The organism is Metasolibacillus sp. FSL H7-0170, from assembly GCF_038593115.1.
GTDB classification, from domain to species: Bacteria; Bacillota; Bacilli; order Bacillales_A; family Planococcaceae; genus Metasolibacillus; species Metasolibacillus fluoroglycofenilyticus.
The window spans coordinates 634,386-865,071 of sequence record NZ_CP151964.1; the positions used below are offsets into that span (position 1 = coordinate 634,386).

At 38.2% G+C, this 230,686-nt stretch carries 243 protein-coding genes, 5 pseudogenes, 1 CRISPR repeat array and 3 riboswitches (2 of these 252 only partly in view); of the genes and pseudogenes, 64 read left to right on the plus strand and 184 right to left on the minus strand.

Annotation, left to right across the window (positions count from 1 at the left end; translation table 11 throughout):
- The 3 genes from mscL to MHH70_RS02890 all read left to right on the plus strand — a co-directional run.
- Positions 1 to 243: the 3' portion of a large conductance mechanosensitive channel protein MscL gene (gene mscL / locus MHH70_RS02880; RefSeq protein ID WP_066163236.1), read on the plus strand. 141 nt of this gene lie to the left of the window's left edge; only the last 243 of its 384 coding nucleotides appear in the window; its start codon lies off the left edge, out of view; it ends in the stop codon at positions 241 to 243.
- 401 nt (positions 244 to 644) lie between these two features.
- Positions 645 to 1,760: a methionine biosynthesis PLP-dependent protein gene (locus MHH70_RS02885; protein ID WP_066163238.1), complete on the plus strand. Its 1,116-nt coding sequence runs from the start codon at positions 645 to 647 to the stop codon at positions 1,758 to 1,760.
- Positions 1,760 to 2,914, plus strand: a complete 1,155-nt coding sequence (locus MHH70_RS02890; RefSeq protein WP_342472504.1) for an aminotransferase class I/II-fold pyridoxal phosphate-dependent enzyme — start codon at positions 1,760 to 1,762, stop codon at positions 2,912 to 2,914. The genes MHH70_RS02885 and MHH70_RS02890 overlap by 1 nt, the downstream gene beginning before the upstream one ends.
- A gap of 351 nt (positions 2,915 to 3,265) precedes the next feature.
- Here the strand turns inward: MHH70_RS02890 and MHH70_RS02895 are convergent, their stop codons facing one another.
- The 4 genes from MHH70_RS02895 to MHH70_RS02910 all read right to left on the minus strand — a co-directional run bounded on the left by MHH70_RS02895 (position 3,266) and on the right by MHH70_RS02910 (position 5,142).
- On the minus strand, positions 3,266 to 3,874 hold the full coding sequence (locus MHH70_RS02895) for an SCO family protein (protein ID WP_066163242.1): 609 nt from the start codon (positions 3,872 to 3,874) through the stop codon (positions 3,266 to 3,268).
- A gap of 492 nt (positions 3,875 to 4,366) precedes the next feature.
- The gene (locus MHH70_RS02900) at positions 4,367 to 4,501 is read right to left on the minus strand and encodes a YvrJ family protein (RefSeq protein ID WP_082798926.1); all 135 of its coding nucleotides are present in this window, start codon (positions 4,499 to 4,501) and stop codon (positions 4,367 to 4,369) included.
- 161 nt (positions 4,502 to 4,662) lie between these two features.
- Positions 4,663 to 4,881 (minus strand): DUF2922 domain-containing protein, encoded by a 219-nt coding sequence (locus MHH70_RS02905; protein WP_342472505.1) that lies wholly within the window; start codon positions 4,879 to 4,881, stop codon positions 4,663 to 4,665.
- Positions 4,882 to 4,920: 39 nt separating this feature from the next.
- On the minus strand, positions 4,921 to 5,142 hold the full coding sequence (locus tag MHH70_RS02910; RefSeq protein ID WP_342472506.1) for a DUF1659 domain-containing protein: 222 nt from the start codon (positions 5,140 to 5,142) through the stop codon (positions 4,921 to 4,923).
- 206 nt (positions 5,143 to 5,348) lie between these two features.
- Between MHH70_RS02910 and MHH70_RS02915 the strand changes: the two genes are divergently transcribed.
- Positions 5,349 to 5,774: a DUF2621 domain-containing protein gene (locus tag MHH70_RS02915; protein ID WP_201261895.1), complete on the plus strand. Its 426-nt coding sequence runs from the start codon at positions 5,349 to 5,351 to the stop codon at positions 5,772 to 5,774.
- Between the two features lie 109 nt (positions 5,775 to 5,883).
- Here the strand turns inward: MHH70_RS02915 and MHH70_RS02920 are convergent, their stop codons facing one another.
- The 8 genes from MHH70_RS02920 to MHH70_RS02955 form a co-directional block, all read right to left on the minus strand.
- The gene (locus tag MHH70_RS02920) at positions 5,884 to 6,372 is read right to left on the minus strand and encodes a cytochrome c biogenesis protein CcdC (protein WP_066163250.1); all 489 of its coding nucleotides are present in this window, start codon (positions 6,370 to 6,372) and stop codon (positions 5,884 to 5,886) included.
- A gap of 23 nt (positions 6,373 to 6,395) precedes the next feature.
- Entirely contained in the window at positions 6,396 to 6,764 is a 369-nt protein-coding gene (locus MHH70_RS02925; protein WP_342472507.1) for a response regulator, read from the minus strand.
- An 18-nt stretch (positions 6,765 to 6,782) separates the two neighbouring features.
- Complete coding sequence (locus tag MHH70_RS02930) at positions 6,783 to 7,499, minus strand: cytochrome c biogenesis protein CcdA (RefSeq protein WP_066163254.1); 717 nt, start codon at positions 7,497 to 7,499, stop codon at positions 6,783 to 6,785.
- A gap of 136 nt (positions 7,500 to 7,635) precedes the next feature.
- Positions 7,636 to 8,541 carry an EamA family transporter RarD gene (gene rarD, locus MHH70_RS02935; protein ID WP_342472508.1) on the minus strand — a complete coding sequence of 302 codons (906 nt, stop codon included), beginning with the start codon at positions 8,539 to 8,541 and terminating at the stop codon, positions 7,636 to 7,638.
- A 606-nt stretch (positions 8,542 to 9,147) separates the two neighbouring features.
- The gene (locus tag MHH70_RS02940) at positions 9,148 to 10,920 is read right to left on the minus strand and encodes an ABC transporter ATP-binding protein (protein WP_066163262.1); all 1,773 of its coding nucleotides are present in this window, start codon (positions 10,918 to 10,920) and stop codon (positions 9,148 to 9,150) included.
- Between the two features lies 1 nt (position 10,921).
- The gene (locus MHH70_RS02945) at positions 10,922 to 12,673 is read right to left on the minus strand and encodes an ABC transporter transmembrane domain-containing protein (RefSeq protein ID WP_342472509.1); all 1,752 of its coding nucleotides are present in this window, start codon (positions 12,671 to 12,673) and stop codon (positions 10,922 to 10,924) included.
- A 558-nt stretch (positions 12,674 to 13,231) separates the two neighbouring features.
- Positions 13,232 to 14,464, minus strand: a complete 1,233-nt coding sequence (locus MHH70_RS02950) for an ABC transporter permease (RefSeq protein WP_066163266.1) — start codon at positions 14,462 to 14,464, stop codon at positions 13,232 to 13,234.
- Positions 14,457 to 15,353, minus strand: coding sequence for an ABC transporter ATP-binding protein (locus MHH70_RS02955; protein ID WP_342472510.1), 897 nt, complete (start codon positions 15,351 to 15,353; stop codon positions 14,457 to 14,459). Before MHH70_RS02955 ends, MHH70_RS02950 begins: the two co-directional genes overlap by 8 nt.
- 165 nt (positions 15,354 to 15,518) lie before the next feature.
- Here MHH70_RS02955 and MHH70_RS02960 point away from each other — a divergent pair, with 165 nt between their 5' ends.
- Positions 15,519 to 16,406, plus strand: a complete 888-nt coding sequence (locus MHH70_RS02960) for a helix-turn-helix transcriptional regulator (protein ID WP_342472511.1) — start codon at positions 15,519 to 15,521, stop codon at positions 16,404 to 16,406.
- A 273-nt stretch (positions 16,407 to 16,679) separates the two neighbouring features.
- Here the strand turns inward: MHH70_RS02960 and MHH70_RS02965 are convergent, their stop codons facing one another.
- The 5 genes from MHH70_RS02965 to MHH70_RS02985 all read right to left on the minus strand — a co-directional run bounded on the left by MHH70_RS02965 (position 16,680) and on the right by MHH70_RS02985 (position 20,769).
- Entirely contained in the window at positions 16,680 to 17,183 is a 504-nt protein-coding gene (locus MHH70_RS02965) for an N-acetylmuramoyl-L-alanine amidase (RefSeq protein ID WP_342472512.1), read from the minus strand.
- 85 nt (positions 17,184 to 17,268) lie between these two features.
- Positions 17,269 to 17,862 (minus strand): pyroglutamyl-peptidase I, encoded by a 594-nt coding sequence (locus MHH70_RS02970; RefSeq protein WP_342472513.1) that lies wholly within the window; start codon positions 17,860 to 17,862, stop codon positions 17,269 to 17,271.
- Positions 17,863 to 17,879: 17 nt separating this feature from the next.
- Positions 17,880 to 18,272 (minus strand): hypothetical protein, encoded by a 393-nt coding sequence (locus MHH70_RS02975; RefSeq protein WP_342472514.1) that lies wholly within the window; start codon positions 18,270 to 18,272, stop codon positions 17,880 to 17,882.
- Positions 18,273 to 18,383: 111 nt separating this feature from the next.
- A complete protein-coding gene (locus tag MHH70_RS02980; protein WP_107942689.1) occupies positions 18,384 to 19,532 on the minus strand; it encodes a toxic anion resistance protein in 1,149 nt (382 codons plus the stop codon).
- Positions 19,533 to 19,737: 205 nt separating this feature from the next.
- A CRISPR array of direct repeats spans positions 19,738 to 20,107; the repeat unit is 33 nt; unit sequence ATTTCAATCCACTCTCTCAATACAGAGAGAGAC.
- Between the two features lie 269 nt (positions 20,108 to 20,376).
- A complete protein-coding gene (locus MHH70_RS02985; RefSeq protein ID WP_342472515.1) occupies positions 20,377 to 20,769 on the minus strand; it encodes an NUDIX domain-containing protein in 393 nt (130 codons plus the stop codon).
- A 58-nt stretch (positions 20,770 to 20,827) separates the two neighbouring features.
- On the opposite strand from MHH70_RS02985, the gene crcB (MHH70_RS02990) reads away from it, so the two are divergent.
- Both crcB (MHH70_RS02990) and crcB (MHH70_RS02995) read left to right on the plus strand, forming a co-directional pair.
- Positions 20,828 to 21,208 carry a fluoride efflux transporter CrcB gene (crcB, locus tag MHH70_RS02990; protein ID WP_342472516.1) on the plus strand — a complete coding sequence of 127 codons (381 nt, stop codon included), beginning with the start codon at positions 20,828 to 20,830 and terminating at the stop codon, positions 21,206 to 21,208.
- Positions 21,205 to 21,552 (plus strand): fluoride efflux transporter CrcB, encoded by a 348-nt coding sequence (crcB, locus tag MHH70_RS02995; protein WP_107942687.1) that lies wholly within the window; start codon positions 21,205 to 21,207, stop codon positions 21,550 to 21,552. Before crcB (MHH70_RS02990) ends, crcB (MHH70_RS02995) begins: the two co-directional genes overlap by 4 nt.
- A gap of 16 nt (positions 21,553 to 21,568) precedes the next feature.
- Here crcB (MHH70_RS02995) and MHH70_RS03000 read toward each other — a convergent pair whose 3' ends face one another.
- The 5 genes from MHH70_RS03000 to thiM all read right to left on the minus strand — a co-directional run bounded on the left by MHH70_RS03000 (position 21,569) and on the right by thiM (position 25,322).
- The gene (locus MHH70_RS03000; RefSeq protein WP_342472517.1) at positions 21,569 to 22,300 is read right to left on the minus strand and encodes a hypothetical protein; all 732 of its coding nucleotides are present in this window, start codon (positions 22,298 to 22,300) and stop codon (positions 21,569 to 21,571) included.
- 607 nt (positions 22,301 to 22,907) lie between these two features.
- Complete coding sequence (locus tag MHH70_RS03005) at positions 22,908 to 23,045, minus strand: hypothetical protein (protein WP_161956390.1); 138 nt, start codon at positions 23,043 to 23,045, stop codon at positions 22,908 to 22,910.
- Between the two features lie 77 nt (positions 23,046 to 23,122).
- Entirely contained in the window at positions 23,123 to 23,758 is a 636-nt protein-coding gene (gene thiE / locus MHH70_RS03010) for a thiamine phosphate synthase (protein ID WP_066163287.1), read from the minus strand.
- Entirely contained in the window at positions 23,755 to 24,570 is an 816-nt protein-coding gene (gene thiD / locus MHH70_RS03015; RefSeq protein ID WP_342472518.1) for a bifunctional hydroxymethylpyrimidine kinase/phosphomethylpyrimidine kinase, read from the minus strand. Before thiD ends, thiE begins: the two co-directional genes overlap by 4 nt.
- A 5-nt stretch (positions 24,571 to 24,575) precedes the next feature.
- Complete coding sequence (gene thiM, locus MHH70_RS03020; RefSeq protein WP_342472519.1) at positions 24,576 to 25,322, minus strand: hydroxyethylthiazole kinase; 747 nt, start codon at positions 25,320 to 25,322, stop codon at positions 24,576 to 24,578.
- A 173-nt stretch (positions 25,323 to 25,495) separates the two neighbouring features.
- Positions 25,496 to 25,596, minus strand: a riboswitch (TPP riboswitch).
- A 124-nt stretch (positions 25,597 to 25,720) separates the two neighbouring features.
- On the opposite strand from thiM, the gene MHH70_RS03025 reads away from it, so the two are divergent.
- The gene (locus MHH70_RS03025; protein ID WP_107942685.1) at positions 25,721 to 26,293 is read left to right on the plus strand and encodes a YdcF family protein; all 573 of its coding nucleotides are present in this window, start codon (positions 25,721 to 25,723) and stop codon (positions 26,291 to 26,293) included.
- Between the two features lie 576 nt (positions 26,294 to 26,869).
- Here the strand turns inward: MHH70_RS03025 and MHH70_RS03030 are convergent.
- The 10 genes from MHH70_RS03030 to MHH70_RS03075 all read right to left on the minus strand — a co-directional run bounded on the left by MHH70_RS03030 (position 26,870) and on the right by MHH70_RS03075 (position 34,123).
- A complete protein-coding gene (locus MHH70_RS03030) occupies positions 26,870 to 27,403 on the minus strand; it encodes an NADPH-dependent FMN reductase (protein ID WP_342472520.1) in 534 nt (177 codons plus the stop codon).
- Positions 27,404 to 27,580: 177 nt separating this feature from the next.
- The gene (locus MHH70_RS03035; protein ID WP_342472521.1) at positions 27,581 to 28,510 is read right to left on the minus strand and encodes an ABC transporter permease; all 930 of its coding nucleotides are present in this window, start codon (positions 28,508 to 28,510) and stop codon (positions 27,581 to 27,583) included.
- Positions 28,488 to 29,411, minus strand: a complete 924-nt coding sequence (locus tag MHH70_RS03040) for an ABC transporter ATP-binding protein (RefSeq protein ID WP_342472522.1) — start codon at positions 29,409 to 29,411, stop codon at positions 28,488 to 28,490. The genes MHH70_RS03035 and MHH70_RS03040 overlap by 23 nt, the downstream gene beginning before the upstream one ends.
- Position 29,412: 1 nt before the next feature.
- Entirely contained in the window at positions 29,413 to 30,114 is a 702-nt protein-coding gene (locus MHH70_RS03045) for an ABC transporter ATP-binding protein (protein WP_066163297.1), read from the minus strand.
- 4 nt (positions 30,115 to 30,118) lie between these two features.
- The gene (locus MHH70_RS03050; RefSeq protein WP_342473152.1) at positions 30,119 to 30,475 is read right to left on the minus strand and encodes a GntR family transcriptional regulator; all 357 of its coding nucleotides are present in this window, start codon (positions 30,473 to 30,475) and stop codon (positions 30,119 to 30,121) included.
- Positions 30,469 to 31,245 carry a hypothetical protein gene (locus MHH70_RS03055; protein ID WP_342472523.1) on the minus strand — a complete coding sequence of 259 codons (777 nt, stop codon included), beginning with the start codon at positions 31,243 to 31,245 and terminating at the stop codon, positions 30,469 to 30,471. The genes MHH70_RS03050 and MHH70_RS03055 overlap by 7 nt, the downstream gene beginning before the upstream one ends.
- A 142-nt stretch (positions 31,246 to 31,387) precedes the next feature.
- A complete protein-coding gene (locus tag MHH70_RS03060; RefSeq protein WP_268807855.1) occupies positions 31,388 to 31,510 on the minus strand; it encodes a hypothetical protein in 123 nt (40 codons plus the stop codon).
- 405 nt (positions 31,511 to 31,915) lie between these two features.
- A complete protein-coding gene (locus MHH70_RS03065; RefSeq protein WP_066163302.1) occupies positions 31,916 to 32,386 on the minus strand; it encodes a dihydrofolate reductase in 471 nt (156 codons plus the stop codon).
- A 192-nt stretch (positions 32,387 to 32,578) separates the two neighbouring features.
- Positions 32,579 to 33,232, minus strand: coding sequence for an exosporium glycoprotein BclB-related protein (locus tag MHH70_RS03070; RefSeq protein WP_066163304.1), 654 nt, complete (start codon positions 33,230 to 33,232; stop codon positions 32,579 to 32,581).
- 102 nt (positions 33,233 to 33,334) lie between these two features.
- On the minus strand, positions 33,335 to 34,123 hold the full coding sequence (locus tag MHH70_RS03075) for a hypothetical protein (protein WP_342472524.1): 789 nt from the start codon (positions 34,121 to 34,123) through the stop codon (positions 33,335 to 33,337).
- A 275-nt stretch (positions 34,124 to 34,398) separates the two neighbouring features.
- On the opposite strand from MHH70_RS03075, the gene MHH70_RS03080 reads away from it, so the two are divergent.
- The 4 genes from MHH70_RS03080 to MHH70_RS03095 all read left to right on the plus strand — a co-directional run bounded on the left by MHH70_RS03080 (position 34,399) and on the right by MHH70_RS03095 (position 36,609).
- Positions 34,399 to 35,052: a hypothetical protein gene (locus tag MHH70_RS03080; protein ID WP_342472525.1), complete on the plus strand. Its 654-nt coding sequence runs from the start codon at positions 34,399 to 34,401 to the stop codon at positions 35,050 to 35,052.
- 79 nt (positions 35,053 to 35,131) lie between these two features.
- Complete coding sequence (locus MHH70_RS03085; protein ID WP_082798931.1) at positions 35,132 to 35,719, plus strand: hypothetical protein; 588 nt, start codon at positions 35,132 to 35,134, stop codon at positions 35,717 to 35,719.
- Positions 35,706 to 35,963 (plus strand): hypothetical protein, encoded by a 258-nt coding sequence (locus MHH70_RS03090; RefSeq protein ID WP_066163310.1) that lies wholly within the window; start codon positions 35,706 to 35,708, stop codon positions 35,961 to 35,963. The genes MHH70_RS03085 and MHH70_RS03090 overlap by 14 nt, the downstream gene beginning before the upstream one ends.
- Positions 35,953 to 36,609, plus strand: a complete 657-nt coding sequence (locus MHH70_RS03095; protein WP_342472526.1) for a hypothetical protein — start codon at positions 35,953 to 35,955, stop codon at positions 36,607 to 36,609. The genes MHH70_RS03090 and MHH70_RS03095 overlap by 11 nt, the downstream gene beginning before the upstream one ends.
- A 319-nt stretch (positions 36,610 to 36,928) precedes the next feature.
- Here MHH70_RS03095 and MHH70_RS03100 read toward each other — a convergent pair whose 3' ends face one another.
- The 4 genes from MHH70_RS03100 to MHH70_RS03115 form a co-directional block, all read right to left on the minus strand.
- Positions 36,929 to 37,870 (minus strand): thymidylate synthase, encoded by a 942-nt coding sequence (locus MHH70_RS03100; protein WP_342472527.1) that lies wholly within the window; start codon positions 37,868 to 37,870, stop codon positions 36,929 to 36,931.
- A 587-nt stretch (positions 37,871 to 38,457) separates the two neighbouring features.
- Positions 38,458 to 39,045 (minus strand): YpjP family protein, encoded by a 588-nt coding sequence (locus MHH70_RS03105; RefSeq protein WP_342472528.1) that lies wholly within the window; start codon positions 39,043 to 39,045, stop codon positions 38,458 to 38,460.
- Positions 39,046 to 40,235: 1,190 nt separating this feature from the next.
- A complete protein-coding gene (locus MHH70_RS03110) occupies positions 40,236 to 40,685 on the minus strand; it encodes a hypothetical protein (protein WP_342472529.1) in 450 nt (149 codons plus the stop codon).
- Between the two features lie 174 nt (positions 40,686 to 40,859).
- Positions 40,860 to 41,042 carry a hypothetical protein gene (locus tag MHH70_RS03115; protein ID WP_066163458.1) on the minus strand — a complete coding sequence of 61 codons (183 nt, stop codon included), beginning with the start codon at positions 41,040 to 41,042 and terminating at the stop codon, positions 40,860 to 40,862.
- Between the two features lie 132 nt (positions 41,043 to 41,174).
- On the opposite strand from MHH70_RS03115, the gene MHH70_RS03120 reads away from it, so the two are divergent.
- Entirely contained in the window at positions 41,175 to 41,699 is a 525-nt protein-coding gene (locus MHH70_RS03120; protein WP_066163459.1) for a helix-turn-helix transcriptional regulator, read from the plus strand.
- Positions 41,700 to 41,835: 136 nt separating this feature from the next.
- Here the strand turns inward: MHH70_RS03120 and MHH70_RS03125 are convergent, their stop codons facing one another.
- Positions 41,836 to 42,624, minus strand: a complete 789-nt coding sequence (locus MHH70_RS03125) for a class I SAM-dependent methyltransferase (protein ID WP_342472530.1) — start codon at positions 42,622 to 42,624, stop codon at positions 41,836 to 41,838.
- Entirely contained in the window at positions 42,612 to 43,043 is a 432-nt protein-coding gene (locus MHH70_RS03130; protein ID WP_342472531.1) for a BrxA/BrxB family bacilliredoxin, read from the minus strand. The genes MHH70_RS03125 and MHH70_RS03130 overlap by 13 nt, the downstream gene beginning before the upstream one ends.
- A 358-nt stretch (positions 43,044 to 43,401) precedes the next feature.
- On the opposite strand from MHH70_RS03130, the gene MHH70_RS03135 reads away from it, so the two are divergent.
- Entirely contained in the window at positions 43,402 to 43,581 is a 180-nt protein-coding gene (locus tag MHH70_RS03135) for a gamma-type small acid-soluble spore protein (protein WP_066163465.1), read from the plus strand.
- 299 nt (positions 43,582 to 43,880) lie between these two features.
- Here the strand turns inward: MHH70_RS03135 and MHH70_RS03140 are convergent, their stop codons facing one another.
- Positions 43,881 to 44,486: a hydrolase gene (locus MHH70_RS03140; RefSeq protein ID WP_342472532.1), complete on the minus strand. Its 606-nt coding sequence runs from the start codon at positions 44,484 to 44,486 to the stop codon at positions 43,881 to 43,883.
- A gap of 123 nt (positions 44,487 to 44,609) precedes the next feature.
- Between MHH70_RS03140 and MHH70_RS03145 the strand changes: the two genes are divergently transcribed.
- Positions 44,610 to 44,888, plus strand: coding sequence for a hypothetical protein (locus MHH70_RS03145; protein WP_107942627.1), 279 nt, complete (start codon positions 44,610 to 44,612; stop codon positions 44,886 to 44,888).
- Positions 44,889 to 44,920: 32 nt separating this feature from the next.
- Here the strand turns inward: MHH70_RS03145 and MHH70_RS03150 are convergent.
- The 3 genes and pseudogenes from MHH70_RS03150 to MHH70_RS03160 form a co-directional block, all read right to left on the minus strand.
- Positions 44,921 to 45,034: pseudogene (locus tag MHH70_RS03150) on the minus strand (excalibur calcium-binding domain-containing protein); the annotation flags it as partial.
- 111 nt (positions 45,035 to 45,145) lie between these two features.
- Positions 45,146 to 45,406, minus strand: a pseudogene (locus MHH70_RS03155) (SH3 domain-containing protein); the annotation flags it as partial.
- 90 nt (positions 45,407 to 45,496) lie between these two features.
- On the minus strand, positions 45,497 to 45,940 hold the full coding sequence (locus MHH70_RS03160) for a hypothetical protein (protein WP_342472533.1): 444 nt from the start codon (positions 45,938 to 45,940) through the stop codon (positions 45,497 to 45,499).
- A 113-nt stretch (positions 45,941 to 46,053) separates the two neighbouring features.
- Between MHH70_RS03160 and MHH70_RS03165 the strand changes: the two genes are divergently transcribed.
- The 3 genes from MHH70_RS03165 (at position 46,054) to MHH70_RS03175 (ending at position 48,133) form a co-directional block, all read left to right on the plus strand.
- Complete coding sequence (locus tag MHH70_RS03165; RefSeq protein ID WP_066163473.1) at positions 46,054 to 46,305, plus strand: hypothetical protein; 252 nt, start codon at positions 46,054 to 46,056, stop codon at positions 46,303 to 46,305.
- Positions 46,306 to 46,377: 72 nt separating this feature from the next.
- Complete coding sequence (locus tag MHH70_RS03170; RefSeq protein WP_342472534.1) at positions 46,378 to 47,538, plus strand: endonuclease Q family protein; 1,161 nt, start codon at positions 46,378 to 46,380, stop codon at positions 47,536 to 47,538.
- 94 nt (positions 47,539 to 47,632) lie between these two features.
- The gene (locus MHH70_RS03175; protein WP_342472535.1) at positions 47,633 to 48,133 is read left to right on the plus strand and encodes a GNAT family N-acetyltransferase; all 501 of its coding nucleotides are present in this window, start codon (positions 47,633 to 47,635) and stop codon (positions 48,131 to 48,133) included.
- A gap of 124 nt (positions 48,134 to 48,257) precedes the next feature.
- Here the strand turns inward: MHH70_RS03175 and MHH70_RS03180 are convergent, their stop codons facing one another.
- The gene (locus tag MHH70_RS03180; RefSeq protein WP_066163479.1) at positions 48,258 to 49,061 is read right to left on the minus strand and encodes an MBL fold metallo-hydrolase; all 804 of its coding nucleotides are present in this window, start codon (positions 49,059 to 49,061) and stop codon (positions 48,258 to 48,260) included.
- Positions 49,062 to 49,217: 156 nt separating this feature from the next.
- Positions 49,218 to 49,874, minus strand: coding sequence for a reverse transcriptase-like protein (locus MHH70_RS03185; RefSeq protein ID WP_342472536.1), 657 nt, complete (start codon positions 49,872 to 49,874; stop codon positions 49,218 to 49,220).
- Between the two features lie 285 nt (positions 49,875 to 50,159).
- On the opposite strand from MHH70_RS03185, the gene MHH70_RS03190 reads away from it, so the two are divergent.
- Positions 50,160 to 50,438, plus strand: coding sequence for a hypothetical protein (locus MHH70_RS03190; protein ID WP_107942619.1), 279 nt, complete (start codon positions 50,160 to 50,162; stop codon positions 50,436 to 50,438).
- 222 nt (positions 50,439 to 50,660) lie between these two features.
- On the opposite strand, the gene MHH70_RS03195 is transcribed toward MHH70_RS03190, so the two are convergent.
- Entirely contained in the window at positions 50,661 to 52,271 is a 1,611-nt protein-coding gene (locus tag MHH70_RS03195; protein ID WP_066163485.1) for a Na/Pi symporter, read from the minus strand.
- 796 nt (positions 52,272 to 53,067) lie between these two features.
- On the opposite strand from MHH70_RS03195, the gene MHH70_RS03200 reads away from it, so the two are divergent.
- A complete protein-coding gene (locus tag MHH70_RS03200) occupies positions 53,068 to 54,000 on the plus strand; it encodes an NlpC/P60 family protein (RefSeq protein WP_342472537.1) in 933 nt (310 codons plus the stop codon).
- 184 nt (positions 54,001 to 54,184) lie between these two features.
- Here MHH70_RS03200 and murF read toward each other — a convergent pair whose 3' ends face one another.
- Both murF and MHH70_RS03210 read right to left on the minus strand, forming a co-directional pair.
- Positions 54,185 to 55,564, minus strand: a complete 1,380-nt coding sequence (gene murF / locus MHH70_RS03205; protein ID WP_342473153.1) for a UDP-N-acetylmuramoyl-tripeptide--D-alanyl-D-alanine ligase — start codon at positions 55,562 to 55,564, stop codon at positions 54,185 to 54,187.
- Between the two features lie 5 nt (positions 55,565 to 55,569).
- Positions 55,570 to 56,952 (minus strand): Mur ligase family protein, encoded by a 1,383-nt coding sequence (locus MHH70_RS03210; protein WP_107942617.1) that lies wholly within the window; start codon positions 56,950 to 56,952, stop codon positions 55,570 to 55,572.
- A 167-nt stretch (positions 56,953 to 57,119) separates the two neighbouring features.
- On the opposite strand from MHH70_RS03210, the gene MHH70_RS03215 reads away from it, so the two are divergent.
- A complete protein-coding gene (locus MHH70_RS03215) occupies positions 57,120 to 58,331 on the plus strand; it encodes an ATP-grasp domain-containing protein (RefSeq protein ID WP_342472538.1) in 1,212 nt (403 codons plus the stop codon).
- Positions 58,332 to 58,386: 55 nt separating this feature from the next.
- Here MHH70_RS03215 and MHH70_RS03220 read toward each other — a convergent pair whose 3' ends face one another.
- The 6 genes from MHH70_RS03220 to MHH70_RS03245 all read right to left on the minus strand — a co-directional run bounded on the left by MHH70_RS03220 (position 58,387) and on the right by MHH70_RS03245 (position 65,039).
- A complete protein-coding gene (locus MHH70_RS03220; protein ID WP_342472539.1) occupies positions 58,387 to 60,603 on the minus strand; it encodes a YheC/YheD family protein in 2,217 nt (738 codons plus the stop codon).
- Positions 60,604 to 60,985: 382 nt separating this feature from the next.
- Positions 60,986 to 61,354, minus strand: coding sequence for a hypothetical protein (locus MHH70_RS03225; protein WP_342472540.1), 369 nt, complete (start codon positions 61,352 to 61,354; stop codon positions 60,986 to 60,988).
- A gap of 614 nt (positions 61,355 to 61,968) precedes the next feature.
- Complete coding sequence (locus MHH70_RS03230) at positions 61,969 to 62,391, minus strand: hypothetical protein (protein WP_342472541.1); 423 nt, start codon at positions 62,389 to 62,391, stop codon at positions 61,969 to 61,971.
- Positions 62,392 to 62,505: 114 nt separating this feature from the next.
- Positions 62,506 to 62,706, minus strand: coding sequence for a thymidylate synthase (locus MHH70_RS03235; protein ID WP_342472542.1), 201 nt, complete (start codon positions 62,704 to 62,706; stop codon positions 62,506 to 62,508).
- 13 nt (positions 62,707 to 62,719) lie between these two features.
- The gene (locus tag MHH70_RS03240; protein WP_107942611.1) at positions 62,720 to 63,250 is read right to left on the minus strand and encodes a peptide ABC transporter ATPase; all 531 of its coding nucleotides are present in this window, start codon (positions 63,248 to 63,250) and stop codon (positions 62,720 to 62,722) included.
- 10 nt (positions 63,251 to 63,260) lie between these two features.
- Complete coding sequence (locus tag MHH70_RS03245) at positions 63,261 to 65,039, minus strand: glycerophosphoryl diester phosphodiesterase membrane domain-containing protein (protein ID WP_342472543.1); 1,779 nt, start codon at positions 65,037 to 65,039, stop codon at positions 63,261 to 63,263.
- A 134-nt stretch (positions 65,040 to 65,173) separates the two neighbouring features.
- Here MHH70_RS03245 and MHH70_RS03250 point away from each other — a divergent pair, with 134 nt between their 5' ends.
- Entirely contained in the window at positions 65,174 to 65,728 is a 555-nt protein-coding gene (locus tag MHH70_RS03250; RefSeq protein ID WP_342472544.1) for a dihydrofolate reductase family protein, read from the plus strand.
- Between the two features lie 67 nt (positions 65,729 to 65,795).
- On the opposite strand, the gene MHH70_RS03255 is transcribed toward MHH70_RS03250, so the two are convergent.
- Positions 65,796 to 67,154, minus strand: a complete 1,359-nt coding sequence (locus tag MHH70_RS03255) for an aspartate kinase (protein ID WP_342472545.1) — start codon at positions 67,152 to 67,154, stop codon at positions 65,796 to 65,798.
- A gap of 553 nt (positions 67,155 to 67,707) precedes the next feature.
- A complete protein-coding gene (locus tag MHH70_RS03260) occupies positions 67,708 to 69,762 on the minus strand; it encodes a type IA DNA topoisomerase (protein WP_107942608.1) in 2,055 nt (684 codons plus the stop codon).
- Between the two features lie 337 nt (positions 69,763 to 70,099).
- Between MHH70_RS03260 and MHH70_RS03265 the strand changes: the two genes are divergently transcribed.
- Positions 70,100 to 70,495 (plus strand): hypothetical protein, encoded by a 396-nt coding sequence (locus MHH70_RS03265; RefSeq protein ID WP_066163517.1) that lies wholly within the window; start codon positions 70,100 to 70,102, stop codon positions 70,493 to 70,495.
- Between the two features lie 326 nt (positions 70,496 to 70,821).
- Here the strand turns inward: MHH70_RS03265 and MHH70_RS03270 are convergent, their stop codons facing one another.
- The gene (locus MHH70_RS03270) at positions 70,822 to 71,322 is read right to left on the minus strand and encodes a sigma-70 family RNA polymerase sigma factor (protein WP_161485059.1); all 501 of its coding nucleotides are present in this window, start codon (positions 71,320 to 71,322) and stop codon (positions 70,822 to 70,824) included.
- A gap of 515 nt (positions 71,323 to 71,837) precedes the next feature.
- On the opposite strand from MHH70_RS03270, the gene proB reads away from it, so the two are divergent.
- Positions 71,838 to 72,932 carry a glutamate 5-kinase gene (proB, locus tag MHH70_RS03275; protein WP_107942607.1) on the plus strand — a complete coding sequence of 365 codons (1,095 nt, stop codon included), beginning with the start codon at positions 71,838 to 71,840 and terminating at the stop codon, positions 72,930 to 72,932.
- A 4-nt stretch (positions 72,933 to 72,936) separates the two neighbouring features.
- Positions 72,937 to 74,187 carry a glutamate-5-semialdehyde dehydrogenase gene (locus MHH70_RS03280; protein WP_342472546.1) on the plus strand — a complete coding sequence of 417 codons (1,251 nt, stop codon included), beginning with the start codon at positions 72,937 to 72,939 and terminating at the stop codon, positions 74,185 to 74,187.
- 309 nt (positions 74,188 to 74,496) lie between these two features.
- On the opposite strand, the gene MHH70_RS03285 is transcribed toward MHH70_RS03280, so the two are convergent.
- Positions 74,497 to 75,054 carry a hypothetical protein gene (locus MHH70_RS03285; RefSeq protein WP_066163527.1) on the minus strand — a complete coding sequence of 186 codons (558 nt, stop codon included), beginning with the start codon at positions 75,052 to 75,054 and terminating at the stop codon, positions 74,497 to 74,499.
- Between the two features lie 119 nt (positions 75,055 to 75,173).
- Between MHH70_RS03285 and MHH70_RS03290 the strand changes: the two genes are divergently transcribed.
- Entirely contained in the window at positions 75,174 to 76,073 is a 900-nt protein-coding gene (locus MHH70_RS03290) for a DMT family transporter (RefSeq protein ID WP_107942605.1), read from the plus strand.
- Positions 76,074 to 76,177: 104 nt separating this feature from the next.
- Here MHH70_RS03290 and MHH70_RS03295 read toward each other — a convergent pair whose 3' ends face one another.
- The 5 genes from MHH70_RS03295 to MHH70_RS03315 form a co-directional block, all read right to left on the minus strand.
- The gene (locus tag MHH70_RS03295; protein WP_342472547.1) at positions 76,178 to 77,863 is read right to left on the minus strand and encodes a methyl-accepting chemotaxis protein; all 1,686 of its coding nucleotides are present in this window, start codon (positions 77,861 to 77,863) and stop codon (positions 76,178 to 76,180) included.
- Between the two features lie 159 nt (positions 77,864 to 78,022).
- The gene (locus MHH70_RS03300; protein ID WP_107942603.1) at positions 78,023 to 79,150 is read right to left on the minus strand and encodes a conserved virulence factor C family protein; all 1,128 of its coding nucleotides are present in this window, start codon (positions 79,148 to 79,150) and stop codon (positions 78,023 to 78,025) included.
- 12 nt (positions 79,151 to 79,162) lie between these two features.
- A complete protein-coding gene (locus tag MHH70_RS03305) occupies positions 79,163 to 81,049 on the minus strand; it encodes an ABC-F family ATP-binding cassette domain-containing protein (protein ID WP_342472548.1) in 1,887 nt (628 codons plus the stop codon).
- Positions 81,050 to 81,603: 554 nt separating this feature from the next.
- Entirely contained in the window at positions 81,604 to 82,569 is a 966-nt protein-coding gene (locus tag MHH70_RS03310; protein ID WP_107942601.1) for a S66 peptidase family protein, read from the minus strand.
- On the minus strand, positions 82,566 to 83,309 hold the full coding sequence (locus MHH70_RS03315) for an HAD family hydrolase (protein WP_342472549.1): 744 nt from the start codon (positions 83,307 to 83,309) through the stop codon (positions 82,566 to 82,568). The genes MHH70_RS03310 and MHH70_RS03315 overlap by 4 nt, the downstream gene beginning before the upstream one ends.
- A 66-nt stretch (positions 83,310 to 83,375) precedes the next feature.
- Between MHH70_RS03315 and MHH70_RS03320 the strand changes: the two genes are divergently transcribed.
- The gene (locus tag MHH70_RS03320; protein WP_107942599.1) at positions 83,376 to 84,044 is read left to right on the plus strand and encodes a Crp/Fnr family transcriptional regulator; all 669 of its coding nucleotides are present in this window, start codon (positions 83,376 to 83,378) and stop codon (positions 84,042 to 84,044) included.
- Between the two features lie 19 nt (positions 84,045 to 84,063).
- Here MHH70_RS03320 and MHH70_RS03325 read toward each other — a convergent pair whose 3' ends face one another.
- Entirely contained in the window at positions 84,064 to 84,693 is a 630-nt protein-coding gene (locus MHH70_RS03325; protein ID WP_342472550.1) for an HD domain-containing protein, read from the minus strand.
- A complete protein-coding gene (locus tag MHH70_RS03330) occupies positions 84,694 to 86,367 on the minus strand; it encodes a formate--tetrahydrofolate ligase (protein ID WP_066163541.1) in 1,674 nt (557 codons plus the stop codon).
- 266 nt (positions 86,368 to 86,633) lie between these two features.
- On the opposite strand from MHH70_RS03330, the gene MHH70_RS03335 reads away from it, so the two are divergent.
- Positions 86,634 to 86,834, plus strand: a complete 201-nt coding sequence (locus tag MHH70_RS03335; RefSeq protein WP_066163543.1) for a cold shock domain-containing protein — start codon at positions 86,634 to 86,636, stop codon at positions 86,832 to 86,834.
- A 54-nt stretch (positions 86,835 to 86,888) separates the two neighbouring features.
- On the opposite strand, the gene MHH70_RS03340 is transcribed toward MHH70_RS03335, so the two are convergent.
- From MHH70_RS03340 to MHH70_RS03355, 4 genes are all read right to left on the minus strand, one after another.
- Complete coding sequence (locus tag MHH70_RS03340; RefSeq protein WP_066163545.1) at positions 86,889 to 87,689, minus strand: VOC family protein; 801 nt, start codon at positions 87,687 to 87,689, stop codon at positions 86,889 to 86,891.
- A gap of 102 nt (positions 87,690 to 87,791) precedes the next feature.
- Positions 87,792 to 88,280, minus strand: coding sequence for a YbaK/EbsC family protein (locus MHH70_RS03345; RefSeq protein ID WP_107942597.1), 489 nt, complete (start codon positions 88,278 to 88,280; stop codon positions 87,792 to 87,794).
- An 11-nt stretch (positions 88,281 to 88,291) separates the two neighbouring features.
- Complete coding sequence (locus MHH70_RS03350) at positions 88,292 to 88,963, minus strand: phosphopantothenoylcysteine decarboxylase (RefSeq protein WP_107942596.1); 672 nt, start codon at positions 88,961 to 88,963, stop codon at positions 88,292 to 88,294.
- A gap of 69 nt (positions 88,964 to 89,032) precedes the next feature.
- A complete protein-coding gene (locus MHH70_RS03355; RefSeq protein WP_066163552.1) occupies positions 89,033 to 89,929 on the minus strand; it encodes a LysR family transcriptional regulator in 897 nt (298 codons plus the stop codon).
- Positions 89,930 to 90,139: 210 nt separating this feature from the next.
- On the opposite strand from MHH70_RS03355, the gene MHH70_RS03360 reads away from it, so the two are divergent.
- Positions 90,140 to 91,048 (plus strand): DMT family transporter, encoded by a 909-nt coding sequence (locus MHH70_RS03360; protein ID WP_342472551.1) that lies wholly within the window; start codon positions 90,140 to 90,142, stop codon positions 91,046 to 91,048.
- Positions 91,049 to 91,526: 478 nt separating this feature from the next.
- Positions 91,527 to 92,507: an SEC-C metal-binding domain-containing protein gene (locus MHH70_RS03365; protein WP_066163555.1), complete on the plus strand. Its 981-nt coding sequence runs from the start codon at positions 91,527 to 91,529 to the stop codon at positions 92,505 to 92,507.
- A 42-nt stretch (positions 92,508 to 92,549) separates the two neighbouring features.
- Here MHH70_RS03365 and MHH70_RS03370 read toward each other — a convergent pair whose 3' ends face one another.
- Positions 92,550 to 92,741 (minus strand): zinc-finger domain-containing protein, encoded by a 192-nt coding sequence (locus MHH70_RS03370; protein WP_066163558.1) that lies wholly within the window; start codon positions 92,739 to 92,741, stop codon positions 92,550 to 92,552.
- A 117-nt stretch (positions 92,742 to 92,858) separates the two neighbouring features.
- On the opposite strand from MHH70_RS03370, the gene MHH70_RS03375 reads away from it, so the two are divergent.
- The gene (locus MHH70_RS03375) at positions 92,859 to 93,269 is read left to right on the plus strand and encodes a ribonuclease HI family protein (protein WP_066163562.1); all 411 of its coding nucleotides are present in this window, start codon (positions 92,859 to 92,861) and stop codon (positions 93,267 to 93,269) included.
- A gap of 314 nt (positions 93,270 to 93,583) precedes the next feature.
- Here MHH70_RS03375 and coaW read toward each other — a convergent pair whose 3' ends face one another.
- Positions 93,584 to 94,408: a type II pantothenate kinase gene (gene coaW / locus MHH70_RS03380; RefSeq protein ID WP_066163564.1), complete on the minus strand. Its 825-nt coding sequence runs from the start codon at positions 94,406 to 94,408 to the stop codon at positions 93,584 to 93,586.
- A gap of 16 nt (positions 94,409 to 94,424) precedes the next feature.
- The gene (locus tag MHH70_RS03385) at positions 94,425 to 95,486 is read right to left on the minus strand and encodes a 3'-5' exonuclease (RefSeq protein WP_066164469.1); all 1,062 of its coding nucleotides are present in this window, start codon (positions 95,484 to 95,486) and stop codon (positions 94,425 to 94,427) included.
- A 164-nt stretch (positions 95,487 to 95,650) separates the two neighbouring features.
- Between MHH70_RS03385 and MHH70_RS03390 the strand changes: the two genes are divergently transcribed.
- Together MHH70_RS03390 and MHH70_RS03395 are read left to right on the plus strand one after the other, a co-directional pair.
- Complete coding sequence (locus MHH70_RS03390; RefSeq protein WP_066163566.1) at positions 95,651 to 96,469, plus strand: squalene/phytoene synthase family protein; 819 nt, start codon at positions 95,651 to 95,653, stop codon at positions 96,467 to 96,469.
- Positions 96,470 to 96,674: 205 nt separating this feature from the next.
- Positions 96,675 to 96,860: a hypothetical protein gene (locus MHH70_RS03395; protein WP_066163568.1), complete on the plus strand. Its 186-nt coding sequence runs from the start codon at positions 96,675 to 96,677 to the stop codon at positions 96,858 to 96,860.
- Between the two features lie 70 nt (positions 96,861 to 96,930).
- On the opposite strand, the gene bioB is transcribed toward MHH70_RS03395, so the two are convergent.
- On the minus strand, positions 96,931 to 97,929 hold the full coding sequence (gene bioB, locus MHH70_RS03400; RefSeq protein ID WP_342472552.1) for a biotin synthase BioB: 999 nt from the start codon (positions 97,927 to 97,929) through the stop codon (positions 96,931 to 96,933).
- 15 nt (positions 97,930 to 97,944) lie between these two features.
- On the minus strand, positions 97,945 to 98,535 hold the full coding sequence (locus MHH70_RS03405; RefSeq protein ID WP_066163571.1) for a biotin transporter BioY: 591 nt from the start codon (positions 98,533 to 98,535) through the stop codon (positions 97,945 to 97,947).
- Positions 98,536 to 99,262: 727 nt separating this feature from the next.
- On the opposite strand from MHH70_RS03405, the gene MHH70_RS03410 reads away from it, so the two are divergent.
- Positions 99,263 to 99,604: an ATPase gene (locus MHH70_RS03410; protein ID WP_066163573.1), complete on the plus strand. Its 342-nt coding sequence runs from the start codon at positions 99,263 to 99,265 to the stop codon at positions 99,602 to 99,604.
- A 426-nt stretch (positions 99,605 to 100,030) separates the two neighbouring features.
- Here MHH70_RS03410 and MHH70_RS03415 read toward each other — a convergent pair whose 3' ends face one another.
- The 3 genes from MHH70_RS03415 to MHH70_RS03425 all read right to left on the minus strand — a co-directional run bounded on the left by MHH70_RS03415 (position 100,031) and on the right by MHH70_RS03425 (position 102,429).
- Positions 100,031 to 100,219: a hypothetical protein gene (locus MHH70_RS03415; RefSeq protein ID WP_107943090.1), complete on the minus strand. Its 189-nt coding sequence runs from the start codon at positions 100,217 to 100,219 to the stop codon at positions 100,031 to 100,033.
- Positions 100,220 to 100,719: 500 nt separating this feature from the next.
- The gene (locus MHH70_RS03420) at positions 100,720 to 101,175 is read right to left on the minus strand and encodes a Dps family protein (RefSeq protein ID WP_066163574.1); all 456 of its coding nucleotides are present in this window, start codon (positions 101,173 to 101,175) and stop codon (positions 100,720 to 100,722) included.
- A 111-nt stretch (positions 101,176 to 101,286) separates the two neighbouring features.
- Positions 101,287 to 102,429, minus strand: coding sequence for a glycerate kinase (locus MHH70_RS03425; RefSeq protein WP_342472553.1), 1,143 nt, complete (start codon positions 102,427 to 102,429; stop codon positions 101,287 to 101,289).
- Between the two features lie 151 nt (positions 102,430 to 102,580).
- On the opposite strand from MHH70_RS03425, the gene MHH70_RS03430 reads away from it, so the two are divergent.
- The gene (locus MHH70_RS03430; RefSeq protein ID WP_066163578.1) at positions 102,581 to 103,525 is read left to right on the plus strand and encodes a rhodanese-related sulfurtransferase; all 945 of its coding nucleotides are present in this window, start codon (positions 102,581 to 102,583) and stop codon (positions 103,523 to 103,525) included.
- 658 nt (positions 103,526 to 104,183) lie between these two features.
- Here MHH70_RS03430 and MHH70_RS03435 read toward each other — a convergent pair.
- The 11 genes from MHH70_RS03435 to MHH70_RS03485 all read right to left on the minus strand — a co-directional run bounded on the left by MHH70_RS03435 (position 104,184) and on the right by MHH70_RS03485 (position 114,562).
- Entirely contained in the window at positions 104,184 to 105,608 is a 1,425-nt protein-coding gene (locus MHH70_RS03435; protein ID WP_066163580.1) for an AAA family ATPase, read from the minus strand.
- A gap of 103 nt (positions 105,609 to 105,711) precedes the next feature.
- Positions 105,712 to 105,861, minus strand: coding sequence for a hypothetical protein (locus tag MHH70_RS03440; protein ID WP_342472554.1), 150 nt, complete (start codon positions 105,859 to 105,861; stop codon positions 105,712 to 105,714).
- A gap of 365 nt (positions 105,862 to 106,226) precedes the next feature.
- Positions 106,227 to 106,688: an NUDIX hydrolase gene (locus tag MHH70_RS03445; RefSeq protein WP_066163581.1), complete on the minus strand. Its 462-nt coding sequence runs from the start codon at positions 106,686 to 106,688 to the stop codon at positions 106,227 to 106,229.
- A 14-nt stretch (positions 106,689 to 106,702) separates the two neighbouring features.
- Positions 106,703 to 107,254 (minus strand): histidine phosphatase family protein, encoded by a 552-nt coding sequence (locus tag MHH70_RS03450; RefSeq protein ID WP_066163582.1) that lies wholly within the window; start codon positions 107,252 to 107,254, stop codon positions 106,703 to 106,705.
- Positions 107,255 to 107,257: 3 nt separating this feature from the next.
- Positions 107,258 to 107,491, minus strand: coding sequence for a hypothetical protein (locus MHH70_RS03455; RefSeq protein ID WP_066163584.1), 234 nt, complete (start codon positions 107,489 to 107,491; stop codon positions 107,258 to 107,260).
- A gap of 373 nt (positions 107,492 to 107,864) precedes the next feature.
- On the minus strand, positions 107,865 to 108,056 hold the full coding sequence (locus MHH70_RS03460; RefSeq protein WP_107942591.1) for a hypothetical protein: 192 nt from the start codon (positions 108,054 to 108,056) through the stop codon (positions 107,865 to 107,867).
- Between the two features lie 13 nt (positions 108,057 to 108,069).
- Positions 108,070 to 110,361: a 5-methyltetrahydropteroyltriglutamate--homocysteine S-methyltransferase gene (gene metE / locus MHH70_RS03465; protein WP_342472555.1), complete on the minus strand. Its 2,292-nt coding sequence runs from the start codon at positions 110,359 to 110,361 to the stop codon at positions 108,070 to 108,072.
- Between the two features lie 184 nt (positions 110,362 to 110,545).
- Positions 110,546 to 110,728, minus strand: a riboswitch (cobalamin riboswitch).
- Between the two features lie 176 nt (positions 110,729 to 110,904).
- A complete protein-coding gene (locus MHH70_RS03470) occupies positions 110,905 to 111,759 on the minus strand; it encodes a hypothetical protein (protein ID WP_342472556.1) in 855 nt (284 codons plus the stop codon).
- Between the two features lie 133 nt (positions 111,760 to 111,892).
- Positions 111,893 to 112,966: an aminotransferase class I/II-fold pyridoxal phosphate-dependent enzyme gene (locus MHH70_RS03475; protein ID WP_342472557.1), complete on the minus strand. Its 1,074-nt coding sequence runs from the start codon at positions 112,964 to 112,966 to the stop codon at positions 111,893 to 111,895.
- Positions 112,941 to 113,894 carry an adenosylcobinamide-phosphate synthase CbiB gene (cbiB, locus tag MHH70_RS03480; RefSeq protein WP_342472558.1) on the minus strand — a complete coding sequence of 318 codons (954 nt, stop codon included), beginning with the start codon at positions 113,892 to 113,894 and terminating at the stop codon, positions 112,941 to 112,943. The genes MHH70_RS03475 and cbiB overlap by 26 nt, the downstream gene beginning before the upstream one ends.
- On the minus strand, positions 113,891 to 114,562 hold the full coding sequence (locus tag MHH70_RS03485) for an adenosylcobinamide amidohydrolase (protein WP_066163597.1): 672 nt from the start codon (positions 114,560 to 114,562) through the stop codon (positions 113,891 to 113,893). Before MHH70_RS03485 ends, cbiB begins: the two co-directional genes overlap by 4 nt.
- A 264-nt stretch (positions 114,563 to 114,826) precedes the next feature.
- On the opposite strand from MHH70_RS03485, the gene MHH70_RS03490 reads away from it, so the two are divergent.
- Both MHH70_RS03490 and MHH70_RS03495 read left to right on the plus strand, forming a co-directional pair.
- Complete coding sequence (locus MHH70_RS03490) at positions 114,827 to 116,455, plus strand: FAD-dependent oxidoreductase (RefSeq protein ID WP_342472559.1); 1,629 nt, start codon at positions 114,827 to 114,829, stop codon at positions 116,453 to 116,455.
- Between the two features lie 36 nt (positions 116,456 to 116,491).
- Positions 116,492 to 116,944 (plus strand): SRPBCC family protein, encoded by a 453-nt coding sequence (locus MHH70_RS03495; protein ID WP_066163601.1) that lies wholly within the window; start codon positions 116,492 to 116,494, stop codon positions 116,942 to 116,944.
- Between the two features lie 118 nt (positions 116,945 to 117,062).
- Here the strand turns inward: MHH70_RS03495 and MHH70_RS03500 are convergent, their stop codons facing one another.
- From MHH70_RS03500 to MHH70_RS03515, 4 genes are read right to left on the minus strand one after another with little or no spacing between them, the layout of a single operon-like run.
- Complete coding sequence (locus MHH70_RS03500; RefSeq protein WP_342472560.1) at positions 117,063 to 117,695, minus strand: TetR/AcrR family transcriptional regulator; 633 nt, start codon at positions 117,693 to 117,695, stop codon at positions 117,063 to 117,065.
- Between the two features lie 32 nt (positions 117,696 to 117,727).
- Positions 117,728 to 118,078 carry a DUF4181 domain-containing protein gene (locus tag MHH70_RS03505; protein WP_342472561.1) on the minus strand — a complete coding sequence of 117 codons (351 nt, stop codon included), beginning with the start codon at positions 118,076 to 118,078 and terminating at the stop codon, positions 117,728 to 117,730.
- Between the two features lie 24 nt (positions 118,079 to 118,102).
- Positions 118,103 to 119,410 carry a D-serine ammonia-lyase gene (locus MHH70_RS03510; protein ID WP_342472562.1) on the minus strand — a complete coding sequence of 436 codons (1,308 nt, stop codon included), beginning with the start codon at positions 119,408 to 119,410 and terminating at the stop codon, positions 118,103 to 118,105.
- Entirely contained in the window at positions 119,403 to 119,870 is a 468-nt protein-coding gene (locus MHH70_RS03515; RefSeq protein ID WP_342473154.1) for a YaiI/YqxD family protein, read from the minus strand. Before MHH70_RS03515 ends, MHH70_RS03510 begins: the two co-directional genes overlap by 8 nt.
- 180 nt (positions 119,871 to 120,050) lie before the next feature.
- Between MHH70_RS03515 and gdhA the strand changes: the two genes are divergently transcribed.
- Positions 120,051 to 121,421, plus strand: a complete 1,371-nt coding sequence (gdhA, locus tag MHH70_RS03520; RefSeq protein ID WP_066164476.1) for an NADP-specific glutamate dehydrogenase — start codon at positions 120,051 to 120,053, stop codon at positions 121,419 to 121,421.
- Between the two features lie 264 nt (positions 121,422 to 121,685).
- Positions 121,686 to 122,369: a phosphoribosylaminoimidazolesuccinocarboxamide synthase gene (locus MHH70_RS03525; RefSeq protein WP_107942582.1), complete on the plus strand. Its 684-nt coding sequence runs from the start codon at positions 121,686 to 121,688 to the stop codon at positions 122,367 to 122,369.
- Between the two features lie 78 nt (positions 122,370 to 122,447).
- On the opposite strand, the gene chrA is transcribed toward MHH70_RS03525, so the two are convergent.
- Positions 122,448 to 123,611, minus strand: coding sequence for a chromate efflux transporter (chrA, locus tag MHH70_RS03530; protein ID WP_342472563.1), 1,164 nt, complete (start codon positions 123,609 to 123,611; stop codon positions 122,448 to 122,450).
- Between the two features lie 215 nt (positions 123,612 to 123,826).
- Between chrA and pepF (MHH70_RS03535) the strand changes: the two genes are divergently transcribed.
- Together pepF (MHH70_RS03535) and pepF (MHH70_RS03540) are read left to right on the plus strand one after the other, a co-directional pair.
- Positions 123,827 to 125,632 (plus strand): oligoendopeptidase F, encoded by a 1,806-nt coding sequence (pepF, locus tag MHH70_RS03535; RefSeq protein ID WP_342472564.1) that lies wholly within the window; start codon positions 123,827 to 123,829, stop codon positions 125,630 to 125,632.
- A 461-nt stretch (positions 125,633 to 126,093) separates the two neighbouring features.
- Positions 126,094 to 127,896 (plus strand): oligoendopeptidase F, encoded by a 1,803-nt coding sequence (gene pepF, locus MHH70_RS03540; protein WP_107942579.1) that lies wholly within the window; start codon positions 126,094 to 126,096, stop codon positions 127,894 to 127,896.
- Between the two features lie 263 nt (positions 127,897 to 128,159).
- Here the strand turns inward: pepF (MHH70_RS03540) and MHH70_RS03545 are convergent, their stop codons facing one another.
- Entirely contained in the window at positions 128,160 to 129,365 is a 1,206-nt protein-coding gene (locus tag MHH70_RS03545) for a malic enzyme-like NAD(P)-binding protein (RefSeq protein ID WP_342472565.1), read from the minus strand.
- A gap of 440 nt (positions 129,366 to 129,805) precedes the next feature.
- Here MHH70_RS03545 and MHH70_RS03550 point away from each other — a divergent pair, with 440 nt between their 5' ends.
- On the plus strand, positions 129,806 to 130,543 hold the full coding sequence (locus MHH70_RS03550; RefSeq protein ID WP_066163617.1) for a TSUP family transporter: 738 nt from the start codon (positions 129,806 to 129,808) through the stop codon (positions 130,541 to 130,543).
- 174 nt (positions 130,544 to 130,717) lie between these two features.
- Here the strand turns inward: MHH70_RS03550 and MHH70_RS03555 are convergent, their stop codons facing one another.
- Positions 130,718 to 131,956: an IS110 family transposase gene (locus tag MHH70_RS03555; protein WP_342471849.1), complete on the minus strand. Its 1,239-nt coding sequence runs from the start codon at positions 131,954 to 131,956 to the stop codon at positions 130,718 to 130,720.
- A 617-nt stretch (positions 131,957 to 132,573) separates the two neighbouring features.
- Between MHH70_RS03555 and MHH70_RS03560 the strand changes: the two genes are divergently transcribed.
- Positions 132,574 to 133,386, plus strand: a complete 813-nt coding sequence (locus MHH70_RS03560; RefSeq protein ID WP_342472566.1) for a S1C family serine protease — start codon at positions 132,574 to 132,576, stop codon at positions 133,384 to 133,386.
- Between the two features lie 610 nt (positions 133,387 to 133,996).
- Here MHH70_RS03560 and MHH70_RS03565 read toward each other — a convergent pair.
- The 6 genes from MHH70_RS03565 to MHH70_RS03590 all read right to left on the minus strand — a co-directional run bounded on the left by MHH70_RS03565 (position 133,997) and on the right by MHH70_RS03590 (position 144,243).
- Complete coding sequence (locus MHH70_RS03565; RefSeq protein ID WP_342472567.1) at positions 133,997 to 135,385, minus strand: IS4 family transposase; 1,389 nt, start codon at positions 135,383 to 135,385, stop codon at positions 133,997 to 133,999.
- Between the two features lie 362 nt (positions 135,386 to 135,747).
- Entirely contained in the window at positions 135,748 to 136,866 is a 1,119-nt protein-coding gene (locus MHH70_RS03570; RefSeq protein WP_342472568.1) for an FAD-binding oxidoreductase, read from the minus strand.
- Positions 136,867 to 137,151: 285 nt separating this feature from the next.
- Positions 137,152 to 138,594, minus strand: coding sequence for a stalk domain-containing protein (locus tag MHH70_RS03575; RefSeq protein WP_342472569.1), 1,443 nt, complete (start codon positions 138,592 to 138,594; stop codon positions 137,152 to 137,154).
- Positions 138,595 to 138,666: 72 nt separating this feature from the next.
- Complete coding sequence (locus MHH70_RS03580) at positions 138,667 to 139,476, minus strand: MBL fold metallo-hydrolase (protein ID WP_342472570.1); 810 nt, start codon at positions 139,474 to 139,476, stop codon at positions 138,667 to 138,669.
- Between the two features lie 103 nt (positions 139,477 to 139,579).
- Entirely contained in the window at positions 139,580 to 140,386 is an 807-nt protein-coding gene (locus MHH70_RS03585) for a sulfurtransferase (protein ID WP_107942573.1), read from the minus strand.
- Positions 140,387 to 140,634: 248 nt separating this feature from the next.
- Positions 140,635 to 144,243, minus strand: a complete 3,609-nt coding sequence (locus MHH70_RS03590) for a dynamin family protein (RefSeq protein WP_342472571.1) — start codon at positions 144,241 to 144,243, stop codon at positions 140,635 to 140,637.
- A 535-nt stretch (positions 144,244 to 144,778) separates the two neighbouring features.
- On the opposite strand from MHH70_RS03590, the gene MHH70_RS03595 reads away from it, so the two are divergent.
- From MHH70_RS03595 to MHH70_RS03610, 4 genes are all read left to right on the plus strand, one after another.
- Entirely contained in the window at positions 144,779 to 145,237 is a 459-nt protein-coding gene (locus tag MHH70_RS03595; RefSeq protein ID WP_066163629.1) for a chemotaxis protein CheX, read from the plus strand.
- 210 nt (positions 145,238 to 145,447) lie between these two features.
- Positions 145,448 to 145,573: a hypothetical protein gene (locus MHH70_RS03600; RefSeq protein WP_342472572.1), complete on the plus strand. Its 126-nt coding sequence runs from the start codon at positions 145,448 to 145,450 to the stop codon at positions 145,571 to 145,573.
- 30 nt (positions 145,574 to 145,603) lie between these two features.
- Positions 145,604 to 146,104 carry a cytochrome c oxidase subunit II gene (locus MHH70_RS03605; protein ID WP_066163632.1) on the plus strand — a complete coding sequence of 167 codons (501 nt, stop codon included), beginning with the start codon at positions 145,604 to 145,606 and terminating at the stop codon, positions 146,102 to 146,104.
- The gene (locus tag MHH70_RS03610; protein ID WP_154098159.1) at positions 146,082 to 147,749 is read left to right on the plus strand and encodes a cbb3-type cytochrome c oxidase subunit I; all 1,668 of its coding nucleotides are present in this window, start codon (positions 146,082 to 146,084) and stop codon (positions 147,747 to 147,749) included. Before MHH70_RS03605 ends, MHH70_RS03610 begins: the two co-directional genes overlap by 23 nt.
- Before the next feature lie 182 nt (positions 147,750 to 147,931).
- Here MHH70_RS03610 and MHH70_RS03615 read toward each other — a convergent pair whose 3' ends face one another.
- The gene (locus tag MHH70_RS03615; RefSeq protein WP_342472573.1) at positions 147,932 to 148,486 is read right to left on the minus strand and encodes a hypothetical protein; all 555 of its coding nucleotides are present in this window, start codon (positions 148,484 to 148,486) and stop codon (positions 147,932 to 147,934) included.
- Positions 148,487 to 148,729: 243 nt separating this feature from the next.
- On the opposite strand from MHH70_RS03615, the gene MHH70_RS03620 reads away from it, so the two are divergent.
- Both MHH70_RS03620 and MHH70_RS03625 read left to right on the plus strand, forming a co-directional pair.
- On the plus strand, positions 148,730 to 148,954 hold the full coding sequence (locus MHH70_RS03620; protein WP_066163636.1) for a helix-turn-helix transcriptional regulator: 225 nt from the start codon (positions 148,730 to 148,732) through the stop codon (positions 148,952 to 148,954).
- Between the two features lie 4 nt (positions 148,955 to 148,958).
- Complete coding sequence (locus MHH70_RS03625; RefSeq protein WP_107942569.1) at positions 148,959 to 149,645, plus strand: hypothetical protein; 687 nt, start codon at positions 148,959 to 148,961, stop codon at positions 149,643 to 149,645.
- A gap of 1 nt (position 149,646) precedes the next feature.
- On the opposite strand, the gene MHH70_RS03630 is transcribed toward MHH70_RS03625, so the two are convergent.
- The 5 genes from MHH70_RS03630 to MHH70_RS03650 form a co-directional block, all read right to left on the minus strand.
- On the minus strand, positions 149,647 to 151,575 hold the full coding sequence (locus tag MHH70_RS03630; protein WP_342472574.1) for a TaqI-like C-terminal specificity domain-containing protein: 1,929 nt from the start codon (positions 151,573 to 151,575) through the stop codon (positions 149,647 to 149,649).
- Between the two features lie 210 nt (positions 151,576 to 151,785).
- Positions 151,786 to 153,285 (minus strand): carboxypeptidase M32, encoded by a 1,500-nt coding sequence (locus tag MHH70_RS03635; protein ID WP_342472575.1) that lies wholly within the window; start codon positions 153,283 to 153,285, stop codon positions 151,786 to 151,788.
- A gap of 55 nt (positions 153,286 to 153,340) precedes the next feature.
- Complete coding sequence (locus tag MHH70_RS03640) at positions 153,341 to 154,276, minus strand: hypothetical protein (protein ID WP_342472576.1); 936 nt, start codon at positions 154,274 to 154,276, stop codon at positions 153,341 to 153,343.
- A complete protein-coding gene (locus MHH70_RS03645; RefSeq protein WP_342472577.1) occupies positions 154,263 to 154,769 on the minus strand; it encodes an RNA polymerase sigma factor in 507 nt (168 codons plus the stop codon). Before MHH70_RS03645 ends, MHH70_RS03640 begins: the two co-directional genes overlap by 14 nt.
- Before the next feature lie 42 nt (positions 154,770 to 154,811).
- Positions 154,812 to 155,372, minus strand: coding sequence for a TetR-like C-terminal domain-containing protein (locus MHH70_RS03650; RefSeq protein WP_342472578.1), 561 nt, complete (start codon positions 155,370 to 155,372; stop codon positions 154,812 to 154,814).
- Between the two features lie 164 nt (positions 155,373 to 155,536).
- Here MHH70_RS03650 and MHH70_RS03655 point away from each other — a divergent pair, with 164 nt between their 5' ends.
- A complete protein-coding gene (locus MHH70_RS03655; RefSeq protein ID WP_342472579.1) occupies positions 155,537 to 156,295 on the plus strand; it encodes an SDR family oxidoreductase in 759 nt (252 codons plus the stop codon).
- A 214-nt stretch (positions 156,296 to 156,509) separates the two neighbouring features.
- Here MHH70_RS03655 and MHH70_RS03660 read toward each other — a convergent pair whose 3' ends face one another.
- The 11 genes from MHH70_RS03660 to MHH70_RS03710 form a co-directional block, all read right to left on the minus strand.
- Positions 156,510 to 156,917: an Asp23/Gls24 family envelope stress response protein gene (locus MHH70_RS03660; RefSeq protein ID WP_066163653.1), complete on the minus strand. Its 408-nt coding sequence runs from the start codon at positions 156,915 to 156,917 to the stop codon at positions 156,510 to 156,512.
- A 252-nt stretch (positions 156,918 to 157,169) separates the two neighbouring features.
- Positions 157,170 to 157,592, minus strand: coding sequence for a hypothetical protein (locus MHH70_RS03665; RefSeq protein ID WP_342472580.1), 423 nt, complete (start codon positions 157,590 to 157,592; stop codon positions 157,170 to 157,172).
- A 56-nt stretch (positions 157,593 to 157,648) separates the two neighbouring features.
- A complete protein-coding gene (locus MHH70_RS03670) occupies positions 157,649 to 157,798 on the minus strand; it encodes a hypothetical protein (protein ID WP_342472581.1) in 150 nt (49 codons plus the stop codon).
- Positions 157,799 to 157,953: 155 nt separating this feature from the next.
- Complete coding sequence (accC, locus tag MHH70_RS03675; protein ID WP_066163656.1) at positions 157,954 to 159,315, minus strand: acetyl-CoA carboxylase biotin carboxylase subunit; 1,362 nt, start codon at positions 159,313 to 159,315, stop codon at positions 157,954 to 157,956.
- A 14-nt stretch (positions 159,316 to 159,329) separates the two neighbouring features.
- On the minus strand, positions 159,330 to 159,824 hold the full coding sequence (accB, locus tag MHH70_RS03680; RefSeq protein WP_342472582.1) for an acetyl-CoA carboxylase biotin carboxyl carrier protein: 495 nt from the start codon (positions 159,822 to 159,824) through the stop codon (positions 159,330 to 159,332).
- Positions 159,825 to 160,109: 285 nt separating this feature from the next.
- The gene (locus MHH70_RS03685) at positions 160,110 to 160,646 is read right to left on the minus strand and encodes a SpoIIIAH-like family protein (protein ID WP_066163660.1); all 537 of its coding nucleotides are present in this window, start codon (positions 160,644 to 160,646) and stop codon (positions 160,110 to 160,112) included.
- Positions 160,643 to 161,044: a hypothetical protein gene (locus tag MHH70_RS03690; protein WP_066163661.1), complete on the minus strand. Its 402-nt coding sequence runs from the start codon at positions 161,042 to 161,044 to the stop codon at positions 160,643 to 160,645. Before MHH70_RS03690 ends, MHH70_RS03685 begins: the two co-directional genes overlap by 4 nt.
- Positions 161,045 to 161,094: 50 nt before the next feature.
- On the minus strand, positions 161,095 to 161,232 hold the full coding sequence (locus MHH70_RS03695) for a hypothetical protein (protein WP_161485061.1): 138 nt from the start codon (positions 161,230 to 161,232) through the stop codon (positions 161,095 to 161,097).
- Positions 161,229 to 162,140: a stage III sporulation protein AE gene (locus tag MHH70_RS03700; RefSeq protein ID WP_342472583.1), complete on the minus strand. Its 912-nt coding sequence runs from the start codon at positions 162,138 to 162,140 to the stop codon at positions 161,229 to 161,231. The genes MHH70_RS03695 and MHH70_RS03700 overlap by 4 nt, the downstream gene beginning before the upstream one ends.
- A gap of 3 nt (positions 162,141 to 162,143) precedes the next feature.
- Positions 162,144 to 162,518 carry a hypothetical protein gene (locus tag MHH70_RS03705; protein ID WP_066163665.1) on the minus strand — a complete coding sequence of 125 codons (375 nt, stop codon included), beginning with the start codon at positions 162,516 to 162,518 and terminating at the stop codon, positions 162,144 to 162,146.
- Positions 162,519 to 162,520: 2 nt separating this feature from the next.
- Entirely contained in the window at positions 162,521 to 162,730 is a 210-nt protein-coding gene (locus MHH70_RS03710) for a stage III sporulation protein AC (RefSeq protein WP_066163666.1), read from the minus strand.
- Between the two features lie 350 nt (positions 162,731 to 163,080).
- On the opposite strand from MHH70_RS03710, the gene MHH70_RS03715 reads away from it, so the two are divergent.
- Complete coding sequence (locus MHH70_RS03715; protein WP_342472584.1) at positions 163,081 to 163,680, plus strand: hypothetical protein; 600 nt, start codon at positions 163,081 to 163,083, stop codon at positions 163,678 to 163,680.
- 405 nt (positions 163,681 to 164,085) lie between these two features.
- On the opposite strand, the gene MHH70_RS03720 is transcribed toward MHH70_RS03715, so the two are convergent.
- The 5 genes from MHH70_RS03720 to MHH70_RS03740 form a co-directional block, all read right to left on the minus strand.
- Entirely contained in the window at positions 164,086 to 165,099 is a 1,014-nt protein-coding gene (locus MHH70_RS03720; RefSeq protein ID WP_342472585.1) for a nitronate monooxygenase, read from the minus strand.
- A gap of 108 nt (positions 165,100 to 165,207) precedes the next feature.
- On the minus strand, positions 165,208 to 165,765 hold the full coding sequence (gene efp, locus MHH70_RS03725; protein ID WP_066163668.1) for an elongation factor P: 558 nt from the start codon (positions 165,763 to 165,765) through the stop codon (positions 165,208 to 165,210).
- Between the two features lie 17 nt (positions 165,766 to 165,782).
- Positions 165,783 to 166,841, minus strand: coding sequence for a Xaa-Pro peptidase family protein (locus MHH70_RS03730; protein WP_066163670.1), 1,059 nt, complete (start codon positions 166,839 to 166,841; stop codon positions 165,783 to 165,785).
- Positions 166,842 to 166,858: 17 nt separating this feature from the next.
- Positions 166,859 to 167,287 (minus strand): type II 3-dehydroquinate dehydratase, encoded by a 429-nt coding sequence (gene aroQ / locus MHH70_RS03735; RefSeq protein WP_066163672.1) that lies wholly within the window; start codon positions 167,285 to 167,287, stop codon positions 166,859 to 166,861.
- A 32-nt stretch (positions 167,288 to 167,319) separates the two neighbouring features.
- Positions 167,320 to 167,769, minus strand: a complete 450-nt coding sequence (locus MHH70_RS03740) for a hypothetical protein (protein ID WP_342472586.1) — start codon at positions 167,767 to 167,769, stop codon at positions 167,320 to 167,322.
- 172 nt (positions 167,770 to 167,941) lie between these two features.
- Between MHH70_RS03740 and MHH70_RS03745 the strand changes: the two genes are divergently transcribed.
- On the plus strand, positions 167,942 to 168,826 hold the full coding sequence (locus MHH70_RS03745) for a DUF1385 domain-containing protein (RefSeq protein ID WP_342473156.1): 885 nt from the start codon (positions 167,942 to 167,944) through the stop codon (positions 168,824 to 168,826).
- A gap of 65 nt (positions 168,827 to 168,891) precedes the next feature.
- Here MHH70_RS03745 and MHH70_RS03750 read toward each other — a convergent pair whose 3' ends face one another.
- From MHH70_RS03750 to MHH70_RS03785, 8 genes are all read right to left on the minus strand, one after another.
- Complete coding sequence (locus MHH70_RS03750; protein ID WP_342472587.1) at positions 168,892 to 169,779, minus strand: DMT family transporter; 888 nt, start codon at positions 169,777 to 169,779, stop codon at positions 168,892 to 168,894.
- A gap of 569 nt (positions 169,780 to 170,348) precedes the next feature.
- Positions 170,349 to 170,720: a DUF4181 domain-containing protein gene (locus MHH70_RS03755; RefSeq protein ID WP_342472588.1), complete on the minus strand. Its 372-nt coding sequence runs from the start codon at positions 170,718 to 170,720 to the stop codon at positions 170,349 to 170,351.
- Positions 170,721 to 170,732: 12 nt separating this feature from the next.
- Positions 170,733 to 171,512, minus strand: coding sequence for a biotin/lipoate A/B protein ligase family protein (locus MHH70_RS03760; RefSeq protein ID WP_082798973.1), 780 nt, complete (start codon positions 171,510 to 171,512; stop codon positions 170,733 to 170,735).
- Positions 171,513 to 171,746: 234 nt separating this feature from the next.
- Positions 171,747 to 172,619: a metal ABC transporter permease gene (locus tag MHH70_RS03765; protein WP_342472589.1), complete on the minus strand. Its 873-nt coding sequence runs from the start codon at positions 172,617 to 172,619 to the stop codon at positions 171,747 to 171,749.
- Positions 172,616 to 173,485 (minus strand): metal ABC transporter permease, encoded by an 870-nt coding sequence (locus MHH70_RS03770; RefSeq protein ID WP_107942561.1) that lies wholly within the window; start codon positions 173,483 to 173,485, stop codon positions 172,616 to 172,618. The genes MHH70_RS03765 and MHH70_RS03770 overlap by 4 nt, the downstream gene beginning before the upstream one ends.
- An 11-nt stretch (positions 173,486 to 173,496) precedes the next feature.
- Positions 173,497 to 174,225: a metal ABC transporter ATP-binding protein gene (locus tag MHH70_RS03775; protein ID WP_107942560.1), complete on the minus strand. Its 729-nt coding sequence runs from the start codon at positions 174,223 to 174,225 to the stop codon at positions 173,497 to 173,499.
- Between the two features lie 9 nt (positions 174,226 to 174,234).
- The gene (locus MHH70_RS03780; protein WP_066163691.1) at positions 174,235 to 175,140 is read right to left on the minus strand and encodes a zinc ABC transporter substrate-binding protein; all 906 of its coding nucleotides are present in this window, start codon (positions 175,138 to 175,140) and stop codon (positions 174,235 to 174,237) included.
- A 567-nt stretch (positions 175,141 to 175,707) separates the two neighbouring features.
- A complete protein-coding gene (locus MHH70_RS03785) occupies positions 175,708 to 176,811 on the minus strand; it encodes a glycerol dehydrogenase (protein WP_342472590.1) in 1,104 nt (367 codons plus the stop codon).
- A gap of 369 nt (positions 176,812 to 177,180) precedes the next feature.
- Between MHH70_RS03785 and MHH70_RS03790 the strand changes: the two genes are divergently transcribed.
- Entirely contained in the window at positions 177,181 to 177,564 is a 384-nt protein-coding gene (locus MHH70_RS03790) for a rhodanese-like domain-containing protein (RefSeq protein ID WP_066163695.1), read from the plus strand.
- Positions 177,565 to 177,858: 294 nt separating this feature from the next.
- Here MHH70_RS03790 and gcvPB read toward each other — a convergent pair whose 3' ends face one another.
- From gcvPB to comGA, 10 genes are all read right to left on the minus strand, one after another.
- Entirely contained in the window at positions 177,859 to 179,319 is a 1,461-nt protein-coding gene (gcvPB, locus tag MHH70_RS03795) for an aminomethyl-transferring glycine dehydrogenase subunit GcvPB (RefSeq protein WP_342472591.1), read from the minus strand.
- Entirely contained in the window at positions 179,312 to 180,658 is a 1,347-nt protein-coding gene (gcvPA, locus tag MHH70_RS03800) for an aminomethyl-transferring glycine dehydrogenase subunit GcvPA (protein WP_342472592.1), read from the minus strand. The genes gcvPB and gcvPA overlap by 8 nt, the downstream gene beginning before the upstream one ends.
- A gap of 20 nt (positions 180,659 to 180,678) precedes the next feature.
- Positions 180,679 to 181,779: a glycine cleavage system aminomethyltransferase GcvT gene (gcvT, locus tag MHH70_RS03805; protein WP_342472593.1), complete on the minus strand. Its 1,101-nt coding sequence runs from the start codon at positions 181,777 to 181,779 to the stop codon at positions 180,679 to 180,681.
- Between the two features lie 169 nt (positions 181,780 to 181,948).
- Positions 181,949 to 182,041: riboswitch (glycine riboswitch) on the minus strand.
- A gap of 148 nt (positions 182,042 to 182,189) precedes the next feature.
- Positions 182,190 to 182,723, minus strand: a complete 534-nt coding sequence (locus tag MHH70_RS03810; RefSeq protein WP_066163704.1) for a shikimate kinase — start codon at positions 182,721 to 182,723, stop codon at positions 182,190 to 182,192.
- A 200-nt stretch (positions 182,724 to 182,923) separates the two neighbouring features.
- A complete protein-coding gene (locus MHH70_RS03815; protein WP_342472594.1) occupies positions 182,924 to 183,319 on the minus strand; it encodes a hypothetical protein in 396 nt (131 codons plus the stop codon).
- A 32-nt stretch (positions 183,320 to 183,351) separates the two neighbouring features.
- Positions 183,352 to 183,570, minus strand: coding sequence for a hypothetical protein (locus tag MHH70_RS03820; protein WP_342472595.1), 219 nt, complete (start codon positions 183,568 to 183,570; stop codon positions 183,352 to 183,354).
- Positions 183,571 to 183,643: 73 nt separating this feature from the next.
- Positions 183,644 to 184,078 (minus strand): prepilin-type N-terminal cleavage/methylation domain-containing protein, encoded by a 435-nt coding sequence (locus MHH70_RS03825; protein WP_342472596.1) that lies wholly within the window; start codon positions 184,076 to 184,078, stop codon positions 183,644 to 183,646.
- Positions 184,075 to 184,392 (minus strand): competence type IV pilus major pilin ComGC, encoded by a 318-nt coding sequence (gene comGC / locus MHH70_RS03830; protein WP_342472597.1) that lies wholly within the window; start codon positions 184,390 to 184,392, stop codon positions 184,075 to 184,077. Before comGC ends, MHH70_RS03825 begins: the two co-directional genes overlap by 4 nt.
- A gap of 22 nt (positions 184,393 to 184,414) precedes the next feature.
- On the minus strand, positions 184,415 to 185,485 hold the full coding sequence (comGB, locus tag MHH70_RS03835; RefSeq protein WP_342472598.1) for a competence type IV pilus assembly protein ComGB: 1,071 nt from the start codon (positions 185,483 to 185,485) through the stop codon (positions 184,415 to 184,417).
- Positions 185,466 to 186,485, minus strand: a complete 1,020-nt coding sequence (gene comGA / locus MHH70_RS03840; RefSeq protein ID WP_342472599.1) for a competence type IV pilus ATPase ComGA — start codon at positions 186,483 to 186,485, stop codon at positions 185,466 to 185,468. The genes comGB and comGA overlap by 20 nt, the downstream gene beginning before the upstream one ends.
- Positions 186,486 to 187,198: 713 nt before the next feature.
- Here comGA and MHH70_RS03845 point away from each other — a divergent pair.
- On the plus strand, positions 187,199 to 187,441 hold the full coding sequence (locus MHH70_RS03845; RefSeq protein WP_066163718.1) for a DUF2626 family protein: 243 nt from the start codon (positions 187,199 to 187,201) through the stop codon (positions 187,439 to 187,441).
- A gap of 56 nt (positions 187,442 to 187,497) precedes the next feature.
- Here the strand turns inward: MHH70_RS03845 and MHH70_RS03850 are convergent, their stop codons facing one another.
- Positions 187,498 to 188,145: an MBL fold metallo-hydrolase gene (locus MHH70_RS03850; RefSeq protein ID WP_342472600.1), complete on the minus strand. Its 648-nt coding sequence runs from the start codon at positions 188,143 to 188,145 to the stop codon at positions 187,498 to 187,500.
- Positions 188,146 to 188,300: 155 nt separating this feature from the next.
- Here MHH70_RS03850 and MHH70_RS03855 point away from each other — a divergent pair, with 155 nt between their 5' ends.
- Positions 188,301 to 188,480, plus strand: coding sequence for a DUF2759 domain-containing protein (locus tag MHH70_RS03855; protein WP_066163721.1), 180 nt, complete (start codon positions 188,301 to 188,303; stop codon positions 188,478 to 188,480).
- Positions 188,481 to 188,730: 250 nt separating this feature from the next.
- Here the strand turns inward: MHH70_RS03855 and MHH70_RS03860 are convergent, their stop codons facing one another.
- From MHH70_RS03860 to rpmG, 4 genes are all read right to left on the minus strand, one after another.
- Positions 188,731 to 190,629, minus strand: a complete 1,899-nt coding sequence (locus MHH70_RS03860) for an LTA synthase family protein (RefSeq protein WP_066163722.1) — start codon at positions 190,627 to 190,629, stop codon at positions 188,731 to 188,733.
- Between the two features lie 260 nt (positions 190,630 to 190,889).
- Positions 190,890 to 191,096 carry a YqgQ family protein gene (locus tag MHH70_RS03865; RefSeq protein WP_066163724.1) on the minus strand — a complete coding sequence of 69 codons (207 nt, stop codon included), beginning with the start codon at positions 191,094 to 191,096 and terminating at the stop codon, positions 190,890 to 190,892.
- Entirely contained in the window at positions 191,093 to 191,680 is a 588-nt protein-coding gene (locus tag MHH70_RS03870) for a 5-formyltetrahydrofolate cyclo-ligase (RefSeq protein ID WP_342472601.1), read from the minus strand. The genes MHH70_RS03865 and MHH70_RS03870 overlap by 4 nt, the downstream gene beginning before the upstream one ends.
- Before the next feature lie 82 nt (positions 191,681 to 191,762).
- On the minus strand, positions 191,763 to 191,912 hold the full coding sequence (gene rpmG, locus MHH70_RS03875) for a 50S ribosomal protein L33 (RefSeq protein ID WP_008408521.1): 150 nt from the start codon (positions 191,910 to 191,912) through the stop codon (positions 191,763 to 191,765).
- Positions 191,913 to 192,179: 267 nt separating this feature from the next.
- Here rpmG and MHH70_RS03880 point away from each other — a divergent pair, with 267 nt between their 5' ends.
- The 3 genes from MHH70_RS03880 to MHH70_RS03890 are packed head-to-tail and all read left to right on the plus strand — an operon-like array spanning position 192,180 to position 193,562.
- Positions 192,180 to 192,563: a hypothetical protein gene (locus tag MHH70_RS03880; protein ID WP_066163728.1), complete on the plus strand. Its 384-nt coding sequence runs from the start codon at positions 192,180 to 192,182 to the stop codon at positions 192,561 to 192,563.
- Entirely contained in the window at positions 192,560 to 193,072 is a 513-nt protein-coding gene (locus tag MHH70_RS03885; protein WP_342472602.1) for a hypothetical protein, read from the plus strand. The genes MHH70_RS03880 and MHH70_RS03885 overlap by 4 nt, the downstream gene beginning before the upstream one ends.
- Positions 193,073 to 193,091: 19 nt before the next feature.
- Positions 193,092 to 193,562 carry a glutathione peroxidase gene (locus tag MHH70_RS03890; RefSeq protein WP_107942551.1) on the plus strand — a complete coding sequence of 157 codons (471 nt, stop codon included), beginning with the start codon at positions 193,092 to 193,094 and terminating at the stop codon, positions 193,560 to 193,562.
- Between the two features lie 227 nt (positions 193,563 to 193,789).
- Here the strand turns inward: MHH70_RS03890 and MHH70_RS03895 are convergent, their stop codons facing one another.
- The 15 genes from MHH70_RS03895 to MHH70_RS03965 all read right to left on the minus strand — a co-directional run bounded on the left by MHH70_RS03895 (position 193,790) and on the right by MHH70_RS03965 (position 207,107).
- Positions 193,790 to 195,073 carry an alkaline phosphatase family protein gene (locus tag MHH70_RS03895; protein WP_342472603.1) on the minus strand — a complete coding sequence of 428 codons (1,284 nt, stop codon included), beginning with the start codon at positions 195,071 to 195,073 and terminating at the stop codon, positions 193,790 to 193,792.
- A gap of 4 nt (positions 195,074 to 195,077) precedes the next feature.
- Complete coding sequence (locus MHH70_RS03900; protein ID WP_066163736.1) at positions 195,078 to 196,325, minus strand: MFS transporter; 1,248 nt, start codon at positions 196,323 to 196,325, stop codon at positions 195,078 to 195,080.
- A gap of 821 nt (positions 196,326 to 197,146) precedes the next feature.
- Positions 197,147 to 197,593, minus strand: coding sequence for an SUKH-3 domain-containing protein (locus MHH70_RS03905; RefSeq protein ID WP_090919084.1), 447 nt, complete (start codon positions 197,591 to 197,593; stop codon positions 197,147 to 197,149).
- Between the two features lie 28 nt (positions 197,594 to 197,621).
- Positions 197,622 to 199,004, minus strand: a complete 1,383-nt coding sequence (locus MHH70_RS03910) for a pre-toxin TG domain-containing protein (protein ID WP_342472604.1) — start codon at positions 199,002 to 199,004, stop codon at positions 197,622 to 197,624.
- Positions 199,004 to 199,486 (minus strand): hypothetical protein, encoded by a 483-nt coding sequence (locus tag MHH70_RS03915; RefSeq protein ID WP_342472605.1) that lies wholly within the window; start codon positions 199,484 to 199,486, stop codon positions 199,004 to 199,006. Before MHH70_RS03915 ends, MHH70_RS03910 begins: the two co-directional genes overlap by 1 nt.
- 411 nt (positions 199,487 to 199,897) lie before the next feature.
- Positions 199,898 to 200,110, minus strand: a complete 213-nt coding sequence (locus MHH70_RS03920) for a bacteriocin immunity protein (RefSeq protein ID WP_342473158.1) — start codon at positions 200,108 to 200,110, stop codon at positions 199,898 to 199,900.
- Between the two features lie 47 nt (positions 200,111 to 200,157).
- A complete protein-coding gene (locus MHH70_RS03925; protein ID WP_342473159.1) occupies positions 200,158 to 200,676 on the minus strand; it encodes a SecY-interacting protein Syd in 519 nt (172 codons plus the stop codon).
- Between the two features lie 30 nt (positions 200,677 to 200,706).
- Positions 200,707 to 201,489 (minus strand): hypothetical protein, encoded by a 783-nt coding sequence (locus MHH70_RS03930; protein WP_342472606.1) that lies wholly within the window; start codon positions 201,487 to 201,489, stop codon positions 200,707 to 200,709.
- A 401-nt stretch (positions 201,490 to 201,890) separates the two neighbouring features.
- A complete protein-coding gene (locus tag MHH70_RS03935; RefSeq protein ID WP_342472607.1) occupies positions 201,891 to 202,127 on the minus strand; it encodes a hypothetical protein in 237 nt (78 codons plus the stop codon).
- A 261-nt stretch (positions 202,128 to 202,388) separates the two neighbouring features.
- Entirely contained in the window at positions 202,389 to 203,084 is a 696-nt protein-coding gene (locus tag MHH70_RS03940) for an SMI1/KNR4 family protein (protein WP_342472608.1), read from the minus strand.
- 22 nt (positions 203,085 to 203,106) lie between these two features.
- On the minus strand, positions 203,107 to 204,300 hold the full coding sequence (locus MHH70_RS03945; protein ID WP_342472609.1) for a pre-toxin TG domain-containing protein: 1,194 nt from the start codon (positions 204,298 to 204,300) through the stop codon (positions 203,107 to 203,109).
- Positions 204,301 to 204,577: 277 nt separating this feature from the next.
- Positions 204,578 to 204,829 (minus strand): hypothetical protein, encoded by a 252-nt coding sequence (locus MHH70_RS03950; RefSeq protein ID WP_342472610.1) that lies wholly within the window; start codon positions 204,827 to 204,829, stop codon positions 204,578 to 204,580.
- 12 nt (positions 204,830 to 204,841) lie between these two features.
- Complete coding sequence (locus MHH70_RS03955; RefSeq protein WP_342472611.1) at positions 204,842 to 206,059, minus strand: transposase; 1,218 nt, start codon at positions 206,057 to 206,059, stop codon at positions 204,842 to 204,844.
- A 138-nt stretch (positions 206,060 to 206,197) separates the two neighbouring features.
- Positions 206,198 to 206,755, minus strand: a complete 558-nt coding sequence (locus MHH70_RS03960) for an RNA 2'-phosphotransferase (RefSeq protein WP_342472612.1) — start codon at positions 206,753 to 206,755, stop codon at positions 206,198 to 206,200.
- Complete coding sequence (locus tag MHH70_RS03965; RefSeq protein ID WP_342472613.1) at positions 206,748 to 207,107, minus strand: hypothetical protein; 360 nt, start codon at positions 207,105 to 207,107, stop codon at positions 206,748 to 206,750. The genes MHH70_RS03960 and MHH70_RS03965 overlap by 8 nt, the downstream gene beginning before the upstream one ends.
- Before the next feature lie 255 nt (positions 207,108 to 207,362).
- On the opposite strand from MHH70_RS03965, the gene MHH70_RS03970 reads away from it, so the two are divergent.
- The 3 genes from MHH70_RS03970 to MHH70_RS03980 are packed head-to-tail and all read left to right on the plus strand — an operon-like array spanning position 207,363 to position 209,521.
- The gene (locus MHH70_RS03970) at positions 207,363 to 207,554 is read left to right on the plus strand and encodes a hypothetical protein (RefSeq protein ID WP_342471961.1); all 192 of its coding nucleotides are present in this window, start codon (positions 207,363 to 207,365) and stop codon (positions 207,552 to 207,554) included.
- Positions 207,554 to 207,907, plus strand: coding sequence for an IS66 family insertion sequence element accessory protein TnpB (tnpB, locus tag MHH70_RS03975; RefSeq protein ID WP_342473160.1), 354 nt, complete (start codon positions 207,554 to 207,556; stop codon positions 207,905 to 207,907). Before MHH70_RS03970 ends, tnpB begins: the two co-directional genes overlap by 1 nt.
- Before the next feature lie 54 nt (positions 207,908 to 207,961).
- Positions 207,962 to 209,521: an IS66 family transposase gene (locus tag MHH70_RS03980; protein WP_342471960.1), complete on the plus strand. Its 1,560-nt coding sequence runs from the start codon at positions 207,962 to 207,964 to the stop codon at positions 209,519 to 209,521.
- An 80-nt stretch (positions 209,522 to 209,601) separates the two neighbouring features.
- Here MHH70_RS03980 and MHH70_RS03985 read toward each other — a convergent pair whose 3' ends face one another.
- The 12 genes and pseudogenes from MHH70_RS03985 to MHH70_RS04040 all read right to left on the minus strand — a co-directional run bounded on the left by MHH70_RS03985 (position 209,602) and on the right by MHH70_RS04040 (position 218,532).
- Positions 209,602 to 210,519: a pre-toxin TG domain-containing protein gene (locus MHH70_RS03985; protein WP_342472614.1), complete on the minus strand. Its 918-nt coding sequence runs from the start codon at positions 210,517 to 210,519 to the stop codon at positions 209,602 to 209,604.
- A gap of 233 nt (positions 210,520 to 210,752) precedes the next feature.
- Positions 210,753 to 211,462, minus strand: a pseudogene (locus MHH70_RS03990) (endonuclease V).
- Complete coding sequence (locus tag MHH70_RS03995; protein WP_342473162.1) at positions 211,455 to 211,907, minus strand: hypothetical protein; 453 nt, start codon at positions 211,905 to 211,907, stop codon at positions 211,455 to 211,457. The pseudogene MHH70_RS03990 and the gene MHH70_RS03995 overlap by 8 nt, the downstream one beginning before the upstream one ends.
- A gap of 458 nt (positions 211,908 to 212,365) precedes the next feature.
- Positions 212,366 to 212,824, minus strand: a complete 459-nt coding sequence (locus MHH70_RS04000; protein ID WP_342472615.1) for a hypothetical protein — start codon at positions 212,822 to 212,824, stop codon at positions 212,366 to 212,368.
- Complete coding sequence (locus MHH70_RS04005; RefSeq protein WP_342472616.1) at positions 212,818 to 213,633, minus strand: YwqJ-related putative deaminase; 816 nt, start codon at positions 213,631 to 213,633, stop codon at positions 212,818 to 212,820. Before MHH70_RS04005 ends, MHH70_RS04000 begins: the two co-directional genes overlap by 7 nt.
- 12 nt (positions 213,634 to 213,645) lie before the next feature.
- Positions 213,646 to 213,771 (minus strand): annotated as a pseudogene (locus MHH70_RS04010) (pre-toxin TG domain-containing protein); the annotation flags it as partial.
- A 263-nt stretch (positions 213,772 to 214,034) separates the two neighbouring features.
- Positions 214,035 to 214,829, minus strand: coding sequence for a hypothetical protein (locus MHH70_RS04015; RefSeq protein ID WP_342472617.1), 795 nt, complete (start codon positions 214,827 to 214,829; stop codon positions 214,035 to 214,037).
- Entirely contained in the window at positions 214,768 to 215,499 is a 732-nt protein-coding gene (locus tag MHH70_RS04020; protein WP_342472618.1) for a hypothetical protein, read from the minus strand. The genes MHH70_RS04015 and MHH70_RS04020 overlap by 62 nt, the downstream gene beginning before the upstream one ends.
- A 438-nt stretch (positions 215,500 to 215,937) precedes the next feature.
- Entirely contained in the window at positions 215,938 to 216,426 is a 489-nt protein-coding gene (locus MHH70_RS04025; protein WP_342472619.1) for a contact-dependent growth inhibition system immunity protein, read from the minus strand.
- 142 nt (positions 216,427 to 216,568) lie between these two features.
- Positions 216,569 to 216,916: a hypothetical protein gene (locus tag MHH70_RS04030; protein WP_342472620.1), complete on the minus strand. Its 348-nt coding sequence runs from the start codon at positions 216,914 to 216,916 to the stop codon at positions 216,569 to 216,571.
- Between the two features lie 328 nt (positions 216,917 to 217,244).
- Positions 217,245 to 217,898: a hypothetical protein gene (locus tag MHH70_RS04035; RefSeq protein ID WP_342472621.1), complete on the minus strand. Its 654-nt coding sequence runs from the start codon at positions 217,896 to 217,898 to the stop codon at positions 217,245 to 217,247.
- A 19-nt stretch (positions 217,899 to 217,917) separates the two neighbouring features.
- Entirely contained in the window at positions 217,918 to 218,532 is a 615-nt protein-coding gene (locus MHH70_RS04040; RefSeq protein ID WP_342472622.1) for a hypothetical protein, read from the minus strand.
- A 484-nt stretch (positions 218,533 to 219,016) separates the two neighbouring features.
- On the opposite strand from MHH70_RS04040, the pseudogene MHH70_RS04045 reads away from it, so the two are divergent.
- Positions 219,017 to 219,154, plus strand: a pseudogene (locus tag MHH70_RS04045) (XRE family transcriptional regulator); the annotation flags it as partial.
- A 551-nt stretch (positions 219,155 to 219,705) separates the two neighbouring features.
- Here the strand turns inward: MHH70_RS04045 and MHH70_RS04050 are convergent.
- From MHH70_RS04050 to MHH70_RS04070, 5 genes are all read right to left on the minus strand, one after another.
- The gene (locus tag MHH70_RS04050; RefSeq protein WP_342472623.1) at positions 219,706 to 219,873 is read right to left on the minus strand and encodes a hypothetical protein; all 168 of its coding nucleotides are present in this window, start codon (positions 219,871 to 219,873) and stop codon (positions 219,706 to 219,708) included.
- A 222-nt stretch (positions 219,874 to 220,095) separates the two neighbouring features.
- Positions 220,096 to 220,461 (minus strand): ribonuclease toxin immunity protein CdiI, encoded by a 366-nt coding sequence (cdiI, locus tag MHH70_RS04055; protein ID WP_131520625.1) that lies wholly within the window; start codon positions 220,459 to 220,461, stop codon positions 220,096 to 220,098.
- A 12-nt stretch (positions 220,462 to 220,473) separates the two neighbouring features.
- The gene (locus MHH70_RS04060; protein ID WP_342472624.1) at positions 220,474 to 221,799 is read right to left on the minus strand and encodes a pre-toxin TG domain-containing protein; all 1,326 of its coding nucleotides are present in this window, start codon (positions 221,797 to 221,799) and stop codon (positions 220,474 to 220,476) included.
- Between the two features lie 182 nt (positions 221,800 to 221,981).
- The gene (locus tag MHH70_RS04065; RefSeq protein ID WP_342472625.1) at positions 221,982 to 222,359 is read right to left on the minus strand and encodes a hypothetical protein; all 378 of its coding nucleotides are present in this window, start codon (positions 222,357 to 222,359) and stop codon (positions 221,982 to 221,984) included.
- A 10-nt stretch (positions 222,360 to 222,369) separates the two neighbouring features.
- A complete protein-coding gene (locus MHH70_RS04070) occupies positions 222,370 to 223,065 on the minus strand; it encodes a hypothetical protein (protein ID WP_342472626.1) in 696 nt (231 codons plus the stop codon).
- Between the two features lie 472 nt (positions 223,066 to 223,537).
- Between MHH70_RS04070 and MHH70_RS04075 the strand changes: the two genes are divergently transcribed.
- Positions 223,538 to 223,759 carry a helix-turn-helix transcriptional regulator gene (locus tag MHH70_RS04075; protein WP_342472627.1) on the plus strand — a complete coding sequence of 74 codons (222 nt, stop codon included), beginning with the start codon at positions 223,538 to 223,540 and terminating at the stop codon, positions 223,757 to 223,759.
- A 411-nt stretch (positions 223,760 to 224,170) separates the two neighbouring features.
- Here MHH70_RS04075 and MHH70_RS04080 read toward each other — a convergent pair whose 3' ends face one another.
- From MHH70_RS04080 to MHH70_RS04090, 3 genes are read right to left on the minus strand one after another with little or no spacing between them, the layout of a single operon-like run.
- Positions 224,171 to 224,545 (minus strand): hypothetical protein, encoded by a 375-nt coding sequence (locus tag MHH70_RS04080; protein ID WP_342472628.1) that lies wholly within the window; start codon positions 224,543 to 224,545, stop codon positions 224,171 to 224,173.
- A 16-nt stretch (positions 224,546 to 224,561) separates the two neighbouring features.
- Positions 224,562 to 225,044 carry a hypothetical protein gene (locus MHH70_RS04085; protein ID WP_342472629.1) on the minus strand — a complete coding sequence of 161 codons (483 nt, stop codon included), beginning with the start codon at positions 225,042 to 225,044 and terminating at the stop codon, positions 224,562 to 224,564.
- A 12-nt stretch (positions 225,045 to 225,056) separates the two neighbouring features.
- Positions 225,057 to 225,644, minus strand: a complete 588-nt coding sequence (locus MHH70_RS04090) for a pre-toxin TG domain-containing protein (protein WP_342472630.1) — start codon at positions 225,642 to 225,644, stop codon at positions 225,057 to 225,059.
- 617 nt (positions 225,645 to 226,261) lie between these two features.
- Here MHH70_RS04090 and MHH70_RS04095 point away from each other — a divergent pair.
- Entirely contained in the window at positions 226,262 to 226,894 is a 633-nt protein-coding gene (locus MHH70_RS04095) for a transposase (RefSeq protein ID WP_342472631.1), read from the plus strand.
- A gap of 196 nt (positions 226,895 to 227,090) precedes the next feature.
- Here the strand turns inward: MHH70_RS04095 and MHH70_RS04100 are convergent, their stop codons facing one another.
- The 4 genes from MHH70_RS04100 to MHH70_RS04115 all read right to left on the minus strand — a co-directional run.
- Positions 227,091 to 227,528, minus strand: a complete 438-nt coding sequence (locus tag MHH70_RS04100; protein WP_342472632.1) for an SMI1/KNR4 family protein — start codon at positions 227,526 to 227,528, stop codon at positions 227,091 to 227,093.
- 6 nt (positions 227,529 to 227,534) lie between these two features.
- Entirely contained in the window at positions 227,535 to 228,806 is a 1,272-nt protein-coding gene (locus tag MHH70_RS04105; protein WP_342472633.1) for a pre-toxin TG domain-containing protein, read from the minus strand.
- Between the two features lie 803 nt (positions 228,807 to 229,609).
- The gene (locus MHH70_RS04110; RefSeq protein ID WP_342472634.1) at positions 229,610 to 230,044 is read right to left on the minus strand and encodes an SMI1/KNR4 family protein; all 435 of its coding nucleotides are present in this window, start codon (positions 230,042 to 230,044) and stop codon (positions 229,610 to 229,612) included.
- Between the two features lie 270 nt (positions 230,045 to 230,314).
- Positions 230,315 to 230,686, minus strand: partial view of an immunity protein YezG family protein gene (locus tag MHH70_RS04115; RefSeq protein ID WP_342472635.1) — the 3' portion only. 117 nt of this gene lie beyond the right edge of the window; 372 of the gene's 489 nt are visible here — the last part of the coding sequence; its start codon lies off the right edge, out of view — the gene reads right to left on this strand; it ends in the stop codon at positions 230,315 to 230,317.

Consider the following 230,686-nt stretch of genomic DNA (forward strand, 5'->3'; position numbering starts at 1 on the left):
GGTGGCATCAATTTTTCAGAAAGCTTTGCATTTGGTAGTGGAGATGCACAAGTAAAAATCGGTGCATTTTTACAATCCATTATCGACTTCACATTAATCGCCTTTGCCATCTTTATCGCAATACGCTTAATGAATAAATTAAGCCGTAAAAAAGAAGAGGCGGCTGTAGAAGCAGCACCAGAAGTCGACTCAAAAGAAGAACTTTTAAAAGAAATCCGCGATTTATTAAAAGAAAAGCAATGAGGTGGCGTCAGACAAGTAGATAATGCACTACTTGTCTGACGTTTTCGTTACAAAAAGATTGTGCTGAAAGCAGTTAAAAAATTTACAAATCGGGCGGCTTCGTTTTACAAGCTTAATGAAAGCTTGATTCTCACCATGTCAAAGAAATCCCCGCTACCCCTAAAGTTTCTCTCGTTTTCAAAGAAGTGTCTCGCTATTTTAACAAACACATTCCTTGACGAAGCGCTCTGCAACAGCGTGCAAAATGCCAGCTATGCACGGCTTTTTGGACGCTCTCATTTTCTTGTATAATTAAATTCATAGAAAAGCTATTGATACGATACGTTATAAATGATAAATTGGTTTAATAGTCGGAACATTCTTATGTTTCGAGAAATACTATTGATAGAAAGAGTGAGTTTATGACAAAGCAGCGTATTGAAACAACATTAGTGCAACTAGGTAATCATAGCGACCCGAAAACAGGAGCTGTCAATCCCCCACTTTATTTCTCAACAGCATATAAACATGATGGAATCGGAAAATCTACTGGCTACGATTATACGCGTACAAAAAATCCAACACGTACAATTTTAGAAGATGGGATTGCAAAGCTTGAAGGTGGCGATGCAGGATTTGCTTGTAGCTCTGGTATGGCTGCAATTCAACTCGTCTTGTCATTATTTAAACCAAATGATGAATTGATTTTACCTGAAGATTTATATGGCGGTACATATCGTCTGCTAAAAACGTTTTCAGAAAGCTATAATATTAAACCTGTCTATGCTACATTTACCTCTCTTGAGGAAGTAAAGGCACTAATTAACGAAAACACACGTGCTTTATTCATTGAAACACCTACAAACCCATTAATGCAGGAAATTGATTTAATTGCATATGCGGAACTTGCCAAAGCACATAACTTACTATTAATTGTTGACAATACGTTCTACACGCCTTATTTCCAGCGTCCAATCGAGCTTGGTGCAGATATCGTACTACATAGTGCTACAAAATACATCGGTGGGCATAATGATGTTTTGGCAGGGCTTGTTGTAGCGAAAGGACAAGAGCTATGTGAACGCCTTAGCTTTTTCCATAACGGGGTCGGTATGACATTAGGACCAATGGATGCATGGTTATTAATTCGCGGATTAAAAACATTGCATTTACGTTTAAAGCAGCATGATGCAAATGCCAAGAAAATTGCAGCTTATTTAGAGCAGGAACCATTAGTAACAGATGTGCTTTACACAGGGAAAGGTGGCATGCTTTCATTCCGTGTAAAAGATGCTGCAATGATTGATCCATTCTTGCAAAATATTAAGCTTATTACATTTGCTGAAAGCCTTGGCGGTGTGGAAAGCTTCATTACGTATCCAGCAACGCAAACACATGCAGATATTCCATACGAAGAACGAGTAGCACGCGGCGTTTGTGACCGCCTATTACGCTTCTCCGTTGGCGTGGAGGAAGCGGAAGATTTAATCGCAGATTTACAGCAAGTATTTGATTTACTTAGAGAGGGAGGGTTTTAATGACGAATCTTGAAACGACGCTTATTCATGGGGCGATTCGGGAAGGCTACGCAGATAAAAAAGGTGCTGTCAATGTGCCAATCTATTTAGCTTCTACCTTCCATCAAGAATCAATTGATGAATTCGGTGAATTTGACTATGCACGCTCAGGCAATCCGACACGTGATGCTTTAGAACGTGCAATTGCAGAATTAGAGGGCGGCGACCGAGGTTTTGCCTTTGCTACAGGTATGGCGGCGGTTACTGCTAGTTTAATGCTGTTATCGAGCGGTGACCATATTGTTATTACAGAGGACGTTTATGGCGGCACTTACCGTTTCGTCACAAAGGTGCTGCCGCGCTTTGGCATTACACACACATTTGTTGATTTCACAGATTTAGAGGCTGTGCGAGCTGCTGTAAAGCCCGAAACAAAGCTCCTTTATATTGAAACACCTTCCAATCCAACACTCGGCATTACCGATATTCGAGCGGTTGTAGAAATTGCCAAGGAGCATGGGGCATTATCCTTTTTAGATAATACATTTATGACACCATTACATCAGCGACCTTTAGATTTAGGCGTGGATATTGTCATACACAGTGCAACTAAATTTTTATCAGGGCACTCCGATATTGTTGCAGGGCTTGCGGTGACTAAAACTACTGAGTTAAGCGAAAAGCTATACTTTATTCAAAACTCATTTGGCTCTGTTTTAGGTGTACAAGATAGTTATACTTTAATCCAAAATATGAAAACGACAGCCGTCCGCTACAATGAATCGAGTCGTGTGGCGATGAAAATTGCGCACTACTTACAGGCGCATCCACTTGTTAAGCAAGTATATTACCCGGGTCTAGAAACACATCCTGGCTACGCCGTTCATGCGGCACAAAGTACTTCTGCTGGTGCGGTTCTTTCATTCACCCTACCTAGCTATGAAGTAGCAAAGAAATTTGTCGAGGCGATGAAAATCCCTGTCTTTGCAGTAAGCCTCGGTGGCGTTGAATCAATTTTATCGTATCCTGCCAAAATGAGCCATGCGGCAATGGAGCCCGAGGAACGTTTAAAACGTGGCATTACAGACGGCCTTCTCCGCTTTTCCGTTGGCTTGGAAAATGAAGAAGATTTGCTTGCAGACTTTGCCCAAGCATTGGAAAAAGCTGCACAATAAAGAAAAGCTGAAAATAAATAAATCATCGGAATTAGCCACAAAAGATGCGTTATGAATGTCTTTTGTGGCTAAAAGCTTTCCAGCACCACTTCTCCATAAGCAAACACTTTATCAAAACACAAAAATAAAGCATTTGGAAAGCCTGCCACTGCACGGCTTTCCAAACGCTCCTATACTAAAATACAGATGAAAACCCTATTTTAGCATTTCCATTGCCTCTCTTTTACTAAAGGATAACACCATTAAATCCTGTGTCCATCATATTTTCAAAGTAAGCACCATCTATTCTCCACATGCAAACACCTAAAAAGCGTTCAGCAAGCCTGCCACCGCACGGCTTGCTGAACGCCCTTACTTACGTTCTTCAATTAACGTCTCTAAATCAATAGCAATTGTATCATAGGAAACACCGTCTACGGTTTCCGAGTAGCCAGAATAGTTTTTCACTGCAATTCCTGTTTCATCAACTAAATAAAAAGTATTCATATGCATAATTTGATCATCACCCTCTACTTTCTTAATAAGGGTTTTAAAGGATTTCAAACCGAATTGCTCAATAAATTTTTGATCATAGCCCGTAACAAGCTGCCATTTTGACTCATCCGCAACCCCGTAGCGACTTAAATACTCCGTTAGTACTTCTGGCGAATCATTTTCAGGATCAACTGAAAATGCTACGATATTATAATCCTCAACGCCCTCTTCTACTAAACGATCTTGAATTTCAGCCATATTATTTGTCATCGGTGAACATATCGTCGTACAGTTTGTGAAAATAAACATTGCAAGCCAAGGCTTTCCTTTCAAGCTGTCCAATGTCACTTCTTCACCGCGATGATTCGTTGCTGTAAAATCAGAAACCTCATATGATGTCGTTGGCTTAAATTTATAATTGCTACATGCCGCTAAAATCATCGTTAATAACAATAGCACCACAATATGTTTTCTTTTCTTCATCATCTCTCGCTCCACTCTCTAATCGTTAATTTTATCCCGTATTAACAGGCTGTAAGACCCCCACTTCAAAACAGCAGGTAAAACCAAGATGTTGAAGTGGGGGATCAAACAGCCTGTAAAAACCCGACTGGTGAAACTACCAATCAGTGGGGGATGTACGAAAACCCCCACTGATTGAAGGTTCACTTTATCTTATCGAATTCAGAAAGCGAATACAATAGCTTTGACAGTGAAGACTTTCTGACGAATTTGTGAATCAGCATTTCACAAACAATGGCGTCCTAAAAGCGTGCATAGCACTGCTTTTTTCGTTTACGTTTTATTGAAATAACAGCCGTTTAAAAAAGCAAGATGCCTGTTATCAATTGCATCTCGCTTTGGTTTTTCCTATCTAACCAGTAGAAGTTAACCTAAAATCGTCACATCCTATGCTTAGCCCAACACAATGCTAGCCATAGATTTATTAGTTGCTCTTTTCAGACAGCTCCCTCCCTATTATTGATTGAGCAATTTTATCGAAGTCAGCACTTCATGAATCGCCTCAAGCTTGCTTTCAATACGATACAATAAATAAAAAGAGACAAGTATCGGAAATCCTAAATCTTGTATCATCGTTACCCATTGCTCTATTTTTAGCCCCTCCTTCTTGAGAAAAGAAAAAACTGTTTAAAATGGCGTATATTTGGGACAGTCCTAACAAATATGTGCTTTTCATCTCTACGACGCAGGGAGCCGCCCTTAAATTACTTTTCAGACGGCTCACCTTCTAAATAGTCAGTACTTTATTGCTGTTACAACACATTAAATTCCTTTACTGTACGACTTACGATACGTGCTGCTTTTTTTGCTACAATAGTTACATTATCGCGCATAAACACATTTTGCTCGATAATTGTTTGCATTGCAGCAACCACCTGTGCATCCGTTAAGTTAGCTTTCGGCTGTGCTACAGACAATGTGAGTGTTTTTTCATCTGCAAGTTGAAAAATAAGCTGTAATGTATTTGTCATTCATTTCTCCTCCTTTCTACACGAATTTCTAGCCTGCCCCTAAGCTACTACAATGCGTTGTTTATCCGAGCGTGTAATTGTTACTAACGGATAAATGCTTAAGCTAGCTATTGCAGTTGCTACAGCTGCAAGCTGTTCTGCCGTTGCAGTAGATTGAATATTGCGGTATGAAGCTGTTTTATAAAGTGCTTTCCCGTCTGCATTCATACCAACTTCAAATTGAAGCGTTACTGTTGCTTGCTCAAATTCATATGCTGTCATCTCGCTCCCTCCTTTCACTAACTTATATGGCATTTTGAAGGGAAAAAAGGGACAAGCTTTAAAAAGTTATTTTTCAGTATTTGAAAATGGCTATGCTTTTTGACAAGTTTCCTAGCAAATCATAGGAATTACTTGAAACATTTCGGATGCTAAATAAGGCAAAAGCTTTTATAATAGAGAAAGAGATTGTAAAGAGGTGAATTATTTTGCTTAGTGGCTGGTTTTTATTATTTATCGCTTTTTGGGTTATTGTCATGATAAGCTTGCTAGCAATTGGCGGCTTTTTCATGTTCCGTAAGTTTTTAAAGCGGATGCCGAAAGAGGATGGTAAATCGGATTTAGATTGGCAGGAATTTTATTTAGATAAAACAATTCATTTATGGGGAGAGGACGCAAAAAAATTACTGAATGAACTTACTTCCCCAGTCCCTGAGCTGTTTCGCCAAGTAGCGAAGGAGAAAATTGCAGGGAAAATTGGCGAACTGGCATTGCAGGAGCATGCTACTGCCATTGATCAAGACCTGCTTATTCGTGGCTATATTATCGCAACACCAAAACGCGACCATAAGTTTTTACGCAAAAAGCTGGATGAAATGGAGATTGATATAGCACCATACGAGCATTTGTTTTAACAGAGGCGTTCAAAAAACGTGCTTACACACGGCTTTTTATTGTAAGAATAACCATTTTTAAAAAAAATAGCTAAGGAGGGATTGATAAGACCCCGCCTTAGCTATTTATTTATACATCCAGTGTTTTTTCTAGCTTTTTAAATTGCCATAGCATCGCAATGCGCCACGGCACAATCATTGCAAACGCTAAAATCCAAAACATGCCGCCAAGCTCACCTATATCTAAGCTATTTGAAAAGATTAATTTTAATATGATTCGAAGTATAAGTAAGCCAATTAAAATAAAGAAAAAGGCCTTTGAACGCTTTAAAAAAATCGCCCCTTGACGCACTTCGAATTTAGATGTAGCAATTAATACGGTCGAAAAAATTAAACCGATTGCGGCTGCTTCTACAATTTGTAGTGGCGCAACACGAAATTCCTCAAAAATAAACATAAGTGCCCCTGTCGACATGGCGATTGGTGGAATAATGATTTTTCGGGCATTTACAGGTTTCTTCTGTGCACGCATACGAATAAACATAACAAAGGTCCCCATTAAAACCGCCATCACAGATGAGCCTATTATTAAATATTGAGAGGGGATAGTATTAAGCATTGTTTCCCTCCTGCTTTAATCAATTAACTCTTATTTTCAAATAATGTATCCACAATTTGTTTTAATTCCTCAGGTTTAAATGGCTTAACGATAAAATCTTTTACACCATACATTAACGCTTCCTTCACATGCCTCTGCTGCCCTAAAGCAGTAATCATAATAATACGGGCCTCTGGAAATTCCTCAATAATATGCTTCGAAGCCTCTAACCCTGTCATGAGAGGCATCGTTAAATCCATCGTCACTAAATCAGGCTGCAATTCTTGAAAAAGTGCTATAGCCTTTTTACCATTTGCCGCTTGCGCTACAACTGTAAAACCCCAGTTTTCAAACAAGTTACTAATAAATGAGCGCATAAAAAGCGCATCATCAACGACCATAACTGTTGGCATAGCACTCCTCCCCTTTAGTTAGAATCCTGTGAAACCGCCAAACAGTCCAGAGAATATACGAATAATATATTCTAAACCGTTAAAGAAGAGTAAAATACCGACAGCAATCATAATATATCCGCCAACTTTAACGATTTTTTGGCTATTTTTACGAATCCAATTCATTCTCGTTATAAAGAATGATAACACAAAGAACGGAATCGCAAAACCAAAATAATAGGCAAGCATATACCATAGCCCAGCATCAGGCTTCGTACTCGCCAATAAAATGATAGAGGCTAAAATCGGTCCTGTACAAGGTGTCCAGCCTGCCGCAAAGGCTAAGCCAATTACACCTGAACCAAAATAACCTGCTGGACGATTTTTAAATTGGAATTTATGGTCCTTCGCTAAAAAGTCAATTTGTAGCCAGCCGACAATCATTAAACCGAATAAAACAATTAAAATCGCACCAACTTGGCGCAATAGCTCTTGATATTGCAAGAAAAATTCATTGACAAATGTTGTACCGAAGCCAATGGCAATAAAAATAATCGAAAAACCGATTAAAAAGCTTAACGTATGTAAAACCGCCTGCTTTTGCATCATGCCTTTTTCTTTTGTTAATTCCGTCAAGCTCATTCCTGTTATGTACGATAAAAATGCTGGATAGAGCGGCAGTGTACATGGTGAAATAAAGCTTAAAAAACCCGCACCAAATGCTAATAGTATATTTAGATCCACACCTGTATTCATATTTCTTTTTTCGCTCCCTTACTGTCATGCTCTCATCGTATCAAATTGTACAAGAAAATGCGCTTGTTTCGACTGTGAAACTTTTATGGCAAAATAGTGAAACAGCCTTTCATATGTAATGGACTTACTTTCGGCTTTATGCTAGTTTGCGCTTTTTCATGAGCTGCTCTCGCAACGTAGAAAGGGAGAAAAGCGCGAGGGCTAACCAAATAGCGGAAAATGCCAATATCTCCATCTTTGTAAACGGCTCCTTATACAAAACAACGCCTATTATTAACATCGTTGTCGGCGCAATATATTGTAAAAAGCCAATTAAATAAAGCGGAATGCGCTGCGCTCCTTTCGCAAAGCAAATCAAGGGAATTGCCGTCACAACACCACTTGCCATCAGCAATACGTCTGTCGATAAGCTAATATGTAAAAACGAAGCGGTTCCTTTTTGGAATAAATAGGCATATAAAATAAGGGCAATCGGCAATGTAAATAATGTTTCAATTGCCAAACCACGTAGTGCATCTAGCACAACCCTTTTCTTCAATACCCCATAAGTCGCAAAGCTAAAAGCTAAACAAAGGGCAATCCAAGGAAGTCGTGCATAATTGATTGTCATAATAAGCACACCTACTAGCGCAATCAGCACAGCACCAAGCTGTACACGCGTCAATCGCTCCTTGAAAAAAAGCATCCCAAACAAAACCGAAATCAACGGATTAATATAATAGCCGAGGCTCGTTTCAAGCATTTGATGACTATTCACCGCATAAATAAAAACAAACCAATTGACCGTAATCATAAATGAAGCGGCTACTAACGAAACGAGCTGCTTTTTATGCTGCCATAAATACTGTAAATCGCCAAACAATGCGCTCCTTTGCCCAATCATCAAAATGGCAAGCACTGTAAAAATAAACGACCAAACAACACGCGCCACTAACACTTCTACACTATCAACATGCTCTAGTAGCTTCCAAAAAAGAGGCAACACACCCCACATCGCATACGCTAAAAATGTATACACTATTCCTTTTCTCTCTTCACTCATCTCAGGCATCTCCTATCTTCTCTCACGCTCCTATAATAACATAAAATATATTTCCTCCACTTCAACAAAGAGAAACTTTTTTAAAGCATTCGTAATAACAAAACGGATGTGGGGGAGCTGTTTCTCTCCTCATCCGCGCTTATCATCCTCGAGCTCCTCTTAGTTTAAAAGCCGTAATTCACACATCTAAACATACCTCCCTAGGAAGCATGATATTGGTCACTCATTTGTTGCGCGTGAGTGGTTTTTCGGTTGAAACAAAAATAGAAGTTCCATCACAACCATTCACGCCCATTCATCATTTCCATCACAATGCTATCTGTAATCAAAGGACTTTTGGACAACAATCAGTATAAAAATATTGCCTTAGGTACACATAGAAATATCATGACTTGCATATTGAATTATTTTAATAGTTTCATCGGGTATGACTTTTGGGAAAATTCAACGAAACCCGATATTTATCAACTTACTTTGATGGCTATCGTTAACTAAATATGCGAAGGTTGTATGATAGGTTTTCACTATAGAAAATGAAAAGTCCCCAATAGAACGACCATAAGTAAAACACCAAAGCTATCGCGCCTTGGTGTTTGTTTTTTATTTCTATAAGCTTGTTATACCGTTTTGTAATAAATACATTTTATAATACAAGCCTTGTTGTGCAAGTAGCTCTTGGTGTGTGCCGCGCTCTTTAATTTCTCCTTGATGCAGCACTAAAATTTGTTCAGCATCTTGAATCGTTGATAAGCGGTGGGCAATCGCAATTGTTGTACGCCCTTTTCGCATTTTCTCTAAAGAATGCTGAATGGCAACCTCAGTTTCCGTATCAATAGCAGCAGTTGCTTCATCCAAGACAAGCACTTTTGGATTCGTCGCAATTGTTCGTGCAAATGCAAGCAATTGACGCTGCCCACTTGAAAATGTCGAGCCGCGCTCCGTCACCTTTTGCTTATATTTATCAGGTAGCGTATTAATGAACTGGTCTGCCTGCACAAATTCTGCAGCCTTCTCCACATCAATATCAGTTAACTCCTTATTATATAAACGGATATTACTTTCAATCGTTCCATAAAATAAAAACGGATCTTGTAGGACAAGCCCTAATTTATGGCGAATTTCCTCTTGGCTAAAAGCTTTAATTGACTGACCATCAATGCAAATATCACCTTTTTCAAACTCGTAAAAACGCATTAATAAATTGATAATCGAGCTTTTACCGCTACCTGTATGTCCTACAAGTGCTACTGTTTCACCCGGATTAACTGTAAAGGAAATATTTTTTAACACATCCTTTTGCCCATCATAGCTAAATGTCACATCTTTAAATTCAATGCGACCATCTGAAATTTTGCCAGCTAGATTTTGCTGCATTGGCTCAAGCTCCTCTTCATCTAATAAGATAAACACACGAGAAGCTGCAACGAGCGCCTGCTGGAAAATGGCTAAACGCTCCATCACTTGATTAATCGGCTCAAAGAAGCGGTTAATATACGTAATAAACGCATACACAACCCCTATCTCAACAGCTGTTTCTAGCGATGTTTTACCAAAATACAAAAGCAGTAGCACGATGGCTGCAAAATAAACCAAATCGACAACAGGACGTAGCAACAAGCTGTTTAGCTTTGTATTGTCCATCATTGCCTTATAGTGCTTTTCATTAATATCGTCAAACTCGTCATTAAAGCGCTTTTCTTGGCGGAATGCCTGCACAATGCTCATGCCAGATAAAGATTCCGCAAGTTTAGCATTCAATTCACTCAGCTTTTCACGCATTTCCATATAAACGACTGAACTATATTTGCGATATAAATAAATAATATAAATAACGATTGGTAGCAGCACTAAAGCAAATAAAGCAAGTACAGGATTCATTAAAAACATTGCGATATAGACACCGACAATTAAAAACCCTGCCTGTACAAAGCTAATTAATACACCAACAAACATATCCTTAATTGCTTCGGTATCGTTTGTCGCCCTTGAAACAATGGAACCAGCTGGTACACGGTCAAAATAACGCATGCCTAGCTGATGAATTTTCGTAAATACATCAATGCGTAGTTGCTGAATAATTTTCAGCGCAATTTCCTGGAATTTCACTAGCTGCAAATAGCTAATAATTACATTTAGAATTTGAATTACCGCATAGCTAATCGCTAAAATGAGTATTGGCTTCGTTTCAAAATTGCCAATCGCTACATGGTCATCTAAAAAGATTTTAATCAGATACGGTCCGAGCACATCCCCAGTAACCGTTAAAACGAGTAAAGCAAGTGCAATAACAACCGCTTTTTTATGAGGAATTAAGTAGCGCAATAAACGTTTTAAAATAGCAGCTTGCTCTTTCCGTGAAAAGGTTGGCTGTTTTTCCATGCTACATTCCCCCTTTCTCTACTTGCTGTTCTAGCTGCTGTAATTCATACATTTCATAATAACGACCTCGTAAGCTCATTAACTCCTCATGTGTCCCTTTCTCCACAACCGTTCCTTCATGCATAACGATAATGATATGTGCATGCTGGATGGCACTTAGGCGGTGAGACGTAATAATCGTTGTTTCGTTTTCACGTGAAGTCTTTAATGCTTGTAAAATCGCTTCCTCCGTTTTCGCATCTACAGCCGACAGTGAATCGTCTAAAATTAATAGCTCAGGCTCCATCATCAATGCACGGGCAATGGAAATACGTTGCTTTTGCCCCCCTGACAAAGAAACGCCACGTTCACCGACAATCGTGTCGTAGCCTTCTGTAAATTGTAAAATATCCTCATGAATATAAGCTAAGGTAGCTGCATGCTCCACCTTTTCTTTTGCTGCCTGCGGGTTTGTAAAGGCAATATTTTTGTAAATCGTTGATGAAAATAAAAAATGATCCTGTGGTACATAACCAATAGCCTCGCGCAGTGCCAGCATCGTATAATCATCAATTGAAATATCACCGTACGTAATATGCCCTTTATAGCCTTCAAATTCACGTAAGAGCAACTTTAATATCGCTGTTTTTCCAGAGCCTGTCTTACCGACAATGCCAAGTGTCTGCCCCTGCTGTAAATCAAAATGCACATTCGTTAAAGATGGCCTTGCATCCCCCGGGAATGTAAAGGAATCAACATGGAAAGATAAATGTCCTTTTGGTCGCACATCATATGCACCCGTTTTATCTTTAATTTCAATCGGCTCATTCAATAACTGCTCGATGCGGTCATAGGAAGCAGAGCCTCGTTCCACAATATTAAATAACATGCCAATCGCTAGCATCGGCCAAACAAGCAAGCCTAAATATGTAGTAAAGGCAATTAAATCACCAATTGTCATTGCCTCTTCCATAATAAATTTAGCACCAAAAGCTAAACTCAAGAAAAAGCTAACGCCAATAACAAGGCTAATCGTTGGGTCAAAAAGTGAATCAATTTTTGCAACACGCATATTTTTCTCCACAACATCATCAGATAAACGTGTAAAGTCCTCGATATCATCACCCTGCTGCCCAAATGTTTTAATAACCTTCATACCTGAAATGCTTTCTTGCGTTTTATCGTTTAAATCAGAAAAGGCTGCTTGTGCATGGCGAAAGCGCTCATGTAATAGCTTGCCGTAATAGTTTGTCAGCAAGGCCATAAATGGCATCGGTATTAATGCGATTAGCGTTAAGCGCCAATCAATCGTAATCGCCATCGCTAAAATAACAAAAGTACCTGTCGTAATCGAATCAAATAATGTGAGTACACCCCCACCTGCCGTCTGCTGTACAGCGGAAATATCATTCGTGGCGTGTGCCATTAAGTCTCCAACACGTCGTTGTTGATAAAAGGAAGGCGACATCTTTGTAAAATGACGAAACAATTTTTCCCGCAAATTTTTTGCTAAATAGTTAGACGAGCCAAAAATCATTTTACGCCAGTAATAGCGCAGTACATACATCAATATTGCTACCGCAACAATTACCCCTACCCATTTTGTTAAAGAGCCTGCTGTTAACGTCCCATCACCGATTTCATCAATTGTATAACCAATTACTTTCGGTGGAACAAGCTGTAAAATCGCTACAAGCGTTAACATGAAAAGACCGATAAAATACTCGCGACGGCGCTCTTTAAAAAACCAGCCGAGCTTTCGAAATACTTTCATTGTTTCCCCCACCTTTATATTTTGACCTGCCTATTTTAACAAATATTCGAACATTATTGAATAGTATTTCAATTATTTGTTTCGATTTTTGAAATATTTCAGTCGAAGGGCTGAAGGGACTGTCCAAAAAGCCGTGCATAACCGGCATTGTGGACAGTGGCGATAATGTTTTACAAAATATTGACTCAACTAAATAGAGAAGGCGTCTTTTAAAATGGGATGAACACTGGCTTTAGCAGTGTTACCCTTCAATAAAAGTAGGGCGATGAAAATCTTTATTTCAATGCGCTCTCAAAATAAAATGAGCTTTTCCGACAATCCTGACATCTTCTATTTAAGTTACTATCAGGCGAATTGATTAACCTTGATTTTAAAAAGAACGCCTCGTATTCAAAGATAACTCTCGCTATATTTTCCCTAACCCCAGCTACCATACGGCATTTCGGTCACGTTCTAAAAGAAATACGTCTCATTCTTTTCACATAAAAAAACACCGCTAAAAGCAGTGTTTTCCTCTCATTTTCAAAGCCGGCTATCACACGGCTTACTGGACGCCCTTTATGTTGTTACTTTAAAGACCGTTTTAATTTTTTGAATTAAGCCACCTGTCGAGTATGTTAACACACTGCGTTTATAGAAGGAGATGCTTACTAAATACATTGCAAATGTCGAAGCGACTAAAATAGCTAAAGATAGTAGCGGCTCAAGGACCCCTAAATCTGTTGCACCGATGCGCATTGGCATAACCATACCAGATGTAAAAGGTACATATGAACCTATTTTTACTAATAATGTATCAGGATTAGATGTAGCTGTCACCATAATAAAGAAAGCGACAATGACTAAAATCATTGCAGGCATCATCGCCTGTGAAGCTTCCTCTGGCTTGGATACGAGTGAGCCAAGCAATGCACCAATAATTAAAAACAAGAAAATTGTGACAAGTAAAAAAGCTGCGACATAGAGTAAATATTGACCATGTAGCTCTGCTAAAATTTCACTAACCATCGTCCATTTCGCGCCGCCATCTGTTGTTTTCAATAAGATAAACAGCGTTCCAAATAACAATGCAAATTGTGATAATGCAACTAAAAAGATGCTTGTTACCTTCGCTTTAAAATGCGTTTCTGCTTTTACGCTAACAAGTAACATTTCTAATGCGCGTGAACCCTTTTCTGACGCTACATCAGAAGTAACAATTGATAAAAATGAAATAACAAATATATACACAAGGAAGCCAGCAACATATGATACGAACATCCCTGCTGATTTTTGCTCCTCTGACTTTCCATCCGTAGCCGCTTCATTTAACGTTTTCATGGAGATTTGTGGCGCGGCATTTAATAATTGTGCCGATTGCTCAGCCGTTAAATTCAATTGGTCCATTGCATAAAACTGCCCAATTGTATGTGCAGTAGTAGATAATTTTTGCTGCATTGTTAGCGGCAGTGGGTTAAGCGATAAAAGTTCTACCTCTAACGTCGCATTTGCTGCCGAAAAAACTACCGCTGCATCATATCCTTCATTTTTCAACGCTTGTTCCGCATCGGGGGTAGAAGCAAATTGGGTCCAAACAATATCTCCATCCTCCAGCATCTTGCCTACCTCAAAGCTTGTTGTATTAACATAAATAATTTCATCTGGCTGGCTTGAAAAGAGTGCTTCTTTTATATCAGACCAGAAGAAAATTAATGAAATCCCTAAAATATAAAGAACTGTAGTAATAATAAATGATTTCGCTTTTAACTTCTGCTTATAGTTTTCCTTTAATAAAATGAAAAACTTAGACATGATTGCCACCTACCTTGTCTTTGAAAATTTCGTCTAGTGACAAATAATCTAAACTGAATTTCTCAATATATGTACCTGCTGACACGATTTCAAAAATATCCTTCGCATAATGTTCATTTTCTAAAGTCAGTACATATTGATCTCGCTCTTCCTTCACAGATAGAACACCACGCAAGCCGGCAAGTGCCTCTTTTGACATCTGTGTACGAACCGTTAATTTCGTTTTGCCGTACTGCTTTTTCAAATCTAAGAGTGAGCCTGAAAACAGGGAGACTCCACGCTTTAACAAACATAAATGATCGCATAGCTCCTCGACATTATCCATTTGGTGACTTGAAAATAAAATAGTCATCCCTTGCTCTTTTAAAAATAAAATCGAATTTTTTAGTAAATCTTTATTCACTGGGTCAAGACCACTAAACGGCTCGTCTAAAATTAAAAACTTTGGTCGATGAATGAAGCTAGCAATTAACTGTACCTTTTGCTGATTTCCTTTGGATAATGTTTCAGCCTTATCATTGCGCTTTTCCTCAAGCTCAAAACGCTTAATCCAAAAATCTGCCTCTTTCTTGCAATCATCCTTTGTCATGCCACGCAGCTGTCCAAAATAAATCAATTGCTCCTCTACCTTCATTTGCGGAAAAATACCACGCTCTTCAGGTAAATAACCAAGCAAATCACGATTAACGCTCTTGATTGGGACCCCTTCCCACGTAATCTCTCCCTCCGTCGTCTCCTGTAAATCTAAAATCATGCGAAACGTCGTCGTTTTCCCTGCACCATTTTGGCCTATTAATCCAAAAATCTCACCAGGTGAAATTGAAAAATCCAAGCTTTGAACCGCTGTAAAGTCCTTATAACGCTTCGTTACATTTTGTAATACTAGCAACTAAGCCATCTCCTTTCTTTAACTCCGATAATCAATATACGGCTGGATTGTAAAAATGTTTCATAAATTCTCAAAACTTTTTATTCAACATGTTCTTTTTCAGTATAATAGAATAACATCGTTACATAACAAAATATACGAATCGGAATATTAGAAGGTGAAACAATGAACTTTGGAACAACATTACAGAAAATACGCAAAAATCGACAACTAACGCAAAATCAGCTAGCATGCGGCATTGCCCAACAAGGTACATACTCGCGTATTGAGCGCGGACAACTCGCAATGAGTGCCAAACAACTTGTGCAGTTTGCTGACAAGCTTAATATGACGGTAAATGAGTTTATTTATATCCATCTCCAACATCAAATTAGCGAGCGTGAAAAAATAACGAGAGCTTTTGCAGACATGGATTTGACAACCCCAATGGCAATTAAAAAGCAGTTGAAAATTGCACAGCATTATCTCGAGCAGCATGCAGACGATTATATCGAAATGCTCGTTGATGCTTACCAAGCACTACTTGTTTTAGTAGAGCAAGACGACTTGCAGAAAGCCCGTCTCATTGCAGAAGGTATTTGGGTAAATATGCAAAGATTAGATTATTGGTATATTAATGACCTAGAGCTTTTAAATTCTATCTTATTTTTGTTTCCGCTTGACTCAGCTGTGGAAATTGTAAAAGTAGCTATCAAACGTCTGGATATGTATAACGATTATTATAAAGACTTAACCTATTTAAAAATTTATTTTCATTTGAACTTGTGCATTATTTATTTGGAAAACAAGAAATACGCCATATGCCTTACAATGCTCGAGCGTGTCTATAAACAATTTAAAAGAAAGCTCTCTTACCAAATACTCAGCTATATTTACACATATAAAGCCATTTGCCTGTTTCATTTAGACCGCCAAAACAACGAAGAAATAAGCAATTTAACGACATTAATGAGGCTCTATGATGATGAGGAAAATTTATCGGTGTTACTACATGAAATTTCCATTCAATGCAAAGAAAAAAGCGCAAAAAACTGTTCAAAAAGTCGTGCATAGCCGGCATTTTGAACAGTCTCGATGAAATTTCACAAATATTACTACATAAAAATAGGGAGCTTCCCTTTTAAAAATTCGATGAATATTGACTTTAGCAGTGTTACCCTCCAACAAAAACAGAGCGTTGAAAACCTTTATTTCAATACGATGTCAAAAAAAATGGACTTTTCAGGCAATCACTTTATTTACGGGCGAATTTAGAGGTTTTACGAGCGGATTTGTACTGTTTATGAGCGAATTTTGCCCTCAATTGAGCGATTTAATACTTTAGACCTAAAAACAAGCGGCAATCGCCTTACAGATTAAGGAAAAGTGTCGTTGATAGCATGCGACATCATATTTTGAATTAACGAAGCACACTTCAATAAGTATTGCTTGTGGTAAAGCATTTAAAAAAGCTAAATCTGTTCGATGTTTTGCTCCACGATTGCGCAACCCACTCACCTGACTAATTGCCGCACTTATTTTAGATGCAAGCAGTTCCATTTCTTTCCGTCTATAAAGCACCTCGGTTCCTAACCCATTATTCGTCGTCTGTGCAACTGCATTAAAATGCACACTGACATGCAGCCCCTTGCCTTTTTGATGTGCTGCAATTAAATAGTTTAAATTTTGCCGCTGATTTGTCGAACGATCATCTAAAATAATCCGTACATTCATTCCCTTATTCTGAAGCAAACCCGCCACACATTTTACAACGCGCCTCGCCTCCGTCACTTCATCAATAATGCCCACTGCTCCTGTTCCTACATGCCAATGCCCTGCACTTAAATTCATTACCATCCCCCCTTTTTATTTAGATAGAAAAGGGCATATAAAAAAGGGACAGATAGAGCATTTCTCTCTACATATCCCGATTAATTTAAACTAATGTTTCAATACAAAGCTTAATAGCCATCGTTAAATCTGTTTGTGACCAGCTTGGCACTTTGCCGTGCTCAATTGCTAGCTGGTGTGATGCTGGAATATGAATAAATCCTGCTTGGATAGAGCCTTTTGTTTCATATAACAATGTATACATTAATAAATTACACACATATGTACCTGCCGTATCGGATATTGCGGCAGGATAACCCGATGCTGTTAAACGATTAACCATTTCTCGAATTGGCAATGTAGAGAAATAGCCATCTGCCCCGTCCGGCGCAATCACTTCATCTGTCGGCGTGTGGCCTGAATTATCCTTTGCTCCATCCATCACATTAATTGCGATACGCTCAGGTGTAATTTTACTACGCCCGCCTGCAAGTCCAAGCGCTATTACAGCGTCAGGCTTTTCATCTATTAAAAGCTGACGAATCTGTTGCTGTGCTTCGGCAAATTCTACTGGCAACACCTTTCCTACAATTTGATATGCCCCTATTTCCTCTCCGTTTAAAGTTTTAATAACTTCCTCAGTAGGATTTAATGTAAATTGTAAAAATGGCTCAAACCCTGTTAATAATAATTTTTTCAACGTTAATTCCCCCTATACTAAAAACCGTATTTTTTGAAAAGCTTATGAAGCAGTGCTTTGACAAAATAAAAAATAATAGCGGCACTCGCACCGAACAACATAATAACGCCTAATGGCCCACCAGATGCAGTAAAAAATAAAAAATAATACGGCAACATGAAGAATGCTCCAAATGCTGCATAAGCTAAAATTTCGAGTGAAGGCAGCTTCCAAAAGCGATCAAGCAATATCGAAACCGCAATTCCCCCTACAAAATAGGCAGGTGCACTTAACAACAAAAACATTTGAAAAAGCTTCGAAAATGGAAATAAATCAACTTCAGGTGTAAAGCCTGCATAAGCAAATAACAGACTAAATAATAATGTTGCAATTGCCGCAATCACACTTTTTCGACCAATTTCTTTTATCATAAAGAACCTCATTTAATATTTTTATTTATTTTAACATAAAAAAGCTATTAGGAAATAGGGCTGCCACACAAATGCGTTTTTAGATAGCCCTATTCTAATAGCTTAAATACACTACATTTTCTTTAGCTTTTCATATTCAAGTTGTAGCTGCTCAATGCGTTTGCGACCTTCTTCACGGTTGCGAATTGTTTCCTCTTGAATTTGTTTTGTTTCCTCGATACCAGCCATAATTGTTTGCCATGTCGTTTCAATCGTATCGATAGTAATACTTGGGCTACCAGCTGAACGAGCAATCGTAACAGAATTTTGGCGAATATTTTGTGCGTTGCGCACAAGCATTTCATTCGTTCGCTTATCAAGCTCAATCATTGAGTCTGCTACAAGCTTTTGTCGCTGCATTGTAACAGCATGTACAAGCCCTTGCTTAAAAATCGGTATTGTCGTAACAAAGGCTGAGTTAATTTTAGCAATTAAATGGTTGTTTCCTTGCTGCATTAAACGAATTTGAGGTGCAGATTGAAACGACACTTGCTGAGCCATTTCTAAATCGTAGCGGCGCTGCTCTAATAGCTCCACCGCACGTTGCACCGTTTCATATTCTAAAACAGCTACTTGATCCCCTGTATTTGCTTGTGCTTCAAGTGTTGGTAGCTGGCTGTTTAGCTGCTCTACCTTTACCTCTACAGCCGCAATATGTTCACTTAAACTATGGAAGTAGTTTAAGTTTTCATCATACATTTGCTCAAGCTCCATTGTATTACGTTTCATTTCAACTTCGTATTTTTGTATTTCATTATAAACGACGTCAACTTCTTTATTCATCGTATCATATTTTGACAACAGCCTTTCTAGCTGCTCCTTGCTTTTAGAAAACAAGCGCTTAATTAGACCGCCTTTTTTCTCTTCTTTATCAAAATCTTTCGGATCAAAACGATCCATAATTGTATTTAAGTTGCGCAGAAGCTCACTTGAACGCTCCAATTTGCTCGTTTTAATTGTCGACAGCATGCGATCTGAAAATGTAGAAATGCCGTGAGCCGTTTCTTTCCCGAACTCCAATACGGCAATTTGATTATTGACATCAATTTTATCAGCTAATGCTATAACTTGTGGCTCCGTTTTCAAAGCAATTTGACGCTTACGAATTTGCGAATATTCCTCATTTGAAACAAGCTGCTTAGGCTCCACCTCTACTAATTCGGTTGTCGTTTCTTTTTTTGCATCTAAGTCTTCAAATAATGGATTTTTATATTCAGACATATTCATCCCCCAATTCTTATCATACTACTTATATTGTACATTATTTTGTCATACTTCATATACGAAAAAAACACGTAGAAGGTTTCGTTTTCTTTTTTATTAGGATTTTTTTAGTTATTGTTGCAAATTAAATTTTCACTATTATACTAGCCACTCTTTATAAAGAGTGAGAAAAAGGAAAGTAACATGTATGAAAATGATGACAATTTTAATTCATTCTCTCCATACAGAGAGAAACAACCGAAAGAAAGGTGCTACACAAGATGATGCGTTATTTCAATCCATTCTCTCCATACAGAGAGAGACGACAGGGGGAGGGGAAAAGTGACGGAAAAGTGGTATTTCAATCCACTCTCTCAATACAGAGAGAGACCGCTGCTGTGTTATCTCACTCAATAATTGCTCCGGATTTCAATCCACTCTCTCAATACAGAGAGAGACCGGTTTATCAGCGGTATCTATGATAGATGGAGAGATTTCAATCCACTCTCTCAATACAGAGAGAGACTAATGGAGGACACCATATAGAGCTTACGTTAAAAATTTCAATCCACTCTCTCAATACAGAGAGAGACAGCGAAAAACAAAGGAAAATTGCTAATTCACATCGATTTTCACTAAAAAATAAATAACGAAAGGAATATTGTCGCACTCTACCTACCATATAAATCCAAAATTGAATAGCTGGTAGGTGCGAATCTCCTTGGAAAAGTGTGTTTGCTTCACATTCGCACTTTAAACTTATAATTTATTATAGCAAATTAAAAATTACTTGAAAGCTTATTTGAATGATGCTATTAATTCACGATGATTGTTTTACATCATGAATAATTAATTTCCTTTCCTAATAATAAATAATTACATTTACTACTTCTGCTGGTCTTACATCTAATGATTTTAATTCACTTTTTGCTAGCCAAATTGGCTCAAATATCCCTGTATATATTTCTGGATTGCTATATTCAGGGCCCTTACCTGTACCAACTTTTCCATCAACTATTTTTGCGCGATAGTAAAATTGTTGGCCGTTGAATTGAACCTTGCATAGTAACTCCAATAGCTCAACAACGACACCTACTTCTTCTAATGCCTCGCGAATAGCTGCTTGTTCAATTGTTTCATCCTGTTCTACCTGACCTCCTGGAAAAACAAAATAGGTTTGTCCATTTTTTATACGTTTAATTAATAAGACATTATTATTTTCTTCTATGACAACTGCACTACGAATCCCCAACATATTACCCCTCCATCTTTTATGAGTATGATAAAATATAACTTCAAAAGGAAGTGATTTGATGCGTTACTTACTAGTTGGTCTTGCTGGAGCTCTTGGAGCATCTTTACGCTACGCTATTAGCATTTATTTCGGTGAGCAGTTTAATAGCGATTTTCCGCTTGCCACATTGTCCATTAATTTAGTTGGTTCTTTATTACTTGGCTGGCTTACTAGCTTTTTACCACGCTTTCCAAATATCAACCCGAATATTTCAACAGCGATAACAACAGGATTTCTTGGTGCATTTACTACCTTCTCCGCCTTTAGTGTAGAGTGTGTAGCATTATTAACGAATGGACAAGCGATTGTCGCTTTTAGCTATATCACTCTAAGTTTAGTTGGTGGCTTTATTTGTGCATTTGTTGGCTTACGTCTCGGTACAAAGGAGGGTAATTTATGATTTACGTCGCAATTGGTGGTTTTTTTGGAGCTATTAGTCGCTTTGCCATCAGCAATTGGGTAAAGCAGCATGTTCACACATATTTCCCGCTCGCTACGTTTTGTATTAATTTACTTGGCTCGTTTTTATTAGGTGTATGCATTGTACTTTCACCTAATTCATCATGGCAGCTACTATTTGGTACAGGCTTTTTAGGTGCATTTACGACATTTTCTACTTTCTCTGTCGAGAGCGTGAAGCTTTATGAAAATAAAGGGCTGCTCGCAGCCGTGCTTTATATGAGTGCGAGCTGTCTCCTAGGTATATTACTTGCATTTGCAGGTGGATGGTTAATGGGCGTCTAGCATTTCTGGGACGCTCCTATTTAATTTCCCACTCCACCGTGGCTTCTCCAGCTGCCCTATTTCCTGTAAGAACAATATAATATGTACCGTCCTTTTGGATTTCTACTTGATAACGATTTGCACCGAGCTCCTCTTGACCAATAGGATGACCTTGCGCATTTTGGAAACTGTACCCTCCCCCACCATTTCCAAAATGAATAACAACTTCAAAAGTAACAATATCGCCCTTTTCCAGCTTTAAAGGAATTTTATGCTGACCATTGAAATACTGATACGTTACATCAAATGTATTTTCAGTTATCGTTTCTTGCCAGTCTTTTTTTGTTGTGAAATCGAACTGAATCATAATTAGCAAAAGTAAAGGTAGTGCGATGAATGCAATGTTAAATGCTTTAGAATTTTTAGCAATTGTTTGTCCGCCTAAAAAAATACCTGCTACTAAAGCACCTGTAACACCCGCAATAAAAGTAAATATCGATAAGCCAAATGGTAAGAAGAAGAGAAAGCCCGCTAAAATATATAAAGCATTTTTATAACGGGTAATTTGCTGCCATTTTTCTGTCACTGCATCAATAATGCAAGTTATAATAATTCCATAGCCAAAAAGTATTGCCCAAAGCGTCCATGAACGTGCCGCTTCACTAAACTCATATAAATTAAAATTCGTGATTACAAGTAAATAGCCAAAAATAATTGAAAGGGCAAAGCCAGCCGCTGTTAGCTTTGATGAAATATAGTGCCATACCATCACAAGTTCCTCCTACAGTTTTTTCGTAAAACAAATAATGCAGTTTGCTTCGATAAAGCTTAGCTATACATGCGTTCTCAAGCTCTTTTCATTGTTTTAATTCACAATCACTTACAAACTCCACACAGCCTTGCAGACGAGCCCATTCTCCATATGTAGCAACTAATTTTTTCACAATACATTGCATGCGGGCATTCGCCTCCACATAAAAGTGAAATTTCAATAAGTAGAGGGGTTTCCTCATCCCCACTGATTGTTAGTTGAACCAATTGGGCAGTGAATCTCCCACTTATCCTTAAGTCGATTTTCACTCAAGTCTTGAATTGGGTGTCTTGCTGCCCGTTTATGCGGAATAAACCTTCTAAGTAGACAGGATTCGTCTCCGTTCCTTCAACATAATCAAAACGCTGTAAAGCCAATCACCTGTTTTGCCAAAATTTTTGGGCTAATGTCGCGACTTGCTGTGCGTCTCCACTGCTGCTTCTCTCAGTCTCATTTTCCCTGCTCCTTGAAATATGGCTACCTTTCCTTATTTCTAAATAATATTTCCATTTTAATATAATTACAGTAGAAAGAATACTCTACTTTAAATAGAGTGCTAAACAATTTAACATGAGTAGTATGGGTTTTTATCTATACAAATAATTTTTATCGTTTTTCCAAGCAGGCTTTTCAGTTCTTTTTTCAGCACTTCAATTAAATGAAGCCCTGCATATCCTCCACCGACGATAACAATTGTTTTCATTATAAAAACTCCTCCTTTTATCCATACAATGAATAACAAGGAGGAGTTGTGACATAGCTATTAAAACTTTTATTCATTTAGTTTTTTTGCTGAAGAGATGAAAATTTTTTAACCGTTTCCTCTATATTTTCACTTTGACAAATCGCGGAAATAACCGCGACGCCATCCGCCCCTGCTGTCAGCACCTGTTCAGCACGCTCCGCTGTAATACCACCAATTGCAACAATTGGAAATGTAGGATATGTCGCTCTCGCCTTTGCTAAAAATGCAACGCCTGCTGGCTCGTTTGCATCTGCCTTTGAAATAGTTGCGAAAATTGGCCCAATGCCAACATAATCAGCTCCACCTGCTACAGCAGCCTGCATTTCGTCCTCATTGTGAACGGATACACCGATTATTTTATCGGGTAGCTGCTGGCGAATTTTCACTAACTTCATATCATCCTGTCCAACATGAACACCATCAGCATCAATAGCTAGTGCTAGCTCAATATCGTCATTAATAATAAAGGGAACATCATATGCAAGGCAAAGTGCCTGACAGCGCTTTGCAAACTCTAGTAGCGCAGCACCTTTAAGTGCCCCTTCTCCCTTTTCACGCAATTGAAAAATGGTTACACCAGCCTGTAATGCTTCCTCTAAAATATGAAGCGGCTCACGCTGACAATTTATAGTACCCATAATAAAATAAACGGCTAGCTTCTCACGTTTCAATGCAGCTTCACCTGCCCTTTCATTTGCGCTTTACGATACGCAAAATGATTCGTTGGCCCATGTCCATTTCCAATATTTAATGGGTGTGAAATCGCTGCTTGAATGAAATGCTTTGCTTCTATAATAGCATCACGCAAAGCATAGTCCTTTCCTAAAAATGCTGTTAAAGCTGCGGAAAATGTACAGCCTGTCCCATGTGTATGCGGTGTATCAATGCGTTCACTGCTCATCGCAAAGAAGGAGCCGTCAGCAAAATATACCATATCAACAGCTTCCTCACCCTCTAAATGACCGCCCTTCATCACCACACATTGCACACCGAGTTCTAAAATTTTCTTTGCCGCTATTTCAATATCCGCAACTGTTGTAATTGTAATGCCTGTAATTTCCTCAGCCTCTGGAATATTCGGTGTAAGGACGGTTGCAATAGGTAGTAACTTCGTTTTTAATGCATAAATCGCCTCTTGCTGTAACAAGCTTGCGCCACCCTTTGCAATCATAACAGGGTCTACAACAAGCTGCACACTTTGCTTGCGTAGCTCTACCGCTACGGCTTCAATAATTTCTGCGGAAAATAGCATACCCGTTTTTACAGCAGTTACTTGTAAATCCTCAAACACCGCGTTCATTTGGGCAATGATAAATTCAGGGGAAGCAGCTAAAATATCCGATACACCAAGGGTATTTTGAGCTGTTAACGCTGTAATCGCAGATGTGCCATAAACGCCTAGCTCCTGAAATGTTTTTAAATCTGCCTGTATGCCTGCTCCACCACTACTATCTGAGCCAGCAATTGTCATAACAATATTCACATTCATCAGCCTTTCGCATATTTTTCTAAGCCATTTAATACTTCTACCTGGAACGAGCCGATATATGTTGAATTGTGCTCCGCTTCTTCAGCTATTAGCTTATACGTTTGTAAAAGCGATGCCAAATTGGCTACCGGTCCTCCTTCAAGTGTTAGCGCCGCAGTACATAGTGCACTTAATAAACAGCCTGAACCTGTAACGAATGTCATGCGCTCATGACCACCCGTTACTTTTTCTATAATTTTTCCATCTGTCACAATATCTGTCGCACCTGTTACAATAACAATTGTAGCATATTTTTTGGCTATTTCTTGCGCAACAGAAATGGTATCAATATTTCCTTGCCCACTATCGACTCCTTTTGCTTGCCATTCTACACCAGCTATGGCAGCAAGCTCCCCTTCATTGCAGCGAATTAATTGGAACTGCACTTGCTGCAATAAACTTTGGATTACTTGCTTGCGATAGTTCGTTGCACCAACCCCTACAGGGTCTAGCACAACAGGTATCTCGTGCTTATTCGCCGTTTTTCCTGCCGCAAGCATCGCAGGAACTTTAGATTGGTTTAATGTGCCGATATTAATTAATAAGCCGTTCGAAATGGAGGTCATTTCCTCCACCTCACTCACTTCATCAGCCATAACTGGTGAAGCACCAATTGCTAAAAGTCCATTCGCTGTAAAATTTGCTACTACGTAATTTGTTATACAGTGAATAAGTGGATGCTGTTGTCGAATTTTGCTTATCGTCATCGTTTGCAACCTCTTTCTCCAAGTTTTTTATTTTCCGGAAAGCTCTATCGACTAATTTGAAGCTCATTTCTTTTTCAAACCTAGCCGAAAAATGAAATCTAAAATTAGCATTCGATAATAGTCGACAAAAAAAGCCCTCTAAACATAGAGAGCGTCAAATACAAGGGAAAATTACTACCGTGTACTTTGCTCCCTACGCCAGTGTTAACTGAACAGGTTCTAAGGGTCAGGTTTTAACCTTCTCAACGCCAAAAGCGTCCCCCTGCAAATTGTTGTCATTCATTATCGTAGCACTAGTTGCGAATTTTTCCAATAGATAATCTATTTTTCTTGCTAAAGAGATATAATTTGAATCTTTTTCTCCTACCACTCGTTATATTATAGCAAGAGGTGATTATATGAAAAAATGGCTTTCCATCGCAGCAGCTATTGCTGTTTTTTATGGCGTGGGCTATTACTTTCTTGACAACGAAATAAATAAAGGTACTTCCCCAAAAGCAAATGGCACAAATGATTTTTTAATTATTTTAGGTGCAAAGGTACGACCAACTGGTGAGCCTTCCTTATCCTTGCAATATCGACTTGAAGCGGCAAACGATTATTTACAAAAACACCCGCATGTACAAGTCATCGTTTCAGGCGGTCAAGGAGATGATGAGCCCGCAACAGAAGCGTCTATAATGGCAGACTATTTAATAAGTCACGGTATCTCAGCAGAGCGTATATTACTTGAAGAAGACTCCACTTCTACATATGAAAATTTACTTTTTTCAAAGGAGCTATTACCAGAGGACATTACAACAATTACGATTGTATCTAACGACTACCATTTGCAACGCGCTAAATTTTTAGCGGAAATTATTGGGTTAGAAGCGGACGTGCTTGTAGCTAAAACACCAACATCCGTAGAAGTGAAATCAAGAATGCGCGAGCGACTCGCGCTATTAAAAACATATATATTTAAGCGATAAAGACGTATATTACTTGCGATAGGCACGTCGCTCCGCGTATTCAACGCATTGATAACACACTTTGATGCGCTTATTTACCTCATTTCGATAATTGCGCAAATCTGGCATTCTTCGGGGGTTGTCTGAAAAGTCCATTTTGTTTTGACACCGCATTGAAATAAAGGTTTTCATCCCTTCCCTTTTACTGAAGGATAACACTGCTTAAGCCAATGTTTATCACATTTTTAAAGAAGGCGTTCTCTGTTTATATAAATCAATATTTTGTGAAACATCATCGCTACTGTCCAAAATGCTGGCTATGCACAGCTTTTGGGACAGACCTATTTTTTATGTAATGATTTATTTGATGAAAAAACTCTTTTATCTTTGTTAGCAAAGAGTGCATTTACAACACCTTTAGTTCTTTTCTACTAAATATAACATAAAAAATAGAGGGCGTCCAAAAACCATTTGGGGACACCCTCTTTGTAAAGTGTTTAATGATAAATCATCGTGAATATTACAAATAGATTTTAAGTATATATTTAATATAAAAGCTACACTTTAAAAATTCTTTTCCGTTAGCCTTTTTCTATTTTACTGTACCCACTCGATAAAATTATTCATAACTTTATCTAAAAATTGAATTGTTGCTTCATCTGTTAAATTACCAGCTGCATCAAATTTCGTATGGGCTGCACCAATATACACTTCATTTCCCTGTAATACAGGTGAACCTAAGCCTGAGGCAAATAAAATATCACGTAAATGCATTTGTGCCTTTACTGTTCCTAAATTGCCCATTGATGCTCCCATAATAAATGACGGCTTGCCAATCATCACTTTATCAACTCGTGATAGCCAATCAATCGCATTCCCTAAAACCCCCGGGATAGACGAATTATATTCTGGCGTAAGCCAAAGCACTGCATCAGCAGCCTTCACTCTCGCTTTAAAATCAACAACTGCTTGCGTTGGATTGTTCTCTTCATCTTGGTTATACATTGGAATATCATGTAATGTTAAAATATCAACCGTTACTTTTTCTGCATAACGATTTTGAATAAATTTTGCTAACATCATATTGTATGATGCTGCACGTAAACTTCCTACAATTGCTACAATGTTCATAAATTTGCCTCCATCTTGATTGCTTCTATAATGATAATAATGTATCCGAAAATAGCATATTTCAAACAAATCATTATTATAAATTAGCTTACTTGATGATGCAGACCTATGACAATTTTTTTGCTCAACAGCAAAACTCGACAAACTGATAATAGATGTCTGTAACCGTCTCTTTACTTAAGCTGTGACATCACGCTTTGTAAAGGACCAATAGCTAATCACAAGGAAAATAATTGCGTATATCGCTAACACCGCCAGAGAAAATGGCATTGTTACACCTGCTATCATATGCTGGCCTTCACCATAATATTGAGTTAAATCTGTATGTGCAAGCCAAACATATTTTGTAAATGAATATCTGCTAATAACCATTATAATTGCCCCACCCATAAAGGTTAAGAACATTGTCAGACCAATTGCTAAAGCACTTGACCTAAACACAGAGCCAATTAAAAAGGCAAAAAGAATAGACATGATAAAATTGCCTGCCGATAAAGTCGAAAGTTCAATTATGTTTTTCCAAACATCTACCTCCTGCACTAGACCGTTAACAACTTCTAGTACAGTACCTGTATTTCCACTATATAAAATAAGAGCAACAATCCAAGCTAAAGCAAAATTAACAGCAAGCATAAAAAGCCCATAAACGAATGTTGCGATAAGTTTTGAAGTTAAAATTTTGGCACGTGTAACAGGGCGAGTTAATAGCATTTTGATTGTACCTGTTGAAAATTCACTCGACACGATACTTGCTCCTACGATTACAGTAAACAATGTCACAATAGATATGAGCTGCACGCCAAAATCCATAAAGCTGGCCACCGTCATACCTGTCGGCGGTGCAATATCATGAGCTAACCGGTATTCAGAAATAGCTATTGCATCCTGCCAGTAAGTATTTGCTGCATTGTCTTCTTCTGCGAGTATTTGCTTTGATGTTTCAATATTCTCTTTTTCCACCGCATGCCAATCACGTGTGTCTGGCTCCTCATAATATTTATTTAAAGCACCAGCCCCAACAATAACTGCTACTAAAATGCCAAGCATTGTCCATGTGGCTTTTTGATGCCATAATTTCATCCATTCATTTTGTATGAGTTTCAGCAATTTGTCCGCCTCCTGTCATTTCTAAAAACTGTTCTTCTAATGTTTTTTGCTGTGGCTGAACAACAAAAATATTTACTTGCTGTGCCACAAGCTGACTTATAAGTTGCGGTACTTGCTCTTTTTGTATATGAAGCTCCAAGCCTTTCGCCTTTGTCATAAATTCAATTTGTAGCTTCTCTATCACTTCCTGTACTTTCGCTAAAGGCTCAGCCTCAACATAATAAATTGTTTCAACCTCATCATGCACCTCTCGAATATCAATAAGCTGGCCATTTTGGATAATGGCAATGCGGTCACACATCAGCTCCATTTCAGAAAGTAAATGGCTCGATACAAAAACAGAAACGCCATCCTCCGCAGCAATTTTACGCAAATATGTGCGGAATTCTCGAATGCCAGCAGGGTCTAAACCATTCGTAGGCTCATCTAATATTAAAAACTTTGGACGATGTAATAACGCTTGAGCTAAGCCTAAGCGCTGACGCATCCCTAAGGAATAAGTTGAAACTTTTTCATGAATACGCTTCTCTAGCCCGACTTGATGTACTACCTCATCAATACGTTCTTTATTAACATGCTGATGCATACGCGCAAAATGCAATAAATTTTTATAGCCTGACATATATTTATACATTTCAGGATTTTCAACGATTACGCCAATTTTACTAATCGCTTCTTCATAATGCTCTTTTAGCGATTGTCCCTCAATTAGCACCTCTCCCTCTGTCGGGTGCATTAAGCCTGTCATCATACGAATTGTTGTCGTTTTCCCCGCGCCATTCGGTCCTAAAAATCCAGTAATTTGCCCCGCATATAAATCTAAATTAAGGCTATCAATAAGCTTTTTCCCACGAATTATTTTCGTTAAATTGCGCAATTGTACAATTGGCTGTTGTGCCATATTACCCCATCCTCTCCGCATGTAATGCTTTCATCCACTGCACTGCATCTTGATTATGCTCATCTCGAATAACTTCTAGCTGCTCATGTGCAGCAATACGCCCATCACGCAGTAGCAATACCTCATCTAAAACAGGTTCTACCTCGTATAATTCATGTGTTGATAAAATAATTGTTTGTGTTTCCATATCTGTAAATTGAATTAGTCCTTTAATTAAAGAATCCTTCACCATTGGGTCTAATCCAGCAAAAGGCTCATCCATCACATAAAGTGGCACTTCACGCCCTAGAGTAGCCGCCATTTTCACGCGACCGCGCTGCCCTTTTGATAATTGGCGCAGCTTGCGACCACGCTCAATTTCCAAAAACTCACCAATTATTGAGGCCTTTTCATAAGAAAAATCTGTAAACTGTGTTTGATAAAAGTGAAATAATTGTTCTACAGTATAAAAATCATAAAATAAATCCATATCTGGCAAAAAGGCTATTTTATCGGCACTTGTTCTTGTAACACATTGGCCATTTAGCTTAATTTCTCCTTGCACCGGTCGCAAAATACCTGTTATTAGCTTTAATAATGTGGATTTTCCCGCACCATTTCCACCGACAACACCTACTATTTTACCAAGCTCGAATTGGCATGATATATTTTGTAAAACAGGTTTTTTCATATAGGAAAAACTAATATTTGAAAGCTGTAGCATATTCTCATCCCTTTCGTTGTAACAGTTGTAGCATCTCCTCTTTCGAAAAACCGAACGATGCAATCGACGCTAAAAAGCTCTCAGCAAGCTGCTCCTTCATGCTATCTCGCAGCTCAAGTAGCCGCTGTTCATTTGACGTAATAAAAGTTCCTTGCCCTCTTTTTGTTTCCGTTAATTGCATCAATTCCAACTCCTTATAAACACGTTGTACTGTATTGACATTGACGCCACTTTGCACCGCATATTCGCGCACAGACGGTAGCTTATCACCTAAACGTAAATGTTCTTTAATAATATCGCCACAAATTCTATCAACTAACTGACTATAAATTGGTTTATCTCGCGTAAAATCATTCATGATTGCGATACCACCTTTTCAAGCCATTTCGAGCTCAATATAAACAAAATGATGACACAGCATGCATAAAACAATATTTGGACTATATAAATGGACCCAACATAAAAGAAAACAGATTGATTAGATGGCTGTAAATAATTTTCAAGCGACTCTAAAGATATATAGCCCTTCTGCAATATTGCACGATACAATGTGCTATTTTCTATTTTTGTTAACAGAAAGCCTACAAAAATAGCTAGAGGAACTGTCACTGCCATGGAGAATTTGCCAATATAACGCTTGAGCTGCAAATAGAAAGTGTAAAAAACTTGCGTGTATGTCAAAATTAAAAGCTGTAAGCATGCTAAGCCTATTGTCATCACGATGCTTGCAATCAACGCTTTGAGCAATGTCCACTCCAATTGTGTTGAAATAATAATAAATGCGCTGCATAAAACAACAAATGTAAAAACAATAAACAGACAAATACTAAATAACGCTTTTGCGCCTACTAGCTTATAAATTGATTGGGGAGAATGTAACCATATCTCCTTGCGATTAACATCTGTGCGTAAGCTCGTTACAAATTGAACGGGCGAAGCAATCGTCCCTAATAAAACTGAAAACACAAGAAAAATCATCACTAGTTCGCCTATTGTAATAGACGTCTCTGCGTTTTTATTAATAATATATGGTACGCCAAAAATTAACAGCAGCCCAATAACGAATAAAAAAAGGATGTTTCCGCGCACAACTAGCCACTCTTTTTGCAGTAATGCGATGAAGCTTTTCATTTATATCACCTCGCGTCATAGTGTAATAGGTAAATAGTACACTCATATTATAAAAAAAGCAAATAAAAAAAGAAGTAACAGGAAAGCAATTAAACGCTTGCTTTCCCCTACTCCTTTTGAAAATTTTAAAGTGACTACTGTTTTATTTTGTATACGACAATACTGCATTTTTGTTAAATTTCTGTAATGCTTCTGTTGCCTCATCTTTGCTTGTGTACTCAAAAATACGAACGTCCTGTTGCTCAAATACTGTAATTACCCACATATTAAAACCCTCCATTCAGTTCATTTAGTATTATAACAGTTTCGTTATATACAAAACTGTTTTATAACAACTTCTTAATTATTATTCTACACCTTTTTTCAAAAAAGAAAAGTCCTTTTTTTCATTTTCACAAATTGTTCAAGGAATTAGTAATAATCGTGAAGAAATTATGGCAAATCACATGTTAGGCGCACTATTGATATGTAAAAAGAGCTGTTTAAAAGATACATTCCTCTTTTTAGAACTATACTTATTTCATCTCAAATTCAAAGGAAAATCGCTAATTTCACCGTTTACAATCTTTTAAAACAGCTTACATTCCTTTTAAACGATTATTATTTTAATAAAAAACAAATAAAGCGTTCAAAGGCAGTGCTTCCCCTGCTTTTGAACGCTTCTCCAATTTTATTTTTCAAAAATACAATAAGTAAAATAAAAGCCCTCTTTAGCTTGGACAGGCTCTCTTTTGCTTATTAGCTTCCAATCTTCATATGCAGGAAAATATGTATCTCCAGCGAAAGCATAGTCGATTTCTGTAATATATAATCGGTCTGCCACTTCTAATGCTAGCTTGAAAATTTGTTCTCCACCAATAATCATAATTTCAGGCTCGTCCTTCACTAACTGCAGCGCTTCGTCTAAGCTCGTCACTACTTCGATATTATCTGCTTTATATGATGCATTGCGTGTAATGATAATATTTCGCCTTCCCGGTAAAGCCCTTCCAATTGATTCAAATGTTTTACGCCCCATAATAATCGGCTTCCCCATCGTCATTTCCTTGAAATACTTTAACTCCCCAGGTAAATGCCATGGCATCTGATTTTCATAGCCTATTACTCGATTTTTATCATGTGCTACTATTAATGAAATCATTTCATCACTCCTTCAATCCTGTACTAAGCATATACTGAAAAAATCAACACAGCAATATGGAAAAACATAAATGACTGTTGGGAAATGTAGGTACTAGCCTACTTTCCCGACAGCCTGTTGAAGTTTAACTTTATCATACATTATCAGCTGTATAGCATAAAAATATACGTCATTTGCCCATGCGTCTATTCATTATGCGATATTCAGGCCTGCACTTGCTGTACCTGTAATCGTTGCAGCCTCTAATAATGCACCTGAGCCCGTCACAGAGAATACCATAATGAGTAAATCACCTGCTGCTACTGGAATAGATGGTAATGTTGCTGTACCTTGTACTGTTTGTGCCAGCGTTATAGGGTTAACGATTGCTGGGCTTAAATCAACTGTTGCACCAGCTAATGGCGTGAATGCTGTAGTGCCAGCAGCTGCTCGGTAAATTTGTGCGTTGACTGTATAGCTACCAAGTGCAACACCGACCGTTGCTGTAAAGGATGCTGAAATCGCTGTTAATCTACCTGCGCGTGGCATAGAAAAAGCTTCCGTTAACGGGACAGCAGCCGAACCAAGCGGCAATTCAATTAAACCACCAGCCAAGGAAATACTAGGCACAGACGTACCAAAGCCAATCAAGCTCCCTGTGCCAACTAAACCGCCTCCAATTGTTGTTAACACTGCTGGTACTGTACCAGAAGAAAATGGAATAATTGAGCCACCTGTAACACCATTATTCGGTGGTGTTACAACACAAGCTGCATCGATTGCTTGAAATGGTCCGCTTGATGTGCAATTGTTTGAGCCTGATGAACAGCCACAGTCTCTATGAAACTTAAAATATTTATTTGTCATTGTTCCACCTCCTTTCGTCTTTATCCTATTCATAGAGAGAAAGGAGTGAAGGGCTAACAACTACGCTACTTTTGATGTTTTGCTTGGAGTGCTTTATTTCAATCATTTTTTCCTAAAAAAATTCCACCATGAGGTATACTTTTCCTTTTTCTGCCTATACGTTGTTTCCTCATTTATTGATTCAAGTGCTACAGTGGACGTTATAAAGTCCAGTGGCTCCTCCTTTAAATCCTCGTTTTCAGTAGCAAGTATTTCCATTTGGGGACTTTCCTGTCGCACCTCTAACTCCTCAAAAGAGACTGTTTCCTCATTCATAGTTTGTTGCATTTCCACCTGTGGTATCTCAGCATTTTCTATTATTTCATGTCTTATCTTTGGGGGTACCGTTTGTTGTTGTGGCACATGTTCATTTTTTTGTATGGAATCTATATCTCTTAAAACAATGGGCTTATGCGCATTGCGATATAAGCCATTATGCACATGGCTTGGATATGTGTAAACCGATTGGAAATAATGCTCGTTAAAATGTCTTGGGCCCGCTACCCTACTTTCTAAATGCCTCGTTTCCGTAATGTTCGTTTCTTTCACTTTTCTAGAATGCAATAATTGTTGCAATTGCCGATAAGAAAGCTCTAAGCCATCGTCTATTCGCTGTTCTCTTCTTTTTTCCATCATTAATTGCTCCTCATGCTCTGGCTTATATTCCTCTGCTTCAACTAATTTTTCAGGCTGCTGCAATTGATTTTTTATAGTAGAAATTCGCTGTTTCATTTGTAATAATTGCGCCTTGGCATTATTATTTTGTGCCTTTTCTAGCTTTTCCTTACATGCTGCAACTTGCATACGTAACGCCTCAAAATCATGAGTTGTATATTGTTTGGAATTGCTCATATTCTATCCTCCTTTCCATTTATCTCGCATTTGCTGACATAGGCATAAAAACCTTCCTGCAAATGTCCATTTGTAAAGACTACAATTAGTGGAAACTCACTAATAGCAGTTTTACTTTATACCGTAGTTTATTGCGACCATGCTTAGATGTGACAGTAGCACATCATGTTTTCAGCAAGACTAGTAGCGCCCATTTTGAATGCCTAAATACGACTGTTACTGCGTCATATGATACAAACGAAAGAAAAAAACTTTTATGGAGGTGTCAACAAAATATGCAAGAAATAAATCAATCGCAAGTGCGCGAGCTAATTTGTATCAATGTCGACAAAGTATACGATTGGATCGTTAAAGAGCTTACTTTTGAGCTTACACCACAAGGTGCGGTTGCTTTTCCAACGCTGCCAGCAGGTGTTGATTTAACGCATGCATCAATCCAATGTAAAGTAGTACCAGATCCAACAAATCCTGTCGTTATTTTGAGCCGTGAAAATCGCCAATTTACACTTTCAGGAAGGTCGGTTAAACTACAGCAATTAACAGTGCAAAAAAACTTCATTGTGACAATTGTAGTGAAAACAGCGAACAATATGATGTATGAAAGTGAGTCATTTAACATTTCTCGCTGCGAGCAAATTACATTATGTGCACCTAAAGGAACAGATGTTAAAGTAACATACACAGACTTAGACTGCTTCGTCTGCTCAACAGGTGCTATTACGCCAGAATTCCCTACAGGTGGTACACCAACAATTACATTCACTAACTTGTCTGTAACTGTGACGGTTTGCCAAAGCATTCAATCTACTTTCCCAGTAACAGTAGAATTTTTAGCTGAATACTGTGAGCCTCGTGCAGATTTCCCAATCTCTTGCTCACCAGCAGCTCGCCCACAAAAATGTGGAAATGTCTTCCCAAGCAACTGTTAATGGTGCTATTCCAACTAGCTTCAACATAATGTAAAGAGAGGCACTGTCCTCTCTTTCTTTTTCGTAAGGAGGTAATGATTTGCAAATTCATTCGCAAATTATCGAAAAAATGAAACAGCTAGAGCAACAAACGACTAACTATGTAAAAACCATTCAACAGCAGCTCGAGCAAAAAGTATTTTCTAAAGAAACGCAGTTAATTAGCTATTTTACAAGCTCTATGACTGTGTCACATGAGCGAGAGGAGGAAAACTTTTGCTTAGCTTCTTATCACATTTTGAATGTTGGTACACAGCCGATAACGAACCCCTCTATCCATTTACGACTACATAAACACGCACCTTTCTCTTTTTCTGGGAAGTATATTATCGGTCAAATGAAACAAACATTTCATGAACAGCTTATTTGGGAACGCTTTAATGATGTCAAAAGCAAGCACGAGCTTTGGTTTAAGCCAGTTAATCAAAGTATTATCGCACCTAATGAGATGATTGTTTTCCCACATTTTCAGCTTACATGGACACACCAAACACCATATTTTGGACTTTTAGAAGGTTGGACATACTGCGATGAAATACCTGAAGGAAGTCCAGTAATCAATCCGCTACATATTTGTAGTGTAGGATATGCAGAGGAAGGAGCAGATGCACACAATGAGCCAACATAATATGAAAAAAATAATTACTGAAAAAGTACAGCAACGGGGAGACGCCAGTTTTATGTATTTGGAAAAGGAAACATTGCAGACTGTGCTGCAGCATCTTTTGCAAAGTGCCCCCTCGCCCTCATTAGAAATTTCGGATATTATCGCCAAGTTTGATTTGCTCATCGACCAGCAGCAGCAGCAATTTGAGCTGTTGTTACAGCAATTAGCTAATTTACCGGAAAAGGAGGTAGATTATGGACAATGAAAATATAGCCGAGCTGAAGCAAACTATTCTTTTGTTAAAGGAAGAATTAGCAACATATCAAGGTGTAAATGAAGCTATTTCAATAGTAGAGCAGGAAAATAAGCAATTACAAGAAGAGAAAAAGGAGCTAGCGCTTGAATTACGCAAAAAAGAAAAGGATTGGCAGCAGCAAGCTTTACATTATAAACAAACAATCCAAGCATTAAAAATGGAGCGAAGAAAGAAAATTAGACAAATCTCCTCGTTATTAGACGAAAAAAATAAACTTCGTATACTTAATAAACAATTAGCCGCAACCAAAAATCAATTTCAACAAGCCTCCACTGTTAAAGATTCAACAATTGCGAAAATCGAACAAAAGCTAAATTTATTTATTGAACAAACATCACGTCAGCTAACTGCTACAACAAATAAGCTCGAGCGAACAACTAGTAGCTTACAAAACCAGCTACTCAAATATGAATCAGAACAACCTCCCCCTTCTTCCGAGGAACCAACAATTGAGACACTCTCCACAATCGAAAACGATATGCAACAGCTTTTCGCTCAATCTGTCTATGTCGAAAAACAGCTACAAGCAAAATTAGCCTTACTGCAGGAAGTAGAGCAGCAATTAGCCGTATTATCTGACGACTTAGAGCAATAGACGAATTGGATTTGTAGAATTAATCTCGCATTAACGGGGGCAGTAAGACAAGACACCCACTTTAAGATTTAAGTGAAACTATACTAAAGGATAGGTGCAAAATTAACTGCCCGTAAAAAGCCCGAGTGTGTCAACTAACAATCAGTGGGGAAAAGGAAAGCCCCACTGATTGAAGTTTCATTTTAGCGTTTTGTCATGATTTATTTACGACTTCCAAATATTTGAGAGCCTCATAGCTCTATTGTGTTGCGAATAAAAATTGCTCGTTCAAATTAAATTGAAAATGAGAGCTGCCTTTTCGGACAGCCCTCATGTTTTATTACACTGCGATTGGCGCTTTAATTGTTGGGTGCGGGTCATAGCCCTCTAAAGTAATATCTGCAAGTGTCATATCAAAAATTGATTTTCCAGCCGCTATATGCAATGTTGGTAGCGGACGTGGCTCACGGGATAATTGTTCATTCACCTGCTCTAAATGATTGCTATAAATATGTGCATCACCTAAAGTATGTACAAACTCTCCTACCTCTAGTCCACACTCATTTGCAATCAAATGTGTTAATAATGCATAAGAAGCGATATTAAAGGGTACACCTAAAAATACATCCGCACTCCGCTGATAAAGCTGGCAAGATAACCTTCCGTCAGCTACGTAAAATTGGAAAAATGCATGACATGGTGGTAACGCCATATGGTCAACTTCAGCAGGATTCCATGCCGTCACAATTAGTCGACGTGAATCAGGATTGTTTTTAATTTGCTGGATAACATTAGCAATTTGGTCAATCGTCTCTCCATTAGCAGCTGGCCATGAACGCCATTGTTTACCATAAACCGGCCCTAAATCACCATATTTTTCAGCAAAGTCCTCATCTTCAAGCATACGCGTATTAAATATACTCATTTGCTCCTGTAAAATCTTCGCAAAGTCCTCATCTTTCGCTGCTCGCAAGCCAAAATTCCCCATATCAGGTCCTTCATACTCAGGCGATTTTACCCATTTTTCAAATGCCCACTCGTTCCAAATATAATTGCGCTCAGCAATCAATGTACGAACATTTGTATCGCCTTTTAAAAACCAAAGAAGCTCTGACGCAATTAAACGAAATAATGTACGCTTCGTCGTCATTAAAGGAAAACCTTTCTGTAAATCAAAACGCATTTGATAACCAAAAACACTAATTGTCCCTGTGCCTGTGCGGTCTTCTTTTTTATGACCATGTTCTAAAATATGTTGGCATAGTTGTAAATACTGTTGCATAGCTAAGCCTCTTTTCTTTATTTATTCGTTTTCTATTATAAAGAAAAAGCAATTATTAATAAAGGAAACCTTTAGTCCTAGAAAGCTTTTTGCATATTTCTAACAGATTTTCACTATGTTTTCTTGATAAATAATGAAAGAACCTTATTGATTACGGCTAATTTTAAAGACAAAGGATGAACCAGCCGCAGTAGCTTTTGATAAGCCAATATTTGATAAGAGACTATTTTGTTTTGCGGAAAACAGAGCAACTATAACAGCAATACCTATTGCACCTGACACTTGCTGTGATGTTTGTGTGATTGTAATACCATCTGGATAGTACTAAGCATTTAATGTGTTCGTTTGAGCAGATGCCAGCACCGTTCCTGGCGTAATTACTGCGCGCGGTCCATATTTATCAAATAACCGACCAATTAAAGAGAGCCATCCTAAAAGGTATACCTTCTAGGATAGCTCTAGCTTCTATATTAAGTATTTATTAAAAAACTCTTGTACCTGTCGCTTCGCTTTCGGCACATAAAATATTGAGCTTGTGGTAAAGGGAATGTCTCAAAACAAATCTTCAGACACATCCTTTACAAATATTAAGCCAACCATTTAGGCGGCGTGTCCTTCGACCAGTAAATTTCCCCTAAATTATAATGCACAATAAAATTATCCTCTTTTGTATGGTAGTGGAAATTATAGTAGAAGCCCTCATTTGGGCGATTTTCAGTGCGTACATGGAAGCGAATTAAATCGACTCTACTTCCCCGCTCACGAATATTAAAAATTCGCTCTGCATAATCACCACTCGGATTTTCTGTAATCATTAAGTATTGGATTTTGTCATCATCTAAGCGTGCCAGAGTCATGTCAATGGCTTCTTCTATTTTAGGGAAAATACGTGCCTCAAACTCATCCCCAATTTTTTCAGCAATGCGTGGGCCAAACTTTATGTAAGATTGCGTTTTAGCAGCACCTTTTAACGATTGTGCAAGCGAGGAGTTTTCCTCATAAAGTAATGTATCGAGCTGGATTGCAGAAGAAATATCATTGGCACTAGGCTCTTGTAAACGATTAGGCTTTAAATCATCTTCGAAGTTATTCCAAATTTCATGGTTCGGGTTAATTACCCCAAAAGTTAAAAATGCAACAGATACAACAAATATTTTTTGCAACCACTTTTTCATTGTTATCACCCTCAAATTATGTATAAATCATGTTTTCATCTATACTTATCTGTACGTTTTATCGCTAAAAAGGTTCCATCTTTTTGTTATTCATTGTACAATAAATAGTGTAAATATGCATTGTAGTTAAAGGAGGCACATTCTTATGGGTACAATCGCCATCGGTATCGGCTTATTATTAATGTTAGGTTACTTAACATCTCTTTGCATCACCGACTAATTTTTTCAAGAGCTACGCAAATTTTGCGTGGCTTTTTCTGTAAATTAGACAAGGGACATCCTCAAATAGAAGATGCCCCTTTAGTATTTAATAGGTAACTTGTAAAATAAATATGTCTCAACCCAATCGTCTGGGGAATCTTATATAATTGTAGAAGTGATTTATTTCTTCTATCCGTAACCGCGGTAAAATCCCACTAAAACTTTCTAACCTAAGCAACGTAGCCCCAACCTGCTACTACGTCCTTGCAGCCCTTTAGCGTGCGCCAGTGTGAATAAGTATCTTCAAAAATCACTAGCAGAATGCCAATTTATCTACATGCTACCTAAAATAGCATAAATACATTGTAACATAGTGTATGGTAAAAGTAAAATCACTATTCATATACTAGATAGATACCCTTTACTAAAACATGATAATAAAGCACCTTAACTTTTGCTAATATAGTTTAAGCAATAATAAAAATAGGCTCGTTGCTATATCATGAGGGAATAAAAAATTGTAATTTTATGCCTTCTATATTAAATTGCAAAAAAATATGAATTTACAATATTACAATTACGATAATGTTGTATCTTAGGTCTGAGGGACTTTGGTAGCGATATACTAATTGTAAAATACTTCTTTTACAAGATACTTCAGAATCTAAAAAAGGCTTATCTAGAAAGTCGTCTAGCAAGCCGTTTAAAACATGACATAACATATACCTATTGACACGAGAGATAGCAAACTTTTTTAGCTAATCAACATGCGTTATGTGGAGCGAAGTACTCTTTTTACACTAAATGCTATTCAATTTTGAGGACGAAGTGTTTCTTGAACTTAAGTTAGTGAAGGTCATATCAGATTGTATTCAGTATTTTCTATAAATTTAGTTGTTAATTCCTCACCTTCCTGCTTTCAAAAAGGCTACTAAGGAAAGTTTTGAATTTAAGTGCTTAAATAGCTTTCATCACATTTCGATAATTGGCTATTGGTAGGGGGTTCCTTCCATTTCTTTTTCCAGTTTCTTTTGTCGATTATGTGCGTTACGCTCTCTTACAAGTTGCTTTGCTTCCTCAAAGGGTGTGCTAACTATTTTTTCAGTTGAGTCCAATGTATTTGCACCTGACATAAGAAAATAATGATTCCAGAATTCCATCATCATTTTTGTATTACAATCAATAGTGTTGACAGTAGCACGCAAATGCTTTAAATCATCTATGACTGTCTCAAGCAAACGTTGCTGTAGTAATCCTTCAATTTCTGCCAATAATGGTTTCCCCCCAAAGCGGCTTTCAAAATAGGACTCTACTAAAAAGTCAATCACTTCCCCATCACTATTAAAATTTTCTTCTTCTACTAAAAGTGTGATTTTTTCGATTGTATCTTGTCGCAAGTACAAAGTTTTTTGCTTCTTTTTTTGCTGCTCATTCTTCACTACCCTTCAGATCCTTTCCGATAGCTTTTTGGATATATTGCCGGATAAATTTTTTTGTTAAATAATATTCCATGTAACTACATGTTCTGCTTGTTATTTCAATGCTATATGTTCAAGCAATACAGGGGATGCAATATGTTCCATATCTTATTATGTTTGTCATTTATTCTTTTGCTAATTTGATTTAGTTGACGCTTCAGCTAGAGCTTTCCCCATTCGAATACCTGCTTGAACACCCGATTCATAGCCCCTTATATAATTTTCAATTGAACGCTGCTGCTCTTCTGTTAAGTTTTTCAATAAACGTTCCATGCGCTCCCATGAAGGTTTATCTTTAATATTTAGCATCATATTCATTATATACCATCTCCTGTTATTATTTTATAATCAAAATATATTATAAAATAATCAAAATTTCAACCTATCTCACTTGTAATATTGCAATGTAATCAAATAAAGAATAAACTTACTTATGAAGGAGGTGCCAAAATGAAAGAGAGAATCAAACTCTTAAGAGAGCATTTAGCTCTTAATCAAAGGGAATTTAGTGCACGGATAAATATTTCTCAGCCTACGCTCGCCTTAATGGAAAAAGGGCAAAGGGCTATTCGGGATATACATGTTGCACAAATTTGTTCTGAATTTAATATCAATGAAAATTGGTTGCGTACTGGCGAAGGAAAGATGTTTCTTGCAATAGAAACTTTTTCTTTAGATGAGCAAGCCAAAAAAAGCAATCTAACAGAACTAGAGATTGCAATTATGCGTGGCTATATGAATTTAGACCGTAATATTCGTGAAAAGTTAATGAACGAATTAGAAGCTATTTTTAAACCTACTAATAACGAAGACGCAGCTACCTCTGATGATGGCGTTGACAGTGAAACAGAAGCTGAAGTAGCCGAGTATCGTAAAAAAGCAGAAGTTGATATAACTAATTATAGGAAGGAAATTGAGGCCGAGAAAAAAGGGATAGCAGCATTACAAGAGTCAGAGAGAAAAGAATCAGGCTAAAAGAAATAGACAGACTGGGTTGAATAATAAAAAGTCCAAACAATGATGAAAACTGCATTGTTTGGACTTTCTCACTCTATTTTCCAAAAATTACTACGTTAACAAAAAACGTAATCAAAATTATTGCTTAACAAATCTATGTCTTCTCAACCACGCCATAATGAAATTTTGCCGTCTGTCTTGCGAAGCGCTGAAAACCATACTGTTCAAAATAAGGAGACTGATAATGCGCCTTTAACACAACGCGTTTTTTTGCGACGCGCAATGCCTCTTGCATCCACTCAGATGTTAATGCTAAATGGCTTCCTGCCTGACGTAATGCCGCAAAATTATTCGCTTCTTCAATCGTTTCCTCAAACATTGGGTCCATATAGACGACGTCAAATGAACATGCTGGCTGCTGACGCAAAAATTCAATCGCCTCTGCATGTACTACTTTAATTTGTCGCATACAAGCGGTCAGAGGCAATTTCGCCGTATCATATGTCTGCATCCCATGCTTCACCATAAAAGCAATATTGCGATTGGCTTCAAGCCCAACTACCTTTCCTTGCTCACCAACTACAAACGCCGCAAGCATACTATCCGCCCCCATGCCAAGCGTGCAATCTAAAAAGGAATCGCCCTTTGTTAGCTGGCAGACCTCAAGCAACGGTTCCATCTCCCCACGCGCAACTCGCTTTAAGCGAAATGCGGCGGAATTGGGATGAAAAAAGAAAGGCGCATTTGCACCTTTCACATAGTACTCATAACGATTTTTCCCCGCTACAATCACATTAGCCTGTAGCTCATGGCTAATCGTCATTACCGAGCGCTTTTGACGTGGAATAAATTCAATTTGCAATACTTCACATACAAATTGTGCTAGCTTCTCTGACAGTGCATCAGGTCGACCAGCAGTTGTAACAACCGTTACTCCGCACATACTTGCTTTAATACATCTGCCAAATGGTCACGCACTTGCTCCATCGGGAAGCCTTCAATATTTTCACGCGGTATAAAATAAGCTAGCTGCCCGTCCTTTAAAATTGCCATCGACGGTGAGCTTGGTGGCACCTCATCAAAAAACGCACGCATTGTCGTAGTTGCTTCAGGGTCCTGCCCGGCAAATACAGTAACTAATTGGTCAGGTTTCACCTCTTCAATTGCTTCACGCGCTGCTGGTCGTGCCAACCCCGCTGCACAGCCACAAACAGAGTTAATAACAACAAGCGCAGTTCCTTTTTGTTCAGCCATAAATTCATTTACTTCATCCGCAGTTGTTAATTGTAGAAAGCCTGCATCCACTAACTCTTGTCGCATTGGTTGTGTTACTTGTCTCATGTATTCATCGTACGCGTTCATCTTTTTACCTACTTTCGTATTTATTCGTAAAGCCCTAATGTATAAGGCTTTTCACTGATTTCCCACCTATTCACTTTCACCGTTTTTCGTATACTTTCAGGAAAAATGTGAGTTTTTTGTGAGTTTTTTTAGTTATATTTTTTCATAACCCTGTTACCTATTTTAACGTGAATTGATTATTTGTAAAATAGTTTAGCTTGCTCTGTTATTTTATAAATGCTTAGGTAATTTCCTTTCCCCATTGTTTCTTGCGTACATAACGTCCACCGTTTCTTTACTGCTTCTATGTTTCATTAGAAAAAATTTATGCATAATTAAAAATCCTTTGAACAGACTAAAATTTGAGGAGGTGAGATTCATGGCGAAAAATAACAACAACCAAAACTTTAACCAAAAGGTTCCTAATCCAATGAACGAAGAATTTGGGACTGAGACTGATGTAAACGAGGTTAAAAAACAAATTCAAAAAGCAGAATCTAATAAGCAATACGCATCAGGTAAATATGCAAATAACCGTAATCAAAATGGGATGAAATAAGTCGTTTATTCTCCCTAACCGGCAATTTTTTGCCGGTTTTTTTATTAAGCTTAAACAATAATTTTTAGCGCTTTTCTACATATATCAGCAATAGTCGAAGCAGATTTCAAGCATCTTACTATTTGTTCATGCCGTAATATATCTAAAGAATTTCGCAAACGATAAACCGTAAATTTCTAAAATTATTAGCGCTTGATTTTCCCCACCCTTCTAAAATTCCATTAAAAGCTGAATTCAAATTTATTGCTACGCTTTCGGTACAAAAACGGTTACGCGTCGCAAAAAAATTGCTAAAAAAATTAAACGTAAGTTAAACAATGCTGTAGTCCTTTATCAATCGATGTTTCGATATAGCCGATAATTTGTTGCAATGTGAATATCTGCAATTTTTGTTGTAACATATCCTCGTTATAGACCATATCTTCTAGCACATAAGGAAAAAATTGTACCACTTCTTGTTCCGTTACTTCCTGTAAGTGAGTGATTGTTGCTTTATTGTTAAATGCAGATTGCAATGTGTAAGTCAATTGATAGTAATCAAGCAATTTACTATTCAATAATCGAAAATCTTGATGGTATAACGCCAGCACACTAGAATCATTTGCAATTCGGTTTCGAAGCCATGGTAAATAAAAGCCTTTCAACCATAAATCATCCGCAATTAAATGTGTGAAGTAGCCCATTATGTATGGATTTTCTTTCTGCTCATTATATTTTTCTAAAAAACCCCCATAATCAATACTTCTCGTATAGTCTTGCTCGCTTCCTATGAAAAAATGAGCGCGCTCTTTGGCCGTTGCTGCATCTGGTGCGATACCTCCTGCTAAAAAGCTTGTCTTATCCTTAATAGCTAAACGTTCAGCAATTTGCTGTGCAATAATTAAATGCATAATACGTGACCCCAACCATTTTGTCCCCCTATATGTTTTAATGCTACGGACGCTTTCACTAGCATATAAGTTGCCTCGTATAGAAATTACATATCAATGCATACTAGATAGTAAAACAATTCAGATGAGGTGAACGAAATGGAGCCTTTTCCTATAATACATACAAACTTTTGGGATGCGGTCATTGCTGTCCCCGCAACAATGCTTGTGACACAGCTTTGTAAAAAGCTCTTTCATATAAAGGCTTTTTGGGTTCCGACAGTTGCATTAGTCATTGGTTTACTGATTTCTATTTTTATAAGCCACAAGCATCATTTAATTGCGGGCATTTTTATGGGTTGGTTTTATGGTTACGCTGCAATCGGAAGCTATGCATCATTAAAAACAACATGGCGTGCTTATAGACAGAGTAAATAGGGCTGCCCATTTTCTGAGCAGCCCTCATTTTATTATCTTTCACAAGCCCAACCATCTTTATCACGGTCATGCTTAGGGGCATATGCAGGATGCCCTTTTGCTACACCTTTCGGATAATAAACACGAAGCTCTGTGCAGTTTTTAAAGGATGTTGGTGCTTTTGGGTCTATATATGCACCGCTGCCTTTTGGAGCTGGTGTTGGTGCTGTTTTTTTCGTGCTTGCCTTAGGCGCTACATATTTTGTCACATAATCAATATGCACCCACCCTATCTGCTTTTGGTAGGATACTTTGTACCAGTCACCACTACGAGCGGTCGCGTTTAGCTTTGTATTTTTAGATATAATCGCCAATGTCTTTCCTGTCTTTGCAGGAGCGTTGCGCATTGCTATACTATCTGTTGTAACAATTTCAGCTTTAATTTCTCGTGCTTCCGCCGCATGTGCAGATGATGTAATCATTGCTGTTAAAAGCAAAATCGTCAAAATGCTTTGCATCATTTTTTTCATGCCACTCATCTCCTTTTAGATAGTATAGCATGTACAATTTTGAGAAAAAATAGTTGAAATTTTAATTTTCAACCTATTATTGAACTATTTATACAAAAATCATTTAGCACTTAGCTTCTGTGCAAGCTGCTGAACTTCCTGTACATAGGAGCTGCCTAGCTTAATAATTGAATCATTTGGTCTTTCTTTATGATAAAAACCTTTTCGACAATCAAATTTATTATTTCTTTTAAGAGCGTAAATCGTTTGCATTTCATTGTTATTTACAATTTCAATTTTCTCAATAATTGGTCGCTCAATAATGTGCTTCTTTTTTATCGCTTGAAAAAATGCTTTATGCTGCAATTTCATCGCCTGCTTTTTATAAATGCTTTTATTATAATCTTTTGCAGTGCTTAGCATAGCTGTTATTGAAGATTGAAAAGCTTGTAGCTCGTACAAAAAACGCTTTCTATTTTGCTTATGCTGCTCCACTTCCATACAGTGAAGATGGTATTTCGCTGCCTCTAAATGCTCTTGCATCGCTGTTAATAATTTTGTCATGCTATTTCCTCCATTTCTACTATTGCTTGCTCAGCAAAAATTTCTTTCCTTTTATGTATGTATTCACTTTTTCTTCTTACTATTCATAGGCTAGTGTAGAAAGGGTGATGGGGATGAGTAGCAAAGAGAAAAAATCCGGGCAATCTACAGATAATACGGATATTTCAATTGACCGACTTGCATATCTCGGCACAGTCATAACAGTATTAGGCTATGCTTTATCTGCCATTGCAGAGGGGCTTGAATTAAAGGCGATAGAACAGCAAAAAGGGGAAGATTTTTCATCAGCGGAGTTTACAAAATTGCATGAGCAAATTGATGAGCTCACAAAGGAAGTACGCCAGTTACGGAGAATGCTACGTTAACTATGCTATATTAGAATAAGTAATAACATGTATGGAAATAATAATAGCAATTCGTAGAAGGAGGCACTTCAATTGAACGATTATTATGCAGATTTACATATTCATATTGGTCGCACAAACAGTGGGCGCGCTGTTAAAATTACAGGTAGTCGCACATTAACCCTTTCAAATATACTACATACGTCTAGTGTCCATAAAGGGCTTGATATGATTGGAATTATTGATTGTCATAGTCCAGAGGTATTGCAGGAGCTTGAGCAATATGTACTTAGGGGAGAAATGACCGAATTACAGCAAGGTGGCCTATTATACGAAAAAACAACGCTTATTATGGGCTCAGAGTTGGAAATATACGATAGCAATTGCCAAGGACCTATTCATGTACTTGCTTATTTGCCTACATTACAATCCATGCAGGCTTTTTCAACATGGCTAAGTGAGCAGATGAAAAATATTCATCTCAGCTCACAGCGCATTTATTGTGATGCACAAATTTTGCAGCGAAAGGTTGCCGAATTAAATGGTTTATTTATTCCCGCGCATGTTTTCACCCCCTTTAAAAGCTTGTATGGCAAAGGGGTCAAAAAGAGCTTAACGGAAGTTTTTGACCCTGCCATAATTGATGCCATTGAGCTTGGCTTAAGTTCAGATACTGATATGGTATTTGGTATTGAAGAATTAGCCTCGTATACTTTTGTGACAAATTCCGATGCACATTCTCTTGGAAAAATAGCGCGAGAGTATCAAAAGATACATATGGAGGCTGTTAATTTTGAGGAATTACGTCAAGCCCTACATCGCGAGAATGGTCGGTATATTGCAGCAAATTACGGTCTGCACCCTTTATTAGGAAAGTATCATGAAACGGTTTGCGCAACATGTGGCAAAATGGTTGCAGACGATGCAGATATTTGCCCATTTTGTCAAAGTAAGCAGATTGTTCGCGGTGTTGCAACACGTATCAAGCAGCTTTCTAGCCCTGCTATTAATAAGGTCGAGCGCCCTCCTTATGTCCATCAAGTACCTTTAGAATTTATTCCTGGTCTAGGTAAAAAAACGTTGGACAAGCTATTGGTGGCTTTCGGTACAGAAATGGATATTTTGCATCGAACAACGCTTGAGCAGCTCACAACAATTGTACCTGAGCCGTTAGCAGAGAAAATAATACTCGCTCGCACCGGACAAATTCAATTCGCAGCCGGTGGCGGTGGTGTATATGGGAGAATAAAGTGAAACTACAATCCGCTCGCTATGGATTTTAAACACTTTTAATATCTATTCAATCTAAAATATAAATGCAGCTTTGGTTAAACTAAGGGGGAAAATAATGTTTCAAACAGCAAGATGTATAATAAAAAAATTAACTAAGGAAGATTTAGCAGATATTCAACATTTATACCAACAGCATGAGGTAAGGAAATATTTAGGTGGCGTTGTAGTGCCTTCTATTGTTAAAGAAAATGTAGAGATACTTCTAACAACGCCCAATGCAGGATACCACTTGGTTGCTAGAGAGCTAGGCTCACAGCAATTTATTGGACTTGTATCACTTGATTTATATCATGATGGACAATCTATTGAGCTATCTTATCAACTATCCCCTACTTGGTGGGGAGACGGCTATGCAACAGAAATTTTGCAGGTAGTCTTACAGTTTGCTTTTAAAGAGTTACAGTTACCATATGTTGTCGCTGAAACACAAACTGCTAATATTGCTTCTTGTAAACTATTAGAGCGCTTAGGGATGACTGTAAAAGAAAAAGTTGAACGCTTTGGTGCGGAGCAAGCAATTTATTCTTTAGAAAATCCAAATTCAAAAAACTTATGAGAATGAGGTAGTCCGCCTTTTTTGGACTGCCTTAGTTTCTGTGGCTAAACATTTGCTCCTGCGGTTACTCGTCGCAAAGGGCGTGTCTCAAAATGGCTTTTCAGACACGCCCTTTCGTGCAAGCTTATTTTTCCTCTTCCATTAATCGAATATTCCCTTTATGGAATTCGCGCATATTGCGTGGATAGGCATAATTGGCAATTAAATGGGCACTATCTTCCCCCTGTGCAATACATCTACGCAATTCCTTAATATAAGTCGTAGCATCGCGTTGACGTTTCTTGATTTCTTCCATCTCTGTCGTCATATTTCCATGTCCCGGAATCAGAAAACGGATTTCATGCTGCTGCAATATGACATCAACTTTTTTGAGTGTTTCCTCATACGCATAGCTATTATCATAAATATATGGAAATTCCACGTCTGATAAATAATCGCCTGCAATCCAAATACCTTGAGGCTCAACAACAATAAATAATCCGTCATTGGTATGTCCGTTTGCCAAATAAAAAGTCAGTTTTGTTTTTCCTATTATTAGTGTTTGTGCATCATGTCGAATGACGATATCGACCTTTGGGTAACTTACTGAATATGCACGGTCTATATAATAACCATCATCAAATGTACGGATTTGCTCTATAATTTGCTCCTTATCAGAACGTTTTTGAAAAGTTTCGCTTGCGATAACGATTGCCTCTGGAAACGCGCCATAGCCTATAATATGGTCCCAATCCGAATGCGTAAACAGGATATATAAAGGGCGGTCGCTTTGTATTTTAGCAATATGTGCTTGAATTGTTTCGATTTCCTGCGGAAGCCAATTTGGGTCTACAAGCACTATACAATCCTCTGTTTCTATTACTGTGGAAGTTGTTTTAAACAGCTGGCTCATATAAATAGTTAGCTGTTCGTTTTGGAAATGAATCATTTTTTTCTCCTCTATTTGTGCTCAATAATATGCCATGATTTTTGCTGTATTTACTACAAACAAGCATGTATTCTCTGCTATGTCGATTATTTTTAGTATGGCAAAAGCGCCTCCCATTTTTCCCTAGGCGTATTGTTTCATGGTGTATTAAGAAATTTAACTTAGCTCTTTTTTACCATCTATTTCAATTCCATTTAATGCCTGTGTTGCTAGTCGGTCTGCCTCCTCATTTTGCTTCCTCGATACATGCTCATAAATAGGTGTAATATTTAATTTTGCTAGCCTTGCATCAATTTTACTCGCCCATTCAGCCAATTCCTTCTCATAAACAGGCCAATCACCAGCCATTTGCTGGATTACCACTTGCGAATCACCTTTAAAATAAACCGTGCTATGATGCACACCTAGCTCCTCTAGCTCACTAATGCTCAAATGCAACGCCGCATACTCCGCTTCATTATTGGATAATAAACCATCTACAAAAGCGTTTTTACGAATTCGATATTGCTTTTCATTTTGTTCAAAGTAGACAACATAACCTAAGCCGGCCTGTCTTGCGCTCTTATGAAAGCCACCATCAAAATAAATCGTAATATTTTGGGGCTCAGAAGCAATTTCCTTCACATACTTCTTTAGCTCCTTTACTGTCCACGTGCTGTCATATGCATCTGTCAGTACAATATTTTTTGCTCGACCTGTCAGCATTAAATCTTCCACAATCATTAATACTTGTGCTGCTGGTAATTGCTCAGAAGTGAAAACCGTTTGCGCACCATTTTTCGCCTTATATTCCCATTCGATTCGTATATTCACTTACATTTCTCCCTTTTAAGTCAATCTTTATTATCATATTAACAGGTTTTTTACATATGGAGCTAAATTAGTAATCGTTCATAATTAAATTCGTCTGTGAATAAATTTTTAAAATTATATTAATCCTCAAGTATTTGGTGAAAAATTATTCAACCACACCCTTGAATTGCAACGAGTTCAACAGAGCACTAAGGATGTATAAACACATATTATTATAGTGAGCATTTTTTTAATTGTTATAACAACAATTAGTGCGTTTATTATTTTTTCACATTTAGAAGACAATTGGTAAACCGATTAACGCTAGCTGTTAGTTTAAATGATATGCAGCAAGAAATTAAAACGGTTATTGCATCTATCCATGAGGAAACAAATCGTGCAAATGAAAGACTAGCAAGGTTTGTATTTAATGAATTAGCGCATCAGGTTACATCTATACGCCACAATTTCTCCGATATTGGTGAAGCAATTAAAGCTATTTCCAAAATTAGCGCTAGCATTTTAGAACATGCTGATGAAATTCAACGCCTTGCATTAGTAGCTTTAATAAATGCTCAAAAGTGAAAATCAAATTTTCCTTAAACAGTGAATTTGAAGATTCCGCCTTCTCTATATATTATTCCCTAGCCCTTATAATGGATTGCCTTGTACCATTTTGAACATGCAAAATTTTGATTTATTTGCGACTTGTCCAGTTCTATTAGTGATTTTATCAACTATAGGAGCGGCTTCTCAGCAAAAATCGTCTGAAAAACAGTGCTTTGCACGCTTTTCAGACGACTCCTATTAAGCAATATTCGATTTCTCTGCTGAGGCTTTGAGGCGCTTCTCCTCGTCAATTTGCTGGAATTCAGCCATGCGGGCAGTTGCACGCCAATAATGATAGACAAGACGGTCAATCCAAAGTAATGCCCCTACTTTAGAAACAGCAACGCCCAGCTCTGTTTCGTTCGCAACGGAACGCTCGAAGTATTCATTGCGCTTATTGCGACGCGCTTGTGCCATCATCTGTGAATGCTCTTCTAATGTTTTAGCCATTGCACTCAGAGGCTCTTCACTCCCTAAGCTTTGCTGTACGGAGGCTAATATTTCTTGCCACTCTGTCATTAATTGCGGCTGTAATACAAGTGCCTCTAATTGCTGCTGTTCTCGCAATACTTTTACTAATCTTACTAAATGGTCCTGCGTGTGTAAAATGGCAATATGCTTGTTGCGCTCCCTTTGCGAAGTCGACTGTATAGCATTCAGATAGTCATGTGTAATTTTAATTGCTTCCTCTACCTCATCAATTTTCCGTTCATAGTCTGCTGTAATTTTTTTCGTTGCCATTAAGGCACTTTGAGCAGTCGTTAATACTGCCATAATATCACGTATTGTTTTAAAGGAAACATCGAGCGCAACTGAAGGCACTTCTAATAGCTTCGTATCTAAATTGCGTGTAAGCACATTTTCGCGTTCAGGAACGATTTTCTTTAGAAGCTTTGCAAATTGCTTAATAAATGGCATGAAGATAATTGCCCCAAGGACGCTAAACAAAGTGTGAAAAATAGCTAGTGCCATCGTTTCATCAAAGCTACCCGCAATCGCTTCTGTTAGCCATTTTACCAATTGTAAGAAATACGGGAATGAGATTGTAACGAGAAGTGCCGTTACTACATTGAATAGTAAATGGGTCATTGCTGTACGCTTCGCTGATACCGATGCCCCAATTGCTGCAAATAAAGCAGTCGCCGTTGTTCCGATATTCTGCCCGATTACTAAATATGCGGCTTGCTCAAAATCAATGGCACCGGTAAATAATGCCGCTAAAGTCGCCGCCATCGCCGCACTAGAGGCTTGCATAATAATCGTCATAACAATCCCGATAATAATTAATAATAAGACAGAGAAAAACGAATTTGCTGGGATTTTATCGAAGGCAATTAAATTTTGTGCATCCCCCATCCCTTGCTGTAGCATATCAATTCCCAAAAACAGTAAACCGAACCCGGCTAGTACACCACCAAATTTTTTAATATCGCGCGGTGCAATAAATGACATAAATACCCCGAAACCAATAATCGGTAATGCCATTGCTTGTAGGCTAATTTTAAAGCCAATTAATGATATAATCCAACCTGTAGATGTACTACCAATATTCGCACCGATAATCACACCGATGGATTGGACAAAGGTTAGCAAGCCGGCACTAACAAAGCCAATTGTTAGAAGCGTCGTTGCTGTAGAAGATTGCACTAAAACAGTCATAAGAATGCCTGATAGCATAGAGCTAAAGGTTCCTCTTGTGAACTTATTTAACCAGCGCTTTAATGCCTCTCCTGCGATTTCTTTCAGACCGTTCGTTAGCATGGACATGCCGAGCAAAAACAGTCCGATTCCGCCGAAAATCGTCAGCATACATTCACCACCAAAGAAATAATGATTCAATTTTATAGATAAAGTGAAACTACAATCAGTGGGGGTTTCCCCCATCCCCACTGATTGTTAGTTGAACCAATCGAGCATTTACGTGCAGTGGATTTCTCACTTATCTCTTGAAGTGGGCGTCTAACTGCCCGCTAATGCGGGATAAATAGATTCTTGACAGACTGTAAGCATTCTTCTTTAAAGTTGAAGAAGCTTTTTCAGTGAATAAGGGATTGAGCATTTTTTACAGAATGTCAGATTACTAACTTATGTACTTCTATTAACAGTCTCCGTTGGACTGAAGGTTCACTTTATATTACCATTTTACTATAAAAAAATAACTGAAATTTCATAAATAATTTACAAATGATTCATACTGATGAAATATTGTCCGCAATTCAGATATTAAAAGCAGCGAGTAACTCTAAACAGTAATTGAATCGGGCGACTCAGACATTTTTGACGCAACTGAAAATGGAGTTTGATTTGTTTATTTTAAAGAAACTTTAGGGCAACCTTTTATCTTTTAGCAACGAATCATTCCAATTAAAGCTGTGGCTTCGTACATTATCAAATACCGCTTTTTCCTACGAATAAATGCAGATGCTATCCTCCTTTTCCAATAACCCCCTCCCGTCATATTTGTTACACAACTGTAAATTACCTTACTCGATACCTATGTAGCAATGGTTTAAAATTGTCACATTTCCCATTGGATAAACTTACCTAACAAATGCACAATTTATGCATGCTACAATCATGGCGAGCTTGAAATCAAGGAGGGACCATGATGAAAAAACAAATATTCACAGCAGCATTAGCACTAACTATTAGCTGCAGCTCAATTCCATTATTACCTGCTACTTTTCAAACTACTGAAGTAGCGGCTGCCACTGCTAGCGTTAGTCAGCAAGCAGTAAATCAAAAGGCAGACCAAATTATCGCAACGGGGAAAAGCTTAATTGGCAAAGCAACATATAGCAACACACAATACAAAGCGACAGCACCTTATAAATTTTCTTGTGCCTCATTTTTAATGTATATTTTTGAGAAAAACGGCGTTGATTTAGGCACATATAACGAGGATTATATGCTTCAGCAAGGGAAAGCGGTGGCTAAAAGCCAATTGCAGAAAGGTGATTTAGTCTTTTTCAAAAGTAAAAAAACAGGAACAGACCCTGACCATGTAGGAATTTATATTGGCAATAACAAGTTACTACATATGGCAGATTCAAAACAGAATATTGTGATTACTGATATGAATAGCAAGCCATATTATAAAGATAATTATTATGCTGCCCGTCGTGTGCTGCCATCCTTAATGGCTTCAAACCCAGCATCAACAGGGGATAAAATTGTTGAAAAAGCCTTTCTTCATAAAAATAGTGCCGTTATTGGCTCTATTAACGCAGCCGCGCAAAAACGCTTTACTGCTGGTGGCTATGTGCAATATGTATTAGGGCAAAGCGGTGTGAAAATTAATACAACTGTTTTATCACAGCAAATGAAGCTTGGAACGACTGTTTCACGCAACAATTTACAAAAAGGGGATATCGTCTTTTTCAGTAGTGCAAAGGGCTCTAAAAACCCAACACTCGTTGCCGTTTATGCAGGTGAGCATCGCATTATTGTGCCAACTAAAGATGGTGTCATTACGCGTGTCTTACTTGTGGATTACTACAAGGATCGTTTTATTACAGCAAAGCGCATTACAAAATAAATGTATGAATGGGCGTCCAAAAAGCCGTGCAATTGCCGGCTTTTTGGACGCTTTTGATGGTGTTTTAACAAAAATCTTACTCATAACAATCTCTTTGAAAATAGGAGAAACACAGGGATTAGCAGTGTTTCTCCAGAGTAAAAGAGAAAAAACAAAATTACCCTTCCAGATAGTCTTCGCTTTGCTAGTTCTTGCCCTTTAATTCACTTGCAAACCCAATCATTGACCTGCTCGACATCGGGCCTTTTATTAAAACAATCGCATCTTTCGTTAAAATTTTCTTCAGTAAATCCATTACCCCTGTGACATCTGTAAAGCTATGCACTCGTGCTGTCGTACCATCTGCCTTCGCCTGTAGCGCTATTTCCTTGGCACTGTTTCCAATTGTTATTAATGTATCAATAGATTGCTTAGCAATGAGCGTGCCTATTTCACGATGATATTGGCGCTCATACTTACCTAATCGTTTGATATCACCTAAAATTACAACTCGTTTTTTCTCCTTCCCTACTGCTTGAAGCACCTTTAAAGCTGCTTCAATTGAGGTTGGATTATTCGTCCATGTATCGTCAATAATTGTGCTCCCTGCTAAGCCACTTGAAAATTGTAAATGGCGCTCCATGTTTTTAAATGTTCGAAGCTTAGCAATTGCTTTACGCAATGGAAAGCCCATTTCAGTTGTTGCCGCAAATGCTGCTAAAGCATTGTACACTTGATGCTCTCCGTAGCCTGGTACAAAACATTCGTAGCGCTCTTTTTCCTTTAGTAAGGAGAAGCGCATTCCTCCTGCAACATATTGAATATTGCTTGCTTTATAGTTTGCATTTTGTTTGACACTAAACGTCACAATTTTCCCTTTAAAAGCTGTCAAAGAAATTTTTTTGCTATTTTCATCATCCGCATTCATTATTAATGTTCCGTTTTCCTGAATCCCGTCTACAATTTCTGCCTTTGCTTGAATATAGCCTTGCAAGCTTTTACAGCCATCTAAATGATGTACACCGATATTGGTAATAATCCCAATTGTCGGCTTGTAAATTAAGCATTGATGTTTAATATTCCCTAAATTTCCTAGCCCTAGCTCGAAAACAGCCGCCTGTGTCTTTCGGTCAACCATCGTTAAATAATTAAGCGACTGCCTTGGCTCATTAATGCTGCTCACTGTCGCCTGTACTTGCCAATCCTCTAATAAAATATGACGAATCATTTCCTTTGTTGTCGTCTTGCCACATGTGCCTGTTAAAGCAACGACTGGAATCGTAAAGAGCTCGCGATAATAGTCAACAAATTGCCAAAACGCGCGGTGCATATTTTTCACCTGCAATATCGTAATGGCGATAGGAGCCTTTCGTAATTCCTCTTCTGCCTTATCAGACACAATCACAATTGGTGCGTGCTGCGCTAGCCTCTTCCAGTCGACGATTTCATTTTTACGAAGGAAGATGAGCGCATCACGCTTTATACTATCTAGCTGCTGATAGTGTAGGGCCTGCTTTACTGAAAAGTTGGTAGCGCCTTGTATTAACTGGGCATTCAACAAGGCTCGAAGGTCTTTTAGCGACACTGCTATCAAGCTTGCTCCTCCCCTCGACGTAATTGTGCTGCTAATTCATGTATTGCCTCGCTGTACATATCGCCTTTAATTAAAATCACCGTATTACTGTCAACAATTTTTTTAAGAAGACTGCGTGCTAACACATTATTTTTAAAGCTATAAATATCCGCATCAAGACCTAATTGCTGCGCCTTTGATGCCATAATGCTTGCATGTTCACCAATCGTAATGAGTACGTCAACACCATGCTTATAAATAATTTCACCTGCTTGCTTGTGAATGCTATAGCCCCATGAACCTAAATCCGTAATTGTCCCAATCACGGCAATTTTCTTTTTACCATGTCCTAGCTTATTTAAAACATGTAAAGCTGCATCAAGGGATGTCGTTGTAATGCTCCACGTATCATCAATTAACATAGAGCCGTTAATCCCTCTCAAAATTTGTAGCTGCTTATTTAATTTGCGAAACGTAGCAAGCTGTGTAATGGCCTTTTGTAAAGGCATTCCGATTTCATGTACAACAGCTAATGCAGCTAATGCGTTATACACTTGATGCTCTCCGTGGCCGGGCATTTTCACAACATATTGCTTTTGTTGATGATGCAAAATAAAGCGCATTCCACGTTCTGTATACGTAATGCTACTTACTAAATAATCTGCATTGCTTTTCCCAAAGCGAATGATTTTTCCTTGAAAACCATGAAAGTTGATTTTTTTTGTATTTATATCATCCGCATTAATAATAAGTGTACCTTTTCCTACTATTTGCAGCATTTCAGCCTTTGCCTCGATATATCCTTCTTGTGTTTTACAATAGTTTAAATGATGCGACCCTATATTTGTAATGACGCCGATAGATGGCTTAAAATAACGCCCTGCACCAAGCACATCTCCCGGAGCACCAACCGCCGTTTCAAAAACCGCTGCATTTGTCATTTCGCTGATACGCAATAAATTTTGCAGCAGCTCTGTACGAGAATTATTGCTTAAATGTGTCGCTACAACCTCATAGTCACTTGACAGTATATGCTTCACCATTTCCTTTGTTGTCGTTTTTCCAGCCGTTCCTGTAATGGCAACAATCGGAATTTTAAATTGACTGCGATAATATTCAACAAATTTCCAATAAGCACTTGTCATATCATCCACTTTCACAATCGTTACTCCATCAGGCACTTCCTTTAAACGATATGCCCATTCCGTCACAATAACTAACGGAAAAAAAGTCGATAAGCTTTGCCAATTGACAATTTTCGTATTCGTAAAAAACGCTGTCCTTTTATGCTTTATTTGCCTTAAACGATATGCACCATGTTCAATTAAAAGATCAGATGACCCTTTTACAAGTTCTCCACCGATAATTTCTACTACAGCACCAACAGGTATAGGCTTCATACACTCCCCCCTTCTGCTAGTAGCATATGCCAGCAAGACAAACACATTTGGATGAATGTTCTCTTATTTTTATAAGTCGCACGTGATAGTCAACTATATGAAGCCCTATTATGCTCATACATATAGAAAGATAGAAATCGTATATAGCTAAAATGAGGAGTGATGATGTGAAAACGATTGTTTTTATTGGAACAAACAAAAGTGGCTCGAGTCGTGAAGCAATTAAAGCTGCTGAAAGTCTCGGCTATTTTACCGTTCTTTTTACAAATAATGAAAAGCAATTCCTGCAAAGAAAGGAATATGCTGATGTGCATAAAATGGTGTTAGTCGATATCACAAATATGAATGCCATGAGAAAGGCGATACTCACTTTACAGCAAACCCAGCTAACGATTATTAGCATCGTCAGCTTTACAGACCCTTACGTGCACACAGCCTCTCTATTATGCGATGAATTTTGTCAAAACTATGCGCAATCGGAAGCAATTGCAACGATGGAAAACAAAGAGGCGACAAGACAGTACTTACAAAAGTTCGAATTTACACCGAAATTTACAATATTACAGGCAGATAATATGAGTGAGCTTCCTAAAATGAGCTTCCCTCTTATCGTCAAATCCCCCAAATCGACTGGTTCGAAGGATGTTCTTTACGCACTAAACAAAAAGCAATTAAATCAGCACATCACAGCGCTGCAAGAAAAATATCCGAAGGACACAATTATGATTGAAGAGTATATCGATGGCCCCCAATATTTAGTCGAAACAATTATTCATAATGGTCAGCCACATTTAATTGCGGTTATTGAACAAGATATTACACAAGGCAAACGTTTTATCATTACAGGCTATACCGTGCTTGCTCATATCCCAGCGAAAATGCAGGAAGATTTGCAAAACATTGTCGAGTCAATCACAACTGCCTTTCAGTTAAAGAACGGTGCGATGCATTTGGAACTACGCCATACAAAAGCTGGTTGGAAGCTGATTGAAATTAACCCACGCATTTCAGGCGGTGCGATGAACCATATGCTACAAGCAGCCTTCGGTTTTAGTTTAGTACAGGAGACCTTAAAGCTTTTAATAGGTGAAAAGCCTAATATTGAGCCACTTCATCATCACTTCGTCTATACGAAATACTTAGTTGTTGAACGCAAAGGTGTACTAGAAAGAGTAACAGGTCGAAATAAAGCCAAAAGCAGCCCGGGTGTTGTCGACGTCTATATTAAGCCACGGAGAGGAACCGTTTTAATCCCACCACTTTCCATGGGGCATCGTTATGCCTATGTCATCGCAACAGGTCGTACTAAGCACGAAGCAAAAAGAAATGCCTATTCCGCCGCAAAAAAAATTCATTTCCATTTGAAAAGCATACAATAAACAAACAGCATCTCCTTTGGCCGGAGATGCTGTTTGTTTAGTTATCTGCGATTTCCTATTTCCCCTCGTATAAATCCGCTAAAAACTTGACGGTTTCAAACATATTTGTTTTACTAGCCCCTTTAATGAGGATTGTGTCACCTTGCTTAATAATTTTTTCTAACAAATCATGTAACTGCTCTTTGTTTGTAAAATGATACATATTTTTGGGATTAAAGCCTTTTGCCTTCGCTGCTGCATTCATTTCCTCCGTGCGGAAGCCATACGTAATAAAAATATCGATGCCTTGCTCTGTTATATATTCTCCCACCTTTTTATACTCCGCCTCTCGCAAATCACCAAGCTCTCGCATTTGACCAATAATGGCAACTTTTCGACGTTTTGCAATGGACGACAATACATCAATTGCTGCCTTTACCCCTTGTGGGTGCGAGTGCACCGTATCATCAATAAGCGTAATCGCCCGCTTGCAATGATAAAGCGTCAAGCGGCGAGGTGGTTTTTTGAAGACCAAGCCTTGCTTAATTTCCTGAGGGCTAAACTGCAAATAATCAGCAAGTGCAATAGCATTCAATGCATTGTATACATGGTGCTCCCCTAAAATTGGAATAAAGAGTGAGATTTCCTTACCGCGTAGCTTGATTTTAAACGTCATGCCATCCTCTTTATAGCGCACATTATACGCCCTATAATCCGCATCAGAATGAATGCCTACAGTTATTATTTTTCCTTTAAATTGCTTTAGTGTTAAATAGTTAGAATTGAAATCATCTTTATTAATAACGAGCACCCCATGCTGATCCATTCCTTGAATTAATTCGGATTTAGCGAGTGCCACTTGCTTTACATCGCCATCAAAATTCCCGACATGCGCTAAGCCAACATTTGTTACAATACTCATTGTAGGCTTAAGTATGCGACAATGCTCAGTAATAACACCTTTGTACGCCATTCCATACTCTAAAACGGCTGCCTCATAGCCATTCGCTAGCTCCATTGCGTGCTTTTTTGTATGCTCTGTCGTATTCCAATAATCCTTTGATTCAAAGGTCGACCATTTTGTTCGTAAAATAGAGGATAGGAATGCCTTTGTTGTTGTTTTACCTGCACTCCCTGTAATCGCAATAATCGGCATATCGCTAGGACGCACCTGCGATTTTGCAATTGGCTTTGTCACTAATGGCTCCTGTTGCTGTGCTTTATGCACCCGCTTCGCCTGTCTTGCCTTTGCTAAAACTTGCTTGTTGTCCGCTAAATATTTAGCATAACGAATCGTATTTTTCACAACATCAAGCTCTAAATAGAACGTTGGTGGACAGCCGGGACGCCAATTCACTTCATAAATCCAAAGCCTCATATTTTGGTCTAAACCGACATCAACCCCAATTTCATCGATGAGTTCACCAAACTCCTGTATTTGAATGTGCTCTAAGTGTCTGGCTAACGATAATGAAAAATGCTCTAATGTGCGCTTTAAATCATAGGCTTGCTCCGCAAACTCCTGCTGTAAAAAAGGCTCTAAATAATTTGTATAGCCACCATTATTAATGTTAGGAATTAAACTACCTGCCGGAGCTACGCGTGGATAAACCGTTGTCACTACCCAATTGCCATCCCCATTTTTTTGGACATGCAAGCGAAAATCAAACACTAAGCCTGATTTTGTAACTGAGCGGATATAAGGCTGAACAATAAATGTGCCTGTTGCTAGCTGTTGTGCTAATAATGCATCAAGCTGTGTTTTTGTATATTTCGTTACTGTACTATTATGTTTAACTGTGTAACTCGTACCTTCTTTTGAAATGAAATAAATTCCCTTTCCTTTACGCCCATCTATTGGCTTAAAAGCAATAGTCGGATATTTCGCCAAATGCTGATGAACAGTTTCCGTCTTCTGAATAATTTCTGTTGGGATAATGTATTTAGCAAAATCCTTATACGCAAGTAAACGCTTTGCCACATTCCACTTATTGCCGATAGAATTCGTTGTAAAAGGAATTTCCTTGCGCAGCTTCCCTATTATATCCTTTGACACAGCAAGTTTTTCTGGGCTTCCTGCATTGTAAATAACGTCTGGAAAAGGGCATTCCTTTTCATGCCATGCGCCATTTTCATACACTTGGGCCAATATAGTTTTCCTCGTAAAATTAACGCTTTTCGGTGTGAAATAAAAAAAGTCAACACCTTCTACCTTTGCCACAGCAGCAAAGGCATATGATTTTAACACCGTTGTTGGGTCTTTCCGATGGTGTAGCATGCCAATCGTCGTCAAAAATATCCCTCCTTCTACTATCTCTATTTATTAGATTCAAGTAAAACTAAAATAGTAAGGACAGAAGCTTAAACGACATAGAAAACATAGCTGTTTTCACCAAAGTAAATTAACCCTATTAAGCAGTTAGGTTGGAATAGCCCCTTCGTTTAACTGCAAAAAATATACGATTTTCTACGATAAATACCAAGCCCAAGCATAAGCCAATCCATTTTCGGCTTATGTACCTGACCAAGCTCCCTTCCAAGTGTTAGAGGGTTACCTATATGATGTTTTGCAAGCCTTTCCGCCTTCTTATTATCCAACATGCTGTTTTGCAGCCTTGAGTGGATAAAGGATGTGACCTGCCGTAAAAATCGACTAAGATTCATTTACGCTCACCTCACGCAATAAATTTTTCTAAAATTGATTGCATCGCCACTCCATATTTTTGCAGCCCCTTTTTCGTAGGGTTATAGGATTTTTCATCTTGCTCATTCGAAATACTATCCGCATCACCCTCTAACTCTGCTTGATGTAGCTTAATAAAAACGATACCTTCATTTTGCCATATGCTTTTCACTCCTTTTACGTGTAAAAGCTGAATGAGCTCCGTCGCTGTTTTACGCTCTGTTAAAAGAGTAAAAAATTCCTTTTCAACATTTGTCTGCATTTTATCGCGAATTGTTGCACGATGCTCCTCATTGAAATGCAAATCAGCAAATATATTCTTTTTCATTGCCCGCTTTAAATTTTTTAATCGCTCGTCCATTTTAACGCTTCCAATCTTTTTTAAGTAATGCCTTACCTTTACGCATCCGGGTTTTTACTGTATTTCCATTAGATGGGAAAATTGCGGCAATCTCCTTTAACGAGTACTCCTCAAAATAATAAAAATAGCAGGTGTGTTGATTATCCTTTATTTTACAAAAAAAGCCTAGGAAATTTGTTGATTTCCGTTGCAGGGGACGCGGCGATTTTAGCCTCCCTTCACTTTGTCCTGCTGGAAGGCTTTGCTTTGCGACGAGTAATCGCAGGAGCACTCGCCCCCTTCACTCCAATCAACAAGTAAACCCTTTATTAACAGTGCATTCTCTACCTTAAACACACGCATCCATATCCAATATTTTCATAATCAACACGCCTGATGTTGTTCTAATCTTTAATTATCAAAATACTTTTCACCTCAATTGCTAAAAAGCATGATTCTGCGATTACTCTACACAGAAAACATGCTTAGCGTACCATTTTTCAGACATCTTGTTATTTTGTTATTGCGTTAAGGTGGTTATCCTCTTTTAAAGGAGTGAAAACGTAGGATACAACGTCTTTGCTTTTAAATTAAAGCGAATAGATAGAGTTGATTTTCGGCTTTTCAAGTAATTATCACCACTTTGATTCAACGAAAATATTCGCACTTAGCAATGAAGTAGAAAGAAGCTGAACACCTGAAAGTGTCGTAATATTAATCGTTGCTTCCCTGTTCGTCTTTTTTAGCGTGACCATTTCTTCAGACCGCATAATCGGTTCACCCTCTATTGACATTGGGCATAAAAAAGAAACAGTTAATAGGTTACTTGAAACATCAATATTTTCGATGCGAAAATAACAGGTCGTAAAGCCACTTTCATAATCCGTTAGCTGCAAATGCGTACCTCGCCTCGTCAATAGCGCAATTGGAATTGTATCGCTACCGACAATTTTCAATAATAAATAATTAAAATGCTTTGTCCAAGTATGCTCGATTAAATTTTGAAAATGCAATATTTCCTTTAGCACGTCACATAAACAATTTTGTTGTTCGTCCAACACACCCCTCTCCTCCCGCGCAAAAGCATCTGTACACTTACCATATGTCAAATGCCTGCCTCGTGACAGTGGGCTTCGCCTAAATTGTGTGGAAATTGTGTGCGTGCCTGGCACTCATTTTAGATAAATCACAAGCTCCTGACGATATGCACCATCCTCCTCATAATGGTCTAATGCATGAAAATCATACTGATAGCTACCGAAGGGAAATGTTACGCTCTCTCCTTGAACGGCTGCTAAGAGCCCTGCAACATCTGTTGATATCGTTTCTAAAAGCTGTTCCCCTGTTGCTGTTAATGCAAAAATAACATTCATTTCTTCTCTCTCCTTAAGAACCTATAAATAATGCGGCTTGGCTAATTGCGACAAAAAAATCCATCTGCTGCACAGGACTATCTGGCTCAATTTGCAGCACTACTTGAAAAACGTCCTCTGCTTCTACATAGACTGCCTGCCAGCGGGCAATAATCTCGTCATTTACTGTAAAGGTCGACCAACCTTCCATTTGCTTATCAATTTTCATTATGCCACCGGGCCAATGAATAGCTAGCTCTGGCAGACCAACACGCCAATTTTCGTACGTTATTGTATAACGTTCCTGCTTACTATAAGAAAACGCCTCAAACCATAGTTTACCACGGCGAAATTTTTTGGAAATACGAAATGTTACATTGCCGCTTAAATCGATGATTTCATACGTTAAAAAATAACGATAATCAAAATAGCCATCCAGTAATCGCTTTAATCGGTTGCTATAGATGCGTGCGACATAAGCTACTTGCTCACCATTTGCGCTAACTATCGGATTTTTTTCTGTCGATGCAATATTTCCTGATAATTGGTACATATATTGATTCATTGTAAGCTCCTTAAAATAATATCGTTAATTTATTATAAATTCGTTTTAAAAAATATGTTTCGTTACTTAGCATTGTACGGCTATTTTTTGCTTTATCTGGATGATTTGTAATGATTCCATCAACACCATGCTCTAAAAAATATTGAATATCACGCTCAGCATTAACTGTCCAAATAAACAATTCCATTTCATTACGCTTAACTTGCTCCATCATGCGACCTGATGCCACATCCTGCTGTAATGCAATAAAATCTGCTTTCACAGGCGGGATTTTTCCAATATAAAGCGCAAAGACAAGCCCCACTTTTAAGCGTGGCTCTAATTCGTTTAATCTCCAAATAACCGCGCTATCAATTGATTGGACATAATGCTTTTCCAATGCGTCATAATATAAAAGGAGCTCAATGAACTGCTGTAAATAATCATCTGTTTCATGTCCATGTGGCTTTATTTCAATTAATAATTGAATATTAAGCTCCTCACTTTTTTGCAACATTTCTTCTAAAGAGGGAATTTTATCATGCAATTTACCCGCTCTTACAGTCGTATTCGTTAGCTCATCTAACGCCATTTGGTATACTGCTTCCTTCCGACCAGCCATTCTCATCAATGTAGGGTCATGAAAAACGACAAACTTTCCATCCTTTGTTTGCTGTATATCAATTTCCACTATATCTGCCCCTGCTTCCACAGATGCAATAAGGGAACTCATTGTATTTTCCACACCCTGCTCCATAAAGCCCCGATGCGCAATAACCTTCGTCTCTGGCTCGTAGAGTGTTTTTTCTAAATTAATTACTTGCACACCACTCATTAAAAAATAAACAAAAATAGTACAAACAATCGTCCAATGCATAATCGTTTCACGAAATGATTCGTTATGCAGCGCCACTGGTTTATCACGTGTTAGACGAAAGCCAACGACAACAACGAGCTGTGAAAAAAGCGCTTGTAATAAAGTAAATAAAAGCAATAGTAAGCCCTGTGCAAAAGTTAATGTAAAGGCGGCTGTGACAAGTGCCAGGTCTGGGATTAATCGCTCAATAACAAATAAAGGCACAAAGGTTAACCCTAATAAAATAACAGTTAAGCTTAAATGCATTATAAGTATCAACCCGAGCATGCCGACAAGTTCAACCAATCTGCGTTGCGAAAATTGCCAGCTTAATTTTACAGCCTGTAAAATTGTTGTCCATTGATATACTGTAAAATACGGCATCGTCAAAATAAAGCGCAAACTAATTAAAAATAATAATGCGATTCCAACTATATATAAAAGCCGCCCCTGTGAAGATGTCATTAATTCATCCACGATAAAATCTGGGATACTTAAACTTTGTGTAATCGTAGATGGTAGTATAGAAGAAATGAGTGGCATGACGAGTACCACATATAGAAATAGTAAGCCTGTTTCAAAGCTAATAAAATAAACAACCTTTTTGTTTAATCGACGCCATAGCTGCCGTAATGTATACGGTATTCCTCTTTGCTGATGGTAGGCAAGCAAAATAAGCAAACCCATTTCATAATAAATAAACAATAAAACAATTAAAATCATTAATACTATGACTAATAAAAATAATGGATGAGCAAATAGCTGGATAATGTTTTCCTCTGTAATACTATCTATATTTAAAAGATGCAATGTTGCAGTCAACAGCAGTGAAATCGACGGCAATGCAATGAGTAATTGAAATAGCCGAATCCCTAAAAAGACCCGAATATAATCTACTCGGTACGTATAAATATTGCGAAAAACAAGTCGAATTACGCGTAAAATGCGCTCCATTCACCCACCCCCGTGTTCTATTTTACGCAAAAACCGACAAATTGTATGCAGGAAAGCTCAGTTTACTAAATTGTTTCTTTCGCTTCACAATGGTAAAATCAAACCCTTCACTGCAAAACGAAAGGAGAAAGGTCATGCAAAACAATGAAAGAAAAATTATTTTAGATTTAGCAATCACATTAGATGGCTTCATTGAAGGAAAAAATGGAGAAATAGATTGGTGTATTATGGATTCCGATATGGAGTTCTTACACTTTTTAAGCAATATCGACACAATTTTGTATGGTAGAAAAAGCTATGATTTGTGGGGACACTATACGCCTGATACAAATGATGATGAAGAGAAGCAATTTTGGGCACTTGTTCATAGTAAAGAAAAATACGTTTTTTCAAAAACGAAACAACAAGACCATAGCAAAGCTGTTTTTATTCAAGAAAATATTGCCGAGGAAATGCAGGCATTAAAAAAGAAAACTGGCAAAAATATTTGGCTCTATGGTGGAGCAAGTCTCATTACAACATTCATTGATTTAGGGCTTATAGATGAATTTCGATTATCCATTCATCCTGTTGTTTTAGGGGAAGGTAAGCCATTATTCACAAATGTTACAGAAAAAATAAATTTAAAGCTTGTTAACACAAGAACATTTTCATCTGGCGTTGTACAATTAATATATCATAACAATTAATTGGTTTCGCTCAATAAAAAGCTACTGTAAAATTAGATTTTCTCTAATAATTACAGTAGCTTTACTTTTACACAGTTGTATGAGCAAAAAACTCCTCATAAAGCGCCTTTAAAATTTGATTCTCATATTGGCTTAGTACGCCAAATACAAGACTTACTTCTGAAGAACCTTGATTAATCATTTCAATATTAGCGCCTGTATTTGAAATAGCCGTCGCTGCGCGCGCTGCTAAGCCCGTGTTATTTCGCATACCTTCACCTACGATTACAACCATTGAGAAATCATGACGGAAATGCACGTCCTCCGCTTGTAATTCCTCTTTCACCCGCTTCATAATACGCGCCTCAATCTCATCGTTCAATTGATGGGAACGCATAATAACTGAAATATCATCTAGTCCAGATGGTGTATGCTCATATGAAATATTTTCTTCCTCGATAATTTGCAGTAAACGTCTACCGAAGCCTACTTCACGATTCATTAAATATTTCGATACATATAAAATAGAAAATCCGCTATCCGTCGCAATACCTGTAACAGGGCTACCTGTTGCCGGGCGCTTTGGTACAATACGTGTACCAGATGCAGCAGGATTATTTGTGTTTTTAATATTTACTGGAATCCCTTGTTTATATACAGGCATTAACGCTTCATCATGAAATACTGAGAACCCCGCATAGGAAAGTTCACGCATTTCACGATATGTGATTTCCTTGATTTCCACTGGACAATTCACCACTTTCGGATTTGCTGAAAAGACGCAGTCAACGTCAGTAAAGTTTTCATAAAGTTCTGCATTAACTGCGGAGGCTAGAATCGAACCTGTTATATCTGAGCCACCGCGGTCAAACGTACGCAGCACGCCCGTCTTTGTATAACCAAAGAAGCCCGGGAACACAATGATTTCCTCGACATTCGCAAGCTTGCTTAGATTCTCATATGTTTCAGGCAAAGCAAAAGTTCGCTCTGGTAAATCGTTCACAACTAAGCCCCCTTTTGGACTCACGTACTTGGCGGGCATTCCGATTGAATTAAAATAAGCTGCGATAAGCTTTGCATTATTATCCTCACCACTGGCCTTTATGTTATCCATAAATAATGCCTGTTGTGACTTGTCTGCTTCCAGACGTTCGCGCAAGTCATCTGTGATGATTTGGATAATCGTATCATCTAATCCTAGCTCTGCTGCAATATCAGCATAACGTTCAATTACTATGTTTAATTTTAACTCAGTATCTCCACCTTGCAATGCACTGTTTGCAAGTTCAATTAATAAATCCGTTACTTTAATATCATCATTCGTGCGCTTTCCTGGAGCAGATACTGCAATAATTTTTCTTGCTGGATTAGCTTTTACAATATTCGCAACTTTTTTAATTTGCTGCGCATTCGCAACAGAAGTTCCACCAAATTTACATACAATCATTTTACCAAATCCTTACCTTATAATATTATTGTACTTCCCCAAAAAACATTTGATTTTACACAGTGTACAAACTTATTACAAATACGTCAAGACAATTTGTAATAAGTTTGACGTTTTTTTATAAAAGATGAACATTTTTCAAAACATTTGCACTTATTATATGGTTTTTCATGCGAAAAAGTGCGAATTTCCTAGTTGAAAAACAATTCAGACAAGTATTCACAAATTACTTTACAGAGCATTATTGTATACGCATATTCCCTAAAAAACAATAGAAATCTTACCAGATTACTAAAGTTTCTAAAGATAAAATTGCTATATCTAATTTTAACTAGGAATTTAGGAAAAATAGTATGGCATCCTCTCTTTTTCGCATATGAAATGATTGCTTATCAACAACTTAAAAGTCCCAGCTTATTCAGCTACTGGAAAGTGACAGTCTTTTTAATTGTAACTATCATAAAATATACTTGTAGGAAATTTTGAATATAGCATGAAGGGCTATCAGAAAAGAAATTATCTTTTCCGATAGCCCTGATTACTATGGTAAATCCTAAAAAACAAACTCCAACTTCTCCCCTTGTAACTTCAGGCGAGCTTTACCTTTTTTACCGCTTTTCCATGTAAAGCGGATTTCACGAGTTTCTTTGCCAGAAAGTAACTTCTTCGCATCAATTGCTGTTACTTTACCTTTCATTAATACTTTGCTAATAGCAAATTTACATGCTTTGTTTTGACATGTATATGCTCGGAACCCTTCTACTACTGCATTACGACATAATGGGCAGCTCCCGACAACGACAATCTCCTTTTCAGCCACTTGCATTTCCAACGCTTTCATACGCGCTGTTGTTTCTTCTACAAAGGCAAGCATTTCCTTATAAAATGCAGATGCATTTAATTGACCATCGACAATGTCCTTTAGCTTTTTGCTCCAAATTGCTGTTAAAATTGGAGAAACGACATCATGATTGCCTAAGCTAGCAATAACATCGATTCCAAAATTAGTAGCAGCTAATGATTTCCCTTGTCGTTCTAGCATACCAATCGTTATCAATTTTTCTATAATTTCTGCACGTGTTGCCGATGTACCAATACCTTCTGCGTCCTTTAAAATTTTTTGCAGTTCTGCATCCTCTATAAAGCGCCCTGCATGGAACATCGCATCAAGCAATGTACTATCTGTGTAACGTGATGGCGGTTCAGTCATTTTAGATAAAATATTTAACTCCTTAATTGGTAATATATCGTCTACCTTTAATAAAGGGAGAGGAAGTTCCCCCTTTCTACGAAATGTTTCATATAATACTGTGTAGCCTTTTTCTACAATACGATTACCTGTTTGCTTAAAAAGCTCCCCACCAGATTGTAAAATAATAGTCGTTTTATCGAATTGATAGGCTGGTAAAAAGATAGCTAAAAGACGTTTACAAATAAGATGGTACACTTTCCATTCCGCCTCAGTTAGCTTTTTGCGCCCTACAGCTACATCCGTTACTGTAATAGCATGATGGTCCGTTAATTTTTTATCATCTACGTAGCGTTTAGAGGAGGTGACACGAGCTATATTCGAGTGATTACGCATAATTTCCCCTGCAATAGCTTGGTATTCTTCTAATGAACAAAGCGCTTTAATATGTGCTGTAATATTTTCAGCAAATGCTGTCGGTAAATGCTTAGATTCGGTACGTGGATAAGTAATTAACTTTTTTTCATACAAGCTTTGAGCAATTTTTAATGTGTTTGCAGATGTAAAGCCATAAAATTTATTCGCTTCCTTTTGCAGTTCCAGCAATGAATGCAATGGTGGGGCAGGCAATGCTTTGCGCTCAGTTTTCAGCTCTTTGACAATCGCTGTTTCTGTAATACGTGCAGCAATGGCCTTCACTTCGCCAGATTGTATTTTATTTGTGTTTTGGACTGGGTCAAACCATAGCGCCGTCATTTCTGGTAGCTGTAATTCAATTTGCGCATATGGCTCTGGCTGGAATTGTTTTATTTCAAGCTCACGTTTGACTACAATGGCGAGGGTTGGCGTCATTACACGACCAACTTTAATCGTACGCCCACCTTTTACCGTAGCAACACGCGTTAAGTTTAAGCCAATTAGCCAGTCAAATATCATGCGATACATGGCAGCATTGCGCAGATTGCGAATGAGGTAATCATTTTCATCTAGCAAATGGGTCAATGCTTTATGTATTGCATTATCCGTTGTTTGTGATGTCCAAAAGCGCTTTACGGGTAGCCTGCAGCCCACTTTTTTATAAAAGGAATAAAAGATGTTTTCCCCTTCCATCCCCGCATCACACGCATTTATAATAAAATCATAGTGCCCTGTTTTTAGCTTTTGCTCTAGCTCCCTATACACTTTATAGGCAGTTTTTTTTACACGAAATTCATAGCGCTCCGGCATCATCGGTAGCACTGCTAAATCCCATTTTTTCCATTCCTTTTTATATTCGTGTGGCTCCTTTAGCTCCACAACATGTCCTATAAATGAAGCAAAGTCAATTGTATATGGCAATTGCATGCGCTTATAAACTTTTTCAATATCTCGCATTAGCGATGGCTTTTCGGCAATGAGCAGCGCTCTCACTTTATACATCGCCCCTTTCTATATAACTAGTATATTAAACGTACATATGTTTGTAAATCAGATAAAGCCTGCCTGCTTTTCCCCTTCTATTGCTTTAATATATCGCAAGCCTTGCTGAAATTGCTGCTGTAACCATTCATTTTTATGCTGATAACCTGCAGCTCACTTATCACTTCGCAAGCAATAGCAACCTTCAGTTTGTAAATTTTGCTCATTTAACTTTATAATTTTTAGTTGATTCATTGGTGTCTTCCTCTCTCTATATTTTCTTTTAGTATACAATTTCACTGTTCCAACTGTATCATCAAATGCTATAATGCTACTAGTGTAAATGAGGAGGGGACTTATGGGGTTTGGAAAACGTACGATTTTTTGGCTAGTGCCGCTTTGTATTATCGGTATTTTCATTTATTTTTATGGACCAAAGGATGATATTACAGATAATCAATACATAGATGAAATAAAGCAAATATCATTAAGTGAAACGAATACAACAACAATCGAGGATGTGTTTAATCATTATTGTGATGAAAGCAAATGGGTCTATTTTAAAACTCAGCGTGAGCAGGCTGTTGTAGAATTTAAAGGTCAATGTACAATTAACGAGCAAGAACAGCCTGTGAATATGCAGTTTTTAATCAATGATGACGATTTTACGCTTGGAGCATTGCTCATTAATAATTTTCAGCAATCCCCCGAAGAGCGCACACATTTTATTCAGCATTTATATGAAAATTTGTAAATTCAGAAAGGAGTTGTGCGAAAAGTCTATTTTGTTTTGACACCGCATTGAAATCAATGTTTTCATCGCTTCCCTTTTACTGAAGGAGTACGCTGCTAAAGCAAATGTTCATTCCATTTTTAAAAGAGGTGTTCTATGTTTATAGGAATCAACATTTTGCGAAACATCATTGCTACTGTCCAAAACGCCGGCTATGCACGGCTTTTTGGACAGCCCTTTTCGTTTTTGTTTTATTAAGTCAAAGGGTGCTAGCTTGTTTGGCAAAGTAAGAAATATTGAGTTTAGTGGTATTATTTTGAATTTAGATGAAAGAGATTTTATCTTTTTTACAACAGCATGTTACCGCACTCAGTAAGCTGTTTGTTCAAGCGCTTTAATAGGCGCTGTCTTCTTTTTTTCAACGTTTCCACTTTGAGTTGCAAAGCTTGCGCAATTTCTTTGTCACTATTTTGCAGGACATAATAGCTAGTCAAAATATAGCGCTCATCTGTCGTTAACTCTTCCCACAATATTGCGAGTGCTGGTGTTTCAATCACAATGGCATTTCGTCCATCATCTATAAAAACTTGCAAAGCTTCATCACCAACTAGCATGTTGCGATTTCGATGATTGTTTTGCTTGCGCATCTCAGCAATAATTTGATAGCGCATCATAAAATAGGCATATGTTTCGAAGGTTCCTTTATTTTCGTCATATGTTTGCGTCGCCTCCCATAAAGCAATCATCGCTATATGTCGATATTCATCAAAATTGCCATAAACGCGGCAACGATATAACGCCTTTTGAATTAACGGTTTATACTGTTCGTAGCATTGTTCAAAGTTCATTGAAGATTCCTTTTGCATTGTGCACAAGCTGCTTATTCCTAGGTGGCTTAAATATAGTCATTCGGAATCAATCTATCAAAAACAAAAATAGCATATTTTTATTATAAAATAAGGAGAAAATCAAATTTTTTATACACAAAACATTATATTTATGCATTTTAGCGTTTAATAATAGTATTTTTCGCCATTTTTATTATCGGAATATTCGAAATTATAATTGACAAAATACACTTCATCGTGCATGCTATGTAAAATATATTTAGCTTATTGAAGACTAGTAAGCGGTCACTGACTATAACAGAGAGCGAATGCTTTGGCTGAAAAATTCGCATAGTACAAGCCGCCCAACCTCCTTCAACTTGCCCTTAGCCAAACTAAGCGCTCACTCAGCGTTATGAGATAAGTGGAATGCATTGTATGCATTCAATTTAGGTGGTACCACGGAAGTCCCTTTCGTCCTATATCAATTAGGAGGAAATGGGCTTTTTTTCATTGCATCTACTGGGAGGAGAAATATGGAACGAAAACGGATTGTCGTAAAAATTGGCAGTAGCTCTTTAACAAATAATAAAGGAGAAATTGATTTTGAAAAATTTAATGACCATATCGAAGCTCTCGTACAGTTGAAGCTTTCAGGGCACGAGGTGTTACTCGTTTCATCTGGCGCTGTCGCTGCTGGTTTCCGCAAGCTCGGCTATCCAACACGTCCCGTCACGATGAAAGGCAGACAGGCAGCGGCGGCTGTTGGACAAAGCCTACTAATTCAGCTCTACAATGAGGCATTTATCAAATACAATATTATTTCAGCACAGGTCTTGCTGACTCGTACAGATTTTAGCGAAAAAGAACGTTACAAAAATGCCTCTGCCACATTTTCTGAGCTACTAGAACGCTCTGTAATTCCGATTATTAATGAGAACGATACAATATCTGTTGCCGAGCTGACATTTGGAGACAATGATATGCTCTCTGCATTAGTAGCAGGGCTTGTTCATGCAGACCAACTAATTATTTTGACGGATATCAATGGGCTATATACAGTGAATCCCACAAAAAATCCTAATGCCAAACGCTTAGATTTTTTAACTGTTATATCGGATGAGCTACTTGCTAACACATCGGGCAGCAGCTCCAAAGTCGGCACAGGGGGGATGGAGTCAAAGCTATTAGCTGCGCGCTGTGCTCTTGAAGCAGGCATTAATGTTTTTATCGGAAAAGGAACAGGAGCAAAAAAATTACTGGAAGTTTTAGCTGGCAATGGGGATGGTACGTATATTTCTAGCGAGGAACCCTCCACTTTATCAAGCCGTAGACAATGGCTTCGATTATCTACAGTTACAGGAAAAATATTCATTGATGAAGGGGCTGTCAAAGCTTTGACGACTGGAGGCAAAAGCTTATTACCAGCAGGTGTTTACGCATTGGAAGGTCATTTTAAACGAGGTGATGTCGTTGAAGTGTTTTACCAGCATCATTGTATCGGACGTGGTGAAATAAAATATTCCAAGGAGGAGCTCGAGCAAGCAATGGGAAAGCGCACGACTGAATTATTCAAACAAGCAACAGAAGTAATTCATCGTGATTATTGGGTTCAAATGAAGGAGGTTTAAATAGATGGCTAACGAAGTAAGGGAAAAGGGACAACGAGCAAAAAGTGCAAGCATCATCATGAATATGAAAACAACTGCTGAAAAAAATAAGGCCCTTGCCTGTATTGCAGAGCAGTTGCAAATGGATACAGCGACAATTGTAGAAGCAAATCAGTTGGATTTACAGCTTGGAGCAAAAAATGGACTATCTGCTGCAACACTCGACCGCATTATGCTGAATGAAGGACGTATCCAAGCAATGAGCGAGGCGATTCAATTATTAATTGAGTTACCCGACCCAATTGGCGAGGAACTTGAAAATATTCAAAAAGAAAATGGATTGCATATTGTTAAAAGACGTGTGCCACTTGGTGTTATTGGTATGATTTATGAGGCACGTCCAAATGTTACTGTTGATGCAGCAACACTAGCATTAAAAACAAGTAATGCTGCTATATTAAGAGGTAGCTCCTCTGCTCAAAATTCAAATATCGCACTTATTGCATCTATTCATAAAGCATTGCATCATGCAAATTTCCCATTAGATGCTGTGCTCTTAGTTGAAGACACAAGCCGAGAAACAGCAAAAGAACTCTTTCATTTAAGTGAGTTTTTAGACGTTCTTATTCCGCGCGGTGGCAAAGGTTTAATCGATACTGTTGTGCGTGAAGCAAGCGTACCTGTGCTAGAGACAGGTGCAGGCAACTGCCATATTTATATTGATGATAGTGCCCCGTTCGATATGGTATGTAATATTATTAAAAATGCGAAAACGCAGCGTCCTTCCGTCTGCAATACTGTGGAAAGCTTAGTCATTCATCGTAGTTTTTTAATCAAATACGGTAAGGAGCTATTTAATTTTCTACAATCATTAGAAATTTCAATCTATGGGGATGAAACGATTTGTCAATTCGTAGGAAGTGCCATTCTCGCTGATGAGGCGCATTTTGCTGAGGAATTTTTAAGTCTCGCATTAAGTGTGAAAACCGTTGATTCTGTGCAAGAGGCTATCCGGCATATTCAGAAATATAGTACGAGGCATTCAGAAGCGATTATTACGACGACCCAACAGCATGCGGATTTATTTTTAACAATGGTGGATGCTGCTGCTGTTTACCATAATGCTTCTACTCGCTTTACAGATGGTTTTGAATTTGGTTACGGTGCTGAAGTAGGCATTTCCACACAAAAGCTACATGCGCGTGGTCCAATGGGGTTAGCTGCCTTAACATCAACAAAATACTGGATTTACGGTAATGGGCAAGTAAGAAACTAAAGAGCGTTTCATAAGGCGTGCAGTAGCTGGCTTGCGGAACATTTGCGATGGTGTTTCGGCGAAATATTTGCTCAATAAAATAGCGAAGGGGGTTTTCTGAAAATGAAAAACACTAATTTTAGCAGGATTTACTTCTAAGCGCAAGAAACGAAAATTTAACTTTTCTCAAAAAGAACATCCGCTAAACCCCATGTTTCTCCTATTTTCAAGGAATCCCCTTACTCTTTTAATACACAAAATCTTTCAAAAAGCACCACCGAGAGCGTTCCAAGCGCTGACAGCTACATGAAGTTTGGAACGCCTCCTCCCCTAATTCGTATAAATGACAGGAATATTATATTTACCGTATTTGCCCCGCATTTTACTACGATATTCCTGCACATGTGCTGTTTCTTTGAAGGTTAAAGCATCACCGTTATCCAGCGAAACAATATATGTCGCGTTCCCACCCTTACCAGCCGGTACTTCTATACGCTCTATTTGTGTCACATTTTCCCAGCCTACATATTGTTTTTGTTGCTCAAAAAGGCCCCTGTATGTAAAGCCGTTATCATCCATTGCAATATAGCATCTAGAGCTTCCGTAGAAAATAACAATCGATGTTAAAAATAAAATACTGCTACTAATTATTGCCCATTTTTTCATTTTGCCAAAAAATAAAAAAGCACAGCAAATAATTAAAATAGCTATCCCAACAGCGAACACCGTATATGCTTCTGTTGGAACATAGTACACCCAAGTATACTTCACAAAGTAAAATGTCATTGGAATCATTCTTGGTATTAAAAAAATGATTAATGGTGAAAAAATGAATAGGCATATACCTATTACAAAAAATGCATAACGATACGGCATATTATTCGCCATCTATTATCCCCCTTGCATAACATATGTAATATTATACAACGTTACTTTAAGATGATTAATTGTTTCAAAATTCTGAACATGTGATATAATACAGTTATTTTGAAAGGAGTGACCGCCATATGCAAATGCGTGCCATGATTAACCTTACAATTTCAATGGCCATCTTTGGCTCGATTGGCTTTTTTACAAAGCAAACTGGCATTCCTGCGGTCGAGCTGGTCTTTATCCGTTGTATTTTTGCCACATTGTTTTTGGGTGGCTTATGGTTAATTACAGGAGGGTTAAAAACTGAAAAGTGGAATAAAAAACAGCTTATTACAACCGTTTTATGTGGTGTTTTTTTAGTTTTAAACTGGGTATTTTTATTTAAGGCATTTGAGGAAATGTCGATTTCTGTTGCTATTTCTATTTACAATTTGGCTCCGATTTTCGTACTGTTGCTCGGTGCGATTTTACTTGCAGAAAAAATGTCCTTACCAGCGATTTTAGCAACAACTGTCTGCTTTTTTGGTAGTGTGCTAATCGTCGGGATTGAGCATTTTCAATCACTCGACCAACTATTTAATTCAGGCTTTGTCTGGGCGCTATTATCAGCCATTTTTTATGCCCTCACAATGTTTACAAGTAAAAATATTAGCGGTCTTTCCTCTTATGCATTAACATTTATTCAAACGACTGTTGGAATTGTGATGCTCATGCCATTTTGCAATTTTGAGGTATTTGAGGGACTAACAACGACAAATTGGTTATTTATTTTAGGGACAGGCATTATACATACAGGCTTTGTGTATTATTTATTTTTTGATAGCATACGCAATTTATCAACAATTATCGTTTCCGTACTCGTTTTTGTTGATCCTGTCGTAGCTATTTTACTAGATATTATCATTTTGTCCTTTAGACCAGATTTATTGCAAATACTTGGTATTATCCTTATTTTCGGTAGCATTATTTATATTATTTTTATGCCACCACCTACAGTAATCAGACAAAATAAAAAAGCTTCTGAGCCTTTATAGAGAAGAATTGGCTGTCAAAAAGCTTCGAACTTCAGCGTTTAAAGCGACAATAAAACATATAAAACGCCCGAAAAGCAGTGCTTTAGCACGCTTTTCGGATGCCCTCAACAATCAAATTTTTCAACAATATTTTGCAAATGTAAGGATTGGTTTTTTAATTCTACGGAAATCGAGTTTAATTCTTGTAAAACATTTACTTGCTGCTCGATTGTGCTCGCCACCTCTTGCGTGTAGCTTGCTGCATCATTCGCATCAGAAGCTATATGAGCAACAGAGGCGGCTACCTCCTCTGCCGTTGCTGAAATATGCTCAGTCAATGACGATACTTCGCCGATTTCTTCTGTCATCTCTTCAATCGCTGTGTGAATTTTATTAAATGTTTCACCAGCAGTTTGTACGACCGCTACCCCGGTCACAGCGTTTTGAACGCTTTCCTGTATCGCCTGAGCCACATGCTCTGTGTCTTGACGAATTGCTGTTGTTACTTGCACAATCGCTGCAGCAGAATGCTTGGATTGTTCCGCTAATCGACGAACTTCATCTGCTACGATAGAGAAACCTTTCCCATGCTCACCAGCACGTGCCGCCTCAATCGCCGCATTCAAGGCTAATAAATTTGTTTGCTCGGTAATTTCAGTAATTGCAGCAGTAATTTTATCAATCTCATTCGAGCGTTCAATAAGTTGATTGATTAAATTGTTCGTTAATGAAGTGGATTGCTGAATCGCCTGCATTTGCTTTTCGGCAACCTCTATATTGCTGCCACCCTCGTTTGCCAATGTTTGTGTAGTCAATGCGTTTGTATGCAATGCTACTGTTGAATGAACAATTTTTTGCACCGCCTCTGCTGTCGCGTCCATTGCTGTCGCACTTTCATTCGCAGCAGTTGCTGAATTATGGGAACCCTTTGCTAGTTTATCTGCTACTTCTGAAGTTTGTTGCACTGAGGATGCCACTTCATCTGTATTTTTTGTTAGCTGCTCACTAGACTGCGATAGCTTTGTCGTATTTTTTGCTACGGAAACGATAATCGATTTCAGCTCTGTTTTCATCGTATTAAATGAATTTGCCAAATCGCGAAATTCATCCTTTGATTTAACTTCTACATTCTCCTGCTGTAGATTACCTTGTGCGACGACTGTCAAAGCAGACTGCAATTGCTTAATAGGTCTTAAAAAGCTTTTGCTCATCACGAAACTTATAATCAATGAAGCTACAATACTTAATACAAGTACAATGATGCTAAGTAGCGATGCCGTATTAGCTGTACTTTTAGCTTCCTGCTGTATTTTTTCTAAGTTTGCCTCATAATGCTCTTTTAAATTTGCTGCACTTTTAATTAAATTTTGGTTTGGTGGGCGCAAATTATTGTTAATGATTGCTTTAGCTTTCTCGTAATTCAGTGCCTTCGTCTGTGCGATTGCATCAGCCATCGCCAGATTAAATTCCCCCGTAGCACCATCGATAGCGACAAGCTCCTCGCTCACATATGAATCTCGATTATTTATTTCTAATGACTCAATTAATTCAGTCATTTGCTCTCGTTGCTCAATTATTTCAGGTAAGATGCTTAAATCACCTGAGATTACGTACTGTCGAACAAGCATGCCTTGTGTGCTCATATTATTACGAATATCGGCAATCGTTAAGACATTTGCTTGCTCCTCTTCAATCATTCTTTCATACATTGACTGAACTCTTTGAAGCTGTGTATAGTTTATACTAGATGCAATTAATACTAGTAGTAAAATAGCCGCGAAACTAAGAAAAATTTTCGTGCGTATAGACATCTTATTCACCTTCTTCTCATTACAAATATGAGTATAATTATATACGAAACAATTCCCTATAACATCTTTTTGTTAAAAATTATAAAATTATAACTTTTCTGATTTCGATTCAAGCAAAAGAAGCATGTGAGAGAAAGAAAAATCTCACATGCTTCTTTTTTAATCATTTGAACGAATCTCCGTCATTTGTTTCCAAACAGAGCCTTTCGCTTCTTCACCTTGCTCAATTCGTGCAATTGCCATTTTCACTTGAAGCTTCACTTCAAATTCCACATCGTTTGCTGCATTTTGTAATGCCTGCAATGAGCTTGTTGTACCTGTTTCATATAAGAACATTGCTGCACGCCAGCGCACTAGCTTGTTTTTATCTTGTAGAGCGGTAATCATTGCTTGTTCAAATTCAACAAAGCCTAAATCACTCATGCAATCTCCCGCTGTGCGTCGCACTGCAGCACTTTTATCTTGCAAAGCCTGCTCAAGTGCTGGTACGACAGCCACATCTTCAATCATGCCAAGATAGACCGTTGCTAAACGTCGGATGGCCATTTGGTCATCCTTTAATGCAAAGCTCAGCATTTCGATATCTTCCACATTGGGGTCTGGCATTTGGTCAAGCAATTGAAAGCGTTGTTGCCAATCCTCTGTTTGCTGTAGTTGTGCCAAAGTTATCTTTTCGCGAGGTGCTGGTGTATAGTTCGCCTTATTGTTTGCAGCCTCTACAATTTCATCAATACGCTCTGTCGGATATGTCGCCCATACTTCTTGTAGCACATTTTCCGCTACTTCTTGTTTATCGCCGTAACGCACACCATAATCTACCCATTTACGCAAGAAAATATAGTTTTCATCACTATCCTTTGTTTGGATATGCTGAAAAGCTGCTGAGTAAGCATCCCCTGTAGAAAGGCGCACCTCACCTTCGCTATCAAAGGCCTTTACTTGCAATGGCAACCCTTTAAACATTTGTACATGGACATATACTTCTCCAAAATGGCTGACCGCTTGATTTTCTACAGTATTTGTCGTATCGTTTTCGCCTAATGCAATACGAATACTCGATAAAATATTTTCCCAAGCAAATTTAGCATTGCGCTCTATTGCTAAAAAATCCGCCACATGGTAAATCCCCTTCACGCCATCAACAGCAAAAATAGCCTGAATATAAGCTGGTGCTTCTGCAATATTATCCTTCGTATAGTTAAAGCTTTTACCAAATGGTAGCTCTTGGTCAATTACAATTTTCATTGAATTGGGACTTGGTGTTGGTTCAATCGTAACAATTTTCATCATTCACTTCTCCTATCCATTGACAATTTCATCTAAGTAACTCCAGCGTTCAATTAATTGCTCATATATTGCATTTAATTCATCTAGCTTTTGCGTGAGCTCCTGCAATTTCGTAAAATCAGCACCTGCTGTCGCAATACCATCTTCCGTCTCCATAATTTGCTGCTCTATCTTTTCAATATTTGCGGCAATTGTTTCCCATTCTTTTTGCTCTTTAAAGCTTAGTTTTTTCTTTTCCTGCTTCACTTTTTCTTGCTTCGTTTTATCCTGCTTCACTTCTTTTTGCGCTTGCTGCTGCTCTTTTGCACTGTGTATTAAGTACTCCGAATAAAGCATTAAGCTTTCTTCGACTTGCCCTTTACCATCTAAAATCCACAGCTTTTTAGCAATGCGATCTAAGAAAAAGCGGTCATGAGAAATTGTAATGACTACGCCAGGGAATTGCTCAATAAAGTCCTCGAGCACGCCGAGCGTTTCAATGTCTAAATCATTTGTTGGCTCATCGAGTAAAAGGACATTTGGCTGTTCCATTAAAAGACGTAGCAAATGTAGACGTTTACGCTCTCCACCTGAAAGCTTGCCAATTGGCGTACCATGCGTATGGAGAGGGAATAAAAAGCGCTCTAACATTTGTACCGCGCTAAAGCGAACACCATCCGCATCAGTAATATCATTAGATGCTTCACGCACATATTCAATCATTCGTTGCTGCTCGTTCATTTTCGGTAACGCCTGTTTAAAATGGAGTCGCTTAACAGTAGTGCCTACAACAACCTCGCCTTTATCTGGCTCAAGCTCCCCTGCTAAAATATTGAGCAATGTCGATTTACCATGACCGTTAGCACCGATTATTCCAATGCGGTCACCTTGTTGGATTAAAAAGCTAAAGTCCTGTAAAATAACGCGCTCAGCAAACTGCTTCGAAATACTTTCCGCCTCTAATACTTTTTTACCTAAACGTGTTGTCGCAAGTGCCATTTCTAAATTAGCATCCTCTTGCGTGCGGTCGATTTTTTCATCAAGCTCCTCAAATCGCTGAATACGAGCCTTTTGCTTTGTCGTTCTAGCTTTTGCACCACGGCGAATCCATTTCAGCTCATTGCGATAGCGGTTACGCAATTTTGCCTGCGTCGCTGCTGACATTTCCTCACGCAATGCTTTCGCCTCTAGATAATCGGCATAATTCCCTGTATGACGATACAGTGTTTGGTCAGCTAGCTCATAAATATGCGTTGCTACCTCATCTAAAAAGTAGCGGTCATGGGTAATGAAAATCACCGCTCCCTTTAAACGTGTTACCATTTCCTGTAGCCATTCAGTCGATTCAATATCTAAATGGTTCGTCGGCTCGTCAAGTAAATATAAATCAGCCGGCTCAATTAGGACGCGTGCAAGTGCCACACGCTTCTGCTGACCTCCCGATAGCTCTGTCACAGCACGCTCAAACATATCAATTCCTAATTTCGTCAATGCTTGCTTGGCAAGCGCATTGACATCCCATGCCCCCTCAGCATCCATGCGCTGCTGCAAGTGGAACAGTTGCTTTTGCAGTGTTTCATTTGTTGGCTCTGCGGCTAATTTAGCAAGAGCCTCCTCATATGTACGATTTAATTGAAGCACTGGAGAATCGCCAGCAAACACTGCCTGTAAAACGGTTTCACCTTGTGCAAACGTCGGGTCTTGCTGTAAGTATGCAATGCGGTATTTATTCGGATGGTCAAGCTCCATTTGGTCTGCCTCTTGCACCTGCGCCAAAATGGATAGCAGCGTCGATTTCCCTGTACCATTAATGCCAATTAACCCCGCACGCTCCCCTTCGTATATAGTGAATTCAATATTGTTAAATAAAGTTTTATCGCCTACCGTTTTCGTTAAATTCGATACGATTAAATGACTCATTTGTTCTCATCTCTTTCATCAATCAATTACTTATCTTTTAATTATAGATGATTTATATATGAATTGCACAAGTTGAGATTATTTTGTAGATGGTTCTCTTTCTTAGCTAAAAAAATAATAAGCATTTTTCGAAAGATATTGATATTATCTATCCTTTTCTTTAAGTTATCTAGATTAATTATTGCGAAAGGGGCTGTCCAAAAAGCCGTGCATAGCCGGCATTTCGGACAGTAACGATGATGTTTCACAAAATGTTGATTCATATAAAGTGAACCTTCAATCAGTGGGGGGGTCTTATCCCCACTGATTGGTAGTTTCACCATTCGGGTTTTTACAGACTGTTTGACCCCCTCTTAAACATTTTGATTTCACCTGCTGTTTTGAGATGGGGGTCTTACAGCCTGTTAATACGGGATAAACAGAAAGCGCCTCTTTTAAAAATGGGATGAACATTGGCTTTAGCAGTGTTAGCTTTCAGTAAAAGGGAAGTGATGAAAACATTGATTTCAATGCGGTGACAAAACAAAATGGATTTTTCGAACAACTCCTCTATATTAAAAACGCATGACTGAGATTTTTTTATTCATCGTATCAATGGCAACTTCTCCGCCAATTGGCAAGGTCATAATTGGCTGTGTGTGTCCGAAATCGACATCATACATAACAGGAATCCCCTGCAATAACGGGTGCTTATCTAAAATAAAATGAAGCTGCTCCTTTGTTATTTTACTTTCCCTTTGGAAACGACCAATTAACAATGCGTTTACATTCTTTGACACTTGTAACAGCGAAGTTAAATCGCGCGCAAAAGTTTCTGGAATTGTCATTTCATCATCTTCAATAAATAAAATACAATCATTTAAGTCAGGCATATACTGTGTGCCTTGCAGCAAATTGAGTGTACAAAGATTGCCCCCATATAATTTACCTTGTGCTTGTCCCTCTGTGTATACCTTCCATTCTGTTTCCTCATATTGGCGATTGTCTTGGTCTAAAAACCATAAATCATCGCTCCATTTTCCAGATGGAACAATGTCATAAGCCTCCTCATTCATAAAACATTGTTCAAAATACTTCGTTTGATATGCTTGTAAGCCTTTCATTTGAAAGCTTGAAAAATGTGGGCCTGAATAAGTGATAAATTGGCATCTTTTATGTATTGCAGTTGCAAGTGCTGTAATATCACTGTAGCCACATAATATTTTTGGGTTTTCCGCAATTAATTCATAATCTAAATACGGTAGTAGCTCATTGCTATTAAAACCGCCAATTGCGGTCAAAATAGCTTTAATATTTTTATTAGCAAATGCCGAATGAATATCAGCCACCCGCTGCGCAATGGAAGAAGAATTTTGAGAATCACAGGCATTCGTATGCTCCCCAAAGCTCACCTTAAAGCCCATACTTTCTAGTGTATGCACAGCCCTTCTTACCCCTTCATCACCTAATATTTTCATGCTTCTACTAGGCGCAATCACACGAATTTCATCCCCAATTTTCAATTTCTCTGGTATTATCATTGCTCAATTCCCCCATTCATTTCTTTATTAGCAAATTGTCGAATTGTATTTGCTACCTGATTTTTAGTTATAACGATTGAAGCAAATTTTGATACTTCCCCCTCCCCTACGCAAACGCTATACTGCGCCGCCTCAAATAAGGTGCGATCATTCATATCGTTACCGAATGCTATAAAACTATCAATGCCAAGTTGCCGCAAACCTCTTGCTTTATGTACACCTAAAGGGCTAACATCAAGAATGTTTTCTGACACATATTGCGAAACAGATAAAGGCAGTTTTAATAGCATATGCTTTGCCTCATCTGGTGCATCAAATAAAACGAGCTTGCAAATTTGCCGTAATTCATCAAGCCTTAAATTCTTTGCTGCTTGAAAATGAATTCGTTTGTAAATTGGATGAGCTACATCCCCCGTATAAGCAAAATCCCAATCGCCATCTGCTAAATACGTTAATTGATAGCGTCTAATTATTTGTAGAAGCTTCTCTGTCGTCATTTGTTCAAAATAGATGGCTTCCACCTTTTCCTGAGCTTTTATAAATGCACCATTTCCACCAATTAAACGACATTTATGAAAGTTTTTAGGCAGTATAGGTAAAAGGTCGCGAATCGGACGCGCGGAGGCAAATACAACGTTATGGCCTGCCTCCATTAACAGCAAAATCGCCTGCTGGATTTCTTCACTAATCGTTTCTCCATCAAAGGAAATCGTTCCATCTACATCAAATACAAAATACATCTTACTTCACCTCTGCTCTTTAGTATAATAAGATGAAATATTTAATAAAGGACAGGTGTCCCAAGCATGCATAATCTGTTTAAACAATTTTCTATACTTTACAATGAATCAATTCCAATTGAAAGCCTAAATAAAACTGAATTCCGAACATTTGAAAAGGGGGGAGCGATATTACTGGCTGGTGAAGAAGTAGATGGCCTCTATTTTTTGATTTCTGGAAGCTATAACGTATTGAGCCCAGAGATTAATGGAAAAGAGCTGTTACTCCGAAAATGTACTCCTCCCTCTATTGCAGGTGATATTGAGCTATTTCAAAACTGTCGTATTCAATCAAATTGTATTGCAAATGACAATTGTATTTTTTTATTTATCTCTCAGCAATCATATGAACAAACTTTTAAATTTGATGCAAGCTTTACACAGCTACTGCTTGAAGAGCTAACATTCAAATTGAAAACATGCACGACGTTATCGCGTGTTAATGCGCTCTCTTCTGTTGCGGTAAAGCTTGCTGCGTATTTATGTACAATTGAATCAGCAGAGGCCTCAAATGACTATTTGAAGGTGCAAAGCCTTCAGGAAATTGCCGCTTTAATCGGTACAACGAATCGCCATATTAATCGCGTTCTCCATCAATGGGCAGAACAGCATATCATTGAAAGAAATCATAATTCTATCAAAATCACTAATTGGCAAGCAATACAAACGCTCTCGGAAAATATTCGATTCGAATAAAAAAACGGAGTGCCTCGTTTTAGGCATCTCCGTTTTTTTCTTTCGTTAGCTGCTGTAAAAATTGCTCCATAAAACGATGGCGGGCCTCAGCCATTTCACGACCTTTTGCGGTTACCATTAAATCTTTTAATAACAACAGCTTTTCATAAAAATGGGTGACAGATGCTGTTGATTTTGCACGATATTCATCCGCTGTCATGTGGATGCGCGCTTGCTCTGCATCGTCGTACAGCTTGCGCCCTTTTGCACCGCCATAGGCAAATGTGCGAGCGATGCCGACAGCGCCAATCGCGTCTAAACGGTCGGCATCACGCACAATTTTTGCCTCAATTGTTTTTGCTTCAAGTGAATTCCCACCGCTAAATGACACTGATTCAATAATATCCTCGATATGCTTGCGTTCAGTAGCTGTTATAGACAGCTGCTCTAAAATAGCATTTTGCGCCGATTTATCCTTAGCATATTTTGCATCGCTTACATCGTGTAGATACACGGCTAACTTGACGATTTTTGCATCCGCAGCCCTCTCTGTTTGCAAAATGGCTTCCGCATTCATCATAACCCGCTCGATATGCTGAAAATCATGGCTTGCATCCATTTGCTCATATATTTGCTGTACGAGCTCTTTACACTTTACAATCACACTCATTTAAAACAATCCTTCTGCATGCCCATCTGCTGCTACATTCATTTTTAACGCTGCTGGCTCTTTTGGTAAGCCCGGCATCGTCATAATTTCGCCTGTTAGACATACTAAGAAGCCCGCACCTAATTTTGGCACGATTTCGCGAATGGTAATCATAAAGTTTTCCGGTCGTCCTAGTAAAGTCGGTTGGTCTGATAGCGAATACTGTGTTTTCGCCATGCAGATAGGTAGTACATCCCAACCAAGTTTTTCAATTTGTACAAGCTGCTTTTTGGCGCTATCCGTTAATTGAACACCGACACCACCATATACTTTTTGTACGATTGTTGTAATTTTTTGTTCCACTGTTTCAGATAAATCATATAAATGATGGAAGTTTTGGGTTGTTTCAAGCACTTGCAATACTTCATTCGCGAGCTCGATACCACCTTCTCCGCCTTCCTCCCAAACATTTGTCCGAGCGATGCGCACGGCATTGTCCTTCGCCCAAGTTAGAACGACGGCTAATTCAGCCTCTGAATCTGTTACGAAGCGATTTAACGCAATAACAGGCTCTACACCAAATGCACGAACGCTTTCAATATGACGAGCTAAGTTGGCAATTCCTTGTGATACTGCCTGTGCATTTTCCGTTTGTAAATCCGCTTTTGCGACACCGCCATGCATTTTTAATGCACGAATAGTTGTAACGATAACAACCGCATCTGGTGAGATACCACTTTGACGTGCTTTAATGTTCATAAATTTTTCCGCACCTAAATCCGCTCCAAAACCAGCCTCTGTTACGACGATATCAGCTAGTTTACGCGCTGTTTGTGTTGCGATAACAGAGTTACAGCCATGCGCAATATTGGCAAATGGCCCACCATGAATTAAAGCAGGTGTACCGCCAAGTGTTTGCACTAAATTCGGCTTAAATGCTTCCTTTAATAATAATGTTAGCGCACCTTCCACACCTAATTGATGGACAAATACAGGCTCGCGCTTATATGTGTAGCCAATAACAATATTAGCCAATCTCTTTTTCAAATCATCAATGCTCGTTGCTAGACAAAAAATAGCCATTATCTCAGATGCCACTGTAATATCAAATCCGTCCTCACGCGGAACACCTTGTAATGGTCCGCCTAAGCCAATTGTCACTTTGCGTAACGCGCGGTCGTTTAAATCTAACACGCGCTTCCAAATAATACGACGTGGGTCAATGTTTAATTCATTTCCTTGATGGATATGATTATCGATAAATGCTGCGAGCGCATTGTTTGCTGTTGTAATTGCATGCAGGTCGCCAGTAAAGTGCAAGTTAATATCTTCCATTGGTACAACTTGTGCATAACCGCCACCTGTCGCGCCTCCTTTTACACCCATTACAGGTCCTAATGAGGGCTCACGCAATGCGACCATCACATTTTTACTTAATTGCTGCAACGCATCTGCTAGTCCAACTGTCACAGTAGACTTCCCTTCTCCAGCAGGCGTTGGACTTGTTGCTGTCACAAGCACAACCTTCCCTGTTTTCGTAGACGCAATATGATTTACGTCGATTTTTGCCTTGTAGCGACCATATTGCTCAATCGCCTGCTCTGGGATGCCAGCTTTCTTCGCAATATCAGTAATAGGTTGCATTTTTGCGTTATTAGCAATTTCTAAATCGGATAAATACTTTGTCAGTGTCATATTATTCCCTGCTTTCTATCCTTAGTCAATTACGCCTCAGCTAACTTTAGTCCAAATTCTTTCGAGCAAGCTCGAAAAATCAGTGACATCCGCTGAATGATGTTACTCTTATTATAAAGCATTTAGTAAAAAAAAATCGGGGAAAAAGCGTCAAAATTCGCCAAATTATTGACAATAAAGCATCAATAACGTATATTATAATGCATAATTGTCTTAATTTTTCGACATTTTGAAATTTAATCCGCAAGTATGGGAGGCGAACGCTCATGCATCAAGGAAAGGTCAAATGGTTTAATAACGAAAAAGGTTATGGCTTTATTGAATGTACGAACGGTGAGGATGTTTTCGTTCATTTCACCGGCATCATCGGAGAAGGCTTCCGTCAATTAGAAGAAGGACAAGACGTAGCATTTGAAATTGTAGAAGGCAACCGAGGACCGCAAGCAGCAAACGTCTCTAAATTATAAGAAAATGTAGACAAAGACGCATTACCTTTGTCTACATTTTTTTATATTATAAATTTATTTCATAACATACGTTGCATTTTCACAAACAATCGTTTGCTGCTCTGTAGCTCCTTCAAAGAGAACCGTATGAATGCCTAATCCGTCGGCTAACATAGCATCCCAAATGACTCCTTCGCCTTGCGCGCAGTAGCAAACAATGCTTGCATTTTGTAAATAAAGTGTATATTTGATTGCATTCAGTTGCTCATCAAACTGTTCTTCTGCCTGCAATTGACCTAATTGCTGTAGCTGCTTGATAAAATCGAGACGATTCACTAAATAAGCGACCTCTGTTAGTTTCATATCACCTTTAGGATGTGGAGCGATAATATTTTGCTCTCTATATTCAGCACGACGCTCCTCGTTCGCCAAATCCCATTGAATGAAAAATGGGAAGTCAAAACGTTGCTCAGGATGACCGATATGAAGTAACTGCCAACCAATCACCGTACCATCTGGTCTTGTACGTGAAAAATGTTCAGGACCATTTACCTCTAGTCCTGCCTTGCGAAACATCTCCGCATCTCGCTCAATTGTTGTTGTTCGAATAGCAATGCGAGCAAAGCCATTTTTCCGTCCCTTTTTCTCATATGTTTCATGCAATGTATAAGGTTTTTGTGCAGCAATGGCAAACTGTGACTCATCATTAATACCAATCCACTCAATATATGTTAAATCGAAATAGCTTAACGTATTGTATGTTCCCCATTGCTTATGCTGTCCACCTTGTACTGCGTGAAAACCGTGTGCCTGCATCTCTTCCATTGTCCGTTCTGGCTTATCTACAAAATGAACAATATGGTCTAACTCATACATAGTAATCCCCCTTTTCCTATATTAACAAGTAGTTTTTTAACTGTATCATCAATTACACTTTCATCCTAATCTTAAAAGCATCAACAGTTAAATGCTCGAAGGTTATTGATTTACTTCCGAATCCCATGCTTTACAAACATTCACCCAATCTTTCGCATTTGAAAGTTGCTGTAGCTGCTCGCATGTTAGTTCAATCGCTGAATTTGCTGTGCCACATGCAGGAAAAACAGTTGTAAAACGCTGCAATGAAATATCCAAATAGACAGGTATATTTGTTGCTAACGCGAATGGGCATACGCCTCCTACTGGATGTCCTGTATATGTTAAAACATCATCAGGACTAAGCATTTTTGCTTTTACATGAAAAGCTATCTTAAAAGCTGCATTATCAATTTTTGCGTCTCCAGCTGCGACTACTAAAAATGCCGTACCTTCTGACGTGTAAAAGGCTAATGTTTTTGCGATTCTCGCTGGAATAACATTTAAAGCTTTTGCTGCTTGCTCGACTGTCGCCGTTGATTCAGAAAATGTTAAAATTTGTTCAGCATATTGATGTGTTTGCAAATATGTATGCACACGCTCGCTTGCCATTTGTTTTCCCCCTATTCAAGCTCTGCTAATAAAGCGATTAGTTTTTTGCTTGCTTCTTTTTTGCCATTTGCCTCAGTTACTTGTCCATTTTGATGAACGATTAAATGTAATGCATCGTTGCCGTATAATGATTGTGAGCTATTCGCTACTGTGTACTGTGCACTTGATGTCGCCATGCGCAGTTTTGCACGCTCGATTAAATACTCAGGTTCTGTCGTTGCTTCTAGCTTAAAGCCGACCAATGTCACATTGGGAGCCCAGCCTTTAATTTGTGGCAATATTTTTGGCGCTTTTTTAAAGCGAATTGTCGGTGGTTCATCAGAAGGCATCTTTCCATGGGCTGCTAAAGCATTTCCCGCTTGGTCAAATACTTGGTCTACAACCCAATCCGAGCCCGCAACAGCCATGATGACGATATCAATTGATTCCTCCTGTAATAGCTTTTGTAATTTGCCCGCTAAATCCTCAATGCCTTCAAAGCCGATTTTACGCATTTGTTCTATACGCTCAGGCAATTTGGCAAAATAGCCATGCATATAAATTACTTCCGCACCATAATCTAGCGCATCTTCAGCTAAATAGCAGCCCATAATACCCTTTGATAAATTCGTATGTCCGCGCACTTGATCCCATTTCTCAAGCGTACCGCCACTTGTTATCACAATTTTTTTTCCTCGTAGCATTTTTCCCTCTCCTTATTCATTGTAGTGAATACTAGCCATCCGTAAAGAACTGTATCAAAACAGCCCCTCTTACAGCTTTTCTTTATCTGTTAAATTTTCTTCATTTTCCTCTAGCCATTGCTTTAATACTTCTACAAATTTTTTCGCAGCTGGTGATAATGTTTGCTTTGTAGCGATTCCTATCGTTCGAAAACTTTCCTGCTTTAGCGGGATAACTCGAACGTTTTGCGGTAGCTGTGATAAGACAAGCTTTGGCATAATCGACACACCTACATGCTGTCCAACCATCGACATAATTCCCCAATCATCAAAAAGCTCAAAGCGGATATTTGGCTTAATGCCGTGCTTTTCAAATGTCGTCATTACATCATTCATGCCACGGTAAGACGGCATAATAAATGGCTCTTGCGCAATTTCAAATAAATCAATCTCCTTTTTATTATATAGGTGACTTTTCGAAGATACGATACAAAATAAATAATCTTTTTTTAATGGCATAAAATTAAATCGCTTTGAGCTTGTTCGATTTAGAAAGCCACAATCTATTTCCCCGTTAATCAGCCACTGCTCAATTTCATAATAATCGCCTTCCCGTAATTCTATTTTAATACCTGGATATTGGTCATCAATGGAATGAATAATATTCGGCATCCACTGTGTAGAAATACTCGAAATCAGCCCAATGCGTACTGTTCCTTTTGTTACACCGACAATATTCGCGGCCTCCTGCTGCAATAATTCCTCCGCCTGCAATACTTGCCGCATCGCGAGCAGCATCGTTTGTCCCTCTGTTGTCAGCCTCACTCCATTGCGATTGCGATGAATTAAAGCAAACCCAAATTCCTTTTCTAAACTTGAAATTGCATGGCTAACAGCCGATTGCGTTAATCCGAGTAGCTGTGCAGCCTCTGTGAAGCTTTGCACCTCTGCTACTTTATTTAAAATTTCATATTTTACTAAGCTCATAGCTGCCTCCCTATTCCCTCAATTAAACTCTATTACACCTCTAGCAGTTGTTTTTTCATTGCAAATATCATAATGCTTTCATTATTGGAGAAAACGTCCAATTTTTTATACATGAAAATTATTCATATTACATATTATAAACATTCGTTTTACTAATCGTAAAGGACAGTTTATATTGTTTTCTATAGCAATTTGTTTGGCGAGGATGGGGTGAATGTTTTGAGCATACAAAGTAAGGCAAATATATTAATGGTGATTGTGACGATGTTTTGGGGATTGTCATATACGTTCATGGTCATGGGCTTGGATGCGCTCGAAACATATAATATCGTTGCCCTCAGATGTATCATTGCATTTGCAGTGGCCGGTCTTATTTTTTATAAAAAAATGTTGAAAATAAACAAGAAAACTTGTTTTTATGCAGGTATTCAAGGCTTTCTTTTATTCATTGTATTTTCACTATCATTGTTTGGTTTGCAAACAACTTCAGCATCCAACGCAGGCTTTATTTTAAGCTTGACGGTCGTGCTTGTCCCTATTTTTGTAAGCCTTTTAGAAAGAAAGCTACCGTCACGTGCCGTAAGCTTTGCAATCGTGATGACAATGATTGGTATTTCAATTTTAACTTTAAAGGAATCTATGTCGTTCCAAATAGGTGATATTTTAGTAGCTATTGCTGCGGTTTGCTACGCTATCTATTTAATTTTAAACAGCAAATTTACGAAAAATGTTGACTCGATTGCCTATGGTGTTTACCAATTAGGCTTTGCAGGTATTTTCGGTGCTATTTTTTGTTTATTTTTCGAAATACCTCAAATCCCAACAACAACATCTGGCTGGATTGCAATTCTTGGTTTAGGTATCATATGTAGTGCATTCTGCTTTATTGGGCAATCCGTCGTACAGCAATATACTTCCCCCACACATACCGGTCTAATTTTCTCTTTAGAGCCTATTTTTGCGGCTATTTTTGCCCTTGTGTTCTTAGGTGAAGTATTAACGATGCAATTATTAATTGGTGGGCTGTTTATTTTGGCAGGTAATATCGTTGCGCAGTTTGAGCAACTTCATCAGCTCCGCTTTATGCGACAACAAGCAATTGAGGAAAAATCATACTAAAATGGAGGAGCGTCCAAAAAGCCGTGCATAGCCGACTTTTTGGACGCTTTCGGCAGTGCTTCTTTAAAGGGCTCATTCATTAAAATAACAAGAGAATTCTTTGAAGCGAAAATCATGAATTGTTAAGTATTCCCTGCAAAATAAAGGCTAATCAACACGCATGTTAATTTCTGATAATATTATTCCTACCTTTTATTAGATTCAATAAATTTAAAAATTAGTTTGAATCACAATTTATGTGGCAAATCTACTTTTCAGTTCCCTTCTTTTTAAACAACCTGTTCTATTTTTTTACATAGCGGAATATATACTAATAGGCGCGCCTTATTCTGACAGTTCGAAATATACAATTAGTTTTCAAGAAATAAAACACATTGTATGATAGAAAATGTGATTTTTTCGCAAGTGGAAAATAATCTGAACCGTAATTACGCAATGTCGTAAACGATGAAACAACATATAAAGGACGTGTAAAAAAATGATTGGACGTAATGATCCATGCCTTTGTGGTAGCGGCAAAAAATATAAAAAATGCTGTGAAGGAAAAGCACAGGTAACATCTGCCTCACTATTTAACGAAGAAATAGAGATGATTTTACAAAGCTTTTATGAAACTTACCCACAGCGTAAAGATACTTTGCAATATATTGAACTTGTACAAGCTTGGAGCCCTAAGCTACAAGATTACCTACAACAAGAGCTAATTGAAGCGGTTGCTTTAGATGAGTTTTTCTTCCACGTTAGACCTGATATTTGGACAGGCTATTTAAAAAAGGTGAGCAAGAAAACAGTTCGTCCTGCAACGGTTCGCTTATTAGATAATTGGACATCACCAGCAATGTTTATCGGAGCGATTTCGCATGTAGATGAGCAATATATTCATGCAACACATGCAATGACAAAAGAAAGCTATAAAATCCGCCGTGAAAACAAAAAACCGATTCCTGAAGGTATGCAAATCTTTACCTTCTTGTTACCGGACGGGTCAGAGCAGGAAAACCATTTCCTAGCAGTCTCTACGCTTATTTTCTTCTCTTCTGAATACGAGAAAGTTTTCCAAACTTTTGTAAATAGCTGCCCAAGCTCTGAACAAGCAGCGCAATTTTTACAAAAGAATCATCTTGCCTTTTGGCAATTGCTTGTGGAAAATGGCTATGTAGGAGAGGAATTTACTTCCTTTGAAGCAGATGTGTTAGCGCAAGTAAAGCAATTCTTACAATTGCATACATTAAACGATGCGCAACTAATACCTATTTTAGAGGATTATTTAGTAGAGCAGCAGCCAGCAGCGCGCAAAGCTGCTGCAATTGCGGCAGGAGCAATTCGTTTTGGTCAAGAGCGTGCTTTATTTGAGGCTTCCTTTACAGTGAAAGAAATAGCTGAGCAATTCGGCATTTCTGCCACATCACTTAATAAATATTATCAAGATATGCTTGCCTACCAGCTCGCAACTGCATAATGAAAAAATAAGGAGATGGCTGAGCCATCTCCTTTAATTTAATTATTTATCATTAATTTTCATCAATTCTTGCCCTAAAAATTGTAGCTGTTCCCCCACTGTGCAAGATTCAATACAAAACTTATGTGCACCTGGCTTCCCACGCTTTTGTCGCAACTCACGAATAATAGGGCAGTCGACACAATACGTATCCGTAATAAAATCAATCTCTTGCATAACAGATACTTTATTCAATTTCGCTCCCCCCTTTTTGCATTTCCTTATTATACTTCTTTACAAATTATTTTGTCCATTATTCATCGTTTCGGCTTATAATTATATTCAGTAAAAGACGGAAAATGAGGGATTGATATGTTAGAAGTTTATATTGATGGTGCAAGCGCAGGCTATCCTGGTCCAAGTGGCATCGGTTTGTTTTTAAAAGGTGAGGGACATCATCTATTAATTAGTGAATACATCGGTGAAACGAATAATCATATCGCTGAATTTACAGCCCTTATACGTGGCCTAGAGGAAGCACAGCAATTAGGTGCAACATTGGTTTCTTTACGCTCCGATTCCAAAATTGTTGTCGCCTCCATTGAAAAATCCTATGTCAAAAATGAAGAGTTTAAGCCTTACTTAGCACGTGCAGAGGAATTAATCGAAACATTTGAGCTCTTTTTCATTAAATGGATTCCAGAAAAGGAAAATCGTGCTGCCGATGCTCTTGCCCGCGAAGCCATTCAAACAAAAGCAAATCGTAGAAAAGATGGCATTTGAAATCAGAACGTAGAAAAATAGCCGTTTTTTAAGAAAGTAGCTTATTTCAGAAGGTTATAAATACGAAATCTAACGGCTTATCCTAATTTATTTGCGACTTGAGCTGCTTTATTAGCGATTTATTACAACCTATGTTTTTAAGCTTATAAAATCGGATTAGATGCCAAAATGGGCTTTATTTATTTCTTTAATTACAGAAGGAAGAGCTTTAATATCGCGGTTTGCAAGCTTTTGGATTATGCTACTTCACTTTAAACACGAATAAAGCGTCCGAAAAATAGTGCCCCGCACGCTTTTTGGACGCTCTAGTGCTTTTATTTATTCATATTCAACAAAGCCCCAACTGCACCAGCGTAGCCTCTGTCCTGTAAGAAAATTGGATTATGCTTTTTTAAAATCGTATAATTGGCAATCACTTTTTGTAAATCTTCGTTATCTGTCAATGTCGAGCCAATATAAACGATATATGCAGTTTCCTTTTGCTCAGCAAATTGGATGCTTAATGTCGTAATCACTTCACCAACAAGACCTTGCACAGTGGCTAAAACATCTGCCTGTGGATGCTCTGTAGTAGCTGTAATGCCGACCTTACCAAAATTGCTCGCTGTTAAATCTCCTGCGATAGGTGTATCCATCCCTTGATAAATATCGCGTACGAGCAAATCAATATTTTCACGCACACCCGCTGAGGCAAGCTTTGTAATTTCTTTAAAATCGCTATGTCCTGTTAGCAGTGTGGCAAGACCAACTAATGTACCTCCACCTACACCAGTACCTCCAACACGCACGTGCTGTCCATTTTCCATATAATGAATCGAGGTCCCCGTGCCGATATTTGTAATAATCGCATTGTCAATTTGATGTCCTTCCTTAACAAGCAAATATTGCACACCTTTTAATGTCGCCTCAAACTCCACGATATATTCAATGGATTTCATCGTTTCAAGCTGCTCTCGTAGCTGTTCTGTGCGTCCACCTGTTAGCCCGATTTCTTCAACATTCGGATGCTGCTTTAACCATTCTTTTACAAGTTGTAAATCATTCGATGGGAAGCTTTCTAGCATTAACTGGCCATGCTCATTAAAATAAGCCATTTTTGTTAATGTTCCTCCTGCATCAATTCCTATCGATTTCAACATAAAAATCCCCTTTAAATTATATGCCTACTACCTCTTGTGGGAATAGATTACGTTTTCTATACTCCTCAATAATGACATATTCATATTTTTTTAGTAATTGACAAATCGTTTCTTCATACGCTTTAATTGATGGAACTTCCGTTAACTTCTCGAGTGCGAGCTCCTCTTCTTTTAACAGACTTTGCCATTTCAAGTTTTCTGTTTTTGGCATCGTACATTGATGTAGGCGCATCCACTTAGAAATCGATTTTAAACCTGCATATGTTAAAATCACTTTTCCAACAGATTGCGTGCTAATGTCTTGCAATGTGTTTTTAAGCTTGCTGGAAGGCTTCATTTTTATTAATTGCTTCGTATAAACTTCTCCATCCTCTGCTACTTGCTCTTTTTCCTGTATAGAAAAAGGCAACTTTTCGCGATGGGTTGTCTGTTTGACGATATCAATACGGTCATGCTGTACTTTGCAATTTACGTAAGTCACCATAATATCAAAGGCTGTTTCCAACTGTCTTGAATAGGCAAAAAGCACAAGCATATCATTTGTTTGCTGCCCCTCCATCAATGCTTCCCCATTCGTTTCGACAAAAATTTGCTGAAGGCTCTGTGCATCTGCTAACGCTCGATGCTGTATGCTCGCCTTTAAATTTAACTCTGCCATTAATTTTTGGAGGCTTGGCTGCTCGCGTAAACTATGAGCAATCATATATTTTTGCTGATAATCGACCATCGGAAATAAAAAATCGCTGCTTAGATGATGGCGCTCCATCTCCTCTTCTAAAACTTTGCGATCAAACTCTCCAAAAGTAAATAATACGTAGTGTCCCTCACACCAGCGCTTAAACTTTTGAATCGCCTCTCTAAATGATGGCGCTCCTAGCAATTCTTCTGTTGTAATGCCTGTCAGCTTTTGAATATGATTATTCAATTTTTTAAATTTATAAGGCTGAATTAGTTGCGTAAAGGTCGTTTGTGTACCGTTTGGAAGCCATTTTACCGCCCCAATTTCAATAATACACTGTCTCCCCCGTATGAGCGCAGCCTCGATATCAATGAATATGTACGTTTTATCACGTGTCATATAGTCACCTACCATTGTCGTATTGCTTCTACTATTCTAACTTAGAATGAGAATGAGGAAAACCCCATCTACTAAAATAAAATAACAATTTCAGCAGTTACTAATTTATCTTTCATACATTTTGCGTTACGATAGAGGGTGTATATATTTGAGGAGGAGTCGGTATGACAAATAAAGTGCTTCAAAAAGATGCAATGCGCGTTTTAAAGGAAACGAGCCGCACTTTTTATATTCCGATAACATTTTTACAAAAAGAATTAAAGATGGCTGTTGCGACTGCTTATCTTGCAATGCGTGCCATTGATGAAATTGAGGACCACGAGGATATTGATAATACGACAAAGCAGGAGCTGTTGATGGCGACAGGCGAGCTTTTAAAAAAGCCCTTCGATACGGAAGCCTACACAGCACTTCTTGCCCCTCAGCAGGATAAATGGCCTGAGGTGACGGTGCGTCTAGCAGATTGGCTAGAGGCATGCCCAGCGAGAGCGTTACCGCTTGTTACAGCCGCAACAAGCGAAATGGCGATGGGTATGGCGAAATGGGCCAAAGCTAATTGGCAAGTGAAAACGCGTGAAGATTTAGACGATTATACATATTACGTCGCTGGACTTGTCGGGGTAATGCTGTCTAATCTGTGGCTGGAGTTTGAGGGGATTGAAACAGACAGAGAGCTAGCAATCGGCTATGGTCGAGGCTTACAGGCTGTTAATATTTTACGCAATGAGCAGGAAGACTTGAACGAGCGTGGCGTAAGCTTCGTACCGGACGGCTGGGGACGCCAAGAGTTATTTGCTTATGCTGAGGAGAACTTAGCTAAAGCAGATGAATATATGAAGAGCATTAATAAACGTACTGTCCTGCTGTTTTGTCGCTTACCACTCGCTTTAGCGCATAAAACTTTAAAAGCAATGCATGATGGTCGCGAGAAAATGTCGCGTGCCGAAGTCGAGCAAACTGTCGAAGAAATTCAAGCAGACTAATTCATGCTAAAAGATTGCTCAATTTTAGCGCTGCATTAACAGAAAGATTTTCCTACTAAGGAGCAACACCACTAAAGTCAGTGTTGCTCCTATTTTTTATTTTTAAATTACATAAATATAATAATTGATTGCTGCTATTAATTGCTTTCGGGAAATTGTAAATTTTTTTATAAAATGCTACGATTAAAAATAGAGGAGGGGTTTTATGCAAACATATAAAATTTATGTAACGAATATTTCACAAGCGCTCACTGCATTAAAGGAAGAAGGCTATGAGGGCAAAGATAGCGGTACATTTATTGAAGTAGCGTTCGACCCAAATCAAAAAATGTCCGTCATTATGCTATTAAATAAACATAAAATTGTTGTTTATGATATAGAGGAAGCATAATTTTAAGGCTATCGGGAAATCAAGAACACCCAATAGCCTTTTAGCTTATTTTACAGATGCCTATTAGATTTTAACTATGGCATAGCTCTTGCTGCTTGGCCGTCAGTTCGATTTCAAAACCTAAATCTTCTAGCATCTTATAATCTTTATTTTTTTCCTGCCCCGCTGTCGTTAAATAATCGCCAACAAAAATACTATTTGCCGCATAAAGTCCTAGCGGTTGCAGTGCGCCTAAATTAACCTCTCGCCCGCCAGAAATTCGAATTTCCTTGGTCGGATTGATAAAACGGAATAACGCGAGCACTTTTAAGCAGTAACGAGGATTTAATTCCTTTGTTCCTTCAAGCTTCGTGCCAGCAATCGCATTTAAAAAATTAACAGGAATCGAATCCGCATCAAGTGCATGCAGTGCATATGCAATATCTACAACATCTTGCTTCGTTTCCTTCATGCCCACAATCGCACCTGAACACGGTGACAGCCCATGCTTTTTAGCAATCTCCACTGTATTAACACGGTCTTGATACGTATGGGAGGTCGTAATAAAATCATGGTGTCTTGCAGATGTATTCAAGTTATGGTTATAGCGGTCAACACCAGCCTCTTTTAACTGCTCCGCCTGCTCCTCCTTAAGTAATCCTAAACAAGCGCATACCTTTAAGCCATACTTTTCTTTAATTTCCCTAACCGCTTCACTCACAATACGAACATCCTTGCGCGTAGGTCCTCGACCACTCGCAACAATGCAAAATGTACCAATTTGATTGTCAAATGCCTGCTTCGCTCCTGCTAAAATTTCCTCTTTCGTGATAAATGGATATTTCTCAATTGGTGCACTTGATATCGATGATTGCGAGCAATAACCACAGTTTTCAGGGCAGTAGCCACTTTTGGCATTCATAATCATATTAAGCTTCACTTTATTGCCGTAATAGTGCTTGCGAATAGTATATGCTCCATGTAGCAAAGGCAATAATTCCTCATCTGGCACACTCAAAATCGCCAAGGCTTCATCATTCGTTAAAAGTCTTCCTTCAATCACTTCATTCGCTAATTGCTGCCAGCTCATTCTGCTCCCCACTCCCTACTTGATTGGTAAAATTCGCAATGTCTTTTGTAAACGATAGGCAAGTAATCCTGCAAAGATTGCTAAAACAAAATCTTTCGGCATCGGCGGAACCATCCATGCCCATGCCATTTTATAACTAAAGCCATCCGGCGCAGCAGCCCAAAGCTGATAGGCAAAATACATCCAATTCGTACCTAAAATATAAATCAAGGTCATCGTTATTAAGCCGCTTACTACATAAGCCTTTCTTGATTGGTAGCGCTCAACAATTGCGCCCGCAATATAAGCGCAAATGATAAAGCTAACAATAAAGCCGAATGTAGGAGATACAAGTGCTGAAGGCCCCCCAGAAAATTTTGCGAAAACAGGTGCGCCAGCTAGTCCAATACACATATAAACTGTACAAGCAACTGCACCTTTCACTCGCCCTAGCACAAGCCCAGCTAAAACTCCAAAAAAGGTTTGCAATGTGATAGGTACCCCACCCGCAACTAAAAACGGCACAAAAGAAGTGATATTCGCTCCAACCATCATTAATGTTGCAAACGCACTGCAATAAAGTAAATCCAAAGTACGCCAAGCTGTTCTTTTTGATACTACTTCCATTAATTACACCTCCACTTACGTTAACCAAATAAAAAATAAGGTTAACATAAATATAAATGAAGGATTAAATTTTAGTCAATAGTTTTTTATAATCTATATTTATTAATTGCCACTGGATTAACTCTCATCCAGATTTTTCTGAGCTAATTGGTGGGAGTTAACCTAAAACCATCACGACCCATGACATACGCTGGAGGTTTAGGTCATCACGATATTAGTCACTCAGTCGTTATCTTCTTAGAGTGAGTTCCTCTTTATTAGCGAGTGTTTGGACATCCGCTGAAATCGGTCTTATACTTGCATTCATTTCGTCACCTATAGTGGTGGGAGACTTCTGTACCTATCGCTATGCTTTCTGTACAAAAAACATTGCTGAAAGACGTTAAATCAACTGATATTAAAAACGTCTTGGGGCGAATATCAATATTTCTACTTTGTTACGTTCAAATGCGGCAACGAACTACAAAAGCCTTCCAAAGATAGGGGGAACAACACGAATTTGGCATATTATTTACTTACTAGGTATTTCTATTAGGGCATTAAGCCTTGATATATAAATTCACCTTTGTTTACATGTTTTTTTGGGAAAATATCTACTAATTAATTCACACATATTATTTATTTATAAAAATATGATGAATACGACTAGAGAACATGTCAGCTACTTCATACTATGGAAATGTAATCTGCAGATTATAAATCATTATTTTTGGGAGGTGAAAATTACATGCCTTTAACTACTGGCCCAATTGAAAATACAGGAAACTTACCTGCTAATGCGACTAGTGTTCGTGTAAAAGTTCTCAATCTCACTGGTGGTTTACTAACTGGAGTAGTCCGAGTTTATAGACTTAACGGTTCAAGACAATTATTGTCAACAACTCCTTTTGCAGCTGCGGCTAATGCTTCTACCTTTGTAACTCCAGGTGTAGGGGGCGCGTTCCAATATGAAGTTGAAATTGCCCCAAATCAAACTGGTGGATTATATAGTGTTTATGGGCGAACAGCTTCAGGTGTTATCATTGATGCTCAAAGACTTGTAAACTCAGAATTAACACCAATTCTTTAATTGAATAAACAGATTTTTACTGTTAATCCCGGAAGGGGCTGTCCAAAAAGCCGTGCATAGCCGGCATTTTGGACAGTAGCGATGATGTTTCACAAAATATTGATTCATCGCCTCTTTAAACAATGGGATGAACATGGGCTTTAGCAGTGTACTCCTTCAGTAAAAGGGAAGCGATGAAAACATTGATTTCAATGCGGTGGCAAAACAAAATGGACTTTTCGGACAATTCTTTCTCTTATTTTTCTAATTCCTCCCTTACATATTTTGGTTCGAATATTGAGAACAAATTAAAAAAGCTGCTCACAAGAAACATGTGAAGCAACTTCTATTTCAGGCTGTACATAAAGTTATACAACTGTCGGGACGCTTAGAAGTTCAAAAAATGCAACTAATCTAGTCAGTCGCATAAAGTTTATTTATTTTGTATTATGAAATAATCTCACATTTCAAGGTATTTCGATTTACTGTGATATATTTACCTGTTGATTTATTCATTACTTGTGATACTTCCTTAGTATGCATTATCTCACACCAATCATTTTGTATATCCACCAATAATTTTATTTCCACATCACTTTCTCCATATTTTAAACCACTATAAGATAATTTTGTCATTGTCATCATTCCTTCCTTTATCTTTAAAATGTTATCAAATATGGTATTTCAATCTCCTTTTTTATATAATCTCAGATGTGTTGATTATGTAAATATTGTCTATTAATTAGCATGTTTTATTTAGAGGAAGCACCTTTTGTTAGGCATACACTCGTTGATTGGAGTGGAGGGGGCGACTCCATCGGGATCAGTGCGAGCTGAAAATCCATTTATTTTGGCGAATGCCGAAATAAATTAGTTGAAGCCGCCCCCCGAGGAAAGCGTCCCCCGCAGCGGAAATTAACGAATAACTAGGTTTTCTCTGTAAAATAAAGGCTAATCAACACACCTGATATAATCTATTTCTAATATACTACACATCATTGAAATTTATAAAAAAGCAACAATCTTTGCGAAAACAGCCTAGCAAAAAAAGCAACTTAGAAAACAAACGCCTTCTAAGCTGCTGTAATTTAATATGAAAATTTATAATTTATAGCATAAAAACATTCCTTACATTGTTAATTAGCGCTCACACTTTCACCTAAATATGCATTTAACATCCACGTATGTTTCTCAATACTTTGATACATTGCATTTAACATATCCTCTGTACGGTCGTCGCCTTCCTCTGCTGCAATTGACATCGTTTCATTAAGTGCCTGCATAATTGTTTTAAAATCGGCGACAATTGTAGCAACCATTTGTTCCGCCGTTTCCTTACCTTCTGCTTCTTCAATTAAAGATTGAGCTAAATGTTCTTGCAATGTTGCGACAGGCTTGGCATCTTTTGACAAAATACGCTCTGCCAATTCATCTAAGTTTAATGTTGTTTCGTTATATAATTCTTCAAATTTTTCATGTAGCGTAAAGAAAGATGGACCACTTACATACCAATGATAATTGTGTAATTTCGTATACAGTACAGAATACGTTGATACAAGCTCGTTTAATTTTGTGTTTAAATTTTTAGACATAGATAAAAACTCCTTTGTATTTTAGTACACTATACTTTACCCACTTTTTACTTTTTTAATCATTTATTATTTTTTCATAGAGAATGACTGCACAATGTTAGCATTAATTTTTTAATTGGATACTTCATTAGGATAAATGGACCTAATTAATTCAAAAGAGGCCTTTGTTAAATATTTTGCAGGCTCTTTCATCGCCATCTCTGTCGTAATAGAATGATGAACGACTGTGCCACAATAGTGAAAATGTTGTGTTAATATCTGTTTGTCCTCTTCCGCAATTGTGCCTGACAATAAAGCAACAGGTATATCGTGCTTTCTGGCATATGTAAGTACACCAAACGGTGCTTTGCCGTGTAATGTTTGTTGGTCAGATTGTCCTTCACCAGTAATAATCAAATCGGCATTTTCAATTGCTTGCTCAAACTGCAAGTGCTTTAATACAAGCTCTACCCCTTGATTAAACTGACCATTCAAAAAAGCGATTAATGCACCGCCCATTCCTCCAGCAGCACCAGCACCTTTGTAATGATGTAATTGTATTCCCATTTCTCTCTCTATAACATCAGCCCATTTTGTTAAAGCCTTGTCAAAATATTCGATTTCATGTGCTGGCACACCTTTTTGTTTGCCGAAAATTGCCGTAGCTCCTTTCTCACCAATAAGCGGATTATCCACATCACAGGCAATTGAAAAATAAGCATGCGCAATTCGCTTATCCCAATTTGTAAAGTCTAAATGATGAATTCGCTGTAATCCATCTATTGTTGTTTCAATCTCCAATCCTGCTACATCAAGTAAACGCAAGCCTAGTGCACGTAACATCCCTACACCACCGTCGTTTGTTGCACTCCCACCAATGCAAATAATAAATTCCCTATAGCCTTGAGCTAATGCCTCTTGAATCAACTGTCCTGTACCAAAGCTTGAAGCAATTTTAGGGTTTCTTTCATCCTCGCCAAGTAATGTTAAGCCAGAAGCTTGTGCCATTTCGATGATGCATGTTTTACCATCCCCTAAAATTCCGTAGCTCGCTTTAATTTCCCTGCCTAATGGATCTAAGACTTGTGCTGTTTTCAATTGACCATTTGTACATTGAATTAGCGTTGCGAGCGTCCCTTCCCCACCGTCTGCAATTGGAAGAAGCACTGTTGTGGCATTAGGCTTCAGTTTTTTTATTCCTTGTTCAATACTTTTTGCAGCCTCAAATGCGGATAATGTTCCTTTAAATGAATCGGGGCTAATGACAATTTTCAAATGTCCCACTCCCTTCCTATGTACTTTTGGAATTATTATAGCATCAATTTCAGCCTAATTACCGATGGAGTACTTTGTTTATTTTTGTTATGCTAATAGACGGTTTCAAAAAAACGTGTCCTGCAAACACGAATAAGGTGGAATATCTATTATGAATTACAGAGTTTTATTGTATTATTTTTACACAACGATTGAGGACCCTGCGCTATTTGCTGAAGAGCATTTACAACAGTGTAAGGACCTTGAACTAAAAGGTCGTATTTTAGTTGCGACAGAAGGTATTAACGGTACAGTTTCCGGTACAGTTGAAGCGACAAATGCCTATATGGAATTAATGAAAAATAATCCATTATTCAAGGGAATTGTCTTTAAAATTGATGAGGTAGAAGGTCACGCATTCAAAAAAATGCATGTACGCCCTCGCCCTGAATTAGTAAATTTAAGCTTAGAGGATGATATTAATCCGCATGAAATTACAGGTGAATACCTATCCCCTGCACAATTTTTAGAGCAAATGCAAGATGAAAATACGGTTGTTTTAGATGTGCGCAACACGTATGAATATGATGTCGGGCACTTCCGTGGTGCCATACGCCCAGAAGTCGAAAATTTCCGTGATACGCCACAATGGGTGCGTGAAAATCGCGAATTATTTGATGGGAAGCGCGTATTAACTTATTGTACTGGCGGCATTCGCTGCGAGAAATTTTCTGGCTGGCTAAAGCGGGAAGGCTTTGAGGATGTAGGGCAATTACACGGCGGCATCGCGACTTATGGCAAAGACCCTGAAACAAAAGGTCAGCTTTGGGACGGTCAAATGTATGTGTTCGATGAACGATTAACTGTGCCAATTAACCAAGTAGAGCATGTTGTTGTAGGAAAAGACCATTTTGATGGCACGCCTTGCGAGCGCTATATTAACTGCGCTAACCCCGAGTGTAATAAGCAAATTTTAACATCTGAAGAAAATGAAGCAAAGCATTTAGGTGGCTGTACAATTGAATGTACGAAGCATGAGCGCAATCGTTACATTGTTAGACATGCTTTATCAGAGGAGCAAGTGCAACAAGCAATTGCTGCACTAGAGCAAGCCTAGTTTTTTAAGCAATCGGAGTTGTGCGAAAAGTCCATTTTGTTTTGCCACCGCAGTGAAATCAATGTTTTCATCGCTTCCCTTTTACTGAAGGACAACACTGCTAAAGCCCATGTTCATCCCATTGTTAAAAGAGGCGACGAATCAACATTTTGTGAAACATCATCGCTACTGTCCAAAAGGCTGGCTATGCACGGCTTTTGGACAGCCCCAACTTTAGCTTCTATAATCCATTATCTAGTTCAAATTTTAAGCTTTCTAGCTACTTTTGTATTCACTCTTGAAAAGCAGATATGTTCCAAAGTGTAACCGTTGTAATTTCACCATATTTTTCAATTCGCTTTTAGACGCAGTGATAAGTAAAGGCATTACTACCATAAATCCCTACAAGCAATCGAATATTTTGTGTGAATTGAACATGGTATGTTGTTTCGTAAAAATATGCAATTTATTTGATTAAATTTGGCATCGTTAGCGCCATATTTTGCATTTCTTGCAATCGCATTGAATGCTTCCATAACGCATTTTACGTTTTTTGCTCTCTATTAAGTAAAATCCCCCAAAAAATGCTCCTAATTTCGAGTGAAATGCTTTTCTAAATAATCAGCAGTTAGTTTATAGTGCTCGACAAGCTCTGTTACTACATCTAAAATTTGTACCTTTAATGCTCATTTTTCAATAAATGGATAATCGTTTGTAGTATTGTGACATTTTCCACTACAACTAATTGCAATTTTTTGCGTGTACGAATAATTGTATGGTAAAGCACTTGCAATGGGTCAATTGCCGCACTTTTTCTAGCAGCTGACAAACGACCATTTGCCTTATAGGTGAAATGATTATCAATAATGACACATACGCGATTAAATTCATGCCCTAAAATATCACGTGTCGTCGGTCGCTCGAAGTGATAGCAATCTACAACAAGCCATTTCGTTCTTTTACATTCTTCGATATGTTGGATAAAGGCATCTTTTGTCGAAAAATAATGAACGCTAATATTTGGAAAATGTTGTTTACCTATAACTAAGCGTTGGTCAAAAAGCTGTTGCACAAATGATTGCATTTCCTTGTTGTAACGCATCACCATTTTAAGCTCATAAATTTTTGTATCAAAATGCTTCTCAATATAGCCAAGCACGTCAATTCGTTTCCCTTTTCCAAATAAATAATGCCCTGCATCAAGCGAAAAAACAGCAGGTGTATTGCTTTGCATAAGCTTTGCTCGAATATGCTGGAGCTGCTCATAGCTTAGCTTTTGAGCCTCATCTATTACGACGATATCAATATTTGTTAAAGACATGACACTTACTGTTTGAATATCCCAACCATATTGCTCATTTAAAATACGCTGTCCGCGATTTAACACATTGCCATGCACGAGTACAACCCTTTTCCCTGCTTTTTTCCACGTTTTTACTAAATCATATGTCAGTAATGTTTTGCCTGTTCCTGGTGCTCCATCAATGACAACAGATGTATTTTGCTCTACTAAATCAAGTATTTCTCTTTTAAATGTCATTTGTGGAGAGGTTAAAAAATATTCCCCATTAATAAATGCATGTGGTAGCTCAAATGGTGAAACAAGATAATTAATTGGGTCGAATACATCATCAATATTCGTCAGCATTCGGGCTTGCTGATTTTCTAACACTTGCAGCAGATGTAAAAACGATACTTTGATTAGCTTCTCATCTTTTAACTGATACAGTGTTTTCGTTGATGAAACAAATGTAAAGCTTAAAATATCAACTTCTAAAAACTTTAAGTAATAGACATTTTGCTTTAATTGCTTAAGTATGCGATGCTCTGTACTTTCACTCTTCAACTCAATATTTACAATATAGTTTTTCCCAATACGTAATAAATCGAATTCCTTGCTAATTTGCTTAATTCGATAGCCAACAAAAAATTGATGTAGCTGTGCTGCACCAGCGCTAGCTAACTCTGTAATAAGCATATTCAAATCATCTAGCTCGTTCGTCCGCATTTTATCCATATCAAACTGCTGCGTATATTGTAGAAAGGCAGATTCGGATAAATCCTTATATGCGTCAAGCAATGATTGTAAATGAATTGCTTTCATTAAATATCACCCACCTATTTATTAGTCTATCGAATAATGGTATGGAGTGGAAGGCTAACTATGAATTATGATGATTATTCCTATATATTTGATTTTAGGGTCTTTATAATGAGCCAAAGACCCAGCGATGATTGTAACGGTAAAGCTGTGATGGTCTGTATGCACCTTCCTTTACCTCTTTACCTGTTGCCACAACTTTGTCAGCAATATGACGACGGAATTGTGCCTTAAATAAGCTTTTTCCTAAAATCATTTCATTTTATGTCACAATATTTCATTAATTTACATGTTATAATTGGATGGAATCTTTCGGAAAGCGAGGAGAAGCAAATTGTTTTATTACGTAGCAAATTGCATTTGTTGCAAAAAAGATTTTAAAATTGTAGAAGGCTCTCGCAAGTATCAGTTGTACAAGCAAAATATGAATGGTAGGTTTGCATGTGATGATTGTAGTCACAAAGTTGAACTAGATGCACGAAAAGGTTTATTTGGGAAGTTGGGGTAAAGGGCGTCCAAAATGCCGTGCGGTAGTAGGCATTTTGGACGCTTTTGTTTGGTGTTTCGGCAAAATATATGCCTTTGAAAATAGGGAAATACTAGATTTAGTGGCTTGTTTTTTTATTTAAAATAAAATTTAGATAAGCACTGTAATAGAGCAAAATCAAGTTCATCTATTACATCTATCTGTCCAACCATATCCCATAAATGAATATGCGACATTTCTTCATTTACTGTAAAAGGCATTAATTGCTCCAGTTCCCCATAGTATATGGGGTTGTATTTGCTTTTACCAGTTTCTATATTTTGACTTTGCGCTACACCAACAAACAGTAACTTTTTGACCACTTGTCCCGTTTCCTCATATAGCTCCCGCATCGCGCATTGCCTTGGTGTTTCTCTTACTTCACGTTTTCCTGCTGGTAATTCCCATTGATTGCGCCAACGATTATAACAAATTAACCATTTTCCTTTCATTTGAATAATAGCATACGAGCCTGCTAATGGTTCAAGCCTTACTAGCTCATTTTCTTGAAGCTGTAGTAACTTCAAAAAAGTATATCCATGATTTTTCGTTTGCATGTAATCTCCTTAAGTTAATAGATTAACCGTTCTACTGAAATCAATTTATTATTTGCGAATTTTGCTACGATAATATCTGGCATTTTTAAGCTTTGCCAAAACTCTATATCATATTGTTTATCGAAATAGTTCAATAATAAGGTTAAAATATTGCCATGTGTGCCAACGACGATGTTTTCATTTTTATGGCAGTTCAGCAATTTTGCAATAGTTGGAATAACACGTTTTTGGGCGGTTATGTTTGACTCGCCTCCTGCAAAAGAGAAAGTCGGTTCAGCCCATACTTTGGCAATGCCACTTAAAAAATCAGAAATCGTTTCCGTTGCTAAAATGCGTTCATTCAATGTTTCTTTTTGAATAATCGTTAAGTTTTTCTCACTTGCTATCGGCTGAATTGTTTCAATGGCACGTTTATAATTACTGGCATATATTGCGTGAATTTCTAATGCTCCAAACACTTTTACTAATTTCTGCGCCTCCACCCAGCCTTCTTTTGATAAAGGTCTGTTGTATTCGTCTGGTGTGTAGTATGAGTGTGCATGGCGCACGAAATAAATTGTATTCATCGCCTATCTCCTGTACTGCTCTGGGATTGGTTTATTTGGTCTTTGTGAGCAATAGTGACAGTCTGAGTCATTACATTTTTCCTCAAGCCATTTATTGCATGTTGCACAAAAATAAGCATCATACTGGTCATCTCGAATTTTTTGACTGCGACATTGTTGACAACGCTCTTCTAAAATTCTTCCTTCAATTTTAAAGCCATTAATTATGACATAATCATCCTCTTGTCGGATGTTCATATATTTCCCCTCCATTATTCACTTTCATTCATATGGGGTATCCATGAGTTTTTGACAAAAACTTACTGATTGAAAACGAGAGTAACATAGGGTTCCTCAAAGTAAAAGAGAAAAGAATGAAATTCCTCTTTCAATGCACTTCCAAAACAAATTTGCCTTTTCCAACAGCCCTCCATTAACTTTACTATTATTGCTATGCTAATATCAAGATAACTGGGAAGGAAAATAACAAATGGTTCATTACACAAATATACGATGAAATAATCCCGCTTTTTGAACTAATAGCGATGATATTTGAAAAAAAAAGGACAGGGATGTCCCAAAATGCAGGCTATGCACGGCTTTTGGGACATCCCTTGAATGCTGAAAGAAGTTAATGCTCTTCCCCCACTATCTCTCGTATTACATTATTATAGGCTAGTTGAATTTCAATCTTATCATCTTTATCATTTGCAATTAACTGCGCCACTTGTTCATGCAAAGTTTTTGAAACACCATTTAGCTGATTTTGCATAATATTTGATTTTAATAATTGCTCATAATGTTTTACTACCTGTCTATCCATTTTGTGCACCTCTTTAAATTACTTGCTCGATTTGCTGACGCAATGTTTTCGCTGCTGCTACCATATTTGCTAACGCTGCCACCGTTTCTGGCTCCTTACGCGTTTTTAAGCCGCAATCTGGATTTACCCAAAATTGGTTACGTGCTAATACTTGTAGGCTATCTTCCATAATTGTCAGCATTTCTTCCTCACTTGGCACGCGTGGGCTATGAATATCATAAACACCTAAGCCGATGCCTTTGTCGTAAGGGTTATTCTGTAGTGAGCGAATGAGCTCTCCATGACTTCTAGACGTTTCGATTGAAATTACATCCGCATCCAAGGCACTAATTGGCTCAATGAAATCATTGAATTCGCAGTAACACATATGTGTATGAATTTGCGTTTCATTCTTTACGCTGGCTGTCGCCAGCTTAAAGCCTCCTACAGCCCATTGTAAATAAGCATCCCACTGCTCTTTGCGAAGCGGTAAGCCTTCTCTTAATGCGGGCTCGTCTACCTGAATAATGGAAATACCTGCTTGCTCAAGTGCCTCGATTTCCTGACGCAATGCTAATGCAATTTGATATGTCACGTCTTTACGCTCTATATCATCACGCACAAATGACCAATTCAGAATTGTTACAGGACCTGTTAACATTCCTTTCACACGACGCTTTGTTAAGCTTTGTGCATAAAGTGTTTCCTTCACAGTCATCGGCGCTTCCCACGCTACATCTCCGTAAATAATTGGTGGCTTTACACAGCGTGAGCCGTAAGATACTACCCATGCATTTTCAGTAAATGCAAAACCTGCTAGCTTTTCGCCAAAATATTCTACCATGTCTGTCCGCTCAAACTCACCATGCACTAGAACATCAATATCCAGCTCCTCCTGGATTGCAATCCAGCGTGCTGTTTCTCGCTTTAAAAATTCATTGTACACTTCAGTTGTTACATCACCTTTGCGCCATGCATTGCGCTTTTGCTTTACTTCATCTGATTGCGGGAAGCTACCAATCGTCGTTGTAGGAAATAACGGTAATTGTAGCGCCTTCTGTTGAATTGCCACACGCTCTTTATAGGATGTTTTGCGCTCAAAATCTGCTTGCTGAATCATTTGAACTGCCTGTTGTACTCCCTTATTGTTGCGAATAGGATGGTTTTTCAACGCTTCTATCGCCTTCATGCTTGTTGATATGGCGCTATTAGTTGATGTGTCCTGTCCATTCAAATAAGCTGTTACTTCCACAATTTCAACTATTTTTTCATCTGCAAAAGCAAGCGCATCTCGCAAGGTCGAATCGAGCCTTGCTTCAAACTTCGTCGTAATAGGTGTATGCTGTAAATGGCACGAAGGCTGAATCCATAGCTCCTTAGCACCTGAAAGTTGCTCAATTGCCTTCACCGTCGAATATACTTCCGCTAAATTTGCCCGCCAAATATCTCGTCCATTGATGATACCAATAGCTAAAACTTTGTCTCCTGGGAAACCATGCTGACGTAGTGCATTCATATTATGCGTATAGCCATGTATGAAATCTAGCCCAATACCATGAACTGGGAGCTGTGTAAGCTGCTCGTATGCTGATAAGGATTCAAAATATGTTTGTAACATCAATTTCGCTTCTGGTACAGATGCAGAGAGCTGTGCATATATTTCCTGCACAAGTTGAATTTCTTCCTTATCTAATGAAGTAACAAGCGCCGGCTCCTCAAGCTGTATCCATTCCGCGCCAACCTCAGTTAGCTCCTTTATTATTTGTGCATATAAAGGTAAAATGGCTAAAACGAATGACGCTTGAGATACGCGGTCATAGCCCTTTGTTAGTTTTATAAATGTATAAGGGCCAATAAGTGTCGGCTTTGCGGTAATATCAAATGCAGCCTTTGCTTCTATAAAATGCTTTAGCACTGTATTTTCTGTTAACTGTAGTGGTTGCCCTTCGTATTCAGGCACAATATAGTGATAATTCGTATTAAACCATTTCGTCATTTCACTTGCGACTGCCTCTTTATTGCCACGTGCCATAGCATAATAAGTTTGCAAATCAACTTTCCCACCTTGCCAATTAAAGCGCTTTGGTACAAGTCCAAACATAACAGCCATATCCAGCACGCGGTCATAATTGGTAAAATCGCCAACTGATACTACATTCAATCCTAGCTGCAATTGTTTTTCGATGCGACTTAAACGAATTTCCTTTTGCTGTGCTAGAAAATCCTCTTCTGTTATTTCGTGTTTCCAAAACTTTTCTAAAGACTTTTTCCATTGGCGATTTTCCCCAATATATGGATAGCCAATCGTTGTTGTTACATATGCCATTTCACAAACCAACCTTTCAAAATTAGTTTTTTACAACAAAAAACCATTTTCCCTCATTGGAAAATGGCTAATTAATTTATATATCGCAAAAAAACACGTAATGGTATTCCATTCGCTCTTGTTTTATCGCTCGTACTTGTAACATTTATCGTTACTTTTCACCACCTATTTCCACGTAGGTATTTGGTGTGTACTAGATATTGGCAGGTCTCCTGGCTTGTCATCACAGCGCCTCACAGCCTTCCCAGTTTCCCACCAGTGGCATTTGTGATTTGCTCCGACTTACAGTTGCGGGACAGCGTCGGATTTGCACCGACTTCCCTTTTAAGCCAAACCTTCGCTTGGCACCAACTCTTACACATTATTCAATTGTGCTATTACTTTATCATACTTTTATCTAAATGTGCTATCTTTTCTTAATATTTTTATTTCTTTAGTATGTTTTAAAAAAAGCTGTAAAAAGGCGTGTCTCAAAATGAATTTTCAGACACACCCTTCCCCACTGCTCTCAACAATTTGATTTTCCATTAGCAAAGAGCCTCTTTATTTACGCTTTAAAAACAGTAATGCTAATCCAGCTAATATCACAACAATAATTGCTGACATAAGCCAGCCGCTTTTAGTGCTTGCTTCCTCTGCTGCATTAGCCGCTGTTTGCTGTAGCTGTACATAATGCAATGCCATATCTTCTACAGAATTCTCTTCCGCATGATGGTCGTCATGACCATGACTGTGACTATGACCGCCACTTGCTGTTGTAAAATAAGACAGCTCAACAGTGCTACCTATCCAATCCTCTGCCTTGTCAGAAGTTGCAGAAATACGCGGATGTCCAGATAAAGGATATTCATGACCAGCGATGACTAGAATCGTTGTTTTATCTTCCATTTTTACTTCTTCAATCACACCTGTAGGACCAGTAACGAAGCCGCCCATTTGTGGCAATGTATGACCGCCCATATCATCATTCAAATGCGCAAAAATAAAATCGATATATTGTGCCTTTGTCATTGTTGCGTCTGGCTCATCAAGATTTAATGCCTTATGGAAAAGCGCTGTATTTAGCTCCTTATATGTAATATCACCCTCTAACGAGGATACATATTCCTCCTGCAAACTAGCATTTGCTTGCTGCTCAAAATCTTCCCCCTCTAATTGGTAAAAGCCCGCAACCCATGCTGCAAATTCCATACGTGATAAGTTTTTTTCTTGCGCTAGCTTCATATCCTGTCCATTATAACCAAGCAACCCTAAACTATTTAACAATAGTATTTTTTGCGCATTTTCAGCAGTTGGTTCAACGTCCTCATAGATGTTTTTCTCTGTCATAGTATGCGCCGAAACGCTTTGAGCAGCTATTAAAAAGCATAGCCCTAAAAATGCAAATATTTTTTTCATACTTTTTCCTCCCATTATCTATCTGCTTTTTCAGTATAGCCAAGAAATGTGAGTAAAGTATGAAATTACTTTCGTTTTTTTAGGGAATTTTCAAATTCCACACTGCAAGTAATTCGTGCTAAATAAGATGGCTTTATTTGCACCTAAAAAAATGTTCCAATGCTTGCTGAAATGCTGTCATTTTATGCTGTTCTTTCAGCGCAAGGCGGAACCACTCGCCATCCATACCAATAAAATTTTGTGTATGCCGCAGGACAATTCCTTTTTGTAATAGTGAGAAATAAAATTTTGTCGCATCATATGTAGACGGCAAACGGAAGGCTACATAGTTCGTTTTACTCTTCGTCACAATGCAGCCTTTTTCCATCAAAAATGGAATAATTACTGCACGATTTTGTGCTGCCTGCTGCCTTGATTTTGCACAGAAATCCTCTTCCTGCAATGCTTGCATACCAAGTGCAATCGAGATTGCACTGACATTCCAGTGGGGTAGCTCTTGCTTTATTTTGAAGGCATGCTGTGTAAGTGCATAGCCAAGTCTCACACCTGCCATACTATACATTTTTGTCATAGAACGAAGGATAATTAAACGATTAGAGCTAGCTACCAGCTCCGCCATGGACTCTGTCTCATCTGTCCAATCCATAAATGCCTCATCTATAACAAGGTCACAGTCCACTCGCTCTCCATATTGCAATAGTTCAATCAATTGCTTTTTAGGCGTTACAACACCCGTCGGATTGTTTGGATTACAAATATATAAAGCTTTCGCGCCGCACATTGCCTCCTTTAATCGTTCCATCGGCAAAGAATAGTTCGTTAGCTCCTCTACTTCAATTGATTGAATAATAGCCTGCTGCTGCTCCAATGTGCGTGCATATTCAGAGAAGGAAGGCTGCACAATGACAATTTTTTCGCGTGCATAACATCTCGCTAAAGCCATTAAAATTTCTGCCGCACCATTTCCTATAACGATATATTCTGTCGCTACATTATGTCGGTATGCCAACTGACTTCGTAGTGGCTCTGCATCCTCATGCGGGTAGGCGGCGATTTCTTGAAATAACGATGTCCAAATAGCCCCAAAGCTTGCTGGTGGTCCTAAGAAGTTAACGTTTTCACTTAAATCAATGATTTGCTCCGGCATTTCAAGCTCTAACTCTCGATACAATGTACTTGGATTAGCTCCATGTGCTGGATATCGCATAAATAACACCTCCTATTAATAACGTAAAAATAATCGTCACTGTGTATAGATGCTGTATAGTGTGCAAAATATGCTGTTTATTTAATTCTACGGTCGGCTCCCCCATATACGCACGAAACGTTGTTTTACCTTGATACATATTTTCACCACCGAGACGAATGCCTAGCTGTAAAGCAGTTGCAGCTTCTAAATAGCCGCTATTTGGGCTTGGATGCTTCTTAGCATCGCGTAGCCAGTAGCGAAGTCGCGTTTGCATTGAAAAAGGACCTTCGTTTTTCGTACATAGTAAAATAAAAAATCCTGTTATACGGCTTGGTATAAAGTTCGCCACATCATCAAGCTTTGCAGCAAAGCATCCAAACTGGCAGTAGCGCTCGTTACGATAGCCAACCATTGAATCGAGTGTATTGATTGCCTTATAGACCCACACACCTGTCGCACCAAAGAACAGCGCATAAAAAATCGGTGCCGTAATACCGTCACTTGTATTTTCAGAAACTGTTTCAACAACACCACGAACAATATCAGGCTCCTCTAAATGTTCTGTATCACGCCCGACAATCCAACTAAGCTTCACTCGTGCCTCTGCTATATCTCCTCGCTGCAATGCATGATAAACGACTAACGCTGCATCCTTCAAACTCTTTTGTGCAATGGCAATGGCGATAAAAATAACTTCAAGCACCGCAGCCAGCCATAGCGACACAAGCCCAGCCAAATAAATGATGAGCCAAACGATAAGCCCTGTAACAATAATGACAATTAGCGCTGTTACGGCTCCTTTTAGATAGCGTGCTGCCCCACCATTACAGCGGCGCTCCAAAAATGAAATGAGCTTCCCTATCCAAATAACAGGATGCGGCCATGTTTTCGGATCTCCGATTATTCGGTCAAGTATAATGGCAACACAAACAATAATGATATTCATTGTAGCTCGCCCCTTTGATACGCCTCATAACTATCAATCGCTTTCCGCAATGTAGCAGCTACCCCTTTGCCTATAAGTGCTCCTAAACGTGTAATCGAACCTCCATATTCATGAAACTCCCCTCGCTCTGTTGCGATGAGGGCTACACAATCTGTCGAGGTTCCAGTTGCAATCGTAGCGCTTTGTCTATCCATTATATGGCACTCATGCAGCACCTTTACTTTCGCCTCAATAATACAATTATAAGCTTGGATAAAAGCTTCATCGCTTATATCGCCCTCTATGAATACGAAAATATTAATTGTCCCAACTGTCGGTCTGTATGTATATTGATAAGATTTTGTCACATCTACCGCATTGCCTAAACCCGCTGTAATAAACACGGTGATAGCTGTTGCCTCGTCTGTGTATGTATCCTGCATAATAAAATGCTGTGGCACAGCAGTCATCATCGCAACAGTTGCTGACATTGGTATTTTATATTGCTTTAAAAATTGCTCATATTCTAGCTTTGCATCGTCCGGATAATAGTCCTTATCCACTGTTCGATTGACAAAATATTGATAATAGCCAATACCAGGATTAATCATTGCTGAGCTGATTACTTTTAACGGCTGCTCACTTTTCATCATAAAGAGCTGCTCATCGTGTCTTTTGATTGTTAGCATTTTTTCACCTCCTTGTTATTTTAGCATACCGCCCTCTATCATTTGTAATACTTATAAAATGAAACTTCAATCAGCAGATGTTTTTCTCCACGGATTGTTAGTTGAATCAATCGGGCTTTTTCGGGCACTTCATCTCTCGCTTATCCTTTAGCGTATTTTCACGTACTCTATTGAATCTTTAATTTCGCATTGAAATAAAAATCAATTTTCTATATAATCTAAATAATGATAGTGACACTATCAAAATGAAGGGAGATGATTTTTATGTCATATTCAATTCCCATGAATTGGGACAAAGAGGTTGATGTCATCGTTTTAGGTACAGGAGGAGCAGCATTAACTGCGGCAATAGCAGCAGCGGAAAATGATGCTGATGTTCTTGTCTTAGAAAAAACACATCAAATTGGGGGTACAACAGCTTTTTCAGGAGGAATTCCATGGATTCCACTCAATCATTATATGAAGGAGCAAGGTTTTGAAGATAATCGTGAAGCAGCAATTCAATACATTAAGCGCCTTGCACTTGGTAGAGCTGATGAGAAAATGATTGAAACTTTCGTTGATAAAGGACATGAAATAATTCGATTTTTACATGACCATACACCGGTTAAATTCAAAACTCCAGAAAAATATCCAGAATACTATGCGCATATGGATGAAGCACTGAAAAAAGGCACACGTTCTTTGGACCCTGTGCCATTTAATATGAATGAAATCGGAGAATGGGGCAATCTGCTACGTCAAAACCCTATTTTCCCTCCGCTAACTTTAGAAGAAGGCGGCGCAATTGGCGGTATTGACTTCCAAGTAGTTGCAGAGCGTATGCAAAATAATGTTGTCACAATGGGTAGAGCATTGATTGCTTCTTTATTTAAAGCATGCTTAGACCGTGGCGTTGAAACTTTGATAGAGACTGCTGGTAAAGATTTAATTATCGGTGAAAACGAAGAAATAATCGGTCTAAAAGCGGAAACGAAAGATGGCCAAACCCTTTACTTCCGTGCACGTAAAGGAGTAATCCTAGCTTCAGGTGGTTTCGAATGGAACAAGCAGCTAGTAAAAGCATTTTTAAAAGCTGAATTTACCCATCCTGTAACACCGCCGGGCAACGAAGGTGATGCACTTATGATGGCAATGAAGGCCGGTGCTGCGCTAGAAAATATGAGTGAGGCTTGGTGGTACCCTGCAATGGTGGACCCAACTTTTGAATATGAAGATAATGTAATGGCACAATTAGGTGGCGGTCGTATGGGACCAAACTCTATCGTTGTAAATAAGTATGGGCGTCGCTTTGTACACGAAGGCACTACATATAATGATATGCCAAGAGCATTTTTCAATTACGACCCAGTGAAAGTTGATTTCCCGAATAAAGGACCGAACTGGATGATTTTTGATCAACAATTAAAAGATCGCGAATTAATTATTACGATGACACCCGGTGACCCTGCACCTGAATGGGTAGATCAAGCTGATTCCCTGCGTGAGCTTGCTATAAAAATTGGCGTAGACCCAGATGGTTTAGAGGATGAAGTACGCAAATGGAATGAATATTGCGAGCAACAGAAGGATAAAGATTTCCATAGAGGCACAATTCAATTTGAAGCATTAACAACTGGCGGCGGTAGCCCTGCCAATAATTTAGGTAAAATTGAAAAAGGACCATTTTATGCTTTACCAATCTATTTAGGTGCACTTGGTACAAATGGTGGACCTAAAATCAATGAAGATGGACAAGTAGTTAACTTCCAAGGCGAGCCGATTAAAGGCTTATACGCTGCTGGAAATGCTTCAGGCAACCCACTTGGTCCTATTTATCCAAGTGCTGGCGGAACAATTGGACCAGCAATGGTGTTTGGCTTCTTAGCAGGTCAGCATGCCGCAAAGCAATAATCAATCAAATCGAATACAATTGGGAAGGTGCATAATATGCCACAAGGAACACATTCAGTAAAAGTACCATTAAACATTCAAAAAATATGGGAATTCGTACACGATATGAATAATTGGGCGCCGCTAGTACCAGGTTATATCGAGCATGAAATTTTAAGTGAAAACCAATCGACATGGGCTTTCAAAGGCGATTTAGGCTTTATGAAAAAAACAGTGAAGCTTCAAATCGATATTAAAGAGTGGAATGAACCCTCTGAAGTCATTTTCGATTTAAAAGGTTTATCTGATAATTTTAAAGGCGGAGGCTATTTCCGTGCGGAAGCAATTGATGAAAATACAACAATGATGCACGGCAATCTCGATATTACTGCTGGCGGAATGATGGGCGCTATGATTAATCAAATTTTAGTAAAATTCGTCCCACAAACTGCCAAAGATTTAACAGATGCAATTGTCAACGAATTATTAGAGATTAATTCAGTAAAATAAGAAATAGGGTTGTCAGAAAGCAAACTAGCGTGCCGCTTTCTGACAACCCTTTACCTTTTTATCGAAAATATCAACTATTGAAGGCTGAAAACATAAGATTTTAAAGCACCTACTCCAACTATTGCATTTTAGTTGGTTTACTTAAAAATGTAAGCATCATTTCCTTTATTACGATTAACTCCTGAGGTTTTGGTACAGACAATATCGAATTAGGAAGAAACGTATAAAGAGCGTATTTTTTTATCGCTGTACCAAACAAATTAAAAATGGTTTCCCATGCTTGTTCATCACTGTTTGATAGATGTATACTGCCATCGCACTTCCCCTCTGCGATAATTTCCTTAATAATAGTACTCACTTTATCGTAGGATTTCTCAATAATTTCTATCATACTTTTATCAACGAAATTAAAAGAAATATAAAGCTCAAACGCCTCTAATAATTTAGAAGTTTCACGATTTTCCTCTGAAATATAATGAATATAAGTAGTAAGTACTTCATCAACTTTCTCTATTCCATTTTTATTCGATTGGCTAATTTTCTCAAAGTAAGGTACTTGCTGTTCAATAATTTCTTGTATAACCGCAATAATTAAATCTTCTTTTTTGGGAAAATAGCGAAATAAAGTGGCGATGCCTACTTCAGCTTGGTCTGCTATATTTTGCATTGTTGTGTTTTCAAAGCCACTTCTTGCAAATAATTCAGTTGCCGCCGCTATCATACTTTTACGTCTATCAAGTTTCTTTCTCAAAACATAACCTTCTTTCATTTACAGTAAAGCAATTATAGAAACAATAAAATGGTTGTAGCGCAAGCTAAACAAACGACTACATAGGCGATGGAAATAATATATTTTCGTTGTTCCTTCATAAAAATATATTCAAGCGCGACACGAATAGCAAATACGAGCGCGAAAAACAAAAATAACAGGAAGTACAAATATTTCCCACTAAAGCCTTGCATCGCAATATTTGCGATAAAAAATGCGCATAATAACATTTCTAATACAAAATGAGCTTTGTGTACATATTGATCCATAAACTTTTCATTCTTTTTAATATTAAATTTCTTTCTCAATTTCAAATCGAGTAGACCAGCGAGCAAAAAGCCTACAATTAAAACAGTAATTATCACAGCTTTATACCTTCCTCAAATACATTATTTTTGTAAATATTTATCGCGCCATTCATTCGGGACTAAATCTCCCCCTGTTGACCAAACAAGATGGTGCGCGTTTTGCATAAATGGCTTTAAACCGTTACTATCTATATACGCTGCACCAATACGAGCAAGCTGTATCGGTCCAAAAAAGCCTGCATGTGCGGATGGCTCCATAAAAATATGCTCTCTGCAATACATTTGTCGCAAGCTTGTAAATAAAAATGAATCCTCTACAGTATAACAACCACTCACAATTGTTTCCATCTGTGCGCCAACAAATTTTGATGCACGCCCTACAGCGAGTCCATCAGCCTCCGTCACATTCGTTAAACCAATTTGCTTAACATCAATCTCATCATGTAACCCCGTCATCATGCCAAGTAACATACAAGGTGACTGCGTTGGCTCAGCAAAGAAAATATGCACATGCGGGCCATATAGCTGCTTCAAGCCATAGCTTATTCCTCCCGGTGCACCACCGACACCACATGGAATATAAACGAATAACGGATGCTCCTGATCAACATTAATTTTTTGTGCCTCAAGCTGCTCCTTCACACGTAGTGCGGCAACCGCATAGCCCGCAAATAAATCAAGAGAATTTTCATCATCGACAAAATGGCATGTCTCATCTTGCTCTGCTTCCAAACGCCCCTGCTTTACCGCTTCGCTATAATCTGCCTCATACTCAATAACTGTCACACCTAAATTTCGCAGTAATTGCTTTTTCCACTCTTTTGCATCCGCTGACATATGCACGGTCACATTAAATCCTAATTTGGCACTAATTATGCCGATACTCAATCCTAAATTACCTGTTGAGCCGACGGCAATTTTATAGTTTTTAAAAAACTGACGGAAGCTTTCATCATTTAATTTACGATAATCGTCCTCTAACGACAATAGCCCATGTCTGATTGCTAAATGCTCCGCATGCTTAATAATTTCGTAAATACCACCGCGTGCCTTTACCGAACCTGCAATTGGTAGCATATGATCACATTTTAATAGAAGATTTCCTTCTATTTTCATTTGAAAAGCACTTTCTAAATAGGTCTGCATCACCTGTGATTCGATAATTGGTGATTCGATAATTCCCTCCCAATCACGTATTTCTGAAAAAGCAGCCTTAAAATATGGGGCAAAGCGTTTTAGCCTTGCCTCTGCGTCATATACAATATCCATCGTAAATGGGAATTCTTGTGTAGCATTTACTTGATTGTTGAGCCAAAAAACAGGTTCAGCTCGCTGTAAATATGGAATTAAAGGGAATTTTTCGATTAGATTCGTTAATGAATTATGCATTATTATTCATTTCTCCTTTCAATTTTTCGGCGCGTTCACAAATTTGTTGAAAAAATTTTTTGAAGGCAATATTGTTTTCCTCTGTACGCTTTTTCGGTCCTTTTGTTCTTCCACCTGCTCGCCTAAATTTTGCACTTTCATAACGAAAAGCTAGCAACTGGTCTATATTTTCTGCTGTCATTTCTCTTCCATTATGGTCAACTACAAAAGCACCTTTTGCTAAACACATTGCTGCTAGGCCGTAATCACCTGTAATCACAATATCATTTTTCGAAAGCGTATTCACTAGCTTAAAATCAACTGAATCAGGTCCCTTTGGCACAATAATTGTTATAACATTATCACGTTCAATGCGATGGGAAGTATCGCAAAACAAGATTGGTTTTATCTTATATTGAGATGAAACAGATAGCGCCAAATCAATAACTGGGCATGCATCTGCATCAATTAATAATTGAATCAACGATTATTTCCCCTTTCAAAAAAAAGCATTTTTTACTTGTATTTTATTATCTCCATATAATTTTTTGCCGGCTTTTTTTCAGCCATTTACTCACAAACGAATAAAAATTGATTGAATTGCAAGAAAAATCATAATACTATAACATCTAACAGTATTTTGAGGGAGGAATAAATTATGATGACAGATTTAATTCACAATGAACAATTAGCAAAAGCATATGTCGATGGTGTGTTCGAAAGATTAAAAAAGAAATATGCCTTTGAATCAGAGTTTTTACAAGCAGCTGAAGAAATCTTTTTATCACTAGTACCTGTATTTGCACAAAATCCAGAATATATTCACCATAATATTTTAGCACGTATTGTCGAGCCTGACCGCATAATTTCTTTTCGTGTAGCATGGCAGGATGATGAAAACAATGTACAAGTGAACAGAGGCTATCGTGTGCAATTTAATAATGTGCTAGGCCCATATAAAGGTGGCTTCCGTTTCCACCCAACAGTAAATGAGTCAATAATGAAGTTTTTAGCATTTGAGCAGATTTTCAAAAATGCTTTAACAGGTCAGCCGATTGGCGGTGCGAAAGGCGGCTCCGATTTTGACCCTAAAGGAAAATCCGATGCTGAAATTATGCGTTTTTGCCAAGCCTTTATGACAGAGATGTATCGATATATTGGCCCTGACCGAGATGTACCAGCAGGTGATATTGGTGTTGGCGCTCGTGAAATTGGCTATATGTGGGGTCAATATAAGCGCATTCGCGGGCAATTCGAGCAAGGTGTGTTAACTGGTAAAAAACCTGAATACGGTGGCTCACTAGGACGTAAAGAAGCAACAGGCTATGGCTTAGTCTATTTTGTCAGCGAAATGCTACATGATGCGAAATTAATGTTTATTAATAAAACGGTTATTGTATCTGGCTCTGGCAATGTCGCGATATATGCAATCGAAAAGGCAAAGCACTTCGGCGCAAAAGTTGTTGCATGCTCAGATTCTAACGGCTATATTTATGATCCAAAGGGGCTAGATTTAAAAGCAATTAAAGAAATTAAAGAAGTAAAAGGCGCACGTATTAGCACATATTTAAACTATCATCCTGATGCAGAATACCACGAGGATTGCTCTAAAATTTGGACGATTCCTTGCGATATTGCCCTCCCTTGCGCGACTCAAAATGAGATTAATGGAGAGGCGGCACGTACTCTTGTTGAAAATGGTGTCAAATTAGTTGCTGAAGGAGCAAATATGCCATCCGATTTAGAGGCAATTAACGTCTTTTTAGATGCTGGTATCCTATTTGGACCTGGAAAAGCTGCGAATGCAGGTGGTGTAGCTGTTTCAGCACTTGAAATGGCACAAAACTCAAGCCGTAACAGTTGGACATTTAACGAGGTAGATGCGAAATTACATGACATTATGAAATCCATTTATGCAGAAAGCAAGGAAGCTGCTGAAAAATATGGCTATCAAAATAATTTAGTAGTCGGCTCAAACATCGCAGGCTTTAAGAAAGTAGCGAATGGTATGATTGCAGAGGGTGTTTATTAAGAAGCTGTAGGGACGTCCGAAAAGCGCGCAGAAGCACTGCTTTTCGGATGTTTTATTAGTATTTTTTAAATAGTTAATTTATTTTAAAAGGTTATAAACAGTAAATCTAGTAGCTTTTCTTGAAATTTAGGTTGAATAAATAAAAATCGCCTTTTCAAATGCCCTCTTTAACGTATTTGTAACAAAAACGAACATTTTCTATAGACAAGTTTATAATCGTTCGTGTTACAATATAGCTATATTTTGTGAAATGGAGGGTTTCTTGTGGAATTAGTTTACACAGGTAAAACAAAAGATGTCTTTAAACAAGCAGATGGACACTATTTATTGAAGTTTAAAGATGATGTGACAGGTGAAAATGGTGTATTCGACCCGGGCGCGAATACAGTTGGTTTAACAATCGACGGTGCTGGCTTAGCAGGACTTCGCCTTACTGCATTTTTCTATTCAAAGCTAAATGAACAAGGTGTACCAACACACTATGTAGATGCAAACTTCACTGACGCAACAATGACGGTCAAGCCTGCTTCAGTATTTGGCAATGGCTTAGAAGTTATTTGCCGTTTTAAAGCTGTCGGCTCTTTTTTACGTCGCTATGGTGCATATGCAAAGGAAGGTCAAGACCTCAATGCATTTGTGGAAGTGACAATTAAAGACGATGAGCGTCAAGACCCACCTATTTCAGCGGACGCACTTGATATGCTTGGCATTTTATCATTAGAGGAATACGATATTTTAAAGCAACGCACAATTGAAATTTCTAAATTTGTTGCAGCCGAGCTTGCTAAAAAAGATTTAACTTTATACGATATTAAACTAGAATTTGGTCGCGATGCCAAAACGAATGAAATCCTCTTAATCGATGAAATTTCAGGTGGGAATATGCGTGTATATAAAGGCACAGAATACATTGAACCTCTACAATTAGAAAAAATAATGCTTGCTTAAAACAAAAAACGTCCAAAAAGCGTGCGTGGCACTACTTTTTGGACGTTTTATTTTTTATTAAACAGCTAATCAAACATGCTACAGCGTAGAGACAAACCCCATTACAATACCTAGTAAAACAACTAACCAAGACGGTTTCTTCCAAAACATTAATAGACTAAACAATATGGATACAACGATAAAATCTTTAGTAGTTAGGACAGTCGTTACCCATAATGGGTCAAATAATGTAGCAAGTAAAATACCAACTACTGCCGCATTCATCCCTTTCACAATAGCTCCAAGCTTCGGATTTTGACTAAACTGTAACCAAAAGGGCAAAGCACCGATGATAAGCAAAAAGGCTGGAAGAAAAATAGCAACGGTTGCCAACACTGCACCAAATAGTCCGCCAATATCTGCCCCTATATAAGTTGCAAATGTAAAAAGCGGGCCTGGAACTGCCTGTGTTAGCCCGTAGCCTGCAAAAAAGCTCGCCTCCGTCATTATGTCTGTAGCAACAAATTCGCGCTCCAACAAGGGCAAAACAACATGCCCTCCCCCAAAGACTAGTGCGCCTGCACGGTAAAACCTTTCGAACCAGTCAAGCCATTGCCATTTTGTCAATTGACTCATGATAGGTAATAAAGCGAGTAAACCGATATATATAATTAAACAAGCAGCACCTAGACGCTTTGATAAAGCAAGCTTGAAGCGCTCCCCCTCTCGCGTAATTGCACTATCCCGAAACAGCATATAGCTCAATATTCCGCTACCTGCTATCACTATAATATGTGACCATGCATTATCAATCAACAGCACTCCTGCTAGTGCAAGTAGTGTTACAATTTTCTCTTTCGACTCAGTAACAAATGATTTTCCCATGCCGATAACTGCATGAATTACAATTGCTACAGCGACAAGTTTCAAGCTATGTAACAAGCTTAGCCCATAATCCTCCTGCACGAAAAACAAGGAAAACAACAATAAAATGACAGCAGATGGCAATGTAAATCCTAAAAACGATAAAATACCACCGAACAAGCCTGCTTTGGCTAAGCCAATGGCAATCCCTACTTGACTGCTAGCTGGTCCAGGGAGAAATTGCGATAGTGTTACAATATTGGCATATGCCTTATCGTTTAGCCATTGCTTACGTTGCACATATGTATCGTAAAAATAGCTAAGATGCGCACTTGGTCCACCAAAAGATGTACAGCCCAGCTTGAAGGCTGTCCAAAACACCTCGAAATACTTCCTCATATTATGAACAATCCCTTTCTACCGACATTAGCAAGCACTACCTTCCAAATTCAACAATATTATTTCCTTTTTTGCATACAATGTAAATGGTATTACGCAATATTTATATTCTTTTAAAATTGTTTACAATTGATAATTAGACGTCATAATTTTTGCGCAATTCCGTAAATGATGGTACAATTTATTTCGAATATCGGAATACGAGGAGGCTTTTTATGTCAACATTAAAACGTAGTGAAGTGAATATCGAGGAAACTTGGAACTTAGCAGATTTATTTGCTACAGAACAGCAATTTGAGGAGGCAATTGTTGAAGCACAATCTGTCGCAGCAGCAATTGCAGAAACATATAAAGGTAAAATTTTAGATGCAGAAAGTGCAGTCAATGTTATCGCTGCATACGAAAAGTTATATGAAAAATTAGTGCCGATTGGTACATACGCAAACCTTTCCCTTAGCGTTGAGCAAACAAATGGTGAGGCACAAATGCGCGCAGCAAGAATCGGGCAAATGAATTCAGCAATTAGCGCCCAGTTATCCTTCATCCAAAGTGAGCTTCTACAGCTTGATGAAAAGGTATTAGTGCAAGCTAGTGAACAAGCGCCACAATATGCCAACTATATTCGCAAGCTATTACGCCAAAAGCCTTACCAGCTACACCCAGAAGCCGAAAAAGCATTAGCGGCATTTGGAACAACTTTTGATGCTGCGTATGGCTTGTACAATACGACTAAATTAGTAGATATGCAGTTCCCTAATTTCGAAGCAAATGGTGAAAGCTATCCACTTAGCTACAATTTATTCGAAGGAGACTGGGAGCCAGAAAATGATAAAGAAATTCGTCACGCTGCATTTAATGCATTCCATAGCAAACTACGCGAATATCAGCATACAACAGCAAAAACATATGATACACATTTAAAAACAGAAAAGACAGAAGCAGATTTGCGCGGTTATAACTCTGTTTTCGATTACTTATTACAACCACAGGAAGTCGATCGCACACTTTATGATCGACAAATTAACTTAATTATGTCCGAGTTAGCGCCACATATGCGCCGCTATGCAAAATTACTACAAAAAGTTCATAAGCTAGAGCAAATGACTTTTGCAGACTTAAAAATTTCACTTGACCCATCCTATGAGCCAAAAATCACAACGGAAGAATCCCGCAAATATATGAAGGAAGGCTTAGCTGTTATGGGAGCTGACTATGCAGAAATGCTTGACCGTTCGTTCGATGAACGCTGGACAGATTTTGCAAACAATGCGGGTAAATCAACAGGTGCATTTTGCTCTAGCCCATTCGGCTATCACCCATATATTTTGATTTCTTGGACAAGTAAAATGAACGAAGTGTTTGTATTAGCGCATGAGCTTGGACACGCGGGTCACTTCTATTTAGCAAATGCTAACCAAAATATTTACAATGCGCGTCCTTCTCTATACTTTATCGAGGCACCATCGACAATGAATGAAATGCTAATGGCAAATCACCTATTGCAAAACTCAAGCGATGCGCGCTTCAAACGTTGGGTAATCTCAACAATCGTGTCACGCACTTACTATCATAACTTTGTTACACATTTATTAGAGGCTGCGTATCAGCGTAAAGTATATGAAATTATTGATGCTGGCGGCTCTGTCAACGCAGCGAAATTAAATGAATTAAAACTCGGTGTACTTGAAGAATTCTGGGGCGATACAGTAGATATTTTAGATGGTGCTGAATTAACTTGGATGCGCCAACCACACTACTATATGGGCTTATATCCATATACGTATTCTGCTGGCTTAACGATTTCTACACAAGTATCGAAGCGCATTTTAGAGGAAGGCGAGCCTGCTGTAGCAGATTGGATTAATGTTTTAAAATCGGGTGGTACAAAATCACCTGTCGAGCTTGCAAAAATGGCGGGTGTTGATATTACAACAGAGGAGCCACTTCGCAACACAATCGCTTACATCGGTAGCTTAATTGATGAGCTAGAAAAGTTAACAGTTGAGCTTGGTGAAATTTAATCATTACAACAAGAGAGGGGCTGTCCAAAAAGCCGTGCATAGCCGGCATTTTGGACAGTAGCAATGATGTTTCACAAAATGTTGATTCATATAAAGTGAACCTTCAATCAGTGGGGGGCTTCGCACACCCCCACTGATTGGTAGTTTCACCATTCGGGTTTTTACAGGCTGTTTGATCCCCCACTTAAACATCTTGTTTTTATCTGCTGTTTTGAAGTGGGGGTCTTACAGCCTGTTAATACGCGATAAACAGAAAGCGCCTCTTTTAAAAATGGGATGAACGTTGGCTTTAGCAGTGTTAGCTTTCAGTAAAAGTGAAGCGATGAAAACATTTATTTCAATGCGGTGGCAAAACAAAATGTACTTTTCGGACAGCCCCGATTTATTTATTAAAAATCTTATTTTCGTTGTATCTAGGACGAGTCAGCTTTTTGAACGAAAAAGATGGGAGGCTAGTTTATATGGCAATATTAAAACGAAATGAAGTAAAGCTTGCAGAAACATGGAACCTTGAGGATTTATTTGAAACAGAGCAACAGTTCGAGGAGACAATTGAAAGTGCCAAACAATACGCAGCCGCTACTGAAGCAAAATATAAAGGGCAAATTACAAATGCGGAAAAAGCAATTGAAGTCATTGCTGCATATGAAGCATATTTAGAAAAAATGATGCCTATTACAACATACGCCTTTCTTGCACAAAGTGTAGACCAAACGAATGGCGAATCACAATTGCGCTCAGCAAAAGTATCGCAGCTAACCTCTTCCTTAAACTCCAAGCTATCATTCATTCAAAGTGAGCTTTTACAGCTTGATGAGGACATTTTACACGGGGCAAGCCAGCTTGCACCACAGTACGCATATTTTATCAATAAACTTTTGCAGCAAAAGCCACATCAACTACATCCAGAGGCAGAAAAAGCGCTCGCTTCATTCGGTACAACATTCGGGGCTGCCTTTGAGCTGTACTACATTACAAAGTTAGTAGATTTGCAATTTCCAGATTTCGAGGTGAACGGTAAAACCTACCCTCTTAGCTATAACTTATTTGAAGGTGACTGGGAATTCGAAAATGATGCTGCTATTCGCCGTACAGCCTTTCATGCATTCCACAATAAATTACGTGATTACCAGCATACAACAGCAAAAACTTACGCTACGCATATTCAACGAGAAAAATCGGAGGCTGATTTACGTGGCTATCATTCAGTTTTTGACTTCTTGTTACAGTCCCAGGAAGTAGACCGCACATTGTATGACCGTCAAATCGACTTAATTATGTCTGAACTTGCCCCGCATATGCGTCGTTATGCAAAACTGCTACAAAAGGTTCATGGCTTAGAGCAAATGACCTTTGCTGATTTAAAAATTTCTTTAGACCCCGCATATGAACCAGTAGTTTCTATCGAGGAAGCGCGTCAATATGTCAAGGATGGTCTCGCTATTTTAGGAGCTGATTATGCAGAAATGCTTGACCGCTCCTTCGATGAACGCTGGATTGATTTTGCACAAAACATTGGCAAATCAAATGGAGCCTTTTGCTCTAGCCCATTCGGCTACCATCCATATGTTTTGATTTCATGGACAAGCCGGATGAAGCAAGTATTTGTTTTGGCGCATGAGCTTGGACATGCGGGGCATTTCCATTTGGCAAATACACATCAAAATATTTTCGGTGCTCGCCCATCCATGTACTTTATAGAAGCGCCATCGACGATGAATGAAATGCTTATGGCACACCATTTATTACAAAATGCTAGCGATGCACGCTTTAAACGCTGGGTTATCGCAAAAATGATTTCACGCACCTATTACCATAACTTCGTTACCCATTTACTCGAGGGTGCTTATCAGCGAAAAGTATATGAAATTATCGATGCTGGCGGCTCTGTCAATGCATTAAAGCTTAATGAATTAAAGCGCAGTGTGCTTGAAGAATTTTGGGGCGATGCCATTGAAATAACAGACGGTGCTGAATTAACTTGGATGCGCCAGCTACACTATTATAAAGGCTTGTATCCATATACTTACTCTGCAGGCTTAACTATCGCAACAGAGGCCTCACAGCGCATTTTAACTGAAGGCGAGGCAGCAGTAACAGACTGGCTTAATATGTTAAAAGCAGGTGGCACTAAAACGCCTGTTGAGCTTGCAAAAATGGCAGGTGTCGATATTACGACAGAAGAGCCCTTGCGCAATACTATCGCCTACATCGGTAGCTTAATTGATGAGCTCGAGAAGCTTACAGAAGAGCTTGGCGAATAAAGTGAATCTTCTGGAAACGTCCCAAAAGCGTGCTGTGGCACTGCTTTTGGGACGTTTCAATTGTGTTTCATGAAAGGTATAACTGTTTAGAAAAGTAAAAGATTTCTGCTGAAATCAATGCAAAAAAATAAAAATCAAATTTCTCTGGTAAAAAGAATGGTTTACTTTTTAGACAGCCTCTCCTATTTATAAATTTTTGATATATTTGCAACTTGCCCTATTTTATCCATTCATGTGAGCTTTTCTTTTATTTGTACTCTTTGCTACACCTGCCCTGCTATTATTGGCTGCTGAAATAGTACAGAGACACCTGAGTCAATGGCTGCACTGCCGACAGCCTTCGCTACTACACCGACAACTCGCTCATCAAATGCTTTCGGCACGATATATTCCTCATTCAATTCTTCATCTGTTACGAGTGAGGCAATCGCCTCAACCGCAGCTATTTTCATCGCCTCATTAATATCTGTTGCTCTAACATCTAACGCTCCTCGGAAGACGCCGGGAAATGCTAACACATTATTGATTTGGTTTGGATAGTCGGAGCGCCCTGTTCCAATCACACGTACACCCCATGCTTTTGCATTGTCGTATGTGATTTCTGGATTTGGATTAGCTAAAGCAAATACAATCGGCTCATTATTCATGGAATCAATATGTTCCTTCGTTAGTAAATTAGCAACGGATACACCAATAAATACATCAGCCCCCACTAAAGCATCGCTTAAATCACCCTGCTGTAGCTTATGGTTTGTTAAATGGGCAATGCTTTCTTTAATTGAATTCATTCCCTCTTGACGTCCTTTATAAATAATTCCTGTCGTGTCACACATTAAAATATTCGTAAAGCCCATCTGTACTAAAATACGTAAAATTGCAATACCTGCTGCACCTGCACCATTAATAACAATCTTCACCTCATTAAACTTCTTACCAACAATTTTCAATGCATTTATCAAACCAGCACCTACAACAATTGCTGTCCCATGTTGATCGTCGTGGAACACTGGAATCCCGCACTCCGCACGGAGACGATCCTCAATTTCAAAGCAGCGCGGAGCGGAAATGTCCTCTAAATTAATGCCACCAAATGTCGGTGCAAGAAGCTTTACAGTTTGTACTATTTCGTCAACATTTTTCGTATTCAAGCAAATTGGGACAGCGTCCACATTGGCAAATCGTTTTAATAACAATGCCTTTCCTTCCATTACTGGCAACGCCGCTTCTGGTCCGATATCTCCAAGCCCAAGCACAGCCGTACCATCTGTTACGACAGCAACAAAATTCCCCTTCACTGTATAGTCATAGACAAGGGAGGGATTCCTTTCAATTTCTATGCAAGGTGCTGCTACACCTGGTGAATAAGCTAAGCTTAAATCATATTGGTCAGCAAGTGGAACCTTTGCCTTTATTTCCATTTTTCCGCAATACTCTTCATGTAATTCCAAACCTTTTTGCATTATATCCATTATCATTTCTCCTTCGAATAATCTGAATTTTCTTTATAGTTACGTATCATATCGCCCTGAAATTATTAAGTCAATAATAATGTTTCATTTCCTTTCGAATATACACTTTTTTTCTCGGTAAATCATATATTTCAACATCTTGCTCAATTTTTCACATATAAAAAACAGCATTTCTAAACGAAAAAATTATTTTCTTAAAATAACAATAAGATACCACTTACATTTTTTAGCTCGCGTCTATGTACAGCATTTTTTGTGAAAACATGCACGATTCATTTTCATAGGGAAATTATGAAAAACTTCACAAAGTCCTTACTAAAACCCTCAATTCATCCGTCACATTTTGGACACATTTCTATCCCTATCTCCTTATTTTGTACGTACATTTTCATCCCTTGAAAAATAGTGTAAAGTGAAGCATATAGAAAGAAGGCGATTTTTTGTTACTGTTATTATTTTTAATTGGCTTTTTAGGCAATATTATTGGCACACTTGCTGGTGGTGGCGGACTGATTACATTACCGACAATGCTGTTAATCGGCATGCCCGTCCACTCTGCAATTGGTGCGAACAAAGTTGCTAGTGCAGTTAGTGCATTATCAAATTTCTATTCTGCCTTGCGTCACAAAGAAGTTACTTTTACAGAGGCACGCCCAATTGCCTTACTTTGCTTTATCGGTGGTTTACTTGGGGGGTTAATTGCCTCGCTATTATCAAGCAAGGTGCTAACGATTATTGCATTATGCTTACTAATTTTTGCCTTTACCTTATCATTTTTAGGCAGAACAAATTTCGGTGAAAAAATCGTTCTTGAGCTAAAGCATCGCACACGTGCACTGTTAATTAGTGTGGGAATTTATGATGGGATGTTTGGACCCGGTAGTGGAACATTGCTATTATATATTTATGCCAATGCTGGCTTAAGCTATATGAAAGCTGTTGTATTAGGTCGTGTAGGTGTCTTTGCTACATGCTTTGGTGCAGCTATTACATACATAATAACTGGACAAATTTTATGGATGGAAACATTGGCATTAATGACAGGTGCCATTATCGGTGCGCAAATTGGCCTATTGCTCTCACGAAAAGTTAGCAATAAGTTGGCAAGCCATTTACTGCGCATCATTACGGTTATTTTAATTATACAACTGGCTTATGATTTACTTGTGTTATCGTAAAGCACAGTGGTGTAATGTCAACCATTAAAAACAGTAAAATTGGAAATTCTTAAGTGCTGTAACTGCTAAATGACCATTTTTAGGCGCACTCAAATAAACCTCGCGTTTTCCAACTAAAAATAGTTAAAAAATGGAAGTTTGGAAAACGGCTAAAGAAAAGTGAGAAATTGTTGGTTATTCTCTCCTTTCTTCTTTCGGAATGTACAACTGTTTCGTGCGTAGTAGCGAATGCACGAGTCGTACAAGTTTTCTAGCGGTTAAGACGAGAGCGCGTTTGTGTTGATGCTTGGTTACTTCATGGTATTTCTTTTGATAAAAGGCTTTATATTCGGTGTCATGTTTTCGTATGGCGTCTGATGCTTGCACAAGATAATAGCGTAAATACTTATTACCGGTTCGCATTCGGCTGGTATCCTCGGCTTCATACTCGCCTGACTGATACTGTGTCCATACTAAACCTGCATATTTCGCTAAAGCGTGATGATCATCAAAACGATGAATATCCCCAATCTCAGCGATTAAGCCCGCTGCGTACACGGGACCGATGCCTTTTACCGATGTTAATGTTTGTGGAATGCCTTTCATAATGCGCTCGATTTCCTTATCAAGACGCTTCACTTGGCTTTCGATGTGTTGAATGGTGCTTAAAATCACGGATAAAGAGAGATTAACCGGATCGGCCATCACTTTATCTAAACGGTACGAATTACGTGCGAGCTGCTTGAGATATTTCGCAATCTCTTCCGGCTCTGCAAAACGATTTTTGCCTTTCTCTTGAAGGAATTCGACCAGTTCCTCCAAAGGCATATCGGCAATGATGCCAGGGTCCAGTTCTTCAATGACCGCAATGCTTGTCGCACCGAATGTATCGGAGAACGGATTGTCTTGGCGTAAGCCACTAAATTTTAAGTACAGTTGATTTAACATGTACGTTTTATTACGCGCAATTTCATGGACTAAATGGAATCGTGTGCGTGTTAAACGACGCAGTGCATCATAGATTAAGGTTTCTTGCATTTCATGTGGCAATCGTCCAAAGCGTAGATGATCCGCAATAACCCAGGCGTCTACTTTGTCGTTCTTCGGTAACGTATCATAGCCCTTCTTAAAACGAGCTACTTTACGGGCGTTGAGCATATAAATCGCTGTTTGAAGATGGGGTAAGACTTTCTTACATTGTGCTTTTAAGTAATGGGCAAGGTGCCAACTATATTGATCCGTGGCTTCCATCCCAATTTTTAATTGATCTGTTTGATTTTTTTCCGCTGTTCGTACAATTTTATGAATCAAGGTGTCCGCACCTATAACATCATTTTGAACAGAAAAATCAGCGAGTGTGTGTCCCTCTCCATGCATGAAATGGACATGATGGGAGCGCAAACTCACGTCAATACCGACTAGCATTTGTGACATGCCAATCACCTCCTAAGGGGGAATTAATCAAGATACACTCAGACCTGGGTGCCCACCCGAATCATCGATGTCTGCCTCGTTATCAGCAATCGCAAGCAGAAGACCATAAATGAGCGCTACACTCTCTTCTAAACCTTGCGTCGCAGCCAGTGGTTAGACCTTCAATAATGAACGATGGGTAGCAGGCTTATTAAGCAGTACAATGGATGTCTGCAAGGAGGGAAAGCTATTTCCTGCGAATACCTTGTCTGTTCCATTGTCGCATGGACACAGGGCTGAGTGAACTATTTTGGATGAATAAAAAAGGACGAAGTACTGAAATGGAGCTTCCTCCATCCTTCGCCCATGTGCTATAAAATTAGGTTAAAAAAGTGTATGACAAATAAACAGGTAAGCACCTGTAGGCAATACTTAAAATAGTATTTAACAAAAAATGATGATTTCCTTTTGGCTCCCTCGGTAAAGCAGGGGTCAAACAGGTAAAACATAAAACAAGAGTGAGGGAGCCAATCGGCGACCACTTCCTATAGGAAATCCAACAGATCCCCCAGCTGTCCGGATCAACTGGAAATTCTATCGGAAAGAGCTCTTACTACTAATATACGAGGAGGTAGCAAATGGATAAGCAACAACAGCCCCAAGAAGAACCGTTAACAGAAGAAGATTTTTTGGAGCTTGTGCTAGCAGAGCAAGAAAAAGCTTTGGAGGAAGAAAGACAACAACGATTAAATGGGCAACCAAAAAAGCGACAGCAACGCCCTATCATTCGTCTTATCGTTTATTTAATGGCCTTCGCATTAATATTTAATACGTTTGCGATTGTTTTTCAAATTTATTCAATTCCTGCGATTGAATTTATTAAAGTTTCAACAAAGCTATCTCAGCAGGAAAATATCCAACAATATAAAAAGGCTGTTGTCGAAATTTCATCCGAAAATAGTAAAGGGACAGGCTTTGCGATTTCGGCAGACGGCTATATTATTACAAATGAACATGTAATCGATGACGCGCTATCGCTTACTGTCATCTTTCCTGACAACGGCCTATATCAAGCACAAATTGTGGCAAGTAATCCAACAGTTGATTTAGCCATTTTAAAAGTTGAAGCGAAAGAGGAACTACCCTATTTACCATTAGCTGATACTTTTCAGCCAGACGCTCAGCATGTTTATGTAATCGGTAATCCACTTTATTTCACTGGCATCGCCAATGAAGGAACAGTGCTCGAGCCGTTGCTGCTAGAGGATTGGCAGGAGCAGGTTATGATGCTTCAAGCGCCAATTTATAAAGGGAATAGCGGAAGTCCTGTTTTAACTGAGGATGGACAAGTAGTAGGTGTCGTCTTTGCGACAACAAAGCATGACAAGCATGGTCGCGTCGGTCTGTTCGTGCCAATTGAGCTTGTACATAAGGAATTACAGCCGCTTTGAAGTGAGGCTGTCCAAAAAGCCGCGCATAGTCGGCATTTTGGACAGTAGCGATGATGTTTCACAAAATGGTGATTCCTATAAAGTGAACCTTCAATCAGTGGGGGCTTTGCCCCCCACTGATTGGTGATAGAGGAACACAAGCTAGAATCTTCGCATCCTGCGAAAACGCTTGTGTGACCAACATCGTGTTGGCCTCATTCTTAGTTTTTACAGGCTGTTTGATCCCCCACTTAAACATCTTGTTTTTATCTGCTGTTTTGAAGTGGGGGTATTACAGCCTGCTCCTGCGGTTACTCGTCGCAAACAAAATTTGTTAATACGCGATAAACAGAAAACGCCTCTTTTAAAAATGGGATGAACATTGGCTTTAGCAGTGTTATCCTTCAGCAAAAGGGAAGCGATGAAAACATTGATTTTAATGCGGTGGCAAAACAAAATGGACTTTTCGGACAACTCCCATAGCCATCAAGTTTACCTACCCCATTTATTTCTTCAAAATAAATGGGGTAGGTCTTTTTATTTTGGGCACCTCGAAAAACACCTACAATGTTATTATTTTACATTTATAGATGTGTTTTTGTCATTCGAATAATGGGTATAGATTCAATAGTTATTCGAGGGTGCCGATGAGTTGCTGGAAAGTTGGTTTTCCTTTTTTCCTCGATTTCAGGCCATGCCGTTCCATTTGACTGAAAATATAGAGGAGCGTTTGAACGACAGATGCGGCACCTTCTTTTATCGCTAAATAAAGCGTCTTTAATTTATCAAATAACATCTCGATTCCTTTCATCTCGCTCAACTCCTTTCGCGATTTGATCCATAATAAATAACGCATTTGATACGTCACCATCGTACACAAAATCAATCGAATCAATTGACTATAAAAATAACAGATGAAACGCTCCATTTTCATTGGTTTGCAGTGGGTGAGTGCCATTGTCGATTTCCATACTTTAAACAGGAGTTCGATTTGCCAGCGAAGGGAATAGATTTGGTAAATATCCTCTTTCGTAATTGCCTCTGGCAAATTTGTCATGTAAATTCCATAAGCACTCATCGCTTTTGTTTTCTCCTGATAACGAATGCCCCTCACTCGTTCAATTTCTTTCATGCGAGCGATTCGTTTTTCTTGTTGGGCAACAGAAAAATGACAAATCACCAACCGAATCGGCATTTTCACTTTATTTTTTCCTACATAGAATCCTTCAAATTCCTTTGTGTCTCCTCTTTTCACGGTGTTTGCTAATTCTTGAATGGCGTGCTGTGTATAGACGGTTGACACCTTTAATTTTCCATTGAGGCAATAGGACGGAGAAGGGTTTTTTTGATAGACCAGGGCATTATTTCGTAAGCGTGAAATAAAATAGCGTTGCGTCTGTTTGGTCAACTTCTCATATTCTGCCAAATTCAAATAGCCTAAATCACGAAGGATTAATTCTTTTGATTGGACCGTTTGACAAAGTGAATTGCCTGTTTTCGCATCATGAATACGCCCCGGTTCAAAATGGGCATGTGTAAATTGACCACTTAACAGTTCAAATTCAATTTGAAATTTAACCGATGTACAGCCTGTTCCCGGAAACCACTTGGCAAAAGCGTCTGGAATTTGAAAGGCAGTGGAATCGAGCACACGAATCCTTTCAAAAATCGCTGAATATTTCATTAGTTTTTGAAAAGAATGTCGAAATTTTGTTTGAAGGAGTCGTTCAAAAATGGCCTGAAGGAAAACAATGGTCCGCCAATTAAAACGTTGATTTAACCCTTCTGCGGATAAAACTTTGCCCGTTTGATCTTGTAAATAGGTACACAGATCTTCAAGGGATGAATCGCTCAGATGTGCCGTTGTAAACACGAATAAAAATAAACTATCCATCGCTGTTAATTTCCGTTTCCTTCGAATAAAACCTGTCTCCGTTGCGAGTTGTGTAATTGAATCAGCCGAAAATTGAGTAAAAAGCTCTTGATAAAGTAATTTCATTTCTTGGTCTAAGGGCATCATAAAAAGCGCCACCTTTCTTAGTTAGTACTAATTAAATAGCGCTTTTTGCAAATTTTTAAACCTATTTTCTTAACTTGATGGCTATGGGACAACTCCAATTGACGATGGTTTTTTTAGCGAAAAATTAGCTCGTTTTCAAGGAGGTGTTCTCTTTGAAAACGAGAAAACAAAAGGTTTAACAGTGCTTTTCTTAAGAAAAAGTGTAGCTGCCCGAATCGTATTGGCAAAAGGGAAATTTTTGTTTCATCCCTTTCGCAAGAGGAGAAATACCACTCCCCTCTTTGTTTCTCTCATTTTCATAGAAAGCTTACCCTATTCGCTCTTTTATCAAAGCACTCCCCACGGCTTTTTGGACGCCATTCCTACTTCAGGACATTCGCTAAACAATAATTTTCCACCTGAATTTCAGTTGGCAGCCCTTGGGCAAGCTTCGCTAATTCTCTTCCCAAATATGGTCCTACTGTTAAACCACTTGAACCTAATCCATTGGCAACAAGCACATTTGGTGTATTTGGTAATCTCCCTATAACCGGCAAAGCATTTGGGACAACTGGTCGAAATCCTACTTTAATGTCAGCAAACATTGCTTCCTGTAAAGTCGGCGCTATTTGAAAGGCTTTTTCCAGCATCTCATAGGCTGCTCCTACAGTCGGTCGCGCATCAAAGCCTTTATCATCCTCATGCGTTGTACCAATCATCATCCGACCAGCCTCGAATGCTAGCATATACAATGTCGAAGGTGCCATCACAACAGGCCAATGCTCAGACTCATTGTCTTTTAGCTGTAGCTCTAAAATTTGTGCCTTCTGTGGCTTTACTTGCATATCAATTTGCAGTGGCTGTAATGTTTCATTACCCCATGCACCTGTCGTTACAATAATTTCATCTGCCGCAATATGAGTGCCATTTACAGTGACAGAAATAGCATCTCTATTCCCAATCTGTAAAGAAGCACTTCCCTCTATGTAATTCGCACCTAATTTGATGGCTGCTTTTTGCATCGCTTCCGTTAGCTTGCACCCATCCACACGTGCACCTCCGCCTGCGTATGCTGCATATAACGGCTCCGTTATATATGGAAATAATTGTTCAATTTCGCTCGCTGTTAATTTGCTCGTCTCACCAATTTCAGGTGCATCTATTTTACGTTTTTCTGCTAATGCTAAAATTTGCTCGATGCGCTTTTCTTCTTGATGAATATGCAATGCCCCCACCTGCTTATAACCAACATCCGTTTCACCTAAATCCACCAATGTTTCAACTAACTGTGGATAATAGGCTGCGCCGTGGCTCGCCAAAAAATACCAATCTTTATTACGACGCTGTGATAGCCATGGACTAATAATGCCTGCCGCTACATTTGTCGCTTTGCCAATATCGTTGCGGTCAATCAATGTCACTTGCGCTTTGTTCAAAGCTAAATGAAGGGCAGTAGATGTGCCTAAAATCCCCCCGCCAATTACTACATAATGCTTCGCCATGTCAACCATCCTTTCTTCTAATGCTATTATACTAAAAAAGATATTCGGAGGCGTCCAAAAAAACAGTGCTTTGGCGACTTTTTGAACGTTTCGATAGTATCTCATCAAAGGTGTAATTATCCAAATAAAAAAGATGTTCTTTGGAAACATGATATAGGTTTAATGGCTTTTTTTCTAAATTAAAATGAATAAGTTAAATCAGATTTTATTGCATTAAAAAAGGGCTGCCTTTTCAGACAGCCCTCGCCCTTTCATTGTGGTTGGTAGCCCTAGATGAAAGGTTTTTTACTCACCACGTAAGCTATAAATAAATGCTTGTGGTACATATGTTTTATTTTTCTCAAGTAATGCAGGGGCTGCTTCCAGTTGTTTAATCGCACGATTATGAGCATATTCCTTTTGCCCACGCGTAATTTCATATGAAGCATTACCTTTTGTTAAAATTGCCCCATTACCAGTTGACTTCACTGTATAACCTAGTTCTTCAGCTAAAATGCGTAATGGCACCATTTTTACACCAGCAATTTCATAGTGGTCATGTGCAATGATTTCTGATATGATGTCTTCCACTTCAATAATTGGCGGCGGTGTTGTAGATTGTTCCTCGCTATCAAGTACAACTATTTTTGATGGTGTCGTTTGAGCTGGAATGCTACGAGTTGAAATTGTATAAAATACGACAGCCTCTTTATTAATCACATCAGCCTGCGTTAATTTTTCACCCGCTCTGTTTGTGATAACAGTATCCTCCGCAATGTTTAGCTTTAATGTATTTTCTTTATTGATGAAGTTTTCATCGAATGTACTTACATTTACGAAGCCTACCTCTTCTGTTTCAACAATAATTACTTCTGGTGCATATTGTGGTGGATAAATTAAAATAACCGGCTTACTGCTATCTACATAGGCTGTAAATTTCATGCCTTTTTTCAATTCTACTTTTTTGCCTGTATTATCTAATACAATTGTGTCTTCGTCGATTGCTAAATTGAATGGATTTTCTTTGTCTTCATTTGTTAATAATTGTGAACCATTCTCACGCGTATTAATATCGCCAATGACACCTGTAAATTCAATAAAGTCTGCTACTTCTTCCTCCGGCTGAACAACCTCAGCCTCTACTGTCTCTAAAACGACTACATGATACGGACTTGTTTGCGCTGGAATGCTGAATGTTGCTGGACCATAAAAAACAATCGCTTCTTTGCCAACGATATCCTCTTGCGTTAATTTTTCACCAGCTAAGTTTGTAATTTGTGATTCCTCTGATAAATTTAACTTTAATGTATTTTCTTTATTGACAAAGTTTTCATCAAATATTCCTACTTCTACAGTACCCATATCACTTGTTTCTATGACTACTACCTCTGGATTATACTGTGGTGGATAAATCATAAGCATTGGCTTATTTTTATTAACGAATGCTGTAAATGACATACCCTCTTTTAAATCCGCTTTTTTACCAGTGTTATCTAAAACTAATGTGTCTTCTTGGATAACTAATGAGAAAATGTTTTCACCTTGTTCAATTGTCGTGAATAGAGCACCGTTATCACGTTTTTCAATTTTACCTAATTTACCTTTTAGTTGGATGAAGTTTGTTGCTACTTCTTCCTTCACTTCATTCGAAATTGGCTCTGCTTTGTCTTGCGCGAAAGCAAGGGGTGCTGTAACTGCAGATGTTGCTAACGTAGCTGTTAGTACCATTGTCATTGCTTTTTTCATCATCTATTTCTCTCCTTTAAGCACGTTTCACAGTATTAGTCGTAGTATACGCAAAAAGGTTACAAAAAACTTAATTTAATTTTTTTCTTTTAAAATGGATGTTACAATATGCAGCGAATCCCACTCACCACGTGAAAAACGGGTAATAGGATAGTTTTTCGTGAATAGCTGTTTATTGATTTCCCTAGCGGTGAGACCTTGCTTATGTAGGGAGAGTATTTTCTCTTGCAATGTTAATAAATATTCCTCTTTCGCTTGCAGTGCTTTACGTCCATTTTTCAATAAGCCACCATGACTACAAAAAACATCCTGAAAATCATATGCTAATACCTTTTGCAATGACTGAATGATTGTTGGTATACTTTCATCACTTAAAATAAGTCTCGTTTTTGTTGTCACATATAAATCACCCGTAAATAGCTGACCTGTTTCTTTATTTAGGAATGCAACGTGGTCAATCGCATGCCCCGGCGTTTGAATGACATCCCATTCAGCCGTTTTCGAGCTAAATGTGCTTGCAATTGGCTGTGCTTGAAACGCTTTGCGCGCCCCCCAAAATACTTTACGATAAAATGGATACGCTGCTTTTTCTGCGCATTCTTTTAGCAATGTTCGTTCAATATAAACAGGATAGCCTTGCTGTTGTAGAAAGGCAGCATTACCTGAATGATCCTCATGATGGTGCGTTAAGACAACTTGCTCGAACTGCTGCTCCTTAAAAAATTGCTGAAATAGCTTACGTAGAGAATAGGCCCCTGTATCAATGCATATACCATCAACAATATAGCTATAAACATTTAACTGAACGCCTTGAAGGGCTACTGTCCCATTTCCGTAAGTAACGCCATTAAATTCCCCTTGCTCAAACTGTTTTTTTAAAAGCATCTTTTTCTCCCCCATTATGAATGAGTATTCATTTAAAGCGTAAAAGAAGCGGTTGTCCAAAAGGGCTTCCCCACTAGACAACCAAGACTTCTATATTCATTTCTTACTTATTTTCCCCTGTTTCTACTTCATAGGCTGTAATCCAATCACTATAACTACCCACATATAGACGCAATTGCTCATAGCCCGCCTCTGTTAGTACTGCAAATAATGGTGACGCTGTGACACCAGAGCCGCAATATACAACAACTTCCTCATCCTTTTTTACTTTTGCAAGTAGCTCTTCTGTGGGGGCAAGCGAAGCGCCTTTCTTCACCTGCTCCCAATCAAAGTTTTTCGCCGTTGGAATATGACCAGCAACTGGATCAAGTGGCTCATGCTCTCCGCGATAACGATTCGCTGCACGTGCGTCAAGTAATGTTGCTTGTTCTTTGCCGTCAGCTATATTTTTCACATCCTCACGCGCTGCATACATTTGCTCTTGCCATTGCAAAGTTAGGGTTGTTTGTGCATATTCTTTTTGTGCTGTCGTTACTTCAAACTTCTCTGCTAATGCAGAAAAGCCACCATTGACAATATATACATTTGGGAAACCTGCAAACTTCAACATATACCAAGCACGTGCCGCAAACGGCATTCCACCTTGGTCATAAATATAGATGATATCTTCATAACGCAAGCCAGTGCGCTCAAATAATGATTGCAATTGCTCTTTTTTAGGCATTGGATGACGTCCTTCTTTACTCGTCATATCAGATAAATCACGATTTAGATCCCAGTACACTGCTCCGTTCATATGACCTTCTTTATACAATTGCAGCCCTTCATCTGCATTTGTCAAAGAAAAACGCGTATCAATAAAACGCGATTCTTCCTTTATTTCATCCACTGTGACAAATACTTTAGCCATAAATATCTCTCCCTTTTCTCCGTATTATTAGACTGTAAAATCTATTTTCGACCAACACGACATTGGTCACACAAGGGTTTTCACATTCTGTGAAAACCCTTGTGTTCCGCTATCACTAATCTGGGATATGCCAATGATTGAAAATACACTAAAGGTTAAGTGGAAGTTCAACTGCCCGTAAAAGCCCGATTGGTTCAACTAACAATCAGTGGGGATGAGGAAAACCCCCCACTGATTGAAGTTTCACTTTATTTAAGCTGAGCGTAAATCTCTTTCCACTCGCCTAATGCACTTTCCTCCTGTAGCAGGCGGCGCTCCGTAGCAATTTGCTCTAGTGCCTGTGCACGTATATATTGAGATAATGCATTTGCTTCATCTGCTACATAGCCTGCTACCCATTCACGTAATCTTGCTTTTTCGGCATCTAAATACAACTGTGCATCAGGCTTCGTTAATTGCTCTAATGCATCTTTTAAATGCTCTTTTTCATTTTTTTCGAAAAATGCTTTAACGTTTTTAAAATGCGATTTAACAGAAGCATATTTACTATGCTCTGTAAATGGGCCGGCAAATTCTAAAATTGTCGGCTTTGTTGGCTCATACGCAAGAAAGGCAAAGCTATTGTTTATTTCTTTCAAGCTACGCGCTTCCTCTTTAAAGCGCTCAGCAATGCGTTTTTCAACAAATTGCGTTAAGCGGAAGTTCGTCACACGTAGCTCCTGTGTAAAGTCGAAGCTTAATGCTTGCAGCACTTCCTTTAATGATGTTTCTAAAGCAGCGGCAGCAGGCATTGCGGCAAATTGCGATGGATTATAGCTTTCGCGGAAGAAATCCGGATAACGATAGTATACGCGCTGCATTACATAATATAATAGCTCATCTAGCTCTTGATTTGCGTCTGATTCCAACATCGCGGTTTGCACGCTTGTATATGCTTTTTCAATATGCTGCTCCAGCTGTGTGAGCTCCTCTAAACGGTCATCTTTACGTAAAAGATTCGCCTCCGTTTGCACGATTAAATCATGTAAACGCGCATGCGCCTTCTCGACTTCCTCTTGCAACGCTTGAACCGCAAGTGCTTGTAATTCGTCATTTAAGAAGTGCTGGAATGCCTCCTCAAACGCCGGCATACCTGAAGCTAAGTCTTGTGCCTGCTGCTTTTCACGCAATGCCTGCAAACTCGATACACCATAAAGGCGAGGGAAACGAATACCAAAGCGTTGCAATTCGCTACGCACATAATTTTTTACATCTTCCTCTTCCTCTTTCGTGTTTGCTAAATCGATAGCATTAACGACAAAGAACATTTTATCAAGCTCAAATGCATCTTTGACACGTCCAAGCTGAATTAAAAACTCACGGTCTGCTTTGGCAAAAGCATGATTATAATAGGTAATAAATAAAATCGCATCGGCATTGCGGATATATTCGAATGCTACACCTGTATGGCGCGCATTAATTGAATCTGCCCCAGGTGTATCAACGAGTGTGACACCCATTTTAGTAATTGGTGAATCATAATAAAAATCAATATTATCAACGAAGCACGATTTATTTTCCTGTGCAACAAATTGCTCAAACTGCTCACGATTGACACGTAGCACTTGACCAAGTTGCTCTTTAAATTCGTTATAGCCTTCTGCATATGCACGAATAAATGACTTATGAATATTCAATCGTTCATCTACTAGCTTCACTGCCAAGCCTTCTTCAGCACGTGTATAAGCTTCCTTTAAAGAGGAAACCGTTAAACCAATCGCGGCATACGAACCTTGAATATCTTCTAGCAGTTGCTCTGCTGTTTTTAGCTTTACATCTGCTGTTTCATGTGGATGCTCCGCAGTTACTGGACGAATTTTATTAATAGCGGCTGTCGTTGGGTTTGGTGACACAGGCAACACTTTTGAGCCCATCAGCGCATTTGAAAAGCTCGATTTCCCAGCGCTAAACGCCCCGAATAATGCAATGGTAAAATCCTTCTTTTGTAAACGCTCGACTTTTTTCTGTAAGAAGCTTGCGACTTCCGCAAAACCTTGCACATTACCAATCGCATTTGCAGTTTTAAATGCTTGCCTAATGACCTCTTCTGTTTGGTAGTTTGCGTTCGCTACTTGTTGCTGCTCAAAATGTTCGACAATTTGCTGTTCCTCATCTTTAGCTAACATCTCTTCACTAAATGGGCGAATTTCTGCTAACGCTCGTTCAAAATCGCTTTGCCATTTTGCTGTTTGTGATTTAGCCAATGCGCGTGTTTCATTTTTCGCCTGCTTCATTTCTTTATCGCTATATGCTTTCTGTTCATCAAATTGCTGAATTTGACGAATCGCATCTACTTTCGGCTGAAGTGCTGCTGTTTTTAATTTCACTGGTGCACTCGCCTCTGTTGCTACTTGTGATAATAATGGCTTCTGCTCCTCAAGCCATGCATTCGTTGTGCGGATGAAAAATCGTTTTGTAGCTTCTGCCACACGGTTGGCAAAGTTCAATAAAGCATCGCCTGTCACAAGTGCACCAGACTGTACTTGCTCCTCAATAATGGAAAATGGCAAAGCAAAGCTGTGCTGGTCAATGGCCGTAGCACGCTCCTCATTTAAAGCACCAACATTTCTTAGCGCTTCTTTCATTAATGCTTTTATATGCCCAATAATTTGCGACTGTACTATCGCTTGGTAGGCAGCATTCGCCTCTTCAATACGACGCTCTCGTTCCTCCGCTGTTTTGCGCTTCGCACTAAATAAGCCACCTACTTTAAAGTTTTCCTGCTTACTCTCTAAGTAGCTGCGTAGCTTCTCACGGAAATCTGCTGGAATAATAGCTACATTTGCTAATAAATCTTTACGCTTTTCATCAAATGTTTGCTGCCATTCTTCATATGAGAATAACGTCGTTTGACGAGCTAAATATTCGTATTGCTCTAAAATATCTGCGCGAGTGTCCCAATCTTCTGCCTGCAGCACCTCCGCAAATTCCTCAAGGCTTTCTTCCTTTTGTTGCGCTAAAAAAGCCTCGTGCTCATGATGTAGCTTTTGCAGCGTGTTTTTCGCTGTCAGGACAAGCTGCTCCTGCCAATCCTTCATCGAGTCCATAACGATTTTTTTTACTTTTGTAAAATCATTATGCGGATGCTCCTTATCCTTTAATGAAGTAAAGAAAATATCTTTCGGCTCTACGCCCCATGCTGCGAATGATTGATGAACTGATTTACGGAAATCCTCGAAAGATAATTCAGCATCTCGGTGCTTATCGATTTGGTTAACAATTAAATAGACATTCGGATTATATTTCATCAATTGCTTCGTAAATTGGAAATTCAACTCGGATTGGACATGGTTATAGTCCATCGTATAAAAAACAATATCTGCAATATGCAGCGCTGATTCTGTACTCATCGCATGAGCATCATCTGTTGAGTCTACCCCCGGCGTATCCATTACCGTTACACCTAATGGTAAATTAGAGCCGCTATGGCCAATTTCAATTTGTGATACGAGCTCTCCGTTTTTGCTAAGCTCTTTTACTGTTTTAAAATCATAGCCTGCCTCAAATTTGACTGGCTTATCGTGATGCATATAAACAATTGCATAATCTTCTTCTGCTTTATGTACTTTTACAATATTAGCACTTGTCGGAATCGGGCTTGCTGCTAAAATATCTTCACCTGATAAAGCATTAATCATGCTCGACTTCCCAGCCGAGAAATGTCCAGCAAAACCGATAACATATTCTTTTTGTAAAATTTTACGTGCAAATAAATTCAGCTTCTCCATACGCTCTATATCTTCATTATTTTTATAAATTATGTATTGGATTGCTGATTGCTGTAGCAGCTCCTGCAATTGTTGTTCAAAAACTTCCATTATACTGTAATACCCCTTTATTCTTATTGTTTCTGCATTTTGAGCGCGATGAACGCCCATAAACGCTACTTGCAAACAGTGTGAGCACCGATTGAAGTTTCACTTTATATAGTACCACGCTTTGTTCGAAAATTTCGCTATATAATTGAAAAAAACGAGGGTGATGTCTAAAAAACAGTACACTGTCTGCTATTTAGACGCTCTCGTTAATGCTTTTTCAAAGAATTTAGCAAATATTTAATGGAGAAGCAGAAGGCTGCCCGAAAAGATATAAACTTTTCGGACAGCCCCCTTTCGTCAACTCGATTTAATTGTATTTTTTAACACGTATGAGCCTATTGCTGCATATACAACAACTACGATGCCAGTCATCGCAAAAATCATACGGGACACCTCACTTAATTTGATACTGAGAATCATTTTCATATCTATTATACTAATATTTTTTCTTTGTCGTCAATCCACATTGTATTCTATATTTTTAGATGCTTTCATGATACTATTGAATAAATTAGCTAAAAGGATGTGGTATATTATGAGCACTTCGAAGCATGTACAAACGATTTTAAATGGGACAATACACTCATTAAAAACTATTTTACCAATGGACATAGATGTTAAATCCCCCTCTCTTACTACCGAGCCATACATACAGCAAGAAATGGGCGTACTCATTGGTTTAATTGGCGATTTAAAGGGGCGTATTATTATTGATAGTACACCTGAGGCATTTGGGTCAATCGGAGCTGCTATGTTTGGTATGCCACTAGAGGGGGCAATGCTAGAATCATTTACAGGCGAGCTTGGCAATATGATTGCTGGCAATCTCTGTACACATGTAGGCACTGAAAATTTAGAGCTAGATATCACACCTCCTACAGTAATGGTTGGTCATACAAAACTTTACGGTTTCCAACATGCTTTCCGTCTCCCTGCAACACTTGGCGGTATTGGCGACATTACAATTTTACTAACAATTGATGATGAGGAATAATTACTGCGAAAACAGCTAGTAGGCATATGCCTACTAGCTGTTTTTATGAGGAAAACTCGTCCTTCATTTTATGAAAATATTACTCTTTTCATACTTCACATTTTCTTCACAAAATTTCGTAGCAACTGTGATTTTTATCACATCGTCACGTATGTGTTTTCTATATGATTAAAACAAGTACGAAATATACATCTAATAATAGGAGGGACAATGATGGCGAAAAAGAAGAAGACGGAAGAAAACTTAAAAGGAACGCTTGTTATGACCTTAACCCTTGGCGGAATCATTATTTTAATATGGGCCTATTGCTTCAGCCTATTTATGGATCGTTTTTAAAGACATTAAACGTTAAAGGAGTTGAAAACAATGCATCTACATAAGTATGAAAAATGGTGGATGGTGTTTGGTGCTGGTACGCTAGTAGCTTTCTTAATTATTTTAGGTATCGGTGCTTTCCACAGTGGCTCACATCCAAATGACTCTAAAAAAACTATCGATTATGAGAGAGTTGAAGATTTCAAGCCATTTGACAATCCCGGTGTCCATAAAGTTGAGGGCAAGGATTGGGATTATGAAGTCGTACTAATTGCTTCAGCATTCAATTATAATCCCGGCGTCATTGAATTACCGGTAAATGCAAAAGTGAAATTTATCGCAACGACGAAGGATGTTATTCATGGATTCCAAGCAGCAGGAACAAATATTAATATGATGCTTGAACCTGGTTATATATCTGAATATACAACAGTCGTTAATAAAACAGGTGAATACTTAATCGTATGTAATGAATACTGCGGTACAGGGCATGCATTCATGTATTCTACATTAAAGGTGGTGGACCCAAATGCAACAAACGATGGTGAATAAAATTATGAAGGTTGACCCGCGCGATGCAAAGTTAGCCATGGCAAACTTTTATGTTGCATTTATCGCATTGCTTGTCGGCGGTTTAGCTGGTTTATTACAAGTATTAGTTCGTTCAGGTCAATTTAAGTTACCTTGGGGCATTGGTTATTATCAGGTTTTAACAGTTCACGGTGTATTACTCGGTCTTATTTTAACAACATTCTTTATTTTAGGCTTCCAAGTCGCTGCAATTAGCCGCACAGTAGGACCTCTTACGGACGGACAACGCAAAATTGGTTGGTTAGGCTTCTGGCTTATGACTGCTGGTACTGTAGCAGCTTCTGTCATGGTACTTTTAAACAAAGCCACTGTATTATTTACTTTCTATGCACCATTAAAAGCGCACTGGATTTTCTATTTAGGCTTAACATTCGTAGTAGTAGGTTCTTGGACATTAATCGCACCTCAAATTATGCGCTTTTTCGCTTGGCGCAAAGAGAATAAGGGTGAAACTTCTCCCCTCTTAGCATTTATGGTGACGGTAAATAACTTTCTTTGGATTGTCGCAACATTAGGCGTTGCTATTGAAGTATTATTCATGCTTTTACCATGGTCATTAGGTTTGGTTGAGCGCGTAGATGTGCTTTTAAGCCGTACATTTTTCTGGTATTTCGGGCATGCGCTTACGTATTTCTGGTTACTACCTGCTTATATGGCATGGTACACAATTGTACCGAAAATTATCGGTGCAAAGATTTTCTCTGACGCATTAGCTCGCTTAGCATTTTTACTATTTCTCATCTTCTCTGTTCCAATTGGTATTCACCACCAATTAACAGAGCCGGGTATCGATGGACTATGGAAGTTCATTCAAGTTGTTTTAACATTCTTCGTAACCGTGCCATCATTATTAACAGCATTCGCCATGTTTGCGACGTTCGAGTTGCGCGGGCGTGAGCTAGGTAGTAAAGGGCTTTTAGGCTGGTTTAAAGCTTTGCCATGGAAGGATAGTCGATTTTTACTACCTTTCATCGGAATGGTTGCTTTCATTCCTGGTGGTGCAGGCGGTATTGTCAATGCATCACACCAAATGAACCAGCTTGTTCATAATACAATTTGGATTACTGGTCACTTCCATTTAACAGCAGCAACAACTGTTGCCTTAACATTTTTCGGGGTTGCCTTCTGGTTAATTCCACACTTAACAGGACGTGTACTAACAAAAAAGCTAAACTTCTTAGGTGTAATTGTCGGTATTTTATGGGCTACAGGTATGTTCATCATGTCGAGCGCAATGCATATTGTTGGCTTACTTGGTGGTGCACCTCGCCGCTCAGAATACTCTGAGTATGGTGGTGCAACACAAGCAATGGAATGGATTCCATACCAAATTGCCCAGGCTGTTGGTGGCACGATTCTCTTTATCGCCATCATCCTAATTACGTATCTAGTTATTCAGTTAGCCTTTTTTGCACCAAAGGGCGAGCAAGATTTCCCTCTTGCAGAATTAGCACCTGGCGCAGAAAAAACACCTGCTATACTTGAAAACTTTAAAGTATGGGGCGTTATTTTATTAGCGATTATTCTTTTCGCTTATACAGTTCCAATCATTGATATTATTCAAAACGCGCCACCTGGCTCAAAAGGCTTCAACAATCTTTGGTAATGTAGAAAAAGCGTCCGCCAAGCACTGCTTGACGGACGCTTTTGATGATACAACTCCAAAGTGTTTGCCCTTAAAGTCAGAGAGGGGCTTTTTGGAAAATTGGATCAATAAGCGGATTGTCTTTTGAACTAAAGTAAACAAATGAAAATTGAATTTGCATTCGCAAAATGGAGCAGCTTTCTTTACTCAATCACTTCAAAAATTATTTTTGCTTCTAATTTATATATATCCCCTATTATTTCATCTATCCCAAAATGGGTAATTGCTTTAATTTCATACTGTCCTGGTGGAAAGTTCATCTTTGCCATTTGTTGAAATAGCTCCTCACTATACGGCTTACCGCCCTGTCCTTCTATATACGCACCTCCAGAAAAGCCGTAATCCTCTACTAAAGGTTGTCCCTTCGTTATTTTTGTATAAATAAGCGGTTCATTCATGGCAGCACCAAAATGATAATCTTCCGTTAAATTTGTCGTCTCTAAAAATAACCACGAGCCACCATGTGCTATATTGATAGCTGACTCCTCCCCTTCATAAATAAGCTCCGCCCGAATGGCCAATTTTTCCCCCACTTTATATTGCTCCTTATCTGAGATGAGCTTTAATATAAACGGCTCCTCCTCTACTTGCGCTGTTGCTTGATTGAAGATTGACATGGATGGCTCCTCCTGTTGCGACTGTGTGACTCCACAAGCTGTGAGTAGCATTGTTAACCCTATAATTGAAAGCAATTTCACCGCTGCTCCCTCCTTTTATAGAAGTAGACGACTTAGAGGTTTATTTGTTACATAATTCGATAATTTCACATGATAATCTTACCATATCGGTATATCATGTCTAAATGTTTAATCTGTTAGACGTACAGAAAATCTCAGTCTTTTTATTTCACAAACTTCAGGAATGTGACTCAAAGTCTGTTGACTCAAAGTCAACATTTAACTAAAATTTTCTTGGTAAGATTTGCATAAAGGATGGGTTAAATGAATATTAAAGATAAAATTGGGCTGAGAATCAAGGAATTAAGAAAGCAAAATGAAATTAGTCAAGAAGGCTTAGCATATAAAACGGGTCTAGATAGAACATATATAAATAGTGTGGAGAATGGAAGAAGAAATGTGACAATAGAAACTTTAGAAAAAATCGCCAATGGTTTTGATATGAATATTTATGAATTCTTCAATACTAATTTTTTTAAGGGGGAATAAAATAGTGGATTTTAAAGCATATGAAAAACAATTATGTAAAAGCATAGAGCAAGAAGTTGAAAAAATTATACAATCTAACCTACACTTAAATATCCGTGCAAAAGCAAGGGCTGGTGCTGAAATAAGCGATTATTTAGAGGAACACTTTGTGATTTCTATTAATAACAATAATCATCCGTATTTAACTGATGCCGAACAAGCACCTAGAGGAGCAACTAAAAATCCATATGACGCCAAATGTTATTTTGATTATATGGGAAGAAAAGAGCTAATTTGGATAGACTTTAAAGCTTTTAAAACATCTTCATTAGATAGTAATCCTGATATTGGAACGCCAAATAAAGTAATTAAATTTATTAAGGAAGGGCATTTCTATTTAATATTTGTGCTAGCCTACTATGAGGAAGATGGTGAAGGATTAAAGTTCGTCGAACACTCCGGGAAATATACAAAGGTTTATCCATTGAAAGATGTCAACCATACTTTTCGATTAAACCCTAAACCACAGCTGCAAGTGAATATGTCTGCTGAACCTGAATATAGAACGAGAGAACAATTTATTGAATTATTAATCCAAAAGCATAGGGAAAGTTATAATAGAAATATCATTGCCTTAAATCAAAAAATTGATAAGCTAGATGATATTTATATCCAACTTATCAATTCGAATAGGGACTCGGAAAAACAGTAGTTTAATACATTTCAATATGCTCAAAGATAAACTTTTTCTCAGCCTCATTTATTCCGTAGTAATCAAAAAGTACATTGTTAATTTGCTCTATACCAAGTGATGTTTCAATCGTATTTGAAATGATTTCATCGGTAATTTCTAAAAGTTGATTCACAATGTTTTCGTCAAAGGTTAGTCGAATTTGTTTCAAATCACCAACCTTAATTTGCGGTTGTTTCCCTTTTGAAATTCGAATAATTCTTTTACATAAAGAGTAAAAAGTAAGTATAGTGGAATTGAGTTGAGCGCAAGTAACTTTTAATTTATTTACTGAGATTTCATCATCCTTCATCTCAGATAAGCAGTATAGACTATTATTTGCAGCTGCTGTTTCAAAGGATAATGTTGCAATTAATTGCTTTGCAGATTGCCTAATAAAAATTTTAGGTGATTTATATACTTCTATCTGGCCCAACCCAATTCTTTTCTTATTTTTAATTCCTTGTTTCTCAAGCTGTTCTTTTAATTCATCATTGATTCTGTCTTGTAACGGTTTGTTATACACGAAATATTTATCAAAGCTAAGTTCGCTAAAGGGTCCTTTTAAGCTCTTTGAACCTACATAATAAGGCATAATTTCATGAGGTGTTTCAATTTTTTCCTTATAGGTAAATCTATCCTCCATATCCAATAACATTGTACACGTTCTCAATGATTTACCGGGGAAAATAGAGAGGAGTGGCACGGACTTCTCCTCTATCTTCTTTAAAATTTCACTAGCCCGATGATCGATAATTGAAAATTTATTCTCTTCCTCTTCATACCAATTTTTCTGAAGTATTATTTGTTTTTCGCCTGTTTCGTAATTTAAAACAGTAACTTTATTTTCTAGGTTTTCAGCTAAATTGCTATTTTTTTGTAAAGATATTATCACTTGTCCGCTTCCTACGCCATCGAATGTCGATAAATCAATTATTAAATATTTTATTTTAGTCTTTTCTATAATGTATTTTCTCAAATATTTATACGCTGTTTCAAATAAACTGACATCAACAATAAATGATATAGAGCCATTTTCCTTTAACCAGTCTATTGATTGTTCAAAGAAAAACATCGTCATATTAAACTTACCATTCTTCACATGAGATGGGACAAATTTATAATTATCAATATAATAATTTCTTTTTTCTTCTGATTTTTTCACACTTCTCCTACCATATAATGTAATATACGGTGGATTTCCTAAAACATAATCAAATTTATAAGCATCATCAGCAAGACAATTAATTTTAATATTTTTAGCCTCTTCTGTTTCTACAAAATATAAATTACTATTAAACATCTCCATCTGTTCAATTTTATTTTCAGGCTTAAAAGTTGTATCAGTTACAAAAACTTTCGGATTTAATTCGTTTATTAGCTTCGAATCTTCAAATAAATATGACATCAAACAATAAATATTAAGCTTTGTGAAAAAAACCATTTCATTTGAAATATCGAAACCAATAATATTGTTATTCACAAATTTTATAATTTCATTTTTCGAGTAGCCATTATCAAATAGGCTTTGAATAATCATCAGTATGAAAATTCCTGTACCACACGAAGGTTCAAGAATTTTCTTATCAATAATCGAATCAGATTTAAAATCAATTATATTATTGATTATTAGCTTTACAACATCTATATTGCTTGTGAAAAATTGCCCTTTTTGCTTTAATTCATCAATAGTATAGGTAGAATTAATTTCTAATGAAATTCGTATGAAAAACTCTAAAATATTTTTATCTGAAGTTGTTTGCGAATCGTCCAAAACTATATTTGTAGGTAATAATGAAACTATATTTACTGATTTCGTATGTTTAAAAAACGCATAATATTCATTAAACACTTTTTTAAACTTTAAAGAATCCATAATCCTTGATTCCAATTCTTTCTCTTGTACTACCATTTTTTATAGACCCCTTACTTTCAATGTAGATTATAAGTCACGTTAATGATATGCTAGTTTAATTTGACAGTCAACATTTTTATCATACAGTATATCCAACTAAAAAAACATGTTGAAATAAACTGAAGCTTTAAGCAATAAGGTTTTTATTGTGCTAATGGAATAGAAAAGAGGCATCGGAAAATGATTTTCCGAACGCCTCTTTTATTATTATAGCTGGTAAAGCTTTGTATATTTTTCTTTTAAATAATCTGCTAAATATTGTGCATTTAAGCCTTCACCTGTCGCTTCATATAATAGCTCAAAAGGCTTTTTCAGCGCACCATATTGATGCACCTTGTCTGTTAACCATTCACGGATTGGTAATAGCTCGCCTTTCCCGCATAGCTCATCAAAGTTTGGTATATCCTTATCCATCGCATGCTTCCATTGAGCAGCGTACATATAGCCTAATGCATAGGATGGGAAGTAACCAAAGCTGCCGCCGCTCCAATGTGTATCCTGTAACACACCTTCTGCATCATTTGCTGGGCGAACACCTAAATATTCCTCGTACTTATCGTTCCATACTTGTGGTAAATCTTCCACTTGCAAATCGCCGTTAAATAGCTCTCGCTCGATTTCATAGCGAATCATAATATGCAATGGATATGTTAGCTCGTCTGCTTCAATACGAATTAATGAAGGCTCTACAAAATTAATTGCCGCTAAGAAATCTTCTACCGCTACATCACCAAATTGAGCTGGTGAATGCCTTTGTAGCACTTCAAAATGACGCTTCCAGAAGTCTACATTGCGTCCTACGAAATTTTCATAAAATAGCGATTGTGATTCATGTATCCCCATTGATGTACCGCTAGCGAGTGGTAAGCCCATTAGTTTTGGATCAATATTTTGCTCGTATAAAGCATGACCACATTCATGAATTGTTCCAAAAACAGCAGAGCGGAAATCATTTTCATCATACTTTGTTGTCACACGAATATCACCACTATTCAGACCGATCATAAATGGATGCACCGTTTCATCTAAGCGTCCTGCATCAAAATCATAGCCTAGCTTTTCCAATAATTCTAATGATGCTGCACGTTGTCCCTCTTTCGGGAAGTGCTTAAAGAGCATCGCTGTATCTGGTTTATTTGGAGATGCTTGAATCGCCTGAACTAATGGCACAATCGTTTCGCGTAGCTCACCAAACACTTTGTCTAAAATATCTGTCGTCATGTCTGGCTCATATTTATCTAGCAATGTGTTGTAAGCTGAGCCATTTTTAATGCCCCAATAACCAATAAATTTCTTTTGATAAGCTACAATGTCTTTTAAATGCGGTAAGAATAAAGAGAAATCAGATTTTGCTTTTGCCTCTTCCCATGCATTTTCTGCCTTTGCCTGCAAAATCACATATTCCTTATACTCAGCAGCAGGAATTTTCTTAGATTCATCGTAATCTTTTTTCACTTCTTCAAACAAACGCTTTGTCACAAAATCAAGCTCATTTTGCTTTGCTTCGAGCTCTGCAAGCATATTGCCTAGCTCTTCTGCTGTTTGCAATGCAAATAGCTCCGCAGATAATGTCCCGACAACCTCTGCTCGCTGCGCTAACCCCTTTTTCGGTGCACCTGTGCGCATATCCCAATAAATTACAGACAACGCCTCACCATAGTTTTGCATTTTCTTCACATAATCTACAAATTGTTGTTCAACTGTCATTTGTAAGCCTCCCTTTCCTCTCTATTATATTAGTTCGAGATTCGGAATGAAAGCATCAAATTAAGATAAGTACAATCGCCGATATGACAAAAAACATTGTCATGAACGCCCAAAGCCAATTCGCACGCTTAATTCCTTTTTTCACCTCAAAATACTCAGCTAATAATAATGATAGTACTAAGCCACCAGCAATCAAACCAATATGCACCGTCCCTAAATAGTAGCTAGAAACAATTAAAGGGGTCACAAAAATAACGGAATACATGATTTTCCATGACCAATGTAAGCTTTTCTTTTTACCATCCTCATCTCGAGTATAGCGATTTTTACTAATGAAGGCGGCATCAATAATTAATATGCTGAAAAAGGCAATCCACGCGTATTTTTTCCAACTAGTCGATACCGTTTGATTCAAAATTCTCTCAAATAATATATAAAGAGCGGACACATCCTCTTCATTCGTTAATACATATTTCTTGCCACCATAAACGTCGTATAATTCAAAACGCTCCCCATAGTTGCTAGCAAACTTTAAATAAAGCTGCTGACCGTTTTGAAAGGTCAAAAGTAGCTGATACAATTGTATTTGCTGGGGCAGTTGCCCATCCCAAGCCTGCTCAATAACCGTCACATCTGTTATAATGCGTTGAAAATCTTTCAATAGCTGAGGGTCATTCGTCGACCTTTTATTCATATACATAACTGAATTCAAATTCAAATTACGCTCGGGCTTCGTTGTAGATAGCACTGTTAATTGCTGTAATTCATCCGTTAACTGTATTTGCTGTTGCACTTGCTCCTCATGTTTTACATCAATGAAATAGAACAGCAATAAAATACAGGCAATGGAGGCAATCGCCAATTGACGCGCGAATAATTGCTTGCGAGTTGTTCGCAAATGCTGTGCTTTAATAGATTCCTTTTGCCGTTGGCGCTGCTTTTCATCCCATTCCACTCTCGTTATTTGCTGCAAACGTTCATCTAATTTCATCTATTTCACCCCCAAGCAGCTTTTGTAATGCCTTCATGCCGCGCTCTGTCCGATTGCGCACTTGTGTTTCACTGCACCTTAAAATTTTTGCTGTTTCTTTGATGGAGTAACCTTCAATTTTCCGTAGAACAATGCATTCCCTATACGCTAATTTTAATTGCCCTAGTGCAGCATATAGCTCGGCATCAGCCGCTTGCTTCAGCAACCAAGCCTCCGGTGTATATGTTTCCTCGGTTCCTTCATAGTTTACAATAAACGGAATAAACTGAATCAAACGTTTGCGCCTATAGTAATCGTAAACGCTATTACGCGCAATGGTAACAAGCCATGTTTTAATATTGGCATCCCCGCGAAAGGTGATGCTACTTTTCAATGCTTTAACAAATGTATCCTGTGTCAAATCTTCAGCTGTTTCCTTATGGCCGACTAAAAAATAAATAAATTGAAATATTTCCTCGCTATATGTATCGTAGTGCTCCTCAATACGAAGCATGCGCATCCCCCCTTATTTAATTAGACGGATGACATAAAAATTTTACTCACTTTTACTGCGTAAAATTTTTACGAGAATCTCGCTTAATTCCTCAGCCGTTTCCTGAAAATCACGCTGTGCCCACTTTACTGCTAAGCCTATAATGGCATTTGCTTGATATGTAACGAAATATTCACGCAGCGCCTCATCATAGCTAGAGACGTTCGTGCTTTGCTGCAAATTTAATGTAATTTGCTCTAGCAGCATATAATAATAAGCTAGTGGCACATTTTTAGAAAATACGATTCGATAAAAGCTTTCATATTTTTTAATATGATGAAAAATGCGAACCGTTTTCGGGTCAAGCTCTTTTATTTTCAACTGTGATTTTGTACGCAACGGCTCTAAATAAGCTTCCCGCAAATCGGCAATGATTTGCTCAAAAAAATCAGCAAAAAGAGCATCTACACTTTCATAGTGCAAATAAAATGTCCCACGATTAATTTGTGCTCTTTGGCACAGCACCGATATTTTTATTTTCTCAAGTGGCATTTCTTTTAATAATGCGATTAATGATTCATGCAGCCGCTCTTTCGTTTTAATAATTCGCAAATCCACTGACATTTCCAACACTCCTATTCAACATTTTTTCATAAAACGTCGCTTAATGAACATCCTACGTTTTATTGCGTATTGAAAGCGTTATCACCTATAGATTATAATTTTTAATGAACAGATGTTCAATATTTTTTGTTTATCCACTCATCTAACATTAGGAGGAATTAGACATGAAATTACAAGGAAAAGTAGCAATCGTTACAGGGGCAGCATCAGGCATGGGTTTAGCAATTGCTGAGAGCTATGCGAAGGAAGGCGCAAAGGTAGTCGTTTCTGACTTGAATTTGGCAGGTGCTGAAGAAGTCGTAGCACAAATTAAAGCGGTGGGCGGCGAAGCTTTTGCGATTAACACAGATGTCACTTCTGAAGAAGATTTACAACGCTTATTCGATAAAGCAATAGAAACATACGGTCAGCTTGATATTTTAGTCAACAATGCCGGCATTATGGATGGAATGGAGCCTGTTGGTGAGGTCGTAAATGAACGTTGGGCAAAAGTATTCGCTGTCAACACGACAGCGGTTATGCAGGCGATGCGACTTGCAACTGATATTTTCCTCAAGCAAGGTCACGGGGTATTTGTGAATAATATTTCAGCGGGGGGCTTATACGGGGCACGTGCAGGGGCAGCATACACTGCTTCTAAGCACGCAGTAGTCGGGCTTACGAAAAATACAGCCTTTATGTATGCCGACAAAAACATTCGCTGCAACGGCATCGCACCAGGAGGTGTAGCAACAAATATCGCTTCTTCCATGACGAGCGTTAGCCAAACAGGTATGCAGCGTCAACAGCTTGGTATGGCTATTAATCCTCGCATTGGCCAACCTTCAGAAATCGCTGCATTAGCCGTATTTTTAGGCTCTGACGATGCAAGCTTTATCAATGGTCAAGTCATCGCAGCTGACGGCGGCTGGACAGCTTATTAAGACGTACAAAAGGCAGTTTTAAAGACTGCTTTCCAGACGTTTCGGTGATGTTTTATTAAAATCATCGCTATTTATAATATCGGTAGCGTTCAAAATGCCTGTTAAGCAGGTTTTCTTGGGCGCTACCGCAATTTTTATTACACCGTCTAATTGACAAAAAAAGCTATCTGACAGCGTGCCATTACCTTACACTACTTTCAGATAGCTTTTTTGATTAAGCCTTATTTGCACTAGCATTATCAAATTGGATTGCTGTAATATGCACATTCACTTCGCTCGTCTCAATTGCTGTCATATTAAAAATCGCTTGGCGAATTGATGCTTGAATATCTTTAGCTACTTTAGGTACTGTAAAGCCATATTTCACTGAGCAAAATACATCAATAACAATACGACCATCCTCCGACATCGCAGATTTGATACCTTTTGAATGCACTTTTTTACCGAATTTTTCTACCACACCCGATGCAAAATTTCCGCGCGTCGCAGCTACACCTTCTACCTCTGTTGCAGCAATACCCGCTATAACCTCAATTACCTCAGGCGCTACCTCAATTTGCCCTAGCTCTTCTTTTCCTGTCGGCGTTGGTTGTACAAATGATGTTGGTTGTTTTTCAGCCATGTTCAGCCATCCTCTCTTTCTCTCGCATTGCTACTTAACTATAGCCATCTTCCACTTTTTATATTATACTACATTCCTTATGGAAAATGCTTAGCAATTGCATAGCAATTTTGTGGGGCATCCCAAAGGCCGTGCAGTTGCCGTTTTTGGGGATGCTGGCAGTGATGTTTCTTCAAAGGGGCTGCTCGGTCAAATAATAAGGGATTTATAGAAAACGGAAACATAAATTTACCTTTAATGTAATAGTAAGTTTTATTTTATAAACACTATATATACCATATCCAATTCCATTGCATTCTCATATTCAAAAATTTTAACTTTTCTTTTGTATTCATTTTGTAAATTCTTCAGTAGATGCTCTGTTGCTTTCAAAGTATATTCTCCAAAATCATATATTACCAAGAACTTATAATACTTTTTAACGTCAATTGATTTCATCTTCGGTTTTCCTTCTAATAAACACTTAATATCCTTGATAATACCATTGCGTTGTGCTGAACCAAATTTAAACCCGTTGTTAATTGGTTTATTACATTTCACTTCTGCTAAAATTTTCATTTCTCCATTTACTACTATATCAAACCCATTATCGCTAGGCTTAGTAGCTAATACTTGTTCTAATGAACTCTCATAATATGGCGCTAAAATTGGAAAAGTATCATTCAACCAATTCATAAAATTAACCGTTGTTTTGTATGTGATGATATTATTAATATCTTGCAAGGTAGTTTTTAGCTCAAAAAATCTTCTATACTTAGTTCTGAGTAGTAATCTCTACTCTCATTTGTGATTTTTGTACTTATAAAATCATTAAATTTTTCTTGTAATTTTTGTTCTTTGTTATATAAATAGTTCACCTTTTTCTCCTTTAACTTTTTCATAGAAAACACTCTTCATTGTCATATACAATACGATTACATTTTTTTATTAAACTACATAATATAATAAAAAACCTCCAACCTAAATAAATTTAGTTAGAGGTAAAAAATTTCGGATATTCCGATTTATTTTATTTCAAGCTTTATTCCCCAAACACTTACTTCGCCTTCTCAGCCACACCCAACACATCATTCTCTTCCAAGAACTTCGTATTGAATTTCGCTGATTTGAAAACATCGTTGTTCATCAAAGCTTGGTGGAATGGGATTGTTGTATGAACACCTTCTACCATGAACTCGCTTAATGCGCGGTTCATTTTAGCGATTGCTTCCTCACGAGTATCCGCGTGAACGATTAGTTTTGCTACCATTGAATCGTAGTATGGTGGAATTGTGTAGCCTGGGTAAACAGCTGAGTCTACGCGTACACCGTAGCCACCTGGTGCTAAATAGTCTGTTACTTTACCGGCAGATGGCATAAAGTTTTTGTATGCGTTTTCAGCATTGATACGGCATTCAATTGACCAACCATTAATTTTGATATCCTCTTGTTTGAACGGCAATTTCTCACCAGCGGCAATTTTTAGTTGTTGTTGAACAAGGTCAACACCTGTAATCATTTCTGTTACTGGGTGCTCTACTTGAATACGCGTGTTCATTTCCATGAAATAGAATTTATCTGCTTGGTAATCGTAAATAAATTCGATTGTGCCTGCGCCCTCATAGTTACATGCTTTTGCTGCTTTGACCGCTGCTTCACCCATTTCTGCGCGGCGTTCCTCAGATAATGCTGGTGATGGCGCTTCTTCTACTAATTTTTGCATGCGGCGTTGCACAGTGCAATCACGCTCGCCTAAGTGCACCACGTTGCCATGTCCATCCGCTAACACTTGAATTTCACAGTGACGGAAATATTCAATAAATTTCTCTAAATAAACACCTGGGTTGCCGAATGCTGCAGCAGCCTCTTTTTGTGTAATATCAATTCCTTTTACAAGCTCTTCCTCTGTGCGAGCGACGCGAATACCTTTACCGCCACCACCTGCTGTTGCTTTAATAATAACAGGATAGCCGATTTTAGCAGCCCATTCCTTACCTGTTTCGATATCTGGTACGATACCTGTTCCCGGTACAAGTGGTACATCAGCCTTCTCCATCGTTGCACGTGCCACATCTTTAATACCCATAATTTTAATTGAATCAGAAGATGGACCAATAAATTTAATGCCTGCATTTTCACATGCTTCTGCGAAATCGGCATTTTCCGCTACGAAGCCGTAGCCTGGATGGATGCCATCTGCACCTGTTTTTTGCGCTACGCCAAGTATTGCCGGGAAGCTCAAATAAGAATCTTTAGATAAACGTGGACCAATGCAATATGCTTCGTCCGCTAGCTTCACATGTAACGCCTCTGCGTCAGCCTCAGAATAAACCGCAACTGTTTCAATACCTAACTCTTTACATGCACGAATAATACGCACTGCAATTTCGCCACGATTGGCAATTAATACTTTTTTCATGAAAAGCACCCCTCTTATTCAGCTTTTACTAAGAACAATGGTTGACCATATTCAACTAACTGGCCATCTTTTACAAGAATTTCAACAATTTCGCCCTTCACTTCAGCTTCGATTTCGTTGAATAATTTCATCGCTTCAACGATACATACGATTGACTCTTCGCCTACTTTATCCCCTACTTTTACATATGGCGCTGCTTCTGGATTTGGCGCTTGATAGAACGTACCAACCATCGGTGAAGTAATTTTGTGTAGCTCAGTATCTTCCTTTACAGGTGTTTTTTCAACAGGCGCTGATGCTGCTGGAGTTGCTACAGGTGCTGGTGCCGCCTCTACAACTGGTGCTGCTGGTGCTACAGCCGCAACTATTTCTTTCGGTGCGATAACTTCTGTTACATTGCCTTTTTTCTTTAGTTTTACTTTTGCTCCGTTTTCTTCATATACGAACTCGTCAATTGATGAAGCATCTACTAGTTTAATAATTTCGCGAATCTCTTGAATTTTGAACATTATAAACTCTCCCTTATTGCTTAATATTATAACTACGATAACTATTTTATAATTTATTAGGACATTTTGAAATAGTTATTTGTAAATTTCCAAGAAACTAGCGTAACACAGCACATCTAAGACAAAATTACTGTTTTTTCCGACAATTATTTTTCTACTATAGTAGTTGTAAGACATCAAATGACTAATGACTAAATAATGCAAACTAAAAAATAAAAGTGAAGCTTTTATTAAGCGGCTTCTATGAAAAGCGCCTAAAAAAAACCTCACATAAACATTATTATTTCAATAATAATTTGATTGCACGTTTACTGTTACTTGTACGCCTTCACCTTGCTCAGACATGACGATATAAATAATCTCATTCGCTTCCTCTTTGGAAATTTCATCTGACATGACGGTTACTGCTACTTTCTCATCCTCTACACGAACGAAAGCATCAGAGTAGCCTAATGATTTTATTAGCATTTCAAGCATTGCCTCAGCCGATTCCTGCTTGATTAATGCATTCATTTCATTGTATGCTTCATTTTTTTCCTCTGCCGTATATTGATCTGAGGCAATTTTCTGCGTGTATTGCTCTCGTAATTGACTGCGCTCATGGTCTACTTCCATCCGCATTTGCTCAAATAAATAGCTTTCAGATTGTACCGCTCTCGTTTCTTCTTGTAAACCAGTTAATGTCGTTTCCTGCATTGTGCTATCTGAGAAAATCGCCATCAAATTTAGATTTCTATCATTTTCAAATACATAATAAACAGCAATAACTGCCGCTAAACTAAAAAGTGTTAAAAACCAAACTGTTCTACGCTTTACCTTCATTGTCCATCTCCTTTGTTTCGCATCGGTACAATCATTATGCGGTGCACAGGTATTTCCATTACTCTACTTACAACTTGCAATAGCTCCCGCTGTACTGCTGGCTTTACCGCACCCTCACTTACAATTAATACGCCTGTCACTCGCCCTTCCTTTGCACGAAAATAATCGCTTAGTATGGCATCGCTTTGTCCCTCATAATGCACATACACCTTTACTTGTCCTACTCCAGCCATTTCTTGTAACGTCTGCTCTAGTGAACTTTCATTTTGCCCATTTGTTGCAGGTGTCTTTTGATTCGTAAAGAGAAAAATTGCTACTAAAAGTATCGGTATAATAATCAATGGTAGATTTAATCGCTTCTCCACATACTTGAACTTACCCCCTTTTTTATCAACCATTTCACAGCTCCCTAGGGGAAAATTACCACATTATATGAGATGCCTTTCCTTTATATGCGCAAGAAATCTGCGATATAAGCATAAAAACAAAGGAAGAGAGCCAAGCGAACATAAACAATAAATCTTTGCTCATCTGCAATCAATAATAAGCATTGTCCAACTACAACGAGTGCTAATATCGTCATCACAAATTTTTGCCCACCCCTAACTGCATAATGACAAATAATAATAACCAAATGAAAATAAAAGTAATAGCTAGCAATATCGCAATAGCGCATAAAACAAATAGTGTATTTCCTATATCATCAATGAGACCGCTGACATTGGAACTCGTAAATGGCTCTGTAATTGCGGCAAGCAATTTACAGCTAAATGCATATAACAAAAGTGTGCCTGCTGGATAAAAGGAGGCAACTGAAAAAGCGCTAATCATTGTAAAGCCAGTAATTGTTGTCGCTGTTCCTTGAAATTTTTGAAACATTGAAAAGCCTTGCACAACGATTGATCCTACTAAGGGAATCGCTTGCTCTACCACCTTTTTTAACGGGGTTGTGACAGAAGAATCGACCGCAAAGAAAGCGACTCCAGAAATCGTTAGGATGAGTGAAAGTGCTAATGATGATGCTGCAATTAAGCTCATCGACGTCATACGTAACAAATCAGCTAGCTTTTTAAAAGAAATACCTTGTACAAAACGACTGCAAAAGTCAAATAACAGTGCAGCGAGTAACGCAGGGATCATCACTTTATTCGTAATATGCATAAGCATTTGCAATAAAAATAGGACGAGCGGACTCCAAGCAACAAATGCTAAAATGGATTGAAGAACAATCATTGCGGATGTCAGTACGGGAATAAGTGCTAAAAAAAAGGCAGATAAAATTTCAGCAAACTCTCGCATGATTCGAAAAGCTTCTATGACAAGCTCCCCTATTGTCAAAACAAGCAAAATAATAAATAAAGATTCTAGCCATGATTTTGCACTAGGTACAAATGCTTCGATAATTAAAAAAACTAATGTGTATAATGAGACAACTGCAATAAGGAATATAATATTTGAAATTGGTTCACGAAAGACGTTGATAAGCGTGTCCATTTACTACACCCTTTTGAGTAAATTTGACAATGCTTGTATCGCTGGTTCTAGCTCGGTCATCCAATATGTGACGAGTGCGATACGAACAGCGATACGCATCACCTCCCCTAACGCTTCATATTCATGGTCCACGAGTAACGTAAACATAAACTCACTCAATAAAAACACGATAGCTGTATAAAGTAAGGATAGTGCATAGGGAACATGCTGGATAATGGTTACAAAATGACGAGCCCACGGTATGATAGATTGTACAAAAACGAATTGCAGAAAAATGAATGTAAAAATAATGGTGAATAAAGAATGTAGTGAAGGGATTGCTTGTTTAATTAATTGCAGGAGCAAAAGTAAAATTACCACAGCAAATATCGTTGTCATCGTCACCCCGAAGAAGTAAGCCATTGAAAGAAAATAAGTATTTCATTGAAAAACAAACGTAAAAAACGAATGAGCTCTGCTGTCATATACAAATAAGCAATAAAAAATAGAAAAAATGAAAACTCCTTTTTTCCTGTCTGCTCAAAAAATACATGCAGCAAGGCAATCACAAGCCCTACCCCTGCAACACGAAGTACATCTTGAAGCTCCAAAGCCTAGCCTCCTTACGTACCGCATTATATGTGGATGAAAAGTGTGATAGAACTACAAGTCAGTGAAATTGAGTGATACTACTTCCATCTACATGATGTATACCGATATAGTCAATTGCGTGTTTCCGCAATTACTTACTACGGAAACACGCAATTGATTATGCGGTATATTGAGTGTTAGGATTAAGTTACCTCGAGGGAACAATAAAATATTTTAAGGAATATACATGATGCAAAAGAGGAATATATTATAAGTTTATCCTATGTAATTTATTATAAGATTGATAAAATAGGAATTTTAATTCACTATATCCTCTAGTGCTTCAAAACATATCAGGAGGTTTTTCATTTTGAAAAAAACTAAATTTTATCTTAATTGCTTTCTAATTTTATTCTTTACTCTAGTATTCAGTAATAATACTGAAGCATCGATTCTCTCAGATTCGAATAACTTAAGTAAAGAGGAAATACAAAATCATTTAATTGATATTGCTAATCGGTATGAGGTCGGTGAAACACTTAATATAGAAGATTCTGAATTTATTAAAACATATGGCGATAAAACTCAGAATACAAATGTTATACAACCTTTTGGGCTAGTTAGTGGAACTAAATCATTTAATTACGAAAATTCAGGATTAAAAGTAACTGGCTCATGCACATATAATTTTTGGGGTTCTCCTATAAGTAATAAATATGATTGTACAGTTTATGCTGTAAGTAAATATAGCGGGGATACAACGGCTGAACTTCAACATATCGGTTACGGATTAGGTACTGGTGGGTTTTTGATTAAATCTTATGATAAAACATTTACTAAAACAAAGTCTGGAAAAAGCTCTAGCGTCCAACATAAAGACGATTACTTTGGTGTAACAGCTTATGGTATATTTATTGGGACTGCAAAATCAGAAGCTCAAGGAATTTCTGTATCACAGACCCTTCAATAACATAATAAATAGAGGCCACTCATAATGAGCAGCCTCTAGCTTACCTTTATTATTCATTTGTTATAATAGCTTAAACTTACGTTAATATATTAGTTCTCTTCATGAAAGGAGTCTTTATATGCGCATATTACTAGAATTAGTTAGAATCATCGCTATTTTTATCGTGTTTGGTGTAGTCTCCAGCTATTTATTAAATAAAATTTATTCATCATTGAGCCTATCTTTAAGCAATATAGGAAATGTATGCGTTAGCGTTAGCCTACTCCTGTTATTATTTGTTCTTTACAGAAACAAATGGCAATTTTCGGGCTTTTATCATGGGGCACAGCGAAAAAAACTACCTAAGCTTGTCAGCACGTCATTGATTTGTAGTATTATTGTACTCTTAATCATTGCTCCCTTTATTTAATTGACTTCCCGCAACAACTCCTCCACAATATCCGCAACCGTTGCTTCTTTCGCTAGATGGCCGTTTGCGCCCATCCATAACGATAAAAATTCGGGGCGACCTTGTGCTGTACTTTCTTTGCGAATAGCCGTCGTTAAATGATGCTGTATAGGATATGGTGCAACAATCGCATCCTTTAAACGCTCTGTGAAGTCGTTTTTTAAGCCGCGCGCATATTTGCCTGTAAATGCTTTCGTCAATGTCGTCGCGCCACCTTCTGACTGTAAAATGGCTTGCTTATACAATGAAGATACTTCACTTTCAACAGCGACTAAAAATGCTGTCCCCACTTGCACCGCTGTTGCACCCTGTGCTAAAGCTTCCTTCACCTGTCTTGCCGTGGCGATGCCGCCTGCTAAAATAACAGGAATTGTCACTTGACCGATTACTTGTGCTAATATATCGTCTATGCTGATTAATTCTAAAGGCTCTGTAAAAGTACCTCGGTGACCGCCAGCCTCGCTGCCCTGTAGTACGACTGCATCAAATCCAGCCGCTTCCACAGCCTGCGCCTCCTGTAGCGTAGTTGCCGTACCAATTATGTAAATATTCGCTGCCTTTAAACGCTCAATATCCGTAGCGCTCGGGATACCGAATGTAAATGAACAAATCGGCACTTGCTCATCAATGACAACCTGCAATTGCTCTGAGTACACATCCTTCGAAATAACTGTTTGTACAGGGGCAATATTTAGTTCATCATATATTGGCTGCAATGCTACACGTGCCTCCTGTAACACCGCAACATCTATTTTCGGCTCTTCTTGTACAAATAAATTTACAGCGAAAGGCTTATTAGTCCCCTTTTTTACAGCTTGAATAAATTCTCTTGTTGCAGCACCATCTAAATAGCCTGCACCAATCGAGCCTAATATGCCTGCCTCACAGCTAGCGATTACAAGCTGCGGCGTTGTTACACCAGCCATTGGTGCTTGAATAATTGGTTTATTAATTTGAAATTGCTGTAACATTTCTCATCACTCCTTCCATCTTATTGTAATACTTTTGACTTATTGTTACTATAGAAAAAAGCTGGCTCGTAAGCTTAACGCCTACAAACCAGCCTGCTATTTCACTCATTATGCACGTGAAACATACGAGCCATCAGTTGTGTTGATAATTAATTTATCACCAGCATTAACGAAGAATGGTACGTTTACCATTAAACCTGTCTCCATTTTAGCTGGCTTTGAGCCACCTGAAGCTGTATCGCCTTTAATACCAGGCTCTGTTTCAGCAACTTCTAATACAACAGTATTCGGTAACTCAATCCCTAGCATTTCGCCTTGGTATGATTGAATGTGAACTTCCATATTTTCTAATAAATAGAATAACTCATCCTCAATTTGCGTTGCTGCTAATTCAGTTTGCTCATATGATTCCATATCCATAAATACATGAGCATCCCCTTGCGCATATAAATATTGCATTTTGCGATTATCAATCATCGCTTTCTCCACTTTTTCACCCGCACGGAACGTTTTCTCGTTGACGTTACCGTTACGAAGGTTACGTAGTTTTGAACGCACAAATGCAGCACCTTTACCTGGCTTTACGTGTTGGAAATCCAGAACACGGTATAATTGGCCATCAACGATAATTGTTAGGCCTGTGCGAAAATCGTTTACTGAAATCATCTTCATTTTCCTCCAAATTATAAAATAATTAAATCTTTTGTAGAATGAGTTAATTTTTCATTACCTGTTGCCGTAATTAGTATATCGTCCTCGATACGTACGCCACCAATTCCAGGTAAATAGACACCTGGCTCAATTGTAACAGCCATTCCCGGCTCTAACACTGTTTCTGAACGGAACGATAGCCCCGGCCCCTCATGCACTTCTAAACCGATTCCATGCCCTGTGGAATGACCAAATGCCTCACCGTAGCCCTTTGCTGTTAAATAATCGCGTGCTACTGCATCCGCCTCGATGCCTGTCATACCTGGTCCTACTTTTTCTAAAGCAAGTAGCTGTGATTCTAATACGACATTATACATTTCTACAAGCTTTTCGGATGGCTGCCCTACTGCGATTGTACGTGTAATATCAGAAATATAGCCATTGTATAGTGCACCGAAGTCAAGTGTGACAAAATCGCCCTTTTCGATTACTTTGTTTGTCGCAACACCATGTGGCAATGCGGAGCGCACACCACTTGCTACGATAATATCAAATGACGAGCTTGTCGCACCTTGCTTACGCATGAAAAATTCAAGCTCATTCGACACATCAAGCTCTGTTTTCCCCGGCTCAATATAGCCTAAAATATGTGTAAATGCATGATCTGCAATTTCACATGCAGCCTTAATAATATTAATCTCTTGCTCTGTCTTAATCAAGCGAATTTTTTCAATTAAACCCGCAGTTGGTACAAATTCTGCTTTAATTGCATTTTTGTACTGTGCGTATGCGCTATATGTAAGCGCCTCTTTTTCAAATCCAATCGTTTGAACGCCCATTAGTGCAGCCTGATTCGCCACTTCATCAACAATTAAGCCACTATGTTGAACAATGCGGAAATCTTTCACTTGCTCTGCTGCTTGCTCAGTATAACGGAAATCCGTTATAAATACCGCATCGTCTTTTGACACGATTGCTACACCTGCAGTACCCGTAAAGCCTGTCATATAGCGGCGGTTATAGCCATTTGTAATTAATAAAGCATCGATTTTTTCGTCGATTAATGCTTGACGTAATTTTGTTAATTTCATGAAGTTATTCCCCTTTTTTATTGTTGTAAAAATTTGCGTACAGCTAAATCATAGCCGATTGTGCCAAGACCGCAAATTTGGCCGACACATTCAGCTGCTAGCATCGAATGATGGCGGAATGGCTCACGCTTATGAATGTTTGAAATATGTACTTCAATGACAGGGACACTAACAGATGCAATTGCATCGCGTAAAGCAACACTTGTATGTGTATAAGCTCCCGGGTTGAAAACAATGCCCGCCATTTTATAATCTTCAGCCTCATGAATCCAATCAATCAACTGCCCTTCATGATTGGATTGACGAAAATCAATTTCACATTGAAAGCTTGCCGCCAGTGACTGCAATCTTGCCTCAATATCAGCTAAAGTTTCCGTTCCGTAAATCTCAGGCTCGCGCTTGCCTAGACGATTCAAATTTGGTCCATTTAATACGAGCAATTTCACTCTATATCCCCCCTTTAATTGATGACATAATTTTATTTTATCATAGTGTTTTTATACATCAACTTATTTCGATAGGCGAATTTTCTATTATAATAATGAAATTGTGCTGTTTCGATGACAAAACGACATGTCGCTATCGTTATAACAATAAATGGAATCGATAATTTTTTAAAGGATGCTTTTTCCGCTGGTAAATCATAGATAATCCATTCTGCTAAAAAGGCAAATGCTAGCCCGATAACTAAAGAAGTGAAAAATGCTGGTACACGCCAAGCATATTGAAGTAAAATATAGATAATGAAAAATAAAATAAATAGTGATAGCCCTAGCAAAAACCATGCAGTAAACGGTGCGATTGCTAGCTCCCACTTTTTCACAAAGCCGATTGGATGCCAAGAAATGAAATTAAAATAATGTAAAAGCTTTAACATGCATGAAAAACCAATTGCACCGACAATACTTGTAATCATCGCCAATAACATAGAAATGCCTCCCTTTCTTTGTATTTTCACCAAAATTCACAAGCCGTATGCATTTTCGTAGTCGTTTACGAAAAAATTTAGTACAATAATTTAGAATCTATTTAAGAGAGTGGTGTACATAGTGAGCAAGGAAGTACCCGTATATGGTGGACAGGCGCTATTAGAAGGCGTTATGTTCGCTGGAAAAGAGCATATGATTACTGCGATACGCCGCAATGATCAGTCGATTGATTATTTTCATGTAGAAAAAAAGAAAAAACCGTTGTATCAAAAATTAAAAAAGATTCCTTTCGTGCGAGGTGTTGTTGCATTAATTGAATCGGCTGGCTTCGGCTCACGCCATTTACAATTTGCAAGCGAGCGCTACGATGTAACGCCCGGAGAGGAAGAGGAAAATGGCGAGGAGCCATCAAAGCTACAAATGATTTTAGGCGTAGCAGTTGTTGGAGTACTGTCATTCTTATTTGGAAAACTAGTTTTCACATTACTGCCAGCGATTTTAGCTGACTTCTTTACCGTTTGGGTGCCGAATAAAACAGGGCAAATCTTTTTAGAAACAGCAATTAAGCTTATTTTATTACTGAGCTATTTACAGCTTATTGCGATGACACCGATTATTAAACGCGTATTCCAATATCACGGTGCTGAACATAAGGTGATTAATTGTCATGAAGCTGGCTTAGAGCTAACAGTAGAAAATGTACAAAAGCAATCACGTCTGCATTATCGATGCGGCTCTAGCTTTATTTTATTTACGGTCATTGTCGGCATGTTCGTCTACTTTTTCGTACCAACAGACCCACTATGGCTACGCATCGTCAACCGTATTTTATTAATTCCTGTCGTATTAGGTATTTCCTTCGAAGTGCTACAGGCGACAAATGCTTTACGAGGTGTGCCTGTATTACGCTTTTTAGGCTATCCAGGCCTTTGGCTACAGCTTTTAACAACAAAGGAGCCGAAGGACGACCAAGTCGAAGTAGCTATTGCTTCATTTAAAAAATTACATGAAGTAGAGCAGAACCCAGAGATGGCTGCAACTTTACATCACGATTGAGTGAAAAAGGGGGCTTGTCCAAAAATCGGACAGCCCCCTTCTTCTCATTATTATGTAAAAACGCATCACCGTCGCTGTAGCTTGTCCATCATCCTCTTTTTGAAATAGGCTGGCTTCAGCTCCGCGATTAAAATCGCTACCATAATTAATAATGCACCCATCGTCATTTTAAACGTCAATATTTCATGTAAAAATAAGATGGAAAACAATGTACCAAATAAAGCTTCCGTTGATAAAATAATGGCCGCCTTCGTTGCGGTCGTATATTTATGCGCAACATTTTGAAAGACATAAGCGAGCGTCGTTGAGAAAACGGCTAAATAAATAATTGAATACATCCCCTCTTTTGCGATTGTCGTTGGGATATCTCCTTGCCCAATGACCACAAATGTACCGATAGCGGCGGCTGTCACAAATTGCACAATCGTTAACAGCAGCGCATCCTCTTTTTGCACAAAATAATTCGTATAAAAAATATCAAACGCAAAGCCTACAGCACAAATTAGTGTTAATATATCGCCTATATTCATCATTAAAGAGCCTTGCAGCGACAATAAGCCAATCCCCACTAAAGCGAAAACTGAACCAAACATCTCATAGCCATCAATTTTTCTTTTATAGAAAACAAATGCAATTAAAGGCACAATAACAACATTTACTGCTGTTAAAAAGGCATTTTTCGATGCGGTTGTATATTCTAATCCTACTGTTTGAAAAGCAAAAGCAACATATAAAATTGTCCCTAATACCGCTCCTTTCCAAACAACTGACCAACGTAGCCCCTTCAATTTATAACCAAATAATAATAACAAAATAAGTGCCGCCAATATAAAACGCCCTGCCATTACTTGGTAGGCAGTTAAATATTTTAATGCAATCGCTGTTACAACGAAGCCACTCCCCCAAACAATTGCTGTTGTGAGCATCATGGCATCTCCAATATACTTTTTCACTTCCGTTCCTCCTCACTGTTCCATAATAGCAGAAAAAGGAGAAATCACTGCGCTTTCCCCACAGATTAAGTAAATTTTTCGATAATTCATCGAAAAAAACCGCCTTTCTCTTGTAGTAATACGTTTGGTAGCTCTGTTAGCAATCCTAGATTACTACTACAAAAGAAAGGGCGTCCCAAAAGCAGTACATCTTCTGCCTTTGGGACGCTTTCGGTGATGTTTCATCAAAGGAATCTCTAGATAAAATAGAGGAACATGTCTTTGCGTATACGATAAACACCTAGTTTAGCAGCTTTCTTTTGAATTTATATTGAGCGTAAAGCTAATTTTTCACTACGCCGAGAAGAGGTTCGACTTTTATCCTATGCCGAGGTGACCCTGCTTACGATGCAATGAAAACGCCAACTCCACCCATTTATTTATATTCGGACGAAAATCTGCTAGACGCAGTATTTTTCACTTTTTCAAAGAACCCTCTTGTTATTAAGAAATTAGCTTTTTGAAGAATTACCGTTTTTGGGACGCGCCCTTAGCACATACTTTTAGCAAACATTTAATATGGACAGCTCTCACTTCATCAACATGCTATAAATAAAAATGCTTGTAAACGCAATCATAATCGCAAATGCTTGGACAAATGAAATAATATGGTGGCGTAAATCAGCAGCATATTTCTTCTCTAACATGCCGCGCACCACGAAAATCACGACAAAGCCAATTGGCACAAAGACAACAGACCACAGCGCAAGCTTCGGCGTAAATAATAGGATACATAGCACAACAAGTGCAATAATAGCTAATTCAAACGGGAGCTGCCATTTTGTTTTATATTGATAAAACAGTGTGTCTTTGGTGCGAATATAACCTATTTTTCGCTTTAAAATCGGGATGAACAGCCATTGATAAAGGATAACAATTATAAAAATAGCTAAATACTCCATACGCACACTCCATTATTTTCTAAAATTCCACTCATCATTGGCGTATTTCTTTGCTTCTAGCTCCTTCACATAAGCTAACTGCTCCTCTGTTAATGTATGAGGAACGAGTTCAATTTGTAGCGACGTTTCAAAGCCTGCCTTAAATGCTTCAACACATTGCGGAATTGTAAATGGCGTGTCTACAAATCGGTTCATCGCTACAGCTTTTTCAGGCAGTTTTTCACGCATTTTTTGCCTCACTTTGTCAGAAGAAAACTTAAAAACAGATAATAGCTTTTCCTCATCTAGCTCTAGTAAAATGGCTCCATGCTGTAAAATAACACCCTTTTGACGTGTTTGCGCACTACCTGCTACTTTTTTGCCCTCTACTACGAGCTCATACCAACTAGGTGCATCAAAGCATACGGCACTTCTAGGCTTCTTTAAATCTTCTTGCTTTTCCTCTGTATCTGGTACGCTAAAATAGGCATTCAACCCTAAATTTTTAAAGCCTAATAAAATACCCTCACTTAATACACGATAAGCCTCTGTTACCGTTTTCGGCATATTTGGGTATTCCTCTGTCACAATAATTGAATACGTAAGCTCTTGGTCATGAAGCACTGCTCGTCCGCCAGTAGGCCGACGTACAAATCCTAAATTTTGACGCCTTACAGCTTCCAAATCAATATCGCGCTCTGCCTGCTGGAAATAACCAATCGACAATGTCGCTGGGTTCCATTCGTAAAAGCGAATTACCGGCGGGATGCTTCCCTCGCTATGCCAATCAAGTAATGCCTCATCCAAAGCCATATTAAAGGATGGCGAACAAGGTCCTGAATTAATAAAATACCACTTTTCCACTGCTGTCATCTCCTTGACGAAACTTTCCTCTTCTAAATTACCATAGATAATAGACTATGAGTAAACAATTTGTTTAAAAATATAAAAAAGCGCTGCCTGAAAAGTGGCTAACGCACCACTTTCTAGACAGCGATTGCTTTTTTGAAGCATTATAGTACTAGCATCAAAAGCAGCCTCCGATTTCTAAAAAGACCTTTTATTTGCAACTGCTTTTTTATTTAAGCGCTGCTGACATTTATCCACTATAAATATCACAATAAAAAATATTCCGACAACGCTAGCCATCATCCCTGCGATGGATGTATCGAGCCATTTTGCTGCATAGTAGCCAACAAGGGCTGAAACAACACCAAAGCTCACACTCCAGACAAACATTTCCTTAATCGATTTACTAATTAAATACGCAGTTGCAGCAGGGCCAATTAACATTGCTACAACTAAAATCGCTCCAACGCTATCAAATGCAGCAACTGTTGTTAAGGAAATTGTTGTCATAAAAGCATAATGCAATAAAATTACCGGCAAGCCGATTGTCGCCGCATAAACATAATCAAATGTTGAAAGCTTCATTTCTTTATAAAATAACATAAGAAATGCCACATTAATTACTAGGACAAGTAGCAGCATCCAAACTGCTTTTGGCATTGTGATGGATAAAATTGTCCATTTATCCCATGGAACAAAGGAAATTTCGCCCATTAATACATGCTCTACATCTAAATGAACATTACCTGCAAATAATGTAATAAGTAAAACGCCTAGGGCGAATAAAGTCGTAAACGTCACACCAATTGCCGCATCCTCTTGAATGCCAGAGGATTGCAGTAACTGCACTAAATAAGCAGTCAAAATCCCTGCGATTGCTGCACCAACTAACATCCACAAGCCGTTTAATGATTGTGTAATGATAAAGGCCATCACTATTCCGAATAATACTGTATGACTAATTGCATCTGCAATCATCGACATTTTACGAAGAATTAAAAAGACACCTGCAATGCCACAAGTAGCTCCAACTAAAACACCTGTTAAAATAACCCAAAATTCAATCATCATACTTCACCTTGCTGAAATTTGTTTTTTCTTCTATATTTACTTAGCTGACCAGACTTTGGGCTAAATAAATAGGAAATGAAAAAGATGCTTGCAGCACATAAAACGATAATCGGCCCTGTAGATAACCCCACACGTAGTGAGCTAATAAATGTACCTACAATACCTGCCAAGCCTCCAGCAATACCACTAAACAATAGCATTGTATGAAGCCTTTTCATCCACAACTTAGCACTTGCTGCTGGAATTATAAGCAATGCTGACATTAAAATTACACCGACCGCCTGAATCCCTGTGACAATCGTCATCACAATAAGTGCTGTTAAACAAGCTTTCAATGCTTCTACTGGTAAACCAATTCCCTTTGCATAGACTGGGTCAAAAATAATAAGCTTCCACTCTTTATACATGAAAAGGCTCACTGCTATAATAATTATCGCACTCATAAATAACCAAGTTAAATCCGATTTTGTCATCGCTGCTGCTTTGCCAAAAATAAAATCATTTAGGCCACTTTGATTACCGAGCGGGCTGCGATTGACAATTGTTAATAGTACAATGCCTACGCCAAAAAACACAGCAAGCACTAGCCCAATTGCCGCATCTGCCTTAAGCTTGGAATATGTGACAATCCATTGGATGCAGTAAATCGAAAGAGCTGAGGTAATGGCTGCACCAAGCATTAAAACAGGTAGCTCCTTTTGTCCTGTCAATAAAAAGGCGATAGCTATTCCCGGTAATGTAGCATGTGCGGCAGCATCACCGACTAGGCTTTGCTTTTGTAGAAAGGAAAACGTTCCTGTAATACCTGCTGCTATACCAAGAAGCGATGTTCCAATTAAAACCCAAAGTAAATTTCCTGCTAGCATTTTACCCCTCCTTACATCGCTTCCATCATTAATAATTTGCCACCATACGTTTGCTGTAGCTTCTCTCTCGTAAATATTTCATCTGTTTTTCCCGCAGCTAAGATTGTTTTATTTAATAAAATAGTGTAGTCAAAATACTCTGTTACAGTTTGCAAATCATGATGAACAACAAAAATACTTTTTCCTTGTGCCTTTAGATTTTTTAAAATCTCAATAATTGTTTTTTCCGTTGCGGCATCAACCCCTGCAAACGGCTCATCTAAAAAATAAATCTCTGCATTTTGCGCTAATGCCCTTGCTAGGAACACACGCTGTTGTTGTCCTCCTGATAGCTGACCGATTGAGCGCTCTGCAAAATCCTGCATTCCAACACTCGTTAACGCCTGCATGGCAAGCACTCTATCATGCTTTGTTGGGCGCTTAAATAACCCACGGTGTCCGTAGCGCCCCATTAACACTACATCAATCGCTGTCGTTGGAAAATCCCAATCCACAGCATTGCGTTGGGGCACATAGCCAACAACTAAGCTCTTCGGCGAAAAGGACTTTCCTAAAATCTCCACCTTGCCAATTTTATTTGGCAGCTGGTTCAATATCGCTTTTAAAAAAGTCGATTTGCCAGCGCCATTTGGTCCAATAATCGCAGCTAAATGCCCAGTTGGTACTGACACATTGACATTTTCAAGCACCTTTTTTTTATCATAAGCAACCGATAAATTTTCAACAGTTAAAGCTTCCATCTACTCCACCTACTTCAATGAATCGACAATTGTGTCGACATTATATTTATACATACCTAAATACGTGCCCTCTTCCGTTCCTTCAGCACCCATTGCATCCGAGAATAATTCGCCACCAATAATGACAGCATGCCCTTTCTCCTTTGCACCTTCAATAACTGCCTTCATTGCCTTATCCGATACGCTAGACTCTATGAAAATAGCTTTAATATTATTTTCTACTAAATAATCAACCATATTTTGCACATCCTTTACCCCATATTCCGAATCTGTGCTCAAGCCTTGCAACCCTCTTACATCAAAGCCTAAGCTTTCACCAAAATAATTAAAGGCATCATGAGCAGTAACTAAGATTCTTTGCTGTGCTGGAATTTCCTCCACACGACTAGTCACATATTCCTTTAGTTCATCTAATTGCGCCAAGTATGCCGCTTCATTTGCTTCAAAATCATCCTTGTACTCGGGATACTCCCCAACTAATGTAGCTCCAATCGCAGCTACGACCTCTTTCCATAAATCAATATCAAACCAAATATGCGGGTCATGTAATGCAGCATCCTCATCATCAGCTAATAATGCACCTTTATCTAGCTGCTCACCTACTGCCAATACCGTTTTTTCCTCAGCCATTTGATTAAAAATATCCTGCATCTGCCCTTCTAAATATAAGCCGTTATAAAAAATCACTTCCGCTCTATCTAGCTTTGTTAAATCACTTTGCGTTGCTTTGTATAAATGGGGGTCTACACCCGGCCCCATTAATGTCGTCACTTGTAAATGCTCCCCACCTATTATTTTAATCGCATCCCCAATTTGTCCTGTAGTCGCCACAACATTTCCTTCTCTTTCCTCTCCTCCATCACTACATGCGGCCAACAATAAAATTAATCCCATAACTGCTAAAAACCGTTTCATTATCAACTAAACTCCCTTTCTATTTATCAATTTTGCCCCAGCGGAAATTAACCTAAAACTGTCACGTCCTGTGACATCCACCGGAGCTTGGGCCAACACGATGTTGGTCACTCAACCATTGTGTGCGTGTAGTGGCACTCTTAGACTGTGCTCTTCTTTATCAGTGGGTGTTTGGACATCAACTGAAAGAAGTTAAATTTTCCGAAGCATATAGCATTAGCTTATCTATATAACAGCAAGTAATATCGCGATTCTTACTAATTTTGTTATAAATACATAAGCAATCATTAGAACATTTTTCGCAATGACCACTATCTTTCAGTAGAGCTAATATGTTTCCCTAAGGAAAAATATATGCTATAACGAAAGAAATTGCAAGCTAAAATATTAAAAAAATTTTTGTGCCAAGTATTCTACGAAACAATTCATTAGAAAATCCTCTCAATAGCTAGCAAAATAAATACGCTTTTTATTAATTTCATAAAGGAGAAAATACCGCTAAATAACGATAAAAAGCAACCACATTTCTGCGGTTGCTTGTGTATATATAACGCTATATAGAGGATACTAATTTTGATAATGTTCTGCTAATGCATTTGCAGCAATAATTGCTTGATACACATCATCAGGAGTAACTGGGTGCGGCATATTTTTCATGGTATCTCCTTCGGCACAGGCAGTTTCCGCTACCTTTCTCCACTCCTCTTCTCGGAATTCATCTAGTCCAAGATCATTTAAAGTTAATGGTAAACCAATCTCTTTAATAAATTGAATTACATCTTCAATTTCCTCTTTTGGTGCACTTTCTAAGACAAGCTGTGTTAAAACACCAAATACTACTTTTTCACCATGTTGTGCACCATGAAGTGATGGAACAGCAGTCATTCCATTATGAATAGCATGGGCAGCAGCTAAGCCACCAGCTTCAGCGCCTACACCACTTAAATAAATGGTCGCTTCAATTATATTTTCAACTGCTAGTGTGGATATACCTTGATCAACTGCGATTTTCGCTTGAAGACCATATTCTATAATGGTGTCATAGCACATTTTAGCAATTCCTAACCCTGATAAAGTTGGTTTTAAATTCACCAAATTATCACCATTTTTATGGTAACATGCACGTGCTTCAAAAAAAGTAGCAAGGGCATCTCCAATCCCAGCTACAAAAAAACGTGTCGGTGCCGCAGCTAATATCGTAGTATCCGCCAATACAACATCTGGATTTGATGGTAAAAACAAATAACGGTCGAATGAACCATCAGAATTATAAATAACTGCAAGGGCTGTACATGGTGCATCAGTTGAAGCAATGGTCGGAAAAATTACTACAGGTAAGTGCTCATAATAAGCAGTTGCTTTAGCTGTGTCTAATGTTTTTCCGCCACCGATACCAACAATTACGTTTGCTCCAGATTGTTTGACTAATTCACGGTGTTTATCAATTTCTCCCTGCGTAATTTCATAATTAAATTTTACAAATTCACTTTTATAGCCTTCACTTTCAAAAGACTTACCAGCTTCTTCCTTGGCACGTTCAAGAATAAACTCATCACATATTACATAAGCGTGGTCACCATATATCTTTGTATAATTTGGTAATGTTTTTAATAAATTTTGACCGACTATAAATTTTTTAGGTGATGTAATGGATTTTGGCTTTTTAAACATTATAAGTCCCCCTCTGCAATTGAATTTCTTCATAGTTATTTACTTTAAACACAAAAATATTTACTGAAAAATTAAACAACTTATGCATAATGAGAGTCTATTAGGAAAATGTGGAATATCCTCTTATTTCAAAACTTTAATTATCAATAAAAAAAGTTGTCATCATCTTGTGTAATGGTAGGATTTAGTAGCTTCTCGATGAATTACTTTGTATTTTGCGGTTACTTATCACTGCAATCACTAAATCGAAATAAAATATTTTAACTCCGCAAAAAGTATATAAAAAACCCTGTTATATCAACGTTCGCTGTACATTTAATCTATAATCTTTTATAATGTATTTTAGAAATAGAAAGGGGTTTACTCGCAGTGAAAATTTTGATTACACTACTTATCGTTATTGCAGTCATCGCTGTATATATTTTAATTAGCTCAATGCGGTTGAAAAAGGCGGTAACGAATTTAACACAGGATGAATTTATTCAAGGCTACCGCAAAGCACAATTAATCGACTTGCGTGAAGCAAAAGAGTTTGATGCTGGACATATTTTAGGCGCTCGTAATATCCCATCAACACAGCTCAACACACGCTACAAAGAAATTCGTCCAGACTTACCAGTATACTTATACTGCCAAAACACAGGCCGTAGCGCACGTGCAGCACTCATGCTAAAAAAGCGCGGCTTTAATCAAATCTATCAGCTCCAAGGCGGCTTCAGAACTTGGACAGGCAAGATTAAATCAAAGGCATAAAATAGCGTCTAAAATGTCGTGCGGTTGCCGACATTTTAGACGCTATTGTTTGTGTTTCTTTAAAGAGTTCACCCCGAAGAAAATAACAAAAACATTTTTCGACGTTTTATTTTGACAACGCCTTCAAATACGATTTTGAGTAGTTTATGAGCGGATTCAGATGATTTATGAGCGAATTCGTTCGGTTTATGAGCGAATTTAGCCATCTTATGAGCGAATCGGTACTTTCCGCCTACTAATATAAAAACGCCCCTAAAGCCGGCAACTGCACAGCTTTAGGGACGTCCCTTACCATTATTTTGTATAACGTAGCACAGGTGTACGAGCTGCGCGGGCTTCATCTAAGCGCGATACAACTGTCGTATGTGGTGCTTCTTGTACGATTGTCGGGTTTTCTTCTGCTTCTTTTGCAATTGCAATCATTACATCACAGAATGCATCCAACGTTTCTTTTGATTCCGTTTCAGTTGGCTCAATCATAATACCTTCTTCCACATTAAGCGGGAAGTATACTGTTGGTGGATGATAGCCAAAGTCAAGTAAACGTTTCGCAATATCAAGCGTACGTACGCCAAGTTTCTTTTGACGGCGACCAGATAAAACGAATTCATGCTTACAATGACGGTTATACGGTAAATCATAAAATTCTTCTAAGCGACGCATCATATAGTTAGCGTTTAATACCGCATATTCTGTCACCGCTTTTAAGCCGTCTGGACCCATTGTGCGAATATACGTATATGCACGTACATTAATACCGAAGTTACCGTAGTAAGGCTTCACGCGACCGATTGATTGCGGGCGATTGTAATCGAAGTGGAATGTACCATCTTCTTTTTTCACTAAGACTGGCTTTGGTAAGAACGGAATTAAATCTGCTTTTACCCCAACTGGACCCGACCCCGGGCCACCGCCACCGTGTGGACCTGTGAATGTTTTGTGTAAGTTTAAGTGCACGCAGTCAAAGCCCATATCGCCAGGGCGTGCTTTTGACATAACTGCGTTTAAGTTAGCACCATCATAATAAACTTTCCCGCCTACTTCATGGATGATTTTTGCCATATCAATGATGTTTTCTTCGAATAAACCAACTGTATTTGGGTTTGTTAGCATTAATGCTGCTGTATCAGGACCTACAACACGGCGTAAATCCTCTAAGTCCACAAGACCGTCCTCACCTGATTTAATTGTAATTGTTTCAAAGCCCGCAACTGTTGCAGATGCTGGGTTAGTACCGTGCGCTGAGTCAGGAACAATCACTTTATTACGGTGACCTTCACCATTTGCCTCGTGGAATGCGCGAATCATCAATAACGCTGTCCACTCACCGTGCGCACCTGCTGCTGGTTGTAATGTTACTTCATCCATACCTGTAATTTCTTCTAGAGAGGTTTGTAAATCATATAATAGCTCCATTGCACCTTGTACCGTTGATTCGTCCTGTAATGGGTGCACATTCGCGAAGCCACTAAAACGCGCTACAGCTTCGTTAATTTTTGGATTGTACTTCATTGTACATGAACCGAGTGGATAGAAGCCTGAGTCTACACCATGGTTACGGCGAGACAGGGCTGTGTAATGGCGCATAATATCTAATTCAGATACTTCTGGTAGCTCAGCAGCCTCTTCGCGCACATAGCCTTCTGGTAATAAGTCTGCTAAATCGTATTCTGGCACATCAAGCGGCTCTAAGTTATAGCCAACACGACCAGGTTTTGTAATTTCAAAAATGAGTGATTGGTTTTCGTTATGCATTGTAAGCCCCCATCTCTGCAACGAATGCGTCAATTTCTTCTTTAGTACGTAGCTCTGTTACAGCGATTAACGCATGGTTTTCTAGCTCAGGATATACACGACCTAAATCAAAACCACCGATAATGCCTTTGTCAATTAAGCCTTTATTAATTTCAGTAACAGATTTTTTCGTTTTCACAACAATTTCATTGAAGTGTGCACCTTGGTAAGCAACTTCAAAGCCAGCAGCTTCAAAAGCATTTTTTGCATAGCGTGTTTTAACGATATTTTGCTTTGCCACTTCCTGAATTCCTTGCTTACCAAATGCCGTCATTGCAACAGAAGCTGCAAGTGCTAGTAATGCTTGGTTCGAACAAATATTTGATGTCGCTTTATCACGACGGATATGCTGTTCACGCGCTTGTAATGTTAATACATAACCACGGCGACCTTGCTCGTCAACTGTTTCACCAACTAAACGACCAGGTACTTTACGCATTAATTTTGATGTTACTGCAAAATAACCACAGTGAGGACCACCGAAGCCTTCTGCAATACCGAATACTTGTGCATCACCTACTGCAATATCAGCACCAAGCTTACCTGGAGGTGTTAATACCCCAAGTGCTAATGGGTTTGCTGATACGATAAATAAACCTTTTGCTTCATGCGTAATTTCGCCAATTGTTTTTAAATCTTCAATTTGACCAAAGAAGTTTGGATATTGTACCATTACAGCCGCTGTTTGATCATCCACTAAGCCTTTTAGTGCTTCAATATCCGTTACGCCATCCTTCGTTGGCACTGCAACGATTTCGATTGATTGACCGTATGCGTATGTTGCCACAACATCTTTATATTCTGGATGTATCGCACCCGATACAAGAATTTTTTTACGACGCGTATGACCCGCTGCTAGCATACCTGCTTCAGCAAGTGATGTACCGCCATCATACATTGATGAGTTCGCTAAATCCATGCCTGTTAATTCTGCAATCATCGTTTGGAACTCAAAAATCGCTTGTAGCTCACCTTGTGAAATTTCTGGTTGATATGGTGTGTAAGCAGTGTAAAACTCTGAACGAGAAATAACATGGTCAACAATTACAGGCTTGTAGTGGTTATAAACGCCCGCACCTAAAAATGATACGTTTGCTGCTGTATCCTTGTTTTTCGCTGCTAATGCTGCTAGCTCTTTCATTAATGCTGCTTCTGATTTTGCTTCTTTAATGTCATATTGCCCTTGGAAACGAACTTCCTCTGGAATATCTGAGAATAGTGCATCAATTGAATCAACGCCAATTGTTGCTAACATTTCTTGTTTGTCCTGTTCCGTCATTGGTAAATAACGATGTTTCATGAGAACCCTCTTTTCAACTATTATTTTGATCGCTTATAAAAAGGTGTTGCCACTATTACTGCTGGCACTAACTTACCGCGAACTTCGATTTCAATTTCTGTTCCTACTTCAGTAAAAGCTGTATTTAATAAAGCGACACCAATATTACGTTTTGTTAATGGCGATTGCGTGCCTGTTGTTACTTCACCAATTTCTACACCATCTTTAAACACTTTATAACCGTGTCGAGGAATACCTTTGCCAACCATTTCTAGACCTACAGATTTACGTGTCAGCCCCGCTTCTTTTTGTGCGATTAACGCTTCTTGACCGATAAATTTCGGTTCTTTCTGAAGCTTTATTGCAAAGCCAATCCCTGCCTCTAATGGAGAAATATCTTTTGATAGCTCTTGACCATAAAGCGGCAAGCCAGCTTCAAAACGAAGTGTATCACGTGCACCAAGACCCGCTGGCACGACGCCCTGTTCTTTTCCAGCTTCTAGAATTTTATGCCATTGCGCAATAATTGCCTCAGGTGTGCCGTAAAGCTCAAAACCATCTTCACCAGTATAACCACTGCGTGATACAAGCACTTTATGTCCCGCAATTTCTACATTTTCTTGGAATTTGAAATATTTAATTTCTTTTAGGTCTGTTGCTGTTAAAGTTTGTAGTACTTCTTCTGCTAAAGGTCCTTGTAATGCAATTTGTGCGAACTCGCTTGAACGATTTACAATCGTTACATCACCTTCTACATGCTGTAGCATCCACTCGAAATCCTTTTCGATATTTGCAGCGTTCACGCATAGTAAGTAGTTATTTTCAGATAAACGATACGTTAATAAATCATCAACAACACCGCCAGATTCATAGCACATTGCACTGTACTGTGCACCGCCAATTGCTATTTTGGAAATATCATTCGATAAGATTTTTTGCAAAAATGCAAGCGCATCGTTACCTTCTACAAAAATCTCTCCCATATGCGATACATCGAATAAACCTGCGCGATTTCGTACCGCATCGTGCTCGTCTTTAATCGATGAAAATTGCACTGGTAATTCCCATCCACCAAAGTCGATTGTTTTCCCACCATATTGTGCATATGCATCAAATAGCGGTGTGCGTTTTAATTCTGTCATTCCACGTTCCTCCTCACATTAATTACATCAAAAAAGACAGACGAATCCCTTGTATTTGGAATTCTCTGTCCTTGCACCTGAAAGTTACACCTATTATTGAATCATTTCACATAATAGGCTTTCCCCTTTGGTGGCTACTTAGGTAAATAAGAAGCACTCTCCAGAGTTGCGTCCTGTACGAGTCTTTTTGCCTGAGAGATTCATAGCTTTGCTACTTGCTCCTTCGGCGACGCCACATCACGTTCTCTCCCCGTACAATCATCCGCAGTAATGATGTTTTAAAATAGATTGTCAACTACAAACTACTTCGTCATATCTTTTTGAAAGAATAGACACTATCTAAGCCATATCCTAACATTAGATGTGATAAAAACGCAATCATTTTTTAATTTTATAACCAGACACGAACATTATTGAACATATAAATTATTTCGTTCGCCTTTTAAGCGATTTACTTGAAATCCTATATATTCCACAATGAGACGAAGTGTTCTCCCAGCAGTTAATACTTGTATATGCCCTACTTCTCTGTAAAATTTCCGACGCTCTAAATATAGCTGATGCAGCTGTTCCTTTGTAGAACTTTGTACAATCGGACGATTTTTATCATTTTTTATGCGCATATATATATCTTCAAAGGTTGCATCAAGGAAGAATACAAGGCCTGTACGACGCATAATTTTACGATTTTCCGCATTTACAGCTACGCCCCCACCTGTTGCAATAATGCACGCTTCATCGCGGAAGTTCTCTAAAAATTCAGTTTCCAACCGCCGAAAGTGTGCCTCCCCATACTTCTCGAAGATTTCTGGTATCGTCATCCCCTGCTGTCTGACAATTTCTTTGTCCATATCATAGTAAGGCATTTTCAAATAAAAGCTTAACCTTCGACCTATTGCGCTTTTACCACAGCCCATAAAGCCCACTAAATAAATTTTGCGCATTGCTTCACCTTCTTATCACATCAAAATCAAGTTCAATCTATTCACCAATTTTCGTTAGTATGTTTATCGTAGCACGAACATTGACGAATTCCAACGAATTATAAATTTTTAGCTTAGATTGATAATTTGCTGCATATGTTATACATAATCCTGCGATAAGAAATAGCAGTATAATCGCTATCGGAAACAATGCCCCTCGTTCATTTTTCAGGTGGAACAATAAATATTCGCTCCTCTTTTGAGCCATCCATCAATTGTGCATTTAGCACAAGATAGCTATTTATTTTTTGAAAATGCACAGAGCTAACACCTACAAATAAAATTTCATTCCCTGAATTTAAGCGCACACGAATTGTCTCACTTGATTTGCTAATATAATGGTTTAAACTTCCCTGGACAACTTGTATTTCTGCCCCTCCATTGCGTATGTGAACCTCATCGGCTGCCACAATGTAATTTCGTAAATCTGCAATAAACATTTCCCATCTAGCTTCCTGTGTAGCATTATGTTTATAAAGAGGCGACATATATATGATAATGAACAATAAAAGCTTGGCGAATAGAAGCAAAGCACCAAGCTGAAATATAGCCTCCATAAAAGTAAAGCCCTTCTGAGTGGATATATGCTTTACAAGCCGACACATTTTTGTCGACGCCCCTTTACATTATCAAAATCAACACATATTTCCCCAGCGCTATAATGCCAAGCATAAAGTATTTTTTGAATGGTCATTTCGCCACTTGTAATACCGTATAGCTGTACAATACGAGCGCCATTTAATGCAACCTCACTCGCATGGAGCTCTGTTTTTTTATTAGTTAAATTCCCCTGTAAATGAGTTAACATAGGCAACAACGTGCTAGCTAAACAAAAAATAATAACTAAACCAAACAAACTATCAACAACTGAAAATCCTTGATTATTGCGAAAGAAGACGCATTCTCCCCTTTCCTAAATTAATTGAAAATATCATTCGCCTCTCTCCCATTAAAAACTCTATTCTTCCAAAATTAACAATTGTTCCATAACCAGTAAACTCAATTCGCGTATTAGTCGTGTAAATATTTGCAGTAATCCCCTCTGGAAAGTGGCGGGAAATAAGCAATTCACCATAATGTTGAAAGCATTGTAATTCTTCTCCTTCCCTAACCCAGCACCTCGTAGCCAAACCATTTTTGATTGACAACGCTTGCATTTCCAGCAAATCAAGCTCAAACTGCTGTACCGTTTTTTCATAAATATCAAGCTTCATTTGTCGAAGAGAAAAAGTAAGCGTTAAAAAGCTAAGCAAGGATATAATTGCTAAGACGAGTAACATTTCTATAAAAGTAAAACCATCCTCATTTCGTCTCATCCTTCCTCACTATTTCCTACAAGTATTACTTTCCCTTCCCCATTAATTGTGACAAGCTCGCCATTCGGACATTTCGCCTCCTCACTTTCGATGTATTCCTCGTTGAACAAATCAGTAACAGTTGGTGTTGTCATATGATCAATCTTATACGCCTCAACTTGCCCTTGTAGCATCGTCATATAAGCTGAACAACCCTTGCTATCAATGGTCGCAAAATGCTTCGTTACATTTGGTATAGTTACCAAAATAAGAATCGAAACAATTAGCAGCACAACTAACATTTCCACTAAAGTAAAGCCCTTTTCATTTTTCAATTTTTCATCCCTCCTAGTGTAATCAAATAACTTCGAGCATTTTATACATCGGCAATAAAATGCTTAAATAGGCGGCGATAATGCATGCAGCAATGATTAAAAATAATATTGGCTGAATAAGCTGCATTGTATTGTGTATAATATTTTCTAGCTTTTGATCAAGCAATTCAGCGTAAATTAACAACTCTCGACCGAGCAGCCCACTTTTTTCGCCATGCTCGATAAATTGCTCGAATCGAGGTAAGAAAAAACCAATTAATAAAACAGTTTGTGCTAAACTATCGCCATAAATGATTCGTGCGCCAATACATTTGGCAATATAGCTGAGCTGTGGTTGCAGGTCTTGTTGCTCCAAATAATGGAGTGATTGCTGTAATGACATGCCACTTACTAATAAATCACCTAATGAGCGTGCAAACCGCCTCGTCATCAGTAAGGTCCAAAAATAGCTTAATATTGGTATTTTTACTAATATATACAATTGTAAATCTACTCTCTTGTGACGGATATAAATCGAGGCAATGACCGTTATTACAATGAGGCAAAATGCGCTAATTATAATGTAATCTGGGACATGAAGAAAAAATCTTGTCCATTGTATTGTGGTATTTTCAGTTTTTATTGTTCTTGAGTATAGCATTTGTTCAATTGTGGGCAAAAAATAGAGCCGAAATGCTATGAATAATGAAATGATAAAAGTAAAGAGCAGTGCGGGGTATAATAATATTTTCGTAAAACGTAGCTTCATTTTTTCTTGAAATCGCATTTGTTGCGCAATAATTTGAAGGGTATTTGCAAGCTGACCTGTCGCTTCTGCCAACTGAATCGCTATTAAAAACCGTGACTTTACACCTAATTGACGTAAAATAAATGTGACACTTTGCCCCTTTTGAAAACAGTCATCTACTAGCTCTTGCCAGTACGCACAATCCTTTACATGATAAGGAAGTAACATTGTAATACAATCCGCAAAAGTATAGCCTTCTTGAAGTAGCTGACTCATTCGTTCGATTAGCTCAGGCAACCGCTTCACTTGAAATTTCGGACGAATAGCACATTGCATGAAGCGATGATTAATGCGTGAAACGTGCATAGGGCGACCCTTCCACTTGGTATCTTTGATGTTCGAGCGTGTGATGATAGTGGAGTGAATAAGCCTCCCCATGTGCAATAGCAACAAATGCCTCGTATAAATGAACATCGCTTAAAAGCTCGAAAATTGCTTTGCGGCCATCCTCTACTTTTGTTTCAACGAGCGTTTGGGCGATAATGCCAATCGTAGCTTGTCGCAATTCATCTAGCGATACACCTAAATCCATTAACCGATATAGGCAGTTAACTGTATTTTTAGCATGAACAGTTGATAATACTAAATGACCACTAAGTGCGGCTTGAATAGCAATTTCCGCTGTTTCAGCATCGCGAATTTCACCTATCATAATGACATCAGGAGAGTGCCGCAAAATTGCTCGCAACCCTTCCGCATAGGTTACCCCTGCACGTTCATTCACCTGTATTTGGATAATTTGTTCATGATTTTTCTCGACTGGGTCCTCCAATGAAATGACATGACGTTTTAACTCAGTACAGCAATAATGAATTAAAGAGTAGAGAGATGTCGATTTACCTGTTCCTGTCGCACCACAAAAAAGCAGGAGCCCTTGTCTATTTTGCACAAGCTGTTCAATTTTTCTAGCCATCTTTATGTCATAGCTTAGCTCTGCAAGTGGTAATGTCATATTCTGTTTTAAAATACGAATAACTAAGCTCTCCTTCCCTAGCACGGAAGGCAATGTCGATATTCGAAACGCAAAAACGGTTTGTTCAAATTCTTTTTGAAATGCGCCACTTTGAGGTTTGCGCTTTTCACTTATATCAAGTGCAGATAAAAATTTATAGTACGTAATAATTCTTGTAGCTATTTCTTGAGGTAACTCACCTTTTACATGCATTTTGCCATATTTGCGAAATACTACGCTGTAGCGGTCATTTGTTGGGGATAAATGAATATCGGATGCGCTAAATGCCAATGCTTCTTCTATCAATTGCTCACTTTTTCTCACAACAATCGATTCTGTTTCTATACAACACACCTCTCTTTCGATTTTTCACTAACTAGCTATCTTAGCGCAATTATAGTAGGAGAAAATACATTCGAAAAGCGGTTTGAGCAAAATAAATTTTTGACCTATTTTTTTATAGCAATATTTCAAATTTCGCTATTTTTTATTAAAGGTTTAACTTCTTTATGTTTTTTGCGACGAGGATGGTGATAGTTTATTGTAGGAGCAAATTTTTGTATCGAAAGCGAAGTGACAAGTACAGAAGTCTCCCACCTCTATTGATGGAAAGATAAATGTATGGGTGGCAGGACGCACGCTGGTAATCCAAAGACCACGCCAACATCATACTCCCGCGGATGTCACAGTTTTGAAGAAAAGCCTGTGTGATACGGGTCAAATAACCGTCGACGCATGTCATGACGATTTTAGGTTAACCTACACCAAACAGCTCAAAAAAACTGAACTAGAGTTAGCCGAGGTGTAATCGACTTTTTCACTATATGTTTGAATCGAGGAAAAACATTGGCAAACTAACGTTGTCCTTCATTTATTTAGAAAAAAACAACGTTTCCATTAATCTTTTTTTAAAAAAATTAACTATTACAATTACTTTTGCATTTTAGAAAAAATGTACACTGCTTTGTCACAAAGAAAGTGGAAGTTCCAGTTTACTTTCTTCAGTGAAATCATTTATAATGGATTGGAGAAGATTGTATTTGTATATAGAAGGAGGGGAATTACACATGAGCAATATGTATAAAGTTATGGCATTCTGGACGGGTGTTTTCGCTATTATGTTCTACTTAGGTGGAATGTACGAGGTTTCGCTATTATTCGTAGGTAATACTGGTTTATTCTTATTATTAGGCTTTTTAAACCTTTCAGAGCGCATGTATATGTACATTTTCGGTGCTTATTTAACTATTTTCTTCGCAGGTTTCACATATTACACAACATTTATGCACGTACCTGGTGGAGGACATTAATCACAACATTTAAGCGTGGGCAAAGTAAAATTACTTCGTCCACGCTTTTTTATTATTTAAAAGCCATTCAAAAATGGGTTCATTTCCATTTCGGCAGCAGGTGTCGTATAATTTCCATGACCCGGATAAATAATCGTGTCCTCCGCCAATGTGAGTAGCTTATCATGAATAGACTTTAACAGCACTGGCATTGAACCAGCAATTAAATCCGTACGTCCAATGCTGCCCTCAAATAATGTGTCTCCTACAATCGCAAAGCCATCCTCTTCAAATATATAGGAGATACTGCCTGGGGAATGCCCTGGTGTAAATACTGCCTTGAATGTAAAGTCTGCAATATTAAACACTTGCTCTTGTCGAATAATATGTTCCTCTTTCGGTGCATTTACAACATAGTTCGGTAATTCAGCATATTTACCTGAGCCATTTTTCATCGGATCAGCTAGCCAATCTACCTCTTTTTCATGGACGTAAACAGGTATATTAAATGCATCACGCACCTCATTAACTGCGCCAATATGGTCAAAATGTGTATGTGTTAAAAAAATGGCTACTGGTTTTAATTGGTTTGCTTTAATTTCACCAATTAAGCGCTCCCCCTCTTCACCTGGGTCAAAAATTAGGCATTGCTTCTCGCTATTGCTCACAATATAACAATTTGTTTGAATAGGACCAAGCGGATATGTACGAGTACTTAACTTCATAATACAAAACCTCCATTCGATTCATTCTAAATTGTATACGAAGTTCAAACAAACGTCACTTTTTCCGCTCGACAAAAGCTATAATAAGATTTACAATAGAAGAGGAATATTGTTTGCGACATTCATTTTCTGATGTCGAAAGGAGTGTCTTTTTAATGAACTTATTAATGGTTATTTTCGGTTTAGTAGCTATTTTTGCCGTAGTTGGTACATTCCAAGCAATTAAAGAAAAAAATCTTCTAGGTATTGTTTTCAACCTAGGTGCAGCAGCAATCTTCGGATGGTTTGTTGTCATGACTGTTCTTAACGCTGGATACCCACCAAAACTTCACTAATAGCTAATAAGAGGACGAGCTGCCGTTTCACAACGGTATAGCTCGTCTTTTTATTTATTTTCCGATTTATCAAGCTAACTTAAAGCCGTTGCTGAAAGAAATTAGATTCAAAAGAAGGTCGCTAACCCTGGCGTTTATTCTATCTCCAAAGAAATCCTTTTCTATTTTGTCTAGCTAATCCTTTAATGAACATCAATAAAGGCGTCCTAAAAGCAGGTAATACACTGCTTTTGGGACGCCCCACTTATCTTTACTTCACTGAGTCTCGTATCAAATTACCTGTCTGTGCATCATAAAAACGCAATAAATCTCCATTAATAATCGCATCAGAATAACCTAATTCAGTTGCCGCGCTCTCTATTAATGGCTCACAAGCGGTGATATCAATTTGCTCGCCAGTAGCTTTGTCATAGCATACATCACTTGCATAGACTACTTTGTCTGTAATAAAGCGACCATCACGGAAAATCACAAAGTCCTCATGGTCCTCTGAGAATAGGTCTGCACCAAGTTGCATATCCTTCGACGTATCAATACCTAGTAAGTGTAAAATCGTAGGACGTAAATCAATTTGACCCGCAGCCGTTTCCATTACCTGCCCATCATTTGCACCTGGAATATGAATAAATAATGGAACAGATTGTAATAATGCGCTGTCGTAAGGCGTAATCTCTTCCTTTTCTAAATACATAGCCATCGCTTTATTATGGTTTTCCGAAATACCGTAGTGATCACCATACATGACGATAATGGAATTATCATATAAGCCTTTTTCCTTTAAATCATCGAAAAATACCTTTAATGCCTCATCCATATAACGAACCGTCTGGAAATAGCGGTTTAATGTACCCGAATTGGACGTATACTCATCAATCATTATATCTTCTGGATCAAGATAGAATGGGTAATGGTTTGTCAATGTAATTAGACGTGAATAAAACGGCTGTGGCATTTCAGTCATATGCTGTACTGATTGTTGGAAGAACGGAACATCCTTCATCCCCCAGTTTACTGCCTCACCTTCGCCAACCTCATACGAATTGACATCATAAAACTTTTGAATATTTAATGACTGGTAAATCATATCACGATTCCAAAATGATTTATTATTTGGATGCATGACATTTGTAAAGTAACCGTTATCTCCTAGGCGTTCTGCCATTGAATTATACGTGTTACCACCATGTGTAAAGAATACTGCACCTCGTCCTAGACCAAATAAGGAGTTTTCTAAAATAAACTCCGAGTCAGATGTTTTCCCTAACCCTGTTTGATGATAGAAATTATTAAAATAATACGTATCCTTATCTCGCGTCAACGAGTTTAAAAATGGTGTGACTTCTTGGCCATTCATATCATTATTAATAACAAAGTTTTGCAATGATTCAAGCGACACAACAATTAAATTGCGCCCAGCATATTTACCAAACATCTCAGGGTTTGGTTCTGCCTGATTTGCACGTACATAGTTGTTTACTTCAACAAGCTCACTGCCATCAGCTAGCGCTCGCTGTGCCGAAGACTTTGATTGAATATAAATATCATATAAATGATAGTTATACGTACCGATATTTTTCACTAATAATTCGCGGTCAAAGCTGCGTGTTAAAAGCTGCGGGCGCTCTGTTTCAGCAAGTCCTAAATTTAATAAAAGCATTGCTGCCGCTAGCACAAAGTAAGCATGGCGCACATCTTTACGAATAGTTAATTGCCCGTTTAATTTCGGGGCAAATTTCAATAAAATAGCAATAAAAATAACGTCGATAAAGTAGAAAATATCCCAAACATTAATAATAGCTAATGCAGATGTTCCTAAATCACCAAAATTGCTCGTCTGGAACAATACTGGTAATGTAATAAAGTCATTGTAGAAACGGTAAAATGCAACGTTTCCGTACAACACAATCGACAAGATTAAACTCATAATTAAAATATAACGATTACGAGTAGTCGATTTCTTAAAAAATAGTGATAATCCGTAGGCAATTAATAAAAAGCTAATTGGATTAATCCATAAAATAAAATATTGCATCGCATTTTCAATTTTCATATCAAAGCTTGTTTGATACACAATCACTGTTTTAATCCATGTAGCAATAATTGCAAAAGCTAAAATTGAATGTTTAGGCCATTTACTAATAGAACTCATTCCTCAACATCCTTTCTTTATTTCCAAACCTTTACTTTAAGATTTTTTTGTTCACCTTCATTTCATCAGCCACACCACTAATGAGCAAAAACTTTCATATCTATTTCCCTTTTTCTACTAAAATGAAACAAAATCTATCTTAAAGCTTTTTATAAAATTTCGCAATACAAAATCGCGCATTATTCAATAGACAGAATATTGTAGTCATATACACGATTTTCCATTGTCCTATATTAGTACGTCTTTTCAGCAAAAAGGTTTCACCCTTTTTGTTCCATTTGTATTCTAGATGCCTCTTGACGCATTAATAAAAGTGCCGTTTGGAAGTCACGAGGCTCTATTATACCTGCTTTATATAGCTCACGTATCTCATCTTCCATCAGCATTAAATCGCCAAGACGATCTGTCGTATAAATATATGTGCCATATTGCTTTAATAGCTCATAAATATCGATCATCGATTTCATCTCATTGGCTCCTCTCGATTTGCTGTACAATGAATATAGCCTGTTTCTGTAATGATTGTATGGACAGGAACATCGTGAGCCTCGGTAGGTACGTGCTCCGCTAATTGCTCGCTGAAAGCGAGTGCAAGCAAAGTCCCTTGATAGCCTGGCAAGTAGCGGTCGTAATAGCCTCCTCCATAGCCTATGCGATAGCCCTTTTTATCAAAAACGATTCCTGGCACAATAATCGCATCAATTGTATCTCGTTCAATAAGCTCAGTTATAGTTGGAATCGGCTCTCTTAAATCCATATAAACGGTTTCTAATTGAAAAAAGCCCTCGATTGCGTAAAATGTCATCTCTCTCGTTTTCGGATGACATTTAGGCACAGCAACTGTCTTGCCTTGTTGCCATAACGCCTCAATAATAGCAATTGTATCGACTTCAGGCTTCGTTGAAATTGTAACAGCAATCGTCTTTCCTTCTATAATAGAAGGCTGCTGCATTAACTGCTTGCCGATTGCGAAAGAACGCTCCCGGTAATCTATATCTGAAATGGCATTTAGCTTGCTACGTACTTCCTGACGTATTTGTTTTTTATCCATTGTCATTCCTCACTTATGGAAATTATCTTCTATATTTAAAGTAAAAAGCCAAAACCACTCGGGGCTTTGGCTAATTGAGCAATTACTTCGTTTCACGGTGAAGAGTGTATTTCTTCTCGCGAGAGCAATATTTTTTCAGTTCAAGACGCTCTGGATTGTTACGCTTGTTCTTTTTAGAAATGTAGTTACGTTCGCCGCAATCTGTGCAAGCTAAAGTAATGTTTACGCGCATTATTAACCCTCCCACTCTAATTAAGAATAAAAATTGAGCATGATTTATACGACTTTCCCATTATAACATAAAGCGAAAAAAAAGCTAGTATCATTTCATATTAAGTTGCTCTATGGTAAAATGAAAGACAATTGCAAGAGGTTGTCTGAAAAGTCATTTTGAGACGAGTAACCGCAGGAGCATTGGTTTTATTAAATATTGATAATAATAGTTCAGGCTGTCAGAAAAGGAATACCCTTTTGAGCAGCCTCGATTGGAGCGTTCAACATGGAATTGTCAATTATTTTAATGATTATTGGGATTTTCTTTATTATCATTTCTCTATTTTTACGAGATTCAGCAAAGAAAGTAGAAAAAGAAGTAGAAGAATTGTCAATTAGCATTTTCCAAGAAACAAATCAATTAAAGCGTCGCTTAAAAATTGTTGAAGAGGAACTAATGCTTGAGCCAAATTTCCAAGTAGCGAAAAAAAAGCAAGCGCACTATACAGCACCTAGCCAAACATATGCCGCACAGCCTATCAACAGCATTTTAGTAAGCCAAGTGCTTGAGCTCAACAAGCAGGGGCTAGCTGTTTCTGAAATTAGCAAACTCTCAACATTATCAGAGGAGCAAATACACCAAATTCTCGCAACGGGGGGCAAGCTATGAAAACCTTTTTAAGAGGATTTGGAATTGCCTTATTTTTAGTTGGCGCTCTCCTAGTTGTAGGAAAACAGCTACAGCTTCCCATGCTTAGCAATACAACAACAAATGACGACAAAAAAGAACAAGCGGCACATATTCAAAAGCTCGAGCAGCAGCTCGCAAATGCCAATGCGCAAATTACTGAATTACAGCAAACAATAGCTGCACAAGAGCAAGCAGAGAAAGAAGTGAACAATTCGACTGCTAAAAAGAACGATGTGGCAAACGAGGAAGAAGATAAGGTTGATTCCATTGTCAGTGGAACTGTCTATATTTATGAAGGTGTCTCTATTTATGATATCGGCAAGCAAGTCGAGGATTTAGGTATTTTAACGAACGGACGTGAATTAGAGCTATTTTTATCCAAACGTGAGTATTCACGCTCTATCCAAAAAGGACAATTCGAACTAAACTCCTCTATGACAATAGAACAAATGGCACGCATTTTAACTGGAAAAATAGCTCAGCAATAAGAATGGAGGAAGTTTGCATATGACAATTTACGATATTGATGTAACGACTGACACTGGAGAAGTTTATCCATTAGCACGCTACGAAGGAAAGGTACTATTAATTGTTAACACTGCCTCTAAATGCGGATTGACAGGACAATTCGAGGAGCTTCAAGCACTATATGACAAATACGCTGAGCAAGGGCTTGTTATATTAGGCTTCCCTTCCAATCAATTTAAGCAAGAGTTAGATAGTGCTAAGGAGGCCTCAGAAGCCTGTCGCCTAACATACGGCGTTACATTTCCAATGCACGAAATTATTACAGTCAATGGCGAGGCAGCACATCCTCTCTTCAAACGATTAACGGAGGAAACAAAAGGCTTGCTCGGAAAAAATGTAAAATGGAATTTCACAAAATTTCTAGTTGACCGTAACGGACAAATTATTAAACGCTTCGCCCCAACAGACAAGCCATTGAAATTGGAACAAGAGATTGCAAGTTATTTATAAGAGTGGAGTTGTCCGAAAAGTCCATTTTGTTTTGACGCTGCATTGAAATCAATATTTTCATCACTTCCCTTTTACGGAAGGATTTCAATGTTCATCCCATTTTTAAAAGAGGCGTTCTCTGCTTATAGGAATCAATATTTTGCGAACATCATCGCTACTGTCCAAAATGCCGGCTATGCACGGCTTTTTGGACAGCCCCATTTTGTTTCTTATATTAAATCTAGCGATTACTTTAATATTTCCGTTAACGCTCTCCCATCTGTATTAGGGAAATCTAAGTTTAATAGATAGGCAATCGTCGGTCCAATATCTACGACACTCACCTCCCCAATATCCGAGCCAGCTATCACATGATTACCAGAAATAATTAAATTGCTTGTATAATTTGGCTTATTCGGTAAATAGCCATGTGTCGCATATTTTTTACCCAACGCATATAAATCAACGATGGCCTCCTGTAAATGGTCATCTTCAAAAGCATAGCCTTCCTTCGCTTCAATCATATAAGCAAATTGGCTACTTACATGAAGCTCCTTCAGTTCAGTTGTGCTTAAAATGGCTTCAATCCCATAATCACCTTGTTGCAACGCCTTGTCTAAAATGGCTAGTGCCAATTTCCCTGCTTCCATATCACCTGGCTGGATATATAAATAAGCGGAGCCACCAGCACTTTGTATGTATGCTCGCCACTGTAACTTTCCATTGTGCTCATAGATTAGGCCCTCATCATAGAATAAACGATTTAGGTACACTTTATATTGAACATCTAGCTGGCTATGGTCACCAACAATAATAAAAGTCGTCTCCTCATAAATGCCTGCCTCTTTCGTTGCCTGCACTAAATCACCAATTCGACGATCCATGCGCTCAATGACCTTTTCAATTTCGGGGCTTTTTGTACCATGTAGATGTTTAGCATCATCTAAATCTATTAGGTGCATAAGCAATAAATTTGGTTTTTTGTTTTTAATCGTATCGACAGCACATAATGTCGTAAAGTCATCTAAATAAGGCTGTTCAATCCCTTGACGCACTTTGCCATACTTTAATTCCATTGCCAATGTAAATAGCTTACTGCCGCTTTTTAAAATTTTTAATGCTTGATTTTCGTTCTTTACAGCTTTAATTTCCGGGATATTATAATCAATTTTCGCCTTTCCTGAAACTGGCCATAATAAACCTGCTGTTTTCAACCCTTTTTTATGAGCAACCTCATAAATAGTTGGTACTTGAATATCACTTCTAAACCAGTGCCAATTTTGATCGTTTTCTGGTACAAACGGTTGAAGCGGATTGTTATGGAAAACACCATGTTTATCTGGATACACACCCGTTACATAAGAGCTATGAATAACATATGTAAGGGTGGGGTATACGCTTTGTACTAAATCCGTTGAAGCACCGTTCTCGATTAACTTTGCTAAATTAGGTTTCGATTTTGCACTTTCCCAGTTATCCTTTGAAAAAGCATCATACGAAACGACTATGACATACTTGTTTTGTATTTGCATAAAATCACCTTGCTTTTGTTGTTTGATAGTGTGCATCTTTTGGAAGCATTAAAAAGACAATAAGACCAATAATAAATAATGGAATAATCGATAAAATGCTATATCTCGCCTCACCAGTCAGCGTCGTAGTAAGAGCCATTAAAAACGGACCAATAATAGCTGCGAATTTACCGAAAATATTATAAAATCCAAAAAACTCATTTGACCGTTCCTTTGGTATGATTTTCCCATAGTAAGACCGGCTAAGTGCTTGAATGCCTCCTTGTGCAGAGCCAATTAAAATACCAAGCACGAAAATATGCCACATTTCGGAAATGAAAAACGCAGCAATACATGAAATGATATATGTCGTAATACCGGCTATAATCATCGTGCGCGTTGAATATTTTTTAGCAAGTGAACCATATAAAAGCGCACATGGAAATGCGACAATTTGAATGACTAGCAAAATAGCTAATAGCATAAATGTATCAAGTGCGTTCTCACCTAAAATACTTGTTGCATACGGTACGACCATTTTTATGATTGTGTCGACCCCATCTATGTAACAGAAGTAGGCGATTAAAAAAATAAAGACAATTTTATAATCTTTAATTTGTAGAAATGTTTGCCCTAAACGCTTAAAGCTTTGACCTATTGGATTTGGCTCTGGCTCAATATAATGGCGTTGTTTCACATCCTTAATCATCGGAATTGTTAATAATCCCCACCATAGTGCTGTAATGAAAAAGCCAATTTGATAGCCAATTGCCGCATCCATTCCCATGATTAAAATAACAACTAAGCTAATACCAAAAGGAATAACACTCGATATATAGCCAAACGCAAATCCAGACGAGGAAACCTTATCCATTTTTTCGTCCGTTGTCACATCCACTAAAAATGAATCATAGAAAATATTTGCTCCGGCAAAACCAATACACGAAAGTATATACATCACAATTAGTAATTGCCATTGTCCGCTTGCAGGCGAAATAAATGTAAAAGAAAGAGTTGATAAAATCCCGACAAGGGCAAAAAATGTAAAGTAGCGTTTCTTCTTATCTTTATAATCTGCAAATGCCCCTAAAATAGGACTAAGTACAGCAACAAATATACTAGCAAGTGAATTAAAATAACCTAAATCCATATTGTTAACTCCATTAAACATCCCAAACACAATCGGAAACAACGCAGTAGTAATAGCCATTGAATATGCCGAATTCCCACAATCATACAATATCCAAGACTTTTCTTCTTTCGTAAGCTTCATTGAAATCCCCCTTCCATCTCTTATTTTCTGCAATTATATCATTATATTGAAAATAAATAGCATGAAGAGGCTGAAAATTCACATTAGTGAAATATTATTTACGAAATAGGTATTTAAACATGCAAAAAAGCACTTGTCGCCTGTTATAGACAATCAAGTGCTTTAAGTTTATAAATTCTCTAAATTTAATAATATTTGCAAGTTTTATAAGTTAGTTTAGTATTGACAGTATGACATCTGCTTTACTACATGGCAAGTGTAACGTTTAAACCCTTTAGCTTGTTTAATCTCGTGTGTTTGTTGCTTATGCCATCCATAAGTGGTCCTTGTAAATAAATTGCCATCTCGCCTATTCTCGCTCTTATTGCTTAATTGTTAAAATAACACACCTTGATGGTCTAGCCTTCATGAGTTATTAATTCGAATTCAAGGAATCTTTAACCGTAAACAAGTTTTAAATAACTCTGTCATATTATACCTTGTATTTATCGCCACGTAGTAATTCTATATCATACTGCACTTAACCTAAAAATTTCATACTTGGAAGTAAGCTTTGTACGTAGAGTATAGCTCTTATTATCATTAATATTTACCTAAAATAATATACCTAGATTTATATTATCATAATCGATACGCAAAAATCCTTCCATAAAACAATTCAACATAATTAACTTGTTTCATGTAACGCTATTACGCTAAATTTCCGAGACATTCTGTACACCCATCTTAATTCTGGAAAATATTAAAGATGATATATTTCATTCAACACTGACTAGCCTCTTTCCTGTTGCCAAAACAATTCATAGAATGACTGAATTTTATTATTTTATTTCTTCTGGTTTTCTAAATAAGCAAAGAGTATCTAGTGCCTCAAATATGTCATCTCCAAACTTAAATAATGAATAACCATTTTTCCCAAAGACCTTACCCGATTTTGAGATAAACATTACTAAATTCCCACGATATGCTTCTCCAATTACTACGAGCGGCTCTTTTACTCGTACCTCAAATTCCTCAAAGTCTTCTTTTTCATAGTAATCGCCAACAACTTCTTCTGGGCTAAAATGAAAGGTTTCCAAACTTCCATCCGGATGCTTAAATTTATATTCAACCCCACCAAATTGACTTAATGCATCCACCACTGGGTTAAACACTTGATATCCCATCGCCTCTAAAAATTTTACCGTTTCGGTTAATTCAACCTTATTATTTGGATTCCATCCCGCTTGTAGCAATATATCTCTCGTTTCATCTGATAAATTTTGCATAAGTATCCTCCCTATTTATTCAAAAGTTCTATTCACGAAAATCATTAATGAAATCTAAAAATGTCTCTTGACAATTTTTACATGGCGCTTTATATTTCCCATTACCATTAATCGTGCTTATTAATATATCATCTATTTTTGAACCTGACCATAATAGTTGGTTGACTGCTTGAATCTCAGCACAATTTTCAACATGCCAAATTTCGAAACTCTCATCATCCTTATAAGGATTTTTGGGGTCATTTTTGGCTTTCTTCCTTGTTCCTTGTGCTATCCTACTTAAGTCTGGATGCAGTTCCATTACACTTGGATTGAATTGTCCTTCTCTAGCCCCATTATAACCAAATGTTATTTTAGTTTTTTTACCATCTACCCTTGTTATGTCTACAGCGGCACTTATTACATCCGGTTTATATTTCCCTCCACCAAATCCATTTTCATCTATAGGTTTTTTGATTCCGCCGTTCTTAAGAAACTTAACATGTTCATCTAATTGCTCTCTTGCAAAATCTTTGGCAACCTCAACTTGCTTTTGTCTATTAACTTTATCCGTACCCTTAGAAGTCCCCCCCGAACCAACACTTTCCCCCTTACTCATCCGAACAATTGAATCACTACCCTTCACAGTTCCAACCTTCGCGCCATTCGCACCCGCCATCGCCAGCTGCGGCTCATTCCCTCGCAACGCACGACCAGCGTTATCCATACTCTCTCGCATGCCTTGCTTCGCTTGGGCCATCATCGCATTGGCTTGGGCTTTCAGCTCCGTTGCCTTCGCAGCGGCTTTCTCTGCTACTTTTTGACCGCCCTCTTTGAGCTTGGCAAGTGGTTTCGAGAGGCTGTTGACGAGTTTATTGCTATTTGGGATGATTTTCATTGCGCCTTTGCCGACATGCTTCGCCCCTTTGACGAGTGGACCGCCGATGATGGCGGCGCCTGCGATGGCTCGTTCGGCGGTGCTGAGCTTGCGTCCGGTAATCGGATCGATGCCGATGACCGCTTCAATGCCAGCTTTTAGATTGCCGACAACGGGGATGAAATCGACGCCGATGGAGAGACCCTCGCGCCAGCCACCTTTTACCCATTTTTTCGTTTTTTTATAGGCAGCTAGCACAAAGCTTTTCGCATCATTCTTCACCCACTGGACTAGTGCGAGCTCATCTAGGTTGTTTTGCAGCTTGCGGGCGTAGGTGGTGACTTTGCCGAGTGCTTCTTCTACGGATTCCTCTAATTCCTCGAGGAGCTCCTCCACGCTCTCCTTTAACTCGGTTAGCTTCGCTTCTACCTTTTCAGCAACTTTTTTGACTTCTGTTTTCACTTTTTGTGCGGTTTTTTTCGCACTTTTGATGGCATTTCCTACGACAGGAATGCTGGCAATGGCTTTGCCTATCGATTTCCAGAACTTCCCCATTAGGCACCCCCTAATGGAACAGGGGCTTTCGAGCTACCTGTCATGTATACGACTTGTCCTTGAATATCAGATATGCCATCGAGCACGAGGCTGCTTGAGCGACAGGTGAAGTGGATGGATTCGGTCGCTGTCCACGAGATGGTGTTGCCTGTGAGGACGAGATTGCCGCCTGCTGTCACGGCTAAAGGATGCTGGCTCTGTACCTCGATTCCACTGTCTTGGTGTACGCTGATATAGACAGCACCTTCCGTCGCTGTCAAGGTCACTGCTTGCGGTTCAAGCTTAATTTCCTTGCCGTTTGCATTGCCCCAGTAAGCGGTGTCAGCCTCAGCCGTTTTTGGATTCTTGTCGCCATCTTGGCGTAAGCTCTGTCGCACAAAAGCTGATCTTTCTTCAATGGAAGGAACAATGAGTTGAACACTGTCACCTTCCTCTGGCGGACTGTAGAAGCCACTATGTTCTTCTGCACTATCATTTTCCATCTTATTTCGTTATTTTCCCAATATTTCCAACTGTAAATTGGTGTCTTCCGTATACACAGAGAGGTGGAGTAGCCCCTTCATAATAGTAATCGTTCTATGTACGGTAAAAGTTGCGAAAATTTTTAAACAGTCGGGAGAAAACGAGAGTAGAGTCTTCTAAGATATAAATGGTGGTATCTGATGATATTTTGGATATTTACTAATAGTGATAAGAAGTAATTAGGACATATATTTTAAAGTAATTTGTACGCACTATATAATTTCATCTAACATCATATAGGGGTTACAAGGGATATCTCACTACTATCTGAATAAAAAGTGGTTTATTCGGCACTAGGTAGCCCCACGAAAAGAAACCTTGAAAGGCATATAGCCAATCAAGGTCCTCCTAATACGTGTATCTAAATACAATTATTTTTCTTCTCCATACGCTAAGGCAATCTCCACTACTTCTTCTGGTGATAAATCCTCTTCATTCCAAAAAATTAAGACACTAGGGGCTGGATGAGGAACATTGTCTTCTAAAATTTCTATATATTTGCTTACTTCTTCATCAGACAGCTTAGGATTACATATTTTATTTATTAGTTCAACTAATTCCTTAAAAGTTAGCTTTTTATCTATAATTATACACTCATCCTTGGTGAAACAAATTGACGATAAATAAAATGTTAGCTTTTTAAGCTTAAATTTCCTATTAATTCTTGAATATTCTCAGCAATATACTCAAATGAGCCTCTTTCAAAATCTTCTAATTGAATTATTCCACTCTTGTTCTCAATAACCACTAACAAACCATTTCCCTCAATTCCAATAGGTACCTTCTCTAAACTATCACCGTGATTTTTTTTATATCCTTTCAAAGACTCTCGGAAGGAACTTATCCCAGTGCTCGGTAGGACAGGTTCTAATGTAATATAGTGCTCCTTAAAAAATCCATCTAAGTCTGCAAACCAATATGAGTTAAAATAATCAACTATTGATTTATGCAAATTTATATCAAATTCATCTTCTAATCTTGTAAAATCTTGTGAAACAGCCATTTCTACAGGTTTCCATGAGATATATTCATCCTCATCAGCTTCACCTTCATAAATTATTAGATTATCATCACTACTAACTGGTGTTTTTAATAAAAAGTCTAAACCTTCTGCAGCTACCTTTTTCCTCATCTGAAAGTATATCTGCATTGCTTCTTTTGTTGACAAAGTTATCACCCTTTACTTATTTAAAAATTTTTCAAGTAATTTAGCATACTCACTATCATTTCCCCAAACACCTGCAGCTTTTTCGGCATTATGAATACCACCTGTTCCTGGGTGTAACTTTGAAGGCACTGCAACTGCTTGGCCGCCCCCACCTACGTGATGATGGATTAATTTATCATTATATAATTCCTTCATATCATATTGAGGGAAATGTTCTCTAAATGTTTTATCATTTATAGGAGCGAAACCTAAATCAATTTTTTGTTTATTTGCTTTACTTAAACTTTCTGGATGTTTATTCATTATTTCTTTCCAATAAAAGTCTTTGTCACGTAACCAACCTTCTGCATTGGTTCCTGGTTTACCCTTACCCACATAGGGCATTTCTACTGTAATTCTTGGGTCGGCAGTATATTTTTCTTCCAATTTTTTCAAATCCGCATTTCTATAAGTTCTTATAGGATGATTAGCATTATCTATACCCTTAGAAGTTCCCCCCGAACTAACACTTTCCCCCTTACTCATCCGAACAACCGAATCACTACTCTTCACAGCTCCAGCCTTCGCACCCGCTATCGCCAACTGCGGCTCATTCCCCCGCAACGCACGCCCAACGTTATCCATACTCTCTCGCATGCCTTGCTTCGCTTGGGCCATCATCGCATTGGCTTGGGCTTTCAGCTCCGTTGCCTTCGCAACGGCTTTCTCTGCTACTTTTTGACCGCCCTCTTTGAGCTTGGCAAGTGGTTTCGAGAGGCTGTTGACGAGTTTATTGCTATTTGGGATGATTTTCATTGCGCCTTTGCCGACATGCTTTGCCCCTTTGACGAGTGGACCGCCGATGATGGCGGCGCCTGCGATGGCTCGTTCGGCGGTGCTGAGCTTGCGTCCGGTAATCGGGTCGATACCGATGACCGCTTCAATGCCGGCTTTTAGATTGCCGAAAGGTTAGGGAATACTACTCAAATGATTCATACAACATATGGACATGTACTGAAAGAAATATTGGGACAAAAAAAGGGGCATGTTCTTAAAGAATATGTCCCAAATAATTAATATATAAGGATTTTCAAAGTAGTATGTTTGCTACCTAAAATAGCGCTAGCACTCCTTGATGGTCTAGCCTTCATGAGTTATTAATTCAAATACAGGGACTTACAGTTCATCCAATAGAGTGTTATGGTAATTTTCAAATCCTATAAATAGTCAACTACATTTACTATAGTGTCTTTTAATGCAACATAACTTAGTTCATTATAGGGCAATGCTTCTTCATAAATTCCTAAAAATGCTTTTTTTAATTTTAATTCTTCATGTTGAGTTAAATCATCGTTATCGATTCTTTCAATTAATTCAAAAAATTTACCTAGCTTTATACATAAGTTCGAATCAATATTTTCATTTGCATCGACTTGGTAAATTACATCTGGCAATAAGTGGTTTTTAGTGTACTCAAATTGAAGGATTTATTCTCATACCTCCCACACCAGCAGTATTCAAGAGATTATCATCTGCTATTTGGTCTGAATTGTGGAGTGCTACTTTCGTTTTCAACTAACTTTCTGTTTTTCCCCGCTTCATCCTAAGACATCAAATTTCAATAATACCTATTTTTAAATCTATCTAGTTATTAAAGGAGAAACAATAAAATTCAATACTTTTAAAGTTACATTAATTTTCTATCTTTATTCAAATTAAGATTCGAAGCCTATTACTATCCATTCATCAACCACATCCCAAAACTTTATATTATATCTGGGTTCATCATTCGTCCACCATAATACCGCATTGTCTTCATCACAATTATTATAATCGATTGCAACATAGCCACCCATACCACTTTTAAAGAAGCCAAAAGTTGTTTTTAAATCTATTTGTAAAGGCACCTCTAACTCGTCAATAATTCCCCATTCATCGTCATCAAAATAAGTTACACTTTCCAAGGGAACTAAACCCATCGATTGACTTGCATAAAAACAAAAACCATTATGAACATTTTGATAAAAGTTACGTAATGACGGGGGAAAGTTACTCCAACACTTCTCTAATTCTTCATTGTTAAATTTTCCCTTAGGATTTCTACCTTCGTAATATTGAATTTCACCATCCCTTGTTTTAATAGTGTACAAAATTGAATATTGACCGTTTGTATTGATCAAATCTATTTCTTCTAAATGATGCGATAAATAAGAGATAGTATTTCTTAATTCCACCCCTATATGTTCTTTCCATATTAATAAAATATTATTAATTCGTTTTTTTAGATTTTTTTCTAGGAATATTTCTTTCCAAAAGTCAGGTATTTCTAAATCAAGTTGATTGATTTCGTCATATGATAAAAATTGCACGTTCCTTTTATATTTTCTTAGGAAATCAAGTTTTTGCTCCATGCTATTATTTCTTCTCCTTCATTTATATTTGGTTTCTTTTATTTTCTTCAATAAAATTATCAATCTGTTTTTGTAATTTCTTTTCCAACTCCTGTTCCCTTTTTATCATCCCTTCTCTAAATTCAGAATCTACCTCAATATTTTCCTTCTTATAAATTGTCCATTCTGAATAAGATTTAGAACCCTTTGATTTATTAGCCGTTTCACTTAAGCCTATAAAATTCTCGGGGTTATTTAACACTTTAACTTGCTGCTCTTTCGTTAACAAATCAAAATTCTCCATTCGAGCTATATTATTCATCGAAACTATGTGATCAGCTTGTAATGTATCCGTAATATACTTGCCAGGTAGGGCTGGATCAGGAGTACCCAGTTTATCCTCAAGATTCTCATTAACCTGTTTTTGTATTGTTGAAGAAGGCGTTTTTTTTCTTAATTCTTTATATAACTCATCCGAAATTCTTCTTTCTCCATATCTAGGTGGTGCCTCACTTATATCTGTATTTCCAAGTCGCTTTTGCCCAGTTGTGCCTAAACCCGAAGAATTATTGCTACTCATCTGCACAACCGAATCACTGTTCTTTACAGTTCCAGCCTTCACACCCGCTATCGCCAATGCAGGCTCATTCCCCCGCAACGCACGACCAACGTTATCCATACTCTCTCGCATGCCTTGCTTCGCTTGGGCCATCATCGTATTGGCTTGGGCTTTCAGTTCCGTTGCCTTCGCAGCGGCTTTCTCTGCTATTTTTTGACCGCCCTCTTTGAGCTTGGCAAGCGGTTCCGAAAGGCTGTTGACGAGTTTATTGCTATTTGGGATGATTTTCATTGCGCCTTTGCCGACATGCTTCGCCCCTTTGACGAGTGGACCGCCGATGATGGCGGCGCCTGCGATGGCTCGTTCGGCGGTGCTGAGCTTGCGTCCGGTAATCGGGTCGATGCCGATGACCGCCTCGATGCCGGCTTTTAGATTGCCGACAACGGGGATGAAATCGACGCCGATGGAGAGACCCTCGCGCCAGCCACCTTTTACCCATTTTTTCGTTTTTTTATAGGCAGCTAGCACAAAGCTTTTCGCATCATTCTTCACCCATTGGACTAGTGCGAGCTCATCTAGGTTGTTTTGCAGCTTGCGGGCGTAGGTGGTGACTTTGCCGAGTGCTTCTTCTACGGATTCCTCTAATTCCTCGAGGAGCTCCTCGCCTTGAAAGTGCACGCGGTCGCTTAAAGCGGCTGGCTGTGTGATGTCACGCTATAATGCAGCGTATTCTCCCCGCTAGAAAATTGCTTTCATAATTTCAATTTCCTCTTGATTCCCAGTTTCTCTCGGCATTCTTTTCTAAACTAACATTTTTTATTAATTTTCATATATTTTCCACACTTCTTACGCTGAGGACATTACTAAAAATCTACTTTAATAAATTAATCTTATGAAAATTTCTTACACAAAGAACAAAAACGCTAGCGCGTCTTTATGCACGACCCAAGTGAATTTATTCGCTTGGGTCGTTTTTCGCTTTAAACATTTCACCGTTACAATACGGACACTCTAATGACACTGGCTCACCAGGCTTTTTATCTACCATGAATTCTCCAATAATATAGGCAGGCACATCATCTATTCCTTTACAATCAACGCAGACAAAAGAAACTAGCTCGATGGTTTCATTTAATCCGAATGGATCGTCTCCGTCTAACCAAGCTAAGTCATCTTCAACTAATTCTTCGCTTTTCTTCTTTGTCATTATTTTCTCTCCTTACGTTTTGTAAATGGATTTTGCATCCATCATATAATGATACAAGAGTCCATGTTCGGCATGCCATACTTCTACTAAATCCATCTTGCGATGGTAATGTGGACACCAAAACGGATCTTCATTAAACGCTTCTATCATTCTTTCCCGATAAGATTTTTTTCTTTTCGGCATTTTTGGTAGATTTAATGAAAGTTGTTTCGTTCGAACAAATTCATATAGGTTCATCGCCTGACTCGCTCTTTCATAACTTCTTCGGCTGTATAACCCAAAACGACCAACCATTCGAAAATGCTTGGGAGGGATGTGTTGGATTAAATTGTAGGGAAAACGGTAGACAGTTTGCTTTTTGACGATTCGCTTTCTCGTTTGATGATCTTCATACCAAAATGTCACATGTTCACGATCATAACCAAGAATGCGATGCTCCGCTATAGCTGGGCGTGACAAATAACGACCGATATATTTCGCTGCTCCTTTTGCGTTTTTCATTTTCTTTTCTGCATTTACATAAAACCCTTTTGGATAGCGTCTATATAAATCATCAATAAGTGCTTTTATTTTTAGATTATCGGGGAACCATTTCTTCATGGAATCCATGACAATCTTCTGCAAGGATTTACGTAAGTATTCATAAGATATGTATTCTAATGGATGCCATTCACGATGACAATCCATTGCCCCTTCTGTTACTAACACATGGATATGTGGGTTAAACTTTAAATCTCGTCCAAATGTATGGATTACTGTAATAATTCTTGGTTTTAATTCTAGTTTTTTATGACGACGTTGAAAATAATACTCAAAGACTTGCGCTACTAACTGACTTAATTCATTCAGCTTTTTTCGGTCTTGAAAAAAGACCTGACGAAGTTCTTCAGGTATCGTGAAAACCATATGGCGATGTAAGACATTAAAAATAAGATCCTGTTGTTTCTTTGACCATTCGTCTGTATATTTCTTTCCACACTTATTACAGAATCGACTTTTGCATGAAAAGTAGATAAATACTGGCTTTGTTTCCCATGGACAACCTAAACATTCATAACGTATATGGCCTAAATCGGATGATCCACAACGCATTGCCTTTAGGACTGTTTCTTCTATATCTTTTCGATAAGCTGCTGGAAATAGATTTTGGTGAAATTGCCGAAACCCATCAAAATGATCCTTTAGAATTCTTTTAATAATTCCTCGATGATTAAATTGGATTTCCAACAACCTCCTTCACACTATTTTACAATAAAAGTTATCCACAGAATGAAATTTTATAATTTCCTTAACAACAATGAAAAATTCAACAACCATTTTTAACCAAAATGGCTGTTGATTCTTTTTTGTTTGATAAGTTTCCCATCTTTAAAAATTCTTAATTGAAATAAAATCAGTAGGTATATAATCAGATAACCATACTTTTTCATTTCCTCGATAAAATTTAACTCCATTTTTTCTTGATTCTTCAGTATTGATAATTAAGATTATTGGTTCTATAGCCTTACGTCTCCCAACTAAGGAGGCAGTTTCAGTATCTTCCGATAAGTGGACGTATTGTCTAGACATTGGCAGTAGTCCTTTTTCAATAATAAGATTTATAAATTCTATCGAAGTTCCATGATATAAAAATTTAGGTGGTACAGCTTCTTTCTTACTAATTTTCACAGGGGTAGAGTGTCCATACAGAGCTCTAATTTTATTACCAAGTAATTCATGGCGCTTCTTCTTAGTTAAAGAAATCATTTTTTGCACATCATCTAATGTTATATTAATCCATTTCTCCGATTGATAAAGTGCAGACAATAGTTGATCTACTGGTACCCATCCTTCTTCATCCAATTCCAATTCATATTTCCAAGGAGCATGACGTAAAGCATAAGAAATTTCTTTACTTAATTCGGTATAATATTCTTTATTATTCAATTTCTTCACTCCTACTATAAAAGACCATTTCTTTTATAGCAAATTCCAACCATGACCAGAAATCCGAAAATTCATATTTCTGTTCAAAACCCTCAGTTGCAAAATCATGAATTAATTGAACTTTGGTTCCTTTTCCTATCTCAAAACATGCAATATCGTCCGTATCATCCTGCCTAGCAAAAGGTATTAATTTCCTAGTAGGATATCTCTCTTTCAAATCAAAATACCTTCTTGTAGCTTGACCAGATTCTATCAAGTACCATACATCAAAATCGACTAAATTTAATTCCACAATTTTTTTGTAGGAATCTGGATATCTAAAAATATCAGAACTTATATAATAAGATACCAATTTTTTGTTCACTTCTTTCTATTTCATTTTTTCTAATTCATATGATCCCATTGGATTATTATTCCTAAAACTAGCTTTTTCTTTTTGAACACGAAGCTCTAGAGCTTCTCCCCATGTTTCAGGCACACCTTTTTTAGTTGTAAATCTATCTATCATATTATAAGGTAAAGGGTAAGCCCGTAATCAAATAACGCATATAAATAACCCGGCACCTCCGGTACGATAAACATATCAATCAAAGGAGGTGCCATTCTTATGCCAACAAACAAATTAACTATTGTTCCCGTCAAACTCGATCCCCTTCCAATCGAAATTTCTTCGTTCCATTCTAGCCAATGCACTGCTGAGCCAAGTTGTGTCATTAAAACAGCTGCGGCTGAAATCTCCTTCTTCAATGGTGTAGATGAGCGCATTATCCAAACCATTATAAAGGAGCTGCATGGTTGATGAAACAGGATTTTACGAGCGTGCAAAACATCTACATAATATGTGGCAAGACTGATATGCGTAAAGGCATTGATGGTCTCGCAACGCTCATTCAAGATTCTTTCGAGTTGGATCCTTATAGTGATTCGATCTTTCTGTTTTCTGGATGGAGCAAGGACCGTTATAAATGCTTGTATTTTGACGGGGATGGCTTCGCCGTGCTTTATAAACGATTAGATAATGGAAAATTACAATGGCCAAAAGACGAAAATGAAGTACATAATCTTTCGCAACAAGAACTTCGTTGGTTGTTGGAAGGACTATCCCTCCAACAGCCAAAAGCCATTGCAAAATCTGCAAAAGGTATCTTTTAATCATCGTATATTAAATGATATAATCAACCACATATAAACTTGAACGGAAATGTGGTGAACGATTTGACGCCTGTTAATCAAAAGCAAGAAGAACAAAATGAACGAATCATTCGATTACTGGAGGAGCAGTTAGCTCAATCAAATCGACAAATAGAAGCGTTGACGGAACAAGTTCGTCAATTAACGAAAGCATTATATGGTTCTAAGTCAGAGAAATCGAAATATCAAGCACCAAATGGACAAGGGTCTTTATTTGAAGATGACCCATCTTTTAGCGAACCTGAGCAGACAGGAGAACAAAGCACAGAAACGGTTAGTTATACTGTGACTCGTAAAAAGACAAATAAAAAACGAAATGATTCGTTTCGTGAGGATATTGAAGTGGAAGAAATTCATCATCACCCATCTAACTTAGCTTGCGACTGTTGTCGTGGAGAGATGGTAGAGTTCAGTTCGATACTGGTACGTGAAGAAGCAAAGTTCATTCCAGCTACGATGAAACGTGTGCAGCATTTTGAACATGTATACGAGTGTAAGGCATGTAAAAAAGATGCCCTCCAAAAAGCACAAATTAAACGTGGCAAAGCCCCGCAGGGCGCGATTCAAAGAAGTATTGCCGGTCCCACTGTTTTGGCGAAACTTATTTACGATAAGTTTATCCAGTACTTGCCTCTATACCGTCAGGTAAATGAATGGGAACGCCATGGCTTACAGACAAACGATAAAAATTTGTCCAATTGGGTAATACGTGTGGCAGAAGATTGGCTTCAACCACTTTACAATTTGATGAAGCAACTATTAACGGCAAAATCTGTGCTTCATATAGATGAAACCTATGCACAAATTATCAAACGTTCTGATGGAAAGCCAGCTCAATCAAACGCTTATAATTGGGTATGTCGCAGTGTCCAAAGCGAAGGCCCTATTATCGTTTTATTTAAGAGCGCTCTTTCTCGTGGACGGGCAATCTTGGAAGATTTAATCAAGGGTTTTAAAGGTACTGTCATCTGTGATGGGTATTCCGCTTATGGGCAATTACCCTATGTACAGTTCGCCAACTGCTGGGCGCACGTACGCCGTTATTGGCTGAAAGCCGACAGTAAAAACGGACGAATCGGTGTGGAATATTGCGATCAGTTGTTTCATATTGAGCGTAAAATTAAACATCTTTCACTAGAAGAGCGTGTGCAAGTTCGTCAACAAGAGGCAAAGCCGATTGTCGATGAGTTTTTCGAATGGATTGATCGCTCGCCTTTCTTCGGTAAAAATGCCATTGCGAAAGCATCTGAATATACATTAAGCCGTAAAGAAGAGTTAATGGTGTTTCTTGAAAACGGAAACGTTGCCATCGATAATAATCCAGCTGAAAACGCGATTCGTCCAAATGTCATTGGTCGAAAAAACTGGCTTTTCTCTGTAAGTGAAGCTGGTGCAAAAGCAAATGCCATTTGTTTAAGCTTAGCTGAAACGGCCAAAGCAAACGGAATTGATTTTTATCAGTACCTGGTGAAGTTGATGACGGAGTTACCAAATTTACCGTTTCATCAACAGCCTAAAATTTTACATAATTACCTACCTTGGTCGGAAAATATTCAAGCCACATGTGCAAAATAGCCAACTAGCCGAAAAAATTCTCAGCTAGTTGGCCGTTCGTCGTGCGTACCGTAAAGGTGCGCTATTTTTATATTACGGGCTTACGGTAAAGGTTCATTAAAATCTCTTATGATGACATTAACATTAATGCCAACTTCTCTAGCTGCTGCCACTCTAGTATTATCAATAGTAGTATAATTCCCATCATGCATTTTTACTACATCAATAGGTTCTCCTTTCCACCCATTAGCCTTCATACTATTTATTATTTCCTCTGAACCATTTACTGAAGTTTGACTAAATCTAATTTTCCACGGATCCATGCTTTCTATCTTAAGAGAATTATTCTTACCCGAACTAGTAGGTTCACCCTTACTCATCTGAACAACCGAATCACTATTCCTCGCACCATTCCCACCAACTGTGGCAAGCTGAGGCTCATTCCCCCGCAACGCACGACCAACGTTATCCATACTGTCTCGCATGCCCTGCTTCGCTTGGGCCACCATCGCATTTGCTTGAGCTTTCAGCTCCGTTGCCTTCGCAGCGGCTTTCTCTGCTACTTTTTGACCGCCCTCTTTGAGCTTGGCAAGTGGCTTCGAGAGGCTGTTAACGAGTTTATTGCTATTTGGGATGATTTTCATTGCGCCTTTGCCGACATGCTTCGTCCCTTTGACGAGTGGACCGCCGATGATGGCGGCGCCTGCCATGGCGCGTTCGGCGGTGCTGAGCTTGCGTCCGGTAATCGGGTCGATGCCGATAACCGCCTCAATGCCGGCTTTTAGATTGCCGACAATGGGGATGAAATCGACGCCGATGGAGAGACCCTCGCGCCAGCCACCTTTTACCCATTTTTTCGTTTTTTTATAGGCAGCTAGCACAAAGCTTTTCGCATCATTCTTCACCCACTGGACTAGTGCGAGCTCATCTAGGTTGTTTTGCAGCTTGCGGGCGTAGGTGGTGACTTTGCCGAGTGCTTCTTCTACGGATTCCTCTAATTCCTCGAGGAGCTCCTCCACGCTCTCCTTTAATTCGGTTAGCTTCGCTTCTAACTTTTCAATATGTAAAGATGTAAAAAAGCACTTGATGCCTATATTAAAACAAGCAAGTGCTTAAATTTATTTATTTTTTGTAATAGCGAACTACAGAATATTATGGTTTCTATACAACCAATTATACCTTACTTAAAATATCTATTTCATTTTTATATTCATAAACATATAAATATAACCTTTTATGTTCTTCTAATATTTTATCTCTTTGTTTCATCATTCATTAACTGCTTTCTTATCTTATGTGTTTCTATATCTGCTAATCTAATCGGAATAGGCAGACGACTCTTATTATTAATACAGTTCATCACAATTTCGGTACTTGTATCTAGATCAATCCAGTTTCCACAAGATACGAAAATAGGTTTTACATTTTTAGTCGTTCTCAAAGCTCGACCGTATATTTCGTTATTTATAATTATATCTGTGTATGCTCCCAATTCATTATCAGGCATGGTAAAATCTACATTTTCAATCTTCAAGTAACTTTTAGCTACACCAATTGTTGGTTTATCTAAATAAAAAGAAGCATGTGTAGCAATACCCATGTGTCGATAATGTAAATAACCATTGCCATCAAACATATATACATCCGGCTGCTTCGTTAGTTTTTTTACTGCCTCTATTACTAAAGGCAATTCTCGAAATGCAAGGAAGCCTGGAATGTAAGGGATTAGTATTTCCCCATAACTGTACACTTTCTCGACAATTCTCTTTGTACTACAATCAATGATTACAATGCAGCATGTACCATATTTTTTTCATTCATATCCCAGTAAGACAAGTCTACTCCTGCAATAAATTGTATATTCTTTATTTGAAAATTATTTTCTAATTTAATTCTAGGAAATAATTCATTTTGAATTTTCAAAAACTCCTCCTTCAACTTATTCCCATATAAATTATTCATTATCATCACGTTTAGAGAGTCGACTAATTAGCTCTAATTCATCTTTTGTCGTAGTATTTTTTTGTCCAATTATATTTCCTTGCTTATCCCATTCAGTATACTTTAAACAAATGCCAAACTTAAATTCTCCTTCATATTTGAGTTCTCCATCTTCATACCAAATTTTCCTTATCCCCCTTGTTTGTCCTTTTATCATGTAATCGGTGGATCTCACTTTTCCATTATAGTGAAATTTAATATAATGACCTTCTTTAAAGCCATTTTTATAATAACAGTAATACGCTATATTCCCATTATCATACAATTCATAGGTTAAACCTGTAAAAGGCTTTCCACCCTCCTCTTCTGGGTTATCTAGCACTTCATCGCTGTATGAAGTAAACCATAATTCCTCATCAAAATCTATACCATGTTCTAATACATATTTTTTACTTAGTATATCCATCTTATTTTCCAACTTTTCTCACCTCTGAACTAAACTCAAATCCATCAGTAATGAAATTACAATGTGGGCATGTTGGCATCATCATACCAGTTGGTTTTAATTTTTTCCCCGACCTTACCACATGAGTAATTCTTAGATATATCTTTGGCACGAGTATCCGCTGCTCATTTTTAAATTCTTCGATTAAGCTATTTAATTTAGAATTATCCATAAAAATCACATTGTGATATTATACGAGTATTTATTAAATTCGCTTTGAACAATTCCAAATTTCGGGTTAGTTCATTTACTTGTTGACTACATTCAATCTTCCATTTACATATTTCCACCTTTAGGCCCCAGTTCATAATTCCCTCTCCACTCATATACCCTATTCGGGACATAATTCCTTTATACATTCTAATTATACTCCAAAGCATAATTCAACATATTCTCAACTAATTTTTATTAATTTATAATTAGATTTTTAAATCACTACCAAATTTTTTTGCATATAATAAATCAGATTCAGTTGGTTCTGTTTTTTGATTTATTATATTTCCTTGACTATCATATTTTTTAAAGGTCATCTCACGACCAGCAATACACTCAGATTCATACTTTTTCATACCGTTTTCAAAGAATTCAACCTGATAGCCTTCTGCTGAACTTTTGTCCATATTTCCAAGCAGCTTTATATTACTATTCGGATAAAACTCTACATACTTACCTTGCTTAACACCGTCTACTACATAAAAATAACTTTCTATATTTCCATTTTCATAGAGATCGTAAGCCATACCCGTAAATAATTTTTCCTTGCCATCATCAGTATACTCCACTATCCCTAAATCATGAGGACCGCCGTAACCAAGATATTTTTCAAATTCAACACCATTCTGCATTATATATTCCTTTGTTAATATATCATTTAGCATTTTTTTACCTCCGCAATTATTTCAAATTCATCTGTAAGATAAGCACAATGCAAGCATCTAGGAAACATCATTCCAGCAGGTCTATTTTTATTTTGACCCGTCCGAATTACATTTACAACAAAATTATCCATGTTGGCATTAGGATTCGCCTTTAATGCTTTATTTAATGCAATTACTTCAGTGTGTGAACCCGCACCTTTCGTAAATGTGTATGAATCAATAACTTCTTGTGGCATAAAATCATATCTAGATCTTATTAAAGGGTGGAAATCAGGTACTTTCCCATGGTAGTCATTTATTGCATAATGAATTTTACCAGTTATCTTATCATACACTCCAGCAAATGCTGGTCCTATTTTTTTATTACTTATCCCCGTATCTTTTAATCTTTGCAACTCCGAAAGTGTTTCACCACGCAAATTAATCCTATAATTCAATTCTTCTGAAGTGAATTTTCCATATTTATCCTGTAAATATTCTATTCGACTCTTATCAGTCCCCTTGGAAGCCACCCTCGAACTAACAGTCCCCCCACTCACCTGCACAACCAAATCACTATTCTTCGCAGCTCCAGCCTTCGCACCCGCCATCGCCAGCTGCGGCTCATTCCCCCGCAACACACCCCCCAGCTTATCCATCTGCTCCTGTGTCCCCTGCTTCGCTTGGGCCATCATCGCATTAGCTTGAGCTTTCAGCTCCCTTGCCTTCGCAGCGGCTTTCTCTGCTACTTTTTGACCGCCCTCTTTGAGCTTGGCAAGTGGCTTCGAGAGGCTGTTAACGAGTTTATTGCTATTTGGGATGATTTTCATTGCGCCTTTGCCGACATGCTTTGCCCCTTTGACGAGTGGACCGCCGATGATGGCGGCACCTGCGATGGCTCGTTCGGCGGTGCTGAGCTTGCGTCCGGTAATCGGGTCGATGCCGATAACCGCCTCAATGCCGGCTTTTAGATTGCCGAAAGGTTAGGGAATACTACTCAAATGATTCATACAACATATGGACATGTACTGAAAGAAATATTGGGACAAAAAAAGGGGCATGTTCTTAAAGAATATGTCCCAAATAATTAATATATAAGGATTTTCAAAGTAGTATGTTTGCTACCTAAAATAGCGCTAGCACTCCTTGATGGTCTAGCCTTCATGAGTTATTAATTCAAATACAGGGACTTACAGCTCATCCAATAGAGTGTTATGGTAATTTTAAAATCCTATAAATAGTCAACTACATTTACTATAGTGTCTTTTAATGCAACATAACTTAGTTCATTATAGGGCAATACTTCTTCATAAATTTCTAAAAATGCTTTTTTTAATTTTAATTCTTCATGTTGAGTTAAATCATCGTTATCGATTCTTTCAATTAATTCAAAAAATTTACCTAGCTTTATACATAAGTTCGAATCAATATTTTCATTTGCATCGACTTGGTAAATTGCATCTGGCAATAAATGGTTTTTGGCATTGTAAATCAAAATCCCCACCATTTCATTATTTTGTAAAAAAACAGAGAAATCTGGGGTTATCTTTACCTCAATGGAGAGGCTCGCTCTGTCCCATTTTTCAGAATAGGATAGTAAATTATCCTCTTCAATATAGTACTCGGTAAAATCCGATAAATGACATTTGAAATTCCTTTCCTCACTTATTTGGATGTTCCCTTCTCTCTCTTCTAATAAGACTTTATCTAATTTTCCGTTTTTAGAAATTATCGGTTCGCTTAACTTTATTACTGCCCCAATAAAATTCAAATCTTCCTTATTAAATAATATAGTATCTGAATCAGACCATAGCCATTCAAAACTTCCATAACTTTTATTTTTTAATTCTTCAATTTCATCGTAATTTTTCTCTTTACCAATCCATATAATTTGACTCGATAAGTACCATCTTACATCCGTATTACTTATAATTTGATTATTATTAATATTTATTTTCATATTTTCATGGTAATATTTGCGTAGCAGGTGGCATGGTCCCCCCACTTGGAGTTGGAATAGTTCCATTTACAATTGCGTCATGTGTGACGGGCTTTCCCGGGTCTGTGGGCTTACCACCAAAGATTGCAGCACCACTTTCTCCCCTTGCTCCATCAGGTCCATAACTTGTAATTGTATTTCCTTTTGAACTGCCCTTGCTTTCAACTATTACTACATTTCCTCCCTTCATATAAATTAGGTTCTGTGAATTATTACCTGCAACATAAACTGAATCAGGATTCGATAATATTTCCAATTCTTTTTCTTTTCCAAGTCTACCATGATAGTTACTTGCATATTTAATTTTTCCTTCATTGACTTTTTTACTAATATCATTTGCTGATTTAGCTTGCTTTTCAAAACCTTTTGGTGTACTACCCGTACCCTTAATAGCTCCGCCCGAACCAGCAAACTCACCCTTACTCACCTGCACAACCAAATCACTATTCTTCGCAGCTCCAGCCTTCGCACCAGCCTTCGCCAGCTGCGGCTCATTCCCCAGCAACACACGCCCAACGTTATCCATACTCTCTCGCATGCCTTGCTTCGCTTGGGCCATCATCGCATTGGCTTGGGCTTTCAGTTCCGTTGCCTTCGCAGCGGCTTTCTGTGCTACTTTTTGACCGCCCCCTTTGAGCTTGGCAAGCGGTTTCGAGAGGCTGTTGACGAGTTTATTGCTATTTGGGATGATTTTCATTGCGCCTTTGCCGACATGCTTCGCCCCTTTGACGAGTGGACCGCCGATGATGGCGACGCCTGCGATGGCGCGTTCCGCGGTGCTGAGCTTGCGTCCGGTAATCGGGTCGATGCCGATGACCGCCTCAATGCCGGCTTTTAGATTGCCGACAACGGGGATGAAATCGACGCCGACGGAGAGACCCTCGCGTCAGCCATCTTTTACCCATTTTTTCGTTTTTTTATAGGCAGCTAGCACAAAGCCTTCCGCATCATTCTTCACCCACTGGACTAGTGCGAGCTCATCTAGGTTGTTTTGCAGCTTGCGGGCGTAGGATGAGGATGATAGTATCTGATGATTTTTAGGTTATTTACACGAAGTGAAATTTATTAAATATGGCATACAATTCAAAGATGTTGTACGTACTAAAAAGTTGTTAAAACATTATAGAGGTGTTATCTACACCCCAAATATAATATTCGCTTTATTCGACACTAGGTATCCACCAAAAAAGAAGCCTTGAAAGGCATATAGCCAATCAAGGTAATAGTATAAGTTTATTTTAGTTAAAAATTTATCTACTAGGTCTTTATATTCATTAAAGTCCTCATCACTCATAAAATTATCCATTTCTATATTTTCTTTTACGTCCATAAGTACTTCTTTAAGTAGTTCCTTTTGTTCTGTAATTTTTTCCATATCAACAGAAAATAGTACCTCTAATAACTGCCCATAATAAACATCACCTTCTAGAGGATTAAGCTTAAGAAACCCTATTGCTTTATCTATTGCTAATTCAATAAAAATATTCTGTTTAATCATTCTACATAAATCATTAATATCTAATTCTGTAATATCTTTATTTATTAAGGTATTATACCATTCATCCAATGCATAGTCTTCTTGTACTTCTCCCTGTGGCAATTGATAAATATCCCTTAATTTCATTTTTATATCCCTCCAAAAGGTTCAAATAAGTCTTCTATTTTTTTATATTTTTATTAGCCTTATCCAAACCATCTTGTAATATTTTTTTGTTTCAGCGTCTGAGTTCGGGTTCTTTACCGAACCTTCTAACCCTTTTCTTATCTTAACCAGTCGTATAGCTGATTTTAAATCCTTCATCCAAAAGCTTTTCATGCATATCAATAATCTTCAACTGCTGCTTATGCATATTTAATTCACGCTTCTGTTCATTCTGCTTCATCATCTGACGAAGACGTTTCATAATCATATTGATTAAGGCAACCTTTTTACCGTTTCGCTTTTTATATGCTGGAGGCGTTACGTAATTGTCCGTAACCGATAAATTCCTTGTATCTTGTTGTCTTGCGGCGAGATCCTGCTCGATATATCTTTTTACTGTATTGCGTGATATTTTTAGCTTAGCCGCAATTTGACGTTGGCTTGTATTGTGCTGGTAGTACTCAAGCAGCACTAATTACTTCTTCTCCAAACTGATCACCTCTATATCCTCCTAACTTTTAATCGTTAGGATTATTTTGATAGAAAGTGGCTCTCATTTCAATTGCGTTGGTGGCTCAGTTTTAGTTTAACAAATACAAATGGTGGTAACTAATGAAATTACGGTTATTTGCTTAACAAAATAAAGAATAAATAGAGCATACGTTTAAAAGGTGTTGTACGTACTATAAAATTTGTTAAAACATCATATAGGTCTTATTGTTCTTTAAATAAAAAGGAGTTTATTCGGCACTCCGTACTCTAACAAAAAGACGGCTATCGAATGATAGCCATCACAAGTGTTAAATTGGTAAACAATATCCATTACCTAAGTGAATATATAGATTATCTTTATTATCTTTTTTAAAAACCTCCCACTCCTCATATACTCCCTTATCAAGATAGGAAATAAAACTTTTCCAATAGTCTTGACCTTCTATTATCTTATCTTTTTTTAATTCCCACTGGTTTTCAATAAGATTATAAAAGATTGTTTCCTCGCGTTCTAAACTTGTAGAAAGTGCAATGGTATTTTTTTTAACTGATTTTATTAGACTTGATATATCATCAATTCGTTCTGTCCCTCTAGCTCTAATCATCCACATTAGTTTTAATTCATCGGCACTTATATTTTTTATTGTTTCTAAGTCATCTTCTGCCTTATATTTTAAGAATGTCCATAATTCTGCAAACTGCTTTGAATTAAAAATAATGGTTTCGTATCTATAATCTGAGTCTAAAGGAACTTTTGGTATCCATACTATATGGTCACCATATTTTCTAGCGATTACTGAAGAAGTATTACTCATACCATAATTTAGTTTTAGCTCTAAATCACCTGCTGCTGAAGTTATTAGGTTATCTGTATATCCCTCATAAATTATTTGTGAGTCGTACTTGAGATTTAACAATTCATTTGTAAATTCTCCATAAGTTTTAAAATCAAGTTTTTTCAAATGCTTTCAACCTCCTATTTTATGGAGTAACTTGAGATGGTAACTCCCAACGGTTAGAATATCTTTTCCAATCGCTCTGTGGAATAAACGAACGATGAGTTACAACACCGTCTTTAAGTGTTATATGGTACACACCTTGTTGACCGTTAATTGTTCCTGTGTGTAAATATTCTGCACGTCCATCAGGTCTAACAATTGATGGCTTATTAGATAAAATCGTTTTGTCAAAGGATGTAGGGAAGTTATGATGTGTACCTGCGTCTTCTTTCATCCTTTTTAAAACTCTGTCATCATATTTAAGATTATCCTTACCCTTAGCGCTCCCCCCCGAACCAACAGACTCACCCCTACTCATCTGCACAATCGAATCACTGTTCTTCACAGTTCCTGCCTTCGCGCCATTCGCACCCGCCATCGCCAGCTGCGGTTCATTCCCCCGCAACGCACGACCAACGTTATCCATACTTTCTCGCATGCCTTGCTTCGCTTGGGCCATCATCGCATTGGCTTGGGCTTTCAGCTCCGCTGCCTTCGCAGCGGCTTTCTCTGCTACTTTTTGACCGCCCTCTTTGAGCTTGGCAAGTAGTTTCGAGAGGCTGTTGACGAGTTTATTGCTATTCGAGATGATTTTCATTGCGCCTTTGCCGACATGCTTCGCCCCTTTGACGAGTGAACCGCCGATGATGGCGGCGCCTGCGATGGCGCGTTCCGCGGTGCTGAGCTTGCGTCCGGTAATCGGGGCGATGCCGATGACCGCCTCAATGCCGGCTTTTAGATTGCCGACAATGGGGATGAAATCGACGCCGATGGAGAGACCTTCGCGCCAGCCACCTTTTACGCATTTTTTTGTTTTTTTATAGGCAGCTAATACACAACTGAGGAATGTTAGAAGGATTTACCAATATATTCTCCCTATATTGTATTATAATTGGTTCTGTTTTTGTATCCTTGGATGGATTGTACGATGGCATTTGCACCTACATAGTATGTAATCGCTCACAATTTAACTGCACCGTGGTAGACGCTACCCCTATTTCAACTTGAGAAATCCATCCAAACGGCTAACTTTTTCTTTGCAGTCAATATAATTCGACTGTAAGGAGGGCTATGGCGAAAAAATTAAAGTGAACATCCATGAATTAACTAAACAAAACGGTATTTCACTGAGGAAATTATCTCGATTAAAAGATATACGTCATGCCGATTTAAGTGAGCTAGCCAATCAACAAAGGCAAAATATTAATTTCCATCATATCTAAAAAATTACAGAAACGTTAGAGATTGAAGATATTCGAGAAATTATTTACCTTATAGGCATAGAAGATTAAAAAAGTCACCTCCGTTGTTGGAAAAAGCGACTTTTTTATCGTAATTATTAATAAAATTGTGTACGCCTTTTGTTCAAACTCCGTTCCCTCTATGTGGTTAGCGTAGAGCAAGAGTACCTTTTTTGTCTTTCTTATTGTTTATCGCCACGAGCGTTGTCAGTATCATTTGTTTTTTATTATTTCCTACTCTTACTACCATCGCCATGTAAAAAGTCATCTCGCATACTTCTCACGCTTTTTATTGTTTAGTAATACTCATTGATGGCACTGCCTTCATGATATTTGATTCTGGACATGGCATGGCTTTATTTTATCAACAAATTCTAATTTCTCTTTTACTCTCCTGTTATGAGCCGTAATTCTATATTCTTATTGTTTTAACCACAACAAAAAACCTTGAAAGATGGTTAGCCAATCAAGGTTCAATTTCCTTATATTTCATAATACTTTATTTCAATGCTTCTTCTAATATATTCTTCTCATGTTCTAACATACCACTTAACATCCTTCTCTGAACCACCAGATTTATTGGTACTCATCTGAACGAGCGAGTCACTTTCTTTCTTCGCTCCCGTCTTCATACCATTCGTACTTGCTGTTGCAAGCTGAGGTTTATTTCCGTTTAACATATCTCCAAGCTTATCCATGCCAGTCTGTATCTTTTGCTTTATCTGTGCCATCGAGGCAAAAACAGGCCAATCATGGGCTATCTGACCATAATCGACCTGTCCAATATAACAGCATAGCGTTATTTAAGGTATGAAATTTAAGCATTTATGTGCATACAAACGAAATGACGAAACTTTTATATGAATATTCCATGGATTATATTCATTATTGTTTCATTCGGCATTGTATAGCCCCACTTATTAAATTAATGTAGTTTTAATTTGGTTTAATAGAAGTACAACTTTAGATTCCTCCATAGGATATGAGCCAAGGTACTGATCTGTTAAATTATCTAGAAAATCAATGAAGTCTGTATTTGATACTATTTCATATTTAATCTCATCAACTGCTGGTGGTTCAACTTCAAATTTCACACCATTATCTCCAAAATACCCTTCTTCCCACGATTCATATTCAGATGGAAATGCACAACTGATAAACTCTGAGATACCATATCCTATGGAGTTTGAAAAATCCTCAAGAGCATTTACAAATTTATCTTCATCAAGATAGAGGAAATATAGTTCCATTGCAGTTAATTCATCAAAATTCTTATTTATTTTCATTGTTTATCTCCTTTAGTCTAGTTTTGGATAGAAGTTTGTAATAGTACCATTTGCATCCATATACCCTTCAAATTTCAATCCGTTCGGATTAATACCAGTTATTTTTCTTCCGACAATACTACCAGCATCAATTCCTTGTTGCATTGCGTCTTTACCCCATTCGATTATGGTTGCATCCGATATTTTGGATGGATCATACACTGTTTTTGGATTCTTGAAGTGCTTATACTCCCCAGTTAGATTACCCTTATTATCAAGTTTAGGTATCTTGTAATTAATTTGTATGATTCCATCAATTGTAGGATGGGGTGTTACTTTATGGATAAAATCTTTATCATCTAACTTCTCAACATTTCTAAAATAATTGTAGAACTCATCCATATTGTGACCACCTGTAATACCTTTAGAAGCATCACGATTAAAACCTTGTACATTTATTAGGTGGTTATCATAATCTGATTTGAAAACTAGATTACCCGTACCCTTAGAAGTTCCCCCCGAACCAACACTTTCCCCCTTACTCATCTGCACAACCGAATCACTACTCTTCACAGTTCCAACCTTCGCACCATTCGCACCCGCCATCGCCAGCTGAAGCTCATTCCCCCGCAACGCACGACCAACGTTATCCATACTCTCTCGCATGCCTTGCTTCGCTTGGGCCATCATCGCATTGGCTTGGGCTTTCAGCTCCGTTGCCTTCGCAGCGGCTTTCTCTGCTACTTTTTGACCGCCCTCTTTGAGCTTGGCAAGTGGTTTCGAGAGGCTGGTGACGAGTTTATTGCTATTTGGGATGATTTTCATTGCGCCTTTGCCGACATGCTTTGCCCCTTTGACGAGTGGACCGCCGATGATGGCGGCACCTGCGATGGCTCGTTCGGCGGTGCTGAGCTTGCGTCCGGTAATCGGGTCGATGCCGATAACCGCCTCAATGCCGGCTTTTAGATTGCCGACAATGGGGATGAAATCGACGCCGATGGAGAGACCTTCACGCCAGCCACCTTTTACCCATTTTTTTGTTTTTTTATAGGCAGCTAGCACAAAGCTTTTCGCATCATTCTTCACCCACTGGACTAGTGCGAGCTCATCTAGGTTGTTTTGCAGCTTGCGGGCGTAGGTGGTGACTTTGCCGAGTGCTTCTTCTACGGATTCCTCTACTTCCTCGAGGAGCTCCTCCACGCTCTCCTTTAATTCGGTTAGCTTCGCTTCTACCTTTTCAGCGACTTTCTTGACTTCTGTTTTCACTTTTTGTGCGGTTTTTTTCGCACTTTTGATGGCATTTCCTACGACAGGAATGCTGGCAATGGCTTTGCCTATCGATTTCCAGAACTTCCCCATTAGGCACCCCCTAATGGAACAGGGGCTTTCGAGCTACCTGTCATGTATACGACTTGTCCTTGAATATCCGCAATGCCATCGAGCACGAGGCTGCTTGAGCGACAGGTGAAGTGGATGGATTCGGTCGCTGTCCACGAGATGGTGTTGCCTGTGAGGACGAGATTGCTGCCTGCTGTCACTCATCATACTTTATCTTCACAATAAACTTGCAATCTATCAACTTTCAAATAGACATATCGTCCCACTAAATATCGGTAATCTTCAAGTAAATCACTCGTAATAAAAAAGCCTACATCTAAAATATTATCCCCTAACATTTTTCCCCAAAGTGCATAACTATAATTATTAATGTGTTCAATTTTTTTCAAATATTGATTCTTTTGTTCCTTTATCTCTAAAACATCATTTACAAATATATCTATTTCAGCCTCATATATTTTGCCTATTTCTTGTTGTTGGGGAGACACATTAAATCCTATAATTTTTTGATTGTTAACCAAAAAATATAATTCTTCCTCAATAAGAGAGTTAAATTTACATATTTCTATTTTATTATTCATAATTTCTCCTCTATTCAACAGGGTTAATAACAGGAATATTCTCTCCATTATTCATCATTTTCCAAAAAGTTTTACCACTTTCAACATGATATGTTGTAATTTCCCCCAAATTATTTGTTCCTACAAATTCAAACTTAGCATAACTTTTTATAGGAACACCAGCAGCATTAGTTAAGCCACTATTTTTCATAAATTTAACATAACCTGTTCTTAGTTCTCCCTTATATTCGTATTGAACTTTTATTCCATTCTCTATTACATTATTTGCTCCTATTAGGTACTCATTAGCATTAGAGTATACCCCTCCGAATTCACCACCATGTTTTCCAAAATGTGATTCTAATTTTTCAGTACTTCCAAAATTCATTCTGCTAACATTCTTACTATTATTACCCGTACCCTTGGAAGTTCCCCCCGAATTAACACTTTCCCCCTTACTCATCTGCACAACCGAATCACTATTCCTCGCACTATTCCCACCAACTGTGGCAAGCTGCGGCTCATTCCCCCGCAGCGCACGACCAACGTTATCCATACTCTCTCGCATGCCTTGCTTCGCTTGGGCCATCATCGCATTGGCTTGGGCTTTCAGCTCCGTTGCCTTCGCAACGGCTTTCTCTGCTACTTTTTGACCGCCCTCTTTGAGCTTGGCAAGTGGTTTCGAGAGGCTGTTAACGAGTTTATTGCTATTTGGGATGATTTTCATTGCGCCTTTGCCGACATGCTTCGCCCCTTTGACGAGTGGACCGCCGATGATGGCGGCGCCTGCGATGGCGCGTTCCGCGGTGCTGAGCTTGCGTCCGGTAATTGGGTCGATGCCGATGACCGCCTCAATGCCGGCTTTTAGATTGCCGACAATGGGAATGAAATCGACGCCGATGGAGAGACCCTCGCGCCAGCCACCTTTTACCCATTTTTTCGTTTTTTATAGGTAGCTAATATACAACTGAGGAATGTTAGAAGGATTTACCAATATATTCTCCCTATATTGTATTATAATTGGTTCTGTTTTTGTATCCTTGGATGGATTGTACGATGGCATTTGCACCTGTATAGTACGTAACCGCTTACAATTCAACTGCACCGTGGTAGACGCTACCTCTATTTCAACTTAAGAAATTCATCTAAACCGCTAACTTTTTCTTTGCAGTCAATATAATTTGATTGTAAGGAGGGCTATGGCGAAAAAGATTAAAGTGAACACCCAACAATTAACTAAACAAAAAGGGATCTCCCTGCGAGAATTGTCTCGATTAACAGATATACGTCATGCCGCTTTAAGTGAGCTAGCCAACCAAAAAAGGCAAAATATTAATTTCCATCATATCGAAAAAATTGCAGAAACATTAGAGATTGAAGATATTCGAGAAATTATTGACCTCATAGACATGGAAGATTAAAAAAGTCGCCTCCGTTATTGGAAGAAGCGACTTTTTTTATCGTCATTATTAATAAAATTGTGTATAACCTTTTGTTAAAACCCCTTTCACCCTGCTTGGTTAGCGTAGGGCAAGAGTACCTTTTTGTACTTCTTATTGTTTATCGCCACGAGCATTACTACTCTCGCCATGTAAAATGTCATCTCGCTTACTTCTCACGTTTTTTATTTTTTAGTAATACTCATGATGGCAGTGCCTTCATGATATTTGATTCTGGACATGGCATGGCTTCATTTTATCAACAAATTCTAATTTTTCTTTCTACTTTTCTGTATACAGGAGTAAATATGAGTTATCTTTCTAAAGCCAGATTGCTTTAACTATAACAAAAAACCTTGAAAGATGTAGCCTAACAAGGTTTCATTGAAGATTTTATTTTATATTATAGATATCTAACCGTTGACAACAAAAACTTATAAAATCCCCTTCATTTATATCTCCTGGCAACAAATTGTTCTCCAACTCTAGTAATAGTTCACCTAATTTTACTTTTTCATAATTCTTATCAATTAATTTTCCTATTACCCTATAGGCAAAAGGGTCATCTAATTTTTCAATACTATACTCTGCTTTTTCAGCTCTTACAAGATTTGAGACATTTAAACAATAAATTGGCTCTATTAATTCACTTTCTTCTAAATAATTTAATGGTTGTGCAAAACACATTATTTCAAACTCTCCATCTGTTACAATTACTTCAGCCTCTAAAGCTTCTTGTGAAATCCAATTTATTTTTTTTATTTTCATTATGTCCCCTCTTTCCTTATTTCCTTGTTTCAATGCCTAAACTTGGTGCTTTTTTAGAAAGTTCTTTAACCGACTTTATATGGAACGTAGTTATATTTCCTGTATTTCTATCTAGTCCAACAAATCCATATTTCGCACTGCCTTTTCCACCAACAATTTTCACATATCCATTCATTTCTGGTACGTATTGCCCTGTCTGAATAACATGGTTAGCATCTTCAAGGTAAGTCTTTAAATTGTATTTACTTTTACCCATGGCGTCCATTATCTCTTTACTATGCTTTTCATAATGTATTATAGCTTCATCACCTTTGAATTTGACAAATTTACCCGTACCCTTAGAAGTTCCCCCCGAACCAACACTTTCCCCCTTACTCATCCGAACAATTGAATCACTACCCTTCACAGTTCCAACCTTCGCGCCATTCGCACCCGCCATCGCCAGCTGAGGCTCATTCCCTCGCAACGCACGACCAACATTATCCATACTCTCTCGCATGCCTTGCTTCGCTTAGGCTATCATCGCATTCGCTTGGGTTTTCAGCTCCGTTGCCTTCGCAGCGGCTTTCTCTGCTACTTTTTGACCGCCCTCTTTGAGCTTGGCAAGCGGTTTCGAGAGGCTGTTGACGAGTTTATTGCTATTTGGGATGATTTTCATTGCGCCTTTGCCGACATGCTTCGCCCCTTTGACGAGTGGACCGCCGATGATGGCGACACCTGCGATGGCGCGTTCGGTGGTGCTGAGCTTGCGTCCGGTAATGGGGTCGATGCCGATGACCGCTTCAATACCGGCTTTTAGATTGCCGACAATGGGAATGAAATCGACGCCGATGGAGAGACCCTCGCGCCAGCCACCTTTTACCCATTTTTTCGTTTTTTTATAGGCAGCTAATACGAAGCTTTTCGCATCATTCTTCATCCACTGGACTAGTGCGAGCTCATCTAGATTGTTTTGCAGCTTGCGGGCGTAGGTGGTGACTTTGCCGAGTGCTTCTTCTACGGATTCCTCTACTTCCTCGAGGAGCTCCTCCACGCTCTCCTTTAATTCGGTTAGCTTCGCCTCTACCTTTTCAGCGACTTTTTTGACTTCTGTTTTCACTTTTTATGCGGTTTTTTTCGCACTTTTGATGGCATTTCCTACGACAGGAATGCTGGCAATGGCTTCGCCTGTCGATTTCCAGAACTTCCCCCAAAGATTATACAGCTTGAGCGAAGGTGAATCTGTATATACAACATGCAATTTTTATTTATGCTATAGTGACTAGCCGTAAGCTATATACCATTCATTTCAGGTAAAAGCCAAACCACAAATTTAACGGTGCGATATCAACTACTGGCATAAGCATTGAATTAAACAGAAATAATCAGATGATTTTAACAGAAGTTACCAGCGTATTTCCCTATATCTTAATATAAATAATTGTGTTTTTGTATACTTGTGAGTAATTCCCTTCTTCTTTGAAAATCCCCTTTAATAGATGAATATTACATCACCGTATTTCTGCATATGTAGTATGCTAATCTTTCGGGCTTAATATATCATTTAAATAATCGCAATCTTTTAATTTACATGCTTAAATATGTATAAAGCACTTGGTGCCTGTTATATGAGAGTATAAAATATTTTGTGTAAATGAAAATTTCAATAGAAAAAAGAAGACCCTTTCTTGGTAGAATTAAGTCACCACAACCAATCCTAGAAAAGAGGTCTTCCCTATGAATCAGTTTACAACAGAAATTGTCGATGCACTAGTGAAAAAACCAGATATTACCGAGGTTTTTCGTTCGCATTTAGAAATGGCGATTATTTCGCTGCTGGCGACGGATCTGACGGAATTTTTGTATTACGAAAAATATGATCGCATTGGCTTTAACTCAGGCAATTCTCGTAATGGGTCTTATTCGCGTACACTTCACACGGAGTACGGTGATTTAGCCATTCAAATTCCACATGATCGTAATGGTGAGTTCAAACAACAGACAGTCGCTCCGTATAAGCGCTCAAATGATACGTTAGAAGATACGGTGATTCACCTATTTAAAAAAGAGATTACCATGTCTGAAATTGCGCACTTAATCGAGAAAATGCATGGGCATCATTATACGCCACAAACGATTTCAAACATGATAAAAGCTGGCTCAGAAACGGTTGAAGCGTTTAATAAACAAATTAAGAAATATACGAAGCGCAAGGAGCAGTTTCCGAACGAAAAGTCGATGGAACGCTTCTTAGTAACGCAATTCGAAGACTACAACCAACGTTTCGCAACTCGTTGTCACATCGGCTTCAATCAGGCCCGTGCCCCACTGGAAGAGATGTTTGAACAGCTGCACGAACCAGTAAATTAGCGGGGACTCGCCAACGCGAAATTTGGGTGTGTAGGAAAGGGCTAGCCCTTTCCTACACACCCAAATCAAAGCTCCGAACAAATGTATTTGAATACAAAAGTGACAATCTACCTTGAAGGATTGAAAAGTCATTTACACAAAAATATTGACAGTACCGTAGTTAGCTAATCAAGGTTAACAATTCCTCATTACAAATCTATTCTTCAATTAAATCTATATAATATTCGTTATCATTGATAAACTTTTTAAAGAATTCCTCTAACGATGCTGCTATCTGAATGTCAAAATAAAATACTGGATTATTTACTAATTGCAACTCTAACGATATATATATACCTTCGTTTAATTCAAAAAAAATAAGTTTATTCTCATCGTCGTATAATTCATCTAAATCTGGATCAAATTCAAAAACGCCTTCTCTAAGCCTAATATCTGCTACAGCTCCTGGTCCCAGTAATCTATTTATTGCATTAGCACTTTGACCTTTAATAAAACCATAACCTACTTCTAGATATAATTGTTTTAAATCTTCTGGCAAATCCATGTCCATCCTTTGCTCAGCTTTTAAAACATCTTCTTTAGATACCTTATAAATTTTATTTTCTATGCTACTAATAAATTTAAAATCAGCCATATCTTATTACCTCCTTGGAAATAGTTTTCCTGACGGTGACCCTTTTCCATGTATTCCAGCCTGATGTTCATCAGGGTATTTTGCTGGATGAATGTTCCACCATTCATGAGGACCACCAAAGTTATTTTCTATGATATGATGAGCATCATATGGTTGACCAATACTTCGAGCAACTTCTCCATTCTTATCGAACACCTCTTCAGTATACCTAGGCCATTTTTGATTTGTTTTTTCTTCCCATTCTATAATTAATCTATCTTTCAAGCTTGTTGTAAATTTTCTCCTATGTTTAGCTGTTTCTTTTGGTGTTAATTTTTCAAATTTATTGTTTCTCAAAGCTTCTTTTATATAGTCAATCTGTTCTTTATGAACCTTTCGTCCAGTCTTCATTTCTATATCTCTTAAATATGCCTTTGCTAAATCTTTATCAAGTTTACCAGCCCCCGAAGAATTCTCCGTACTCCTCTGCACAGTTGAATCCCAATCCCTCACAGGACTATTCTTCACAGGAGGACCACCTGCTGTCGCCAATGCAGGCTCATTCCCTCGCAACGCACGCCCAACGTTATCCATACTCTCTCGCATGCCTTGCTTCGCTTGGGCCATCATCGCATTGGCTTGGGCTTTCAGCTCCGCTGCCTTCGCAGCGGCTTTCTCTGCTACTTTTTGACCGCCCTCTTTGAGCTTGGCAAGTAGTTTCGAGAGGCTGTTGACGAGTTTATTGCTATTTGGGATGATTTTCATTGCGCCTTTGCCGACATGCTTCGCCCCTTTGACGAGTGGACCACCGATGATGGCGGCGCCTACGATGGCTCGTTCGGCGGTGCTGAGCTTGCGACCGGTAATGGGGTCGATGCCGATGACCGCTTCAATGCCAGCTTTTAGATTGCCGACAATGGGGATGAAATCGACGCCGATGGAGAGACCCTCGCGCCAGCCACCTTTTACCCATTTTTTCGTTTTTTTATAGGCAGCTAGCACAAAGCTTTTCGCATCATTCTTCACCCACTGGACTAGTGCGAGCTCATCTAGGTTGTTTTGCAGCTTGCGGGCGTAGGTGGTGACTTTGCCGAGTGCTTCTTCTACGGATTCCTCTACTTCCTCGAGGAGCTCCTCCACGCTCTCCTTTAATTCGGTTAGCTTCGCTTCTACCTTTTCAGCGACTTTTTTGACTTCTGTTTTCACTTTTTGTGCGGTTTTTTTCGCACTTTTGATGGCATTTCCTACGACAGGAATGCTGGCAATGGCTTTGCCTATCGATTTCCAGAACTTCCCCATTAGGCACCCCCTAATGGAACAGGGGCTTTCGAGCTACCTGTCATGTATACGACTTGTCCTTGAATATCAGCAATGCCATCGAGCACGAGGCTGCTTGAGCGACAGGTGAAGTGGATGGATTCGGTCGCTGTCCACGAGATGGTGTTGCCTGTGAGGACGAGATTGCCGCCTGCTGTCACGGCTAAAGGATGCTGGCTCTGCACCTCGATTCCACTGTCTTGGTGTACGCTGATATAGACAGCACGCTTAATGACTGGAAATACATTTTTAAAAGCTTTTCATCTATGTATCAAAAGCACTTGTTGTTATATTCAACAAGTACTTTTTATATCCTTCAATACCACTGCTCTTAGTACAGTGGTTAAATATTTACTTTAACTAATTTCCACCTGCACCTCCCTCTTGTTCATCCTTTATTGATTGTAAATATTCCACTAAAACTTTTTGATTATATGCATCACCTTCATCTGGTAAAATACCCAAATATTTATATTCCCAGACAATTGCACGATCGTAGTCGCATGCCTCTGATAAATCCTCATTGTCTTCTTTCGAAATAGCTGAAAGATTGGCTGCACATCGAAAGTGGCTAAAATCGCATCAAAACGACGAGAACTTTCCATTTTCAATAATTCATGGATGTCAAAAAGGCTCATTTGTTTTACAATAGTCAAAGGGCATTCACCTCTTGGTTGATTTTGGTTTGGTCACTTGAATTATACCAAAATGGGGAGGTGCCCGTTTCTTATTGTCTTGAAACCCTTGGGAGACAAGGGGTTAGAATTATGAAATTAACTCATATATTATTCAAAATCAATATAATATTTATCATCATACATTACTTTTCTTAAAAATTCTTCTAAAGAATCAGCTATTTTTATCTCATCGTAATAAATAGAATTCTCTTTTTCTTCACTCAAGTTAATTAGTAATAACGCACTTTCATTTGCTTCAAAAAAAATTAATTTCCCCTCTTCAAGCTCTTCATATACTTCTATGTCAGGATAAAATTCAAAATCATTAACTTTTAATCTGGCATCTCTTATAGAAGCAGGACCCATAATTCGATTGACATTATATTCAGATTTCCTAAGAAAACCATAACCAACTTCTAGAAGGAGTTCTCTTAAATCGTAAGGAATTTTTAGTCCCAAAGTTAATTCAACCTCTTCAATTTCTTTTTCACTTACAGGGAAAAACTGATTACCAACTTGGTTTTTAATAAAATCAAACCTCATAAATTACTTTCCTCCTAAAAATTTATATTTTCTTGGAGCATCAGCCCAATAGATATTCAATTTATTCTCCCCTTCTAATGCGTGAACTTTACATTTAAATATGTACTTTGGAGTTGTTCAGGTGTCATATTATTTGTTCATTTAACTCTCATAGTTTTTGTTTCAAGATCATATTATTGTTTTAACCATAAAACTCTTAAAGTTTAAAAACCTCGAAAGGCATTGAGCCAATCAAGGTCTGAAGTTTAAAGTTCATGATTTAAAGGGATTTTATATTTTATTTTCTTCAAATTTCTTCATTCTTTCTATTAAATCTACATCTAGCTCTTCTTTGTTATAACTTACATACTTATACTCAAAATACTTAATCCTTGCTGTTGGACCAAATTCACTTTTGTGCCAATTTGTATAATCAAAATGTACGTTTAATTTACCTTTATCGCTCAGCAATAACGTCACTGAGAACCAAGGTTCTTGCTCGTTTTTAATAAATACATCTTGAAGTTTAACAATTAGTTCAAACAATTTATGCAGTTCTTTATTATAAATCTTTTTATCTACACCGTATAATTTTGGAATAAAATGCGAAAACAAGTACTCCTCTTCTTTATCTTTAGGTCTAAAAAAGAAAAAAACTCCCCC

Bases quoted from the DNA above. Each gene is read 5' to 3' on its own strand.
- MHH70_RS02885 (WP_066163238.1), top strand. From the start codon at position 645: ATGACAAAGCAGCGTATTGAAACAACATTAGTGCAACTAGGTAATCAT.
- MHH70_RS02890 (WP_342472504.1), top strand. From the start codon at position 1,760: ATGACGAATCTTGAAACGACGCTTATTCATGGGGCGATTCGGGAAGGC.
- MHH70_RS02895 (WP_066163242.1), bottom strand. From the start codon at position 3,874: ATGATGAAGAAAAGAAAACATATTGTGGTGCTATTGTTATTAACGATG.
- MHH70_RS02905 (WP_342472505.1), bottom strand. From the start codon at position 4,881: ATGACAAATACATTACAGCTTATTTTTCAACTTGCAGATGAAAAAACA.
- MHH70_RS02910 (WP_342472506.1), bottom strand. From the start codon at position 5,142: ATGACAGCATATGAATTTGAGCAAGCAACAGTAACGCTTCAATTTGAA.
- MHH70_RS02920 (WP_066163250.1), bottom strand. From the start codon at position 6,372: ATGCTTAATACTATCCCCTCTCAATATTTAATAATAGGCTCATCTGTG.
- MHH70_RS02925 (WP_342472507.1), bottom strand. From the start codon at position 6,764: ATGCCAACAGTTATGGTCGTTGATGATGCGCTTTTTATGCGCTCATTT.
- MHH70_RS02930 (WP_066163254.1), bottom strand. From the start codon at position 7,499: ATGAATACAGGTGTGGATCTAAATATACTATTAGCATTTGGTGCGGGT.
- rarD (WP_342472508.1), bottom strand. From the start codon at position 8,541: ATGAGTGAAGAGAGAAAAGGAATAGTGTATACATTTTTAGCGTATGCG.
- MHH70_RS02940 (WP_066163262.1), bottom strand. From the start codon at position 10,920: ATGGAAAAACAGCCAACCTTTTCACGGAAAGAGCAAGCTGCTATTTTA.
- MHH70_RS02945 (WP_342472509.1), bottom strand. From the start codon at position 12,673: ATGAAAGTATTTCGAAAGCTCGGCTGGTTTTTTAAAGAGCGCCGTCGC.
- MHH70_RS02950 (WP_066163266.1), bottom strand. From the start codon at position 14,464: ATGTCTAAGTTTTTCATTTTATTAAAGGAAAACTATAAGCAGAAGTTA.
- MHH70_RS02960 (WP_342472511.1), top strand. From the start codon at position 15,519: ATGAACTTTGGAACAACATTACAGAAAATACGCAAAAATCGACAACTA.
- MHH70_RS02965 (WP_342472512.1), bottom strand. From the start codon at position 17,183: ATGAATTTAAGTGCAGGGCATTGGCATGTAGGAACAGGAGCAGTGGGC.
- MHH70_RS02975 (WP_342472514.1), bottom strand. From the start codon at position 18,272: ATGATAAAAGAAATTGGTCGAAAAAGTGTGATTGCGGCAATTGCAACA.
- MHH70_RS02980 (WP_107942689.1), bottom strand. From the start codon at position 19,532: ATGTCTGAATATAAAAATCCATTATTTGAAGACTTAGATGCAAAAAAA.
- MHH70_RS02985 (WP_342472515.1), bottom strand. From the start codon at position 20,769: ATGTTGGGGATTCGTAGTGCAGTTGTCATAGAAGAAAATAATAATGTC.
- crcB (WP_342472516.1), top strand. From the start codon at position 20,828: ATGCGTTACTTACTAGTTGGTCTTGCTGGAGCTCTTGGAGCATCTTTA.
- crcB (WP_107942687.1), top strand. From the start codon at position 21,205: ATGATTTACGTCGCAATTGGTGGTTTTTTTGGAGCTATTAGTCGCTTT.
- MHH70_RS03000 (WP_342472517.1), bottom strand. From the start codon at position 22,300: ATGGTATGGCACTATATTTCATCAAAGCTAACAGCGGCTGGCTTTGCC.
- MHH70_RS03005 (WP_161956390.1), bottom strand. From the start codon at position 23,045: ATGAAAACAATTGTTATCGTCGGTGGAGGATATGCAGGGCTTCATTTA.
- thiM (WP_342472519.1), bottom strand. From the start codon at position 25,322: ATGACGATAAGCAAAATTCGACAACAGCATCCACTTATTCACTGTATA.
- MHH70_RS03025 (WP_107942685.1), top strand. From the start codon at position 25,721: ATGAAAAAATGGCTTTCCATCGCAGCAGCTATTGCTGTTTTTTATGGC.
- MHH70_RS03030 (WP_342472520.1), bottom strand. From the start codon at position 27,403: ATGAACATTGTAGCAATTGTAGGAAGTTTACGTGCAGCATCATACAAT.
- MHH70_RS03040 (WP_342472522.1), bottom strand. From the start codon at position 29,411: ATGGCACAACAGCCAATTGTACAATTGCGCAATTTAACGAAAATAATT.
- MHH70_RS03045 (WP_066163297.1), bottom strand. From the start codon at position 30,114: ATGCTACAGCTTTCAAATATTAGTTTTTCCTATATGAAAAAACCTGTT.
- MHH70_RS03055 (WP_342472523.1), bottom strand. From the start codon at position 31,245: ATGAAAAGCTTCATCGCATTACTGCAAAAAGAGTGGCTAGTTGTGCGC.
- MHH70_RS03060 (WP_268807855.1), bottom strand. From the start codon at position 31,510: ATGTGGGTAATTACAGTATTTGAGCAACAGGACGTTCGTATTTTTGAG.
- MHH70_RS03065 (WP_066163302.1), bottom strand. From the start codon at position 32,386: ATGATTTCATTAATAGTAGCACATGATAAAAATCGAGTAATAGGCTAT.
- MHH70_RS03070 (WP_066163304.1), bottom strand. From the start codon at position 33,232: ATGACAAATAAATATTTTAAGTTTCATAGAGACTGTGGCTGTTCATCA.
- MHH70_RS03075 (WP_342472524.1), bottom strand. From the start codon at position 34,123: ATGAGCAATTCCAAACAATATACAACTCATGATTTTGAGGCGTTACGT.
- MHH70_RS03080 (WP_342472525.1), top strand. From the start codon at position 34,399: ATGCAAGAAATAAATCAATCGCAAGTGCGCGAGCTAATTTGTATCAAT.
- MHH70_RS03090 (WP_066163310.1), top strand. From the start codon at position 35,706: ATGAGCCAACATAATATGAAAAAAATAATTACTGAAAAAGTACAGCAA.
- MHH70_RS03095 (WP_342472526.1), top strand. From the start codon at position 35,953: ATGGACAATGAAAATATAGCCGAGCTGAAGCAAACTATTCTTTTGTTA.
- MHH70_RS03100 (WP_342472527.1), bottom strand. From the start codon at position 37,870: ATGCAACAGTATTTACAACTATGCCAACATATTTTAGAACATGGTCAT.
- MHH70_RS03105 (WP_342472528.1), bottom strand. From the start codon at position 39,045: ATGAAAAAGTGGTTGCAAAAAATATTTGTTGTATCTGTTGCATTTTTA.
- MHH70_RS03115 (WP_066163458.1), bottom strand. From the start codon at position 41,042: ATGAATATGATGCTAAATATTAAAGATAAACCTTCATGGGAGCGCATG.
- MHH70_RS03120 (WP_066163459.1), top strand. From the start codon at position 41,175: ATGAAAGAGAGAATCAAACTCTTAAGAGAGCATTTAGCTCTTAATCAA.
- MHH70_RS03125 (WP_342472530.1), bottom strand. From the start codon at position 42,624: ATGTGCGGAGTAACGGTTGTTACAACTGCTGGTCGACCTGATGCACTG.
- MHH70_RS03130 (WP_342472531.1), bottom strand. From the start codon at position 43,043: ATGAACGCGTACGATGAATACATGAGACAAGTAACACAACCAATGCGA.
- MHH70_RS03135 (WP_066163465.1), top strand. From the start codon at position 43,402: ATGGCGAAAAATAACAACAACCAAAACTTTAACCAAAAGGTTCCTAAT.
- MHH70_RS03145 (WP_107942627.1), top strand. From the start codon at position 44,610: ATGGAGCCTTTTCCTATAATACATACAAACTTTTGGGATGCGGTCATT.
- MHH70_RS03160 (WP_342472533.1), bottom strand. From the start codon at position 45,940: ATGACAAAATTATTAACAGCGATGCAAGAGCATTTAGAGGCAGCGAAA.
- MHH70_RS03165 (WP_066163473.1), top strand. From the start codon at position 46,054: ATGAGTAGCAAAGAGAAAAAATCCGGGCAATCTACAGATAATACGGAT.
- MHH70_RS03175 (WP_342472535.1), top strand. From the start codon at position 47,633: ATGTTTCAAACAGCAAGATGTATAATAAAAAAATTAACTAAGGAAGAT.
- MHH70_RS03180 (WP_066163479.1), bottom strand. From the start codon at position 49,061: ATGATTCATTTCCAAAACGAACAGCTAACTATTTATATGAGCCAGCTG.
- MHH70_RS03195 (WP_066163485.1), bottom strand. From the start codon at position 52,271: ATGCTGACGATTTTCGGCGGAATCGGACTGTTTTTGCTCGGCATGTCC.
- MHH70_RS03200 (WP_342472537.1), top strand. From the start codon at position 53,068: ATGATGAAAAAACAAATATTCACAGCAGCATTAGCACTAACTATTAGC.
- MHH70_RS03210 (WP_107942617.1), bottom strand. From the start codon at position 56,952: ATGAAGCCTATACCTGTTGGTGCTGTAGTAGAAATTATCGGTGGAGAA.
- MHH70_RS03225 (WP_342472540.1), bottom strand. From the start codon at position 61,354: ATGGACGAGCGATTAAAAAATTTAAAGCGGGCAATGAAAAAGAATATA.
- MHH70_RS03235 (WP_342472542.1), bottom strand. From the start codon at position 62,706: ATGAATGTTATTTTTGCATTAACAGCAACAGGGGAACAGCTTTTAGAA.
- MHH70_RS03240 (WP_107942611.1), bottom strand. From the start codon at position 63,250: ATGAATCAATATATGTACCAATTATCAGGAAATATTGCATCGACAGAA.
- MHH70_RS03245 (WP_342472543.1), bottom strand. From the start codon at position 65,039: ATGGAGCGCATTTTACGCGTAATTCGACTTGTTTTTCGCAATATTTAT.
- MHH70_RS03250 (WP_342472544.1), top strand. From the start codon at position 65,174: ATGCAAAACAATGAAAGAAAAATTATTTTAGATTTAGCAATCACATTA.
- MHH70_RS03255 (WP_342472545.1), bottom strand. From the start codon at position 67,154: ATGATTGTATGTAAATTTGGTGGAACTTCTGTTGCGAATGCGCAGCAA.
- MHH70_RS03260 (WP_107942608.1), bottom strand. From the start codon at position 69,762: ATGTATAAAGTGAGAGCGCTGCTCATTGCCGAAAAGCCATCGCTAATG.
- MHH70_RS03265 (WP_066163517.1), top strand. From the start codon at position 70,100: ATGGGGTTTGGAAAACGTACGATTTTTTGGCTAGTGCCGCTTTGTATT.
- MHH70_RS03270 (WP_161485059.1), bottom strand. From the start codon at position 71,322: ATGAACTTTGAACAATGCTACGAACAGTATAAACCGTTAATTCAAAAG.
- proB (WP_107942607.1), top strand. From the start codon at position 71,838: ATGGAACGAAAACGGATTGTCGTAAAAATTGGCAGTAGCTCTTTAACA.
- MHH70_RS03280 (WP_342472546.1), top strand. From the start codon at position 72,937: ATGGCTAACGAAGTAAGGGAAAAGGGACAACGAGCAAAAAGTGCAAGC.
- MHH70_RS03285 (WP_066163527.1), bottom strand. From the start codon at position 75,054: ATGGCGAATAATATGCCGTATCGTTATGCATTTTTTGTAATAGGTATA.
- MHH70_RS03290 (WP_107942605.1), top strand. From the start codon at position 75,174: ATGCAAATGCGTGCCATGATTAACCTTACAATTTCAATGGCCATCTTT.
- MHH70_RS03295 (WP_342472547.1), bottom strand. From the start codon at position 77,863: ATGTCTATACGCACGAAAATTTTTCTTAGTTTCGCGGCTATTTTACTA.
- MHH70_RS03300 (WP_107942603.1), bottom strand. From the start codon at position 79,150: ATGAAAATTGTTACGATTGAACCAACACCAAGTCCCAATTCAATGAAA.
- MHH70_RS03305 (WP_342472548.1), bottom strand. From the start codon at position 81,049: ATGAGTCATTTAATCGTATCGAATTTAACGAAAACGGTAGGCGATAAA.
- MHH70_RS03310 (WP_107942601.1), bottom strand. From the start codon at position 82,569: ATGATAATACCAGAGAAATTGAAAATTGGGGATGAAATTCGTGTGATT.
- MHH70_RS03315 (WP_342472549.1), bottom strand. From the start codon at position 83,309: ATGTATTTTGTATTTGATGTAGATGGAACGATTTCCTTTGATGGAGAA.
- MHH70_RS03320 (WP_107942599.1), top strand. From the start codon at position 83,376: ATGCATAATCTGTTTAAACAATTTTCTATACTTTACAATGAATCAATT.
- MHH70_RS03325 (WP_342472550.1), bottom strand. From the start codon at position 84,693: ATGAGTGTGATTGTAAAGTGTAAAGAGCTCGTACAGCAAATATATGAG.
- MHH70_RS03330 (WP_066163541.1), bottom strand. From the start codon at position 86,367: ATGACACTGACAAAGTATTTATCCGATTTAGAAATTGCTAATAACGCA.
- MHH70_RS03335 (WP_066163543.1), top strand. From the start codon at position 86,634: ATGCATCAAGGAAAGGTCAAATGGTTTAATAACGAAAAAGGTTATGGC.
- MHH70_RS03340 (WP_066163545.1), bottom strand. From the start codon at position 87,689: ATGTATGAGTTAGACCATATTGTTCATTTTGTAGATAAGCCAGAACGG.
- MHH70_RS03345 (WP_107942597.1), bottom strand. From the start codon at position 88,280: ATGGCAAGCGAGCGTGTGCATACATATTTGCAAACACATCAATATGCT.
- MHH70_RS03350 (WP_107942596.1), bottom strand. From the start codon at position 88,963: ATGCTACGAGGAAAAAAAATTGTGATAACAAGTGGCGGTACGCTTGAG.
- MHH70_RS03355 (WP_066163552.1), bottom strand. From the start codon at position 89,929: ATGAGCTTAGTAAAATATGAAATTTTAAATAAAGTAGCAGAGGTGCAA.
- MHH70_RS03365 (WP_066163555.1), top strand. From the start codon at position 91,527: ATGATTGGACGTAATGATCCATGCCTTTGTGGTAGCGGCAAAAAATAT.
- MHH70_RS03375 (WP_066163562.1), top strand. From the start codon at position 92,859: ATGTTAGAAGTTTATATTGATGGTGCAAGCGCAGGCTATCCTGGTCCA.
- coaW (WP_066163564.1), bottom strand. From the start codon at position 94,408: ATGTTGAAATCGATAGGAATTGATGCAGGAGGAACATTAACAAAAATG.
- MHH70_RS03385 (WP_066164469.1), bottom strand. From the start codon at position 95,486: ATGACACGTGATAAAACGTACATATTCATTGATATCGAGGCTGCGCTC.
- MHH70_RS03390 (WP_066163566.1), top strand. From the start codon at position 95,651: ATGACAAATAAAGTGCTTCAAAAAGATGCAATGCGCGTTTTAAAGGAA.
- MHH70_RS03395 (WP_066163568.1), top strand. From the start codon at position 96,675: ATGCAAACATATAAAATTTATGTAACGAATATTTCACAAGCGCTCACT.
- bioB (WP_342472552.1), bottom strand. From the start codon at position 97,929: ATGAGCTGGCAGCAATTAGCGAATGAAGTGATTGAAGGAAGACTTTTA.
- MHH70_RS03405 (WP_066163571.1), bottom strand. From the start codon at position 98,535: ATGGAAGTAGTATCAAAAAGAACAGCTTGGCGTACTTTGGATTTACTT.
- MHH70_RS03410 (WP_066163573.1), top strand. From the start codon at position 99,263: ATGCCTTTAACTACTGGCCCAATTGAAAATACAGGAAACTTACCTGCT.
- MHH70_RS03415 (WP_107943090.1), bottom strand. From the start codon at position 100,219: ATGACAAAATTATCTTATAGTGGTTTAAAATATGGAGAAAGTGATGTG.
- MHH70_RS03420 (WP_066163574.1), bottom strand. From the start codon at position 101,175: ATGTCTAAAAATTTAAACACAAAATTAAACGAGCTTGTATCAACGTAT.
- MHH70_RS03430 (WP_066163578.1), top strand. From the start codon at position 102,581: ATGAATTACAGAGTTTTATTGTATTATTTTTACACAACGATTGAGGAC.
- MHH70_RS03435 (WP_066163580.1), bottom strand. From the start codon at position 105,608: ATGAAAGCAATTCATTTACAATCATTGCTTGACGCATATAAGGATTTA.
- MHH70_RS03440 (WP_342472554.1), bottom strand. From the start codon at position 105,861: ATGATTTTAGGAAAAAGCTTATTTAAGGCACAATTCCGTCGTCATATT.
- MHH70_RS03445 (WP_066163581.1), bottom strand. From the start codon at position 106,688: ATGCAAACGAAAAATCATGGATATACTTTTTTGAAGTTACTACAGCTT.
- MHH70_RS03450 (WP_066163582.1), bottom strand. From the start codon at position 107,254: ATGAATACAATTTATTTCGTGCGCCATGCACACTCATACTACACACCA.
- MHH70_RS03455 (WP_066163584.1), bottom strand. From the start codon at position 107,491: ATGAACATCCGACAAGAGGATGATTATGTCATAATTAATGGCTTTAAA.
- MHH70_RS03460 (WP_107942591.1), bottom strand. From the start codon at position 108,056: ATGGATAGACAGGTAGTAAAACATTATGAGCAATTATTAAAATCAAAT.
- metE (WP_342472555.1), bottom strand. From the start codon at position 110,361: ATGGCATATGTAACAACAACGATTGGCTATCCATATATTGGGGAAAAT.
- MHH70_RS03470 (WP_342472556.1), bottom strand. From the start codon at position 111,759: ATGAAAAAAATATTTGCATTTTTAGGGCTATGCTTTTTAATAGCTGCT.
- MHH70_RS03475 (WP_342472557.1), bottom strand. From the start codon at position 112,966: ATGCGATATCCAGCACATGGAGCTAATCCAAGTACATTGTATCGAGAG.
- cbiB (WP_342472558.1), bottom strand. From the start codon at position 113,894: ATGAATATCATTATTGTTTGTGTTGCCATTATACTTGACCGAATAATC.
- MHH70_RS03485 (WP_066163597.1), bottom strand. From the start codon at position 114,562: ATGCTAACAATCAAAAGACACGATGAGCAGCTCTTTATGATGAAAAGT.
- MHH70_RS03490 (WP_342472559.1), top strand. From the start codon at position 114,827: ATGTCATATTCAATTCCCATGAATTGGGACAAAGAGGTTGATGTCATC.
- MHH70_RS03495 (WP_066163601.1), top strand. From the start codon at position 116,492: ATGCCACAAGGAACACATTCAGTAAAAGTACCATTAAACATTCAAAAA.
- MHH70_RS03510 (WP_342472562.1), bottom strand. From the start codon at position 119,410: ATGCATAATTCATTAACGAATCTAATCGAAAAATTCCCTTTAATTCCA.
- gdhA (WP_066164476.1), top strand. From the start codon at position 120,051: ATGACAGATTTAATTCACAATGAACAATTAGCAAAAGCATATGTCGAT.
- chrA (WP_342472563.1), bottom strand. From the start codon at position 123,611: ATGAGGAAGTATTTCGAGGTGTTTTGGACAGCCTTCAAGCTGGGCTGT.
- pepF (WP_342472564.1), top strand. From the start codon at position 123,827: ATGTCAACATTAAAACGTAGTGAAGTGAATATCGAGGAAACTTGGAAC.
- pepF (WP_107942579.1), top strand. From the start codon at position 126,094: ATGGCAATATTAAAACGAAATGAAGTAAAGCTTGCAGAAACATGGAAC.
- MHH70_RS03545 (WP_342472565.1), bottom strand. From the start codon at position 129,365: ATGGATATAATGCAAAAAGGTTTGGAATTACATGAAGAGTATTGCGGA.
- MHH70_RS03555 (WP_342471849.1), bottom strand. From the start codon at position 131,956: ATGTCACAAATGCTAGTCGGTATTGACGTGAGTTTGCGCTCCCATCAT.
- MHH70_RS03560 (WP_342472566.1), top strand. From the start codon at position 132,574: ATGGATAAGCAACAACAGCCCCAAGAAGAACCGTTAACAGAAGAAGAT.
- MHH70_RS03565 (WP_342472567.1), bottom strand. From the start codon at position 135,385: ATGATGCCCTTAGACCAAGAAATGAAATTACTTTATCAAGAGCTTTTT.
- MHH70_RS03570 (WP_342472568.1), bottom strand. From the start codon at position 136,866: ATGGCGAAGCATTATGTAGTAATTGGCGGGGGGATTTTAGGCACATCT.
- MHH70_RS03575 (WP_342472569.1), bottom strand. From the start codon at position 138,594: ATGATGAAAAAAGCAATGACAATGGTACTAACAGCTACGTTAGCAACA.
- MHH70_RS03580 (WP_342472570.1), bottom strand. From the start codon at position 139,476: ATGCTTTTAAAAAAACAGTTTGAGCAAGGGGAATTTAATGGCGTTACT.
- MHH70_RS03585 (WP_107942573.1), bottom strand. From the start codon at position 140,386: ATGGCTAAAGTATTTGTCACAGTGGATGAAATAAAGGAAGAATCGCGT.
- MHH70_RS03590 (WP_342472571.1), bottom strand. From the start codon at position 144,243: ATGGAAGTTTTTGAACAACAATTGCAGGAGCTGCTACAGCAATCAGCA.
- MHH70_RS03595 (WP_066163629.1), top strand. From the start codon at position 144,779: ATGAGCACTTCGAAGCATGTACAAACGATTTTAAATGGGACAATACAC.
- MHH70_RS03600 (WP_342472572.1), top strand. From the start codon at position 145,448: ATGATGGCGAAAAAGAAGAAGACGGAAGAAAACTTAAAAGGAACGCTT.
- MHH70_RS03605 (WP_066163632.1), top strand. From the start codon at position 145,604: ATGCATCTACATAAGTATGAAAAATGGTGGATGGTGTTTGGTGCTGGT.
- MHH70_RS03610 (WP_154098159.1), top strand. From the start codon at position 146,082: ATGCAACAAACGATGGTGAATAAAATTATGAAGGTTGACCCGCGCGAT.
- MHH70_RS03620 (WP_066163636.1), top strand. From the start codon at position 148,730: ATGAATATTAAAGATAAAATTGGGCTGAGAATCAAGGAATTAAGAAAG.
- MHH70_RS03630 (WP_342472574.1), bottom strand. From the start codon at position 151,575: ATGGTAGTACAAGAGAAAGAATTGGAATCAAGGATTATGGATTCTTTA.
- MHH70_RS03635 (WP_342472575.1), bottom strand. From the start codon at position 153,285: ATGACAGTTGAACAACAATTTGTAGATTATGTGAAGAAAATGCAAAAC.
- MHH70_RS03640 (WP_342472576.1), bottom strand. From the start codon at position 154,276: ATGAAATTAGATGAACGTTTGCAGCAAATAACGAGAGTGGAATGGGAT.
- MHH70_RS03645 (WP_342472577.1), bottom strand. From the start codon at position 154,769: ATGCTTCGTATTGAGGAGCACTACGATACATATAGCGAGGAAATATTT.
- MHH70_RS03650 (WP_342472578.1), bottom strand. From the start codon at position 155,372: ATGTCAGTGGATTTGCGAATTATTAAAACGAAAGAGCGGCTGCATGAA.
- MHH70_RS03655 (WP_342472579.1), top strand. From the start codon at position 155,537: ATGAAATTACAAGGAAAAGTAGCAATCGTTACAGGGGCAGCATCAGGC.
- MHH70_RS03660 (WP_066163653.1), bottom strand. From the start codon at position 156,917: ATGGCTGAAAAACAACCAACATCATTTGTACAACCAACGCCGACAGGA.
- MHH70_RS03665 (WP_342472580.1), bottom strand. From the start codon at position 157,592: ATGAATTGGTTGAATGATACTTTTCCAATTTTAGCGCCATATTATGAG.
- MHH70_RS03670 (WP_342472581.1), bottom strand. From the start codon at position 157,798: ATGAAAAAGTTAAAGGAGAAAAAGGTGAACTATTTATATAACAAAGAA.
- accC (WP_066163656.1), bottom strand. From the start codon at position 159,315: ATGAAAAAAGTATTAATTGCCAATCGTGGCGAAATTGCAGTGCGTATT.
- accB (WP_342472582.1), bottom strand. From the start codon at position 159,824: ATGTTCAAAATTCAAGAGATTCGCGAAATTATTAAACTAGTAGATGCT.
- MHH70_RS03685 (WP_066163660.1), bottom strand. From the start codon at position 160,646: ATGAAGGTAAAGCGTAGAACAGTTTGGTTTTTAACACTTTTTAGTTTA.
- MHH70_RS03690 (WP_066163661.1), bottom strand. From the start codon at position 161,044: ATGGTTGATAAAAAAGGGGGTAAGTTCAAGTATGTGGAGAAGCGATTA.
- MHH70_RS03700 (WP_342472583.1), bottom strand. From the start codon at position 162,140: ATGGACACGCTTATCAACGTCTTTCGTGAACCAATTTCAAATATTATA.
- MHH70_RS03705 (WP_066163665.1), bottom strand. From the start codon at position 162,518: ATGACAACGATATTTGCTGTGGTAATTTTACTTTTGCTCCTGCAATTA.
- MHH70_RS03720 (WP_342472585.1), bottom strand. From the start codon at position 165,099: ATGTTACAGCAATTTCAAATTAATAAACCAATTATTCAAGCACCAATG.
- efp (WP_066163668.1), bottom strand. From the start codon at position 165,765: ATGATTTCAGTAAACGATTTTCGCACAGGCCTAACAATTATCGTTGAT.
- MHH70_RS03730 (WP_066163670.1), bottom strand. From the start codon at position 166,841: ATGAAATTAACAAAATTACGTCAAGCATTAATCGACGAAAAAATCGAT.
- MHH70_RS03740 (WP_342472586.1), bottom strand. From the start codon at position 167,769: ATGTTATTGGCGATGATTACAAGTATTGTCGGTGCAATTGGTTTTTCA.
- MHH70_RS03745 (WP_342473156.1), top strand. From the start codon at position 167,942: ATGTTCGCTGGAAAAGAGCATATGATTACTGCGATACGCCGCAATGAT.
- MHH70_RS03755 (WP_342472588.1), bottom strand. From the start codon at position 170,720: ATGGAGTATTTAGCTATTTTTATAATTGTTATCCTTTATCAATGGCTG.
- MHH70_RS03760 (WP_082798973.1), bottom strand. From the start codon at position 171,512: ATGGCTTTGGATGAGGCATTACTTGATTGGCATAGCGAGGGAAGCATC.
- MHH70_RS03765 (WP_342472589.1), bottom strand. From the start codon at position 172,619: ATGATGATTGAATTTTGGGTTATTTTAACAGGTGTTTTAGTTGGAGCT.
- MHH70_RS03770 (WP_107942561.1), bottom strand. From the start codon at position 173,485: ATGCTAGCAGGAAATTTACTTTGGGTTTTAATTGGAACATCGCTTCTT.
- MHH70_RS03775 (WP_107942560.1), bottom strand. From the start codon at position 174,225: ATGGAAGCTTTAACTGTTGAAAATTTATCGGTTGCTTATGATAAAAAA.
- MHH70_RS03780 (WP_066163691.1), bottom strand. From the start codon at position 175,140: ATGAAACGGTTTTTAGCAGTTATGGGATTAATTTTATTGTTGGCCGCA.
- MHH70_RS03785 (WP_342472590.1), bottom strand. From the start codon at position 176,811: ATGTTTAAAAAGCCAAAATCCATTACATCACCTAAAAAATTTATAGTC.
- gcvPB (WP_342472591.1), bottom strand. From the start codon at position 179,319: ATGCATAACGAAAACCAATCACTCATTTTTGAAATTACAAAACCTGGT.
- gcvPA (WP_342472592.1), bottom strand. From the start codon at position 180,658: ATGAAACATCGTTATTTACCAATGACGGAACAGGACAAACAAGAAATG.
- gcvT (WP_342472593.1), bottom strand. From the start codon at position 181,779: ATGACAGAATTAAAACGCACACCGCTATTTGATGCATATGCACAATAT.
- MHH70_RS03810 (WP_066163704.1), bottom strand. From the start codon at position 182,723: ATGCGCAAAATTTATTTAGTGGGCTTTATGGGCTGTGGTAAAAGCGCA.
- MHH70_RS03815 (WP_342472594.1), bottom strand. From the start codon at position 183,319: ATGGAGGCTATATTTCAGCTTGGTGCTTTGCTTCTATTCGCCAAGCTT.
- MHH70_RS03820 (WP_342472595.1), bottom strand. From the start codon at position 183,570: ATGTTAACTCATTTACAGGGGAATTTAACTAATAAAAAAACAGAGCTC.
- MHH70_RS03825 (WP_342472596.1), bottom strand. From the start codon at position 184,078: ATGAGACGAAATGAGGATGGTTTTACTTTTATAGAAATGTTACTCGTC.
- comGB (WP_342472598.1), bottom strand. From the start codon at position 185,485: ATGCACGTTTCACGCATTAATCATCGCTTCATGCAATGTGCTATTCGT.
- MHH70_RS03845 (WP_066163718.1), top strand. From the start codon at position 187,199: ATGAGCAATATGTATAAAGTTATGGCATTCTGGACGGGTGTTTTCGCT.
- MHH70_RS03850 (WP_342472600.1), bottom strand. From the start codon at position 188,145: ATGAAGTTAAGTACTCGTACATATCCGCTTGGTCCTATTCAAACAAAT.
- MHH70_RS03855 (WP_066163721.1), top strand. From the start codon at position 188,301: ATGAACTTATTAATGGTTATTTTCGGTTTAGTAGCTATTTTTGCCGTA.
- MHH70_RS03860 (WP_066163722.1), bottom strand. From the start codon at position 190,629: ATGAGTTCTATTAGTAAATGGCCTAAACATTCAATTTTAGCTTTTGCA.
- MHH70_RS03865 (WP_066163724.1), bottom strand. From the start codon at position 191,096: ATGAAATCGATGATCGATATTTATGAGCTATTAAAGCAATATGGCACA.
- MHH70_RS03870 (WP_342472601.1), bottom strand. From the start codon at position 191,680: ATGGATAAAAAACAAATACGTCAGGAAGTACGTAGCAAGCTAAATGCC.
- rpmG (WP_008408521.1), bottom strand. From the start codon at position 191,912: ATGCGCGTAAACATTACTTTAGCTTGCACAGATTGCGGCGAACGTAAC.
- MHH70_RS03880 (WP_066163728.1), top strand. From the start codon at position 192,180: ATGGAATTGTCAATTATTTTAATGATTATTGGGATTTTCTTTATTATC.
- MHH70_RS03885 (WP_342472602.1), top strand. From the start codon at position 192,560: ATGAAAACCTTTTTAAGAGGATTTGGAATTGCCTTATTTTTAGTTGGC.
- MHH70_RS03890 (WP_107942551.1), top strand. From the start codon at position 193,092: ATGACAATTTACGATATTGATGTAACGACTGACACTGGAGAAGTTTAT.
- MHH70_RS03895 (WP_342472603.1), bottom strand. From the start codon at position 195,073: ATGCAAATACAAAACAAGTATGTCATAGTCGTTTCGTATGATGCTTTT.
- MHH70_RS03900 (WP_066163736.1), bottom strand. From the start codon at position 196,325: ATGAAGCTTACGAAAGAAGAAAAGTCTTGGATATTGTATGATTGTGGG.
- MHH70_RS03905 (WP_090919084.1), bottom strand. From the start codon at position 197,593: ATGCAAAATTTATCAGATGAAACGAGAGATATATTGCTACAAGCGGGA.
- MHH70_RS03910 (WP_342472604.1), bottom strand. From the start codon at position 199,004: ATGGGGAAGTTCTGGAAATCGATAGGCAAAGCCATTGCCAGCATTCCT.
- MHH70_RS03915 (WP_342472605.1), bottom strand. From the start codon at position 199,486: ATGGAAAATGATAGTGCAGAAGAACATAGTGGCTTCTACAGTCCGCCA.
- MHH70_RS03925 (WP_342473159.1), bottom strand. From the start codon at position 200,676: ATGCAGATATACTTTCAGATGAGGAAAAAGGTAGCTGCAGAAGGTTTA.
- MHH70_RS03930 (WP_342472606.1), bottom strand. From the start codon at position 201,489: ATGAAAATCATCCCAAATAGCAATAAACTCGTCAACAGCCTCTCGAAA.
- MHH70_RS03940 (WP_342472608.1), bottom strand. From the start codon at position 203,084: ATGGAGCAAAAACTTGATTTCCTAAGAAAATATAAAAGGAACGTGCAA.
- MHH70_RS03950 (WP_342472610.1), bottom strand. From the start codon at position 204,829: ATGACAAAGAAGAAAAGCGAAGAATTAGTTGAAGATGACTTAGCTTGG.
- MHH70_RS03970 (WP_342471961.1), top strand. From the start codon at position 207,363: ATGCCAACAAACAAATTAACTATTGTTCCCGTCAAACTCGATCCCCTT.
- tnpB (WP_342473160.1), top strand. From the start codon at position 207,554: ATGAAACAGGATTTTACGAGCGTGCAAAACATCTACATAATATGTGGC.
- MHH70_RS03995 (WP_342473162.1), bottom strand. From the start codon at position 211,907: ATGGATATACTAAGTAAAAAATATGTATTAGAACATGGTATAGATTTT.
- MHH70_RS04000 (WP_342472615.1), bottom strand. From the start codon at position 212,824: ATGCTAAATGATATATTAACAAAGGAATATATAATGCAGAATGGTGTT.
- MHH70_RS04005 (WP_342472616.1), bottom strand. From the start codon at position 213,633: ATGAAAATCATCCCAAATAGCAATAAACTCGTTAACAGCCTCTCGAAG.
- MHH70_RS04015 (WP_342472617.1), bottom strand. From the start codon at position 214,829: ATGGAACTATTCCAACTCCAAGTGGGGGGACCATGCCACCTGCTACGC.
- MHH70_RS04020 (WP_342472618.1), bottom strand. From the start codon at position 215,499: ATGAAAATCATCCCAAATAGCAATAAACTCGTCAACAGCCTCTCGAAA.
- MHH70_RS04025 (WP_342472619.1), bottom strand. From the start codon at position 216,426: ATGAAATTAAGGGATATTTATCAATTGCCACAGGGAGAAGTACAAGAA.
- MHH70_RS04040 (WP_342472622.1), bottom strand. From the start codon at position 218,532: ATGAAAATCATCTCGAATAGCAATAAACTCGTCAACAGCCTCTCGAAA.
- MHH70_RS04050 (WP_342472623.1), bottom strand. From the start codon at position 219,873: ATGGATAAGCTTGGAGATATGTTAAACGGAAATAAACCTCAGCTTGCA.
- cdiI (WP_131520625.1), bottom strand. From the start codon at position 220,461: ATGAAAATAAATAAGAATTTTGATGAATTAACTGCAATGGAACTATAT.
- MHH70_RS04060 (WP_342472624.1), bottom strand. From the start codon at position 221,799: ATGGGGAAGTTCTGGAAATCGATAGGCAAAGCCATTGCCAGCATTCCT.
- MHH70_RS04065 (WP_342472625.1), bottom strand. From the start codon at position 222,359: ATGAATAATAAAATAGAAATATGTAAATTTAACTCTCTTATTGAGGAA.
- MHH70_RS04070 (WP_342472626.1), bottom strand. From the start codon at position 223,065: ATGAAAATCATCCCAAATAGCAATAAACTCGTTAACAGCCTCTCGAAA.
- MHH70_RS04075 (WP_342472627.1), top strand. From the start codon at position 223,538: ATGGCGAAAAAGATTAAAGTGAACACCCAACAATTAACTAAACAAAAA.
- MHH70_RS04080 (WP_342472628.1), bottom strand. From the start codon at position 224,545: ATGAAAATAAAAAAAATAAATTGGATTTCACAAGAAGCTTTAGAGGCT.
- MHH70_RS04085 (WP_342472629.1), bottom strand. From the start codon at position 225,044: ATGCGAGAGAGTATGGATAATGTTGGTCGTGCGTTGCGAGGGAATGAG.
- MHH70_RS04095 (WP_342472631.1), top strand. From the start codon at position 226,262: ATGAATCAGTTTACAACAGAAATTGTCGATGCACTAGTGAAAAAACCA.
- MHH70_RS04100 (WP_342472632.1), bottom strand. From the start codon at position 227,528: ATGGCTGATTTTAAATTTATTAGTAGCATAGAAAATAAAATTTATAAG.
- MHH70_RS04105 (WP_342472633.1), bottom strand. From the start codon at position 228,806: ATGGGGAAGTTCTGGAAATCGATAGGCAAAGCCATTGCCAGCATTCCT.
- MHH70_RS04110 (WP_342472634.1), bottom strand. From the start codon at position 230,044: ATGAGGTTTGATTTTATTAAAAACCAAGTTGGTAATCAGTTTTTCCCT.